The sequence below is a fragment of the Amycolatopsis plumensis genome, assembly GCF_042652605.1.
GTDB lineage: Bacteria > Actinomycetota > Actinomycetes > Mycobacteriales > Pseudonocardiaceae > Amycolatopsis > Amycolatopsis plumensis.
Window position 1 is genome coordinate 3,058,413 of sequence record NZ_JBHSJY010000001.1, and the last position, 225,907, is coordinate 3,284,319.

211 protein-coding genes and 2 tRNA genes (2 of these 213 only partly in view) are annotated in these 225,907 nt (G+C 70.3%); 130 read left to right on the forward strand and 83 right to left on the reverse strand.

The window, feature by feature from the left end; genetic code table 11:
- From ACFPLC_RS14590 to ACFPLC_RS14615, 6 genes are all read left to right on the forward strand, one after another.
- Positions 1–285, forward strand: partial view of a penicillin acylase family protein gene (locus ACFPLC_RS14590; RefSeq protein WP_378205013.1) — the final stretch only. 2,934 nt of this gene lie to the left of the window's left edge; 285 of the gene's 3,219 nt are visible here — the last part of the coding sequence; the start codon falls outside the window, past its left edge; its stop codon occupies positions 283–285.
- Between the two features lie 81 nt (positions 286–366).
- Positions 367–1,407, forward strand: a complete 1,041-nt coding sequence (locus ACFPLC_RS14595) for a trans-sulfuration enzyme family protein (protein WP_378205016.1) — start codon at positions 367–369, stop codon at positions 1,405–1,407.
- A gap of 60 nt (positions 1,408–1,467) precedes the next feature.
- Positions 1,468–2,271, forward strand: coding sequence for a hypothetical protein (locus ACFPLC_RS14600; RefSeq protein WP_378205018.1), 804 nt, complete (start codon positions 1,468–1,470; stop codon positions 2,269–2,271).
- Positions 2,268–2,846: a class F sortase gene (locus ACFPLC_RS14605; RefSeq protein WP_378205021.1), complete on the forward strand. Its 579-nt coding sequence runs from the start codon at positions 2,268–2,270 to the stop codon at positions 2,844–2,846. Before ACFPLC_RS14600 ends, ACFPLC_RS14605 begins: the two co-directional genes overlap by 4 nt.
- Before the next feature lie 215 nt (positions 2,847–3,061).
- Positions 3,062–3,745 carry a hypothetical protein gene (locus tag ACFPLC_RS14610; RefSeq protein ID WP_378205023.1) on the forward strand — a complete coding sequence of 228 codons (684 nt, stop codon included), beginning with the start codon at positions 3,062–3,064 and terminating at the stop codon, positions 3,743–3,745.
- 4 nt (positions 3,746–3,749) lie between these two features.
- Entirely contained in the window at positions 3,750–4,352 is a 603-nt protein-coding gene (locus ACFPLC_RS14615) for a class F sortase (RefSeq protein WP_378205026.1), read from the forward strand.
- On the opposite strand, the gene ACFPLC_RS14620 is transcribed toward ACFPLC_RS14615, so the two are convergent.
- Positions 4,338–5,378 carry a patatin-like phospholipase family protein gene (locus ACFPLC_RS14620; RefSeq protein ID WP_378205029.1) on the reverse strand — a complete coding sequence of 347 codons (1,041 nt, stop codon included), beginning with the start codon at positions 5,376–5,378 and terminating at the stop codon, positions 4,338–4,340. The genes ACFPLC_RS14615 and ACFPLC_RS14620 overlap by 15 nt on opposite strands.
- Before the next feature lie 10 nt (positions 5,379–5,388).
- Positions 5,389–6,135, reverse strand: coding sequence for a FadR/GntR family transcriptional regulator (locus ACFPLC_RS14625; protein WP_378205032.1), 747 nt, complete (start codon positions 6,133–6,135; stop codon positions 5,389–5,391).
- A gap of 66 nt (positions 6,136–6,201) precedes the next feature.
- On the opposite strand from ACFPLC_RS14625, the gene ACFPLC_RS14630 reads away from it, so the two are divergent.
- From ACFPLC_RS14630 to ACFPLC_RS14675, 10 genes are all read left to right on the forward strand, one after another.
- Complete coding sequence (locus ACFPLC_RS14630) at positions 6,202–7,692, forward strand: ABC transporter substrate-binding protein (RefSeq protein ID WP_378205035.1); 1,491 nt, start codon at positions 6,202–6,204, stop codon at positions 7,690–7,692.
- On the forward strand, positions 7,689–8,633 hold the full coding sequence (locus ACFPLC_RS14635; RefSeq protein WP_378205038.1) for an ABC transporter permease: 945 nt from the start codon (positions 7,689–7,691) through the stop codon (positions 8,631–8,633). The genes ACFPLC_RS14630 and ACFPLC_RS14635 overlap by 4 nt, the downstream gene beginning before the upstream one ends.
- Positions 8,633–9,439 (forward strand): ABC transporter permease, encoded by an 807-nt coding sequence (locus ACFPLC_RS14640; protein ID WP_191308682.1) that lies wholly within the window; start codon positions 8,633–8,635, stop codon positions 9,437–9,439. The genes ACFPLC_RS14635 and ACFPLC_RS14640 overlap by 1 nt, the downstream gene beginning before the upstream one ends.
- Positions 9,436–10,167 (forward strand): ABC transporter ATP-binding protein, encoded by a 732-nt coding sequence (locus tag ACFPLC_RS14645; RefSeq protein ID WP_378205041.1) that lies wholly within the window; start codon positions 9,436–9,438, stop codon positions 10,165–10,167. Before ACFPLC_RS14640 ends, ACFPLC_RS14645 begins: the two co-directional genes overlap by 4 nt.
- Positions 10,164–10,937, forward strand: coding sequence for an ABC transporter ATP-binding protein (locus ACFPLC_RS14650; RefSeq protein ID WP_378205044.1), 774 nt, complete (start codon positions 10,164–10,166; stop codon positions 10,935–10,937). The genes ACFPLC_RS14645 and ACFPLC_RS14650 overlap by 4 nt, the downstream gene beginning before the upstream one ends.
- Positions 10,930–12,342 carry an aldehyde dehydrogenase family protein gene (locus ACFPLC_RS14655; protein WP_378205047.1) on the forward strand — a complete coding sequence of 471 codons (1,413 nt, stop codon included), beginning with the start codon at positions 10,930–10,932 and terminating at the stop codon, positions 12,340–12,342. The genes ACFPLC_RS14650 and ACFPLC_RS14655 overlap by 8 nt, the downstream gene beginning before the upstream one ends.
- On the forward strand, positions 12,339–13,094 hold the full coding sequence (locus ACFPLC_RS14660) for an SDR family NAD(P)-dependent oxidoreductase (RefSeq protein ID WP_378205050.1): 756 nt from the start codon (positions 12,339–12,341) through the stop codon (positions 13,092–13,094). Before ACFPLC_RS14655 ends, ACFPLC_RS14660 begins: the two co-directional genes overlap by 4 nt.
- A gap of 9 nt (positions 13,095–13,103) precedes the next feature.
- Positions 13,104–14,489 (forward strand): amidase, encoded by a 1,386-nt coding sequence (locus tag ACFPLC_RS14665; protein WP_378205053.1) that lies wholly within the window; start codon positions 13,104–13,106, stop codon positions 14,487–14,489.
- 79 nt (positions 14,490–14,568) lie between these two features.
- Positions 14,569–15,090 (forward strand): RNA polymerase sigma factor, encoded by a 522-nt coding sequence (locus tag ACFPLC_RS14670; protein WP_378205055.1) that lies wholly within the window; start codon positions 14,569–14,571, stop codon positions 15,088–15,090.
- Positions 15,083–15,934 (forward strand): CU044_5270 family protein, encoded by an 852-nt coding sequence (locus ACFPLC_RS14675; protein WP_378205058.1) that lies wholly within the window; start codon positions 15,083–15,085, stop codon positions 15,932–15,934. The genes ACFPLC_RS14670 and ACFPLC_RS14675 overlap by 8 nt, the downstream gene beginning before the upstream one ends.
- A 15-nt stretch (positions 15,935–15,949) precedes the next feature.
- On the opposite strand, the gene ACFPLC_RS14680 is transcribed toward ACFPLC_RS14675, so the two are convergent.
- Positions 15,950–16,807 (reverse strand): HpcH/HpaI aldolase/citrate lyase family protein, encoded by an 858-nt coding sequence (locus ACFPLC_RS14680; protein ID WP_378205061.1) that lies wholly within the window; start codon positions 16,805–16,807, stop codon positions 15,950–15,952.
- Positions 16,804–17,874, reverse strand: coding sequence for an HpcH/HpaI aldolase/citrate lyase family protein (locus ACFPLC_RS14685; RefSeq protein WP_378205064.1), 1,071 nt, complete (start codon positions 17,872–17,874; stop codon positions 16,804–16,806). Before ACFPLC_RS14685 ends, ACFPLC_RS14680 begins: the two co-directional genes overlap by 4 nt.
- Before the next feature lie 485 nt (positions 17,875–18,359).
- On the opposite strand from ACFPLC_RS14685, the gene ACFPLC_RS14690 reads away from it, so the two are divergent.
- Genes ACFPLC_RS14690 through ACFPLC_RS14700 form a run of 3 tightly spaced genes read left to right on the forward strand, consistent with a single transcriptional unit; the run spans position 18,360 to position 20,577 of the window.
- Complete coding sequence (locus tag ACFPLC_RS14690; RefSeq protein ID WP_378205139.1) at positions 18,360–18,947, forward strand: hypothetical protein; 588 nt, start codon at positions 18,360–18,362, stop codon at positions 18,945–18,947.
- Positions 18,948–18,979: 32 nt separating this feature from the next.
- On the forward strand, positions 18,980–19,630 hold the full coding sequence (locus ACFPLC_RS14695) for an SDR family oxidoreductase (protein WP_378205067.1): 651 nt from the start codon (positions 18,980–18,982) through the stop codon (positions 19,628–19,630).
- Positions 19,627–20,577, forward strand: a complete 951-nt coding sequence (locus ACFPLC_RS14700) for a ribose-phosphate diphosphokinase (RefSeq protein ID WP_378205070.1) — start codon at positions 19,627–19,629, stop codon at positions 20,575–20,577. Before ACFPLC_RS14695 ends, ACFPLC_RS14700 begins: the two co-directional genes overlap by 4 nt.
- Here ACFPLC_RS14700 and ACFPLC_RS14705 read toward each other — a convergent pair.
- Entirely contained in the window at positions 20,574–21,869 is a 1,296-nt protein-coding gene (locus tag ACFPLC_RS14705; protein WP_378205073.1) for a D-arabinono-1,4-lactone oxidase, read from the reverse strand. The genes ACFPLC_RS14700 and ACFPLC_RS14705 overlap by 4 nt on opposite strands.
- Positions 21,870–21,954: 85 nt before the next feature.
- Between ACFPLC_RS14705 and ACFPLC_RS14710 the strand changes: the two genes are divergently transcribed.
- A complete protein-coding gene (locus ACFPLC_RS14710) occupies positions 21,955–23,139 on the forward strand; it encodes an amino acid deaminase/aldolase (protein ID WP_378205076.1) in 1,185 nt (394 codons plus the stop codon).
- Between the two features lie 432 nt (positions 23,140–23,571).
- Here the strand turns inward: ACFPLC_RS14710 and ACFPLC_RS14715 are convergent, their stop codons facing one another.
- Positions 23,572–24,219 carry a TetR/AcrR family transcriptional regulator gene (locus ACFPLC_RS14715; protein WP_378205079.1) on the reverse strand — a complete coding sequence of 216 codons (648 nt, stop codon included), beginning with the start codon at positions 24,217–24,219 and terminating at the stop codon, positions 23,572–23,574.
- 130 nt (positions 24,220–24,349) lie between these two features.
- On the opposite strand from ACFPLC_RS14715, the gene ACFPLC_RS14720 reads away from it, so the two are divergent.
- Entirely contained in the window at positions 24,350–25,666 is a 1,317-nt protein-coding gene (locus ACFPLC_RS14720; RefSeq protein WP_378205082.1) for a GH1 family beta-glucosidase, read from the forward strand.
- 25 nt (positions 25,667–25,691) lie between these two features.
- Positions 25,692–26,951, forward strand: a complete 1,260-nt coding sequence (locus ACFPLC_RS14725) for an MFS transporter (protein ID WP_378205085.1) — start codon at positions 25,692–25,694, stop codon at positions 26,949–26,951.
- Between the two features lie 324 nt (positions 26,952–27,275).
- Here ACFPLC_RS14725 and ACFPLC_RS14730 read toward each other — a convergent pair whose 3' ends face one another.
- Together ACFPLC_RS14730 and ACFPLC_RS14735 are read right to left on the reverse strand one after the other, a co-directional pair.
- Positions 27,276–27,692, reverse strand: a complete 417-nt coding sequence (locus ACFPLC_RS14730) for a hypothetical protein (protein WP_378205088.1) — start codon at positions 27,690–27,692, stop codon at positions 27,276–27,278.
- Positions 27,693–27,704: 12 nt separating this feature from the next.
- Positions 27,705–28,043 (reverse strand): hypothetical protein, encoded by a 339-nt coding sequence (locus ACFPLC_RS14735; RefSeq protein ID WP_091305133.1) that lies wholly within the window; start codon positions 28,041–28,043, stop codon positions 27,705–27,707.
- Positions 28,044–28,372: 329 nt separating this feature from the next.
- Between ACFPLC_RS14735 and ACFPLC_RS14740 the strand changes: the two genes are divergently transcribed.
- Both ACFPLC_RS14740 and ACFPLC_RS14745 read left to right on the forward strand, forming a co-directional pair.
- A complete protein-coding gene (locus ACFPLC_RS14740; RefSeq protein WP_191308725.1) occupies positions 28,373–29,758 on the forward strand; it encodes a helix-turn-helix transcriptional regulator in 1,386 nt (461 codons plus the stop codon).
- Between the two features lie 22 nt (positions 29,759–29,780).
- The gene (locus ACFPLC_RS14745) at positions 29,781–30,668 is read left to right on the forward strand and encodes a phosphotransferase family protein (protein ID WP_378205092.1); all 888 of its coding nucleotides are present in this window, start codon (positions 29,781–29,783) and stop codon (positions 30,666–30,668) included.
- Positions 30,669–30,879: 211 nt separating this feature from the next.
- Here ACFPLC_RS14745 and ACFPLC_RS14750 read toward each other — a convergent pair whose 3' ends face one another.
- The 4 genes from ACFPLC_RS14750 to ACFPLC_RS14765 form a co-directional block, all read right to left on the reverse strand.
- The gene (locus ACFPLC_RS14750) at positions 30,880–31,908 is read right to left on the reverse strand and encodes a copper resistance D family protein (RefSeq protein ID WP_378205095.1); all 1,029 of its coding nucleotides are present in this window, start codon (positions 31,906–31,908) and stop codon (positions 30,880–30,882) included.
- 5 nt (positions 31,909–31,913) lie between these two features.
- A complete protein-coding gene (locus ACFPLC_RS14755) occupies positions 31,914–32,480 on the reverse strand; it encodes a copper resistance CopC family protein (RefSeq protein WP_378205098.1) in 567 nt (188 codons plus the stop codon).
- A complete protein-coding gene (locus tag ACFPLC_RS14760) occupies positions 32,481–33,236 on the reverse strand; it encodes a YcnI family copper-binding membrane protein (protein ID WP_378205101.1) in 756 nt (251 codons plus the stop codon).
- 78 nt (positions 33,237–33,314) lie between these two features.
- Positions 33,315–33,809, reverse strand: coding sequence for a hypothetical protein (locus tag ACFPLC_RS14765; protein WP_378205142.1), 495 nt, complete (start codon positions 33,807–33,809; stop codon positions 33,315–33,317).
- A 292-nt stretch (positions 33,810–34,101) separates the two neighbouring features.
- Here ACFPLC_RS14765 and ACFPLC_RS14770 point away from each other — a divergent pair, with 292 nt between their 5' ends.
- Genes ACFPLC_RS14770 through ACFPLC_RS14785 form a run of 4 tightly spaced genes read left to right on the forward strand, consistent with a single transcriptional unit; the run spans position 34,102 to position 37,640 of the window.
- On the forward strand, positions 34,102–34,749 hold the full coding sequence (locus ACFPLC_RS14770; RefSeq protein ID WP_206784142.1) for an ABC transporter permease: 648 nt from the start codon (positions 34,102–34,104) through the stop codon (positions 34,747–34,749).
- Positions 34,742–35,908: an ATP-binding cassette domain-containing protein gene (locus ACFPLC_RS14775; RefSeq protein ID WP_378205104.1), complete on the forward strand. Its 1,167-nt coding sequence runs from the start codon at positions 34,742–34,744 to the stop codon at positions 35,906–35,908. Before ACFPLC_RS14770 ends, ACFPLC_RS14775 begins: the two co-directional genes overlap by 8 nt.
- A complete protein-coding gene (locus tag ACFPLC_RS14780) occupies positions 35,905–36,684 on the forward strand; it encodes an ABC transporter permease (protein WP_378205107.1) in 780 nt (259 codons plus the stop codon). Before ACFPLC_RS14775 ends, ACFPLC_RS14780 begins: the two co-directional genes overlap by 4 nt.
- Positions 36,681–37,640 (forward strand): glycine betaine ABC transporter substrate-binding protein, encoded by a 960-nt coding sequence (locus ACFPLC_RS14785; RefSeq protein WP_378205110.1) that lies wholly within the window; start codon positions 36,681–36,683, stop codon positions 37,638–37,640. The genes ACFPLC_RS14780 and ACFPLC_RS14785 overlap by 4 nt, the downstream gene beginning before the upstream one ends.
- A 59-nt stretch (positions 37,641–37,699) precedes the next feature.
- Here ACFPLC_RS14785 and ACFPLC_RS14790 read toward each other — a convergent pair whose 3' ends face one another.
- Complete coding sequence (locus tag ACFPLC_RS14790) at positions 37,700–38,161, reverse strand: DUF6474 family protein (protein ID WP_378205113.1); 462 nt, start codon at positions 38,159–38,161, stop codon at positions 37,700–37,702.
- Between the two features lie 90 nt (positions 38,162–38,251).
- On the opposite strand from ACFPLC_RS14790, the gene ACFPLC_RS14795 reads away from it, so the two are divergent.
- The 3 genes from ACFPLC_RS14795 (at position 38,252) to ACFPLC_RS14805 (ending at position 41,386) form a co-directional block, all read left to right on the forward strand.
- Complete coding sequence (locus tag ACFPLC_RS14795; protein WP_378205116.1) at positions 38,252–39,892, forward strand: TM0106 family RecB-like putative nuclease; 1,641 nt, start codon at positions 38,252–38,254, stop codon at positions 39,890–39,892.
- Positions 39,893–39,975: 83 nt separating this feature from the next.
- Positions 39,976–40,605 (forward strand): PadR family transcriptional regulator, encoded by a 630-nt coding sequence (locus ACFPLC_RS14800; RefSeq protein WP_378205119.1) that lies wholly within the window; start codon positions 39,976–39,978, stop codon positions 40,603–40,605.
- Between the two features lie 133 nt (positions 40,606–40,738).
- Positions 40,739–41,386: a class I SAM-dependent methyltransferase gene (locus ACFPLC_RS14805; protein WP_378205121.1), complete on the forward strand. Its 648-nt coding sequence runs from the start codon at positions 40,739–40,741 to the stop codon at positions 41,384–41,386.
- Between the two features lie 79 nt (positions 41,387–41,465).
- Here ACFPLC_RS14805 and ACFPLC_RS14810 read toward each other — a convergent pair whose 3' ends face one another.
- On the reverse strand, positions 41,466–42,224 hold the full coding sequence (locus ACFPLC_RS14810; protein WP_378205124.1) for an SDR family NAD(P)-dependent oxidoreductase: 759 nt from the start codon (positions 42,222–42,224) through the stop codon (positions 41,466–41,468).
- Between the two features lie 144 nt (positions 42,225–42,368).
- Here ACFPLC_RS14810 and ACFPLC_RS14815 point away from each other — a divergent pair, with 144 nt between their 5' ends.
- The 4 genes from ACFPLC_RS14815 to ACFPLC_RS14830 all read left to right on the forward strand — a co-directional run bounded on the left by ACFPLC_RS14815 (position 42,369) and on the right by ACFPLC_RS14830 (position 47,355).
- A complete protein-coding gene (locus ACFPLC_RS14815; protein ID WP_191308759.1) occupies positions 42,369–43,673 on the forward strand; it encodes a UDP-glucose dehydrogenase family protein in 1,305 nt (434 codons plus the stop codon).
- A 133-nt stretch (positions 43,674–43,806) separates the two neighbouring features.
- Positions 43,807–44,190, forward strand: coding sequence for a VOC family protein (locus ACFPLC_RS14820; protein ID WP_378205127.1), 384 nt, complete (start codon positions 43,807–43,809; stop codon positions 44,188–44,190).
- 27 nt (positions 44,191–44,217) lie between these two features.
- The gene (locus ACFPLC_RS14825) at positions 44,218–45,984 is read left to right on the forward strand and encodes a gamma-glutamyltransferase family protein (protein ID WP_378205130.1); all 1,767 of its coding nucleotides are present in this window, start codon (positions 44,218–44,220) and stop codon (positions 45,982–45,984) included.
- 114 nt (positions 45,985–46,098) lie between these two features.
- Positions 46,099–47,355 carry an IS4 family transposase gene (locus ACFPLC_RS14830; RefSeq protein WP_378235794.1) on the forward strand — a complete coding sequence of 419 codons (1,257 nt, stop codon included), beginning with the start codon at positions 46,099–46,101 and terminating at the stop codon, positions 47,353–47,355.
- A gap of 248 nt (positions 47,356–47,603) precedes the next feature.
- On the opposite strand, the gene ACFPLC_RS14835 is transcribed toward ACFPLC_RS14830, so the two are convergent.
- Genes ACFPLC_RS14835 through ACFPLC_RS14850 form a run of 4 tightly spaced genes read right to left on the reverse strand, consistent with a single transcriptional unit; the run spans position 47,604 to position 49,749 of the window.
- On the reverse strand, positions 47,604–47,981 hold the full coding sequence (locus ACFPLC_RS14835) for a hypothetical protein (protein WP_378205592.1): 378 nt from the start codon (positions 47,979–47,981) through the stop codon (positions 47,604–47,606).
- A 46-nt stretch (positions 47,982–48,027) separates the two neighbouring features.
- Positions 48,028–48,900, reverse strand: coding sequence for a VOC family protein (locus ACFPLC_RS14840; RefSeq protein ID WP_378205595.1), 873 nt, complete (start codon positions 48,898–48,900; stop codon positions 48,028–48,030).
- Positions 48,893–49,417, reverse strand: a complete 525-nt coding sequence (locus ACFPLC_RS14845; protein WP_378205598.1) for an RNA polymerase sigma factor — start codon at positions 49,415–49,417, stop codon at positions 48,893–48,895. The genes ACFPLC_RS14840 and ACFPLC_RS14845 overlap by 8 nt, the downstream gene beginning before the upstream one ends.
- The gene (locus ACFPLC_RS14850; RefSeq protein ID WP_378205600.1) at positions 49,414–49,749 is read right to left on the reverse strand and encodes a hypothetical protein; all 336 of its coding nucleotides are present in this window, start codon (positions 49,747–49,749) and stop codon (positions 49,414–49,416) included. The genes ACFPLC_RS14845 and ACFPLC_RS14850 overlap by 4 nt, the downstream gene beginning before the upstream one ends.
- Positions 49,750–49,834: 85 nt before the next feature.
- Between ACFPLC_RS14850 and ACFPLC_RS14855 the strand changes: the two genes are divergently transcribed.
- Together ACFPLC_RS14855 and ACFPLC_RS14860 are read left to right on the forward strand one after the other, a co-directional pair.
- Positions 49,835–50,686: a helix-turn-helix domain-containing protein gene (locus tag ACFPLC_RS14855; protein WP_378205602.1), complete on the forward strand. Its 852-nt coding sequence runs from the start codon at positions 49,835–49,837 to the stop codon at positions 50,684–50,686.
- Positions 50,687–50,707: 21 nt separating this feature from the next.
- On the forward strand, positions 50,708–50,902 hold the full coding sequence (locus ACFPLC_RS14860; RefSeq protein ID WP_378205605.1) for a DUF397 domain-containing protein: 195 nt from the start codon (positions 50,708–50,710) through the stop codon (positions 50,900–50,902).
- On the opposite strand, the gene ACFPLC_RS14865 is transcribed toward ACFPLC_RS14860, so the two are convergent.
- Positions 50,868–52,292, reverse strand: a complete 1,425-nt coding sequence (locus tag ACFPLC_RS14865) for an MFS transporter (RefSeq protein ID WP_378205607.1) — start codon at positions 52,290–52,292, stop codon at positions 50,868–50,870. The genes ACFPLC_RS14860 and ACFPLC_RS14865 overlap by 35 nt on opposite strands.
- Before the next feature lie 102 nt (positions 52,293–52,394).
- On the opposite strand from ACFPLC_RS14865, the gene ACFPLC_RS14870 reads away from it, so the two are divergent.
- The 5 genes from ACFPLC_RS14870 (at position 52,395) to ACFPLC_RS14890 (ending at position 57,178) form a co-directional block, all read left to right on the forward strand.
- Positions 52,395–53,228, forward strand: coding sequence for a helix-turn-helix transcriptional regulator (locus ACFPLC_RS14870; protein ID WP_191308776.1), 834 nt, complete (start codon positions 52,395–52,397; stop codon positions 53,226–53,228).
- Positions 53,229–53,295: 67 nt separating this feature from the next.
- Entirely contained in the window at positions 53,296–54,402 is a 1,107-nt protein-coding gene (locus tag ACFPLC_RS14875) for a sensor histidine kinase (RefSeq protein ID WP_378205610.1), read from the forward strand.
- A complete protein-coding gene (locus ACFPLC_RS14880; RefSeq protein ID WP_378205613.1) occupies positions 54,399–55,067 on the forward strand; it encodes a response regulator in 669 nt (222 codons plus the stop codon). The genes ACFPLC_RS14875 and ACFPLC_RS14880 overlap by 4 nt, the downstream gene beginning before the upstream one ends.
- A 204-nt stretch (positions 55,068–55,271) precedes the next feature.
- Positions 55,272–56,267: a GDP-mannose 4,6-dehydratase gene (gmd, locus tag ACFPLC_RS14885; protein WP_378205616.1), complete on the forward strand. Its 996-nt coding sequence runs from the start codon at positions 55,272–55,274 to the stop codon at positions 56,265–56,267.
- Positions 56,264–57,178 carry an FkbM family methyltransferase gene (locus tag ACFPLC_RS14890; RefSeq protein WP_378205619.1) on the forward strand — a complete coding sequence of 305 codons (915 nt, stop codon included), beginning with the start codon at positions 56,264–56,266 and terminating at the stop codon, positions 57,176–57,178. The genes gmd and ACFPLC_RS14890 overlap by 4 nt, the downstream gene beginning before the upstream one ends.
- Before the next feature lie 4 nt (positions 57,179–57,182).
- Here the strand turns inward: ACFPLC_RS14890 and ACFPLC_RS14895 are convergent, their stop codons facing one another.
- From ACFPLC_RS14895 to ACFPLC_RS14920, 6 genes are all read right to left on the reverse strand, one after another.
- On the reverse strand, positions 57,183–59,552 hold the full coding sequence (locus ACFPLC_RS14895; RefSeq protein WP_378205622.1) for a glycosyltransferase family 4 protein: 2,370 nt from the start codon (positions 59,550–59,552) through the stop codon (positions 57,183–57,185).
- Positions 59,549–60,685 carry a class I SAM-dependent methyltransferase gene (locus ACFPLC_RS14900; RefSeq protein ID WP_378205625.1) on the reverse strand — a complete coding sequence of 379 codons (1,137 nt, stop codon included), beginning with the start codon at positions 60,683–60,685 and terminating at the stop codon, positions 59,549–59,551. The genes ACFPLC_RS14895 and ACFPLC_RS14900 overlap by 4 nt, the downstream gene beginning before the upstream one ends.
- 24 nt (positions 60,686–60,709) lie before the next feature.
- Positions 60,710–61,987, reverse strand: coding sequence for an alginate O-acetyltransferase AlgX-related protein (locus ACFPLC_RS14905; RefSeq protein WP_378205628.1), 1,278 nt, complete (start codon positions 61,985–61,987; stop codon positions 60,710–60,712).
- Positions 61,984–64,368: a glycosyltransferase gene (locus ACFPLC_RS14910; RefSeq protein WP_378205631.1), complete on the reverse strand. Its 2,385-nt coding sequence runs from the start codon at positions 64,366–64,368 to the stop codon at positions 61,984–61,986. The genes ACFPLC_RS14905 and ACFPLC_RS14910 overlap by 4 nt, the downstream gene beginning before the upstream one ends.
- 1 nt (position 64,369) lies before the next feature.
- On the reverse strand, positions 64,370–65,590 hold the full coding sequence (locus tag ACFPLC_RS14915) for a hypothetical protein (protein ID WP_378205634.1): 1,221 nt from the start codon (positions 65,588–65,590) through the stop codon (positions 64,370–64,372).
- A 108-nt stretch (positions 65,591–65,698) separates the two neighbouring features.
- Positions 65,699–66,886 (reverse strand): hypothetical protein, encoded by a 1,188-nt coding sequence (locus ACFPLC_RS14920; RefSeq protein ID WP_378205636.1) that lies wholly within the window; start codon positions 66,884–66,886, stop codon positions 65,699–65,701.
- 215 nt (positions 66,887–67,101) lie between these two features.
- On the opposite strand from ACFPLC_RS14920, the gene ACFPLC_RS14925 reads away from it, so the two are divergent.
- Positions 67,102–68,883: a hypothetical protein gene (locus ACFPLC_RS14925; RefSeq protein ID WP_378205639.1), complete on the forward strand. Its 1,782-nt coding sequence runs from the start codon at positions 67,102–67,104 to the stop codon at positions 68,881–68,883.
- Between the two features lie 89 nt (positions 68,884–68,972).
- A complete protein-coding gene (locus tag ACFPLC_RS14930; protein WP_229902629.1) occupies positions 68,973–69,596 on the forward strand; it encodes a hypothetical protein in 624 nt (207 codons plus the stop codon).
- Here the strand turns inward: ACFPLC_RS14930 and ACFPLC_RS14935 are convergent.
- Complete coding sequence (locus tag ACFPLC_RS14935) at positions 69,574–70,257, reverse strand: alpha/beta fold hydrolase (RefSeq protein WP_378205642.1); 684 nt, start codon at positions 70,255–70,257, stop codon at positions 69,574–69,576. The two genes, ACFPLC_RS14930 and ACFPLC_RS14935, sit on opposite strands and share 23 nt — an antisense overlap.
- Before the next feature lie 133 nt (positions 70,258–70,390).
- Between ACFPLC_RS14935 and ACFPLC_RS14940 the strand changes: the two genes are divergently transcribed.
- Both ACFPLC_RS14940 and ACFPLC_RS14945 read left to right on the forward strand, forming a co-directional pair.
- The gene (locus tag ACFPLC_RS14940; RefSeq protein WP_378205645.1) at positions 70,391–70,975 is read left to right on the forward strand and encodes a DUF2716 domain-containing protein; all 585 of its coding nucleotides are present in this window, start codon (positions 70,391–70,393) and stop codon (positions 70,973–70,975) included.
- Between the two features lie 33 nt (positions 70,976–71,008).
- A complete protein-coding gene (locus tag ACFPLC_RS14945; RefSeq protein ID WP_378205648.1) occupies positions 71,009–71,410 on the forward strand; it encodes an Imm7 family immunity protein in 402 nt (133 codons plus the stop codon).
- A 107-nt stretch (positions 71,411–71,517) separates the two neighbouring features.
- Here the strand turns inward: ACFPLC_RS14945 and ACFPLC_RS14950 are convergent.
- A tRNA-Gly gene (locus ACFPLC_RS14950) sits at positions 71,518–71,590 on the reverse strand.
- 186 nt (positions 71,591–71,776) lie between these two features.
- Between ACFPLC_RS14950 and ACFPLC_RS14955 the strand changes: the two genes are divergently transcribed.
- From ACFPLC_RS14955 to ACFPLC_RS15005, 11 genes are all read left to right on the forward strand, one after another.
- Entirely contained in the window at positions 71,777–73,390 is a 1,614-nt protein-coding gene (locus tag ACFPLC_RS14955; RefSeq protein WP_378205651.1) for a sigma-70 family RNA polymerase sigma factor, read from the forward strand.
- 143 nt (positions 73,391–73,533) lie between these two features.
- Entirely contained in the window at positions 73,534–73,974 is a 441-nt protein-coding gene (locus tag ACFPLC_RS14960; protein ID WP_013222080.1) for a hypothetical protein, read from the forward strand.
- A 12-nt stretch (positions 73,975–73,986) separates the two neighbouring features.
- A complete protein-coding gene (locus ACFPLC_RS14965) occupies positions 73,987–74,847 on the forward strand; it encodes an Fpg/Nei family DNA glycosylase (RefSeq protein WP_378205655.1) in 861 nt (286 codons plus the stop codon).
- A 99-nt stretch (positions 74,848–74,946) separates the two neighbouring features.
- Positions 74,947–76,272 (forward strand): histidine kinase, encoded by a 1,326-nt coding sequence (locus tag ACFPLC_RS14970; RefSeq protein WP_191308811.1) that lies wholly within the window; start codon positions 74,947–74,949, stop codon positions 76,270–76,272.
- Positions 76,273–76,291: 19 nt separating this feature from the next.
- Positions 76,292–77,137 (forward strand): S49 family peptidase, encoded by an 846-nt coding sequence (locus tag ACFPLC_RS14975; RefSeq protein WP_378205658.1) that lies wholly within the window; start codon positions 76,292–76,294, stop codon positions 77,135–77,137.
- Between the two features lie 145 nt (positions 77,138–77,282).
- Positions 77,283–78,674, forward strand: coding sequence for a carbohydrate-binding protein (locus ACFPLC_RS14980; protein WP_378205661.1), 1,392 nt, complete (start codon positions 77,283–77,285; stop codon positions 78,672–78,674).
- Positions 78,675–78,755: 81 nt separating this feature from the next.
- Positions 78,756–79,589: a LytR/AlgR family response regulator transcription factor gene (locus tag ACFPLC_RS14985; protein WP_043792552.1), complete on the forward strand. Its 834-nt coding sequence runs from the start codon at positions 78,756–78,758 to the stop codon at positions 79,587–79,589.
- A gap of 14 nt (positions 79,590–79,603) precedes the next feature.
- Complete coding sequence (locus ACFPLC_RS14990; protein WP_378205664.1) at positions 79,604–80,131, forward strand: hypothetical protein; 528 nt, start codon at positions 79,604–79,606, stop codon at positions 80,129–80,131.
- A 31-nt stretch (positions 80,132–80,162) separates the two neighbouring features.
- Positions 80,163–81,953: a sodium/solute symporter gene (locus ACFPLC_RS14995; protein WP_378205666.1), complete on the forward strand. Its 1,791-nt coding sequence runs from the start codon at positions 80,163–80,165 to the stop codon at positions 81,951–81,953.
- A 131-nt stretch (positions 81,954–82,084) separates the two neighbouring features.
- Positions 82,085–82,444, forward strand: a complete 360-nt coding sequence (locus tag ACFPLC_RS15000; protein WP_086847539.1) for a rhodanese-like domain-containing protein — start codon at positions 82,085–82,087, stop codon at positions 82,442–82,444.
- A 2-nt stretch (positions 82,445–82,446) separates the two neighbouring features.
- Positions 82,447–83,484, forward strand: a complete 1,038-nt coding sequence (locus tag ACFPLC_RS15005; RefSeq protein ID WP_378205669.1) for a DUF4328 domain-containing protein — start codon at positions 82,447–82,449, stop codon at positions 83,482–83,484.
- On the opposite strand, the gene ACFPLC_RS15010 is transcribed toward ACFPLC_RS15005, so the two are convergent.
- Positions 83,481–84,071: a TetR/AcrR family transcriptional regulator gene (locus ACFPLC_RS15010; RefSeq protein ID WP_378205672.1), complete on the reverse strand. Its 591-nt coding sequence runs from the start codon at positions 84,069–84,071 to the stop codon at positions 83,481–83,483. The genes ACFPLC_RS15005 and ACFPLC_RS15010 overlap by 4 nt on opposite strands.
- Positions 84,072–84,166: 95 nt before the next feature.
- On the opposite strand from ACFPLC_RS15010, the gene ACFPLC_RS15015 reads away from it, so the two are divergent.
- Complete coding sequence (locus ACFPLC_RS15015; protein WP_378205713.1) at positions 84,167–85,513, forward strand: DHA2 family efflux MFS transporter permease subunit; 1,347 nt, start codon at positions 84,167–84,169, stop codon at positions 85,511–85,513.
- Complete coding sequence (mca, locus tag ACFPLC_RS15020; RefSeq protein WP_378205674.1) at positions 85,510–86,352, forward strand: mycothiol conjugate amidase Mca; 843 nt, start codon at positions 85,510–85,512, stop codon at positions 86,350–86,352. The genes ACFPLC_RS15015 and mca overlap by 4 nt, the downstream gene beginning before the upstream one ends.
- Positions 86,353–86,652: 300 nt before the next feature.
- On the opposite strand, the gene ACFPLC_RS15025 is transcribed toward mca, so the two are convergent.
- Positions 86,653–87,819, reverse strand: coding sequence for a cytochrome P450 (locus ACFPLC_RS15025; protein ID WP_378205677.1), 1,167 nt, complete (start codon positions 87,817–87,819; stop codon positions 86,653–86,655).
- A 53-nt stretch (positions 87,820–87,872) separates the two neighbouring features.
- Between ACFPLC_RS15025 and ACFPLC_RS15030 the strand changes: the two genes are divergently transcribed.
- The 4 genes from ACFPLC_RS15030 to ACFPLC_RS15045 all read left to right on the forward strand — a co-directional run bounded on the left by ACFPLC_RS15030 (position 87,873) and on the right by ACFPLC_RS15045 (position 90,776).
- Positions 87,873–88,754, forward strand: a complete 882-nt coding sequence (locus tag ACFPLC_RS15030; protein ID WP_378205680.1) for a DUF5926 family protein — start codon at positions 87,873–87,875, stop codon at positions 88,752–88,754.
- A 118-nt stretch (positions 88,755–88,872) separates the two neighbouring features.
- Positions 88,873–89,226 carry a DUF952 domain-containing protein gene (locus tag ACFPLC_RS15035; RefSeq protein ID WP_378205683.1) on the forward strand — a complete coding sequence of 118 codons (354 nt, stop codon included), beginning with the start codon at positions 88,873–88,875 and terminating at the stop codon, positions 89,224–89,226.
- Positions 89,227–89,436: 210 nt separating this feature from the next.
- Positions 89,437–89,946 carry a SigE family RNA polymerase sigma factor gene (locus ACFPLC_RS15040; RefSeq protein WP_378205685.1) on the forward strand — a complete coding sequence of 170 codons (510 nt, stop codon included), beginning with the start codon at positions 89,437–89,439 and terminating at the stop codon, positions 89,944–89,946.
- Entirely contained in the window at positions 89,943–90,776 is an 834-nt protein-coding gene (locus ACFPLC_RS15045; RefSeq protein ID WP_378205688.1) for a hypothetical protein, read from the forward strand. The genes ACFPLC_RS15040 and ACFPLC_RS15045 overlap by 4 nt, the downstream gene beginning before the upstream one ends.
- 85 nt (positions 90,777–90,861) lie before the next feature.
- Here ACFPLC_RS15045 and ACFPLC_RS15050 read toward each other — a convergent pair whose 3' ends face one another.
- From ACFPLC_RS15050 to ACFPLC_RS15060, 3 genes are all read right to left on the reverse strand, one after another.
- On the reverse strand, positions 90,862–91,416 hold the full coding sequence (locus tag ACFPLC_RS15050; protein WP_191308844.1) for a ferritin: 555 nt from the start codon (positions 91,414–91,416) through the stop codon (positions 90,862–90,864).
- Between the two features lie 144 nt (positions 91,417–91,560).
- Positions 91,561–92,745 carry an arginine deiminase gene (locus ACFPLC_RS15055; protein WP_378205716.1) on the reverse strand — a complete coding sequence of 395 codons (1,185 nt, stop codon included), beginning with the start codon at positions 92,743–92,745 and terminating at the stop codon, positions 91,561–91,563.
- A gap of 40 nt (positions 92,746–92,785) precedes the next feature.
- Positions 92,786–93,598 carry a CPBP family intramembrane glutamic endopeptidase gene (locus ACFPLC_RS15060; protein ID WP_378205691.1) on the reverse strand — a complete coding sequence of 271 codons (813 nt, stop codon included), beginning with the start codon at positions 93,596–93,598 and terminating at the stop codon, positions 92,786–92,788.
- A gap of 22 nt (positions 93,599–93,620) precedes the next feature.
- Between ACFPLC_RS15060 and ACFPLC_RS15065 the strand changes: the two genes are divergently transcribed.
- Entirely contained in the window at positions 93,621–94,082 is a 462-nt protein-coding gene (locus ACFPLC_RS15065) for a PPOX class F420-dependent oxidoreductase (RefSeq protein WP_378205693.1), read from the forward strand.
- Here ACFPLC_RS15065 and ACFPLC_RS15070 read toward each other — a convergent pair.
- Positions 94,074–94,868 carry a DUF2470 domain-containing protein gene (locus ACFPLC_RS15070; protein ID WP_378205696.1) on the reverse strand — a complete coding sequence of 265 codons (795 nt, stop codon included), beginning with the start codon at positions 94,866–94,868 and terminating at the stop codon, positions 94,074–94,076. The two genes, ACFPLC_RS15065 and ACFPLC_RS15070, sit on opposite strands and share 9 nt — an antisense overlap.
- A gap of 151 nt (positions 94,869–95,019) precedes the next feature.
- On the opposite strand from ACFPLC_RS15070, the gene ACFPLC_RS15075 reads away from it, so the two are divergent.
- On the forward strand, positions 95,020–96,045 hold the full coding sequence (locus ACFPLC_RS15075; RefSeq protein WP_378205698.1) for a hypothetical protein: 1,026 nt from the start codon (positions 95,020–95,022) through the stop codon (positions 96,043–96,045).
- Here ACFPLC_RS15075 and ACFPLC_RS15080 read toward each other — a convergent pair.
- Positions 96,012–97,247, reverse strand: a complete 1,236-nt coding sequence (locus ACFPLC_RS15080) for an MFS transporter (RefSeq protein WP_378205701.1) — start codon at positions 97,245–97,247, stop codon at positions 96,012–96,014. The genes ACFPLC_RS15075 and ACFPLC_RS15080 overlap by 34 nt on opposite strands.
- Before the next feature lie 92 nt (positions 97,248–97,339).
- Here ACFPLC_RS15080 and ACFPLC_RS15085 point away from each other — a divergent pair, with 92 nt between their 5' ends.
- On the forward strand, positions 97,340–98,236 hold the full coding sequence (locus tag ACFPLC_RS15085; protein ID WP_378205704.1) for a LysR family transcriptional regulator: 897 nt from the start codon (positions 97,340–97,342) through the stop codon (positions 98,234–98,236).
- On the opposite strand, the gene ACFPLC_RS15090 is transcribed toward ACFPLC_RS15085, so the two are convergent.
- The 4 genes from ACFPLC_RS15090 to ACFPLC_RS15105 all read right to left on the reverse strand — a co-directional run bounded on the left by ACFPLC_RS15090 (position 98,233) and on the right by ACFPLC_RS15105 (position 102,913).
- Positions 98,233–98,970 (reverse strand): hypothetical protein, encoded by a 738-nt coding sequence (locus ACFPLC_RS15090; RefSeq protein ID WP_378205707.1) that lies wholly within the window; start codon positions 98,968–98,970, stop codon positions 98,233–98,235. The two genes, ACFPLC_RS15085 and ACFPLC_RS15090, sit on opposite strands and share 4 nt — an antisense overlap.
- Position 98,971: 1 nt before the next feature.
- On the reverse strand, positions 98,972–100,780 hold the full coding sequence (locus ACFPLC_RS15095; RefSeq protein WP_378205710.1) for a substrate-binding and VWA domain-containing protein: 1,809 nt from the start codon (positions 100,778–100,780) through the stop codon (positions 98,972–98,974).
- A 100-nt stretch (positions 100,781–100,880) separates the two neighbouring features.
- A protein-coding gene (locus tag ACFPLC_RS15100) for an IS5 family transposase (protein WP_378235683.1) occupies positions 100,881–101,710 on the reverse strand; the annotation gives its coding sequence in 2 pieces (ribosomal slippage) (positions 100,881–101,356 and positions 101,356–101,710; 831 coding nt in all).
- Positions 101,711–101,713: 3 nt separating this feature from the next.
- Positions 101,714–102,913, reverse strand: a complete 1,200-nt coding sequence (locus ACFPLC_RS15105) for a homogentisate 1,2-dioxygenase (RefSeq protein ID WP_378197434.1) — start codon at positions 102,911–102,913, stop codon at positions 101,714–101,716.
- Between the two features lie 85 nt (positions 102,914–102,998).
- Between ACFPLC_RS15105 and ACFPLC_RS15110 the strand changes: the two genes are divergently transcribed.
- Positions 102,999–103,853, forward strand: a complete 855-nt coding sequence (locus ACFPLC_RS15110; RefSeq protein ID WP_268246867.1) for a hypothetical protein — start codon at positions 102,999–103,001, stop codon at positions 103,851–103,853.
- The gene (locus tag ACFPLC_RS15115) at positions 103,850–104,491 is read left to right on the forward strand and encodes an IclR family transcriptional regulator (protein WP_378197431.1); all 642 of its coding nucleotides are present in this window, start codon (positions 103,850–103,852) and stop codon (positions 104,489–104,491) included. The genes ACFPLC_RS15110 and ACFPLC_RS15115 overlap by 4 nt, the downstream gene beginning before the upstream one ends.
- On the opposite strand, the gene ACFPLC_RS15120 is transcribed toward ACFPLC_RS15115, so the two are convergent.
- Positions 104,488–105,117 carry a DUF998 domain-containing protein gene (locus tag ACFPLC_RS15120; RefSeq protein WP_378197428.1) on the reverse strand — a complete coding sequence of 210 codons (630 nt, stop codon included), beginning with the start codon at positions 105,115–105,117 and terminating at the stop codon, positions 104,488–104,490. The two genes, ACFPLC_RS15115 and ACFPLC_RS15120, sit on opposite strands and share 4 nt — an antisense overlap.
- A 56-nt stretch (positions 105,118–105,173) precedes the next feature.
- On the reverse strand, positions 105,174–105,761 hold the full coding sequence (locus ACFPLC_RS15125; RefSeq protein ID WP_378197460.1) for a TMEM165/GDT1 family protein: 588 nt from the start codon (positions 105,759–105,761) through the stop codon (positions 105,174–105,176).
- Between the two features lie 187 nt (positions 105,762–105,948).
- On the opposite strand from ACFPLC_RS15125, the gene ACFPLC_RS15130 reads away from it, so the two are divergent.
- The 5 genes from ACFPLC_RS15130 (at position 105,949) to ACFPLC_RS15150 (ending at position 114,201) form a co-directional block, all read left to right on the forward strand.
- Entirely contained in the window at positions 105,949–106,908 is a 960-nt protein-coding gene (locus ACFPLC_RS15130) for a S41 family peptidase (protein WP_378197425.1), read from the forward strand.
- A gap of 71 nt (positions 106,909–106,979) precedes the next feature.
- The gene (locus tag ACFPLC_RS15135; RefSeq protein ID WP_378197423.1) at positions 106,980–108,452 is read left to right on the forward strand and encodes a cytochrome ubiquinol oxidase subunit I; all 1,473 of its coding nucleotides are present in this window, start codon (positions 106,980–106,982) and stop codon (positions 108,450–108,452) included.
- A gap of 204 nt (positions 108,453–108,656) precedes the next feature.
- Positions 108,657–109,664, forward strand: coding sequence for a cytochrome d ubiquinol oxidase subunit II (gene cydB / locus ACFPLC_RS15140; protein ID WP_378197420.1), 1,008 nt, complete (start codon positions 108,657–108,659; stop codon positions 109,662–109,664).
- Positions 109,661–112,879, forward strand: a complete 3,219-nt coding sequence (gene cydD / locus ACFPLC_RS15145; RefSeq protein ID WP_378197417.1) for a thiol reductant ABC exporter subunit CydD — start codon at positions 109,661–109,663, stop codon at positions 112,877–112,879. Before cydB ends, cydD begins: the two co-directional genes overlap by 4 nt.
- Positions 112,880–112,938: 59 nt before the next feature.
- On the forward strand, positions 112,939–114,201 hold the full coding sequence (locus ACFPLC_RS15150) for a GAF domain-containing sensor histidine kinase (RefSeq protein WP_378197414.1): 1,263 nt from the start codon (positions 112,939–112,941) through the stop codon (positions 114,199–114,201).
- Between the two features lie 208 nt (positions 114,202–114,409).
- Here ACFPLC_RS15150 and ACFPLC_RS15155 read toward each other — a convergent pair whose 3' ends face one another.
- Positions 114,410–115,036 (reverse strand): response regulator, encoded by a 627-nt coding sequence (locus tag ACFPLC_RS15155; protein WP_033261005.1) that lies wholly within the window; start codon positions 115,034–115,036, stop codon positions 114,410–114,412.
- Positions 115,037–115,320: 284 nt separating this feature from the next.
- On the opposite strand from ACFPLC_RS15155, the gene ACFPLC_RS15160 reads away from it, so the two are divergent.
- Entirely contained in the window at positions 115,321–115,812 is a 492-nt protein-coding gene (locus ACFPLC_RS15160) for an excalibur calcium-binding domain-containing protein (RefSeq protein ID WP_378197410.1), read from the forward strand.
- Positions 115,809–116,459, forward strand: a complete 651-nt coding sequence (locus ACFPLC_RS15165; protein ID WP_378197407.1) for a class F sortase — start codon at positions 115,809–115,811, stop codon at positions 116,457–116,459. Before ACFPLC_RS15160 ends, ACFPLC_RS15165 begins: the two co-directional genes overlap by 4 nt.
- On the opposite strand, the gene ACFPLC_RS15170 is transcribed toward ACFPLC_RS15165, so the two are convergent.
- The 9 genes from ACFPLC_RS15170 to pglW form a co-directional block, all read right to left on the reverse strand.
- The gene (locus ACFPLC_RS15170; RefSeq protein ID WP_378197405.1) at positions 116,429–118,702 is read right to left on the reverse strand and encodes a helicase-associated domain-containing protein; all 2,274 of its coding nucleotides are present in this window, start codon (positions 118,700–118,702) and stop codon (positions 116,429–116,431) included. The genes ACFPLC_RS15165 and ACFPLC_RS15170 overlap by 31 nt on opposite strands.
- A 585-nt stretch (positions 118,703–119,287) precedes the next feature.
- Positions 119,288–121,384, reverse strand: a complete 2,097-nt coding sequence (locus tag ACFPLC_RS15175; RefSeq protein ID WP_378197402.1) for a DEAD/DEAH box helicase — start codon at positions 121,382–121,384, stop codon at positions 119,288–119,290.
- Positions 121,381–122,700 carry a BREX system ATP-binding protein BrxD gene (brxD, locus tag ACFPLC_RS15180; protein ID WP_378197400.1) on the reverse strand — a complete coding sequence of 440 codons (1,320 nt, stop codon included), beginning with the start codon at positions 122,698–122,700 and terminating at the stop codon, positions 121,381–121,383. The genes ACFPLC_RS15175 and brxD overlap by 4 nt, the downstream gene beginning before the upstream one ends.
- Positions 122,697–125,399 carry a BREX-2 system phosphatase PglZ gene (pglZ, locus tag ACFPLC_RS15185; RefSeq protein ID WP_378197397.1) on the reverse strand — a complete coding sequence of 901 codons (2,703 nt, stop codon included), beginning with the start codon at positions 125,397–125,399 and terminating at the stop codon, positions 122,697–122,699. The genes brxD and pglZ overlap by 4 nt, the downstream gene beginning before the upstream one ends.
- The gene (locus tag ACFPLC_RS15190; RefSeq protein WP_378197394.1) at positions 125,399–129,106 is read right to left on the reverse strand and encodes a DUF6079 family protein; all 3,708 of its coding nucleotides are present in this window, start codon (positions 129,104–129,106) and stop codon (positions 125,399–125,401) included. The genes pglZ and ACFPLC_RS15190 overlap by 1 nt, the downstream gene beginning before the upstream one ends.
- Positions 129,107–129,119: 13 nt before the next feature.
- The gene (pglX, locus tag ACFPLC_RS15195) at positions 129,120–132,773 is read right to left on the reverse strand and encodes a BREX-2 system adenine-specific DNA-methyltransferase PglX (protein ID WP_378197392.1); all 3,654 of its coding nucleotides are present in this window, start codon (positions 132,771–132,773) and stop codon (positions 129,120–129,122) included.
- Between the two features lie 185 nt (positions 132,774–132,958).
- Positions 132,959–135,349, reverse strand: a complete 2,391-nt coding sequence (locus ACFPLC_RS15200; RefSeq protein ID WP_378197389.1) for a S8 family peptidase — start codon at positions 135,347–135,349, stop codon at positions 132,959–132,961.
- A gap of 66 nt (positions 135,350–135,415) precedes the next feature.
- Positions 135,416–136,420 carry an AAA family ATPase gene (locus ACFPLC_RS15205; protein WP_378197386.1) on the reverse strand — a complete coding sequence of 335 codons (1,005 nt, stop codon included), beginning with the start codon at positions 136,418–136,420 and terminating at the stop codon, positions 135,416–135,418.
- A 90-nt stretch (positions 136,421–136,510) separates the two neighbouring features.
- Positions 136,511–140,863, reverse strand: a complete 4,353-nt coding sequence (gene pglW / locus ACFPLC_RS15210; RefSeq protein ID WP_378197383.1) for a BREX system serine/threonine kinase PglW — start codon at positions 140,861–140,863, stop codon at positions 136,511–136,513.
- A 457-nt stretch (positions 140,864–141,320) separates the two neighbouring features.
- Between pglW and ACFPLC_RS15215 the strand changes: the two genes are divergently transcribed.
- Entirely contained in the window at positions 141,321–141,656 is a 336-nt protein-coding gene (locus ACFPLC_RS15215) for a DUF3024 domain-containing protein (protein ID WP_378197380.1), read from the forward strand.
- On the opposite strand, the gene ACFPLC_RS15220 is transcribed toward ACFPLC_RS15215, so the two are convergent.
- Positions 141,653–141,970 (reverse strand): nucleotide pyrophosphohydrolase, encoded by a 318-nt coding sequence (locus ACFPLC_RS15220; RefSeq protein ID WP_191308899.1) that lies wholly within the window; start codon positions 141,968–141,970, stop codon positions 141,653–141,655. The genes ACFPLC_RS15215 and ACFPLC_RS15220 overlap by 4 nt on opposite strands.
- A gap of 135 nt (positions 141,971–142,105) precedes the next feature.
- Here ACFPLC_RS15220 and ACFPLC_RS15225 point away from each other — a divergent pair, with 135 nt between their 5' ends.
- The 3 genes from ACFPLC_RS15225 (at position 142,106) to ACFPLC_RS15235 (ending at position 146,109) form a co-directional block, all read left to right on the forward strand.
- Entirely contained in the window at positions 142,106–143,026 is a 921-nt protein-coding gene (locus tag ACFPLC_RS15225; RefSeq protein WP_378197377.1) for a nitrate- and nitrite sensing domain-containing protein, read from the forward strand.
- 88 nt (positions 143,027–143,114) lie between these two features.
- Entirely contained in the window at positions 143,115–144,434 is a 1,320-nt protein-coding gene (locus ACFPLC_RS15230; protein WP_378197375.1) for a tetratricopeptide repeat protein, read from the forward strand.
- A gap of 166 nt (positions 144,435–144,600) precedes the next feature.
- Positions 144,601–146,109 carry a hypothetical protein gene (locus ACFPLC_RS15235; protein ID WP_378197372.1) on the forward strand — a complete coding sequence of 503 codons (1,509 nt, stop codon included), beginning with the start codon at positions 144,601–144,603 and terminating at the stop codon, positions 146,107–146,109.
- Between the two features lie 3 nt (positions 146,110–146,112).
- Here the strand turns inward: ACFPLC_RS15235 and ACFPLC_RS15240 are convergent, their stop codons facing one another.
- From ACFPLC_RS15240 to ACFPLC_RS15250, 3 genes are all read right to left on the reverse strand, one after another.
- Entirely contained in the window at positions 146,113–146,250 is a 138-nt protein-coding gene (locus tag ACFPLC_RS15240; RefSeq protein ID WP_378236309.1) for a hypothetical protein, read from the reverse strand.
- A gap of 288 nt (positions 146,251–146,538) precedes the next feature.
- Entirely contained in the window at positions 146,539–147,471 is a 933-nt protein-coding gene (gene coaA, locus ACFPLC_RS15245; protein WP_191308904.1) for a type I pantothenate kinase, read from the reverse strand.
- A gap of 114 nt (positions 147,472–147,585) precedes the next feature.
- Entirely contained in the window at positions 147,586–148,206 is a 621-nt protein-coding gene (locus ACFPLC_RS15250) for a macro domain-containing protein (RefSeq protein WP_378197366.1), read from the reverse strand.
- A gap of 98 nt (positions 148,207–148,304) precedes the next feature.
- On the opposite strand from ACFPLC_RS15250, the gene pheA reads away from it, so the two are divergent.
- The 3 genes from pheA to ACFPLC_RS15265 all read left to right on the forward strand — a co-directional run bounded on the left by pheA (position 148,305) and on the right by ACFPLC_RS15265 (position 150,592).
- A complete protein-coding gene (gene pheA, locus ACFPLC_RS15255) occupies positions 148,305–149,213 on the forward strand; it encodes a prephenate dehydratase (RefSeq protein ID WP_378197363.1) in 909 nt (302 codons plus the stop codon).
- A complete protein-coding gene (locus ACFPLC_RS15260) occupies positions 149,210–149,827 on the forward strand; it encodes a histidine phosphatase family protein (RefSeq protein ID WP_378197360.1) in 618 nt (205 codons plus the stop codon). Before pheA ends, ACFPLC_RS15260 begins: the two co-directional genes overlap by 4 nt.
- A gap of 117 nt (positions 149,828–149,944) precedes the next feature.
- Complete coding sequence (locus ACFPLC_RS15265; protein ID WP_378197457.1) at positions 149,945–150,592, forward strand: DUF4232 domain-containing protein; 648 nt, start codon at positions 149,945–149,947, stop codon at positions 150,590–150,592.
- On the opposite strand, the gene ACFPLC_RS15270 is transcribed toward ACFPLC_RS15265, so the two are convergent.
- The 4 genes from ACFPLC_RS15270 to ACFPLC_RS15285 form a co-directional block, all read right to left on the reverse strand.
- Entirely contained in the window at positions 150,589–151,059 is a 471-nt protein-coding gene (locus ACFPLC_RS15270; RefSeq protein WP_378197357.1) for a hypothetical protein, read from the reverse strand. The genes ACFPLC_RS15265 and ACFPLC_RS15270 overlap by 4 nt on opposite strands.
- A gap of 39 nt (positions 151,060–151,098) precedes the next feature.
- The gene (locus ACFPLC_RS15275; protein WP_378197355.1) at positions 151,099–152,364 is read right to left on the reverse strand and encodes an MFS transporter; all 1,266 of its coding nucleotides are present in this window, start codon (positions 152,362–152,364) and stop codon (positions 151,099–151,101) included.
- 166 nt (positions 152,365–152,530) lie between these two features.
- Positions 152,531–152,881 carry a metallopeptidase family protein gene (locus tag ACFPLC_RS15280; RefSeq protein ID WP_020642760.1) on the reverse strand — a complete coding sequence of 117 codons (351 nt, stop codon included), beginning with the start codon at positions 152,879–152,881 and terminating at the stop codon, positions 152,531–152,533.
- Positions 152,881–153,909, reverse strand: coding sequence for a septum formation family protein (locus ACFPLC_RS15285; RefSeq protein WP_378197351.1), 1,029 nt, complete (start codon positions 153,907–153,909; stop codon positions 152,881–152,883). Before ACFPLC_RS15285 ends, ACFPLC_RS15280 begins: the two co-directional genes overlap by 1 nt.
- Before the next feature lie 94 nt (positions 153,910–154,003).
- Here ACFPLC_RS15285 and ACFPLC_RS15290 point away from each other — a divergent pair, with 94 nt between their 5' ends.
- From ACFPLC_RS15290 to ACFPLC_RS15300, 3 genes are read left to right on the forward strand one after another with little or no spacing between them, the layout of a single operon-like run.
- Complete coding sequence (locus ACFPLC_RS15290) at positions 154,004–154,603, forward strand: hypothetical protein (RefSeq protein WP_378197348.1); 600 nt, start codon at positions 154,004–154,006, stop codon at positions 154,601–154,603.
- Positions 154,604–155,770 (forward strand): glutathionylspermidine synthase family protein, encoded by a 1,167-nt coding sequence (locus tag ACFPLC_RS15295; RefSeq protein ID WP_378197345.1) that lies wholly within the window; start codon positions 154,604–154,606, stop codon positions 155,768–155,770.
- Between the two features lie 37 nt (positions 155,771–155,807).
- Positions 155,808–156,260: a DUF350 domain-containing protein gene (locus ACFPLC_RS15300; protein ID WP_378197342.1), complete on the forward strand. Its 453-nt coding sequence runs from the start codon at positions 155,808–155,810 to the stop codon at positions 156,258–156,260.
- Positions 156,261–156,265: 5 nt separating this feature from the next.
- Here ACFPLC_RS15300 and ACFPLC_RS15305 read toward each other — a convergent pair whose 3' ends face one another.
- A complete protein-coding gene (locus ACFPLC_RS15305) occupies positions 156,266–156,598 on the reverse strand; it encodes an ester cyclase (protein WP_378197339.1) in 333 nt (110 codons plus the stop codon).
- A 96-nt stretch (positions 156,599–156,694) separates the two neighbouring features.
- On the opposite strand from ACFPLC_RS15305, the gene ACFPLC_RS15310 reads away from it, so the two are divergent.
- Complete coding sequence (locus ACFPLC_RS15310; protein ID WP_378197336.1) at positions 156,695–157,600, forward strand: haloalkane dehalogenase; 906 nt, start codon at positions 156,695–156,697, stop codon at positions 157,598–157,600.
- Positions 157,601–157,669: 69 nt separating this feature from the next.
- Positions 157,670–158,134, forward strand: a complete 465-nt coding sequence (locus ACFPLC_RS15315; RefSeq protein WP_378197333.1) for a hypothetical protein — start codon at positions 157,670–157,672, stop codon at positions 158,132–158,134.
- Between the two features lie 587 nt (positions 158,135–158,721).
- On the opposite strand, the gene ACFPLC_RS15320 is transcribed toward ACFPLC_RS15315, so the two are convergent.
- Positions 158,722–160,011, reverse strand: a complete 1,290-nt coding sequence (locus ACFPLC_RS15320) for an aspartate aminotransferase family protein (protein ID WP_378197331.1) — start codon at positions 160,009–160,011, stop codon at positions 158,722–158,724.
- Between the two features lie 118 nt (positions 160,012–160,129).
- Here ACFPLC_RS15320 and serS point away from each other — a divergent pair, with 118 nt between their 5' ends.
- The gene (gene serS / locus ACFPLC_RS15325; protein ID WP_378197328.1) at positions 160,130–161,392 is read left to right on the forward strand and encodes a serine--tRNA ligase; all 1,263 of its coding nucleotides are present in this window, start codon (positions 160,130–160,132) and stop codon (positions 161,390–161,392) included.
- 65 nt (positions 161,393–161,457) lie between these two features.
- Positions 161,458–162,459, forward strand: a complete 1,002-nt coding sequence (locus tag ACFPLC_RS15330) for a DUF3558 family protein (RefSeq protein WP_378197325.1) — start codon at positions 161,458–161,460, stop codon at positions 162,457–162,459.
- On the opposite strand, the gene lhgO is transcribed toward ACFPLC_RS15330, so the two are convergent.
- The 3 genes from lhgO to ACFPLC_RS15345 all read right to left on the reverse strand — a co-directional run bounded on the left by lhgO (position 162,456) and on the right by ACFPLC_RS15345 (position 167,673).
- On the reverse strand, positions 162,456–163,643 hold the full coding sequence (gene lhgO, locus ACFPLC_RS15335) for an L-2-hydroxyglutarate oxidase (RefSeq protein ID WP_378197323.1): 1,188 nt from the start codon (positions 163,641–163,643) through the stop codon (positions 162,456–162,458). The genes ACFPLC_RS15330 and lhgO overlap by 4 nt on opposite strands.
- A gap of 67 nt (positions 163,644–163,710) precedes the next feature.
- Complete coding sequence (locus tag ACFPLC_RS15340; protein WP_378197320.1) at positions 163,711–164,580, reverse strand: helix-turn-helix domain-containing protein; 870 nt, start codon at positions 164,578–164,580, stop codon at positions 163,711–163,713.
- 9 nt (positions 164,581–164,589) lie between these two features.
- On the reverse strand, positions 164,590–167,673 hold the full coding sequence (locus ACFPLC_RS15345; protein ID WP_378197317.1) for an AfsR/SARP family transcriptional regulator: 3,084 nt from the start codon (positions 167,671–167,673) through the stop codon (positions 164,590–164,592).
- 127 nt (positions 167,674–167,800) lie between these two features.
- Between ACFPLC_RS15345 and ACFPLC_RS15350 the strand changes: the two genes are divergently transcribed.
- From ACFPLC_RS15350 to ACFPLC_RS15385, 8 genes are all read left to right on the forward strand, one after another.
- Positions 167,801–168,934: a DegT/DnrJ/EryC1/StrS family aminotransferase gene (locus ACFPLC_RS15350; protein ID WP_378197314.1), complete on the forward strand. Its 1,134-nt coding sequence runs from the start codon at positions 167,801–167,803 to the stop codon at positions 168,932–168,934.
- A 23-nt stretch (positions 168,935–168,957) separates the two neighbouring features.
- Complete coding sequence (locus ACFPLC_RS15355) at positions 168,958–169,887, forward strand: NAD-dependent epimerase/dehydratase family protein (protein ID WP_378197312.1); 930 nt, start codon at positions 168,958–168,960, stop codon at positions 169,885–169,887.
- Positions 169,888–169,919: 32 nt separating this feature from the next.
- The gene (locus tag ACFPLC_RS15360) at positions 169,920–171,116 is read left to right on the forward strand and encodes a glycosyltransferase family 4 protein (protein ID WP_378197309.1); all 1,197 of its coding nucleotides are present in this window, start codon (positions 169,920–169,922) and stop codon (positions 171,114–171,116) included.
- Positions 171,103–171,729 carry an acyltransferase gene (locus ACFPLC_RS15365; protein WP_378197306.1) on the forward strand — a complete coding sequence of 209 codons (627 nt, stop codon included), beginning with the start codon at positions 171,103–171,105 and terminating at the stop codon, positions 171,727–171,729. Before ACFPLC_RS15360 ends, ACFPLC_RS15365 begins: the two co-directional genes overlap by 14 nt.
- A gap of 9 nt (positions 171,730–171,738) precedes the next feature.
- Positions 171,739–172,116 carry a hypothetical protein gene (locus ACFPLC_RS15370; protein ID WP_378197303.1) on the forward strand — a complete coding sequence of 126 codons (378 nt, stop codon included), beginning with the start codon at positions 171,739–171,741 and terminating at the stop codon, positions 172,114–172,116.
- A gap of 237 nt (positions 172,117–172,353) precedes the next feature.
- The gene (locus ACFPLC_RS15375; RefSeq protein ID WP_378197300.1) at positions 172,354–172,863 is read left to right on the forward strand and encodes a SigE family RNA polymerase sigma factor; all 510 of its coding nucleotides are present in this window, start codon (positions 172,354–172,356) and stop codon (positions 172,861–172,863) included.
- A complete protein-coding gene (locus tag ACFPLC_RS15380) occupies positions 172,860–173,570 on the forward strand; it encodes a hypothetical protein (protein ID WP_378197297.1) in 711 nt (236 codons plus the stop codon). Before ACFPLC_RS15375 ends, ACFPLC_RS15380 begins: the two co-directional genes overlap by 4 nt.
- Positions 173,571–173,655: 85 nt before the next feature.
- On the forward strand, positions 173,656–174,996 hold the full coding sequence (locus ACFPLC_RS15385; protein ID WP_378197454.1) for a M20/M25/M40 family metallo-hydrolase: 1,341 nt from the start codon (positions 173,656–173,658) through the stop codon (positions 174,994–174,996).
- Here the strand turns inward: ACFPLC_RS15385 and ACFPLC_RS15390 are convergent.
- Both ACFPLC_RS15390 and ACFPLC_RS15395 read right to left on the reverse strand, forming a co-directional pair.
- Positions 174,993–175,949: a Gfo/Idh/MocA family protein gene (locus ACFPLC_RS15390; protein WP_378197294.1), complete on the reverse strand. Its 957-nt coding sequence runs from the start codon at positions 175,947–175,949 to the stop codon at positions 174,993–174,995. The genes ACFPLC_RS15385 and ACFPLC_RS15390 overlap by 4 nt on opposite strands.
- Entirely contained in the window at positions 175,946–177,052 is a 1,107-nt protein-coding gene (locus ACFPLC_RS15395; RefSeq protein ID WP_378197291.1) for a DegT/DnrJ/EryC1/StrS family aminotransferase, read from the reverse strand. The genes ACFPLC_RS15390 and ACFPLC_RS15395 overlap by 4 nt, the downstream gene beginning before the upstream one ends.
- A gap of 149 nt (positions 177,053–177,201) precedes the next feature.
- Here ACFPLC_RS15395 and ACFPLC_RS15400 point away from each other — a divergent pair, with 149 nt between their 5' ends.
- The 10 genes from ACFPLC_RS15400 to ACFPLC_RS15445 all read left to right on the forward strand — a co-directional run bounded on the left by ACFPLC_RS15400 (position 177,202) and on the right by ACFPLC_RS15445 (position 187,749).
- The gene (locus ACFPLC_RS15400) at positions 177,202–177,921 is read left to right on the forward strand and encodes an acyl-ACP--UDP-N-acetylglucosamine O-acyltransferase family protein (protein WP_378197288.1); all 720 of its coding nucleotides are present in this window, start codon (positions 177,202–177,204) and stop codon (positions 177,919–177,921) included.
- Positions 177,922–177,932: 11 nt separating this feature from the next.
- Positions 177,933–178,178 (forward strand): acyl carrier protein, encoded by a 246-nt coding sequence (locus tag ACFPLC_RS15405; protein ID WP_364245012.1) that lies wholly within the window; start codon positions 177,933–177,935, stop codon positions 178,176–178,178.
- On the forward strand, positions 178,171–178,899 hold the full coding sequence (locus ACFPLC_RS15410; RefSeq protein ID WP_378197284.1) for an SDR family NAD(P)-dependent oxidoreductase: 729 nt from the start codon (positions 178,171–178,173) through the stop codon (positions 178,897–178,899). Before ACFPLC_RS15405 ends, ACFPLC_RS15410 begins: the two co-directional genes overlap by 8 nt.
- Positions 178,896–180,290: an AMP-binding protein gene (locus ACFPLC_RS15415; protein ID WP_378197281.1), complete on the forward strand. Its 1,395-nt coding sequence runs from the start codon at positions 178,896–178,898 to the stop codon at positions 180,288–180,290. The genes ACFPLC_RS15410 and ACFPLC_RS15415 overlap by 4 nt, the downstream gene beginning before the upstream one ends.
- Positions 180,287–181,339, forward strand: coding sequence for a LuxE/PaaK family acyltransferase (locus ACFPLC_RS15420; protein ID WP_378197278.1), 1,053 nt, complete (start codon positions 180,287–180,289; stop codon positions 181,337–181,339). The genes ACFPLC_RS15415 and ACFPLC_RS15420 overlap by 4 nt, the downstream gene beginning before the upstream one ends.
- Complete coding sequence (locus ACFPLC_RS15425; protein ID WP_378197275.1) at positions 181,336–182,577, forward strand: acyl-CoA reductase; 1,242 nt, start codon at positions 181,336–181,338, stop codon at positions 182,575–182,577. Before ACFPLC_RS15420 ends, ACFPLC_RS15425 begins: the two co-directional genes overlap by 4 nt.
- Positions 182,578–182,589: 12 nt before the next feature.
- A complete protein-coding gene (locus tag ACFPLC_RS15430) occupies positions 182,590–183,549 on the forward strand; it encodes a lysylphosphatidylglycerol synthase transmembrane domain-containing protein (protein WP_378197272.1) in 960 nt (319 codons plus the stop codon).
- Between the two features lie 160 nt (positions 183,550–183,709).
- Positions 183,710–185,575 carry a hypothetical protein gene (locus tag ACFPLC_RS15435; protein ID WP_378197269.1) on the forward strand — a complete coding sequence of 622 codons (1,866 nt, stop codon included), beginning with the start codon at positions 183,710–183,712 and terminating at the stop codon, positions 185,573–185,575.
- Entirely contained in the window at positions 185,572–187,011 is a 1,440-nt protein-coding gene (wsfD, locus tag ACFPLC_RS15440; protein WP_378197267.1) for a glycan biosynthesis hexose transferase WsfD, read from the forward strand. Before ACFPLC_RS15435 ends, wsfD begins: the two co-directional genes overlap by 4 nt.
- A gap of 9 nt (positions 187,012–187,020) precedes the next feature.
- Positions 187,021–187,749, forward strand: a complete 729-nt coding sequence (locus ACFPLC_RS15445) for a lysophospholipid acyltransferase family protein (protein WP_378197264.1) — start codon at positions 187,021–187,023, stop codon at positions 187,747–187,749.
- On the opposite strand, the gene ACFPLC_RS15450 is transcribed toward ACFPLC_RS15445, so the two are convergent.
- Positions 187,746–188,546, reverse strand: coding sequence for an HAD family hydrolase (locus ACFPLC_RS15450; protein WP_378197451.1), 801 nt, complete (start codon positions 188,544–188,546; stop codon positions 187,746–187,748). The genes ACFPLC_RS15445 and ACFPLC_RS15450 overlap by 4 nt on opposite strands.
- Positions 188,547–188,642: 96 nt before the next feature.
- On the opposite strand from ACFPLC_RS15450, the gene ACFPLC_RS15455 reads away from it, so the two are divergent.
- Positions 188,643–189,524: an LLM class flavin-dependent oxidoreductase gene (locus ACFPLC_RS15455; RefSeq protein ID WP_378197262.1), complete on the forward strand. Its 882-nt coding sequence runs from the start codon at positions 188,643–188,645 to the stop codon at positions 189,522–189,524.
- 104 nt (positions 189,525–189,628) lie between these two features.
- Here ACFPLC_RS15455 and ACFPLC_RS15460 read toward each other — a convergent pair whose 3' ends face one another.
- A complete protein-coding gene (locus ACFPLC_RS15460) occupies positions 189,629–191,695 on the reverse strand; it encodes a DUF6541 family protein (protein ID WP_378197259.1) in 2,067 nt (688 codons plus the stop codon).
- Between the two features lie 79 nt (positions 191,696–191,774).
- Here ACFPLC_RS15460 and glf point away from each other — a divergent pair, with 79 nt between their 5' ends.
- The 6 genes from glf (at position 191,775) to ACFPLC_RS15490 (ending at position 197,408) form a co-directional block, all read left to right on the forward strand.
- A complete protein-coding gene (gene glf / locus ACFPLC_RS15465; protein ID WP_378197256.1) occupies positions 191,775–192,998 on the forward strand; it encodes a UDP-galactopyranose mutase in 1,224 nt (407 codons plus the stop codon).
- On the forward strand, positions 192,991–193,509 hold the full coding sequence (locus tag ACFPLC_RS15470; RefSeq protein WP_378197253.1) for a phosphatase PAP2 family protein: 519 nt from the start codon (positions 192,991–192,993) through the stop codon (positions 193,507–193,509). The genes glf and ACFPLC_RS15470 overlap by 8 nt, the downstream gene beginning before the upstream one ends.
- Complete coding sequence (locus tag ACFPLC_RS15475; RefSeq protein ID WP_191308978.1) at positions 193,506–194,465, forward strand: decaprenyl-phosphate phosphoribosyltransferase; 960 nt, start codon at positions 193,506–193,508, stop codon at positions 194,463–194,465. Before ACFPLC_RS15470 ends, ACFPLC_RS15475 begins: the two co-directional genes overlap by 4 nt.
- A 108-nt stretch (positions 194,466–194,573) precedes the next feature.
- A complete protein-coding gene (locus tag ACFPLC_RS15480) occupies positions 194,574–195,221 on the forward strand; it encodes a hypothetical protein (RefSeq protein WP_378197250.1) in 648 nt (215 codons plus the stop codon).
- Between the two features lie 75 nt (positions 195,222–195,296).
- On the forward strand, positions 195,297–196,814 hold the full coding sequence (locus ACFPLC_RS15485) for a hypothetical protein (RefSeq protein ID WP_378197247.1): 1,518 nt from the start codon (positions 195,297–195,299) through the stop codon (positions 196,812–196,814).
- Positions 196,815–196,829: 15 nt separating this feature from the next.
- On the forward strand, positions 196,830–197,408 hold the full coding sequence (locus tag ACFPLC_RS15490) for a hypothetical protein (protein ID WP_378197244.1): 579 nt from the start codon (positions 196,830–196,832) through the stop codon (positions 197,406–197,408).
- 2 nt (positions 197,409–197,410) lie between these two features.
- On the opposite strand, the gene ACFPLC_RS15495 is transcribed toward ACFPLC_RS15490, so the two are convergent.
- Positions 197,411–198,166: a decaprenylphospho-beta-D-erythro-pentofuranosid-2-ulose 2-reductase gene (locus ACFPLC_RS15495; protein ID WP_378197241.1), complete on the reverse strand. Its 756-nt coding sequence runs from the start codon at positions 198,164–198,166 to the stop codon at positions 197,411–197,413.
- Positions 198,163–199,497 (reverse strand): FAD-binding protein, encoded by a 1,335-nt coding sequence (locus ACFPLC_RS15500; RefSeq protein ID WP_378197449.1) that lies wholly within the window; start codon positions 199,495–199,497, stop codon positions 198,163–198,165. The genes ACFPLC_RS15495 and ACFPLC_RS15500 overlap by 4 nt, the downstream gene beginning before the upstream one ends.
- Before the next feature lie 162 nt (positions 199,498–199,659).
- On the opposite strand from ACFPLC_RS15500, the gene ACFPLC_RS15505 reads away from it, so the two are divergent.
- Both ACFPLC_RS15505 and ACFPLC_RS15510 read left to right on the forward strand, forming a co-directional pair.
- A complete protein-coding gene (locus tag ACFPLC_RS15505; protein WP_378197238.1) occupies positions 199,660–200,127 on the forward strand; it encodes a GtrA family protein in 468 nt (155 codons plus the stop codon).
- Positions 200,128–200,131: 4 nt separating this feature from the next.
- Positions 200,132–202,045 (forward strand): glycosyltransferase, encoded by a 1,914-nt coding sequence (locus tag ACFPLC_RS15510; RefSeq protein WP_378197235.1) that lies wholly within the window; start codon positions 200,132–200,134, stop codon positions 202,043–202,045.
- Positions 202,046–202,097: 52 nt separating this feature from the next.
- Here the strand turns inward: ACFPLC_RS15510 and ACFPLC_RS15515 are convergent, their stop codons facing one another.
- On the reverse strand, positions 202,098–202,343 hold the full coding sequence (locus ACFPLC_RS15515; RefSeq protein WP_191308994.1) for a hypothetical protein: 246 nt from the start codon (positions 202,341–202,343) through the stop codon (positions 202,098–202,100).
- Between the two features lie 116 nt (positions 202,344–202,459).
- Between ACFPLC_RS15515 and ACFPLC_RS15520 the strand changes: the two genes are divergently transcribed.
- The 4 genes from ACFPLC_RS15520 (at position 202,460) to ACFPLC_RS15535 (ending at position 205,883) form a co-directional block, all read left to right on the forward strand.
- Positions 202,460–203,224, forward strand: coding sequence for an ESX secretion-associated protein EspG (locus ACFPLC_RS15520; RefSeq protein WP_191308996.1), 765 nt, complete (start codon positions 202,460–202,462; stop codon positions 203,222–203,224).
- Positions 203,225–203,353: 129 nt separating this feature from the next.
- Positions 203,354–203,800 carry a hypothetical protein gene (locus ACFPLC_RS15525; RefSeq protein ID WP_191308998.1) on the forward strand — a complete coding sequence of 149 codons (447 nt, stop codon included), beginning with the start codon at positions 203,354–203,356 and terminating at the stop codon, positions 203,798–203,800.
- Positions 203,801–203,806: 6 nt separating this feature from the next.
- Positions 203,807–204,376, forward strand: coding sequence for a DUF3558 domain-containing protein (locus ACFPLC_RS15530; protein ID WP_378197231.1), 570 nt, complete (start codon positions 203,807–203,809; stop codon positions 204,374–204,376).
- Between the two features lie 10 nt (positions 204,377–204,386).
- A complete protein-coding gene (locus ACFPLC_RS15535) occupies positions 204,387–205,883 on the forward strand; it encodes a hypothetical protein (RefSeq protein ID WP_378197228.1) in 1,497 nt (498 codons plus the stop codon).
- Between the two features lie 51 nt (positions 205,884–205,934).
- Here ACFPLC_RS15535 and glfT1 read toward each other — a convergent pair whose 3' ends face one another.
- From glfT1 to ACFPLC_RS15555, 4 genes are all read right to left on the reverse strand, one after another.
- On the reverse strand, positions 205,935–206,843 hold the full coding sequence (gene glfT1 / locus ACFPLC_RS15540; protein WP_378197225.1) for a galactofuranosyltransferase GlfT1: 909 nt from the start codon (positions 206,841–206,843) through the stop codon (positions 205,935–205,937).
- Positions 206,843–207,658, reverse strand: coding sequence for a galactan export ABC transporter ATP-binding subunit Wzt/RfbE (gene wzt, locus ACFPLC_RS15545; RefSeq protein ID WP_378197223.1), 816 nt, complete (start codon positions 207,656–207,658; stop codon positions 206,843–206,845). Before wzt ends, glfT1 begins: the two co-directional genes overlap by 1 nt.
- 3 nt (positions 207,659–207,661) lie before the next feature.
- Entirely contained in the window at positions 207,662–208,612 is a 951-nt protein-coding gene (wzm, locus tag ACFPLC_RS15550; protein ID WP_378197220.1) for a galactan export ABC transporter permease subunit Wzm/RfbD, read from the reverse strand.
- A gap of 204 nt (positions 208,613–208,816) precedes the next feature.
- Positions 208,817–209,383: a bacterial proteasome activator family protein gene (locus tag ACFPLC_RS15555; protein ID WP_378197217.1), complete on the reverse strand. Its 567-nt coding sequence runs from the start codon at positions 209,381–209,383 to the stop codon at positions 208,817–208,819.
- Between the two features lie 134 nt (positions 209,384–209,517).
- On the opposite strand from ACFPLC_RS15555, the gene ACFPLC_RS15560 reads away from it, so the two are divergent.
- Positions 209,518–210,717 (forward strand): cysteine desulfurase-like protein, encoded by a 1,200-nt coding sequence (locus ACFPLC_RS15560; RefSeq protein ID WP_191309012.1) that lies wholly within the window; start codon positions 209,518–209,520, stop codon positions 210,715–210,717.
- Here ACFPLC_RS15560 and ACFPLC_RS15565 read toward each other — a convergent pair.
- Positions 210,714–211,691 carry an NAD(P)H-quinone oxidoreductase gene (locus ACFPLC_RS15565; protein ID WP_378197214.1) on the reverse strand — a complete coding sequence of 326 codons (978 nt, stop codon included), beginning with the start codon at positions 211,689–211,691 and terminating at the stop codon, positions 210,714–210,716. The genes ACFPLC_RS15560 and ACFPLC_RS15565 overlap by 4 nt on opposite strands.
- An 81-nt stretch (positions 211,692–211,772) precedes the next feature.
- On the opposite strand from ACFPLC_RS15565, the gene ACFPLC_RS15570 reads away from it, so the two are divergent.
- Positions 211,773–213,314 (forward strand): M28 family metallopeptidase, encoded by a 1,542-nt coding sequence (locus tag ACFPLC_RS15570; protein ID WP_378197211.1) that lies wholly within the window; start codon positions 211,773–211,775, stop codon positions 213,312–213,314.
- A 65-nt stretch (positions 213,315–213,379) separates the two neighbouring features.
- On the opposite strand, the gene ypfJ is transcribed toward ACFPLC_RS15570, so the two are convergent.
- Positions 213,380–214,306: a KPN_02809 family neutral zinc metallopeptidase gene (gene ypfJ, locus ACFPLC_RS15575; RefSeq protein ID WP_378197208.1), complete on the reverse strand. Its 927-nt coding sequence runs from the start codon at positions 214,304–214,306 to the stop codon at positions 213,380–213,382.
- A 508-nt stretch (positions 214,307–214,814) separates the two neighbouring features.
- Here ypfJ and ACFPLC_RS15580 point away from each other — a divergent pair.
- Positions 214,815–215,288: a MarR family winged helix-turn-helix transcriptional regulator gene (locus tag ACFPLC_RS15580; protein WP_191309020.1), complete on the forward strand. Its 474-nt coding sequence runs from the start codon at positions 214,815–214,817 to the stop codon at positions 215,286–215,288.
- 33 nt (positions 215,289–215,321) lie between these two features.
- Here ACFPLC_RS15580 and ACFPLC_RS15585 read toward each other — a convergent pair.
- Together ACFPLC_RS15585 and ACFPLC_RS15590 are read right to left on the reverse strand one after the other, a co-directional pair.
- Positions 215,322–215,408 (reverse strand) — tRNA-Ser (locus ACFPLC_RS15585).
- 161 nt (positions 215,409–215,569) lie between these two features.
- A complete protein-coding gene (locus ACFPLC_RS15590) occupies positions 215,570–216,409 on the reverse strand; it encodes a patatin-like phospholipase family protein (protein WP_378197205.1) in 840 nt (279 codons plus the stop codon).
- An 81-nt stretch (positions 216,410–216,490) separates the two neighbouring features.
- Between ACFPLC_RS15590 and ACFPLC_RS15595 the strand changes: the two genes are divergently transcribed.
- Positions 216,491–216,925: a VOC family protein gene (locus ACFPLC_RS15595; protein ID WP_378197202.1), complete on the forward strand. Its 435-nt coding sequence runs from the start codon at positions 216,491–216,493 to the stop codon at positions 216,923–216,925.
- 10 nt (positions 216,926–216,935) lie between these two features.
- Here ACFPLC_RS15595 and ACFPLC_RS15600 read toward each other — a convergent pair whose 3' ends face one another.
- Positions 216,936–217,217 (reverse strand): DUF2277 domain-containing protein, encoded by a 282-nt coding sequence (locus ACFPLC_RS15600; protein ID WP_191309026.1) that lies wholly within the window; start codon positions 217,215–217,217, stop codon positions 216,936–216,938.
- 101 nt (positions 217,218–217,318) lie between these two features.
- Between ACFPLC_RS15600 and ACFPLC_RS15605 the strand changes: the two genes are divergently transcribed.
- A complete protein-coding gene (locus ACFPLC_RS15605; RefSeq protein WP_378197199.1) occupies positions 217,319–218,260 on the forward strand; it encodes an Ldh family oxidoreductase in 942 nt (313 codons plus the stop codon).
- 442 nt (positions 218,261–218,702) lie between these two features.
- On the opposite strand, the gene ACFPLC_RS15610 is transcribed toward ACFPLC_RS15605, so the two are convergent.
- The gene (locus tag ACFPLC_RS15610; RefSeq protein ID WP_310968123.1) at positions 218,703–218,927 is read right to left on the reverse strand and encodes an RNA-binding S4 domain-containing protein; all 225 of its coding nucleotides are present in this window, start codon (positions 218,925–218,927) and stop codon (positions 218,703–218,705) included.
- Between the two features lie 17 nt (positions 218,928–218,944).
- Entirely contained in the window at positions 218,945–219,745 is an 801-nt protein-coding gene (locus tag ACFPLC_RS15615) for a trypsin-like serine peptidase (RefSeq protein ID WP_378197195.1), read from the reverse strand.
- 132 nt (positions 219,746–219,877) lie between these two features.
- Here ACFPLC_RS15615 and ACFPLC_RS15620 point away from each other — a divergent pair, with 132 nt between their 5' ends.
- On the forward strand, positions 219,878–220,687 hold the full coding sequence (locus ACFPLC_RS15620; RefSeq protein ID WP_378197192.1) for an SDR family NAD(P)-dependent oxidoreductase: 810 nt from the start codon (positions 219,878–219,880) through the stop codon (positions 220,685–220,687).
- A 118-nt stretch (positions 220,688–220,805) separates the two neighbouring features.
- The gene (locus ACFPLC_RS15625) at positions 220,806–221,432 is read left to right on the forward strand and encodes a hypothetical protein (RefSeq protein WP_378235830.1); all 627 of its coding nucleotides are present in this window, start codon (positions 220,806–220,808) and stop codon (positions 221,430–221,432) included.
- A 1-nt stretch (position 221,433) separates the two neighbouring features.
- Here ACFPLC_RS15625 and ACFPLC_RS15630 read toward each other — a convergent pair whose 3' ends face one another.
- Together ACFPLC_RS15630 and ACFPLC_RS15635 are read right to left on the reverse strand one after the other, a co-directional pair.
- The gene (locus ACFPLC_RS15630) at positions 221,434–222,093 is read right to left on the reverse strand and encodes a response regulator (RefSeq protein WP_378197186.1); all 660 of its coding nucleotides are present in this window, start codon (positions 222,091–222,093) and stop codon (positions 221,434–221,436) included.
- The gene (locus tag ACFPLC_RS15635; protein WP_378197446.1) at positions 222,090–223,673 is read right to left on the reverse strand and encodes a sensor histidine kinase; all 1,584 of its coding nucleotides are present in this window, start codon (positions 223,671–223,673) and stop codon (positions 222,090–222,092) included. Before ACFPLC_RS15635 ends, ACFPLC_RS15630 begins: the two co-directional genes overlap by 4 nt.
- A 192-nt stretch (positions 223,674–223,865) precedes the next feature.
- Here ACFPLC_RS15635 and ACFPLC_RS15640 point away from each other — a divergent pair, with 192 nt between their 5' ends.
- The 3 genes in view from ACFPLC_RS15640 to ACFPLC_RS15650 are tightly spaced (at most 1 nt apart) and all read left to right on the forward strand, a layout consistent with a single transcriptional unit that may run on beyond the window.
- A complete protein-coding gene (locus tag ACFPLC_RS15640) occupies positions 223,866–224,672 on the forward strand; it encodes an ABC transporter ATP-binding protein (RefSeq protein WP_378197183.1) in 807 nt (268 codons plus the stop codon).
- Complete coding sequence (locus ACFPLC_RS15645) at positions 224,662–225,552, forward strand: ABC transporter permease (RefSeq protein ID WP_191309043.1); 891 nt, start codon at positions 224,662–224,664, stop codon at positions 225,550–225,552. Before ACFPLC_RS15640 ends, ACFPLC_RS15645 begins: the two co-directional genes overlap by 11 nt.
- A 1-nt stretch (position 225,553) precedes the next feature.
- On the forward strand, positions 225,554–225,907 hold the start of the coding sequence (locus ACFPLC_RS15650; RefSeq protein WP_378197180.1) for an ABC transporter substrate-binding protein. 702 nt of this gene lie beyond the right edge of the window; 354 of the gene's 1,056 nt are visible here — the first part of the coding sequence; it begins with the start codon at positions 225,554–225,556; its stop codon lies off the right edge, out of view.

The window sequence follows — 225,907 nt, forward strand, 5'->3', positions numbered from 1 at the left end:
AGCGACTGGAGCGACGACCAGGCGATCACCGTCGACCTCGGCTCGGTCCAGCAGGTCTCGCGGGTGCTGCTGAACTGGGAGTCCGCCTACGGCAAGAGCTACCGGATCCAGCTCTCGCCGGACGCGGTCCACTGGACGGACGCAGCGGTGGTCACCGACGGCGACGGCGGCCAGGACAACATCGCGTTCGCCACGACGACGGCCCGGTTCGTGAAGATGCAGGGCGTCCAGCGCGGGACGAAGTACGGCTACTCGCTGTACGAGTTCGAGGTGTACGCCCACTGACCCCCCTCCCGCGGGTCGTGAGTGGTAAGGCGGGTTAGAACCCGCCTTACCACTCACGAGGGGGTGCGTACCGTGAGGCGCATGGACGACTGGACGCCTCGCACCAAGGCCATCGCCGCCGGCCGGCCGCACGGTCCCGGTGAGCCGCTGAACACGCCGCTCGTCGCCACCAGCACCTACCAGGCCGGTGGCGACTTCGTGTACGCCCGCGGCGACGGGACGCCGACCTGGCACGCGCTCGAGGAAGCCGTCGGCGCGCTGGAGGGCGGCGAGGCGACGGCGTTCGCGTCGGGCGTCGCCACCCTCTCCGCGGTGCTGGATCTGCTGCCGGTCGGGTCGCGGGTCGCCGTCCCGACGTTCAGCTACGCCGTCACGCGCGGGGTGCTGGCCCACGCGCAGAAGCTCGGCAAGCTGGCCGTCACCGAGCTGGACCCGACCGACACCGACGCCTGGGTCGCCGAGGCCGCGACGTCCGACCTGGTCTGGCTGGAGTCGCCGACCAACCCGACCCTCGACCTGATGGACATCGAGACGATCGCCGCCGCCGCGCGCGGCCGGGTCGTCGTCGACAACACCTTCGCGACGCCGCTGCAGCAGCGGCCGCTCGAGCTGGGCGCGGACGTCGTCGTGCACAGCGCGACCAAGCTCATCGGCGGCCACAGCGACCTGCTGCTGGGCATCACCGTGTCCAAGGACCCGGCCGTCGCGGCGGAGCTCAAGGGCGCGCGGACGCGGGTCGGGTCGACGCCGGGCGCCCTCGAAGCCTGGCTCGCGCTGCGGGGGCTGCGGACCATGCCCGTCCGGCTCGCGGAGCAGTCCCGCACCGCCGCGCTGCTGGCGGAGCGGCTCGGCGAGCACCCCGCGGTGCGCCGGGTGCGCTACCCGGGCTTCGGGATGATGGTCTCCTTCGACCTCGCCGACGCCGAGACGGCCGACCGCTTCTGCGCGTCGGTCCGGCTGATCCGGGCGGCGACCAGCCTCGGCGGCGTCGAGAGCCTGGTCGAGCGGCGGGCGTGGCTGGCGGGCGAGGAGCGCGTCCCGCCCGGGCTGATCCGGTTCAGCGTCGGCCTGGAGGACCCCGAGGACCTGTGGGACGACTTGACGTTCGCCCTGACGGAGTAACGCGGGCACCCGAACCGTCGATACTCGCAACATCGCAGGTCAACGTGTTGGGAGTGCATCGTGGGCAGAACGCTGAGCCGGGTCGCCGGAGTCGTTTTCGCGGGTGCGCTCGCCACCTTCGCCGCCGCGCCCGCCGCGCTGGCGCAGACGGAAACCAGCACGTCAGCGACCGAAACGCCGACGTCCACTTCGGAGTCCCCGACCTCGAGCAGCCCGACGAGCACGACCACGCCTCCGGCCACTTCGGTCACCCCGGCCACCACGCCGTCGTCGAGCACGAAGAGTGATGTCAAGACCACCGAACGGCGGATCGTGCCCCGGACCGAGGCCGCGCCGGACAAGCCCGTCGAGGAAGCGCCGAAGGACGACTACCAGGACAACGTCGGGCACGGCTTCGTCGGGCTCGGCGGCGAGGGGGTCCTGGTCATCGCCTGCGCAGCCGGACGGCCGGGCGAAGTCGCGACCCAGTACCTGAGCGTCACCGGCGGTCCGGACCAGGACGAGGCCGACGGCCGCCTGTGGAACTACTCCGTGCGCGTCGTGGACGCCCCGGCGGGCACCACCACCGCGAAGTTCAGCTGGACCTGCGGCGGGGTCGAGGGCAACGGCACCGTGGAGTTCGAGCAGAAGCAGCAGCCGCCGACCTCGACCGTCACCGTGACGGCGACCGCGACGAGTACGGCGACGAGCACCACCACGGCGACGAGCACGGCCACGCCGTCGTCCGGTGCCCCGGCGTCGAGCACCACGCCGGGCTCCACGACGACCAGCGCCACGCCCGCCGGCAACGCCGCACCGAAGGCCCAGGTCAAGGTCGCCCCCAAGGGCGGCGTCGAGACCGGCTTCGGCGGCACCGCCCGGTGACCGCCCGGCGGGCGGGGGCGGCCCTCGCCCTCGTCCTGACGTTGGGTGCGTGCAGTACCCCGGAGCAGCCGAAAGCGGCGCCGGCGCCGGTTCCCTCCTCGGTGCCGGTGACCGTGCCGTTCAAGGGACTGCGCCCGACGTCGGTGAAGATCCCGAAGATCGGCGCGGAGTCGAGCCTATTGGCCGTCGCGGTGAAACCCGACGGGTCGATCTCCGTCCCGTCGGTGCACACGCCGATGCAGGCGGCCTGGTACAAGCTCTCGCCGGTACCCGGTGACGTCGGCCCGGCAATCGTGCTCGGGCACGTCGACGGCGACAAGAAGCCGGGCATCTTCTTCAAGCTCAAGGACTTGGCGCCCGGCGACGAGGTCGACGTCGACCGCAGCGACGGCAAGAAGCTCAAGTTCGTCGTCGACCGGGTCACCCAGGTCCCGAAGGAGACGTTCCCGCGCGACGCCGTCTACGGCAACAGCGACAAACCGGAACTGCGCCTGATCACCTGCGGTGGCGCGTTCGACCACGCCGAGCACAGCTATCAGGACAACATCGTCGTTTACGCGACCCTGGCCGGCTGATCCACCCCGAAAGCGCTGTCGGCGGCATTGTCCGATGTGGATTCCGCTGGGCCCGGACGTTACCGGTTTCCGCAGTGGTTTTCTTCACGTTCAAATCGGTTCCGGTCTATACCAGTACTGGGGCAGGATGTCCGGGTCGCCCGATCTTGTGCGTTCGGCACCGGGCGGCGCGCGTAGTGGGGGTCATTGCGCGTTTTCCTTCCCGGGGAGTCACTTTGAAGAAGACCCTGGGCCGTCTCGCGGGCGCTGTGCTCGCGGGGGCCCTGCTCACGCTGACCGTTTCGCCCGCCGCGTTCGCGCAGGAGGCACCGGCCGGCACGACCGAAGCCGCGCCCACCAGCGAGGCGCCGCCGTCGACCGGGCTGCCCACCAGCACTCCGGTCCCGACCTCGGAACAGCCCACCTCGCAGCAGCCGACCTCGGAGCCGCCGACGTCGCAGCCGCCGACGTCGACCGGCACCGGCACGCCCACTTCGGGCAAGCCGACCAAGCCCACGACGCCGACCACCGAGCCGACCACCGAGCCGACCGACCCGTTCCCGCACGGCGACGACTACGTCGACGACGTCGCGTACGCGTGGGAGTTCGACGGCGGCCTCGGCGTGCTGGTCATCGCCTGCGCGGTGGGCGAGCCGAAGAACGTCGTCTCCAACGACTTCTCCGTGGCCGCCGGCCCGTTCCAGGACGGTGCGGACGGCCGCTACTGGGGCTTCGACATCCAGCTGAACGAGGGCAAGCACCTGACCGACGACACCACGGTCTCCTGGTCCTGCGAGGGCAAGCCGGTGACCCGCCCGGTCGGCCACGGCGGCGGCTCGGCCACCGTCGGCGGCCAGGTCAAGGTGACCCCGAAGGCCGGCGGTGTCGAGACCGGCGGCGGCGCGACGGCCCGGTCCTGACCGCATGACCCAGCAGTTCCGCCACGGCGGCCGCGTCCTCGCGGCCGCCCTGGCGCTGTCCTTCGCCCTGGCCGCCTGCGGGACTCCCGGCCCGCAGCCGGCAGCCCCGTCGTCATCGGCGCCGTCCGTGCCGCCGGTGACCAAGCCGTTCGCCGGCCTGCGCCCGACGCAGCTGAACATCCCGAAGATCGGCGCGCAGTCGTCGCTGGTTTCGGTGCTGCCGAAGGCCGACGGCGGGATCTCGGTCCCGTCGGTGCACACGCCGATGCAGGCGGCCTGGTACAAGATGTCACCGGTGCCCGGCGAGACCGGTCCCGCGGTCGTGCTCGGGCACGTCGACGGCGACAAGAAGCCCGGAATCTTCTTCAAGCTGAAGGAGCTGGTGAAGGGCGACGAGGTGGACGTCGAACGCAGCGACGGCAAGAAGCTGAAGTTCGTCGTCGACCACGTGGACCAGGTGCCCAAGGAGACGTTCCCGCGTGACGCGGTGTACGGCAACAGCGACAAGCCACAGCTGCGGCTGATCACCTGCGGTGGCGCGTTCGACCACGCCGAGCACAGCTACAAGGACAACGTCGTCGTGTACGCGAACCTAGCCGACGCCTGAGCCGGGGTACGGGAACTCCGGCTTCAGCTCGGTGCCCGGGCACACCCAGCGGCGCATGCCCGCGTCGCAGACGGCGTAACCCCAGTTGATCAGGTTGTCCTGCACCTTCTCGGGCAACCTGGTCAGCCGGGTCTTCGTTTCGGCCAGCCGCCGGGTTTGCTCGACCGGCGCCGGCAGCGCGTCCGGCAGTTCGAAGTTCTCGATGTTGCTGTAGGTCGCCCAGTACGTCCCGGCGTACACCTTGTCCTCATAGGACTTGAGCAGCGAGCCGGTGCGCAGCTCGCGGACCTGGTTGTCCATCACGGTCAGCACGCGCAGCAGCTGCATCGGCCAGTTGTGCTTCGGCTTGCTCTCGTGCTTCATCTTCTTGCCCGCGTCGCTGACCAGGACGGTCGCCCGCTGGTTCTCGATCGGGTCGAGACCGAGGTTGTCGTACACGCCCGCGTCGCTGAGCACGATCTTGCGGCCGGGCTGGTGCGGATCGGGGATCACGACCGGGGAGAGCATCGGCGGGAACGCCGAGGACGCGGCGACCGCGGTGGCCAGCGGGATCTGCCCGTGCGGGCCCGGCTGCCGGAAGAACCACCACAGCGAGCCGTCCTGCAGGCTGGTCGCGGTGAACACGAAGTTCGGGCCGGCCGGGTCGAGGTCCGCGAGGCAGCAGTCGCCGAAGAGGTGCTTCGCGTAGCGGCGCGCGAGTTCCTCCCCGGCGCTGCGCCACGGCATCACCATCGCCTTGAGCGTGACCGGGACGTCGAGGTTCGTGCGGGCCAGCCGCCGGATCGGCTGCACGACTTCCTTGCCGAAGTTCTCCGCGACGCCGTCGGCGCCGAACCACAGCTTGTTCCACGCGTGCGCCAGCACGCCCGCGGCGATCGAACCGCCGGAGACGCTGGAGACGGTGGTCAGCTTCGGCAGCCAGCCGAGCTCGTTGAGCCGCCAGAGCGCGCCGGCGTGGAAGAGCATTGCGCGGTAGCCGCCGCCCGAGAGCGCGAGGCCGACGCCGTCCCGTTTCGCCGAGTCCACGTGGGCGAGTTTAGGACTGCAGCAAGGGCATGAGCAGAGTCCGTTGCCCGGCGGGGACGTATTCGGCGTAGTTGTCGTACAACGCCTGTTTGGCCAGGTGTGCCGCGGCCGTACCGTCTTCCGCGCGGATCGCGTCGAGCACCTCGGCGTGGTGGGCGAGCCAGGCGCGCATCAGCGACGTCCGGTTGCTGGCGTGCTCGAGCTTGTCCTCGATCAGCTCCAGCACGACCCCGCGCACGACTTCCTCGCTGATCACCAGCAGGGGATTACGGGAGATGCGGGCGATCACCTCGTGGAAGGCGACGTCGGCGCGGCTGAACTCGGCATATCCGCGCGAGACGCCTTCGCGCATCGACTCCAGGGCCGCGTCGAGGCCGGTCAGGTCGGCTTCGGTCCGGAGTTCGGCCGCGAGCAGGTGCGCCGAGCCGTCGAGGATCATCCGGAACTGCAGCAGTTCGGCGAGCCCGACGTGGTCGGCGCGGGCGAGCCGGTGCATCGAGCGGTGCAACGCGGCGGGCGAGGCGGCCAGCACCTCCGGCCCGCGCGGGTCCCCGGGCCGCGACCGGATCATCTCGGCGGCCTGCAGCACGCGAAGCGCTTCCCGGATCGTCGACCGGCCGACGCCGAACTGCGTCATCAGCTCGCGCTCGCTCGGCAGGCGTTCGCCCGGCTTGAGGTCGCCGCTGATCACGGCCTGCTCGATCTGCTCGACGACCCGCTCGTACGCGCGGACCGGAGCCACCGGTTCGAACCGCATCGCTTGACCTCGCCGTCCGCTCGGTGCAGGCTACTGGTCAGACCAGTGTACCGATGGGGAGGCTGGATGAAAGCCCGACTTCACGTGCTGGCAGCGGTGCTGCTGCTCGTGGTGTCCGGCTGCTCGGCCGGCTCGTCCGCCAGCGTTTCCGCTGGCCCGGACACGCTTTCCGTCGGCTTCACGGCGGAGCCGGCGAACTTCGACTTCACCCGCACCGACGGCGCCGCCATCCCGCAGGCCCTGCTCTACAACGTCTACGAAGGCCTGGTGAAGCTCGACGCCCAGGGCAAGGTCGTGCCGCTGCTCGCGAAGTCGTGGACCGTCAGCACGGACCGGAAGACCTACGACTTCCAGCTGCGGCAGGGCGTCAAGTTCAGCAACGGCGCCCCCTTCACCGCGGAGGACGTCAAGTTCTCCCTCATGCGCGTGAAGACCGACTGGACGATCTCGATCAAGGCGAACATGGACGTCATCGACCACGTCGACGCCGTCGCGCCGGACCACGCGCGGGTCGTGCTGTCGAAGCCGTCCAACGGCTGGCTGTTCAGCCTCACCAGCCGCCTCGGCGCGATGTTCAGCCCCACCGGTGTCGCCGATCTCGCGAACAAGCCGGTCGGCACCGGGCCGTACGCCGTGGCGGCGCGCAAGCGCGGCGACTCCGTGGTGCTGAAGGCGAATCCCGCGTACTGGGGCCGGAAACCGGCGTACGGCACGGTGGTTCTCAAGTACATCAAGGACCCGACCGCGCTGAACAACAGCTTGTTCAGCAACGGCATCGACGTCATCTCCGCGATCACCGCGCCCGACTCGATCCCGCAGTTCCAGGCCGACGACCGGTTCCAGGTCGTCCAGGGCACGACGAACTCCGAAGTCACCCTCGCCATGAACAACGCGCGGCCGCCGCTCGACGACGTCCGCGTGCGCCAGGCCCTGACGTACGCGATCGACCGGAAGGCGTTGCTGGACACGGCGTGGGCGGGCCGCGGCACGCTCATCGGCAGCATGGTCCCGCCGACCGACCCGTGGTACGAAGACCTGTCGAACGTCCACCCGTTCGATCCCGCGAAAGCGAAGGCACTCCTGACCGAGGCCGGGGCGGCGAACCTGAGCCTGCGGCTGCGGATCCCGAACCTGCCGTACGCGGTGTCGGCCGCGCAGGTCGTGCAGTCGCAGCTCGCCGACGTCGGCGTGCGGACCACGATCGAGCCGCTCGACTTCCCGGCGGTGTGGCTCAAGCAGGTCTTCACCGACCACGACTACGACCTGTCGATCATCCAGCACGTCGAAGCCCGGGACATCACGACGTTCGGGAAGCCGAAGTACTACTGGGGCTACGACAGCCAGCGCGTCCAGCAGCTGCTCGCCGAGGCCGACAGCGGGACGCCGGAGCAGCAGATCGCGGACATGAAGCAGGTGGCCCGGCAGCTGAACGCCGACGCGGCCGCGGACTGGCTGTTCCTGTTTCCCAACGTGATCGTCGCGAAGACGAAGGTCGGCGGGTTCGTCCGGAACCAGGTCAGCGAGTCCTTCGACCTCACCGGGCTGGCGCCGCGATGACCGCCAAGGTGCTGCGCCGGGTGGCGATCTTCGTGGCCAGCGTGCTGGCCGCGTCGATCATCGTGTTCCTCTTCATGGCCGTGCTCCCGGGTGACCCGGCGCAGGTCGCGCTCGGCGTCAACGCGACACCGGAGCTGCTCGCCAAGACCCGCGCGGAGTTCGGCATCGACCGACCGCTCCTCACGCAGTACCTCGACTGGATCGGCGGCGTGCTGCACGGCGACTTCGGCCGCTCCTACGTGACGCGGGACGCGATCGGCCCGCAGCTGCTCGACCGCCTCGGCGTGACGCTGTGGCTGGTCGGCGCGGGCATGCTGGTGGCACTGGTGATCGCCGTGCCGGCCGGGACGTTCGCGGCGGTCAAGCACCGGAAGGCGTCGGGGGCGAGCGTCTCGGGCCTGTCGCAGATCGGCGTCGCGATCCCCGCGTTCCTGGCCGGGATCATCCTGGTGCAGATCTTCGCCGTGCAGCTGCGCTGGCTGCCCTCGGGCGGGTGGACACCCCCGAACCAGGACTTCGGCGAGTTCTTCCGCGGGCTGGTCCTCCCGGCGTTGTCGCTCGGCCTGGTGCAGGGCGCGGTGCTCACGCGGTACGTGCGTTCGGCCGTGCTGGACACGCTCGGCCAGGACTACCTGCGCACCGCGCGGTCGAAGGGGCTGCGGCCGGGACAGGCGCTGGTGCGGCACGGCCTGCGCAACGCGTCGGTGCCCGTGGTGACCGTGCTCGGCCTGCAGCTGGCGACCCTGCTGATCGGCGCGGTCGTCGTCGAGCGCGTGTTCGTGCTGCCCGGCCTGGGTTCGATGCTGCTCGACGCCGTGTCCGCGCGTGACCTGCTGACCGTGCAGGGAATCGTCCTGGTGCTGGTGGTCGGCGTGCTGCTGGTCAACTTCGTCGTCGACGTCCTCTACACCGTGCTCGACCCGCGATTGCGAGGTTCGTGATGCGCAATCTGGTGCTGGGCGCGGTGCTCGTCGGCCTGGTCGTGCTGGCCGCGCTGCTGTCGTTCGCGTGGACGCCGTTCGACCCGGTGAAGGTCGACGCGACCCACCGGCTGCTCGGCTTCACCGGCTCTCACTGGTTCGGTACCGACAAGTTCGGCCGCGACCTGCTGAGCCAGCTCATGGTCGGCGCGCGCACGACGTTGTACGTCGGGGTCGTCGCGGTCGGGATCGCCGCGGTGATCGGCACGCCCCTGGGCATCCTGGCCGGGATGTCGCCGCGGTGGCTCGGCGAGTTCGTCATGCGGGTCAACGACCTCGTGCTGGCGTTCCCCGCGCTGCTGCTGGCCATCATGTTCGGCGCGGTGTTCGGGGCGGACACGCTGACCGCGATGGTCGCCATCGGCATCGCCACCATCCCGTCGTTCGCGCGGATCGCCCGGTCCGGGACGCTGCAGGTGATGAGCACCGAGTTCGTGCTGGCCGCCCGCGCGGGCGGCCGGTCGCGGCTGAACATCGCCTTGCGGCACGTGCTGCCGAACATCTCCGGCCTGCTGATCGTGCAGGCGTCGGTGTCGTTCGCGATCGCCGTGCTCGCCGAGGCGGCGCTGTCGTTCCTCGGGTTCGGCACGCGGCCGCCGACGCCGTCGTGGGGCCGGATGCTGCAGGAATCCCAGGAACTGCTGACCGTGCAGCCGCGGCTGGCGCTGGTGCCCGGCATCGCGATCGCCGTCGCCGTGCTCGGCTTCAACCTCCTCGGCGACGGCCTGCGCGACCGCCTCGACCCCCGATTGGCGGCCCGCGTATGACGCTCTCGGTGACCGGGCTCCGGGTCGGCGACCTGGTCCGGGACGTGTCGTTCGAGATCGGCGCCGGCGAGCGCGTCGGCTTGATCGGCGAGTCCGGGTCCGGGAAGTCGCTGACGGCGCTGGCGATCATGGGCCTGCTGCCGGAGGAGCTGCCCGCGTCCGGTTCGGTGCGCCTGCACGACCGCGAGCTGCTGGGAATGTCCGAAAAGGACCTTTCGCGGTTGCGCGGCGACGAGCTGGCCATGGTGTTCCAGGAGCCGATGACGGCGTTGAACCCGGCCATGCGCGTCGGCCGCCAGGTCACCGAGCCCGGCCGTCTCCACGGCCGCCGGCACCGCGCCGAGGACCTGCTGGCCGCGGTCGGCCTGCCGGGCACCGCCCGCGCGTACCCGCACCAGCTGTCCGGCGGGCAGCGGCAGCGGGTCGTGCTCGCGATGGCCCTGGCCAACGAGCCGTCGCTGCTGATCTGCGACGAGCCGACGACCGCCCTCGACGTCACCGTGCAGGCCCAGATCCTCACCCTCATCAAGAGGGCACTTTCACGGGAAAGTGCCCTCCTCTTCATCACGCACGACCTGGCGGTGGTGGCGTCGGTGTGTGAACGCGTGCTGGTGATGCTGGACGGCGAGATCGTCGAAGCCGGCTCGACGCGCGAAGTGCTGACGCAGCCGAAGCACGAGTACACGCGCAAGCTCCTGGCCGCTTCGGACCTGGAGGCTCGGCGATGAGCATCATCGAAGTCCGCGACCTCGAACGCCGGTACGCCCGCCGGGACGTGCACGCGCTGCGCGGGGTCAGCTTCGACGTCGAAGCGGGACAGCGGTTCGGGATCGTCGGCGAGTCCGGTTCCGGCAAGTCCACCCTGGTCCGGCTGCTGGCCGCCCTAGACAAGCCGACCGCGGGCACGGTCTCGTTCCAGGGCAAGCGCATCGACAACCTGCCGGAACGCCGCCTCGGCTTCCTGCGCTCGGAACTGCAGATCGTCTTCCAGGACCCGATGGGTTCGCTCGACCCCCGGATGCGGGTGCGGGACATCGTTTCCGAACCGCTGGGCCACCGGGACCCCGGCCGCGTCGCCGAGCTGCTCGCCGCGGTCGGCCTGCCGGAAGACGCCGCGCAGCGCTACCCGCACCAGTTCTCCGGCGGCCAGCGGCAGCGGATTTCGATCGCCCGCGCACTGGCTCCGAACCCGAGCGTGCTGATCGCCGACGAGCCGGTCAGCGCCCTCGACGTCTCCGTGCGCGGCCAGATCCTCGACCTGCTCGGCTCGCTGGTGGAGCAGTTCGCGCTGACGCTGATCTTCGTGTCCCACGACCTCGGCGTCGTCCGGCACGTCTGCGACCGGGTGGCGGTGATGCGCCGCGGCGAGATCGTCGAGCTGGGCGACGTGGCGCAGGTCTACGACGCGCCGCAGCACGAGTACACGCGGGAACTCCTCGAAGCCGCGCCGAACCTGCGCGCGGAACTCGCCCGGCTGCGCGGAGGTGACGATGCCTGACCATCCCGGAGGCCTGCCGATCGGCGCGGGCTGGGTGTCCACTGTGGATACCGAAGAAATCGTTTTCCCCTACGACCGGAGCGTGGTCGGCACCGCGCCGGTCGGGACGCCGTCACTGGCGCGTCGGGCTGTCGACGAGGCTGTCGCCGTCGCCCGCGAAGTGGCTTCGCTGCCTTCGCGGATTCGGCGTTCGCTGCTCAACGACGTCGCGGCGGCGCTGCGTGACCGGCGGGCGGAGTTCGAGCACGTGCTCGTCCTGGAAACGGGGAAGCCGCTGGTCGACTGCCGCGTCGAGGTCGCGCGCACGGTCGTCACCTGGGAAGCCGCCGCCGAAGAGGTCTCCCGGCTGCACGGCGAGACCGTCCCCCTCGATCTGCTGCCCTCGGGTGACGGCCTGGTCGGGTTTTGGAAGCGCAAGCCGATCGGCGTCGTCGTCGGCATCGCCGGCTTCAACTACCCGCTGCTGCTGGCCTCGCACAAGATCGCGCCCGCGATCGCCGCGGGGTGCCCGGTGATCGTCAAGCCCGCGCCGCAGACGCCGCTGGCCACGCTGTGGCTGGTCCACCTGGTCCGGTCGCTCGCCCCGCTGCCCGCCCTGGTCCAGCTGGTCACCGGGGACGCGGCCGTCGGCGCGGCACTGACGACCGACCGCCGGATCGGCGCGGTTTCGTTCACCGGCTCGGCCGCGGTCGGCCACCGCATCGCCCGTGACGCGGCGCCGACGAAAACCCTGCTGGAGCTGGGCTCGAACGCGGCGCTCGTGGTCGCGGAAGACGCCGATCTCGAAGCCGCCGTGGACGCCGTGCTGCGCGGCGGGTTCTACGCGTCCGGTCAGGCCTGCATCTCGGTGCAGCGGGTGCTGGTCGTCGCCCCGGTCGCCGGGGAGTTCACCGAACGGCTGCTCGCGCGCCTGGACGAAGTCGTCGTCGGCGATCCACGGGACGAGAAGACGCGGGTGTCGGCGCTGATCGACCCGGCATCCACCGAGCGCGTCGCCGCGTGGATCGAGAAGTCCGGCGGCCGCCGGGTCGGCGGCGGTGTCGACGGCACGGTGCTGCGGCCGACCGTCCTGCTCGACGTGCCGGACGGCGTCGAGGCGTGGGACGAGGAGATCTTCGGCCCGGTCGTCTGCGTGCGCACGGTGTCCGATGTGGACGAAGCCTTCGCCGCGGTGAACGCTTCCCGCTACGGGCTCCACGCCAGCGTGTACAGCAGGTCGCTGAAGACGGCGTTCCGCGCGCTGGACGAGCTGGAAGTGGGTGGCGTCGTGATCAACGAGGTGCCCGGCTTCCGCTCCGACACCATGCCCTACGGCGGCGTGAAGGACTCCGGCATCGGCCGCGAAGGGCCGCGGTTCGCCGTCGAGGAGCTGACCGTGACGAGGATGGCGGTGCTGCGCCCGTGAACTACTCGACGTTGTTCCGGCTGGACGGCCGCCGGGCCGTGGTCCTCGGCGCGGGCGGCATCGGCCGCGAAGCCGCGCGTGCCCTGGCCGCGCACGGCGCTTCGGTGGTGTGCGCGGACCGCGACCTCGACGCCGCGCGCGAAGCCGGGGTGGGGGAGCCGTACGAACTGGACCTGCTCGCACCGGGCGCCCTCGACCGGGCCGCGGCCGACCTCGGCCCGTTCGACGTCGTCGTGCTGACCGCCGCGACGAACGTCCGCAAACGGCTGCTCGACTACACCCGCGAGGAGTTCGACCGCGTCCTGGCGCTGAACCTGGGCGTGACGTTCGAGGTCGTCCGCGTCTTCGGCGCCGGCATGGTCGCGCGCGGGCGGGGCAGCATCATCGGCTTCTCGTCGATCCGCGGCACCACCGTCGAGCCCGGCCAGGGCCCGTATGCGGCGACGAAAGCCGGGCTCGTCCAGCTGTTCCGCACGGCCGCCGCGGAGTTCGGACCGGCCGGGGTCCGGGTCAACGCGATCGCGCCCGGTGTCGTCGAGACCCCGCTGACCGCGCAGATCAAAGCGAACCCCGAGTGGTACGACGCATACGCGGCGAAGGGCGCGTTGGGCCGCTGGGCGCGTCCGGACGAGCTCGCCGGAGCGGTCGTGTACCTCGCTTCGGACGCTTCGTCGTTCGTGACCGGCTCTGTGCTGGCGGTGGACGGTGGCTGGACCGCCGTCGACGGCCGCTTCGACCCGCCTGCCTCGTGAGGAGCGCTCATGACCGAGCTGCCTGATCTGACCGCCGTCGAGCTCGTCGCGCAGTACCGCGCGAAGACGCTCTCGCCGGTCGAGGTGACCGAAGCCGTTCTCGCGCGCATCGAAGCGCGAGAGCCCGAGCTGCACGCGTTGTACGCGTACGACCCGTCAGGCGCTCGCGACGACGCGAAGGCGTCCGAAGCTCGCTGGGCGGCCGGCGAACCGCTGGGGCCGATCGACGGCGTCCCGCTCACCCTCAAGGAGAACATCGCGACCCGCGGCACGCCGGTGCCGCTGGGCACGGCGGCGACCGCGCTGGTCCCGGCGGCCGAAGACGCCCCGGCCGCCGCGCGGGTCCGCGAGTCCGGCGGCGTGCTGCTGGCCAAGACGACCATGCCGGACTACGGGATGCTGACGTCCGGGCGGTCGAGCTTCCACCCCACGGCCCGCAACCCGTGGCAGCTGTCGGCCACGCCCGGCGGGTCCAGCGCGGGGGCCGGCGCCGCGGCCGCCGCGGGGTACGGCCCGCTGCACGTCGGCACGGACATCGGCGGCTCGATCCGGCTGCCCGCGGGCTGGTGCGGCCTGACCGGGCTGAAGCCGAGCTTCGGCCGGGTGCCGGTCGTCCCGCCGTTCCTCGGGCGGGTGGCCGGCCCGATGACCCGCACGGTCGCCGACACGGCGTTGCTGATGAGCGTGCTCTCCCGCCCGGACCCGCGTGACCACCTGTGCCTGCCGCCGTCGGAATTCGACTGGTCGTCGCTGGATCTCCCGCTGACCGGCCTGCGCGTCGGCCTGCAGCTCGAGGCCGGCCTCGGCCTCCCGGTGGACCCGGCCATCCGCGACGCCGTCACCGCGGCGGCCCGTGCCTTCGAAGCCGCGGGCGCGGTCGTCGAGCCGGTCGAGCCGTTCCTCATCCGAGGCATGCTCGACGGCCTCGACGTCTTCTGGCGCACCCGGGCCTGGTCGGACATGGCGGCGCTGTCGCCGGAGCGCCGGGCGAAGGTCCTCCCGTACATCGCGGACTGGGCGGCGGGCGGCGCGGACGCGTCCGGCGTCGACGTCTACCGCGGCTTCGCCCAGATCGACGTGATGAGCGTGGCGGCACTGAGCGCGACCTCGGCGTTCGACGTCGTCCTGTCCCCGACCTGCCCGGTCGCGGCGCCGCCGGCGGAGTGGGCGTCCCCGACGAACGACCCGGCCCGGCCGTTCGAGCACATCGCGTTCACCGTGCCGTACAACATGTCCGGCCAGCCCGCGGTCTCGCTGAACTGCGGCTACACCGACGACGGCCGTCCGATCGGCCTCCAGCTCGCCGGCCGCCGCTTCGACGACCTCGGCGTCCTCCGCGCCGCGGCGGCGTACGAGCGGCTTCGCCCGCCGCAGCGGCCCTGGCCGGTGGGGTAGGGAAGGAGTTCCGGACCTTCGGCGAAGTGGGGGTGTAGCTGTCGCCGACGGGAAGGAACCCCATGACAGAGGCAGCCCCATGACGGCGGCCCCGGTGCTCGGCACCGAGCAGTTCACCGCGGTGCACGACCGCTACTTCGCGGACATCCACCGGTACGTCGCCGGGCGCCTCAGCACCCAGGCCGCGGAGGACGTCGCCGCCGAGACGTTCCTCGTCGCCTTCGACCGCCGCAAGACGTTCGACCCCGCCCGCGGCGACCTGCGCGCCTGGCTGTTCGGCATCGCGACGAACCTGGTCTCCCGGCACCGCCGCAAGGAGGCCCGGCACTACCGCGCGCTCTCGCGGCTCGACCCGCGCGAAGCCGCCGAAGGCCACGAAAGCCGTGTGGTCGCTTCGGTGACGGTAGCGCGGCTCGGGAAGGCACTGTCCCGGCTGTCCGCCGGAGAGCGCGACGTCCTGCTGCTCGTCGCGCTCGGCGACCTCGGCTACGCCGAAGTGGCCGAAGCACTCGGCATCTCCCCGGGCACGGTCGGCTCCCGGCTGACACGGGCCCGCAAGAAGCTCACCCCCGCTCTCGCCCAGGAGGCGTCCGATGAATGACCTGCAGACCCTGCGAGCCGCGCTGGCGCCCCACGAAGTGCCGCAGGACGTCGTCGACCGGAGCCGGCACCGCCTGCAGAACCGGATGCTCGCGGGCCCGCGTCGCCGGGTCCGCCCGTACGCGCTCGGCGCCGGCCTCGCCGCCGCCGCGGCCGCGGCCGCCGTCGTGGTGGCGACCCTGCCCGGCTCGCCGGCGCCCGCTCCGCAGCCCCAGGCGGTCACGCCGGTCGACACCGGCAGGCAGATCCTGCTGGCGGCGGCCACGGTCGCCGAGCGCACCCAGGCCGGCGCGGGCCAGTACTGGCACACGACGACCAAGGTGGGCAACGAGTCCTGGGAGTACTGGACCACCACCGACGGGCACGAGTGGTACCGCACCGGACGGACCGGCGGCAAGGCCGTCCTGGCGAGCCGGCCCCGGCCGTTCCGGCTGACCGGCGCCGAGGTCACGCTCAGCCAGATCCTGGCGCTGCCCACCGACCCGAAGGCCCTGCGCGCCTGGCTCGCGGAAGGGCTGGCCCGGAACAAGTACCCCGCGAAGCAGCGGGACATGGCGGCGCTGGAGTCACTGGTCATGCTGGTGTCGACCGTGCCGTCGCCCCCGGCGGTCCGGGCCGCGGCGTTCCGCGCGATCGCCGACTACCCGGGTGTCCACGCGCTCGGCGCGGTACCGGGCGGCGAAGGCGTCGAGCTGCCAGGCGGCGGCCGCCTGGTCGTCGACCCGCAGACCGGCAAGGTGGACGGGGCGAAGGTGTTCCTGAACGCGAACGGCACCCCGGCCACGAACGCGGAGGGCGACACGTACGCGGTCAGTGCCGAGTGGACGGACGACCTGCCGAAGTGAGCGTCGCCGAGGCCGTCAGCCCTTGACGGCCTCGGCCAGCGCCAGCACCCGCCGGGCGTTGTCGACGTGCAGGTTCTCGATCATCCGGCCGTCCACGGTGACCACTCCGCGGCCTTCCTTCCGCGCGTCCTCGAAGGCCTCGATGATCCGCCGCGACCGGTCGATCTCCTCCTCCGACGGCGCGAAGATCCGGTTGCACGGCTCCACCTGCGCCGGGTGGATCAGCGTCTTCCCGTCGAAGCCGTACTGCCGCCCCTGCTCGCACTCCGCCTCGAACCCGTCGAGGTCCTTCACGTCGTTGTAGACGCCGTCGAGGATCACCTTGCCGGTCGCGCGCGCGGCCAGCAGGCACAGCGACAGCCCGCCGAGCAGCGGGCCGCGGCCCGGGACGAACTCCGCGTGCAGCTCCTTGGCCAGGTCGTTCGTGCCCATCACCAGCACGGTCAGCCGCTCGGACGCCGCCGCGATCTCCTCGGCGTGCAGCATCGCGACCGGGGTCTCGACCATCGCCCAGATCTTCGTGTGGTCCGGCGCCCCGCCGAGCTCCAGCGCGCGCTCGATGTTGTGCACCTCGGCCGCCGAGTTCACCTTCGGGACGACGACCGCGGCCGGCCCGGCCGACGCGGCCGCGCGCAGGTCGGCGTCGTGCCACTGGGTGTCCAGGCCGTTGACCCGGATCGTCACTTCCCGGGAACCGTAGTTACCGACCGCGGCGCACACGCGTTCGCGCGCGGCTTCCTTCGCGTCGGGGGAGACGGCGTCCTCGAGGTCGAGGATCAGCGCGTCCGCCGGGATGGTCTTGGCCTTCTCCAGCGCGCGTTCGTTCGCGCCGGGCATGTAGAGGACGGAACGCCTCGGCTTCAGCTCGGTCATCCGAGGGCCTCCTTGGTGGCCGCGTCGTAGGCGGCGGCGAGTTCGGGGTCGTCCGCCGCGAGGGCGTCGGCCAGTTCGGCGACCACGCGGCACTGCTTCACCGACGCGTCGTCCTGCATCTTCCCGTCGATCATCACCGCGCCGGTGCCGTCACCCATCTCGGCGATCACCCGGCGCGCCCAGGCCACATCGGACGGCGAAGGCGAGAACACCTTCTTCGCGATGTCGATCTGCACCGGGTGCAGGCTCCAGGCGCCGACGCAGCCGAGCAGGAAGGCGTTGCGGAACTGGTCCTCGCAGGCGACGACGTCGCGGATGTCCCCGAACGGCCCGTAGTACGGCAGGATCCCGTGCATCGCGCACGCGTCCACCATCCGCGCCACCGTGTAGTGCCAGAGGTCCTGCTGGTAGGTCGTCCGGCCCGCGGTCAGGTCGTCGCCGGTCGGGTCGGTGCGCACCAGATAGCCGGGGTGCCCGCCGCCGACGCGGGTCGTCTTCATGCGACGGCTCGCGGCCAGGTCGGCCGGGCCGAGCGAGATGCCCTGCATGCGCGGGCTCGCGCCGGCGATCTCCTCCACATTGGCCACGCCGCTCGCCGTCTCGAGGATGGCGTGCACCAGCAACGGCTTCGTCAGGCCCGCGCGGGCCTCGAGCTGGGCCAGCAGCCGGTCGACGTAGTGGATGTCCTGCGCGCCCTCGACCTTCGGCACCATGATGACGTCCAGCTTGTCGCCGATCTCGGTGACCAGCGTGATCAGGTCGTCGAGCACCCACGGCGAATCCAGGCTGTTGACGCGCGTCCACAGCTGCGTCTTCCCGAAGTCGTTCGCCTTGGCGATGGTGACCAGCCCGGCGCGCGCGGCCTCCTTGCGGTCGGCGCGGACGGCGTCCTCGAGGTTCCCGAGCAGGACGTCGACCTTCTTCGCGATGTCCGGCACCTTCGCCGCCATCTTCTCGTTGCCGGGGTCGAAGAAGTGGATCATCCGGGACGGCGTCACCGGGATCTCCCGCACGGGCGCGGGCGCGCCCAGGGCGAGCGGGGCGAAGAAGTCCTTCGGGGAGCGCATCGGTCCTCCACGGCGGCAGCTAAGTGACTGGTGGGTAACTTTAGTCCCGCCCGCGGGTGACCGCTGCGGTGCAAGTCACCGCCGTGTGGGTGACGGCGGAGAACCGCAGCTCAGCGGGCCGCGTCCACTGTGGATTTTGCCCTTGTTGCGCCGAACGGGCTAGCCGGAGCGGGTTTGGCCGATCCTGCCCCGGGTAATCGCCTGTTGCCGTTCCGTAATGCCACTCACCCCGCGATCACTCGGTTGGCCGCACCGTTCGACCGAAGTCCGATGACCGCCCACCGACCGGTCATCGACCGCTGGGCGCCGCCGATCGCAGCCACTCGCACTACCCGGCGACGTCGCGCCGCCGCGCTGTTAGACAAGTGAGGTGCCGGTTTCCCCCGGTCACGAAGCAGTGCAGGGCAGAAGGAGGCGGACTCGTGGCGACACCTCAGAACACCGAGCGCTCGACGGTCGCCGGTGGCGCGAAGCGCAGCCGGTCGATGCCGAGCCGCGTGGTGCCGCCGATCGAGCTCCCCGCGAGCGTCGACGAGCTCGCCCGCGCGGCCGCCGCCCAGCTGGGCTGGAACGGCGTCGTCCTCCCTGAGACCACGATCCTCGGCCGCAAGGTCTGCGTGGTCGCCAAGCTCCGCACCGACGTGCACGCCGAACGCATCGCGATGGGTGCCGGCCCGGTGGCCGACCGCGCCACCGTCGACACCTGGACCTGGCCGGAGCTGGCCGGAACCGCCCCCGCCCCGGCCGCCGAGATCGTCGGCGTCCTGGCCGTCGCGCGCCACTGGCGCACCGCGATGGCCTCCGCGGTTCCGTTCGCCCGCTACGGCGAGGCCGCGATGGTCCTCCCCTCCCCGGCGGTGCTGACCGAGGACTACGTCGGCAACTGCCTGCCGCGCGCCCGCGCGTACGGCCTCGCCGTCGTGACCGCCGACCCGAACGCGGTCGTCGATCTCGACCTCGAGGGCCGCACCGAGCGCGTCGTACTGGCCGAGGACCCGGTCTCGCGCCTGATCAACGAGCTGGTCTACGACCACCTGCTCCGCACCGCCGAGGTCCCCGCGTCGCTCGACTGACGCTTCTCTCCGATCGGTAATAGGGTCGGCTCATGCGAGTCGTCATTGCAGGTGGACACGGTCAGATCGCGTTGCGGCTCGAGCGGCTGCTCGCCGCGCGCGGTGACGAAGCGGTCGGGATCGTCCGCAATCCCGCCCACGTGGCGGACCTCGAAGCCGCCGGCGCCCAGGCCGTCGTGCTCGACCTGGAGAACTCCGATGTGGACGCCGTCGCCGAAGTCCTGAAGGGCGCCGACGCCGCGGTTTTCTCCGCCGGGGCGGGCCCGGGCAGCGGCACCGCCCGCAAGGACACTGTGGACCGGGGCGCCGCGGCGCTGTTCGCCGAAGCGGCCGAGCGCGCCGGCGTCCGGCGGCACATCCAGGTGGGTTCCATCGGTGCCGACAACCCGGAGAACCCGGACGTCACCGAGGAATTCCGGCACTACCTGCGCGCCAAGCGCGCGGCGGAGGACGACCTCAAGGCCCGCGACCTCGACTGGACGATCCTGCGGCCCGGCTCGCTCACCGACGACCCCGGCACCGGCCTGGTCCTGCTGGCCGAGCAGACCGGCCGCGGCCCGATCCCGCGTGACGACGTCGCCGCGGTGCTCGTCGGCCTGCTCGACACGCCCGCTTCGGCGCACCGCACCTTGACGCTGATCTCGGGCGAGGACGCCATCGGCGAGGCGATCGCGGCGCTGTGATCACCCAGGCATCCAGAGAAATCGCCGTCTTCAGCGGCAGCGCGCACCCCGAACTCGCCGAAGAGATCTGCCGGCACCTCGGCGTGCCACTGCGGCCGGTCGAAATCCAGCGGTTCGCCAACGACTGCCTCGAGGTGCAGCTGCAGTCGAACTGCCGCGAGCGGGACGTGTTCATCATCCAGCCGCTGGTGAAGCCGGTGCAGGAGCACCTCGTCGAGCTGCTGCTGATGCTCGACGCGGCCCGCGGTGCGTCGGCGTCGCGGATCACCGCGGTGATCCCGCACTACTCGTACGCGCGCTCGGACAAGAAGGACGCCCCGCGCATTTCGATCGGCGGCCGGCTGGTCGCCGACCTGCTGGTGACGGCCGGCGCGAGCCGCGTGCTCGCGATGACCCTGCACTCCCCGCAGGTGCACGGCTTCTTCAGCGTCCCGGTGGATCACCTGCACGCGCTGCAGGAGCTGGCCAAGCACTTCCGCCAGTACGACCTTTCGCGCGCCACCGTCGTCTCACCCGACCTGGGCAACGCGAAGGAGGCGTCGCACTTCGCGCGGCTCCTCGGCGTCCAGGTCGCGGCCGGGGCGAAGGAACGCTTCCCCGACGACCGCGTCCAGATCACCTCGGTGATCGGCGAGATCACCGGCCGGGACGTGATCGTGCTGGACGACGAGATCGCCAAGGGCAGCACAGTGCTCGAGCTGCTGGACAGGCTGGCCGAGCTGCGGCCGCGGTCGATCCGCGTCGCCTGCACGCACGGGCTGTTCGCGGCGAAGGCCATCGAGCGCATCGGCAGCCGGCCGGAGGTGCTGGAGATCGTCTGCACGAACACGGTCCCGGTGCCCGAGGAGGAGCGCACCGAGAAGCTGAAGATCCTGTCGATCGCGCCGGCGATGGCCGAGGCGATCCGCCGGATCCACAACGGCGAATCGGTGTCGGCGCTGTTCTAGGCCGGGCCGAGCACCCGGTCCAGGTAGGTGTTGCGGAACACCCCGCTCGGGTCGGTTTCCTTGCGCACGCGGAGGAAGTCGTCGAAGTGCGGGTAGCGCGTGCGGAGGACGCCGGCGTCGAGGTCGTGCATCTTGCCCCAGTGCGGGCGGCCGCCCACGGCGCCGGCGATCTTCTCGAACGCGCTGAAGTACTCGCGGTACGGCATGCCGATGAACTGGTGGATGGCGATGTAGGCGGAGTCGCGGCCCTGTGCGGTCGACAGCCAGATGTCGTCGGCCGCGGCGACCCGCACCTCGACCGGGAACATCACCGGGTGCTTCAGCGTCGGCACCACCGCGCGCAGCTCGGCGAGCACGTCGAGCACGGATTCACGGGGAACCGCGTATTCCGTTTCGGTGAAGCGGACGTTGCGCGCGGTGACGAAGACCCGGTGGGAGACGTCGCTGTACTCGCGCGCGGAGAGGACGTTCGAGGCGAAGCTGCCGAGCGACGGCACCAGCCGCGGCATCAGGCGGCCGGTGCGGCAGAGTCCGCCGAAGGCGACGTTCTCCATGATCCGGTAGTCGACGAACTCGCGGACCTTGCTCAGCGGCTCCGCCGTCTCGCACCGGTTGTTGCGCTTGACCAGGGCGTTCTTGCCGTAGGGGAACCAGTAGAACTCGAAGTGCTCGTTCTCGTCGGCGAAGTCGTGGAAGCCCTCGAGGACCTGTTCCAGCGGCTCCGGCCGTTCCTGCGCCCGCAGGTAGAAGGACTTTTCACAGCGCAGGGTCACGGTCGTGATCACGCCGATGGCGCCGAGGCCGACGCGGGCGGCGGCGAAGAGGTCGGGCTTTTCCGTGGCCGAGCAGGTGACGACCGAGCCGTCCGCGAGGACGAGTTCGAGCGCGACGATCTGGGTGGCGAGGCCGCCGAGCTTCGCGCCGGTCCCGTGGGTGCCGGTGGAAATCGCGCCGGCGACGGTCTGCGCGTCGATGTCACCGAGGTTGGTCATCGCCAGCCCGAGCGCGTCGAGGGCGGCGTTGAGTTCCCGGAGCGTGGTGCCCGAGCGGACGGTGACGTGCCCGGAGGTCAGGTCCACCTGTTCGATGCCGGTCCAGTGCCGCAGGTCGAGCGCATCGGAGTCGGCGACGGCGATCGCGGTGAAGGAGTGCCCACTGCCCCACGGGCGCACGGTGCGGCCGGCCGCGGCGATGCGCTCGATCGTCGCCGCGATTTCAGCCGGGTTGCGCGGCTGATGGACGTGCTGCGGCGAAGCGGACGCCGTGCCCGCCCAGTTGGTCCACCGGGTCATGCGCGCGCACCCTTCTTCCGTGAGTGCCGAAACAGTAAGTGAATAGTATTCGCGTTTCAAGCCTTCGTGTCGTACTTTAGACCTCGTGACCAGTGCGACGGTGTACGACTTGGCGACCAAGGACCTCGATCCCCCCTTGGCCGTGGTCGACTTGGCGGCGTTCGACGCGAACGCCGCCGACCTCCGCCGCCGCGCGGGCGGCAAGCCGATCCGCGTCGTGAGCAAGTCGGTCCGCTGCCGCGCGCTGCTGGAGCGCGCGCTGACGATGCCCGGTTTCGAAGGCCTGATGTGCTACTCGCTGGCGGAAGCGGTCTGGCACGTCGAGCAGGGCACGACCGATGACATCGTCGTCGCCTACCCGACGGCGGACCACGAGGCCCTCCGCCGCCTGGCCACGTCCGACGAAGCCCGCGCGGCGATCGCGATCATGGTGGATTCGCCCGCGCACCTCGACCTGGTGGACGCCGCCCTCGGCCACGGCCACCCGGAGATCCGGGTGTGCCTGGAGCTGGACGCCTCCTGGCGTCCCCTGCCGGGCATCCACGTCGGCACCCGCCGTTCGCCGGTCTTCACCCCGAAGCAGGCCTCGACGTTCGCCCGCCAGATCGTCGACCGCCCCGGCTTCCGCCTGGTGGGCGTGATGGCGTACGAAGGCCAGATAGCGGGCCTCGGCGATGCGGCCGGCCCCGGCGTGAACCGGGCACTGGTGGGCTGGATGCAACGCCGATCGGCGGCCGAGCTGGCCCGCCGCCGCGGCGAAGCGGTCCGGGCGGTCCAGGCGGTGACCCCGCTGGAGTTCGTCAACGGAGGCGGAACGGGCAGCCTGGAGTCGACGGGCGCGGACGCGGTGGTGACGGAAATAGCGGCGGGCTCGGGCCTGATCGGCCCAACGCTGTTCGACGGCTACACCCGGTTCAAGCCCCGCCCGGCGGCGCTGTTCGCCCTCCCGGTGGTCCGCCGCCCGACCCGCAACATCGCCACCCTCTTCTCGGGCGGCTACATCGCCTCGGGCCCGACGGGCCCATCCCGCCAGCCGAAGCCGTACTTGCCGAGGGGGCTGAAGTTCCTCGGTTTTGAAGGAGCGGGCGAAGTCCAGACCCCGGTGACGGGCCGCGCGGCCCGGACATTGAAGTTGGGCGACCGGGTGTGGTTGCGCCACGCCAAGGCGGGCGAGCTGGCGGAGCGGTTCACCCACTACCACCTGGTCTTGGGGGACCGGGTGGAGCGAACAGTCCCGACGTACCGGGGCGAGCACCAGAACTTCGGCTGAGGCCCGGTCCCAGGCTCCTTGCAGGCCAGGGTCCGATCTCGTCGCTAGAACGTGCGCGGCCAGTCATCCGGACGTCATGAATGACTCATTCCTGGCATCCGACGCAATGAATGAGTCATTCACGGCGGTACCGGCACCCTCGAAACCCTTGCCCGGGCCGCCCGGTGTCGACGATCAGCGCAGGCCGCGCCGCGATCATCCTGACCGGCACGTAAGTTCTAAACCCGCAAGCCCGCGCCGGGTTCCGGTGTGAGCTCACGCGCTACCGGGCTGGCCCCAGTGCTGCCACAGCCCGCCCCTCCCCCAGAAACTCCCCCACCCTCCCGGGGGGCGTCCCCAGGTCCAGTCTATCGGCCCCCACCGACAACCCACCCCCAACCACCCCAGTTGTCCACAGCTGTGCATACCTGTGGACAACTTCTGTGGACAGCCCTAAGACCGCTCCCCGAACCGAGCCGCCAAGTACCCCTTCACCACGTACTTCGCCTCAGCCACGATCTTCTCGTCCCCGCTCGGCTCCCGCCGGAACGCCAGCTTCATCAGCGCGTCGGCCACCTCGTTCGCGATCGTGATGGCGAACCGCAAGTCCTCCACCGGCCGATCGACCTGCTTGGCCACCAGGTCCGTCAGCGAATCCACGATCACCGCGTTGTTGTCGCGCGTCTCGTCGAGCAGCTGGCGGTCGATGATGTCGCCGAAGTGGACCTTCGAAAATCCCGGGATCGTCCGGTGCATCTCCAGGTAGATGTCGAGGATCGAGTCCACGACGTCCCACCAGTGCTCCGGCCCGAGCTGCTTGAGCCGCTCGTTGACCGCGCCCACGAAACGCTCGAGGTTGCGGGCGGTCAACGCCTGGACCACCGCGCGCTTGTCCGGGAAGAACTGGTACAGCGATCCGACGGCGACCCCCGCGCGTTTGGCGATCAACGTCGTCGTCAGCGCGTCGTAACCGAGTTCGTCGATCAACGCCGCGCTCGCGTCGAGCATCTGCTCGACCCGCTTCGCGCTTCGCTGCTGGACCGGCTGACGGCGTAAGGGGGTGGCTTCTGCCGGCACCTTCGCGGCCTGGATGTCGGACACGGCGCTCCTCCTCGTCTGATCTGGGACTTTATCGTGCCGACGGGCTTCCCCACGGACGAGTGAAGACCTAGTATATGAGAACTTTTCATGTTCACCCGTACGGGTGCCCTGACGAAGGGGTCAGCAGCCGGTGCAGAACCCGAACTTCCCGCCCGACTTCCTCTGGGGTGTTTCGACATCGGCGTTCCAGATCGAAGGTGCCACCAGCGAAGGTGGGCGCGGACCGTCCATCTGGGACACGTTCACCGCGACCGATGGCAAGATCGCCCGCGGTGAACAAGCCAACGTAGCCGCCGACCACTACCACCGCTACCCCGAAGACATCGCGCTGATGTCGGAACTCGGCGTCGGCGCCTACCGGATGTCCATCGCCTGGCCCCGCATCCAGCCCGACGGCAAGGGCGCGCCCAACCCCGAAGGTCTCGGCTTCTACGACAAGCTCATCGACGCCGTCTGCGAAGCCGGCATCGCCCCCGCCGTCACGCTCTACCACTGGGACACCCCCCAAGCCGTCGAAGACGAGGGCGGCTGGCTCTCCCGGGCGACCGCTGAGCGCTTCGCCGAATACGCCCACATCCTCGGAGAGCGCTTCGCCGATCGGGTGAAACTGTGGATTCCGCTCAACGAACCGATGGTCATGTCGATCTTCGGCTACGGCATCGGCGAGTACGCGCCCGGGCAGGTCCTCCTGCTGGACGCCATCCCGACCGCGCACCACCAGCTCCTCGCGCACGGCCTCGCCGTCCAGGCCCTGCGCGCGGCGGGCGCCACCAACGTCGGCACGGCGAACAACCACTCGCCCGTCTGGCCCGTCGACGACGACGCCCAGGACGCGGCGGAGTACCTGGACGCGCTGCTCAACCGGCTCTACGCCGATCCCGTGCTGCTCGGCACCTACCCCGAACAGCTGCACCGCCACCTGCCCGCCGGGTTCGCCGACGACCTGCCCACCATCGCGCAGCCGCTCGACTTCTACGGCATCAACTACTACGAGCCGCAGGGTGTCGCGATGCCCGGTCCGGGCAACCCGCTGCCGTTCGAGCTGCGCGACATCGAGGGCTACCCGATGACGACGAATGACTCGCCGATCGTCCCGCACGCCCTGCGCGAGCTGCTGCTCGACTTCCACCACCGCTACCGCGACAAGCTGCCGCCGATCCAGATCACCGAAAACGGCTGCAGCTTCGCCGACGAAGTCGCCGAGGACTCCCGCGTCCACGATCCCGAACGCATCGACTTCCTGCACGGTCACCTCGTCGCGCTGCGCGAGGCGATGGACGCCGGTGTCGACGTCCGGGGTTACTTCTGCTGGTCCCTGCTGGACAATTTCGAGTGGTCCAAGGGGTACGCGCCGCGCTTCGGCCTGGTGCACGTCGACTACGAGACCCTGCGGCGGACGCCGAAGGACTCGTTCCACTGGTACCGGAAGCTGGTGCGGCATGAGTGAGCTCGCGAACGAATCAGGTCGGCGCATGAGTGAAACGACCCAGGTCGTCCCGGACGCGCTCGCCGAGCCCACCGTGCGGGTGCGGCCCGGCTGGATGAGCCTGCTGTTCTTCGCGAACATCGCGCTCTGGCTCGGCGTCTACGCCCCGATCCAGGTGTTGCTGCCGAAGCAGGCCGAACTGCTCGACAGCGTGAACAAGGAAACCGTGCTCGGGCTGGTGATGGGCTTCGGCGCGGCGGTGGCGCTGGTGGCCAACCCGGCGATCGGGCTGCTGTCCGACCGGACCTGCTCCCGCTTCGGCCGGCGGCACCCGTGGACCGTCGGCGGCGCGCTCGTCGCCGCCGTCGGGCTGGGCGTGCTGGCGTTCGCGCCGACGGTCGCCGTGATGATCGCCGGCTGGTGCCTGGTGCAGGGCGGCCTCAACGGCATGCTCGCCGCGCTCATGGCCGCCCTGCCCGACCGGGTGCCGGTTCAGCAGCTGGCCGTGGTCGGCGGCCTGGTCGGCATCGCGCAGATGCTCGGCACGGTCCTGGGTGCGGTCGTGGTGGTCGTCGTGCTCGGCATCGCCGGGCTGCCGTTGGCCTACTCGGTCTGCGCCGGGATCGTGGTGATCGGTGCCGCGTGCTTCGTCCTCCGGACACCGGACGCGCGGTTGCCTGCCGAGTTCCGCCCGCCGTGGGTGCTGCGCCAGGTGCTCCGCGACTTCTGGGTCTCGCCCCGGAAGCACCCCGACTTCGCATGGGCCTGGAGCTGCCACTTCATGATCAACCTCGGCAACGCGTTCGGGACGCTCTACCTCTTGTTCTTCCTCCAGGACGCGGTGCACTACCCAGACCCCGACAACGGCCTGTTGATCATGATGGGCCTGTACGGCGTCGCGCTCGTCGGCGGCGCGGTGCTCGCGGGGCACTTCTCCGACAAGTCCGGACGGCGTAAGCCGTACGTCCTCGCGGCGTCCGGTGTGATGGCACTTGCCGCTTTGCTGCTCGTCCTCTGGCAGAGCTGGCCGGTGGCGCTCGCCGCGTCGCCGCTGCTCGGCGTCGGTTTCGGTGCGTACATGGCGGTCGCGCTGGCGATGCTGACGCAGGTGCTCCCCGCGGCGCAGAACCGCGCCAAGGACTTCGGGATCATCAACATCGCGAACTCGCTGCCGCAGGTGGTGGCTCCGCTGCTGACGCCGCTGCTGCTGGCCCACGTCGGCGGCTATCCCGGCCTGTTCGCGGCTTCGGCGATCGCGACGCTTTCGGCCGCGGTGCTCGTGCTGCGCGTGAAGGCGGTTCGCTAGACGTGGAACCGCGGGCCGGTGCCGGTCGGGGGAGGGGAGTGCAACGGCACCGGCCCGCGGAATTCGAGGGCCGCTCTGAGGCGGGGTGACAGGAGGATCAGACCCATGATCCAACGCTGGCTTCGATGATCAATCTAGCGGGGGATTACCGCCTGGGCTAGGCCTAACGCGTATTTTTTTCGATTAATCGCGGTGGGGACCGGGTGGTGGCCGAGGACTGGTTCGCGCTGCTCGGGGGTGCGGGCGAAACAGTCCTCGGCCCGGGCGAGTGCAGACGGGGCTCCGATGGGGCGATCGGCCGGCCGCGGCTCGCCTGTCAGGGGGTCAGGCCGTGACCGCTCGGCGCGGGTTCACCAACGCGTGGCGCCCGGTGGTCTCGGCCGCGGTGGGCGGCGCGGGGTGCGACGTGACCGGGCTCTTGCGGCGGCCCTGCAGGCGGCTGTCCGACGAGGACGGCTGCTGCGGGGCGAGGCCGCCTGCCACCAGGTGTTCGTGCGCGACCTGCCAGACCGAGCACGGCGCCTTGCAGCGGTGCCACCGGGTCGAACAGGTCGGGCAGTCGCCGCGCTCGTCGGGCTCGTGCATCTTCAGCATCGCGCGCCACGCCTCGGTCAACCGGGGCAGTTCGGAACGCGCGACCGAGACGAGCGACTGGGCGTCGGCGCGGTTCGCCAGGTCGGTCAGCATGTCGAGGCGCTCCCAGACCGCGTTGCGGAGGACCTGCCCGAGAACCTGATCCATGTCAGCTCACCGTTACCTTTCCGCCATCTTGGCGGCTTCGTTGAGCGCGGCGCGCAGCTGTCCGAGCTGGCCGGACGTCAACCGCGCGGTCTCACCGGGAGGCGAGACCAGTACCACCTGGTTGTCTTCGACGAACACCGTGACCGCCCGCTCGCGACTGATGAGGTCGCCGCACTGCACGCGCCACACGAGCTGACCGCCCTCGTAGTGGCGGACGCTCGCGGTGCGGGGGTCCACCGCGGCGGCCGGGGTGACGGGACGGACAGCGGGGGCGGGAGAGACCATCGCCGGCCGCACGGCGCGGGTGGCCGTGCCGGCATGTCCCCCTGCGAACGAGTCCACGAACTCCACGCCCTTCTCCGCTCTGTCGAAAGTCTCCGAAGATGCCTTCTGCAACATCGCCCTTGGCACGACGCCGGACGACACTGCGGTTTTCGTAGCTCTCCGTGATCGCTACCGGTGTGCGCCCGGTGACGGAGATCTGACAACTACAGTGAGGTGAAACCGAGTGCGATAGAAGGTGGAATCGGCGTCATAGCGGTGACTGGACTCGGTTCCACGATAAGCGGTCAGCGGACTTCGGCCGGACCGATCAGGGCACCAGTTCGGCTGTTCACACGGTTCCCCAGGTTTGCCTACGCTGTTTTACAGACGCCCGACCGGACAGTGGAGGGGGCGCGATGGACGCCAGTAACGGTGGCAGTGCCGAAGCCCGGCAGAGCCACGCAGTTCCCGCTGACGCGTGGGAACAGCCGGAGATGAGATCGGCTCTCGCGTCGCGCGAGATCAGCGCCGTTTACCGGCTCCTGCGCAAGCACGGTGTCTCGCAGCGCCAGATCGCCGCGATGACCGGCCAGTCCCAGTCCGAGGTGTCGGAGATCCTCAAGGGTCGCCAGGTCATGGCCTACGACGTGCTCACGAGGATCGCCGACGGCCTGGGCGTCCCCCGTGGGTACATGGGCCTCGCCTACGACGAGGCCACGGCGATACGGGTCGTCGGCTCCGCCGACGGCCAGCAGGCTGAGGAGGACGAGTCCGTGAAGCGACGGAGGTTCCTCGCGCACGCTGCCCAGGTCACGATGGGCGCGGCGGTGTTCGGTCCGGAATCGGGCACGTGGTCGGCCGGACCGGCCAGGACGCCGGCGCCCGGGCGCATCGGCATGACCGACGTCCGCCAGGTCGAAGCCGCGACGCGGGCGCTCCGGGCGCTCGACTACCAGTACGGCGGCGGGTTCTGCCGCGACGCCGTCGTGGCCCAGCTGTCCTGGGGGCAGCAGATGCTCGAAGCGCACGGCACCGAGCTGGTGAAGAACCGGCTGTACGTGGCGCTCGCCGACCTGCACTCCCTCGCCGGCTGGACCTCCTTCGACACCGGCCTGATGGACTCCGCCCGCGGTCACTTCGCGAACGCGCTGGACCTGGCCAAGCAGGGCGAAAACCACCCGCTGGTGGCCAACGTGCTCTACCGCATGGGCCGCGTCTACCTGCACCAGGACGCCCCGAACGACGCGCTGAAGCTGTTCCAGCTGGGTCAGATCGCCGCCCAGGAAAGCGGTTCCGAGCTGGCCGTCTCCGTGCTGTGCGCGAACGAGGCCTGGGCCTACGCGATGATGGGCAACGAAGAGCAGGCGGTGAAGCTGCTCGGCCGGAGCAAGGACGAGTTCGAGCGCGCCAACCTGGCCGAAGCCGAGTCGTGGGTCAAGTTCTTCACCGAGACCGACGTCTATGCCATGGTCGGCACCGTCCACACGGTGCTCGCGCAGAAGAACGCCGAGCACACCAAGTACGCGATCCCCGCGCTGACCAGGGCCGTCGAGTCCTACGACGACGAAATGGCCCGCTCCAAGACGTTCATGCTGAGCGCGCTCGCCACCAACCACCTGCTCGACGGCGACCTCGACCACGGCGCCAAGGTTGGCGGCAAGGCCATCGACTGCGCCGAGGGCATCAAGTCCGAGCGCGTCAAGGACCGCATGCGGCCCCTGCAGGAAGAGGCCGAGCGCCGCCGCAACAACGCCGACGCCCGTGACCTCGCCGACCGCCTCCACGCTTTCTACGCCGCCTGACCCCGGAAGCGCCGGCTCGGACTTGGACGGCCGGTTCACCGCCGGGAAGCTGCGGGAAGTGCTGGCCGAGACCTGCGCGCTGCTGGGGCTCGATCCGGCGGGCGCGCGGCTGCTGCGGTTCACCAACAACGCGGTGTACGCGCTGGTCACCGCGCCGTTCGTGGTCCGGATCGTCGGGTCGACGCAGCTGCGGCACCGGGTGGGCACGGTCGTGCGCGTGGCCCGGCACTTCGAACGCCACGGTGTCCCCGCGATCCGGCTGCTCGGCGGCGTCGAACAGCCCCTGGAGGTCGGCGGGCACCTGGTGACCGTGTGGCACCAGGTGCCGAGCATCGGCCGGGCCGCGACGTCGGTCGACCTGGCCCGGCTGCTGCGCCTGGTGCACGCCCTACCCCCGCCGCCCGGCCTCGCCGAGTGGGCGCCGTTCGCCGCGGTGCGGGCCCGGGTGTCCGACGCCGAAGAGATCAGCGACGCCGACCGGGAGTTCCTGCTCGACCGCTGCGCCGAGCTCGAAGCCGAGCTGGCCGGGCTGGAGTTTCCGCTGCCCAGAGGTCTGGTCCACGGCGACGCGTACCCCGGCAACGTCATCCCGGGCCCGGACGGCCCGGTGCTCTGCGACTTCGATTCCTCGTGCGTCGGGCCGCCGGAATGGGACCTGACGCCGCTGGCCGTCGGCCGCGAGCGGTTCGGGGACCCGCCGGTGCGCTACCGGACGTTCGCCGCGGAGTACGGCTTCGACGTGACGTCGTGGCCCGGTTTCGCCGTCCTGCGGGGCATCCGGGAGCTGAAGCTGACGACCAGCGTGCTGCCGATCCTGCGCAGCCGGCCGCAGGTCCGGCCCGAGCTCTTCCGCCGGCTGGACGATTTCCGGAACGCGCGGACGGACGCGCGGTGGACGCGTTACCGATGACCGCCATCTGTCACTTGGTGTGATCGAAGCCACAGCCTGCACGTGCATTCGCCGACGGCAAATGACCGTTCGTCGCATCAGAAAGGCGGTCAGCTCTGGGTAGAAAGTTCTGCCCGACCGGTCGCCCCCAATGGATCACCAGTCATCCCAATGCGCAATTTGCAGCTACTCGCGGTGACTTCACACCGCCTCCTACCTGCGGCGACGACGTTCAGGAGGCGACGACCGGCGCCCGCGTCAGCACCACGGCGAAGCCGAACGCCAGGCCCATCACGGTCAGCTCGAGCGTCGCCCACGCGGCGAGCGCCGTCCGGTCGTGCCGGACGATCCGCGGCATCAGGCGCCAGCGGACGTTCGCGCCGAGCAGCGCGATGACACCGGTGCACACGAGCTTCAGGACGAGCAGCTGCCCGTACGGCGTCGTGAAGATCGCCGCCCAGAAGCCGATGGTCGGGTTGAGTGAGATTTCGACGAGGCCGTTGAACAGCCCGGTCGCCGCGGAGAGGACGAGGCAGAGCGTCGCGAGCTTCGAGAACCGGGGCAGCGCGTGCGCCAGCAGCGTCCGGTTCGCCACGAGGAGCACGGCCATCGCGCCGAGGCCGCCGGTCCAGGCGACCGCGCTCATGACGTGCAGCTCCATCGAGATCATCGTGTAGTCGTGATAGTTCCAGTTCGACGCGTGCCCGGTGACCGGCAGCGGCAGCAGCGCGAACAGGCCGAGCCCGACCCGGACCTCGGCGGGCACCTTCTCGCCGAAGCGCAGGGCCAGCGCGCCGATCCCGGCGTGGACCAGCGCGAGCACCGCGACGATGACGAGCGCCTTCCCGGCTCCGACGTCGGCGATGTACCGGCCGATGTCGGACGCCGAGAGCGTCGCCGACCCGGGCTTGTACTCCGCGGTCTGCAGGATCAGCGCGACGACCGCGGCCGTGGCCCAGACCAGCGCGGCCGCGACACCGCCCGGGCGCGCCAGCCGCATGACCGGCTCGGTGAGCTTCGGCCGGTCGTAGCCGACGAGCACGGACAGCAGCGCGAGCCCGATGGTGGTGACCGCGGCGAGGTCGAGCAGGACCCGGACGACCGGGATCCCGGCCGAGACCACCGCGTCGGGCTGCACCACACCGGGGACCGGGGCGGTGGCGGTGAGGGCGACGCCGATGAGGGCGCCCAGCAGGCCCGCCGTCACGACGCAGAACAGCGTCGAGTAGCGGGGTTTCGCGGTGGTCTCGGCCTGGGTCATCTGAACTACTGCTTCTTTTCTGCCGGGTTTTCTTCACTGACCCTGCCGCCCGAGCGCAGGGCCACGGTCAGCCCGATGGCCAGCAGCACGACGGCGCCGGCGATCCAGACCCAGATCGGCACGCCGGTCGACGACGACTGCGGCGCCGCCGACGAGGAGCCGCCCGGCGACCTCGCCGCGTCGACGGTCGCCGGGGTGCCGGTGCCCGCGGCCGTCAGCGTGAAGCTGAACTCACCGGTCACCGGGTGGCCGTCCGCGGACAGCACCCGGTAGCCGACGGTGTACTTCCCGGCCGGCCCAAGTGGCCGCAGGGGCGCGCTGATGACGTTGTTCACCACGCCGATCGGCCCCTCGGCCCACTGGCCGCCACCGGGACCGGTCACCGCGATCTGGTTGACGTCCGCGCCCTGCACGTACTGGTCGAAGGTCAGGCTGATCTTCGCCGGGCCGGCGGCGACGGACGAGCCGTTCGCCGGGTCCGAGGAGATCAGCACGTTGTGCGCCAGCGCGGGGGTGGCCGTGCCGAGCACGGCCACCCCGGTCAACGCCAGCGCGACGAGCACACCGCGCATTTAGCTGTTGCCTCCCGACTTGGCCGTGGCCTTGCGCGCCCGGATGGTCGCGCCGGCCCCGACGCCGAGGCCGATGGCACCGACGAGCAGACCGGCTCCGCCGAGCCAGCGGGCCGTGGTGTCGGACGCCGCCGCGGCTTCAGTGTGCTCCCCGGTGGTGGCCGCCGTGTTCGCGGCCATCCCGTGCGCGTCGCCCTCCGACTTCGCGGCCAGCTTGACGGCCGGCGACGGGTGCTCCGGCTCCTCGCCGTTCGCCGGGGCCGGCTGGTTCCAGTCGACGACCTTGCCGTCGCTGTAGGTCTGGTGGGCCGGGAACTCCACCTGGTCCACGTTGGTCGGCAGCGGGCCGAAGGAGACCGCGAACTCCTGGTAGTCGGTGGCCTTGAGCTCGTTGCCCGGCTGCGCGGTCCAGGTGACCGCGGTGACGGCTTCGGTGATCTGCGTCCCGTTGTCCTTGGTGATCGGGGTGGGCAGCTTCGACTTCGTCACCTCGGCGGTCCAGCCGGGCACCGGCTTGGTCCGCACCGAGCCGATGCCGTAGTCCGCCTTGAAGTCGACGGCGACCTTCGTGGTGGTGATGGGGTCCTTTTCCTCGCTCGGCACGCGGAAGACGATCGCCGCGTAGCCGCCCTTCGTGGGCTGCGGGCCGTAGACGTTGGCCGTCACGTGCGCGGACGCGACGCCGGTGCCGAGGAGACCGGCGACACCGACGGCGGCGACGAGGAAACCGGCGCGCTTGAAGACGTGCTGGGACATGGGTTCACTCCTGATGAACTCAAGAAAAGGGGACGGCTCGGTTCGGGTACCGGCCGTTTTTCGGGGACGAGCTGGGGTTCAGGAGTGCGCGGGCGGGCCGCGCCGCCCGCGGATCCGGCGCAGGTCGACGCCGACGAGGTGGTCCGGGCCGACCGGGCGGGCCGGGACGAGCGCGGGCGCCGCGGACGGCACCGGCAGCGGGGTGAGCAGCCGCGGCAGGATGGCGCGCAGCGCGGCCAGCACCGTGAGGAGCATCGTGTCCGCGCGGGCGAGCAGCAGCGCGGTGAGCACGGTCGCGATCGCGTGCGCGGCGGTCATGCCGAGCCCGCTCGGTCCGGGCGCCGCAGCCATGTCGTGGTGGTCGGCGAGCGTGGTCAGCAGCAGGTGCATCACCAGCTGGGCGGTCCCGAGCAGGGCGATCGTGGCGACCGGTCCGCGCGCCTTGCGGGCGAGCGCGGCCGCGGTCCAGCCGAAGAGGCCGGCGAGCAGCACGGTCATCGCCGGGTCCGGCAGGCCACCGTCGGCGATCCGGTGTGCGGTGACGGAGAGTGCACCGGCGCACGCGGCGAGCAATGCTCCACGGGTAGCTCCGAGCACGGCGGGACGCCGTCTCGGATCGCTCATGAAGAGCAGCCTAAGGGACCTGCTCCGCCGTGAACGTGTGATCCCGTGAACTGAGCACACACCGAGTTCACGGCCCGCGCCACGCGGTGGTTCAGGCGATTTGTTGCCGATCTCCGCCGGCTGGGCCACGGTGGGCCGAAGACGGGGGTTTCGGACGGCAGTGTCGTGGGTACTGAGCCGCTGGTCAGGAACTAGCCCGTTCGGGTGAAGGCCGGTGCGAAGGGCGGGAGAGCGAACACGGATGAACCTCTTCGACTACATCTCCGACCGGGCGAGCAAGCTGTGGCTGGAGGCCTACCTGCACACCAGCATGGTGGTGCAGTGCACGATCATCGCCGCGGTCCTCGGCGTGCTGATCGGGGTCGCGGTGTACCGCAGCCCGATCGGTTCGGCGGTGGCCACGGCGCTGGCGAGCACGATCTTGACGGTCCCGTCGTTCGCCCTCCTGGGCCTGCTGATCCCCATTTCGGGGCTCGGTCCGACGACCGCCGTGATCGCGCTGGTGCTCTACGGCCTGCTGCCGATCGTCCGGAACACCATCGTCGGGCTCGACGGCGTCGACCCGGCGGTCACCGACGCCGCCCGCGGCATCGGGATGAGCCGCTTCGGCGTGCTCACTCGCGTCGAGCTGCGGCTGGCCTGGCCGGCGATCCTCACCGGCATGCGGGTGGCCACGCAGATGCTGATGGGCATCGCGGTGATCGCCGCCTACGCGAAGGGGCCCGGCTTCGGCGCCGAGGTCTTCTCCGGCCTGACGAACGCGGGGAGCACGAACTCCCTCAACCAAGCCGTCACCGGCACGGTCGGGGTGGTCATCCTCGCCCTGCTCCTCGACGGCGTCTACGTCCTGATCAAGCGCTTCACCGTCTCTAGGGGTGTCCGTGGCTGAGAACGAGGAAGTCTCCGGCGTCGAAATCGAGCTGGAGCACGTGACCAAGCGGTACCCCGGCACCCGCGAAGCGGCCGTCAACGACTTCTCGATGGTCGTGCCCGCGGGCAAGATCGTCGTCTTCGTCGGCCCGTCCGGCTGCGGCAAGACCACGACCATGCGGATGATCAACCGCCTGGTCCAGCCAACGTCCGGCAAGATCACCATCGGCGGCGAGGACGCGCTCAAGCTCGACGTCGACACGCTGCGCCGTCGCATCGGCTACGCCATCCAGCAGGCCGGGCTGTTCCCGCACTTCACCGTCGCGCAGAACATCGCGGTGGTGCCGGGGCTGCTCGGCTGGGACAAGAAGAAGGTCAACGACCGGGTCGAGGAGATGATGGACCTGGTCGGGCTCGACCCGGCCGACTTCCGCGACCGCTTCCCGCGCCAGCTGTCGGGCGGCCAGCAGCAGCGCGTCGGCGTCGCGCGGGCGCTGGCCGCGGACCCGCCGGTGCTGCTGATGGACGAGCCGTTCGGCGCGGTCGACCCGATCACCCGCGGCAACCTGCAGGACGAGCTGCTGCGCCTGCAGAGCGAGCTGAAGAAGACGATCGTCTTCGTGACGCACGACTTCGACGAGGCCGTGAAGCTGGGCGACAAGATCGCGGTGCTCGGCAACCAGTCGACGATCCTGCAGTACGACACCCCGGAAGCGATCCTGGCGAACCCGGCGGACGACACGGTCGCGGGCTTCGTGGGCGCGGGCGCGTCGCTGAAGCAGCTGACCCTGCTGCGCGTCCGGGACGTCGAACTGCAGCAGGACGCGCTCACCGTGACCGCCGACGAGTCGCCCGCTTCGGTGCGCGAGAAGCTCCAGTCCTCGCGCAAGCACTTCGCGCTGGTGCTGGACGCGCGGCGCCGTCCGACGCGCTGGGTGCACGTCCGCGAGCTGACGTCGGCGACGTCGCTGGCCAACCTCGGCAAGCCGCTGCGCGACGTCGTCAGCCTGCAGTCGACGCTGCAGGACGCGCTCGAGGCGATGCTCGCCGAGGGCGGGTCGGTGCCGGTCACCGGCGCGCGCGGGGAGTACGCGGGCACCATCCAGCTGGACACGGTGATCGCGACCATCCAGCAGCTGCGCGAGGAGCACACGAACGACGAAGAGGTGCCGGCATGACAGCAGCCGTCGACACCGGCTTCAGCACTGAATCGGGCTCGAAACGCGCCGAGCGCGTCCGGCTGTTCGCCCAGCCGATCGCGGTGCTGGTGATCGTCGCGGTGACGCTGGTCGCCGTGTTCTCCAGCGGGCTGAACGCGACGGAGAAGCAGACGCTCAACGCGTCGACCCTGCTCACGGCGCTGGGGGACCACGTGCTGATGACGCTTGTGGTGACCGCGATCGTCGTGCTGGTCGCGGTGCCGCTCGGGGTGATCGTCACGCGGCCGTGGGCGCGCTTCCTGGCGCCGGTCTTCCTGGCCATCGCGAACATCGGCCAGGCCGCGCCCGCGCTCGGCGTGCTGGTGCTGTGGTTCATCGTCACCGGCGCGACCGGCGGGATCTGGGTGGCCGCGCTGCCGCTGGCGTTCTACTCGCTGCTGCCGGTGCTGCGGAACACGATGGTCGGCATCCAGCAGGTCGACCCGGCCCTGATCGACGCGGGCCGCGGCATCGGGATGTCGGCGGGCGCGGTGCTCTGGCGCGTCGAGCTGCCGCTGGCCGTCCCGCTGATCCTGGCCGGCCTGCGCACGTCGCTGGTACTGGCGGTCGGCACGGCGACGTTCGGCATGTTCGTCAACGCCGGCGGGTTCGGGCTCCTGATCGACACCGGCTACAAGCTGAACCTGACCTCGGTGCTGGTGACCGGCTCGGTGCTGGCCGTCGCGCTGGCCCTGCTGGTCGACTGGCTGGGCGCGGTCGCCGAACAGTACTTCGGACCGAAGGGGCTGCGATGAAACTCCGGCGACTGGCGGCCGTGGCGCTGCTCGGCGTCACGCTGTCGTCCTGCGGCCTGACGGTCAACCAGGCGGTGCCGTACGACATCAAGCCCGGCTCGATCCAGCCGATCCCGGCCCTGCAGGGGGTGAAGGTGACGGTGGGGTCGAAGGACTTCACCGAGAACATCATCCTGGCGTACATGGCCGAGATGGCGCTGTCAGCCGCGGGCGCGGACGTCGTGGATCTCTCGGACATCAAGGGGTCGAACTCGTCACGCCAGGCGCTGCTGTCCGGGCAGACCGACGTCACGTGGGAGTACACGGGCACGGGCTGGATCAACTACCAGGGCAACGAGCTCCCGGTCCCGGGCGGCGAGCAAGCCCAGTACGAGGCGACGGCCAAGGCGGACAAGGAGAAGTTCGGCGTCACGTGGCTGAACTATTCGCCGCTGAACGACCAGTACGCGTTCGCGGTGACGGAGAAGTACGGCGCGGCCAACAACCTGAAGACGACGTCCGATTTGGCGGCGTTCATCAAGCAGAAGCCGGACCAGGCAGTGTTCTGCCTGGAGACGGAATTCACCAGTCGCCAGGACGGCTTCCCGGCCGCGGTGAAGGCGTACGGCTTCCAGAACCCGACGGTGAAGAACTTCGGCATCGGCACGATCTATTCGGCGGTGGCGAGCGGAACCTGCCCGGTGGGCGAGGTGTTCACGACGGACGGCCGGATCTCGGGCTTGAACCTGCGGGTCCTGGAGGACGACAAGAAGGCGTTTCCCCAGTACAACGCGGTGGCCACGCTGCGCACGGAGTGGCTCGACCAGCACCCCGAGGTCCGCGGCCCCCTGGAAAAGGTGAGCGCGGCGATCGACAACGAGCAGATGGTCGAGCTGTGCAAGCAGGTGGATGTCGACGGCCAGGACGCGGGCAAGGTCGCCCACGACTGGATGGTCAAGAAGGGCTTCATCCAGTAACCGCTCGTGAGTGGTAAGGCGGGTTAGAACCCTCCTTACCACTCACGAGCGGGCTGGGGTCAGAGGCCGAGGCGGTTCAGCAGCTGGCCCTCGAGGCGCTCCAGCTCGCCGGCCACCGCCCGGTGCACCGACTTCCGCCGCGCCGACGGCATCCGCTCCGCCGCCCGTACCGAAGCCGACAGCTGCTCCAGCGTTCCCAGCGCGCCGCGCGCGAACTCCCGGTCCGCGTCCGAAGCCTTCTCCGACTTCTGCAGGTCCTGGCAGCCCTCGGCCACCCCCGCGATCCGGGCGTGCAGCGCCGCGCCGCGGCCGGTGTACAAGCCTAGCTTGTCGACCGAGACCCCCAGCTTGCGCGCCTGGTAGCGGTCGTACGCCTCGCGGGCCGCGCCCGCCGCGCGGACCGCCAGCGGGGCCACCACCGGGATCACCGCCGGGCCGAGCACCTTCGCCACCGCGACCGCGTTCTTCGCCCTTTTTGGGGTGAACCTGGCTTCACCCTCGACCTTGGCCTTGCGCGCCATGGCACCTCCTGCGACGTGTCGAGGTCGAACTTACTGGTCGCCTGGGTGGCGGGCATGTCGGCTCGGCGGTGGGAATCTAGAGTGATCTCCATGAACACCGAGGTGGTACTCGACGCGGGCGCGGTCAGCCGCTGCCGTCGCCGCGTGCACCTCGAGCACGATCCCGCCATGCGCGAGGTCCCGCTTTCCCCGCCCGACCCCACCGCGCAGCAGCGGATCGACGACGCCACCGCCCACCGCGAGGACATCGTCACCCGGCTGATGGCCGCGAACGACGACCACTGGGTGAAGATCGGCCGCGACCTCCCCGCCCACGAGCGCGTCGAGCAGACGCTGCAGGCCTTCGCCGACGGGGCGCGCTACATCTGGGGTGCGCTGCTGCCGGTCGACACGGCCGGGCACCGGCGCGGCGGGATCGACCTGCTGGTGCGCACCGGCCGCGGCTACGTCCCGGTGCTCGTCGTGCGCCACCGCATCACCGACCGCGGCACCGGCGCGATCGTCACCGAAATGACCGACCTCGACCCGGCGCACCGGAAGGCCGACGAGGGCCGCAAGGTCCGCTCGCAGCCGCGGGACCAGCTCAAGCTCGTGCACATCCGTCGCATGCTGCAGACGCTCGGGCACGCCGACGAGAGCCTCACCCTCGGCGGTGTCATCGGGCTCGACGCCGACGTCGTCGTCTGGCACGACCTCACCGCGGGCACCTGGCCCGGCGGCCGCACCGCGCTCACCGAGTACCAGGCCCGGTTCGCCGACCGGCTGGCCATCGCCACCGCGGCCGCGAACGGCGAGGAACCGCTTGCCGAGCCGTCGCGCGTGCTGGAGTGCAAGCGCTGCCCGTGGTGGCCGACGTGCGAGGTGGTGCTCACCGAGACCCGGGACGTCAGCCTGGTCGTGCGCGGCGAGGACGCCGTCGAGCTGCGCCGCGCCGGCGTGTCCACTGTGGACAAGCTGGCCGCGCTCGACCCGGCGGGCGAGCCGCCGGCGGTGAACTGGACGGGCGTCACCTTTCCGGACGCCGTCGTGCTCGCCCGCGCCTGGCTGGCCGACCTGACGCTGGTGCGCCGGGTCGACCGGGTCAAGGTGCCGCGCGCAGACGTCGAGGTCGACGTCGACATGGAGAGCTTCGGCGACGCCGGCGCGTACCTCTGGGGCTGTCTGCTGACCGGCGCCGACGTCGGCGTCCCGCAGGGCTACCGCGCCTTCGCGACCTGGGACCCGCTGCCCACCGACGACGAGGCCCGCTCCTTCGCCGAGTTCTGGGCCTGGCTCACCGACGTCCGCGAGCGCACCGAAGCGGCCGGACTGACCTTCCGCGCCTACTGCTACAACGCGCTCGCCGAGAACCGCTGGCTCTTCGGCTCGGTCGAGCGCTTCGGCGACCACCCCGGCGTGCCCACGAAGAAGGACATTCAGTCCTTTGTGGATTCCGAGCAGTGGGTGGACCTCTTCCGCAGCGTCACCGACCAGTTCCTGTGCTCCCACGGCAAGGGCCTGAAGGTGATCGCGCCGGTGGCCGGCTTCTCCTGGCGCGACGCGGAGGCGGGCGGTGAGGCGTCGATGCGCTGGTACCGCGACGCCGTGGGCATGGACGGCGAGAAGCCGGACGACGACCAGCGCGAGCGGCTCCTGCGCTACAACGAGGACGACGTCCTCGCGACCCGGGCGCTGCGTGAGTGGATCGACGCGCGGGCCCAGGCCGAAGTGCCGTACATGTTCGACCTTTGAGGTGCTTTGTCGACTAAGACACTTGCCCACTGGCGCGTTCTGCGTAATACTCGTCTGCGAGTACTCGTAGACGAGGAGTCGGGATGAAGCGGCGGAAGGTGGGCAACCTGCTCGGCCTGGCCGTGCTGTCCGTCGTGGTGGAACGCCCGCGGCACCCGTACGAGATGGCGGCCGTGCTCAAGGAGCGCGGCAAGGACGCGGACCTGCCGATCAAGTGGGGCTCGCTCTACACCGTCGTCGCCAACCTGCAGAAACACGGCTTCATCGAGGCCGTCGGGAGCGTCAAGGACGGCGGGCGGCCCGAACGGACCGTCTACCGGATCACCCCGGCAGGCCGCGAGGAGTTCGAGGACTGGGTCCGCGAGCTCGTCGGCACGGTCGACCCGGAACCGCCGCGGTTCCGGTCGGGGCTGTCGATGATCGGCGTCCTCGGGCCGGACCAGGCGATCAGCCGGCTGCGGGAGCGGCTCGGCCGGCTCGACGAGCGGGCCGGAAAGCAGCGCGCGGCGCTCGATCAGCTGCGGCCGCTGATGCCGCGGATGTTCCTGATCGAGGTCGAGTACGACATCGCGATGACGGAGGCCGAGGCGCGCTGGGTGCGCGGCTTCCTCGACGAACTGACCAGCGGCGCCTTGCCGGGTATCGAGGCCTGGCGGCGCTGGCACGAGACCGGCGAGCTTCCCGACGACTTCGGGGAGTTCGTGGAGAAATAGCACGGACCCCGGGAGGTGCTGGCACACCGCCCGGGGTCCTCGACCCCGAACCGAGCACGCCCGGCCCCGAGGTGGCACCGCAAGGATAACGGGGTGCGCTCTTCGGTTCGGTCCAACCGAAGAGGAGAACTCCATGGAGACGACCCGCAAGCACCGAGTGCCCGAGATGGAGGGGTTCCAGGCCCGCTGGTACGCCAAGAACCGCGGCACCGAGGCCCAGCTCGCGCAGTACCGGCGGCAGGCGGCCGAGGTCACCGCTGGCTGGCCGGAAGGCGCCGAAGTCCTGGAGGTGGCGCCCGGGCCCGGCTTCTTCGCCGTGGAGCTGGCGAAGCGCGGCTACCGCGTCACCGGGCTCGACATCAGCCACACCATGGTCGAAATCGCCCGGGAAAACGGCCCGGGCATCGACTTCCGCCAGGGCGACATCACGCACGCGCCGTTCGCGGACGAGTCGTTCGACTTCCTGATCTGCCAGGCCGCGTTCAAGAACTTCCGGCAACCGGTGAGCGCGTTGAACGAGATGCACCGGGTGCTGCGCCCGGGCGGCTACGCGGTGATCCACGACCTCAACCACGAGGCCACCAGCGCGGACATCGACCGCGAGGTGGCCGGGATGCATGTCGGCGTGGTCGCCGGGTTCACCGTCCGGCAGACGCTGGGGTGGCTGCGGCGCCGCGCGTTCACGCGTGAGCAGTTCGAGACGCTCGCCGCGGAGAGCGCGTTCGGCGGCTGCTCGGTCACCACCGACGGCATCGGCCTCGAGGTCCGCCTCACCCGCTGAGTCAAGACGCAGCTTTCATAGGGAAAGTGCGGTTCGAGGGGCCCTCAAACCGCACTTTCCCTATGAAAGTGACGTCAGCTCAGCGCGGGGCCATCCGGAGCGAGCCGTCCATCCGGACGACCTCGCCGTTCAGGTAGTCGTGGTCGATGAGCGACAGCGCGAGCTGGGCATATTCGTCCGGCCGCGCGAGCCGCTTCGGGAACGGGACGCCGGCGGCGAGCGACGCGCGGAACTCGTCGCTGACCGTGGCCAGCATCGGGGTGTCGACGATGCCCGGCGCGATGGTCAGCACGCGGATGCCGTGCGAGGCCAGGTCACGGGCGGCGGGCAGTGTCATGCCGACGACACCGCCCTTGGACGACGAGTAGGCGACCTGCCCGATCTGGCCGTCGAACGCCGCGATGGACGCGGTGTTGATGATGACGCCGCGGGCGTCGTCTTCGAGGGGCTCGGTCTTCGCGATCGCCTCGGACGCGATGGTCAGCACGTTGAACGTGCCGATCAGGTTGATCTGGATGACCTTCGCGTACAGCGCGAGGTCGTGGCGGCCCTTCTTGGACAGGATCCGCGCGGACGGCCCGATGCCGGCGCAGTTCACCACGGTCCGCAGCGGCACGCCAGAGCCCGAAGCGGTCGCCACGGCGGCCTCGACCTGCTCGACGTCGGTGACGTCGGCCTCGACGTAGGTGATCCCTTCGACCTGCTCGGCCTTCTCGATCGACGACGCCAGGTCCAGCGCGAACACCCGCGCGCCCTTGGCCGCGAGGGCCTTCGCCGTCGCCCCGCCGAGGCCGGACGCACCCCCGGTGACGAGCGCCGCGGTGTCGGTGATCTGCATCTTTGCCGTTCCCTTCGTCTGCACGTTCGCTGGGACAGGTTAACGCTCGTTCGCATCCGGAGGGCTCGTGTCTTCGCTCACCGCTTTCGGGCATGACGGGTTCCGTTAGCGCGGTGGTCACGTCCGGCTGTCACCTTCAGCACCATGACGCCAGCTCGGATCGTGGTGGTAGGAACCGGATACGTCGGCTTGACCACGGGGGCCTGCCTGGCCAGTCTCGGGCATTTCGTCACCTGCGTGGACGTCGACCGCGCGAAGGTCTCGCGGCTGGCCGCCGGCCGCGTCGACATCCTCGAACCCGGGCTCGCCGACCTCGTGCACCGCGGGATCGCGGCCGGGCGCCTGCAGTTCGTCGTCGGCGCGCGGGACGCGGTCCGCCACGCGCAGGCGGTGTTCCTCTGCGTGCCGACGCCGATGGGCGCCGGTGGCTCCGCCGACCTGCGCGCGGTCGAGGCGGTGACGGCCGAGATCGGGGACGTCCTGCCCGCCGGCTGCGCGCTGGTCACCAAGTCGACCGTGCCGGTCGGCACCTCGCAGCGGATCCAGGCGCTGGTCGGCCGGACCGACGTGCCGGTGGTGTCGAACCCCGAGTTCCTGCGCGAAGGCACCGCGGTCGCGGACTTCCTGGGCCCGGACCGGATCGTCGTCGGCTCGGACGACCTCGCCGCCGCGCGCTGGGTCGGTGAGCTGTACGCCGAGCTCGACGCGCCGGTCGTCGTCGCCGACGCCGCCAGCGCCGAACTGGTCAAGTACGCCGCGAACTGCTACCTGGCGCTGAAGCTGTCCTACGTCAACTCCATCGCCGAACTCTGCGAACGGCTGGGCGCGGACATCTCCCTGGTCACCGAGGGGATGGGCTACGACCGGCGGATCGGCCGGACGTTCCTCAAGCCCGGCCCCGGCTGGGGCGGCTCCTGCCTGCCGAAGGACACGAGTGCGCTGGTCAAGGTGGCCGAGTCGGTGAACTACGACTTCACGATGCTGACCTCGGCCATCGACGAGAACCTGGCCCAGCGCGACCGGATCGTCGCGAAGATCGCCGGCGCGGTCGGCGGGACGCTGGCCGGCGCCCGGATCGGCGTGCTGGGCCTGGCGTTCAAGGCCGGCACCAACGACCTGCGCGACTCGCCCGCGCTCGCCGTTTCGTCGGTGCTGTGCGCGCTGGGCGCCGAGCTGATCGCCTACGACCCGGCCGTCGACGGCGAGATCGCCGGGATGACCGTCGTCGACGACGCCTACCAGGTCGCGAAGGACGCGGACGCCGTCGTCGTGCTCACCGAGTGGGCCGAGTTCAAGCACCTCGACTGGGCGGCGATGGCCGAGCTGATGGAGGGCATCGACGTCGTCGACACGCGGAACCTGCTCGACCCGCGGGTGATCGTCGACGCCGGGCTGTCTTGGCAGGGTGTCGGACGGCCGCGGGCGGCGGCGCGAATCACGGTTTCCTGACCGCGCCTTCTTGACTAGGGTGATCGGCACGGCATCGCGTGTCGGTCACCGGCTGGGTGAGGCATGGAGGTGGCGGGAGTGCCCTGGAGGCATTTCAACCGTGTCAGTTTCCGTATCCGTTGAATTGAACCATTTGATCGTCCCGTCCCGGAACAACCGGGAATCCGCCGAATTTCTGGCGAACCTGCTCGGCCTCGAAGTCGGGGAAGAATGGGGTCCGTTCATCCCGGTCGAGACGCGCAACGGCGTCCGGCTGGACTTCGCGAGCGTCCCCGAAGAGGACCTGCGCCTGCAGCACTACTGCTTCCTGATCCCGGAAGACGACTTCGACGCCGTCTTCGCGCGGCTCGTCGAAACCGGCGTGACCTACCACGCCGATCCGATGGGGAAGCAGGTCGGCGAAATCAACCACAACCACGGCGGCCGTGGTGTCTACTTCCTCGATCCCGGCGGGAACGGGATGGAAATCATCACGCAGCCGTACGAGCCGGAGCGGCGTCGTCCGACGGCTTGGTAATTCGTTAGCGTTGCGTACTATCGAGGCATGTTCACGACGAGGCCGGAGCTGACCGGCACCTTCGGGATGGTGGCATCGACGCACTGGCTGGCCTCGGCCACCGGGATGGCGGTGCTGGAAGACGGCGGCAACGCGTTCGACGCGGCGGTCGCCGCCGGCTTCGTCCTCCAGGTCGCCGAGCCGCACCTGTGCGGCCCGGCGGGCCAGGTGCCCGGCCTCTTCGTGACGGCGGACGACCCGACCCCGCGGGCGCTGGCCGGGCAAGGCCCGTCGCCCGCGGGGGCCACCGCGGCGCACTTCGCTTCGCTGGGCCTGGACCTGATCCCGGGCAGCGGCCTGCTCCCGGCGACCGTCCCGGGGGCCTGGGATGCCTGGCTCCTGCTGCTTCGCGACTACGGCACGAAGCCGCTTCGCGAAGTGCTGAAGTACGCGATCGGCTACGCCCGCAACGGCGTCCCGCTGGTGTCGCGGGTCGGCGACACGATCCGCGCGGTGTCCCGCCTGTTCACCGAGCACTGGCCGACGTCCGCGGCGCTCTGGATGCCGGACGGCAAGCCCGCGTCCGGCCTGCACCGGAACCCGGCCTTGGCGGACACGTGGGAGCGGCTGCTGCGCGAGGCGGAGTCCGTCTCGGGCCGCGAAGCGCAGCTCGACGCGGGCCGTCGTGCCTGGTCCCAAGGTTTCGTCGCGGAAGCGATCGACGCGTTCAGCCGGACGGCGTTCCGCGACGACTCCGGCCGCGACCACGCGGGCCTGCTGACCGGCGACGACCTGGCGTCGTGGTCGGCGTCGTACGAGGACCCGGCGTTCGTGGACGTCGACGGCTGGCGCCTGGTCAAGATGGGCGGTTGGACGCAGGGCCCGGCGCTGCTGCAGCAGGCGCTCCTGCTGCACGGCTTCCGCGACGAGTTGTCCTATGTGGACGGCATCCCGTCGGAACGCACGGTGCACCTGGCGACCGAAGCGGCGAAGCTGGCCTTCGCGGACCGCGAGGCCTGGTACGGCGACACCGACGTGCCGCTGGACGTGCTCCTTTCGCCGTCGTACACGGACGCCCGGCGCGCCTTGATCACCGACACGGCGTCTGCTGTATTGCGTCCAGGCGACGCTCGTGGCCCGGCACGTCTCCCGGCGATCCTGGACTCGCTGCAGGGCATCGAGGCGGGCGACGGCGCCACGGGCGAGCCGACGGTCGGCCCCCAGGGCCAGACCCGCGGCGACACGGTCCACCTCGACGTCGTCGACGCGGCGGGCAACCTGGTGTCGCTGACGCCGTCGGGAGGCTGGCTGCAGTCCAGCCCGACGATCCCCTCGCTGGGGTTCTGCCTGGACTCGCGCGGCCAGATGTTCTGGCTGGAGCAGGGTTTGCCGAATTCCCTGGCCCCGCGCAAGCGCCCCCGGATCACGTTGTCGCCGTCCCTGGCCCTGCGCGACGGCGTCCCGACGCTGGCCTTCGGCACCCCCGGTGGCGACCAGCAGGACCAGTGGCAGCTGTGCTTCTGGCTCGCGCACGTCTACGGCGGGCTCAACCTGCAGGAGTCGATCGACTCACCGGCCTGGCACACGACGGCGTTCCCGAGTTCGTTCTACCCGCGCTCGTGGAACCCGCGCGAGCTGGTGGTGGAGTCCCGGCTGGGCGCGTCTACTTTGGACGCCCTCCGCGCCCGCGGTCACGCGGTGGTCGATGCGGGAGACTGGGCGCTGGGCCGCTTGTCGGCGGTCTCCCGGACCGACGGCCTCTTGCGAGCGGCGGCCAACGCACGCGGCATGCAGGGCTACGCCGCAGGCCGGTAGTCGGTCGTGAGTGGTAAGGCGGGTTCTAACCCAATGCCGCTTAGCTTAAGTTGATGTTGTGCTGGTCGGTGTGGTGCTTCTGGCGGTGTCGGTTGGCTGGTTAGTGTCGCTGCCGTGAGCGGGATTGGTGGCGGGTGGGCGGACTCGATGTCGGTGGGGGTGCTGGCCACGGCGGTGCCACGGGACGCGGTGGACACTGCGATCGCGGTGACCCGCCGGGGCGCGAAGCGCTCCGGCGGGAAACTGCCCCCGCACGTGATGGTGTACTACGCGATGGCGCTGTCGTTGTTCGCCGACGACGATTACGAAGAGGTCATGACCCGCCTCGCCGGCACGCTGGCCTCGTGGGGATGCTGGGATCCGGGCTGGGACATTCCCACCACAGGCGGGATCACCCAGGCCCGCCAGCGGCTGGGCGCCGAGCCGCTGGCGGAGGTGTTCGACACGGTCGCGGTCCCGGTAGCCGATGAGCTGACCCAGGGCGCGTTTCTGGGGCCATGGCGGCTGATGAGCATCGACGGATTCGAGTGGGACGCCCCCGACACCGACGCCAACGTCGCCGAGTTCGGGTATTCCGGCGGCACCGGCGAGAAAGCATCCGCGTTTGCAAAGGTTCGGGTACTGACCATCGCCGAGTGCGCCTCCCACGCAGTCGTGGCCACCCGGATCGGCGGGCGCGGGACCGGCGGGAAGCGCCAGGGCGAACAGACCCTGGCCCGCCGGCTCTGGCCCGCACTGGCCGAGGACTGGCTGCTGATCGCCGATTCCGGTTTCTACAGCTACCAGGACTGGAGCAAGGCGGCCGCCACCGGCGCGGCCCTGCTCTGGCGGCTGCCCGCCACGGTGAAGACCCCGAAGCTGATGGATCTGGACGACGGATCCTACCTGTCGGTACTGATCAACAAGACCGTGCGCAGCACCACCCGCCGCGCCGAGATCCTGCAGACCGCCCGCGACGGCGGTGACCTCGACCCCGCCGAGGCGACCGTGGTGCGCGTGATCGAGTACACCGTGCCCGACCGCGGACCCGACCCGGACGAGGTGATCCGCGTGATCACCACCATCGGCGATCCCGCCGACGCCCCGGCCGAGATACTCGCCCAGGCCTACCACCAGCGCTGGGAGCACGAGACCGGCAACGACCAGCTCAAAACCCACCTCCGCGGCCCCGGCCGGGTCCTGCGATCGAAAAGCCCGGACATGATCCGCCAGGAAATCTACGGCTACCTGCTCACCCACTACGCCATCAGCACACTGATCTGCCGAGCCGCCACCGAAGCCGACATCGACCCCGACCGGGTCAAATTCCTGCGCACCGTCCGCCTCGTTCGCCGCCAGACCACCTCCGGCCCGGCGGCCTTTTCCCCCTAACCAGCAGACCAGAACACTCACCACCGCCATCACCACCCGCCGTCACCTCAACCCGCAACGCCGGCACAGAACCTACCCACGCGTGGTCAAACGAGCCCGCCACACCGCATACCGGATTAAGAAACCCACCGACACCGGCACCCACCACAACGGACCCGCCACCATCACCCTCACCACCGCCGCATGATCAACACAAGCTAAGTGGCATTGGGTTCTAACCCTCCTAAACACTCACGACCCTTGCGGCATTACAGCGGCAGCGAGGCCCAGCCGCCGCCCTCGGCGAGGAGCGTCCGCACGGCGAGGGCGTGCTCGGCGAACCCGGCGAGGTCGCCGTGCAGCAACGCCATCCGCTCGTCGTCGAGCGGCGTGGTGTCGCCGGACCACAGTTCGCAGATCCAGCTCGCGGCCAGGTGCATTGACCGCACGAGCGCCGCCACTTCGGTTCCCGTGGCCGAGGAAGCGATTTCATCGCACGCCACCACCAGATCCCGGAGGCCGCGCACGGCTTCGTCCGGGGTGCCGTCCCAGTCCGGGCGGGGCCACGTCGACGAGCCGAGTTCGAGCCACAACCGCCATCCCGCGGTCAGCTCGTCGTGGTCACGCGGCACCCATTGCCCGGCCATGCTTCCGAGTGTGCGCCCGAACGCCCGCCCCGGCGGATGGGATTCCTCACTTCGCGGGCTGCTGCCAGAGCCAGAATTCGATGCCCTGGTTGTCGGTGCAGTCGGCGGTCAGCCCGTACGGGTGGTTTTCGACCTCGCCCGCCCGGCCGCCCTGCTCGCGCACGCGGGTCAGCGCCGCGTCGAGGTCGGCCACCGCGTACATCAGTTTCCAGCCGATCTGGCGGTCACCCGCCCACAGGCCGCCTTCGAGACCGGGGCCCGAGAAACTCCAGGCATCCGACACCGAACCCGGGGTGAACTCCCAGCCCAGCACCGCCCCGTAGAACGACTTCGCCGGCTCGGCCTCGGGCACCTGGAACGTGAAGTACATGGCCTGGCCCGGAGCCGGGGACGGCTTCGGGGCCGCCTGGGAGACCAGCCAGCGCTGGCCGAACGGGTCGCGGAACGAGCCGCCGCGACCGTACGGGGAGTCGCTCACCGCCCGGATCAGCGTCGCGCCCAGTTCCAGGGCGCGGGCCACCGAAGCATCGACGTCGGGGACCTCGACCCGCACCGACGCGCCCCCTTCGCGCGGTGCCACGTGCCCGATCTCCGGGTGCTCCTCGGCGAGCATCAGCACCGCGTCGCCGATGGCCAGCTCCGCGTGCCCGATCCGGCCGTCGTCCATCAGGATCGGCTCGCCGCGGCGGACCGCGCCGAAGACCTCGACGTAGAAGTCGAGCGCCGCGCGGGCGTCGGAAACCGCCAGGTAGGGCGTCAGCGAACGCAGTGACGCGGTCGCGGCGGGAGCGGCAGTGGTCGTCATATCGGCTCCGTTCAAGATGGCGCGACGCAGGTGGTCGCGCAGTTCGGCGGCGAAGTCCGGGTCGGGCGCGACCCGCTCGGAGGGACGGCGAAGCGCGTCGAAAGGCTCAGGCATCGCGACCCTCCTTCTCCTCGTAAGCGCGCCGGAACGCGGCACGGGCCCGGACGAGCAACGCCTCGGTGGCGTGCACGCTGCGCCCCAGGTGGCCGGCGACCTCGGGGACGCCGAGACCGTCGACGTACCGCAGCGTCAGCGCCGCCCGGTGGTGCGGCCCGAGCGACTCGAGCACCTGTCTCGCACGCAGGGCGTCGAGCTGCTCGTCCCACGGGTCCTCGACGTCCGGCTCGCTGTCGTGCACGAGCCGCAGGCCGCGTGCCTCACGTTCGGTGCGCCGCCAGTGGTCGGCGAGCTTGTGCCGGGCGACGCCGATCAGCCACCCGGTGCTCACTGGAGGTGCGTACTCCTTGCGACAGGCGGCGACCGCCCCGAGGAACGTCTCGGAAGTGAGTTCCTCGGCGAGCGTGCGGTCACCGCACCGGGACAGCAGGTACCCGTAGACCTCCGGCAGGGCGGTTTCGTACAGCCCGAGCAGCGCGAAGGCCGGGTCCGGTCGTACCCGAGGTTCCGTCACACCTTCATAGTCGTCCGGCGCCCGCTTTTTCCGACGGGTGAATCCCGGATTTCTTCGGGCGGCCAGTTCACCCGAACGGTGACAACGTGGGCCCGTCCCTCCGGGAAGAGCCGGTAGACGCTGACGACGAACGTCCCGGGCCTGGCCCGCTTCCGGGACAGGAAGTCGTGCGCGCACGCGGTCCCGTACCGGACGGTCCAGCCCTGGTACCGATCACTGCGGTGCTCCAGGACGAAGCCCATGTCGTCCACGAGCTCGGTGTATTCGTGCACCCGCACGCTCCCGGCCTCACGCCGGTACTCCAGCTCGTACGGATAGCCGTACCTGTCCATGACCAGCAGGTTCTCGCCGCAAGTCGGCGCGACACGGCCCGCGCGCGGGAATCCCACATCGGACTGCCCGCCTTACGATTCGTGGTTGACCGACAGCGAGGGGTGTTCCATGGACCGGCCGGCCAAGCCGAACTACCGGCGACGCCAGCTCGGCCGCACCCTGCGCAAGCTACGCGAGGCGGCCGGGCTCAGCCAAGAGGACGCCGGGCGTCCGCTGCGGTTCTCCACCTCGAAGATGAGCCGCATCGAGCAGGGGTACATCCCGGGCTACAACGACTTCCTCGCCCTGCTCGACCGTTACGGGATCATCGCCTCGGACTACGACGAGTACGTGCGGATGTTCGACTACGCCAAGGAAAAAGGGTGGTGGCACGCCTTCGGGTTGAGCGACCGCGGGTTCGTCAGCGTGGAGGCCGAGGCTGCCTGGATCCGCAACTACCAGCTGGGATTCATCCCCGGCCTGCTCCAGACCGAGGGGTACATGCGTGCCACCTTCGCCGGAGCGAGGGACTCCTTCGAGGGCGCCAACCTGGAGAACCAGATCAAGGTCCGCCTGCGCCGCCAGCGCCGCTTGGTCGACGCACCGCTGCTCAAGCTGCATGCGGTGGTCGACGAATCAGTGATCCGCCGCGATCCTTGCGAGGCCGCGCAGCTGCGCCACCTGCTCGACGCGAGCGAACTTCCGAACGTCACCTTGCAGGTTCTCCCGCAGTCGGCCGGATCTCACGATGGCCTGTACAGCAATTTCATCATCGCGGGTTTTCCGGATCGGGCTGAGCCGGACCTGGCCTACGTGCCGTACGGCTTCGGCGCGCTGCAGATCGAAAAGGAGCCTGAGGTGCGCGCTGCTAGGCTGATTTTCGACCATCTCGCCGATCTGGCGCTGGACGAGGAAGACTCGCGGACCCTCATCACGGGGTTGATCGCGGAGATGTAACCCGAGTGAGAGGCGACCATCGTGAACTGGCGGAAGAGCAGCTACAGCGGTGGCGCCAACAACGATGACTGTGTCGAGGTCGCCTTCACCGGCACTGCAATCGCCGCCCGGGATTCGAAAGCGCCTGCGGCCGGGGCACTCGAAGTGCCGCCGGCCGCGTGGTCCGCCTTCCTCTCCGCCGTCACGCCCGCGGGTCCGGCAGCCGCCGTCCGGTGACGGCGACGATCGCCGCCAGCACCGCCACCACGCCGATCACCAGCGCGAACGCCTCACGCGAGCCCAGCGAACCCGACAGCGCCGCGTACAAACTCCCCAGCGTCGCCACGCCCAGGGCCAGCGACGTCTGCTGATTGGTCGTCATCACGCCCGACCCCACACCCGCCAGATCCGTCGGCACGTGGGACAGCACGATCCGGAACAACGTCGTCATCGCCAGCGCGTTGCCCACGCCGATCGCCACCATCGACGGGGCCAGATCCAGAATGGTCACGTGCGGCCACGCCGACAGCGTCGTGCAGAGCAGTGCCACCATGCCCATCGCCGTGATCGCGCCGCCGATCGGCACCACCTTCGGGCCGTACCGCGCCACCAGACGGCTGCTCAGCATCGACACCGTGAAGTACGCGACCGCCAGCGGCGTCAGCGCACCACCCGCGCCCAGCGGGCCGTAGTGCAGGCCATCCTGCAGCGTCATCGCGAACACGAACATGAACGAACCGAACGCGCCGAAGAACGGCACGGCCACCATCAGCCCGCGGCGCACGCTCGGCAGCCGCAGCACCGACGGCGGCAGCAGCGGCGTTCCGCCGAGCCGCTCCAGCCGTCGTTCGACGTGCACGAGCGCGGCCGCCGCGAACGGGAACACCGCCAGGAGCGCGATCGTCCACGCCGGCCAACCCAGTGCCCGGCCCTCCATCAGCGGGACCAGCAGCGACAGCAGCGTCACGGCCAGCAGCGCGGTGCCCAGCCGGTCGACGCCCAGTGGGTTGTGCGCGCGGCTCTCCGGCAGCTTGCGGGCCATGACCAGCACCACCAGGCCGATCGGGACGTTCACCAGGAAGATCGGCCGCCAGCCGGTGCCCCACAGGTCGGCCGCCACCAGGCCGCCGCCGAGGAGCTGGCCGACCACCGTCGAGATGCCGCCCGTCGCGCCGAACAGGCCGAGCGCGCGCGACCGCTGCTCGCCCGACGTCGTCGCCTGGATGATCGAGAGCACCTGCGGCAGCAGCAGGGCCGACGCCGCCCCCTGCGCGGCGCGGGCCACCACCAGCGTGCCGGCCGTCGGGGCGATTCCGCAGGTCAGGGACGTCAGTGTGAACAGCCAGAGGCCCGCGATGAACAGCCGCCGCCTGCCGAAGGAGTCGCCGAGGCGGCCGCCGACCACCAGCAGCACCGCGTACGCGATGCCGTAGGCCGCCACCACCAGCTCCAGGGTGGCGGTGGACGCGTGCAGGTCGGCGTCGATCGTCGGCAGCGCGACGTTGACGATGAAGAAGTCGATGATCGGCAGTGCCGCCCCCAGCAGCACCGTGACCAGGCCGGCGGGGGTCAGTCCCGGCCGAAATTGAGCACCGGCCGAGCTCGGCGCAAGAGAGGTCGTGGTCATGAGTACTACGATCGACCCGCTCGGAACCTGGTACCAGTTGTTGTTTATCCAGGTACCGGTCGCTACCTGGTACCAGGTTCCACGGCGTGCCATCCTGGCACCATGACCACCGCCGTCGAATCCGGCCTCCGCCGCCAAGAGCTGGCGCGGTTCCTGCGCAGCCGTCGCGAACGGATCACGCCCGAGCAGGTCGGCCTGCCGATCGTGGGCCGGCGCCGGACGCCCGGCCTGCGCCGCGAAGAGGTCGCGCAGCTCGCCGGCGTCGGGGTCACCTGGTACACGTGGCTCGAGCAGGGGCGGGACATCAACGCCTCCGAGCAGGTCCTGCAGGCCATCGCCCGCACCCTGCGGCTCGACCCGCACGAGCACGTCCACCTGTTCCGGCTGGCCGGGGCCCCCGAGCCGGAGGGCGAGAAGGACTGCCAGGTCATCACGCCGGCGATGGAGCTCATGCTCCGGAAGCTGGAGCCGTACCCGGTCGCGATCCGCAACGCCCGCTGCGACCTTCTCGGCTACAACCGCGGCTACACCTGGCTCATGGGCGACGTCGACGCCATCCCGTTCGGCGACCGGAACACCCTGGTCCAGTGCCTGCTCAACCCGGAGTGGCGCAAGCGGATGCTCGACTGGGACGCCAACATCCCGCGCGTGATCGCCTCCTTCCGCGCGGCGATGGCCGACCACGTCGCCGAGCCGGCCTGGAAGCAGCTGGTCAAGCGCCTCAAGGCCGAGTCGCCGCTGTTCGCCGAGCTGTGGCCGCACCACGACGTCAACTCGGAGCCGATCCGCACCAAGCGGTACCTGCACCCGGACGTCGGGCTGCTGCAGTTCAACTTCACCTACCTCTACTACGGCCGCCGCTCCGAGATCACCATGTCGACCTACACCCCGGCCGACGAAGAAACGGCGGCGAAGCTGCCGCTCATGTTCGACTGACGACGTACGCCCGCGGGCCGCTCCGGGACGGACGCGCCGCGGCGGGGCGAGCGGTAGTTTTCGCGGCATGAGATGGCCGCCGTGGGTGGGGCGCGTGGTGCGCACCGTCGTCGTGACCGCATTCGTGCTCGCGGCGACGAGCGGTGCTTCACGCTGGCAGCCCGGTGCGGCTCCGATGACCCCGCTCGCGGCGGCGTGGCTCGCCGCCACCGGGCTGACGCTGCTGCTCGTCCACCGCTTCCCGCTGACGCTCTTCCTGGTCACAGCCGCCTCCGCGTTCGGCTACTACGCCTCCGGCCTGCCCGGCGGGCCGGTCATCCTGGTACCGACCATCGCGTTGTTCGTGCTCACCCGGCAGCGCGGGCCCCTCACCGCGGGCAGCACCGGCGCCGGCGCGCTCGCCGCGGCCTACCTCGTCCACATCGTCCTGACCAGGTCGTTCGCGCTGGAGTTCGGCGCCGGGTTCGTCGTTGTCTGGCTGGTCGCGGTGGTCGGGGTCGGCACCGCCGTCCGGTACCAGCTCGACGCGCTCGCCGCCCGCCGCGAGCAGGCCGACGAGCACCGGCACCGGCTCGCCGAACAGGAGCGGCTGCGGATCGCCCGGGAGGTCCACGACGTCGTCGCGCACAGCCTGGCGATGATCAACGTCCAGGCGGGCGTCGCCGCGCACGTCGCCGACCGGCGGCCCGAGCAGGCAAAGGAGGCGCTGCTCAACATCAAGGCGGCCAGCGCGTCCGCGCTCAAGGACCTGCGCGCGACCTTGGCCGTGCTGCGGTCCGGGGAGGACAAGGCGCCCGCGCCAAGCCTCGCTCAGGCCGCCGAACTGCTGGACCACGCCCGCGACGCCGGGCTCACGGTCGAGGTCCACGGCGCACCCGGCGACCTCCCGGCCCCGGTCGACGCGGCCGCCTACCGGATCCTGCAGGAGTCGCTGACCAACGTCGTGCGGCACGCCGACCAGCCGACCCGCGTGGACGTGCGGTTCGAGCGGCAACCGGGAGCCGTCACGCTGCGGGTGCGCGACGACGGCCGCGGCACCGCCCAGCCGACCCCGGGCCACGGCCTGCGGGGCATGTGCGAACGCGCCGCGGCGCTCGGCGGCCGGTGCACCGCCGGCCCGGTCGACGGCGGTTTCGAAGTGTGCGTCGAGCTACCGATCGAGGGGGAAGCATGATCCGCGTCCTGCTGGCCGACGACCAGGTCCTGGTGCGCGCCGGGTTCCGCGTGCTGCTGGAGACCGAAGACGGGTTCGAGGTCGTCGGCGAGGCCGGCGACGGCGAGCAGGCGTTCGCCGGAGCGATCGAGCACCACCCCGACATCGTCGTGATGGACGTCCGCATGCCCGGCGTCGACGGCCTGGAAGCGACCCGGCGGATCACCGCGAACCCGGACCTCGCCGGGACGAAGGTGCTGGTCCTGACCACCTTCGACGTCGACGAGTACGTCTACGAAGCCCTGCGCGCGGGCGCCAGCGGGTTCCTGCTGAAGGACACCGAGCCGGTCGAGCTCCTGCGCGCGCTGCGGGTCGTCGCGAGCGGGGAAGCGCTGCTGGCCCCGACGGTCACCCGCCGGCTGATCCAGGAGTTCGTCGGGCGCCCGGAGAACCGGCGCATCGACACCAGCGCCGTCCGCGAGATCACCGACCGCGAGCGCGAGGTGCTCGGCCTGGTCGCGGGCGGGATGTCGAACGACGAAATCGCCGCCCACCTGGTGATCTCGACGGCCACGGCCCGCACCCACGTCAGCCGCATCATGACGAAGATCGGCGCGCGCGACCGCGCCCAGCTGGTGGTGCTGGCCTACGAGTCCGGGCTGGTCACACCGCGTCGCCCCGCCTGACCCGGCGCACCACGCGGACCGCCCGCACCAGGAACACCACGGCGAGGACACCGACCAGGCAGATCCAGATCACGGCGCCTCCTCTCCCGGCCGATGCTCTGCTCAGTGGGCGTCCGGGAGGGGGATGGCGTTCACCGACACGGCGGAAGTCACACCTTCGGGCTAACCTGCTCGCCGGTGTCTTCCCCCGGCTATCCTCAGCGGGTGCGTCGTGCGTTGATCACCGGGATCACCGGTCAGGATGGCCAATACCTCGCGGAGCTGCTCCACGAGAAGCAGTACGAGGTCTTCGGTCTGGTCAAGGGGCAGAACAACCCCCGGATCGACACGATCCGCACGGAGTACCCGTACGTCGAGATCGTCGAGGGTGACCTGCAGGACCTGTCGAGCCTGGTCGGCGTCCTGGAGCAGGTGCAGCCGGACGAGGTGTACAACCTCGGCGCGATCTCCTTCGTCGCGTTGAGCTTCAAGCAGGCCGAGCTCACCGCGAACGTCACCGGGCTCGGCGTGCTGCGGCTGCTCGAAGCCGTCCGGATGGTCGGCGGCAGCCAGAACAACCAGATCCGCTTCTACCAGGCCTCGAGCTCCGAGATGTTCGGCAAGGTCCGCGAGTCGCCGCAGACCGAGGCCACGCCCTTCTACCCCCGGTCGCCCTACGGCGTCGCGAAGGTGTTCGGGCACGACATCACCGTGAACTACCGTGACAGCTACGGCCTGTTCGCCTGCTCGGGCATCCTGTTCAACCACGAAAGCCCGCGCCGCGGCATGGAGTTCGTCACCCGCAAGGTGACCAACGCCGTCGCGCGGATCAAGCTGGGGCTGCAGGAAAAGCTGGTGCTGGGCAACCTCGACCCGCGCCGCGACTGGGGCTTCGCCGGCGACTACGTCCGCGCCATGTGGCAGATGCTGCAGCAGGACTCGCCGCAGGACTACGTCGTCGCGACGGGCCGCACGCACAGCGTCCGCAACTTCGTCGACCTCGCCTTCAAGCACACCGGCATCGACGACTGGGAGCGGTTCGTCGAGCAGGACCCGCGGTTCTTCCGGCCCGCCGAGGTCGACCTCCTGGTCGGCGACGCGACCAAGGCCCACACCGAGCTGGGGTGGAAGCCGGAGGTCGGGTTCGAAGACCTCGTCGCCATGATGGTCGACCACGACCTGCGGCTCGAAGCCAGGAAGGCCGGGATCCCGCTGCCGTGATCTCCTACGCGCAGAACGCGGAGGACGTCGTCCTCGCCCGCGTTTTCGCCGGTCAGGCCACCGGCCGCTACGTCGACCTCGGTGCCGGGTACCCGACGCTGGACTCGGTCACCAAGCACTTCTACGACCTGGGCTGGCGCGGGATCAACGTCGAGCCGGAACCGACGCTCGCCGCCGAGCTCGACCGCGAGCGCCCCGAAGACGTCAACCTGCGGGTCGCCGTCGGGGCGCGGCCGGGGACGACCGTGCTGCACGCGGTCGACGGCCAGTGGGGCCGGGCGACGATCGACGACTCGCTCGCCGCGCAGTACCGCGAGGACTGGGCGGTCCGGGACATCGAGGTGCCGGTCGTGACCCTGGCCGCGCTCCTCGACGAGCACCCCGGGCCGGTCGACTTCCTCAAGATCGACGTCGAGGGCGCCGAGCGCGCGGTGATCGAGGGTGCCGACTGGAGCCGGCACCGGCCGCGGGTCCTGCTCGTCGAGGCGACCGAACCGGGCTCGCCGAAGCCGGCCCACCACGGGTGGGAGCCGATGCTGCTCGACGCGGGTTACCGCTGCGCGCTCTTCGACGGGCTGAACCGCTTCTACGCCCAGTCGGGCGACGCGGACGCGCTGACGGCCCTGTCGGCTCCCGCCAACGTCTTCGACGACTACGAGCCGCACGCGGTGGTCCTCCTGCGGGAGGAAGCCCGGCAGAGCCGTCCCGCCGAAGTCGCCTACATCCGGCGGCTCGAGGCGGCCGTCAAAACGGCCGAAGAGGGGCGCGCCGAGCTGGGCGAGCAGCTCGCGGACCACCGGCGGCAGCTGGAGCAGGCCCGGCGCCAGGCGGAGGAGACCCGCCGTCGTTCGGCGGCGCTGGAACACCGCGTCGCCGAACTGGAGGCCCAGCTCGACGCGCGGCGTTCCTGACGCTTCAGCTCCGCACCTTCACCGGCACGCCGTCGCGGGCCAGCTGGGCCAGCCGCTCGGTCATGATCCGCCCGACCGCCGCCGGGCTGCACCAGTCCCTGATCGCCTCGATGGCCTTCGCGCCCATTTCGGCACGCAGCCGCGGGCTCGTGGCCAGCTTCCGCAGCCAGCGCGCGGCCTGGTCGATGTCGGGCTCGGCCCACAGCTGGCCGACGGTGTACCAGTCGCCGAACTCGGCGCCGAACCGGTGGTCGTGCTTCGAGATCGGGCGGACGTCGTAGCCGACCACCGCGGCCGAGCCCGGCGGCATGAAGTCGATGTTGCCGCCGAAACCGGTCGCCACCACCGCCTTGCCCATGGCCATCGCCTCGGCCATCCCGAGGCCGAACCCCTCCGACCGGTGCAGTGACGTGTAGACGTCACAGGTCGCCAGGAGCGTGTCCATGTCGTCGCGGGACATCTCGCGGCGCAGCAGGGTCCCGTTGACCGAGGCGACGGCCGCGCTCAACACGGTGTCCAGCTCGGGGAAGCGCTCCAGGTTGTTGGCCTTGAGCACCAGGTGGGCCTTCGTGCCGCGATCTTCGGCCGGGAACGCCCGGCGGAAGGCCTCGATCACCGCCCAGGGGTTCTTCCGGGCGTCGCTGGACGACGCGCTGAAGGTGAACAGCACGATCGGGCCGGTCTCGGGCAGGTCGAACTTCGCCCGGTTCCCGGCGATCGCCGGCGCCTGCGGGACCACGCTCGGCACGACGGTGATCGGGATGTCCGTCACCGTCCGGAAGGAGTCCGAGACGAACGACGAGAGCACCCACAGCTCGTCGATCCCCGGCAGGTGGGGCATCGCGTGCACCGGGGGTTCCGGCAGTTCCCACGCCCACAGGCCGATCGTGTAGCGGTCGAGCGCGTGCTCCGGGATCAACTGCCACTCGTTGACGTTGACGATCCACAGGTCGACGTCGAACTCCTTGCCGCGGCGCAGCGCGGCGATGTCCGGCGGCACCGGGATCGACCGGTAGGGCGCCTGGCTGTTGAACTCGGTGAAGGTGAGGTTCGCACCGGCCGCGGCGAGCGCCTGGACGTGGCGGCGAGCGGACTCCGAGAGGCCGGTGGTCGCGCGGACGTCGGCGAAGACGTTCACCCCGGGGCGCCGGACCACGGGCACCGGTGCCACGACACCGTGACCCGCCTCGATCGCGGCGGCGTAGCCCTGTGCGGCGATCGACCAGGTCGCGTGCTCCCGCACCCACTCGCGCGCGAGCTTCCCGGCCGCGCGCAGCTCCTCCGGCCACAGCACCGCCCGCTCGAGCAGCCGGTACAGTTCCGCGGCTTCACCGGCCGGTTCGGTGGGCACCGTCCAGCAGAACGACGCGTCGAAGTGGCGGTGCTGCGGCAGGTCGCTGGTGAGCACGACGCGGCCGGCGCCGAACGCCCGCATCATCGTGCCGCTGGTCTCGCCCGCGGTCGGCCAGCGCAGGCTGAGCACGGCGTCCGAGGCCAGCACCAGGTCGTCGAACCGGGACTCCGCCGGCGACAGTTCGAAGTGGACGGACTGGGCGAAGCCGCTCCGGTCGATGGTTTCCCGCAGCTGGGCCAGTAGTGACGGCACCCCGGCGTGCCCGGCGATCAGCAGCCGCGCGTTCGGCCAGCGGCGGCGCAGCTCGACGAAGGCCAGCACCGCCGCGGTGACCCGCTTGTGCTCGGCCAGGCTGCCGAAGACCCCGAAGACGACCTGGTCGTCGGTCCACCCCAGCGCCGACCGGATCGGCCCGCGGCGGGCTTCGTCGAGCAGGTTCGCGCCGTGCGGCACCGCGTGCACCGGAACCCCCGGATAGCGGGCCCGCAGGAACTCCGCCGTGTGCGGGTCGTGCACGAGCACCCCGCGGCTGCCGGTGACGAGCCGGCGTTCCATGGTCAGCGTCGCGTGGTCGAGGGTCTTGACGCCGTCGACCTCGATGGCAGGCAGGCCGTGGAGCAGGGCCGGATCGTGGGAGTGCCCCCAGATCGGGCCGTGCGCGTACCGGACCTCCCGGCGGAACTCGTCCGTGCCGACCCCGCCCGCCAGCCCGGCGTGGAGGTCGAGCAGCGACGGGTCGTGGAGCACGACGAGGCCCGGCCGCGCCACGGCTTGGCGGTGGATCCAGGCGTGGACCCCGGCGTGGTTGCCGATCTGGTAGACCGGCAGCCCGCCGGCCTCCTCGTCCGGGCTCAGCACGGGAACCCCGCCGGGGGCCCGTGCCGTCGCCGGGGACTCGGTCACGGCGGCGACGTCGGTCAGTTCGGCCAGTGCTTCGAGCAGGTGGTGGCTGTAGTCCGCGATGCCGCTGGTCTGCGGCGGCAGCGGCGTCCACAGCACGGCGCGCTGGCTGGCTTTCATCGGCGGGCGACCAGGCACAGGCGCTCGTCCAACCCGTGTGCCGCCTCGGACACGCGGACCTCGACCTCGGCGAAGCCGGCCGAATCGGCGAGGAACCGCAGGTACACGGGGTCCAGGGGCTTGCGGGCGAACGGGTCCAGCCGGAAGTCGGCCGCCGCGTCCGGGCCCGGCGTCTCGACGAGCAGGACGCCACCGGGCTGCAGCGCGGCGGCGGCCAGGTCGGTGAAGCGGGCGAGCGTGTCGGGCGCCAGCCGTTCGGCGAACCGGAACGCGGTCACGGCGCCCAGCGAACGAGCAGGCTGCCCGGCGAGCGCCGCCAGTGCGTTCTGCGCGGTGACGTCGAAGCCGAGCTTGGCGCAGTGCCGCCTGACCAGCGCGTTGTCCGACGCGGCCGCGTACGGCAGCCCGGCCGCGCGGAGGACCTCCAGCCATTCGCCCCGGCCGGCCGCGACGTCGAACACGGGGCCCGTGGCGCCGGCGTCCCGAGCGGCGGTGATCAGCGGGAGGTGGCTCCGGCGGGCCTCGCGGACGCGGTCCGCGGGCCCGTCGAGCAGCTCCGAGACCGCCAGTTCGAGGAACGACTCGCGGTCGGCGACGTCGGCGGCGACGTCCTCCACCGCCGCTCCCGCGCGGACCCGGTCGAGCGCGAGATCCAGCTGCGCGTGGCGGAGCCGGACGTCCGCCGTCGCCGACGCCGATGCGGCCGCCTGCGCTTCGAGGGCCTTCAGCCGCTGGTCGGTGTCGTGGCCGGCCTCCTCCGTTTCCGCCTGGCGCAGCCGCAGCTCGCCCAGCTCGGATTCGAGCCTGCCCAAGCCGGAGTACAGCCGCTGGTTGAGCCCGGCGGTCATGGTCTGGTCGTGCCGGCGCAGCTGGTCGACTTCGTGGGCCAGCTGCTGCGTGCTGACCAGGTCGCGGGTGCCCGCCAGCTGGTCCTGGTGCTCGCGGAGGAGCTGGTGGACCGCGTCGAGCGCGTCACGGACGGCGAGGTTGGCTTCGATCTGCCACTTCACCTGGCGCTTCCACAGGAAACGCATCGCCAGCCTGCCGAGCAGGTCGCTCTTGCGCAGCGGCAGGTGCAGCTCGCGGTGTTCGTCCAAGCGGGCCAGTGCGGTGGCCACGCGGTCAGCGGACATGTGGTTTCCCCCGGGTCGGTTCGGTCATCGGGCAAGCTTGCCGGCGATGTTCTGCTGCACCTGCGGCAGCAGGAGCGACACCGCGCCGGAGGCGAACCCGCGTTCGGTCAGTTCGATGACCACGACGTCGCTGCGCTGCAGCAGGTTCCCGACGGCTTCGCCGCCGTCGTGGTCGGCCGTGCTCGTGTGGAGCGCGGTCAGGTCGCCGAAGGTCGCGGCGAGGTACGGGAGGGCGCGGATGGTGAACGAGTCGCCGATCCACGCCGTGCGCAGGCCGTAGGTGCCGTCGCCGTGGGTGGTGTCGGTGTGCACGGGAGTGACGTAGTCGTTGGGCATCGGCCGGGTCCGGTCGGTCTTGCCGTCCGGCATCAGCGCGTAGTGCGTGCCCTCGGTGACGCCGGTCCGGCCGATCAGCGGCGGCAGGTCGGCGGGCAGCTGCCAGTCCTCCTTCGGCTGCAGCCGCCACTTCGCGCTGATCCCCGGACGCAGTTTCTCGGCGACCGCGCGGACGGCGGTGATGGCGCCTTCGTCCGACCAGTGCGCGTCCTGCGGGCCGTAGAGCGCCTCGCCCTTGCGGTTCGCCCAGTCCTGCATCGGGCCGCGCACGTCGATCATGAAGTTCTCGGCGTCGACCCGGCGCCAGAACTCGTCCGCCACCTTGTCGCGGCAGTCCTTGCCGAGGTAGCTGCCGGGCAGGTGCTGCGGGACCATGCCGATCTTGTCGGGCGCGACGACGACCGCGAACTGCCGTCCCGATGCCTCGACCGCGTCGCGGAAGGCACGCAGGCGGGCGAACGTGGTGTCCAGGCTGACCGTCTGCACGCAGTGGCTGGTGGCCTCGTCGCCGAGGTAGAGCCAGCCGTCCTTGCCCTCGATGACGTCCGGGAACTGACGCGGGTCCAGTTTGGTCGGCGCGGTGTCGGCGGGCACCTGCAGCGGACCCTGCTGGTTCTCCTGGTGCAGCGGTGGCGGCTCGCCGAACACCCCGCGGCTGATGCCGTCGGCGGCGTGCACCGCCTGCTCGCGGAACACGAGGTGGTCGGTCGTCCACTGGCTCAGCTGCGGGAAGAACGACCAGCCCTGGCCGATGCTGGGGAACGGGGTGAGCTTGCGGTTCTCGAACTCCGACGGCCGCGCGCCGAGGATCGCCGACATGGCGGGGGTGGCCAGGAAGATCGTCGCGCACACGAGCGCGGTCAGCTGCTTGCGGCCGTGGCGCGGCCGGTACAGCGCGTGTTCGCGCGGGAGGAAGGCCTCGTAGACGGGCGGCATCGTGGGCTTCGGCCCCTGCGTCCTCGTCACGCCGTCACCCCCAGTCTTCTGGCCGCGGCGCGGACCGGCCGGAGCGCCCGGCGGGCGCCGGCGACCAGCGGGTGCCGCGGGGCCGGCCGGGGTTCGCGCCCCGCCAGCCAGGTCTGGTGGGCTTCGGCCAGCCGCTCCCGCAGCCACTCCGCGGCGGCCTGCGTCGACCGGGTCCGCAGGATGTGCTCGCGGGCGGCCTGCCCCCGCCGCCGGGCTTCGGCCCGGTCTTCGGCGACCGCGCGCATCGCCGCGGCCGCGACGTCGAGATCCGGGTCGGCCCACCGGCCTTCGGGCTGGTAGGGCGGCCACCCGGGGCCGACGTCGGTCATCGTGAAGGGCACCGGCCAGCCGTGGTCGGGGCCGAAGAACTCGGTCGTGCCCGAGTAGTCGGTGGCGATCACCGGTATCCCCCTGACCATCGCCTCCGCGACCGTGAGCCCGAAGCCCTCACTGCGGTGCAATGAAACGTAGGCGTCGGTCCTGGCATACAGGGCGCCGAGTTCGGCCACGGTGAGATAGCGCTCCAGGAGCTCGATCCGCGGGTCACCGCCGATCGCGCGTCGCAGCCGTTCGACGGCGGGGGTGTTCAGATGCCCGTTGGTGGCCTTGAGCACGAGGTGGACGTCTTCGCGGCCGGGGAAGGCGCGGTGGAACGCCTCGACGACGCCCCACGGGTTCTTCCGGCCGCCGGTGGAGTTGAAGTCGAAGATGAAGAGGAACTGCGTCACGGGCGCCGGTTCCCGCACCGGTTCGCCGGGGTCCGGCACGGGCACCGGAATGGTCCGGACCGGCACCGGTGAGTGCGCCGCGATCGCGCGGGTGGCGAACTCGCTGGGCGTCCAGATCTCGTCGACGAGCGCGAACCCGTCGTGCATCGCCGCCGGGAAGTCCTCCAGCTCCCACGCCCACAGCCCGATCCGGTAGCGGCCGGCGCCGGTGTCCGGGTGGGTGTCGAGGATCAGCCGGGTGAAGTCCGAGTTCACGGTGAGCAGGCTGACGCCGAACCGGGGTGCGCCGACGTCGTCCGGGGCCGCCAGGCCGGTGCGGACCGATCCGGACAGCGAGTGCTCCTCGACGACCGACACCATCGGCACGCCGGCCGCCGCGATCGCCCGCTGGACCACCCGGGCCATCTCGCCGAGCCCGAGCTCGGCGGTCAGGTAGCCGGCGACGTTGACGCCGAACTCGTCCACCGGCGGGACGGGAGGCGGCGGCTCGGCCGGCACGGCCCACGCCGGGAGCAGGCCTTCCTCGACCCCGTGCGTGGCGCACCACTGCCGGAAGGCGGCGCGGTGCGCGCCACGCGGGTGCGGGAACACCGCCTGCAGGTCGACCCGGGCGAGCCAGACCGCGGCGGCCAGCCGGGTCAGCCCGGTGGCGGCGTCCAGCGGCGACGCGGGCTCGGTCAGCCACTGCCGGAACGCCCGTCCGCCGTCGTCGCCGAACGGGTGCGGCGGCAGCTTTTCGGCGACGCGGCCGAGTGGATCCGGTGTCTCGCGGAGGTGCTCCGCGCGGCTCCAGGCGTCGTGGTACAGCTGCCGCATCACACTGGTGAGCGGCGTGCCTCCGGGCAGCGTGGCGTACGGCGAATCGCCGGACGCGCCGGTTCCGATGCGTTCGCCGTAGCGCTCGCAGAGTTCTCGCAGCACCGGTTCGGCGGAGAGCCGGACCCGCGGCCGCTGCCGGCAGTCGGCGGTGAGCAGCCACGGCGTTTCGGGGTCGTAGCCGCGGAACGCCAGGAACTTGAGCCCGGTCGCCGGGCGCTCGTGCAGGTTCCAGTAGCCGACGGCGAGGCCGGGATCGCGGACGACGAGGTGGTCGAACACGCCGGCCAGCAGGTCCGGCCACCGCCACGTCGGCCCGGTCCGGTGCGGCGCGCGCCGGCGGGCCCGGTCGGCCCAGTGGTCGAGGAACGGCCGGGCGTCCTGGCCGGCCGCGAGGAACCCGTCGAAGACGCCGGGAACGTGCTCCGGCTCCAGGCCGTCCTGCGGCAGCGGTGCGAGCAGGGCCGCCGCGACGACCAGGCCGTGACCGGCCGCGAGCGCGGCGACGTCCTCGAACGGCGCGTGGACCTCGATGTCCGGGTCGAGCAGGACGACCACGTCGGACCGGTCCAGCAGGCGGCGCACCAGGAGCGGCCGGAGGACGTCGGCGAGGTCCGCCCCGGCGTGGCAGGTGACCAGCCGGTGGTATTCGTCCGGGTCCAGGCCGAGCTCGGCGGGCGCCGCCTCGTCGTCGGCGACGAGCACGGTGAAGCCGTGGCCGGGGTGGTGCGCGCGGTAGGACTCGGCGAGCACGTCCGCGACGGCTCGCCGATCCCGGGTGACGACGGTGCAGGCGGCGAACCGTGGCGCGGGATCTCCGGACCGGTTCCCGGCCATGTCAGCCGGTGACGGGCAGCTCGGTCAGCTGCTTCGCGAGGATTTCGTCGAACACCTTCGAGACGGTGCCCAGGTCCGGACCGTCGACGTGGACGCGGACGACCGTCTGCTTGTGCACGTAGTGCACGCGGACCAGTGCGGTGCCGTCTTCCTTGACGAGCTGCATGACCTCCACGCCGGCGGGCGCGCTGCCGGTGTACTTGACGAGCTTGAACTTCACCTGCTGCTCGGTGAGCTGCTCGACGGCGTTGGCCGCGTTGGCCGCGCCGGCCGTCTTGAGGGTGAGCACGACCGCGGTGGCGCCGGAAGGCAGCTTGGACACCGACTGGCGCGCCTTGCTCACCTGGGCGTCGGTGAGCGCGTTGTACTCGCCCTCCGTGAGCACGTTGGCGGCCTTGAGCTCGTCGAAGCTCCCGAAGTCGGTCGTCGAAAGGACGTTGCCGGGCAGCTTGGCGATCTCCAGGTCGTCCTTCGGCTTCTGCGTCGGCGACGGCGGCGCGCTCGAGGACTGGGCCACCGGCGGGTTCTTGTCGTCGGAGTTGCCGGAGAACAGGAAGTACCCGCCCACGCCGAGGCCGGCGAGCACGACGACGGCGAGGACGATCGCGAGGACCTTCTTGCCGCCCTTGGCCGGGGTGGTCTCGAACGACGGCTCCGGGCCCTGCGCGACCCAGTTCGTGTCGGCCGGGAACTCGGAGGCGCCCCACGGGGTGCTCGTGTCCTGGCTGGGCGCGTTCCACGGCATCTGCTGCTGGCCCTGCGGCGGGTGGTACTGCGGTGTCTGCTGGGCGGGGAACCCGCCCGAGCCCTGGCCCTGCGGCCGGTACCCGCCGGCGACCGCCTGCGGCGGCACACCTGGCACGACCTGCGTGCGCTCGGCGTCGCCCGGCTGCGCGCCCGGTGCCCAGCCCTGCGGCGCGCCGCCCTGGCCGACCGCCTGGGTGCGCTCGCCGCCGCCGAAGGAGGAGTTGACGATCTGGGTCTGGTCCGCCGCACTCGCGCCGCCGGGCTGCTGCGCCGGGGTCGGTGCGCTCTGCGGCGGGTTCACCGGGGCGATGATCTGGGTGCTCTCCGCCGAGCCGCCCGTGGCGGGCGCGGCCTGGGAATCGGCGTTGACGGCCGCGGACAGGACACCGTCCCGGCGCACCCGGTAGTCGTCAGCCGAAATCTGGCCAGCGGCCAGCTCTTCGTCCAACCGGCGCAGTTCCTCCTGCCAGGACAAAACCCGGCCCCCTTCTCGTCAGCGGTTGCCAGCCGAGCCAGCTCACGCATCATTGTGCACTCAGCCCTGCTCACCGGGGCCCCGAGGGTCGTTTCGTGACCAGGGCCGTCAACCGGCGGGCAGGACGCTTTCGAACTGCTTCACGAGCGCGTCCAGCTGGCCGCTCATGCCGGACTGGCCGCGGTAGGGCAGGCCGACGCCGATGATGACGACGTTGCTGCCCGAGCCGTACCAGCTCGTGTTCAGGAACTTGTCCTGGAACCGGCCGGAGACCGTCCGGATATCGGCGGTCACCGGGCGCATCCCGGACGACGCCAGCCCCTGCTGGTAGAGGGTCTCGACGACGTTCTGCGCGTTGGCCGGCCCCCCGGTCGGGACGACCAGCGTCAGGTAGGAGACGTCACCGTCGGCGGATCCCCGGAACACCACTTCCTTCGCCCCGTTCGCGGTGAACAGGTCGGCCGTCGGCGCGGGGAACAGGCCGAAGTCGCGCGCTTTCGCGATCGACATCGTGGAGTTGTTGGGGTTGGCCGCGCCGGGGGGCGTCGGCAACCGGTCTTCCAGCGGTTCGGGACGGACGCCGGCCGCGCTCGACTGCGGCACCCGCGACGTCGGCGCGGGCGCCGCCGAATCGGTGCCCGAACCGAGCCACACGGTCGCCCCCGCGACCATGCCCAGCACGACCAGCACACCCAGCGCGACGAACAGCCAGGCCGGCCGCCGCCCGCCGGTGGTCTCGTCCGAGCGGTGCTTCCCCGGTGCCTCTTCGGGCTCGCCGGGCTGCGAGTGCGCCGGGTGGCCGCCTGCCGGGGTCACCGGCGGGAACCGGCTGACCGCGGACGCGCCCGGCACCTGGCCCTCGACCTGCAGGTAGCGGGTCGGGACGATGTCGGCCGGGCTCGGCGCGGTCGTCAGGTGGTCCGGGAACTCCGGGAGGGCGCGCGGAGCCGCCGTCTTCTCCCCGGCCGGAGCCACACCCGTCCGCTGCCACGGTGGCGCCGGGGGCGCGGGAGGCTGCGGCCGGTACTGCACGGGCTGGTACTGCGCGGGCGACGGCGACTCGACCCGCTGCGGCGGCGGCGCCGACGGCGGCTCGTGCTGCTGCGGCGCGGCGGGGTTCGTGCTGTGCCACGAGGTCGGCGCGGGCCGGCGCAGGGGCGAGGGCACCGGCGAGGGCACGGTCGACCCCGATGCCTGCGCCAGCAGCTCGTCCCGCTCCTTGCGGTGCACGGCCGGCTCGATCCGGCCCGTCGCCAGGTCGGCGTCGAGTCGGCGCAGGTCCTCCTGCCAGCTCATGGTTGGACCCCCATCCACCATCCGGGGCGTCAGTCTGGCACGTGTGCGGCCGACCTGCGCGGTTGCAGTTTGAGGTTGATCGGCAACGTAGCGCAAGAGCCGCTCCGGCGGGAGTCTTCCCGGTCACGAACCGGTTCCGGCAGGTCGGGTATCGTCCGGCTGCCCTGGTGACGGCCCGTGCGCGCCGCGCCCGGTGGCGACGAGGGGAGTCGGGGTTGATCACTGAAGAGCTGCCTGGCGCGAACGACGTCACCGGCGACGCCCGGGACGGCCGCGGCCGGCGCGCGAGGATCCGGGAGGGCGTCTTCGCCGTCCTGGCCGGCTTCCTGCTTTCCGCGGTGTTCAACCACCAGGTGGTGCTGCACCCGCGGTCCCTGGTCACCGGGGACCTCGGCGATCCGCTGCTGCAGGCCTGGCAGCTCGCGTGGCAGCACCACTTCGTCACCGCCGGTGGCAGCTTGTGGACCGGCAACACGCTCTACCCGGCGACCGGCAGCTTCGCCTTCTCCGACTCGTTGCTCGGCTACCTCCCGCTGGGGCTGCTGGGCGACGGGCCGTACGCCGCGATCATGCGCTACAACGCCGTCCTCGTCTTCGCGTTCGCGCTCGCCTTCGCCGGCGCCTACCTGCTGATCCGGCAGCTGGGCGGGAACTGGCAGGCGGCGGCGCTCGCCGGCGTCGTCTTCGCCTGGGCGCCCTGGCGGCTCACCCACGTCAGCCACCTGAACATCCTCTCCTCCGGCGGGATCGCGCTGGCGCTGTTCGCCCTCGCCCGTGCGCACGGCTACTCCCTGCGCCACGGCCGGCGTCCCGAGCTGGCCCGGCCGGGGTGGGCGGTCGCCGGCTGGCTGATCGCCGCCTGGCAGGTCACCCTCGGTTTCGCGGTCGGCATCCCGTTCGTCTACCTGCTCGGCGTCATCGGACTGGTCCTGCTCGTCACGGCGGTCCGGGGGTGGCAGCGGTTCGGTACCCGGCTGTTCGTCGCCGACGCCGCCGGCGCGGCCGTGTTCCTCGTGGTCACCTACCTGATGACCATCCCGTACCGGCAGGTCGTCGAGCAGTACGGCTTCACCCGCGGCTGGGACGAGGTGCAGCTCTACTCACCGCCGCCGCAGGGGCTCCTCGGCACGCTGGCCTCGACCTGGCTCTGGCAGGACACCCCGCTGGACCCGCGCACCGGCGCCTTCGCCGACCCCGCTTGGACGACGTTGCCGGGCGTGGCCGAGAAGCTCCTGTTCCCCGGGCTGGCGGTGCTGCTCGTGGCGCTGGCGGGGCTGTTCTTCAGCGTCTGGTCGGTTCGCGTGCGGGTGTGGCTCGGCGTCGCGACGGTCGTGGTGACGGTGTTCGCGCTCGGCTCGCACTTCTTCGGCGGCGACTACACCTACTACCTGTTGTGGCGGTACCTGCCGGGCTGGGACGCGCTGCGCACGCCGGGCCGCCTGATGCTGTGGGTGCTCCTGCTGCTGGCCGTGCTGGCCGCCGGCGCGCTGACCCGCACGGCCGAGTGGCTGCGCACCCTCGACACGACGTACGACCGGGGCCGGTTCCTGCAGGCCCTGCTCGTGGTGCCGGCGCTGTTCGCGGTGCTGGAGGGCGTTCCGGACCAGGCGCACCCCTCGCCGCCGGGTATCCCGCCGGACGTCGCCAAGGCCTTCGAGAACAACCCTCGCCCGGCCCTCATGCTGCCGATCAGCCAGGACCCCGGCCAGTTCAGCGAGTTCGTCTACCAGTTCTGGTCGACCGACGGCTTCCCGCCGCTGGCCAACGGCCACAACGGGCTCCTGCCGCCGAGTTACGGCGAGATCGTCGAGGCCGGCAAGACCTTCCCGGACGCGCACAGCGTCGACGTGCTGCGGAAGTACGGCATCCAGCAGGTGCTGGTGCTGAAGGTCGCGGCCACCGGCACGCCGTACCAGGCCGCGCTGACCCGCCCGCTCGACGGGCTCCCGCTCACCCGTTCCGAATCGACGGACCTCGTCACGTTCACCCTGCGCTAGTCACCCGTCAGGCCCCGGAAACTGTCGTACATATGTTCTAAAATGGGCGTTGTCCAGGGGAGATGCCGCCCGCGTCCGCGGGTGGCGTGATGGAGGAAGGCAGGGCCATGGCCTACATCACCCTGTCCACGTTCGTGGGCTACAGCGCGAGTTCCGGGCCGTCGCGGTCGTCGTTCGTCCGGCGGCAGCGCCGTCAGTACGAAGATCCGGCGCGGGCGGCGTTCAACTACTACCGGCGGGCCGCCAACGCGGTGCGCTCCGGCCGGGCGGCGAACCAGGACGAGGTGGCGCTGCGCGCGCTCGTCAACGCCGCCGACGAGCGCACGAAACCGCACTACGCGGCCATCGCGGAGGGTTGGCTGCGGTACCTCGGCCGCCGGTCGCCGAAGCTGGTCGACGTGGGGCGCGGCCGCTGCCGGATCGGGGAGCTGGAGATCGGCGTCAGCCCGCAGATGGGGCTGCGCAAGAGCGACGGCCGCCGGTACGCGACCTGGCTCTACTTCAAGGAGGAGCCACTGGCGAAGGCCTCGGCGCAGCTCGCGCTGTGGGTGCTGGAGCAGGCGATGCCGGACATCCTGCCCGGCGGGGAGGCGCTGGTGATCGACGTCCGCCGGGCGAAGGAGTACCAGCTCTCCGCCCGCGACCGCGAACGGCTGCGCCTCTGGGCGAGCAGTGAGGCGTCGGCGTTCCTCACCCTGTGGGACGCAGCCTGAGCAGCACGCCGGCCACCAATTCCGGCTGAGTGACGAAGGGGTGGTGCGCCACCGGCAGTTCGACGACGTCGGTGGCGCGCGCCGCCTGTTTCCGCTGGGTCTCGGGCAGCGTCGCCCGGTCTTCGGCGCAGAGGAGGTAGGTCGAGGGGACGTCCCGCCACGCCGCCCGGGTCGCGGGCCGGCCGAACACCGCCTCGTTCTGGGTGGTGAGCCGGGCGGCGGCCGCGGCGTACGTGCGGTCGTCGAAGTCCTGGGCGAACAGCGGCCGCACCAGCTCCTCCCGGACGCTCGCGGTGCCGTCTCCGTGGCTGACGTGCCACGGCGGCGGCTCGCCGGTCCCGAAGTCCGCGAGGGCCTCGCCGACGTCCGGCAGAAACGACGTCACGTAGACGAGCCGGTGGATCGCCGGGTGATCGCCCATTGTGGTGATCACCATGCCGCCGTACGAGTGACCGACGAGCAGCGCGGGTTCGTCCGAGCCGTCGAGCAGGGCGCGGACGGCCGCGGCGTCGTCGTGGAGATCTCCGCGCGGCTCGGCCTCGCAGCTCGGCAGCACCGCCGCTGAACTGCGCAGACCGTGCCGGGCGAGGACGTCGGCCGTCGGCTGCCACCACCACGCGCCGTCGCGGACGAAGGCGCCGTGGACGAAGAGGACCCGCATGGTGACAACTTGGCAGAACCCACCCGGATGAGTGACACAGTTCGCGGCGGGCGGACGGGGACTGGACAAACCGGAGGGTGAACACGAAGCTTTCGCGTGTTCTTCCGCGCCTGGCCGACTAGAGGTCTCAACCGTGAATGCTGCCTGGGAAGCCGTCTCCCGCGTCGTCGACGAGCCCGCCTGGTACTGGGTGTACGACAAGCTGGCGTTCTGGCCGAGCACCTACCCGCACGCCTGGCCCGGGTTCCGGGAGCCGGTGCCGTCGCGGACGTGGGACCTTTCGCCCGGCGACCTGGACCGCGCCTCGGCGGAGTTCCGCCTGGGTCCGTACGCGGTCGAGGAGCACCAGGTCGCGACGATCGCGCTGGCCGCGTTCCGCGAGGTCTGCGGCCCCGACGACTGGATGTGGGCGCTGCACTGGCAGCACCAGTCCTACCGCGTCCGGCCGCACCTGATGTCCGGGAGCGCCCGGTGGCCGGTGCCGGTGTTCCCGCGCGCGGACTACCACCTGTTCCTGGCGGCGGACTTCTCCTTCGGCACGCTCGGCCACCCGTGGGAGCGGACGCTGTGCGTGTTCGGCGAAAAGCTGGTGCCGGCGTTCGAGCGGCTGGGTGAGGGCGTGCTGACGAACGTGCTGCGCCGCGACGGGAAGCCGTCCGAGACGGCCGGGGGCTCCGCCACCCGGACCCCCGAAATGCCGTCCGAGCTGGCCCGCTGAGCGGCCGATCGATCTCTTGCTACCGTTCTGCGGGTGTTCGAATATCACGGCTGGGTGACCATCCAGGCGACCGCGAGCGGTGACGACGACGCGGCGCTCCTGGAGCGCCTGGTCGACCGCGTCCACCGCGCGATCCGCGACGCGGGCGACTTCGACCTGGTCGACCTCCGCTGGAGCGCGGGAATGCCGATGCTCCACTTCGGTGGTTTCGACAAGCACGGCGGCCCGATCGCCGCCGATCTCCTCGAACTCTTCACCCGGGCGGGCGAACTTGCCCCGGGTTCCTACGGTCTTCTCCACACCTGGGACGACCAGGACCCGGACAACGACAACAACTTCCGCGTCTACCGGATGGCCCGAGGGCAGGTGACCGAGCGCGAAGACGTCCACCTGACCCCCGTGGCGCCCACCGTCCTCGACACCTACGAGCTCTGACGAGGCCCGGCGCACGCAGCCTGGGAGGTCCCGGGGGCTCAGCCCCCCGGGTGAAATAGCGAAAGGGCCGCACCGGCGTTTCCCACCGGTACAGCCCTTCGATCGCGAGCGGATGACGGGATTCGAACCCGCGACCCTCACCTTGGCAAGGTGATGCGCTACCAGCTGCGCTACATCCGCGTTGTCTTGCTGATGGGAAGAACTCTATACCCTCCGCGTCCGGGCTCTGTCACCGGGTCCCCCCTCGCCGGGGCGGTGCTTCGGTGTCACAGCTGGCGTACAAGGGGTGACGACGGCTGATTCCCTCCGTATGGTGTCCCCATTCGACCGAATGGGGAGACCTTCGGGGAGGAGGTGCCGGGCCGGATGACCGAGCTGGGCACGGTGCCGCCACCAGCGGCCTCGGAATCCGACGAGCAGGCCCTGCTGCAACGGCTGCGCAACGGCGAGGACGCCGCCTTCGGGGAGCTGTTCGAGCTGCACGCCGCCGCGGTCCGCCGGCTCGCGCAGAGCCTGGCCGCCGATCGGTCCGAGGCCGAGGACATCACCGCGGAGACGTTCTTCCGCGTCTTGCAGGCTCTCCGCCGGGGTGCCGGTCCCCGTGACTACGTCCGCGCCTACCTGCTGACCGTGGCCCGCCGGGTGTCGTGGGAGTGGCACGGTGCGCGCCGGGACGTCCCGGTGTCCGACGACGAACTGACCTTCCGCGCCGGGGCGGGTGCGGACACGCACGCCCGCACGGCCGAGCACACGCTGATCACGACCGCGTTCACGAGCTTGCCCGAGCGGTGGCGGACGGTGCTGTGGCAGACCGAGGTCGAGGGCGAGCAGCCCGCGATGGTCGCGCCCCATTTCGGGTTGAGCGCGAACGCCACCGCCGCTCTGGCCCGCCGGGCGCGGCAGGGGCTGCGTGCGGCGTACCTGCAGGCCCACCTCTCGGTGAACCGGGGGCCGGACTCGTGCCGGGCGGTGGTCGAGAAGCTCGGCGGGTTCACCGCGGGCAGCGTCACCGGCGCCGAGGCCGAGCGGATCAAGGCGCACCTGCACAGCTGCCCGTCGTGCCGGGCGACGCAGGACGAGCTGCGCGACGTCTGCTCGTCGCTGCGGGCGCACGCCGGGGTGCTGGTGCTGCTGGTGCCGGCCGCCGCGTCGCTGGGCGGCGGCGGGGTGCTGGCCGGGCTGGGTGCGACGGTCAAGGGTGTCCTGGTCGGGTCGAAGGTGAAGATCGGGCTGGCGCTGGCGTCGACCGCCGCGGTGGGTGCCGTCGGTGTCGCGGCCGGGCCGCTGCTGTTCACGTCGGGTCCGGAGCTGGACGTCGGGCTGGTCGGCGGGGCGCCGGAGCTCGTCGTGGTGCCGCCGTCGGAGACGCACCCGGAGCCGCCCCCGGCGCCGGAGCCGCGGATCGGCGTCGGTGTGCTCAACGGCCGGGGTATCGCCGCGGTCCCGGCCCGGCCGCGGGGCGGGGAGCCGCAGGTCGCCGCGAACGAGGTGCCCGAACTGCCGGTGGCCGGGGAGGTCCCGGTCGCGGCGGTGAGCGGCGGGGCCGCCGAGCAGCCTGCCCCGCGTGAAGACCTGCCCCCGTCGACCTTGGCCGCGTCCGACCACCCGGCGACGTCGCCGAGGCTGGACGTGTCGCGGCCCGGCATTTCGATGACGACCGCGTCCACGGAAGCGCCCGTTCCGGAGGAAGCCGACGCGCCCGAGCTGTCGCCCACCGGACGGCCCGGCAAGCCGGCCCCGCCGCCGGACGAGTCCGCGGACCAGTCCTCCGACGTCCCGGAGAAGCCGGCGCCCAAGGAGGACGAGCCCGGCGCCACGGAGACGCCGCCGGACACCTCGGCGCCGGACACCTCGAAGCCGTCGGAGCCGTCGACGACGGTCACGCCGACTTCCGAGAAGCCGTGCCCGAGCAGCACGTCGGCCGTCACCGGGACGGGCGAACCGGCGGACCCGGCTCCGGCCGCGCCGTCGGGTTCTTGATCAGCGGTGATCCGGTCCGGCGGGCGAGATGTCCGCTTCATCCCTCGCGCGGGTGAGCCCGGGCACGGTACCGTTCTGGTGTTTGCTCCGAGCTTGTTCGTTCTTGAGCTGCTCACCCTGCGGGCGCCCCGGGAGGCAACCGAATGAACCGGCTGGTACGCGGTGAAGACGGCCGCGACTGGGTGGTCCGTGCCCAGATGGAATGGCGTGCGCCGGCGACGGCCGACGACTTCGAGCACGACGTCGCGGGCAGCTACGGGCCCGGGATCGCGATGATCGTCGTCACCACGCTGCTGGCCGTGATCCTCGTGGTGTGGACGCCCGACCAGGTCAACGTCCCCGCGTGGGTGCTGCTGGCGCTGCTGCTGGTGGTGCTGTTCTTCCCGCTGCGGTGGATCCTGCGCCGTCCGTGGACCGTGGTCGCGGAGACCGAGGGCGACGTGACCGGCGACCGGCCGTCCGAGCGCTGGGTCGGCACCATCCGCGGCATGTTCACCGTGCAGGGCGAGGTCAAGAAGATCTCCAAGACCATCCAGCGGCACTCGCTGCCGGACTTCGACGGGCCGCTTCACCCGGTCGAGTAGGACACTGGAGCCATGCCCGAGCTACCCGAGGTCGAAGCACTGGCTCACCACTTGCGCGAGAACGCCGTGGGCCGGACGATCTTCCGCATCGATGTCGCATCGCTGAGCGTGCTGAAGACGGCGATGCCGCCGTGGACCGAGCTGCACGGCCGCGAGATCACCGGCGCGACCCGGCACGGCAAGCACCTCGACGTCGTGGCCGGAGACCTGCACCTGGTCGTCCACCTGGCCCGCGCGGGCTGGCTGCGCTGGTCCGACGGCCTCGCCGCGGCGCCGCTGAAGCCGGGGAAGGGCCCGATCTCGCTGCGGGTGCACCTCGAGTCCGCCACCGGGCCCGGCTTCGACCTCACCGAAGCGGGCACGAAGAAGGGCCTGGCGGTGTGGATCGTCAAGGACCCGCAGGAGATCGCGAGCGTGGCGCGGCTGGGGCCGGACGCGCTGGCCGTGGACGCCGCCCAGCTGCGTGAGCTCTTCGCCGGCAAGAACACCCGGCTGAAGTGGGCGCTCACCGACCAGTCGCTGCTCGCCGGGATCGGCAACGCCTACTCCGACGAGATCATGCACCGCGCGAAGCTCTCGCCGTACGCCACGATCGGCAAGCTCGACGAGGGCGCGCTGGAAATCCTCGCCGAGGCGATCCACGAGATCGAGTCCGACGCCGTCGAGCGGTCGGTCGGGCAGAAGGCGGCCCGGCTGAAGGGGGAGAAGCGGTCGGGCCTGCGGGTGCACGCGCGGACCGGACTGCCGTGTCCCGTCTGCGGCGACACGATCCGCGAAATATCGTTCGCCGACAAGTCGTTCCAGTACTGCCCGACCTGCCAGACCGGCGGCAAGCCGCTCGCCGACCGCCGGATGTCGCGCCTGCTGAAGTAGCCGATTCCGGACGCTCGGTAGGGTCTGAGCGACTCTCGGTCATCGCTGTTGGACAGAAAGTGGGAACAGGCCTTGCACCCGGTCGGTCGAGCGCAGAGCATGGACGCCGTGTCCGGGTTCACGCTTGCGCAGATCCTCCCGTGGGGTCTTGTGGTGGTGCTGCTCGTCGCGGTGATCGTGCTGGTCGTGAAACTGCGCAAACCGGCCAGCGTGGTGGAGGACGCCATGCTGCAGGCGGTGCACCGGATGTCGAAGGCGGCACCGAACCTGCGCGCCGGCCTGGACGAGGACGCCGCCGACAAGATCACCACGCAGCTGCTGCAGATGCTCGACTGCGTCGCCGTCGGCATCACCGACAGCGAAGGCACGCTGCTGTCCTGGGACGGCGAGGCGAACGAGCACTACGTCGACCTCGTCGACGCGATCGGCGCGGCCATCCGCAAGCACCGCCGCGAGGTCGTCGCGCACGACCGGATGCCGTGCAACCACCGCGGCACCTGCCGGATGAAGACCGCCGTCATCGTGCCGCTGCTGGTGGAGGGCGAAACCGAAGCGGCGCTGATCGTCGTCGGCCGCACCCGCGGGCGGCTGGTGCAGATGGCCGACGCCGTCGCCCAGTTCGTCTGCACGCAGTTCGAGCTGTCCCGGCTCGACGAGTCGAAGCAGCAGCTCCAGCAGGCCGAGATCAAGGCGCTGCGCGCGCAGATTTCGCCGCACTTCGTCTACAACGCGCTCAACACGATCTCCGCCCTGATCCGCACGGACCCCGAAGAGGCGCGAGAGCTGCTTCAGGACTTCGCCGACTTCACGCGCTATTCGTTCCGGACGTCGGGCATGTTCACCTCGCTCGCCGAGGAGCTGCGCAACATCGACCGCTACCTGACCATCGAGAACGCCCGCTTCGGCGGACGGCTCGAGGTGCGGATGAAGATCGCGCCCGAGGTGCTCAGCGTCGTCGTGCCGTTCCTGATCATCCAGCCGCTGGTGGAGAACGCCGTCAAGCACGGCCTCGCCAGCAAGCCCAGCGGCGGCTGCGTCACGGTGATCGCGCAGGACTACGGCACCGAAGCGCTGATCAGCGTCGAAGACGACGGCATCGGCATGGACCCGCGGCGGCTGCGGGACGTCAAGAACGCGCACAGCACCGGCGCGCACGTCGGGCTCGGCAACATCAGCCAGCGCATGCAGCAGGTCTTCGGCAGCGACTACGCGGTGATGGTCGAGACCGCGCCCGGTGCCGGCATGAAGGTCACGTTGCGGGTGCCCAAGTTCGTCCCGGGCGTCCGGCCGAACATGCCGGATTACAGCTCCGAAACCGACGCCGGCGAGGCCGACGTCCCGGCCCAGGGTGGTCCCGGCCAGCTGAACGGCTCCGAGGTGAACGGCGTCAATGGCACGCGCTCCGGCATCCTCCCCATGGGCTGAATCCGGCTAGCCTGGCGGTATGAGCGTTACGGACAAACTGGCTTCGCGGATCCCGGTGCTCGCCGACCGGGTCGAGCGCAAGGACGTCGTGGCCGTGGTGAAGCTGCACGGCGTGATCACGCCGTCGCCGTCGCCGCTGGCCAGGGGCGCGATCAACCTGGCCGCCGTGGAGTCGGCGCTGACCAGGGCGTTCGGGCACGAGCGGCTGAAGGCGGTCGCGCTGCTGATCAACTCCCCGGGTGGCGCGCCGACGCAGTCGGGCCTGGTCGCCGAGCGGATCCGGCAGCTGGCCGACGAGAAGAACGTGCCGGTGCTGGCGTTCTGCGAGGACGTCGCCGCCTCGGGCGGCTACTGGCTGGCCTGCGCGGCCGACGAAATCTACGCCCACCGGACCTCGATGGTCGGCTCGATCGGCGTGATCAGCGGCGGTTTCGGGTTCACCGGCCTGCTCGAACGCTTCGGCATCGAGCGCCGCCTGCACACGGCGGGCGCGAACAAGTCGCGGCTCGACCCGTTCTCGCCGGAGAAGCCCGAAGACGTCGAGTGGCTGAAGAAGATGCACACCCAGCTCCACGAGCTGTTCGTGAACTGGGTGAAGGAACGCCGTGGCGACCGCCTGACCGACTCGGAGGACCTGTTCACCGGCGACGTCTGGCTGGGCGCGAAGGCGGTCGAACTGGGGCTCGCCGACGGCCTCGGCAGCCTCCGGCAGATCATCACCGAGCGCTACCCGGACGCGGAGATCTCGGTGGCCGAGCCGAAGAAGCCCCTGCTGGCCCGCCTCGGCCTCGGCGCACCGGCGGCCGCCTCGGCGGTGCTCGACGCGGTCACGCAGAAGGCGGCCTGGTCCCGCTTCGGCCTCTGAGCGAATGGCCTTCCGGGCAGACTTTGTGACCTGAATCACTCTTCCCTGGTAACGCCTCTGGAATCGTGGTGATACCTCAGGTCTCCTTGTCGACGGGCTTTGTTGTGAACGGCAACAAATCCGGTCGACAAGGAGGTCGTCCCCGATGCCCCACACGCGCAGACTCGCCCTCGGTGCCGTGCTCGGCGCCGCGCTCATCGCTATCCCGCTGACCCTCCCCGCCGCCGCGTCGATCCCGCCGCCCGAGTCGGGCTGGAGCACCGTCTTCGCCGACGACTTCACCGGCGGCGCCGGCTCGCTCCCGTCGAGCGCGAACTGGATCATCGACACCGGCCACAGCTACCCCGGCGGCCCCGCCAACTGGGGCACCGGCGAGATCCAGAACTACACGGCCAGCACCGGCAACCTCGCCCAGGACGGCAGCGGCAACCTCCGCATCACGCCGTTGCGCGACGGCGCGGGCAACTGGACGTCGGCGCGGATCGAGACCCAGCGCACCGACTTCAAGCCGCCGGCCGGCGGCGTCATGCGGATCGAGAGCCGGATCCAGATGCCGGACGTCACCGGCGCCGCCGCGCTCGGCTACTGGCCGGCGTTCTGGGCCCTCGGCGGCCCGTACCGCGGCAACTGGTGGAACTGGCCCGCCATCGGCGAGTTCGACATCATGGAGAACGTCAACGGGATCAACTCCGTGTGGGGCGTCCTGCACTGCGGCGTCAACCCCGGCGGCCCGTGCAACGAGACCACCGGCCTGCCGAACAACCGGGCCTGCCCGGGCAGCACCTGCCAGTCGGCCTTCCACACCTACCGCTTCGAATGGGACGCGAGCACCAGCCCGCAGGTCCTCCGCTGGTTCGTCGACGGTCAGCAGTTCCACTCGGTGAGCCAGAATCAGCTCGACGCGACGACCTGGGCGAACATGACGACCCACCAGGGCTACTTCGTGCTGCTGAACGTCGCCATCGGCGGCGCGTTCCCGAACAACAACTCGGGCACGACCACGCCGGGGCCGGGGATCGTGCCGGGCCACCCGATGGTCGTCGACTACGTCACGGTGACCACGCGCCGCGGCGGCGGTGGCGGCACCACGACCCCGCCGACCACGACGACCCCGCCCGGAACCGGCGGCAGCGCCTACCGCACCATCCAGGCCGAGTCGTTCAGCCAGCAGTCCGGCGTGATCACCGAGACCACCACGGACACCGGCGGCGGCCAGAACATCGGCGCGGTGGGCAACGGCGACTGGGCGCTCTACCCGAACGTCGACTTCGGCAGCACCGCGGCCACGAACTTCCAGGCCCGCGTCGCGTCCGGAGCGGCTTCCGGCGTCAGCGGGCTCGTCGAGGTGCGGCTCGACAGCCGGTCCAACGCGCCCATCGGCAGCTTCGCCGTGGGCAACACCGGCGGCTGGCAGAGCTGGCGGACCGTCCCGGCGAACATCAGCGCGGTCACCGGCGTGCACAACGTCTATCTGACGTTCACCAGCGGCCAGCCCGCGGATTTCGTGAACCTGAACTGGTTCACCTTCGTGCATTGAGAGGAAGGGCCCGCGGCCCCGGCCGCGGGCCTCTCACTTCAGGCAGACGGGGGCTGGACATTGCACTCGGCAATGGGCAGGATGCGTTTCACTGTGAGTGCTCACGATGACACCCGGAAACTCGTGGTCCTGGCCGTGGACGACGAGCCGAACGGTCTTGACGAACTCGTCCACTGCCTCCGCAACAGCCCGCACGTGGCGAAGGTGTTCCCGGCGATCGACGCCTCCGAGGCGCTGCGGTTGCTGTCCACCGACGACCCGCGGCTGCGCGAGCGCAAGGACCGCGGCCTGCCGATCGTCGACGCCGTCTTCGCGGACATCGACATGCCCGGGCTGTCGGGGATGGAGATGTCGCGCGTGTTCGCGGCGCTGCGCCCCTCGCCGGCGCTCGTGTTCGTGACCGGGCACGCCGAAGAAGCCGTCAACGCCTTCGACCTCGGCGCCCTCGACTACGTGCTGAAGCCCTACCAGCAGGATCGGCTCGACCGCGCGATCTCGCGCGTGCTGGACAAGCTGGCCGCTGCGGCCGCGCCCCCGCCCGGCGCGCTGGGCGGCGAGCCGGTCAAGAACGACGACGAGGTCATCCCGGTCGAGCTGGCCGGCACCACCAAGCTCATCCCGCGCTCCTCGGTCCGCTGGGTCGAGGCGCAGGGCGACTACGCGCGGCTGTTCACCACCGAAGGCAGCCACCTGGTCCGCATCCCACTGGCCCAGCTCGAGGAACGCTGGGAAAAGGCCGGGTTCGTCCGCATCCACCGGTCGTTCCTGGTCGCCTTGCCGCTGATCACCGAGCTGCGCATGGGCCAGGGCGGCTACCAGGTCGTCATCGGCAACGAGGAGAAGGTGCTGCCGGTGAGCCGTCGGCACACCCGCGCGCTGAAGGACCGGCTGGTCGGTTCGGGCCGGAACGGCTGACCCGGGACCGGCCGATGACCGACGACTTCTACGAGCGCCGCTCGAACGGCGTCCGCGAACCGGATCCCACGCTCGGCAGGCGCCGGTCGCGGCCGCTGCCGCAGCCGGCCGACCGGGCCGTCGTCGAACACCTGCCGCCGGCGCCGGAGAACGAGCGGCCGCCCAAGCCGGAACACCACGCGAAACCCAAGCGCGAGCGGGTGATCCTCGCCGACCCGCGCCGCGGCGCCGGCACCCTGCGCGCCCGGGTCGAACTGGAGGAGCAGACCAGCTGGGGGAAGCTGCTCGTCCGCGACCACCTGGTGAAGGTGCAGCTGCGGACGGCGTTGCTGCTCGCCCTGCTCGTCGTCGCGGTCTTCGGCTCGCTGCCTGCGCTGTTCTACCTGCTGCCCGGGTTCTCCAAGGCCAGCCTGCTCGGCATCCCGGTGGCCTGGCTGATTCTCGGCGTGCTGCCGTTCCCGTTCCTGTTCGGTGTCGGGATCTGGTACAACCGGCTCGCCGAGCGCAACGAACGCGCGTTCGTGGACATGATCGAAAACTAGTTTCGCACCGAGTCGTGCGAGGATTCCCCCCGTGCAGTTGAACCCGTGGGCCTTGACCGGCATCGTGCTGGTCGCCGTGGTGACGCCCTACCTCGGTCTCCGCTCCTCGCGGTCGGCGACGAGCACGCACGATTTCCTGGTCGCGCGGCGCACGGTCCGGTCCCGTCGCAACGCCGCCGCGATCTCCGGCGAGTACCTGTCCGCGGCGTCGTTCCTCGGCATCGCCGGGATCGTGCTCAAGGACGGGGCCGACGCGCTGTGGTTCCCGATCGGGTTCACCGCGGGGTACCTGGCGCTGATGCTGTTCGTGGCGGCGCCGCTGCGCCGCTCCGGGGCGTACACGCTGCCCGACTTCGTCGAAATGCGGCTCGGCTCGCAGGGCCTGCGCCGGTTCTCCACGGCGTTCGTCGTGTTCATCGGCATCCTGTACATGGCCCCGCAGTTGCAGGGCGCCGGCCTGACCCTGGCGACGGTCCTGCCGGTGCCGGCGTGGGCGGGGGCGATCGCGGTGATGATCGTGGTCACCGTCAACGTCATCTCCGGCGGGATGCGCGCGATCACCGTGGTCCAGGCCTTCCAGTACTGGGTCAAGCTGTTCGCGATCTCGGTGCCCGCGTTCGTGCTGTGCATGGTCTTCTTCACCGGCGGCGGCCCGGACGGGTTCCGGCCGCTCGGCGCACCCGCCCCGCCGGTGTTCGTCACCGACACCACGGTGGACGTGCAGACCGACGTCACGCTGCACGTCACCGCGGACACGTACTTCTACGCCTACGGCCGCACCGACAACGGCCCGGCGGCCGGGCCGACGCACTGGACCCCGCTGGCGCCGCACACGGTTTCCGAAGGCACCAAGCTGAAGTTCCTCGCGGGCACGCCGGTGCCGGTGGTCAGCGATTCCGTCGCCGACAACGCGGATTGGCTGCACCCGGGCTCGGGCAGCCTCACCGACCTGCTCCAGACGTATTCGCTGATGTTCGCGACGTTCCTCGGCACCATGGGCCTGCCGCACGTGCTGGTCCGCTTCTACACCAACCCCGACGGCAAGGCCGCGCGCCGCACGACCGTGCACGTCCTGCTGCTGCTGGGCCTGTTCTACCTCTTCCCGACGCTGCTGGGTGCGCTGTCGCGGATGTACGTCCCCGAACTGCTGGTGACCGGCAAGGCCGACGCGGCGATCCTGCAGCTGCCGTCGGCGATCCTGCCGGGTGTCGCCGGCCAGATCCTCGGCGCGGTCACCGCGGCCGGTGCGTTCTCCGCGTTCCTCTCCAGCACGTCCGGGCTGCTGGTGAGCGTGGCCGGGGTGGTGTCGACCGACCTGCTGCCCGGCCGGGTGCGGGACTTCCGGATCGCGGCCGCGCTGGTCGCGCTGTTCCCGATCGCGCTGGCCGTCGCGTTGCGGCCGGAGGACATCTCGCTGTCGATCGGGCTGACGTTCGCGCTCGCCGCGTCGACGTTCAGCCCGCTGCTGGTGCTGGGCATCTGGTGGCGCAAGCTGTCCTGGCCGGGTGCGCTGGCCGGGATGTTCGTCGGCGGCGGCCTGGTGCTGGCCGCGCTGGTGGTCAACGTCGTGAGCGGCTACACCGGCGGCTGGGCACCCTGGTTCGTCAACCAGCCCGCGCTGCTCACGGTCCCGGCCGCCTTCGCGACGACGTACCTGGTCAGCCGCGTGACCGGCTACGGCCGCCCGGAGCACGTCCACGACATCATGCTGCGGCTGCACGCCCCGGACCCGCTCGGCTTCATGCGTGACAGGGCGGTCGCGCGGTTCGGCCAGGCCGAGGAGAAAACCCGCGTCACCACCCGCGGCCGCCACCGCAAGTAAGCCGTGTCGCCCTCCCAATCACGCGTGTCGGCCCTCCAATCACGCGTGATGCCCTCCCAATCACGCGAGATGCCCGTAACCGCACGGGTGATCGGCTACCTCACGCGCGGGCAACGCCTCCGCATGGCAGCATGGGAATCGTGGTGAGCCCTGCTGAACTGCCGACCGCCGAGGTCCGCGACCTGCCCAAGGACGGCCTCGTGCTGCTCGACGTCCGCGAAGACGACGAATGGGCCGCCGGGCACGCGCCCGGCGCGGTGCACATCCCGATGGGGGAGCTGCCCGCCCGCGTCGGCGAGCTGGCCGACCTGCCCGACGACCAGCCGATCCACGTGATCTGCCGCAGCGGCGGCCGGTCCGCGCGGGCGGCCGCGTGGCTGAACCAGAGCGGCTGGGACGCGGTGAACGTCGCCGGCGGCATGGGGGCGTGGCAGCGCGAAGGCCGTCCGATGGTCGGCGAGCACCCCGGCATCGAACCCGAAGTGATCTAGCCTTGCACCCGGGGCAGCCTCCCGCCGGGCAGCCGTACCCGCCCGGGTACTGGCCGCGCCAGGCACCGCCGCCGTCCGCCCAGCAGCTGCAGGGCCGGACGCTGGCCGCCCAGCCGGAGCCGTACCCCTACCACCGCCGTCCGGCGCACCGCCCGCGGCTGCGCTGGGTGGCGACCCCGCCGCCCGGTGCGTGGCCGCGCCGCCGCGTCGTGCCGCCCGAGCCCTACTTCGGCCCGCCGTCGTACCCGGTCCCGCCGCGCTGGGGGTTCCCGAACCTGGTCTGGCGCCGCCCGACGTCGGTGCCCGGCACCGCGTCCGACGAGGTCCGCCCGATCGACCGGGTGCCGGTGCTCAGCCGCAGCGTGGTCATCGTCCTCTTCGCGTTCGCCGTGCTCGCGGTGGCCGCGGCGGGTGCGGAAATCTGGCGGTACGTGCTGCTCGTCCAGGGCCGTGAAGCCGCGCTGTCCCGCTCGGTGGTGGCGTTCTCCGACGGCTTCGTGCTCGCCGCGGGGCTGCTCGCCTCGATCCTCGCGCTGCTGCCCGCGGGGCTGTCGCTCTGGTGGCTGCTGGTCGCGCGCCAGGCGGCGGCGGACGTCTCGGGCGACGACCCGCCGCGGCCGGTGTGGCAGGTGCTGGTCGGCGTCCTCGTGCCGGTGGCGAACCTGCCGATGGCGCTGTCGGTCGTCGGCGAGCTCGAGCACGCGGTGCTGGGCCGCTCGCGTGACGTCCGGCCGAAGCCGTCGCGCCAGGTGCTCGGCTGGTGGGGCGCCTGGCTGCTCAACTGGATCCTGCTCGGGGTGTCGATCGTCTGGCGCTTCCGCGACGACGTGCAGTCGATGGCCGACAGCGTCGTCCTGGTCGCGCTGACCGACCTTTCCGCGGCCGCACTGGCGGTGATGACGGCCCTGGTGGTGCGGCGGTTCTCCGCGTTGCTGGCGCCGTCGGAGGCGCTCGCCGTGCGCAAGATGCGCGTGCTGAAGGTGCGGGATGCGCCGGAGCCCCAGCTGCGGGCTTCGCGGCCGGCCGGCGCCGCGCGCTAGTAGCGGCCGAAGACCGGTTCGAGCTGGTCGAAGGCCTGTTCCGCCAGGGGCCAGAGCTCGTCGGCGGTCGCTTTTTCGTTTTCGAGGGTTCGGTCGAAGGCCTCCTCGAAGAGCACGCGCAGGACCGTCGCGAGGTGGGCGGCGGCGAGTGTGGGCGTGAGGTCTTCTTCGGGGTGGCGCCGGATGAGGAGGTCGACGAGCGCCGTCTCGCGTTCGCGGTGCATCTCGTGCAGCGCGTTCGTCAGGACCGGGCTCTCCTTGATCATCCGCACGAAGCCGGGGCCGGAGAAGCCGACCAGCGCGTGCTCGGCGCCCAGCGCTTCGAAGTAGAGCTCGCGCGTGTCGTGGAAGACGCTGTCGCGGATCAGGGCGGCGGGCCACGACGTGAAGTCCTCGCGGATGTCGAAGACCAGGTCTTCCTTGCGCGGGAAGTGGTTCGTCACGGTCATCTTGGCGACCCGCGCCTCGGCGGCGATGTCCGCGATCGTGACGTCCTCGAAGCCGTTGCGGATGAACAGCCGCGTGGCGACGCCCGAGATGGTCTTCCGCGTCTCGTTTTTCTTCCGGTCCCGGAGTCCCTCACTCATGGCGTCACTCTACTGGGTCGGACCCAAGATTGTGCTTGACCTATTTAGTGGGTCGGACCTAATCTGAGGTTCGACCTAATCAACTGGGGGTGAGCATGACGACCGCGGTCCGGCCCGATGCGGCGCTGTGGCGGCTCGGCGGGGTGCTGATCATGGGCGCGGTGCTGTCGATCCTCGACGCGACGATCGTGACCGTCGGCATCGGCTCGATCGCCCGTGATCTGGACAGTCCGCTGACCACGGTGCAGTGGGTGGCGAGCGCGTACCTGCTCGCGGCGTCGGCGGCGATCCCGCTGTCAGGCTGGCTGACCGACCGGTTCGGCGGCCGCGCGGTCTGGCTGACGGCGGTGGCGGTCTTCACCGCGGGCACGCTGCTGTGCGGTTTCGCCTGGTCCGCGCCTGTGCTGGTGGCCTTCCGGGTGCTGCACGGGCTGGGCGGCGGGCTGATGCAGCCGGTCGGGCAGACGGTGTTCGCGCAGGAGGCGGGCCCGGCGCTGGGCCGCATGATCGGCGTGATCACCCTGCCGGCCACGGTGGCGCCGGTGCTGGGCCCGATGCTCGGCGGAGCGCTGGTGGCGGACTTCGGCTGGCGCTGGATGTTCTTCGGCATCGTCCCGCTGGGCGTGGCGACGTTCCTCTTCGCGCGGCGGATCCTCCCGGCTCCTCCGCCGGGCGGGGTGAACGCGCCGTTGGACGTCCGAGGCATCGCGTTGCTCTCGCCGGGGCTGGGCGCGTTCGTCTACGGCCTGGCCGAGGGCGTGGTCGTCGCCGGGGTGGCCGGTGCGGGGCTGTTGGTGGCGTACGGCGTCCACGCTTCCCGCACGGCGTCACCGGTGCTCGATCTGGCGTTGTTTCGCAACAAGGGGTTCGCGGTCGCGAGCGTGAGCACGTTCCTGCTGGGAGCGTCGCTGTACAGCTCGATGCTGCTGCTTCCGCTGTACTACGAGCAAGTCGAGCACGTGAGCGCGTTGCAGGCCGGAATGCTGCTGGCGCCCCAGGCCCTCGGCTCGGCGGCGGTCATGCTGGCGAGCGGCCGGCTGTTGGCCCGCTTCGGCCCGCGCCGCATGATGCTGGCCGGCATCACGTTGTCGCTGCTGGGCACGATCGCGTTCACCCATCTCGGCTCGGCGCCCGGCGGTGTCCTGCTGACGTTGTCCCTCCTGCTCCGCGGAGTGGGCCTGGGCGCAGCAACGGCCCCGGGCATGACAACGCTGTACGGCTCGCTGGACCGCGCTCACATCCCCCGCGCGGCAAGTGCGTTCAACGTGGTCAACCGCATCGGTGGCTCGCTGGGCACCGCTGTGCTGGCCGCGATCCTCCACCGCGAACTCACCGCCCCTCCGGCCGCGGCGGCGTTCGGCACCACGTTCACGTGGGCACTGGCGCTGTCGGCGCTGACCTTGATCCCCGCCCTGTTCTTCCCGCAGAGGAGCCCCCGATGACCCTCCGCCTCTTGAGCGTCCACGCGCATCCCGACGACGAGTCAAGCAAGGGCGCCGCCACCCTGGCCCGCTACGCCGCCGAAGGCGTCGATGTCCTGGTCGCCACCTGCACCGGCGGCGAACGCGGCGACATCCTCAACCCGGCCATGGACAAGCCCGAGACGTGGGCGAATCTCCCGACCATCCGCCGCCGCGAGATGGCCGCGGCTGCCGAGATCCTGGGTGTCCGTCAGCGCTTCCTCGGCCTGGTCGACTCCGGCCTGCCCGGCCCCGGCGAGCCGTTGCCCGAGGGCTGCTTCGCGGCCCTACCGCTTCCCGAGGCGGCGGCGCCGCTGGTGTCCCTGATCCGCGAGTTCGGGCCGCACGTGGTGATCACGTACGACGAGACCGGCGGCTACCCCCACCCGGACCACATCCGCACCCACGAGGTGACGGTCGAGGCCTTCACCGCGGCCGCCGACCCCACCCGCTACCCCGGCACCGGCGAGCCGTGGCGCGCCCAAAAGCTGTACTACCAAGCCACTCTGAGCCGCGCCTGGTTCCAAGCGCTGCACGAGGCCACCCTGGCCGCCGGCCTGGACTCGGCCATGGCCGAAGTCCTGGACGAGCTCCCGCCCGACAAGCTCCCGATCACCACGAAGATCCGCTGCGAGGCCTACTTCGCCACCCGCGACCGAGCCCTCCTGGCCCACGCCACCCAGGTGGACCCGGCCCACCCGTTTTTCGCCCACTCACGCGAAATCGAACGCCAAGTCTGGCCCCACGAGGACTACCACCTGGCCCACCCGACGCCCACCGCCACCCCAGAGCACGACCTCTTCACCGGAGTAACCCCATGAACCCCCGTGTCGCCCCGCCAATCACGCATGATGCCTCCCCAATCACGCGAGATGCCCCTTCAATCACGCGAGATGCCTACCCGATCACGCGAGTTGCCTTTCCAATCACGCGAGATCCGCCTCCAATCACGCGAGTTACGCGCCGGATCACGCGAGATCCGCCTTCAATCACGCGAGTTCCGCTCCGGATCACGCGAGATCCGTCCGCCATCACGCGAGATCCGCCCCGGGACACGCGAGATCCGCCGGAAATCACGCCAGACCGGCCCAGGAGCCAGTGCGACCCCGGGCAGGACCCCGTCACGCGGTGACCCGGAGCTCCCGCAACCCACGAATCACGAACTCCGGCCGACGCGGCGGAGTCCCGGCCAACCGCAACCCCGGCAGCTTCTCCGCCAGCGCACTCAACGCGGCGGCGATCTCCACCCGAGCGAGAGGAGCACCCACGCAGTAGTGAATCCCCAGCCCGAAGCCCAGGTGGGCGTTCGGCGTCCGGCCGATGTCCAGGCGGTCCGGCTCGTCGAACACCTTCGGGTCGCGGGCCGCGGCGCCCAGCAGCGCGCCGATCTTCTCGCCGCGCGGGACGACATATCCGCAGATCGACACGTCCTCGGTCGCCGTCCGCTCGAACAGCTGCAGGGGCGCGTCGAACCGGATGAGCTCCTCGACGCACGAATCCAAGAGAGAAGGTGAGGCCAGCAGACGCTCCCACTGGTCCCGGTGCGTGAGCAGGGCCGTGATGCCGTTGCCGAGCACGTTGACCGTCGCCTCGTGGCCGGCCATCAGCAGCAGCACGGCCGTGGCCACCAGCTCGTCGGGGGTCAGCTCGCTGCGCAGCAGGTCGCTGATGATGTCGTCGCCCGGTGCCTCGGCGCGGGCCGCCGCCACCGAGCGGACGTACGAGACGAACTCGGCGGACGCCCGCTCGGCCGCGTCTTGCCCCTCGGAAGGGAGGTCGTACTCGTACATCTTCACGATCGCGTTGGACAGCTGGACCATCCGCGGCCCGTCCGTGGCCGGGACGCCCAGCAGCTCGGCGATCACCGCGACCGGCAGCGGCTGGGCGAGGTGCTCGAGGAGGTCGGCACTGCCGTCGGCGGCGATGGCGGCCGCCAGGTCGTCGACCATGCGGGTGGCGAGCGTCGCGACCATCGGGCGCAGCCGTTGCACGTGGCCGCGGCCGAAGGCGCCCGCGATCAGGCGCCTGAGCCGGGTGTGCGCGGGAGGCTCGTTCTCCAGGAGCGAGTTGCGGTGCAGCAGGTTGAACGACGCGAACCGCTCGAGCGGCTGGGCGTCCTGCCAGATCCGGCCCAGCCCGCGGTGCCGCAACACCGCCGAGGACGCTGCGTGCGACACCGCGACGGCGAGGCCGAGCCCTTCGTGGAAGTGGACTTCGCCGCGTTCGCGGAGGGCGGCGAACGCCGGGTACGGGTCGTCGAGGAACGTGGGATCGCGGGGGTCGAACACGTCGCGAGACTAACCCTTCGATAGCGTCTGAAGCCGAGCCAGAGGAGGCAGCAGTGGGCAAGGGCGCGCGCAAGAAGGGTCCCAAGCAGGCGTCGGACCGCAAGCCGAAGGTGCGCGACGTCTTCGTCGGCCAGCCGTTCGAAGGGCTGGCGGCGGAGCCCGAGCTGATCGCGCTGCGCGAGTTCGTGCCGTCCGCGACGGCCCAGCTCACCCTCGCCGACGGCGGTGACGTCACCCTCGGGACCGTGCTGCCCATGGCGGCGGCCGCGTTCGTCCGCTCGGACGGCCGGCGCTACCTCGGCCTGCAGGTGCAGACCCGCTCGTCCGACATCAGCCGGGACCTCGGCCGGTCGCTGAAGTGGCTGCTGGACGCCAAGGAGGGTGACGTCCTCGGCGTGCCGGACACCACCACCCCACCGTCCGCCGACGAGCACGCGCGGCTCCAGGACCTGCTGACGCCGGACGCGGAACTCGACGTCACGCTGCACACGGACTTCGGCTGGTGGCTGCCCGAGGACGCGGACGCGACCGGTGACGTCGCCGTCTCCCTCGAGCGCGCGAACGCCGCGATCATGCCCACCGAACGGCTCGGCTCGGGCGCTTACTGGGTCCTCGCCGGCGAGAAGGCGCACCTGCGCTGGGTCCGGCCGGAGCCGGAGAACCTGCTGCTCCAGGCCCTCGCCCGGCTGTCCGCGGCCGGCGAGCTCGGCCTCGGCGAGGGCTCGCGCTACGCGGGCTCGTTCCGGGCGCACGGCCTGCTCGTCCCGGTCTGGGACCTCGACCCCGAAGCCCACGCCCGCGAGTGGGCCGAAGGCAAGGAGGCTCTCGGCGCCCGTCTCGAGACGGCGTTGAAGTCCCTCGACGACGAGCCGCTGAACGCGACCGAGCGGCGGGCGCGCGACGGCCTCATCGGCCGGCAGCTGACCCTGCGCTGATCCTCGTCGGGCGGATGCCGGCGCGGGAGGCCGCCACCCACTCGATGAGCGTTCAACCAGGCCTTATGTGGCGCACGAGACACCGCCGCCGGATCGCGGCGGTGGGACGATTCCCTGTGTGATACTCCACATCTGCGGGGCGGCCGAGTGGGCCGAAGTGGGCGAAGGCGGCGAGTACCGCGATCCTTCCCTGGAGGAAGTCGGGTTCATCCACTGCTCCGACTTCGGCACGGTGAACCTGCCGGCCAACATCCGGTTCCGGGGCCGCACCGATCTGGTGCTGCTCGAAATCGACCCGGCGAAGGTCGAAGCGCCGGTCCGCTGGGAAGACGGCCTGCCGCCGCACCCGGAGGGGATCTGGTTCCCGCACGTCTACGGGCCGATCCCGCACGCGGCCGTCGTCGGCGTGCACGAATTCCGCGAGTCCGAAGGCGGCGGTTTCCGGCTGCCCGACTCGCTCGCCCGCCGCTGACGTGGGCAGATCATCACCCGGCCGAGCGATCACGAACTCGGCCGGGAACGCGGGCAACCTGAGGGGGCTGTGATGCGTGTTGGGGAGGAAAGCGAGCCGGTTTCCGGCTACCCGACCCCGATGGGAGGCGATACGGTGACCGCTGCGGCACCCGTCTTCACCGGGGGTGAAACCTGGGTGACCAGCGCAGGCCGAGGGAGGGCCGCGACTTTGCCTGGCGACTTCGTCGACTTCGGCGAGTTCGTGCAGGCCACCTTGCCGGGCTTGCTGCGCTACGGCCACGCGCTCACGGGCAACCCGCACGACGCGGCGGACCTGGTGCAGACCGTGCTGGAGAAGATCGGCTCGCGCTGGACGTACGTCCACGAGAAGACGGGCGACCCGCTGGCCTACGTCCGCCGGTCGATGGCGAACGCGCACGTGAGCCGCTGGCGCCGGACGCGCCGCGAGAACCTCGTCGCGGACTTGCCGGACACCAGCCCGCACGTGCCGGCCGACCCGTTCGAGCACGAGCCGCTGTGGCGTGCGTTACGAACGCTGCCGCCGAGACAACGTGCCGTCATGGTGCTGCGTTACTACGAAGGTCTCTCGGAAGCGGAGATCGCCGGTGCCCTCGGAATCACCCAGGGCACCGTCAAGAGCCAGGCCAGCAAGGCGATCGCGTCATTGCGGATGAAGCTGAAGTCGGCCGACGAAGGCGAAGGGAGTGGTGCGGGTTGAACATCTCCGAGGACGAACTGGAGCAGCGCCTGCGCGCCCTGTTCGCCGACGAGCGGCTGGACCTGCCGCCGCCGCCGGACGCCGGCACGGCCATCGTCATCGGTGCGCGACGGCGGCGCCGTCGCCGGCACACCGTGCAGGCCGTGGCCGGGGTGGCGGCCGCCGTGGTCGCCGTCGCCGGGGGGCTGACCATGGTCCGGCTCCACACCGAGGACGGCACCGCGGCGATCTCCGTCCCCGGCACCGGAGGCCACACCAAACCACCCGAGAACCTCACGCAGGGCCGGTCACCGGAGCCGTCGGCACCCGCGCCGACCGGAACGCAGAGCATCCGGGATTCGGCGCCGCCGGGAGTGCCGACGTCCCCGCCGCCTCCGTCGCCGCGGCCATCGTCCGTCTCGACGCCGTCCACGCTCGCCGCCGTGACCAGCGGACCGCTGCTCGCGGCCGACGGCTTCGGCAAGCTCAAGCTCGGCATGTCCGAGGCCGACGTGGCCGCACAGGCCGTCACGCTCAGCAACGCGCAGGCCGGGGCGGGCTGCACCGTCTACAAGGCACAGGGCAACGGGGTCCCGGCGTCCGCGAGCGTCGTCATTTCGAAGGCGGCCGGGCTCGTCGCCGTCACCCCGGACGTGGCCGCGCACACCGCCGAGGGCATCGGGGCCGGATCCACGAAGGACCAGATCCTCGCCGCCTACCCCGCGGCCAAGGAAGAAGCCGGTGGCGTTGTCGCCCCGGCCGGGGCCGTCGCCGAATACCGCTTCCGGCTCGGCGAGACCGGAGTCGTGCAGACGAGCCTGGCGAGCGCCACCCAGGACTGTGTCAGCTGAAAGACGGGCCGGCTGAGCGTCGGCCGAATGCGGAAACCCGGGCTGTCCACAGGGGGAGAGCCCGGGTTTCGCGCTTCGCGGTGGGTCAGAGCTTGCCGCCGGCCACCGGCGGCATCTGCGAGTCGGTGCCGTCGTCGCCGACGGACTCGCGGGCCAGGTGGTTCTCGACCTCGAACAGGTTGCCGTTCGCACGCTTGACGACGTTCAGCAGCGTGTTCATCTGGGAGATCTCTTCGACCTGCTCCTTGAGGAACCACTGGATGAACTGCTCGCTGATGTAGTCCTCTTCGGCGCGGGCGGCCTTGGCCATCGCGGAGATGTCGGCGGCGACCTCCTTCTCCTGCGCGAGCGCGAGCTCGATCAGCTCGGTGACGCCGGAGAAGTCGTTGCGCACCTCGCCGGTGCCGGGGATCTCGACGTGGTGGTCGCGGTCGAGCATGTACTGCACGAGCGCCATCGCGTGGTTGCGCTCCTCGACGGACTGCTTGTAGAAGTGCTTCGCCAGCTGCGGCAGGTCCTCGGCGTCGAACCACACCGCGAGCGCGATGTACTGCTGGGACGCGTTGAACTCGTTGTGGATCTGCGCCTGCAGCAGTTCGTAGAACTTCGAGCGCGGTTCTTTCTTCTTGGTGAGGGCCATGCAGACCAGAATAGATCAAGTTTTCGCGGAATGCCACCGAGGTCTGGTGATCTCGCCCTTATTAGGGTTACCATTCCTAAAGAAGACTCACCTTATTTAAGTAAGCCTTCCCTAAATGCGTGCGCCATTTAGGGAAGGCTTCCATTACAGCGGATCGCGGCGGACCGGGCAGGACATGCACCGCGGCCCGCCCCGGCCGGAGCCGAGCTCGGACCCCGCGATCGGCAGCACCTCGATGCCGGCCGCTTCCAGCCGTTCGTTGGTTTCGACGTTCCGCTCGTAGCCGACGACCACGCCGGGCGCCAGTGCGAGCGTGTTGTTGCCGTCGTCCCACTGCTCGCGTTCCGCCGTCACCGGGTCGAGGCCGGTGTCGATGACGCGCAGCCGGTCGATCCCCATCGCCTCGGCCGCGGCCGTCAGGAACGGCGCCGGGCCGGCCACCTTCACCCCGCCGTCGCCGGTGGGGCGCAGCGTGAACGCCGTCAGCATGTCGCGTGCGAGCGGGTACATCACCACGGCGTCGGCGTCGACCATGGTGCACACCGTGTCCAGGTGCATGGTCGCGCGGGACTGTTCGATCGGCACCGCCAGCACGGTGTGCGCGATGCCGTCGGCGAACACCGACCGGGCGAGCGACTCCGCGCCGGCCGCCGTTGTCCGCTCGCCGACGCCGATGGCGAGCACGCCCGGCGCCAGCAGCATCACGTCGCCACCTTCGATCGGTGCCGAATGGGCGCCGTACGCGCGGGCAGCGTGGCGGAACTGCGGGTGGTAGGCGTAAATGAGGTCGAGCACCGCGGTTTCACGGCGGCGCGCGGGCATGTTCAGCGACGAAATCGCCACCCGGTCGGCGATCCACACCGACGAGTCGCGGGTGAACAGCAGGTTCGGCAGCGGATCGACGGCGAAGTCGTGCGGGTGGTTCATCATCCGCACCAGCGACGCGCCCTCCGCCGACGGCAGCTCCTCGAACGTCATGCCGGCCATCAGCACCTCGGCCAGCCCGGCCGAGGAAACACCGGACAGGTGCGACCGCAGCGAGTCGGCCAGGTCGCCGCCGAGCCGCCGGTCGTCGACCGCCGCGTGCACGCCCGCCGCGTGGGCCCGGTCGTCCTCCAGCGCCGTCCGGAGGGCGTCGGCCAGCAGCAGGACGTCGACGCCGCGGCCGCGCAGCACCTCGGCGAACGCGTCGTGCTCGTCCTGGGCCCGGTCGACCCACGGGATGGAGTCGAACAGGAGCTGGTCGTTGTTGCGGGGCGTCAGCCTTTTGAGCTCGTTGCCGGGCCGGTGCAGCAGCACCGCGCGCAGGGGTCCGACTTCGCTGTCCACCCGGGGAGGTGTCGTTTCGTCGATCACCCCCCGAGCTTAGTCAGGGGAGCCCGGAAACGTGCCCCTTGAGCAGCGAGTATCCGACGAACGACACGAAGTCGAAGAGCGTGTGCGCGGCGACCAGCGGCCACAGCCGGTTCGTCTTCTGCCACAGCCGCCCGAACACCAGGCCCATGATGAAGTTCCCGACGAACCCGCCGAAGCCCTGGTACAGGTGGTACGACCCGCGCAGCACGGCCGCGCCGAACACCGCGGTGTTCTCCCGGACGCCGAGCTGCCGCAGCCGGGTCAGCAGGTACCCGATGACCAGTACTTCCTCGGCGAAGGCGTTGCCGAACGCCGAGAGCGTCAGCGAGATCGGCCGCCACCACGTATCGCCCAAAGTGGACGGTTGCACGGCCAGGCTGAAGCCGAGGTGGTAGGAGACGAAGTACAGCGCCAGGCCGGGGATGCCGATCAGGGCGGCGAGCACGACGGTCAGCAGCGCGTCCCGGCCCGGTGCCCGCCGGTCCAGGCCGATCTGCGCGACCTTGACGCCCGCGCGCCACAGCAGGTAGAGCCCGAGCGCGCCCCAGCCGACCAGCTGCGCCGCCGAGAGCAGCTGCTTGAGCAGGTCGATCAGGCTCGCCGCGGCCTGCGGCACGTTCAGCTGGGTCCGCTGCTGGGCCAGCGGCACCGGCTGCAGCAGCGAGTCCACAAGGGACAGCAGGCTGCGCACGCCGGACAGGCCCAGCGTGATCCCGAAGACGATCAGCAGCTCGAGCTTGATCGCGCGGCGCTCGGCCGGGTCCTCGATCGTCCCGGGGAACTCGGGGCGGGCCGGGGCCAGCCACGATCGCGCGGTGAACGTCATGGACGCACGCTACCTTCGGGGTATGCCGAGGAGCATCGCCACCAACGAAACCGTCGACCGCGCCGCGCTGGTCGAGTTCCTGTCGACCCGCCACCGCGCGATCCTGCTGACCACGAAGGCCGACGGCGGCCCGCAGCTCTCGCCGGTCACGTGCGGCGTCGACGCCGAGGGCAGGCTGGTCGTCTCGACCTACCCGAAGCGCGCGAAGGTCGTGAACATCAAGCGCAACCCGCAGGTGTCGGCCTGCATCCTGTCCGACGAGTGGAACGACCAGTGGGTGCAGCTGAACGGCACCGCCGAGGTGCTCGACATCCCGGACTCGGTCGAGCCGCTCGTCGAGTACTTCCGCGCCATTTCCGGCGAACACCCGGACTGGGACGAATACCGCGAGGCCATGGTCAAGCAGGGCAAGAGCATCATCCGCGTGACGATCGAGAGCTGGGGTCCGATCGCGAAGGGTGGTTTCCCCGCCGAACTAGCCTGACCGCCCGCGCAGGAACGGGCAGCCGACCAGCCGGCGCAGCTCCGACGCGAGCTGCGCCGGGCTGTCGACGGACTTCGAGAACGCCAGCCGCACGTCATGGTCGCCGGTGTCGGACTCGACGCGCAGCCGCAGCCCGAACCGGTCGAGCCCGAGCGGGCGGATCCGGCCGCCGCGCAACGCCGCCGGCAGGTGCTTCGCCAGCTGCTCGACGACGTCGGAGTGGTCGCTTTCCAGGTGCCGCAGCCACTGGGCCTCGTAGTCGTGGAACGGATCGGGCGGCGCCGCGCTGAACACGTGCGGGCGCAGCGAATGCGTGCCTTCGGCGTCGGCGAGCACGAGGGACGCCGGGGTCAGCCGCAGCAGCGTGACGCCGTGGCCGACGTCGAGGAGCCGTTCGTCCGGCCGCGTCTCGGCGATCGCCACCGCCCGCGCGCGGGCCGAAACCGGCGACAGCGGCCGCAGCCAGCCGGTGATCCACAGCAGCCCGCGGATCGGTTCCCGCAGGTCGACCGGGGCCTGGTCGGCGATTTCGACCATCACGGCCAGCTCGCCGCGCTGGGTCTGCTTCGCCGCGCGGACCATCGGATGGTCGTCGGGCAGCAGCACGCTGACGCTGCCGCTGTGGTGCACGTGGTGCAGGATCGGCACGACGCGCTCGCCGCCGGCGTCGGTGCGGTCGCAGGTCGGCAGCAACGACGCGGGGCCGTTGCGGGTCGCAATCGTCTTCGCGCGCTCGGCGGGGTTCGGCGCCGGCGGGCGGCGGACGGATGTCGGGGCCTCGGTCACGGCTCACCTCCTACTTAGGTGAGCCTAACCTGAATCCGGCGGTCTGGGTAGTCGTGGCGCGCCCGTCCCACCCGCTGATCGGCACATCCGGTAACGCCGGTGCCCACTTTGCCGAAAAGCGGTTAACAACCCGACCCCCTGGGGGTTTCGCGTGCCGATCGTCCCGTTCCCCGAGCGCGTCCGCGCTTTCGAACTCGACCCCGCCATGCCGTCCGGGGCCCTCCCGATCTTCGGCGAGTACCTCGACCGCCTCGGCCGCAACGCCGCCAACCAGCGGCTGCTGTCCTGGTTCCTCCTGGCGTTCGGCGTCGCCCAGTTCTTCACCGGCGCCGGGGTGGTGCTGCCGGTCGGCATCCTCGCGCTGGTGGGCTCGGTCGAGGCGTGGTGGCGGTACCGCGCCTACGTCCGCGTGCCGGACACCCGGCTGAAACGCGAGGCCTTCCGGCAGGTCGACATCGCCGCCGACGGTTTGGTCGCCGCCGGGCGGTCGGTCGGGGTGCGGCTGCCCGACGGCCGCTGGCTGCGCGTCCGGCTCGACGAGCCCTACCGGCTGCTGCTGGCCGCGCACCGGCGGGTGTGGCTGCTCGGCCGGGGGCCGAAGGTGTTCGTCGGGTTCCCCGGCGTGATGCGGGTCCGCCGTGCCCGCATCTTCGACGCGCCCCCGGCGGACGCGGCCGTCGTGGCCCCCGCGGCGGGGACGTATTCGCCTCGGCTCGACCCGGTGCTGGCCGCACACCGGCGCCGGATCGCCCGCGACCACCGCGCGCTGGCCGCGTTCCTGCTGGTTCTCGCCGGGTTCGCGGGCTGGGTCCGGCTCGACTTCCCGGCCACGGGCTGGATCACCTGGACGCTCGCGGGCGCGGCCCTGCTGACCGCGCTGGTGGCGGCGGCCCGGTCGATCGCCCACCACCGCCCCCTCCCGGCCGACCACTGGACGGAGCTGCGCGCGGTCCTGGACGGCCCGGTCCGCATCGGTCCCCGCGGCGCCCGGCTGAGCGGCTTGACGATGCTCGCGGACGGAACGGTGGTCGGCTTCCGCATGCCCACGGCGGACCCCTCGATGGCGGCGAACGTCGCGGCCACCGGACGGCTGTGGATAGCGGGCGTCCCCCGCCCCGGCGGAGCGACGGCGGGCGTGCCGGGCTACCCGGTGCTGGGCACGGTCTGGCTCGGCTGAACCGGCGTCCGGTCGTGGCGGGGCAGCAGGAGCGGCGTCGCCAGCACGAGGACCCCGGCGATCCCGATCGCCCAGCGCGGGCCGGTGATCCCCGCGAGCACGCCCCAGAGCGCGGTCAGCGTGGCGATCGACGCCTTCGTGCTGACCGACCAAGCCGACAGCGTCCGCGCGACCCGGTCCGTCGGGAGCTGCTCGAGCCGGTAGGTCGCGAGCACCGGGTTGAACACGCTGCAGCTGACGATCAGGCCGAGCTCGACGGCCATCACGTACGCCAGCCCGCCGGTGCCCGGGATGAAGGCGAGCGCGAGCAGCCAGCACGCCCGGACCGTGCCGGCCGTGACCAGGACGCGGTGCCGCCCGAACCGGGCCACGAGCCTCGGGGTCAGCCGTGAGCCGGCGAGCCCGCCGAGGCACGGGACGGCGAACGCGAGCCCGTACTGCCACGGCGTGAACCCGAGGTGGTTGAGCATCAGCACGGCGAGCAGCGGCTCGGTGCCCATGATCAGCCCGTTGAACAGCAGGACGTTGCCGAACAGCGGCCGCAGTCCCGGGTGCTTCAGCACGAACCGCCACCCGTCGGCCAGGTCCCGCGCGCGCAGCCGGGTGGTGGTGCGCGGGCGGGGTTCGCCACCGCCGATCGCCCGGATTCCGAGCGCGGAGAGCAGGAAGCTGACGGCGTTGGCGGCCACCGAGGTCACCGGCCCGAACAGCGCGAACGCGGCCCCGCCGAGCGGCGGGCCGAGCGCGGTGGCGGTCCAGTTCGTGGCCTCGAACCGGCCGTTCGCGACGAGCAGGTCTTCCGGAGGCACCAGGCCCTTGAGAAAGGCGCCGCTGGCAGAGGTAAAGGTGATGTCCGCCGCGGCGACGACCACCGAGACGGCGAGGAGCTGGCCGAAGCTCAGCACCCCGAGTGCGTAGGCGGCCGGCACGCTGACCAGCGCGGCGAACCGGACGAGGTCCATGGCGATCAGCACCGGCCGCTTGCGGCGGTGGTCGACCCACGGCCCCAGCGGCACGGCCACCAGCGCCCCGACGGCGGGCCCGACCGCGGCCAGCGCCGAGACGGCCGTGGGCCCGGCGTGCAACACCAGGATCGCGAGCATGGGGAAGGCACCGAAGCCGAGCCACGTCCCGAACGCGCTCACCGCGTAAGCCGACCAGAGCCACCTGAACCGCGGCCCCAGCGACCGCCCGCGCATCACCGGGAGATCAAAGCCGGGAACGGCCGCGCGCGGCAAACAACCGACGCGGCGGCGAGCCACAACGCCGCGTTGTGAATCTAGAGTCGGTCGTCGTGGACCTCGAGGCCGTGCGCACCTTCGTCGCCGTGGTGGAGGCGGGCCGGTTCCAGGACGCCGCCACCGACCTGGCGATCACGCAGCAAGCCGTGTCGAAGCGCATCGCCGCGCTGGAGAAGGTGCTCGGGGTGCGGCTGTTCACGCGCACCGCCCGCGGCGCCGTGCTGACCGGGGACGGAACGGCCTTCCTGCCGCACGCCCGCGAACTGCTGGCGGCCGAGCTGCGGGCGCTGGCCTCGGTGCGCGGCGGGCCGCTCCGGGTCGACGTCATCGGCAGGCGGCTGTGCCCGGCGACGTTGCTGCGCGAGTTCCACGAGGCCCACCCGGACGTCGCGCTGGAGGTCGCGACGCTCTTCGACACCGCGATCGGGGCGATCCGGGAGGGCTCGGTCGACGCGTCGTTCCGCGCGGTCGTCACGCTGCCCGAGGACCTCGACGCGCAGTGGGTGCTCGACGAGCCGATCCAGCTGTTGTGCGGCCCCGCGCACCCGCTGGCGGAATCGTCCTCGGTGACGCCGGCCGAGCTGGCCGGGCTGCGGATCCGGCTGCCCGGCGTGGTGCCCGGAACCGAGTGGGGCGCGTACTACGCCGAGTTCGCGGCCGCGTTCGGCCTGTGGATCGATGCCGCCGGACCGAACTTCGGCATCGAGGTGGTGCTGGACACGATCGCGGCGTCGGGGGAGGTGGCGACGTTGCTCGGCGCGGGCAGCCGGGTGTTGTGGCCGCCCGGGCACGACCTGCGGCGCGTGCCGATCGAAGACCCCGTGCCGGTGTACCCGCATTCGCTGGTGTGGCGCCGGGGCAACGCGCACCCCGGGCTCACGGCGCTTCGGCGTCACCTCGCGAAGAGCGAGCGCGTCGCCGGCGCGTGGCGGCCGAGCTGGGCCGCCTAACCCAGCGACTTCCGCGTCGCCTGCTCGGTCTCCAGGACGCCCTGCCGGATGCCCTCCAACTGGTCGCTCAGCTCCCGCACCGCGCCGGTGTCCACCGCGACGTCCGTCGTCGTCGCCGTCAGCTCCGCCACCCTGGCCACCAGGCTGTCCAGGCCGAGCGCGCCGGACTGCAGCTGGGCCAGCAGCTTGTCCCGGGCGCCGGACAGCCGCGTGTGCACGTCCGCCTGGGCCTGGACCGCCGTCAGTGCCTGCTCCAGGTCACCGCGCACCTCCGGCCGGGCCGTGCGCAACTCGCGCTGCAGCCGGCGCCGTTCGTGCGCGACGGCGTCGAGGTCGACCCTCGCCAGCGCCTGGCCGGTCGCCGAAGCGCGGCCCGCCAGCCGCTGCAGCGTCGACAGCGTCTCGCGGACCACTGGCTCCATGTCCGCGACGCGCTCGGCGAGCGGGCCGTTCGCCAGCGAGCCGCTCAGCGACGCGAACCCGTCCGCCGCGGCCGACGCCCGGTGCAGCCACGTCTCCTCGGCCGACCCGGGCGTGACGTCCGGCAGCCGCGCTTCACGCGGGGGCGGTTCCTTCTCGCGGGTGGCCACCGCCACGCCCGCCCGCGCGGCGAGCACCGCCACGCCGACTCCGACGGCGGCGACGACCGGCAGCTGCACGGCCCACGCCACCCCGGCCGACGTCGCGGCGAGCAGCAGCCCCCACGGTTCGGCGAGCTCACGGGCGAACTTCATGTCAGAAATTCGAGATCACGGAGGTGAAGACCTGGTTGATCGAGTCCGGTTTGGACGAATCGTACTCCGATCCGGCGGTCGCTTCCGCGATCTGCTTCAGCACGTCCTGGTCGGCGTCCGAACCGTAGGCGATGGTGAACAGCCGGACCGCCTCCGCGTTGCCCTCCGGCCGCAGCTGTGGCAGCAGGTGGTCGAGGTCGACGCCGCCGGAGTCCTCGTTGCGGCCGTCGGTGAGCACCACGACCGCGTTGATCGCCGTCGGGTCCAGGTGGGCGTTCATGTACTCGTACGCGGCCAGCGACGAGTCGTACAGCCCTGTGCCGGACTGGGGCGTCAGCCCGCTCAGCCGCATGGCCAGGGTCTCCTTGCCGCTGGTCCCGAGCGCCTGGACCGGTAGCAGCTCCTGGTAATCCTTATCGCCGTCGAGGTGGGCCGAGAACTGCCAGAGCCCGACCTGGTCGCGCGGCACGAACTGGCCGAGTGAGTCGATCGCGGCCTGCTTCGCCAGGTCGATCTTGCTCTTGCCGGTGCCCTTCACCTCGTCACCCATCGAACCCGAGACGTCCACCACGAGCAGCACGTTCGCCTTCTTGCGCAGGTCGGTCCACGACGTCAGCAGCTTCGACAGCACCGACGGCGACGGCGGCCGCAGGAAGCTGATCTTCGTGTCCGGCTGGACGCCGTTGGCCGGCGTCGCCTGCGGTCCGGGCTTGCCGTCGAACGACCGGAAGCCGAGGGCGGCGAACTTCGCCTGGGTCTCGTCCTGGCGCAGGTAGCCGAGGAAGTCCGCGGCGATCTGCTTGCGCGTCTGATCCGCCCAGTTGAGCGTGACGAACGGGTGGTCGGAGTTCAGCGTCCCGTCGCCCGGGTAGATCGCCACCAGCGGCACCTTCGGCGGGCCGTGCTGCCCGACCTTGGCCGGGTCGTTCGTCGGGTTGCCCTGGTTGTAGCCGATCAGCGAGTTCTCCTCGACGGTGACCGCCGAGATGTACGAGAGCGCGGCGCCCTTGTCGTCGGCCTTCTGGAGGTTGGTCAGGAAGGTGAGCGTGGTGTCGCCGTAGTGCACGATCGCCTGCTCGATGTTCGTGACGAACTGCTTCGCGTCCGGCTTCTCCAGCGCGGCCGCGGTGAGGTCGGACGACGTGCCGGTGGCCGCGTAGTAGGCGCCGATGGTGGCGTTCAGCCCGGACGTCGAGATGTTCGGGTTCGTCTTGCCCAGCCGGAACCTGCCCCACTCCGGGTGGCCGTACTTCGCCCACCCCGCCGGGTCGGTGGCCAGCCCCGCGAGGTCCTTCCAGCCGATCGATTTACCGGGCCAGCCCAGCGCCTCCGCCATCGGCTTCGGCATCGCGACGACCAACGGCGCGTTCGCGACCGACGGCGCGTCGCCGTCCGGCACGAGCGAGCCGGTGTCGCCCTTCGCGTTGACCCGCAGCAGGTTGACCCAGCCGCTCGCAGCCGGTGTCCAGACGTCCGGGCGCGGCCCGTCGGTGGCTTCGTTCCAGCCGTTCGCCAGCGCCTGCATCGCCACACCGGACGATTTCGATTTCACGATCACATCGACGCAATGGCCCGCGACCGACCGTCCGGAGTAAGCCTTCGCGGCTTCTTGGACGATTCCGGCCTTCTCCGGTGAAGACGCGATGGTGAGCGCGATCGCGTCCGAGCCTGAGCACTTCGGCGCGTCGGCTTCGTCGCTCGAGCTGCTGGTCCAGTACCGGATGCCGATGATCAAGGCGATGGCGACCACGATGGCGGCGAGGAACGGGAGAATCTTTCTCCTGCGCCGCGTTGGTTGGGAATTGATCATCGAATCCTCCCCGTTCCGCCACCCGGAAGTTCATTATCCGGGTGCCGGAACGGGGAGGGGACGGTAATTCCGGAAACTTGACTACGACTTAGAGCTTGTCTCATGTGGTGAGTTTGCGGAGTTTCTTGTAGCAGATGAGGCTGGCTCCGAGGAGGAGGAAGGCGAGGAAGTGTTCGGCTTTGCGTTCGTAGCGCAACGTGAGGCGGCGGTATCCGGTGAGCCAGGCCACGGTTCGTTCGATCACCCAGCGGTGCCGGCCGAGTTTGTCCTTGGCTTCGATGCCTTTGCGGGCGATGCGGACCTTGATGCCGCGGTCGCGGACCCAGCGGCGCAGGCCGGGCTGGTCGTAGGCCTTGTCGGCGTGGAGCTTGGCCGGCTTGCGCCGGCGCGGGCCACGGCGTGATTTGATCGCCGGGATCGCCATCACCAGCGGTTTGAGCGCGGCCGAGTCGTGCGTGTTCGCGGCGGAGACCGCGACGGCCAGCGGCAGTCCGGCGCGGTCGGACAGGGCGTGAATCTTCGAACCGGGCTTGCCGCGATCCACCGGGCTCGGACCGGTCAAAGATCCCCCCTTTTGGCCCGCACGCAGGCACCGTCCACGATCGCCCGGCTCCAGTCGATGAGGCCCTGGCTGCCGAGCTCGTCCAGCAGCGCGTGATGCAAGCGCCGCCACAGCCCGGCTTTCGTCCACTGACTGAAGCGGCGGTGCGCGGTCTGAAACGGCACCCCGAACGACGGCGGCAGATCCCGCCACGCACAACCGCTGGTCAGCACGTACACGATCGCCGTGAACACCGCACGAGCATCCACCGGCGCCGTGCCACCACCCTGCGGACGCGGCGCGAACACCGGAATCAACGGCTCCACCAACGCCCACAGCTCATCCGGCACCAACCGCAACGACAACCGATCAACCACAGCAAAGATCATCGCTCACCAGCGACCGATCACCACGTAAGACACGCTCTTAGGGCCCCGGCGCGACCACGTCCACGCGTAGCCCGGGTCCTCGGACGCATCGGCGGCCTCGCCGAGCTCCAGCGGCGCGAAGGTGTCGACCATGACGGCGGTCTCGTCGAAGAATTCCGCGCCGATCGACGCCTCCGCCGCGCCCGGCTGCGGGCCGTGCGTGAAGCCGGACGGGTGCAGCGAGAGCGAGCCGATCCCGATCCCGGAGCCCTTGCGGGCCTCGTAGTTGCCGCGCACGTAGAACATCAGCTCGTCGGAGTCGACGTTCGCGTGGTTGTACGGCACCGGGATCGCGCCCTCGTGGTAGTCGACCTTCCGCGGGCAGAAGGAGCAGACCACGAAGTTCGGGCCCTCGAACGTCTGGTGCACGGGCGGCGGCTGGTGCACGCGGCCGGTGATCGGCTCGAAGTCGTCGATGTTGAACACCCACGGGTAGAGGCAGCCGTCCCAGCCGACGACGTCGAAGGGGTGCGTCGCGTACGTGTAGCGGGTCAGCCCGGCGCGGTGCCGCACGAGCACCTCGACGTCTTCGCTGTCCTCCAGCAGCGGCTCCTCGGGCCCGCGGATGTCGCGCTCGCAGTACGGCGAGTGCTCCAGGAACTGCCCCTTGGCGGACAGATAGCGCTTCGGCGGCCCGATGTGCCCGCGCGCCTCCAAGGTGAAGAGGTTGACCTCGCCGTGCGGGACGACCCGGTAGGTGCACGAAGTCGGGATCACGACGTAGTCGCCGTCGCCGACCTCGAGGCGGCCGTAGATGGTCTCGAAGGTGGCCGAGCCGCCGTGGACGTAGAACAGCTCGTCGCCGGCCGCGTTCCGATACAGCGGGCTGGGCGCGGTCGCCGTGACGAACCCGATGGTGACGTCGTTGTTGCCGAACAGGCGGCGGCGGTCGGTCACCGCGTCGGCCTCGCCGCCGAACTTGAGGTCCTGGGTCCGGAACGCCCGCGGCTTGAGCGGGTGGTTCGGGGTGAGCGACCCGCGGTCTTCCTCGACCGCGACGGCGTCGACGATCGCCGTCGGCAGGCCGCGGTGGTAGAGCAGCGCGGAGTCGGCGGAGAAGCCCTCGACGCCCATCAGCTCTTCGGCGTAGAGGCCGCCGTCCGGCTTCCGGAACGCGGTGTGCCGCTTGTGCGGGAGCTCGCCTACTCGCCGGTAATAAGGCATCGACGTCCCCTTCTGACGTGTCCGTTGTGCGAACGATTTTGTCCTCATGTCGTACGCTACTAGCGTGTCAGTCGTGTCAAGCGCTGTGGAACTCACGCCCCCCGGCCCCCGTGGAATTCCTCCCCTGTTCGCGAGGCTCGTCGACGACTCGGCGCTGTTCCCTCCGGTCGGTGCGGCCATGCCCGAAGCGCTGCGTGCGCACTTCGCCAGCCGGGACTCCGAACACGCCGGTGTACTGGGGGTTTTCCTCTGCCAGGCGTCGCGGCTGCCCGAGCTCATCACCGAGCTGATCAAGATCAAGCCGAAGCAGCCGCTGCCGCTTTCGCTGATCATCGACACCGGCCTCGGCGGCGTCCCGAAGGCCATCTCGATCGTCGAATCGCGCAGTGAGCTGCTCGCGCTGCGGATGGTCGAGATGCCGGCGCCGTCGGACGTCGACGAGGTGTGGCTGGAGCGCGTCTCGGAGTTCGTCCCCGAGGACGTCATCCGCGTGGTCGAGCCGCGGCGCGGCGTCGGCTGGCTCGACGGCGTCCGCAAGGTGATCGAACACGGCAGCTGGCCCAAGATCCGCTGCGGCGGCCAGGCGGGCGAGAACTTCCCCAGCGTCGACGAGGTGGCGGACTTTCTCGCCGTCGTCAGCGGGTCGACCGGGGCGTCGTTCAAGGCGACGAACAGCCTGCACCGCGCGGTCCGGCACACCGACCCGGACACCGGGTTCGTGCACCACGGCTTCCTGAACCTGCTCGTGGCCTCCGCGCGCAGCCTCGCCGGCGGCGACGTCCGCGGGGCGCTGGAGTCGACCGACGCCCAGGCGCTGGCCGACGAGGCCCGTGCGCTGTCCGAGCCGGCCGCGAAGGCCGTGCGGGCGCTCTTCGCGTCCTACGCCGCGGCGTCGTTCGAGGAGCCGGTCGCCGACCTGGGCGAACTCGGCTTGCTGTGACCAGCCGGGAGGGGTCGCTGACGCTCGACCGGGGCTTGGCGCTGCTGCAGGCCGTGGCCGACGCCGGGGGCGACGCGGCGACCATCTCCGAGCTGGCCGTGGCCATCGGGGCCAGCCGCGCGGCCGTCTACCGGCTGCTGGTGCCGCTGTCCGAGCGCGGGCTGGTCTGGCGCGACGGCACGAAGGTCCGGCTCGGCGTCGGGCTGCTGCGGCTGGCCGGGCAGGTGCTCCCGCAGCTGCGGGACGCGGCCGGCCCGGTGCTGCGCGAGCTGGCCGAGAAGGTCGGCGCGACCGCGCACCTGTCGGTCGCGCAGGGGACGCAAGCGCTTGCGGTGGCTGTCGTCGAGCCGTCGTGGACCAATTTCCACGTGGCCTACCGGGTGGGCAGCCGGCACGCGCTGACCGCCGGTGCGGCCGGCAAGGCGATGTCGCTGCGGCCGGGCGGCGACGGCTGGGTGACGTCGGCGGGCGAGCTCGAGGCCGGGGCGTCCGGCGTCGCGGCGCCGGTGCGCGGGGTGCCGGGGCTGCGGGCGAGCGTCGGCGTCGTCTCGCTGGAGCCGCTGAAGGCGGCCGAGGTGGGTCCTCAGGTCGTTCTGGCCGCCACCCGGCTCGCCGACATCCTGAAGACGGACGGCTAACGCCGCGAGACCGCCATCAGCGGCCGGACCATCGTCAGCAGCAGGGCGACGTCGACGGTGAACAGCAGGCGCTCGAACAGGCCGAGCGTCAGCGTGAAGACGAACCCGCCGAGCACCACGCCGACGGCCACGAGGCTCGCCGTCGCCAGCCGCCGGATCGTCGTCCGGCGAGGCTCCCAGGGGCAGCGCTCGCGGTTCTTCTTCGTCAGCACGAAGGCGGCCGCGGGCAGGGCGATGAACGCCGTCAACGCGGCGACGTTGTGGACCTGACCGGCGAGCGACCGCGCCTGGCCGTCCGGGTCGACGGGCACCAGGCCGCACACGAGCAGCCCGGCCGACCAGACCCCGAGCAGCACGCAGACGGCCGTGGTGCCGGGGCGGTGGGCCTTCGCGATGCCGGCGAGCAGCGCCACCGAGCCGAGGGACAGCGCCAGGCACATGACGCTGAACAGCGGGGCGGCCGAGGACGTGCCGAGCTTGCCGTAGACGTACTCCGACAGCGTCTGCCAGATCGGGCTGACCTGGCCCGACAGCCGCAGGTGCAGGTCGATCGAGATGGCCACGGCGACGCCGATGCCGCCGAGCGCGACCCGGCCGTGCAGCGGCGAGACGGCGTGCGAGTTCACCTGGTGCTCTCCCTTTCGTTTCCGAAAGGTTACCGGGTGAACCTGTGAGGCGGCGGTCAGAAGGCCAGCTGGAGCAGGGCGAACGCGGCGAATCCGGCAAAGGCGAACCCGGCGCAGCGCTGGATCAGCTTCGGCTTGATCCGGCTGCGGATCTTCCCGCCGATGAACACGGCGAGCCCGGCGACCACGACGAGCGCGGCGAAGGCGCCGACGCCGACGGCGAACGGGTTGCCGATACGGGCGGCGAGGCTGGCGGTGGCGAGCTGGGAGGCGTCACCCCACTCGGCGGCGAAGAGCACACCGAAGGACGTCATCGCCGAGCGCGTGAAGGACGATGGCGAGGGGCCGGTGCGCGAAGCGTCTTCGCCTGCTTCGTCGGCTTTGCTGAATCCCTCGCGAAGGAGCATGAAAGAGCCGAGGCCGAACATCGCGGCGACGACCAGCGAAAGGACAACGTCCGGTAACAGCGTCAACACGCTGCCGAACGCGACGGCTATGACGCACTGCACGGCGAACGCGGCGCACACCCCGGCGAAAACCGGCCAGCCGCGGAAACGGGTGGTCAGCACGAGGGTGGCGACGAGTGTCTTGTCCGGCAGCTCCACGGCGAGGACCAGGCCGAACGCGCTGATCAGCGCCACCATAGCGGCAGTCATGAGTATTGTTTCGCCCCTTTCACTGCAACGATAAAGGGGAGTTCGGGAAGTATGCAAGCAGATGGCTTCCGCGAAATTGCTGGATCGGCGGTCATGAAATTGACGTCGAGGGGTGTCGCACAAATTTCTTCGGCATGCCTGAATTTCGGTTGTGGCCTGCGGTAGGTTCACCGGCATGGGGTCACGGGCGCGGGCTGCGCAGGTCGAAGAGGTCATCCGCCGGGTGGAAGCTCACTACGTCTTCCCGGACGTCGCCGAGAAGCTGGTGAAGCTGCTTCGCGCGCGTCTCGACGAAGGCGCGTACGCGAACCTCGACGACGTGGCATTGGCGACGGCCGTCACAGCGGACCTGCAGTCGGTGAACGACGACAAGCACCTGCGGCTGCGTCACCACTTCGATCCGGTGGCAGAGGACGGTGACGCGGAGCACGCCTCCGAGGACTTCCGGCGCTCCGCCGAGCTGGAGAACCTCGGGATCGCGGCGGTCCGGCGGCTGCCGGGCAACGTCGGCTACCTCGACACGACCATGCTCTACCCGATCGACCTCGCGGCGCAGTCGTTCGCGGCGGCGATGACGCTGATCGCCCCGGCCGACGCGCTGCTGCTCGACGTCCGGCGCAACCGCGGCGGCGACCCGGAGACCAGCGCGTTCCTGCAGAGCTACCTCGTCGACGAGCGGACCCACTACCTCGACTTCTACGAGCGCGACGGCGACCGCGTCACCCAGATGTGGACGCTGCCGTACGTCCCGGGGCCGAAGTTCGGCGGCACCAAGCCGATCTGGGTGCTCACCGGCCCGGTGACGTTCTCCGGTGGCGAGGACCTCGCCTTCTCACTGCAGCGGCAGGGCCGGGCGAAGACCGTCGGCGAAGTGACGCGCGGCGGCGCCCACCCCTGCGACCGGTACAAAGTGGACACCCACCTGGACGTGACCGTGCCGATCGCCCGCTCGTACGACCCGAAGTCGGGGGAGAACTGGGAGGGCTGCGGTGTGTCGCCGGACATCGCGGTCGCCGCGGACCAGGCCTTCGACACGGCGTATGCGCTGGCCCTGCGGCACGTCCTCGAACTGGGCGAAGAGGGCCCGCGGCGGGTCGTGGCGGAGGAGGCGCGAAAGGCGCTCGACCAGCTGTAGGACGTTGGTCCCGCCGCGAACGGGACCAGTTGATCTGGCTGCGTCACCAGGCCCGGAGCACGCTGGACCACGTGGAGGTCCTTGAGCTAGCGCGGTGGCAGTTCGGCATCACCACCGTCTACCACTTCCTGATGGTCCCGCTGACCATCGGGCTGTCGATCCTGGTCGCGGCGATGCAGACCCGCTGGGTCCGCACCGGTGAGCTGCGGCACCTGAAGATGACCAAGTTCTGGGGCAAGCTGCTGCTGGTCAACTTCGCCATGGGCGTGGTGACCGGGATCGTGCAGGAGTTCCAGTTCGGGATGAACTGGAGCGCGTACTCCCGCTTCGTCGGCGACGTTTTCGGCGCGCCGCTGGCGATGGAGGGGCTTGTCGCCTTCTTCGTCGAATCGACGTTCCTCGGCCTGTGGATCTTCGGCTGGGACCGGCTGCCGAAGAAGGTCCACCTGGCCTGCGCGTGGGCGTTTTCGCTGGCCACGATGGCGTCGGCGTACTTCATCCTGGCCGCGAACTCGTGGATGCAGCACCCGGTGGGCGTGACGTTCGAGAACGGCAAGCCGACCATGAACTCGATCTGGGCGGTGCTGACGAACAACACGGCGCTGGCCGCGATCCCGCACACCCTGGCCGGCGCGTTCTCGGTGGCGGCGGCGTTCCTGGTGGGCGTCGCGGGCTGGCACCTGTGGCGGCGCGGATCGGATAAGGACGTCTGGCGCTCTTCGCTGCGCCTCGGCGGCTGGGTCGGCGTGGCGGCGTTCGCGGTTCTGGCGATCACCGGTGACGCGCAGGGCAAGCTGATGTTCGAGCAGCAGCCGATGAAGATGGCGTCGGCGGAAGCGCTGTGCCACACGGAACAGCCGGCGAGCTTCTCGATCATCGCGATCGGCGACGTGTCGGGCGCGAACTGCGAGGACGTGAAGACGTTCAACGTGCCCGCGCTGCTGTCGTTCCTGGCACACAACGACTTCACGACCGAGGTCAAGGGCGTGGAGAACCTGGTCTCGGAGTACCAGGCCAAGTACGGCACGAACTACCCGGACGACCCGGCGCTGGGGTCGCTGGCGGGCAAGCCGATCGACTACGTGCCGAACCTCCCGGTGACGTACTGGGGCTTCCGCATGATGATCGGCTTCGGCGCGGTCTCGGCGGGTATCGGTGTCCTGGCCCTCTGGCTGACTCGCCGCGGCCGCGTCCCGACCGCCCGCTGGTTCCCGCTGCTGGTCCTCGGCGGCATCGCGACGCCGTTCCTGGGCAACAGCGCGGGCTGGATCTTCACCGAGATGGGCCGTCAGCCGTTCGTGGTGGTCCCCAACCCGACGGGTGTGGACGGCGTGTGGATGTTCACCGCCCAGGCGGTGTCCCGGCTGACCACGGGCGAAGTGTGGACCTCGTTGATCGCCCTGACCACGGTGTACGCGGCCCTGGGCGTGGTGGAGGTGTTCCTGATGCGCAAGTACATCCGCGGCGGCGTGGACGCGGTGATGCCCCCGCCGAAGAAGGACTCCGACGAGGCCGAAGGCGACACGCTCGCCTTCGCGTACTGAGGAGGTCAAGATGACAAAACCCCAGCTCAGCGGCTATGCAGCAGCCCCTGTCTTACCAAAGGCATCCCCCGCCCTTCCCGGGGGGCGTCCCCGAACCCAGTGTATCGGCTCGATCACTCTCCAGGGTTACCCACAGCAAATCTGTGGACAACTCGACCCGTTGTGGATAACTCATCGCGACCGGGCCGCGGAAGGCAGGACCCGATGACCCTCGCAATCGTCTGGTTCGCCGTCATCGCCTTCTTCTGGCTCGGCTACCTCTTCCTCGAAGGCTTCGACTTCGGCGTCGGCATGCTGCTGCCCGTCCTCGCGAAGGACAACACCGAACGGCGCGTCATGGTCAACACCATCGGGCCGGTCTGGGACGGCAACGAGGTCTGGCTCATCGTCGCCGGCGGGGCCATGTTCGCCGCCTTCCCCGCCTGGTACGCGGGCCTGTTCTCGGCCGCCTACCTGCCGCTGCTGCTCGTGCTGCTCGCTCTCATCGGCCGCGGCGTCGCCTTCGAATACCGCGGGAAGGTCGACTCCGACCGCTGGCGGCGCAACTGGGACCGCGTCATCATGGCCGGCTCGTGGATCCCGACGCTGGGCGTCGGCCTCATCCTCGCCACCACCGTGCTCGGCCTGCCGCTCGACGCCGACGGCAACCGCGTCGGCTCCGCGTTCGCCGCCGTCCGCTGGGACACCCTGCTCGGCGCGGTCGCGATCGCCGCCTTCTCGATCACCCACGGCGCCGCGTTCCTCGCCCTCAAAACCAGCGGTGAACTGCGGGAACGGGCGCGCACGTTCGCGCTGAGACTGCTGCCGGTCGCCATGGTGCCGATGGTCGCGTTCCTCTCGGTCGTCCAGTGGCGCGCCGGGACGTTGTGGACACTGCTCTCGTTCGGGATCAGTGCTCTCGCTGCGGCCGTCGCCTGGCTGCGGCTGCGGGCCGACCGCGACGGGCAGGCGTTCGCCGCGCTCGGCGTCGTCATCGCCGGAGCCGCGGTGGTCATGTTCGGCTCGCTGTTCCCGAACGTCCTGCCGTCGACCCTCGACGCCGCCAACACGCTCACCATCGAGGGCGCCGCGTCGAGCCCGTACACGTTGACCGTGATGACCTGGGTCGCCGTCTTCGGCGCCCCGGCGGTGCTGATCTACCAAGGCTGGACGTACTGGGTGTTCCGCAAGCGGATCGGTACTCAGCACATTCCGGCGGTTCACGCACCATGAGCAAGCTTCCCGGACGCGTCACCCTTCTCGCCTCGGAGTCCACAGTGGACTCGGCGCGGCCGGGAAAGGGCCCGCTCGGCGCGCTGCCGGCCCTCGTGCCTGCCGTGCGCCGGGCGCTGGCCCTGGTGGGTTTCCTCGCCTTCCTCAACGCCGCCGCGCTGGTGGCACAGGCATTCCTGCTCGCCGACGTCCTCGCGGCGATCGTCGGAGCAGGTTCCGGGGGACGCACCGCCCAGCTGGCCGCGCTGCTCGCGCTCGTCGCGACGCGCGCGCTGACCGGCTGGGCGGTGCGCACGGTCTCCGCCCGCGCCGCCGCGACCGCGCAACGCGAGCTGCGCACCAAGGCCGTCGACCACGCGCTGCGGCTGGGACCCGAGTGGATCGCCCAGCGCGGCCACGGTGAGCTGACCGCGCTCACCACCCGCGGCCTCGACGCGCTCGACGCCTACTTCCGCGAGTACCTGCCCGCCTTGGTGACGGCGGCCGTCGTGCCCCTCGGCGCCGGCGTGGCGATTTTGTTCGCCGACTGGCCGTCCGGCGTGATCATCGCGCTGACCGTGCCGCTGCTGCCGATGTTCGCCATCCTCGTCGGCAAGTACACCGCCGACCGCGTCGCCGGCGCGACCGACGCGACGCACCGGATGTCCGAGCGGCTCCTGGAACTCGTCCGCGTGCTGCCGGTGCTGACCGCGTTCCGCCGTGCCGCGGCGCAGGCCGAGACCGTCCGGGGCCTGTCCGAACGCCACCGCCGCGCGACGCTCAAGACGTTGAAGGTCGCCTTCTCCTCGGCGTTCGTCCTCGAACTGGTCGCGACGCTGTCGGTGGCGCTGGTCGCGGTCGTGATCGGCGTCCGGCTCGCCGGCGGCCACCTGCCGCTGGCCATCGGGCTCGGCGTGCTGATCCTCGCGCCGGAGTGCTACCAGCCGCTGCGCGCGGTCGGCGCCGCGTTCCACGCGAGCGAGGATGGCGTCGAAGCGGTCCGGCGCGTCGCCGACTTGCTGGCCCTCCCGGTGCGCACCGAAGGGACCGCGACTCCGGCTCGCGGCGAGCTGCGCGTGTCGTCCCTGCGCGTTGCGCGCCGCGGAGGCTTCGCGCCGGACGGCGAGTCGTTCTCGGTCCGTCCGGGCGAGATCGTCTGGCTCCGCGCCCCGAGCGGTGGCGGCAAGTCGACGACGCTCTCGGCCCTGCTCGGCTTCGTCCCGGCGCACGACGGCGCCATCACGGTCGGCTCGACCGACCTCGCCGACGCCGACCTCGCGCGCTGGCGCGAGCAGGTCGCGTGGGTGCCGCAGTCGCCGGTGTTCACGGGCGGGACGGTCCGCGACGAAGTGGGCGCCTCCGGCACGGTGCTCGCCGAACTCGGCCTGGCCGGACTCGAGGACCGGCCGGTTTCCCAGCTGTCGCTGGGGCAACGCCAGCGTGTCGCCGTCGCCCGGGCCCTGCACCGGGTGCAGCGCGGCGCTTGGCTGCTGCTGCTCGACGAGCCGACGGCGCACCTCGACGAGGCCAGCGCGCGCCTGGTGCTCGACGCGGTGCAGCGCGCCGTCGACAACGGCGCCGCGGCGGTCATCGCGGCCCACGAGCGCACGGCGGCCGTCGATTTGCCGTCCGACGCCGCCGCTCCCACCGAGACGTCCACAGTGGACTCCTCGGGTACGCCGCTGAAGTGGCGCGCGCTGCTCGACGGACGGCTCTTCGGCGGCGCCGCGCTGGGCGCGCTGGCGCTGCTGGCCGGGGTGGCGCTGACGGCGACGTCGGGCTGGCTCATCGCCAAGGCGTCCCAGCAGCCGCCGATCCTGACGTTGACGGTGGCGGTCGTCGGCGTCCGCGCGTTCGGCCTCGGCCGCGCGGCGCTGCGGTACGTCGAACGGCTAATCACGCACGACGCCGCGTTCCGCATCGCCGGCCGTCTCCGCGTGCGGCTGTGGAATTCGCTGGTCCGCCTCGGGCCGGCGCGTGGCCTGCGCGCGGGCGAGGGCCAACGCCGGCTGGTCGGCGACGTCGACACCGTGCGCGACCTCCTGCCGCGGGTGGTGTCGCCGCTGCTGGTGGTGACGCTGGTCGCGGCCGGGGCGATCGCCGTGCAGACGTGGGTGCTGCCCGCCGCTGGGTGGACGCTCGCGGCGGCGGTGGCACTCGGGTTGTGCGCGCCGTGGGTCGCCCTGCGTGCCGAGCGCCGGGCGACGTCGGCGCTGGCGGACGGCCGTCGCGAGGTGGCCTCGCGAGTGCTGGTGGTGTTCGAAGCGGCGGCCGAGCTGCTCGCTTTCGGGACGGCTCGTGAACACCGCCGAGCCCTCGCGGACGCTGACACCCGCCTGGTGACGCAGGCGCGTCGGCAGGCGTTCGGCGCGGGCGCGGCGGAAGCGCTGGTCACGCTGGCCTGCGGCGCGGCTGCGGTCATCAGCACTGCGCTCGCTGCGACTGCGGTGACGAGCGGAAGGCTCGATCCGGTCCTGGCGCCGCTGCTGGCCCTGGTGCCGCTCGCGCTGGCGGAGGTCTTGGCGCTGCTCGCGCCGGTGGCGCAGCACTGGGACACGCTGCAACGCGCCCGTCGCCGCCTCGCCGACGTGCCGGAACGGCCCTCGCCGGCGCCGGGAACGGCGGTTGCGCTGCGGGGAGCGGACCTCGGCTGGCCGGGCGGACCGGTGGTGCTGCACGACGTCGACGTCGAGCTCGCACCGGGCACGTACACGGCGGTGGTCGGCCCGAGCGGCGCGGGCAAGTCGACGCTCGTCGCCGCGTTGCTGGGGTTCCTCGCGCCGCGGCGTGGGGTGGTCACCGTGCCGGAGGGGGTGGCGTGGGCCCCGCAGGAGCCGATGCTCGCGGCGACGACGATCGCCGAGAACCTCCGCCTGGCCCGCCCGGCGGCGACGGAGGAGGAGCTGCGTTCGGCGTTGCGCGGCGCGGCGCTGACCGACGTCTCGCCGGAGACGGTGCTCGGCAGCGGCGGCAGCGGACTGTCCGGCGGCCAGGCTCAGCGGGTGGCCCTGGCGCGGGCGCTACTCGGGGCGCCGTCGGCGGGGCTGGTGCTGCTGGACGAGCCCACCGCGCACCTGGACGAGGAGACGGCCCGAGTTGTCCGGGCGCACCTGCGTGAGGTGCTGGCGGGCCGGACCGTGGTGCACGTGACGCACCGCGCGGACGAAGCGGACGGAGCGGACGTGGTCCTCGAGCTGCGCGACGGCCGGGTCGTCACCCGGGTGCCGGTGCCGTGATCGATTCCCGCTGTGTCCTTGCCGCGCCGCCACCGCGCCGCGCGATAATGACGGAACTCATGGATCCGACGCTAGCCGCGCGGGCGCTGTCCGCCGCCACAGAGATCACGAGCACCGCCCTGTCCGGCGACGACCCGGGAGCGGTGCTGGACACGGTCGTGGCCCGAGCAGCCGAACTCGCCGACGCCGACCTGGGCCTGGCGATGGTGAGCACGGAGGACGGCCGGGTGGTGGTCGAGGCCGCCCACTACGCGACCAGCGAACACGCCCGGCCCGACGAGGCGAGCGCGGGACCGCGCGCCTCGGCCGCAGAACCCGAAGCTGACGCACTCGCCGATGACACGTCCGGCTCCGGCGGTGACCCCGCCGCCGACCGCATGTCGGGTGAGGCCCTGCGTGGCCTGGCTCTCCCCGCCGACTCAGCGGCCGGGCAGGTCGCCCGGGGCGGGGAACCCGTCTCCAGCGAGGACTTCACCGTCGATCCGCGGACCGCTCCCTACGTGCCCGCCGAACTCCAAGGCTATGGGCCCTTCGCCGCCGCGCCGTTCGGATCCGGGGGACGGGTTCTCGGGTCGCTCACCGTCTACCGGAAGCGTGGGCGGGAGCCCTTCTCCGCCGGGACCGTCGAGATGCTCGTCGCCTTCGCCGCCCAGGCCGGCGTTGTGCTCGCCCTCGCCGAAGGCGCCAACGCGCGCCACCGGGTCGCCCTCTACGAAGAGCGCGAGCGCATCGCCCGCGAGCTGCACGACGTCATCGTCCAGCGGCTCTACGGTGCCGGGATGCAGCTGGACCGCGTGCGGCGCAACATGCGCAAGCGGTTCGCCCAAGCCGACGGGGCGCGGCTGTCCGACGCCATCGACCAGCTCGACCAGACCATCGAGGAAATCCGCGGCACCGTGCGCGCGCTGCGGTCACCGGAGCCTCGCCACGACACCGGCACGCCCACCGACCTCGCCGAGTCGGCGCGCGGCGAGGTTCGCATCGCCGGCGAGCTGCTCGGCTACCCGCCGACCCTGGAGCTGTCCGGCGAATTCGCCGACATCCCCGCGGAACGCGCCGACCACATCCGGGCCGCGCTGCGGGAAGCACTGTCCAATGTGGTCCGGCATTCCGGCGCCAGCGAAACCCGCGTGACGCTGACCAGGGACTCCGGCGGGGTCAAACTCCGCGTGCGGGACAACGGTTCCGGTGTTCCCCAAGGCGTGGCCACCCGTGGCCTCCGCCATCTCGCCGAACGCGCGGACGCTGCGGGCGGGAAGTTCTTCCTGAACTCCTCACCCAGCCTCGGCACCCTCGTCGCGTTCGACCTGCCGCTCGACTGACCTGCGTTTCGGCGAATCATCCTTCTCGGGTCATCCAGCCTCCCTTCCACGCCCTCGCCGTTGATCTTACCGGCTCGTCGAACATATATTCGACTCACGTTGGGGTGAATCTTCGCTGGTGAAAAGCCTGATCGACGTGGCGGACCGTGACGAGAGGACGAAAAGGTCGCAGCGAACGGCGGATTGCGGCCACGCCGGCCGCGGACGGTTACTTCTCGCGCCGCGCGATCCACGCGGCGGCCTGCGTCCGGCGCTGCATGCCGAGCTTCGCCAGCACCGACGTGACGTAGTTCTTGACCGTCTTCTCCGCGAGGAACAACCGCTCCGCGATCTCGCGGTTCGACAGGCCCTGGCCGATCAGCTCGAGCACGTCTCGTTCGCGTTCGGTGAGCGTCGCCAGCTCGTCCGTCGGTGGGTGCCGCATCTTGTCCAGCACCCGGGCGGTGCTCACCGGGTCGAGCAGCGACCGCCCGGCCGCCACCTCGCGCACCGCGTTCACCACGTCCTGGCCGCGCACCTGCTTCAGCAGGTAACCCGCGGCACCGGCCATGATCGCGCCGACCATCGCCTCTTCGTCGTCGAACGCGGTGAGCATCAGGCAGGCCGGCGGGTTCGGCTTCGACCGCAGTTCGCGGCAGAGCGTGATGCCGTCGCCGTCGCCGAGGCGGACGTCGACCACCGCGACCTCCGGCTCGACGTGCATCGCCACCGCCAGTGCCTCTTCGACGGTGCTCGCTTCGGCGACGACCTCGATGTCGGGCTCGTCGCCGAGGAGGTCGCGGAGCCCGCGGCGGACCAGTTCGTGGTCGTCGACGAGCAGTACCTGGATCGGCATACCTCGAGGTTACGGGGTGCGCGGACGCCGCGGTGGCGGCCGGTCGGCACCGTCACACGTGAATTACCTCAAAGTGTGACCGGGTAACCCGTAACATTCCGGCCGGTACGCATTCCGGGGCGGCAAATCAGCAGGTCAAAGCGGAAACGGCGAAGAATCACCAGAAGCGTCGTTCTTCGTGGAGCGCTGGCATTTCCGAAATTCCGGAATGGTCCGTAACGGCACCGCCGACCCGGCGATAGTAACCACGCAATCGCACCGAAACCCGTTCGGAAGGAATTCCGTTGTCCCTGTTTCGCCGTGCCCTGACGACGGCCGCCGCCGTCGCCGGGCTCGCTTTCCTCGGCCCCGCCCCCTTCGCCTCCGCGCAGCTCGCGACGCCTCTCACCGGCGACAAAGACTGCAAGGACTTCCAGTACCAGGAAGACGCCCAGGCCGTTCTCGACGCCACCCCGGGCGACCCCAACCACCTGGACGACGACAAAGACGGATTCGCCTGCGAAACCCTGCCGCGCCGGCCGAAACAGCCGGCCACCACCGCCACCACGCCGCCGACGGCGACGGCGACAAAAAAGCCCGCGCAGGCCGCGCCGAAGACGACCACCAAGAAGCCCGCCACCGGCGGCCAGGTGAAGGTCAAGCCGGTCGGCGGCGTCGCCACCGGTGGCGGTGAGCCGGACGGCGACGTCCCCGCTTTCCTCGTGCTCAGCGGCACGCTGCTCGCCGCGACGGCGTCCGGCGGCATGGTGCTCTACCTGCGCCGGCGCCCGAGTTGAGGCACCCGCGCCTGTGGCCGGCGGTCACGGCGGTCGTCGCCGCGCTCGGCGTGGTCCTGGCCGTGGCCCTCGTCCTCGTCCTGTCGCCGAAGGCGCCGCAGGAGATCGCCCCGCCGAGCCCGGCCGCCACGAACCCGGCGGGCACCGCGAGCGTCACGCACACCCCGCCGCCGGCCGCCGACGGCCTCCCCGCGGCGAAACCGGCGTCACTGACCATCCCGGCGATCGGCGTGCGGGCCGAGGGGATCAAGGACCTCGGCCTCACGCCGGACGGCGCATTGGAGGTCCCGGGCGATGCCACGACGGTCGGCTGGTTCACCGGCGCGCCGTCGCCTGGGGAGGTCGGCCCGGCGGTGCTGGCCGCGCACGTCGACTACAAGCACGTGCCCGGCGCCTTCTCGCGGCTGAAGGAACTGCGCCCCGGCGAGCAGGCCAGGATCGGCCGCGCGGACGGCCGGGTCGCCGTCTTCACCGTCTACCGCGTCGACCGCTACCCGAAGGCCACGTTCCCGACCGACGCGGTCTACGGCGACACCCCGGACCCCGAACTGCGGCTCATCACCTGCGGCGGGGCGTTCGACCGGTCGAGCGGCAACTACCTCGACAACGTCGTGGCCTACGCGAGGCTCACCGCCGTCGAGGCCTGAGCCAGGTCGATCCGCGCCAGCTCGAGCCGCCGGTAGGTGCGGTCCCCGAGCGACCAGACGTCCAGGACGTCGCCGTCGAGCTCGGGGTAGGCGATGACCAGGTGCTCGTCGCCGTACGCGATGTCGACCGGCAGCCCGGCTTCGAGCTGCCAGCAGAGTTGCTGCTGCTTCGGGGTGAGCCGTCCCGCGTAGCGGTCGCTCATCGCCCGCGCGAGCTGCCCGCGCAGCAGGACCGGGCCGCTCGACGGGGCGGCCAGCAGCCGCTCGGCGTGGCCGGCCGGATCGGGCGGCCCTTCGCCGGGTTCGGGGTCGCGGACGGCCACCGTCGGCTCGGCCTGGTCACGGGTGGGCAGCACGATGCTGCCGTCCGCGGCGTGGCGGGTCGGCGCGTAACCGGCTTCGCGCAACGCCACCAGCGTCCGGTCGGCGTCCACAATGGACGTCAGCACGGTCGGCGCCACCGCGCGCAGGCCGAGTTTCGCGAGCTTGCGGTGCGCCGCGAGCTCGGCCAGCACGGCGGGTTCGCCGACGACGACGCTGGCAACGTCGACCACTTGCGCCTCGCCGTGCCGCCGGGCGACGTCGTTGACCAGGTACACCAGCGGCTGCGGCAGCTCGCCCGTGGCGACGGCGCGCAGGTCCTCGAGCAGCTCGCCGGTCGTCGAACCCTGGTCGAACGCCCGCCGGACGGACGCCGGGGAGAACCGCCAGCTGGTCGCGGTGCCCTGCGCTTCACGGTCGGCGACGCGGTCGAGCAGCGCGGCGAGCCGGGCGTCGGGCGAGCCGGGCACGATCGCCGTCAGGTCGGTGCCGAACAAGGCGGTCGTCCGCGCCCGCGAAACGAGTTCGTCGGTGACTTCGACGAGCCGGTCCGGGGCGAGCAGGGCGCGTCCGGCCGCGGTCGCGGCGCCGTGGGCGAGGACACCGAGCAGCTCACCCTCGCCGAGCGCATCCCGGACCCGGCCGGCGAAGTCGTCGGACGGCAGCATCGGCGCGTGCCACTCGGCGAGCCGGACCAGCGCGTCCACGTCGGTGATCGCCTGGCCGGGATCGAGCCGTGCCGCCAACCGGACGACCAGCCGCCGCACCAGCGCGTCGACGTCCACCTCGAACTCCGGCGGCGCGGGGTCCCACCAGGTTGTCAGCAGCAGGCGGTACAGCAGCGCGGGCGCGGGCCGGGCGAGGTCCGGATCTAGCGCCAGCGTGGGCGCGGGTGCCTTCTGGCCGCGACGCGGCGGCGGAGGTTCGTCGGCCACCAGCAGCCCGGCCTGCGCCGCGAGGTCGATGGCCAGCTCGATCTCGGCCGGGGTGGCCCCGGTGTCCTTGGCGAGCTTCTTGACCAGCCGGGCGCCGATCGTGCCGTCTTTCAGCAGGGGCAACGGCTCCGCGGCGGCCAGGTCGAGCACCGCGGACACCCGGTCGAGCAGGCGCAGCGCGGCAGTCGACGCCGCCGCTTCGGCCGCTTCGGCGCCCGTGTCGGTGGTTTCGAACGCGGGTTCGTCGGGGTCGAACGGCAGCTGGTGGTCCGGCCCGCGCAGCGCGAGCGACACCTCGATCGGCATGGCCACCGTGCCGTAGAAGGTGCCGTACAGGAAGCCGTGGTCGAACGCCCAGCCCGCCGGGACGAGGCCCTGGACCTCGGGAACGCCGCCGGCCATGTCCAGGAGCAACGTCCGCGTCTCCTCGGGCGCGGTGGCGAAGAGGTCGCGGACGCGCTCGCCGTCACGGAAGAAGCCGACGAGGCCGAGCAGGAGCTCCGGCTTGCGCGCGGCATCGGGCAGTCCGAGGGCCTTCGACAGCTTCGCCAGCCGGCTCGTGCCGAGCTCCCCGAGCAGGTTCGCGACGGGCTGGCCGAGGCCTTCGGCACCGAAGCTGTTGCGGCGCAGCGGTTCCGGCAGCACGATGCCCTCCGCGTCCCGCCACAGCAGGGCGCGCTCGGCCAATTCGTCCACATAGGACTCGACGTCGGCGGCGCCGAGCAGCCGGGACACGTCCTCGACGGGCGCCGGCCGCCGCCCCAGCGCGTAACACAGCTGGACGGCCCGCAGCACCTGCACCAGCGGCATCGGCAACCGCAGCAGCGCCGCATCGATGGATTCGGGCGCCGCCAGCCGCGCGGCGACGACGTCCAGCCGCCGCGGCCACGGCTCGTCGAGCACGTCCGGCCGGTGGGCCAGCACCTTCGCGAGGGCGTCCTCGTCCAGGCCCGACAGCCGGCCGAGCAGGTCGTCGGCGGTGGTCATCGGCCCAGGCTAGCGCCTGTCGGACAGCGCGTCCGCCAGTGCCGTCCGGGAACGGGGAGTCGACGATCGCCCGGTGCTACGCCGAGCGACATCCAGGGGTACTCAATCTCGAGACCCACCGGATCGTCGGCCTCATCGCGGCTGGCAGGACACTTCTTCCAGATTTTCAAGGCCGCGCTTCTGCTCATCCTCGCCATGGCCGGGACACCTGCGGCCCTGGTTCGAAGTCGTCATGCCGCAGCTTGCCACGCGCGTCGCCGGCATCTGGACCTTCGAAGCCGCCGCGGACGAACGGGGGTCGAGTACCGGAAAATCCTGCTGACCGCGGAGAACCAGTTGTTTGCGAGCAGTTCTCCGGCCGGGCCGGGGACAGTGACGCCCTCACTAAGGGGTCGACGACGTCCTGCGGGAGCGCGGTGGCACCGCACTGTTCAGGAAGATCCGCGGCCAGCTTGCCGCAGATCTGCTGCCGCGACCCGAGTGTGTTGTTGTACCGACCGACGGACGCGAACCGGAGCAGACCTACGATGACGTGATCGACGCGCTCGCAGCCGTTTAGTTCGGTTGAGAGCTGCGCAGGGGAATTCATTCCATGTCGACATGGATTCGGTGGCTATCTGAAAGTACCATCCGGGTGTGCTCGCGATCGGCAAGGCGCTCGGAAATTGTTCGTATTGCCAACTCTGGAGGTAGTGCTGATGAGAATTTCAGTCCGCGCACAGCGTGCTTGTTCACGTCTGGTGTGACCAAGTCTATTGCGCCGGTCAATGCCTTGCTGAGCAGGTTGAGCGGGATATCGTTTCGAAGTCGAAGTGACGAATCATCGATACGCTGTCGTGGGTCGGCTACGTCTGGTAATGACGCCTGCAGTGTCCGGTTTGTGGCAGTTCCGGCCCAGGTCCACCAGGTCAAGCCTCGGTGGTTTCGGCGAATGACGGTGCCGGTGGCCCAGACGTTCTCGGCGTGACGCTCGCGTAATTCCCTGAGTGCAGCTTGTGCGCGGCGTGTGAAAATTGCCGATGAGGGTTCGCCATCGAGTAGTACGGTGCGTTGCCCGCGGGTTATTTCAAACGACAATCCGCTATCGCTGCCACCCCATTTTGCGCGTCCGGGTAGATCGCTCAATTCGACAAAACAGCGTCTCCGTTTCCAGTCGATGTGCCTGACTTGCCAAGCCCGGCCGGCCAAGAGTAGGACTCGAGGACTACCGTGATCGTTGGCGAGGAGGACGTCATCGCCAACTCGGCCGATCTCCTCGCGGCCGGCGAGTACTGTGAATTCGGGTGGGGCGCTGAACACTGCAAGTAGGTCGGAGAAATAACGGCGACCGAATTTTTTCTCCGCCTGGGGGCCGATAAATGCCATTGCGCCGTCGCGCTCGAGGTAGCCTTCGGTCAGCAGGTAGTTGAAGATTTCATCACTGTGCTCGTCGAGCAGGGGAAGGTCGCGCCACCACTCTCGCCAAGTTTGTAGACCGATCTGATTCTCTTGCAATGCCAGAGCAAGGATTTGCTGGGCTACAATATGGCGCGGATGCGCAGGTGGCACGATCGGCTCCACCCAACCGGCAGTCCAACGCTCAAGCAACCCCGCGACAGCCAGCACTGCGGTCTCGTCAAGACAGAGGAAGAGGCAATTGCGGCTGGTGTCTGCCCGGCGACCAGTCCGCCCCAGCCGCTGCAGGAACGATGCAACCGTGGGCGGCGCGTCGATTTGGATCACTCGATCGAGGTCGCCGACATCGATTCCGAGTTCCAACGTGGACGTCGCGACGATCACGCAGTCTCGTGCCTCCGCGAATGCCTGTTCCGAGCGTCGTCGTTCGTCGGCGGATAGGGAGGAGTGCGAGAGAAAAGTCGTCACGTTCCGGGCTCGCAGAGCGATGCCGAGCTCTTCCGCTCGACGCCTGCTGTCCACGAAGACCAAGCGCTTCTCACCCTTGTGGAGCGCAGCGATCACCGCGGAAGCGTTGTCGATGGTTCCGACGTGATCGACAGTGAGGTCGGGAACTACATCTGGACCCGTCGGCGGAGACACCACACTACGCGGCCGGTCTCTTTGCGAACCTTGTAGCCAGGCCAGCAGCTCAGCCGGATTGCCGACCGTCGCTGACAAGCCGATTCGCTGGAGTGGCCGCCCGGCCAGTCGAGACAGCCGCTCGAGCACTGCGAGCAGATGCCAGCCGCGGTCGTCCCCGGCGAATGCATGTACCTCGTCGACGACAACGGCACGAAGCCCGGCGAACAGTCGCCGCGTGTCCACTTTCGTCGAGACAAGCATCGCTTCCAAAGACTCCGGCGTCGTCAGCAAGATATCCGGGGGTTCACGCATCATTCGCACGCGTGCTGCTGTGCCGATGTCACCATGCCAAACGGCCGCGGTGCGGCCGAGCCAGCTGGCATAGCCTGCCAACCGCGGCTGAAGGTTGTTCAGCAACGCGCGTAGCGGGCAGATGTACAGCACAGAGGTGCCTTGCCAAGATTGTTCTTCCATGGCGCTGAGCAGTGGAAACGTCGCGGCCTCGGTTTTGCCGCCGGCTGTGGGAGCCAACAGGATCGCGTCGGAACCTTCGAGCAGAGGTGCCATGGCAGCCGACTGGAGTGGACGTAGTTCGTGCCAGCCGAGCGTGTTAACGATGTGGTGGACCAGGGCGGGCAGCAGGCGATCGAGCCCAGCGGTCATGGCAAGTCCAGGTCGATGTCGTCCGGACTCGCGATGGCGTTTCGTTCCTGCTCGGAGAGCTCGGCGGGAGTCACCGTGATCGGGTAGTGGACTCGTGGATCGAAGTCGTCATGCTCGTCGACGCGGTCCAGTACGTCCTGGACGAGCTTGCGTAGGAACACTCGAGGTGCGACGCCGACGCGCCCGCCGAGTCCGCCGGTGACGGCCGCTGCCAGTTCGTCGATGTAGGCGTCGTTTACGCGAGCGGATATCCGATCCGGCGATGTGGCCCCTCCCGCGTAGAGGTCCCGTACATTCCGGCCCAGTTCGCCCAGCAGGGCAAGGTCGAACCCCGCGAGCCTCAACTGCACGGCACGCGGGTTGTCGAACCGAGCCTCTGCGGTGAAGTCCGTGGACAATCGCTGCGCGAGCGGCGGCAGCCGTTGAACCCCCTGCTGTCCGTCGAAGAACGCCGGTGTACCCGTTATGACCAGGAACAATCCGGGGAACCGGCCGGCATCGATCTCGTCAAGCAGCTGCCTGAGGGCATTGAGTCCCTTTTCCCGGACGTCACCTCGAACGCGCTGCAAGGTTTCGATCTCGTCGAAGACCACCAGCAACCCCGGATGGCCACAGTCTCTCAGCACCGTCAGCAAGCCTTGGAGGAAACCGAGTGCGGCGAAGTGATCGAGATCGCCGCGCACGCCGGCGGCCCGACGTGCGGTCGCAGCCACGGACTTCTGCCCGCCGATCCAGGCGACTACCGCTTCGGCGGTCGCTGCATCGCCGGCGCGGCGCGCCTTGCGGTATCCCCGCAGCGCCGAGGCGAACGCCGGAGTTGTCCTTGCAACGACGCCCAGGCGATCCTCCATGAGCCTGTCGACGGCTTCGGCGACCGCATTTGCGTCATCTTCCTCGGCCTCGTTGGCTTCGAGCACTTCCTCTTCGAGGGTGTAGAACCAGGAGTCGATGATCGGCCGCAACGCACTGGCTCGATGTGTCGAAGTTGTCAGCCGCTCCGTCATCCGCCGATAGACGGTTTCGAGGCGGTGAAGCGGAGTTTCGGTCTCGGAAATCTGCACCTCGCTCGTCGCGAGACCCGCTCGTTTTGCGCGTTCGGCAAGCCAGCGGGCGAAGAATGTCTTGCCTGAACCGTACTCACCGCGGATGGCGTGGAAGGCTGCGCCGCCTTGTTTGATGGTGTCGAGATCGTCGTCCAGTGCCCGAATGAACTGGTCGAGCCCCACAGCGAACAGATCGAGGCCGGTCTGCGGGACGGTCCCTCGGCGAAGTGCGTCAACTACTTCGCGACGTCGCGCCGCGCTGACATGAGTCATGGCTTGCCCAGCTGAAACTGAACACAGAGCAGTTCGACGTTCAGCTCAACGGTCCGATTGTTGTCGACGATTTCGAGTACCGGATAGCCCTCGATGTTGAGCAGGCGCTGTGCTGTGGCGAGGAACCCGTCAATGTTCCGTGCAGCCTTGCCGGCCGTGGCCGAAATGGCAGCCAATGACAGCTTGCCGCCTGCTTCTACCAGCGCATCTATGACGGTACTCAGTGCTGATTCGGGTGCTTTGCGGACAAAGGCCTTCTGTGCCCGGAATATGTCCGAGTGGGTGACCTGCCAGCCGAGACTCTGTTTCGTTTGCAGACTTGGTTCCGGTTCTTGGAGGACGTGATCGAAGAGCCCGGGGGCGTCCGGAGCAATTTCCGCTTTCGGTTTGGCTTTGGCCTTGTTCGGCTTCGGTACGGCTTTGTCTGCCACGACTGGCTCGGAGGTGGCCTCCCACCAGGCCGGAGTGGTTTGCTCGGCCGCAAGCCCGTGCCAGCCGCGCGGGAGGGCGTCGACCGACGGCAGGAGGACAATCACCGGCACGACCACCTCGGCCAAGGATGCGCCGCCGTGGTAGCCGGCACGCTTGTTCGTGTAGCGGATGTCCTCCCGCCACGGGACGACGACCTTGCCGTTTCCTTCGAGAACACGGGGCCCGTGCAACTCGACTTCTCCAGCACCTGGCGTTCCGGTCCGCCATCGGGCTCCGTAATCTCCCGATGCCGGGGCCGGCCCGGTGGCCAATCCACGTTCAAGGACATGACCGTGGTCGGCGGTCAATATGACAGGACGTCCGTAGCTGCGGGCCTGCGTCAGAATACTCGTCAGAAAGCGGACGTCTTCGAGCCGCCAGAGTGTCCCGTCCCCCTCGCGACCTGGACCCAGCGTGTCGTCGATGGTGTTGAGCACAACGCCGACGACGTCGTCTCCGGCGAGCGCGGTAACCAACTCCGGGTTGAGAGTCTGCCCCGCGCCGCCGGCTACTTCGTTCTCGTGGAACAACCGAGCCTGCCGGTGGTGCCGTTTCCAGAACGCGGCGAAGCCGTCCTTCTCGACTGCTTGGCCACCGCTGGTGGGCTGTCCAGTCAACAGCGACGGCCTGCTCACAGTGGTGATCGACGGGATCGTCGAAACAGCGGCCAGGCGCTGACCGGCGATCGGGGCGGCTTCCAGCCAATTCGGTCGGCTGCCGAGTTCCGCGCCGAGCTGGACAGCTACCGAGCTGCTCATTCCGTCGAGCAAGATGACAACTGGAGGAGCATTTGTGGTCAGCGGGACAGCGGCGGTCGCCAGCACGTCTTCGACGAGCAGCACGCTTTCGGAGAACTGTGAGCGGGCGTGCGGAACCCAGGTGACCAGCTGCTGTGCGAACAGCTCGTCCATCGTTGTACGCCGGGCGACCGCGAGCTCGCAGAGGTTGCGGTAAGCCATTGCGCATACCGGCTCCGTGGCGCCGTCACCGGCCCAGAGAGCCGCGATGGCGTAGTCGACCCAGGCGCCCTCAGTGATCTGCCGATGTGCTCCCGCCGCGACAGACTGGGCGCCGGATTCGGGCGTAGCCAGCCAACGGGCCAGACGGACGGCCATCGCTGCAGTACGGAGCTGCGCCGTGAACAGTTCGGCGAGCCGGTGGTTGCGCAGGTCGCTGAGTCGCCGGCTCGCCGACACCGGATCGGGAAGAGCTTTGCCCAGCGCTCGGAGCCGGGCGTACCACGCGGACGGCAGGAGTGCGTTACCGGTCAACGCAGGGCCGAGGCCGGCCCGATTGGCCAGTTCGTCAGCGTGTTCGAGCACGACGAGTGCCTCATGGCGGGTCTGGGAACCTTCGTGCCCCACCGCTGCGATCCAGCGGCTGAGGGTGCCGTCGACTGCGGACGAGAACGCCTGAACAGCGTCCGAACGCATACCGGGGAAGAGCCCGCCCACCGAGATGAGCGCGTCTCTCGAGAGAGAAGGATCCTCGAGCGCGGTGCCGACCACGCCGAGTGCCAGTGCGTCGCGACCTCTGCCCGTCGCGACCAAAGTGAGCAGCGGTTCGATCGCGGGGCCGACGCGTTCGACAAGCCAGCGGCGGATCCCGTCCTGCTCGGCGTCGGCCAATTCCGTCCATCGCGTGGGGCCTGTCGTCTGGGACCACTCGAGCAGGCGGTCCATGTCGATGGTGGTGGCGTCGACTCCGAGCCGCTGGGTGATGAGCGCGGCCAGCGCGTCGTCGTAGGTCAGCACTCCGCCCCGTCGAGGCCAGCCGCTGGTGGGCTCCGCCTCCAGCAGAGCCTGAACGAGCCAGCCTGATTGCCACACCCGTGGATCCAGCCGATTCACCCCGAACCGGAACTTGAGGATGTCCACCGGGTCCACGCTGAGCAGGCCGGTCTTCAGGGCATGGCCACGCAAGTCCCAGTCGAGCTCGTCGGGGGTGACAGCGGTGGTCACCACGAGCACGCCCGAATCGGTGCCGGTGTCCTGGTGGTCGAGCCATTCGGCGGCGATGCCCAGTACCGACGGCTGGTCGGTGACGCGAACCACCCGTTCGGGTCGCTTGTCACCGTCGGGCTTGATCCGGAACTCGGTTCGCTCCCCGGGCTCGTAATGGCCGCGTACGAGCACCAAGCACTGGCCGGTTCGCTTGGCAAGCGCGGCTTTGTGCTGGTCCAGCAGGGACTCGATTCCTGACTGCGTGACGAGTGGGAGCGCGACCATCAGGCCTTCCCGTCCACAACCCGCCAGGAGATCTCGATCTCCCGGCCGGGGTGGGCCTCGACGAACTTGCTCACCGATCGATGCACGTCCTCCATGGTCTCAGCCAGCTGCACCGGAGACGCGTCGGCCGTCATTCGGCGTGTCTGCGCCGAAGCGTGCGGTGGCGCCGGTTTCGGCTCCGGGTTGGGTTTCGGCGGCTTCGGGCCGGCATCGGTGGCATCCTGGATGATCTCGAAGGCGATGGGCGGAAAACGGCGCAACATGGTGCCCAGCTGCCGGGTCTTCTCGTCGGCCCGCGCTGTCTCGGCGATATCGCCGAAGAGCCGTTCCGTGCGGTCCCGGATGCCGTCGCTCCGGCTGAGGTACGGCCGGATGGTCTGGAGCAGCTTCCACTCCACCTTGTCGAGTGCGCTCAGGACGTCCTGCGCCGACGTGATCGTCCGGGCGAGTACTTCGTCACCGTCCGGGGTCGGTAGCGCGGCCAGTCGCTTGATCAGGCGCGTCTGATCCGTGATCCCCGACAGGTCGCTCAGCAGGTCGGCGGCCGTCCGGGTGGCCAGCACCCGGGGTGAGGTCGACTCGAGGCCAAGCTCACTCGCGTGCGTCTTCAGCGATTCGTGCAGGCCGTGCACCGGGCTCAGGTATTCCTGCACTTGCTGGGCAACGCCGCTCGCCAGCTTGGTGATGTTGCGAGTGAACCGCGCAGCCGGCGCGGACACGCCGAGGATCGCACCCGCTCGGGTCCGTGCGGCGGTGTACTCCTCCTCGGTGGGCAGCTCCTGCGCACGCAATGCCCAGCCCGGGCCGATGTTGCCGATGTCCGGTGCTTCCTGCGGCATGGTGTCGCGAACCCACGCCCGGTCCGCGAACAGGGCATATCCGGCGATGATCAAGTTCGCCACCGGCTTCTCGAGCCCGGTGTACTGGAGTTCCTCCAACCAGCGCCGGATCTCGTCGACCGAGTAGTCGCCGGCAACCTGCTTCTTTGCCGCGTGCTGTTCGATTCGCGTGCGCCACTCGTAGCTCAGGGTGAGTGGCCCCTCGTGGACCTCGCCGAGCCCCAGCGGATGGACGATCTTGCTGACCGGTGCCAGCTGGTTCTTCTCGAGCTCGACTCGGCCGCCCTGTTCGGCGGCCTTGGTCATCCAGTTCAGCGCGTTCCGCAGCTCGTGGACCGTTACGGCCTTGCGGTCCTTTTTCGGGTCGAAGTTCGGGTGTTTCGGGTATTTCGCGCTGAAGAGATCGTCGGCGAGTTCCAGCACGTTGTACTCGAAGGGGGCGCCGACCCTCAGCCGCGGGGTGTGCTGGGGAAACAGCGTGAGGATCTTGGCGCGCTCGTCTTCGGGGTCTTTCAGGTTGACCTCGTCGCCGCCGGAGAGCCCGTACAGCTGGGACAGTACGCTGGTCAGACTCGACGTCAGGCTGTCGCGGTGGACTTCCAGCTGGGTGCGGATCCGGATCCGGTCCTCGGCCGACCGGTGGCCCGCCGCAGATTCGAGCCGGCCGCGTTCGAGCAGATATTCGATCTTCAGCAGCCGGCCGAGCTGGATGCCCCGCTGTTCGGACCAGAAGGCCGGCAACCAGACGAGCGTCAGGTGGTCGTGGCCGTGCTGTTTGAGGAAGTCGACGCGTTCGGCGTCCTGGCGCGGGGAGTGGCCGGCGTCGTCGAACGGGTAGTCGACGACGAACCGGATCACTCCGTCCAGGCTGGGCCGGAACTGGAAGTCCGGCAGCGACATGGGGTCGCGGACGTTGCCGAAGACGAACTCGGCCTTCCGCCTGCTGCCGCGCCAGATGATCTCTCGCTCGGCGATGGCTCCATCAGCGTTTTGATCGACACCCATGGCCGCCCAGAGGTGTTTGCACAGCCACTTGCGGCGGTTGGGGGTGTTATCCGCATCGAGTGCATTGTCCAGCAGCGGCTCGATGTCGAGGTCAGACAGGTGCAGGCTGAACACCGGCTTCTCCTCGCCGTCGCTGCGCAGCTCGCCGAACTCCGTCTTGAGGTCGTTCAGCCGAGACGTCGCGACGTCCCCGGCAGGGGCGGTGCGCGAGACGATGGAGCCGTGGTTGAGCGCGGCCAGCCGCTGCCCGGTGAGCCGGGTCAGCGCCGGCACCTCGGGTGCGAGTGAGGCGAGCAGCAGCGTCTTGATCAACCGCTCGTCGCCGATGAACCGGGGATCGGTGGTCGAACCGTACTTGTTCTCCAGGTATCGGCGGGCTTTGCGGTGGAAGCGCTTGGCGGCGTCGGCCTGCGCACGCAGCTTGTTGGTGAAGGCCTCCGTGGCGCCCACGGCCAGGACGTCCCACAGGTCGCCGAGCGGGATGAGCTCGCCGAGTTTCAGCTCGTCCCGGCGTCGGTGGAGGATGTCCTGCAGCAGCTTGAGGCCGGTGCGTTCGCGTTGCAGAGCGCCGGACAGAGCGACGAGCACGTTCAACAGCGCCGGCGAGATCGGATAGACAGCGCGGAAGTCCGCCCAGTCGGCGTTGGTGGCGCCGTTGGCGTCCAGCAGTGCGTCCTTGACGCTGGAGTTGGTGGATTCGATGTGCGCGAACGCCGCTTCGAGCTTGGACTCCATTCCTTTCCGGGGCTTGAGCACGCGCTCCTTGACGATCGCGGGCAGGTTGCGGTCCTCGAGGTTGATCGTGTCGAACCGTTCCGCGAGGTACCGGACCTGCTGCTCGAGGTTGCTCACATCGGCGCCCATGACGTCGCTGCCGACGAGGGTGCCGAGGTCACGCTGACGGGAGATGAACGAGATGATCGGCACCGGCCGGTCGCTGTCGCCGGACTCGATGAGCTTGACCAGCTTGCTCACCTGAACGTTCACGAAGTCCCGGCGGGACAGGTATCCCTGCAGCCAGAGGATCAGCTCGTCCAGGAACAGTACGATGCCGTCGTAACCGAGCTGCTTAGCGTGCCTGCTGATCACCGACAGGCCGTTCTCCAGCGGGAGGTAGGCGTCCTTGTCGCCGAGCGCCCCGCGCGAATACGACCCCATCGGCCCGGAAAGCAGCGCAGACACCAGCGCGTCTCGCCGTGGGTCTCTGGCAGGTGCGTCGAAGGCCTCGTCGAGTTCCTGTGTGCTCCAGGCGCCGGGTAGCGCCTCGAGCGGTTCGAGATCGTCAGGATCGCCGGTCTCGCGCGCCGAGCCCTCGGTTCCGAGCAGTTCGGCGAATTTGGTGTCCCCCACCGACTCCCGAAGCTTTCGCGCGTCGTCGAGCATCGCGTCGGCTTGGAACACCGGGGGAGTCGGTTTGCCGGGCAGGGTGTCGCGGACATGCTTGACGTAGCCGCCGAGGATCGCCGCGTCGAGGTCCGTCGAGCCGATCAGATGGAACGGCACCATGAGGAACTTGCGGCCGGCCAGCCACTCGTCGTGCTCGTCGATGATCTTGCGTAGGGCGGGTTTTTCCCGAGCCTTCTCGTTGCCGTTCAGGACCGCGTGAAGCACGGTCATGAAGTGACTCTTACCGGAACCGTATGAACCGTGCAGGTACGCAGCGTGCGACTCGCCGTCACGCACGGCGACACGCAGCAGTGCAAGTGCCTGTGTGAACGCGCCGCGCAACTGATCGGTCACCACGTAGTTGTCGACCAGCTTGTCGGTCGTGGTGAAGCCCTTGGACAGGTCGATCTTGAAATCGCCCTGGTTCACCTCTTCCGGGATGTCCAGCACATCCCGGAGGTAGACCTCCTCGGCCACGCTCGTCCCTCCGTCAGTCCTTCTTACGGCCGCGCCGCGCGGCCTCGGGCCGCCAGTCCCGCAGAGCCTCGTCGGTCAGGCCGTGCTTCGCCTGTTGCTGCTCGAGCACGGTCCGGAACTCCTCCGCCGGGTCACCGCCCCATTCAGCGTCGTAGCCACTGTGCCACTGCTCCACCCAGGGCAGCACCTCGGCCAGCCCGGCAAGCAGCGGCGCGACCTTCTCGGCGCCCCATCCTTCCTGCTCAAGCCGGTCGTTGATGATGTTGACCAACGCGAGAGCCTGGTCCTTGTGATCCCAGCCGGCCCACCCGAGCAGGAGTGTCGGGTCGATCTCCGGTCCGGCGCCTGGGTAGGAGACGAACCGCTCCTTGGGCACGTCGAGCTTGCCGCGCTGCGACCAGTAAGACGTCTTGAGGAAGTCTGCCGAGGTGTACTTCGGCGGCACGCCGATGTCGAGCCGCCGGCCGGTGCGATCCTCCTCGCGCTGCTTCTCCCAGACGAGTTCCCACTGGGCGCGCTTGCGCAGGCCGGACTCCCTGTAGCGCATGGCGGCGAGGTAGGGCACGTGCTCGGAGACGATGATCTGCTCGAGCACGTCGGCCAGCGACAGGTCCGGCTTGCCGAGGTGATCGGCGGCGTACAACGCGGCGACGTCGTTGACGTCCTGGTCTTTGCGCAGGAGGTCGGCGAGCTGGCTGACGGTCAACGTTCGTGGGCTAGTCAGGCCGTCGCGGAGGGCGAACCAGAGGTCCTTGCTCTCGCACCGGTCGAGCAGCCAGGATTCGAGGGCCTTGCGTTCTTTCTTCTCCCACGGCTCGCTTGACCAGCGGCGCTTGCACTCGGGTCGTTCGATAAGCGCGATGTCTCGACGGTTGGTGATGGTCTCGATCCGCTTCTCGACGACCTTCTTGTAGGACTCGGGCCAATGCTGCGGGATATCGGTGATCGGCGTCGACCCGTGCCGCTCGAACCAGGCGGTCTCGAGTTCTCCGTCCTCTCTCTTCCGGGCCATGACGATCTCGAAGGCTCGCTCACCGAGCTTGAGCTCGGGCACGTCCTCGGTGGCGGCGCGGAGCTCCTGTGCTTCGGCGTCGGTGAGCAGCCCGTAGAGCTGGTAGACCTCCCAGTCCAGCTCCTCCTGCAATGCGATCATGCGCCCGCGGATGCGCTCTTGTTCATCGTGGGCCGCATCAAGTTGGATTCGCGTCGGCTTGGATTTCTCTATGACAGCAGAAGGGTCTCGTTTTGCAAGGTCTTGCGCCAGGTCATCTAGTCCTCGGCCCGAATCTCGTGGGAGAACGTCGACGAGGGGGACAGCCTCGATGTTCGAAGCGTTGAACGCATAACGTTCCATCCAGTCTTCTGGCTGAATCCCTCGCCCCATTCCGCTTCCCCCTTTGGGGAAGCAGCGTTGTTTCAGCCAAAAGCAAATCATCGAGGAGTTGAGAAGTCCCAGTAGTGCCTGGTGGTCCTCTTCGGTTGCGTCAGGTGGAAGTTTGATCACGGGTGCGGTCTGCTTGAATATTCTTCCGCCACGATCCAGTATAAAGTGGTTATGTGTAGATACCTCTGCAAAGGTGATCGAAAGTTTGGTTTGTAGCTTCTTGTAGGTTAGTCGGCCGTATTCGGACCATTTAAGCTCGGCGTCGACCTTTGTTTTGCGGCCAAATAATATGTTGTTTGAGAGCGTGGTCCTGGCTGGCCACATTGCTGCGTGGAGGGCAGGAAAATCCTCAACATCGAGCGGTTTGTATGATGAACTGTAAGGAAATATCGCCGATTCGCAAGTGTCGTGTGACCAGTCTCGCAGTATGTCTCCGGTTACTATTTGGCGAACATGTGCGCTGTCCAAGGACTTGCGAATGAGACTTTTCTCGGGCTGGATGTAGAGGTCGTCCTCTAGGGTGAAGCAGGTGATGCCCGCTGAAGCGATCTTACTTTCAAGAATTCTGGTGCTAGCGTTCTCGATGTCGCTTAGTAAAAGATCGGATCCTCCGCCGCTGATTGACCAGGGATGAGTGCTCATGGTGAGACGGCAAAGGTCCGCGGCGGAAACCCAAGCTGACTCGCTTCCTGGGGCGTTGAGCTGCTGAGTAATCGCCTGCCAGACTTTGCCTCGTGCGGCTTCCACGGGCATGCTGGGTTCGCCACGGATGCCGAGAATGGCTCGGATCGGTTTATGCTCGTTGGAAATATTTTTTCGGCCGATCAGGATCACTGTTGGGGTGCCATGACCTGGGATGTAGGCGCCGGAGGTGTCGATGACGTAGGTCAGATCGATATTTCGGAAGAAGTTCTCGATCAGCTTCTTGCCGAACTCACGTTTCATGAACGAGTTCGCCGTAATCTGGCCCACGTAGCCGCCTTGCTGGTTCGGCGTCGCTAAGTGAAACAGGCGCGCTGCGAAGGGAACAGACAGGGCATACTTGCCGGAGCAGACATTCTTCCACCGCTCGCGGTAGTTCTCGTTCTCCTGCTTGTCCTTAACAGTGATGTATGGCGGGTTGCCAACGACCACGTGGTAGGAGGCCGGGGTAAGGAGGTCGCACGAGTCGATGTAGTCGTTGATGTCTTCGGTGCGGTAAGTGAACTCCTTGTCCGGCTCGGACTTGAGCATGTCCATCTGCTCGCCCTTGACATCGCGGCCGTGGAGGAGTGAGTCGCCGACAGCGACGTTGATGGGGAAGATGCCCGCTTCGGCGAGGGTCGGAGTGCCTGCTTGTTTGAGGGCCTCGACCAGCAGGCGGAAGCGGGCGATCGAAGCGGCAAACGGGTTCTTGTCGCAGCCGTGCACCGATTCCAGGGCGCGGCGGATCAGGACCCACTTGTCGACCCCATCGGAGACACGGCGCCACTCGGCGAGGAGGCGGCGGAAGATACCAAGGAGGAAGTGTCCGGAGCCACAAGCCGGGTCGATCGTGCGCAAGCCTTCCCGGACGCGTTCGACGCCGCCGCCGTGCCGGTGGATCTCGACGGTAGGGTCCAGGCCGAAGGTCTGCAGCGCAGGTGTCAGGGTCAGGTCGAGGATGAATTCCTCGACGAATTCCGGGGTCTGGAGCAGCGCGTACGTCTTCTTCGCGTGTTCCGAGAGGTCCTGGTAGAGGTCGCCAAGGAAGCGGGTGTCCCAGGTGTCGCTCGTGAAGTCGTGGACGACCTCGCCGTCCGGGCCGCGCCGACGCCAGAACTTCAGCAGGGCGCTGGCTGCCTCGTACGACAGCGGCAGGTCCCAGAGCGGGTTGAAGCGGCGGTCGAACAGGCCCGCCGCGGTCGGGTGCGCATCGGACAAATGTTCGAACGCGGCTTCCAGCCAGTCTCGGTCGTTTAGGTGCGGCTTCGCACGGAAGAACGCATCGTGCCGCTCTCCGGCGATGGCAAGGGCATCGCCGGGCCCGGACAGGAACGGCTCGGGGATCAGGCCGTTGTCCTCGCAGAACCGCACGTAGACGCAGCCGAGCAGCCACGCGACGGCCGCCTGCGTGATCCTCTCTTCGGCCCACGACTCGTAGATCGACGCGGTGCGTCCGGCATCCTTGGCCGCGCGGTGCTCGGCACGCAGCCTGACATCGAACTCCGCTTCGGCGCTGCGTTCCCGCAGGTCGTCTTCCAGCACCCTCAGCTGCTGGCGCAGGTCGGCCAGTAGGGCCTTCTGATCGATCCCGTTCGCCACGTTCGTGTGCTCCCTCGCCCATGTACTCACCGTGACATCATCGCCATGACGCCACGCAGCACTAATCAACGTACCAAGCTGCTACCTGCATGGTTACGTCGATGACGTCGTCCAGGCCGTCCTCGGCCTCCCGGACTGCGGCACCTCGGGCCACCCGGCCTCGTCGACCCGCGCTACGGCGTGCGTCAGCCCAGTTCGATCTCCGGCTCGATCTCGGCCAGAACCTCGAGTTGCGCACGAAGCTCGGCATAAAGACCTGGTACCAGCTGCGTCACCTCGAGGACGACTGCGAGTGCGTATTGCACCGGCTTGTGGTCCTCATACGGCCAGCGGAAGCTGTTCCGCGCCACGACCACAAGATCGGTGTACTTCCGATCCCACGCATTCTTCCATGTTTTTCCCGCCGCTTGATTGGCGCCCTGCAGCCGGAGCCGATCGGCCGGTTCCAGGTCGATCTTGTACTTGGCCAGCTCGGTCGGTGCCTCTTCGGGAGATGCCGCGTACTTCGCTCGCACGTCATCGACATCTGCTCCGCGGTAGGCGTAGACGGACATCCGGCTGGACAGGTAACTGAGCCGGGTCGCTCGTGTGGGCGGGTCGAAGGCCAGGCCGATCGCGAGCCGCTTTTCGCCGGGCTGGAAGAATACTGAAGGAACCCGCACGGTGTAGAAATGCACCTCGTCGGCTTTCAGGTTTTCCTCACTCAGCAACACCGCTCGGTGGTCGCTGGAGAACTCGGCTCGCTCGGCTACCACCTTGCCGAAACCGGACAGGTGGCGCTCGAAATATGCGGCTTCCTTTTCGGAGTCGGCCTCTAGGATGGGTTCGGCCGGCACCGTCGTGGCAAGCAGAAGCGCTCGGACGCTGGTCGACCGCAGATTTGGGTATCGGCCCAGTACGCGAAGAGCGGCATGAGTGACCAGCGGGGCGGCGAAGCTGGTCCCGATGTCCCGGGCGAGTACGGCGTCCGGTCGGCCGCCAGCGGCCCCTACGACACCACCCCGGACACTGTCCGCGATGACCCGCTTGCGGTCCTCGTCGTACACGAACGTCCCACCTGGTGCGGACAGTTCCGGCTTGATCGCATTCTCGATCCCCGGCCCGGTTCGGGTCACCGGACTCGGTTGGCCCGCCTTGCCGAGCCGGTGGCGGGCGACCGAATCTCGTGCCGGACGGGCGCCCTGGTCGTCGTGCGGCACCAAAGCCCCGACCGTGAGCGCCAGTGCCGACATGGCCGGTGGTATCAGGCCGGTCTGTTCGGAGTCGATCAGCCATCTGCCATACACCGGTCCGGCGTGGTCGAACGCTTCGACGTTCCCGGCGCTGACGACGATCACCAGGTCGCGTTCACGGGCGATCTTGTCCAATACCGCGGCGATGCCGACCGGTGCCGGTGGCCGGTAGGGGTGGCCGCGGTCGCCGAGTGACAGATTGACCACACGAGCGCCCCGTTCGGCAGCCATCAGTACCGCTCGCTCGACGAGTGACTGCCACAGTTCAGCATCGGGAAAGGTGTTCTCGTGGTTGAGCACGCGGATTCCGAGGATGCGGCCGGCCGCGTGCAGCGGGTCTTTCCGGTGTAGCTTCCGTTCGAGGGATCCATAGACGGCGAGACTTGCGACGAGGCTGCCGTGTCCGGATTCGTCGGCGCCATCGGCGATATCGTCGGCCGCACTGACGGTTTCGTAGATCGCCGGGGCCAGCAGCGGGTTGCCCGCTTGGATCCCGGAGTCGATGATCGCGACGAGCGGCGCGGTTCTGGCGGGTGGGCGGATCTCGGGTAGCCGGTCGGCCGGCCACTGATCGATTTCGGGTTGGCTCAGCAGCGGCCGTGGCAGCAGCGAGGCGCGGCTGATCCGGTCGGTACGGACGACGTCGAGCACGAGTTCCGCGCGGATCTCCGCTCGGATGATGGACAGACCGACCTCGTAGCGACAGGTGCTGTCGAGGATGTTGGCTTCGGCGTTGCTCAGTGCCGTACGGGTTTCTTGATTGCGCAGGATCGTGTCCTCCCTGCTCTCCGTACACCAGCAGGTGAAGTCGATCTTCAGGATCTCGTTAGGGCTGACTGAAACGAGCCGTTGTGCGAGGTCCTCATCGACAACATCCGAGGGCTCCAGCGGCCGGATGCGATCGATGGCGTCGAAGAGTCCGAGATAGCGGGGATTTCCGCCGCGTGTGAGGACGGTTTCGTACTGCTTGCGCTGGTTGAGGAAGCTTGTCATCTCCGGATCGCCCGAGAATGCGGCAAGGGCCGAATCGCCTCGGCCCTCCAGTACTCGTAGGCCCGCATTTTCCAGTGCCTCGACCAGGTTCGCGACGGCATCGTTGCACTCGATCACCATGACCAAGGCAGGATTGATGCCGAGTACTCGCTCGCGAGTCTGGTGCCGGTCACGGAGGGAAGCCGCCTGCTGGGCGAGGTCGCGGGCGTGTTGTTTATGGTCGGCGTAGCGTCGGCCCCGGCCGCCACCACCGGAAGGTTTGCGGCGCGGAAGGGGCGCCAAGGCGCGCGCGATCTTCAGGTGGGCGTGCTCGTGAACACCGTCGAAAGCAAGCTGTGGCGATGCGGCCATGTCTCCCGGCTTACCCGCTCAGTGAACTCGCCGCTACGCTTCGGGGTCGAAGATCAACCGGATTGCCTAGTCGGCTACTCCGGTCGTGACGGCATTACCGAGGGTGTCCAGTCGATCGCGCAGCCGCTGCCACGCCTGAGTCATCGACTCGTTGTCGACCGCCGGTTTGCCGGCCAGCACAGTTCGACGCAGCGCGTCGAAGCACACCAGTTCGACCTCGGCCGGACTGCAGCCGGAAAGCTTCTTGGCCCAGGTCAGGGGTGTGATGGTGGAACGGACAGCCTTGAGCTTGCGGCTGATCAATTCACTCGATTGGGTCTGGGTCAGCTTCCCGAATCCGATCACTTCGTCGAACCGGCGCCATACCGCGGCGTCGATCAGCTGCGGATGGTTCGAGGTGGCGACGACCACCGACTCGCCGTGCATGTCTTCGAGTAGTTGCAGGACGGTCGCCGCGACTCGCCGCAGTTCGCCGTGGTCGCCGGTTTGGCCGCGCTGCTGGCCGAGCACGTCGAACTCATCCAGCAACAACACGCAGGGAGTCTGCTCGGCAAACCGGACCACCGACTCGATATTGCGGGATGTGTCGCCGAGGAAGGACGAAGTGAGCGCCGCCAAGGAAGCTGTCGCGACCGGTAGGCTCAGTTCGGCCGCGATCGCGTGTGCGGTGGCGCTCTTCCCCGTGCCTGGTGCACCGAGCATGATCAGCCGGGCACGGGGCCGCAGCCCGTGGCTGGTGAGAACACTGCGAGCGCGGTGTTCGGTCACGATCTCGTCAACCACTGTCCGCACCTTCGGGGCCAGGACCAGCTCGTCGAGTTCGTGTTTTGGCTTGCTCAGACGCAGCAGTGGGCGCTCGTCGCGGCTCTTCGGGATGGCCTTGAACGTCAGCGACAACCCGGCTCCCGGACGTTGCTGGGAGTTCAGTTCGTGTTCGAGCTCGTCGGCAAGCAACCGGTGGTTTTTCCGCCGTTCCTCGGCGATGAGCTCGCCTGCGGTTCGGCGGAATCCCGCATCATCCGACCGGACGTAGCTGGCGAACAGACGACGGATGAGGTCGCTGTGCGCCATCGTGGTCTCCCTCCCGGACTTCGGACCTGCCGAATTCCCACCCTAAGGGCTCGGCCACCAGAAGGCCGAAGGTGGGATCCGGATATCTGTTCACGCGACCTGGTCGCTACCGAGGTACTCGAGATACTCGCTGCGTAGGACGACATGGTCATGCTCGCCCGCGGTTTCGACGACCTGTCCACCCAGTGTCGGCTTCTCGCCGGGCGTGTCGGTCGGGCACAGGAGCCACAAGCCGTGCGGGAGGTCTTCCGAATTCCGTGCCGCGCGCTGCAGCTCGACCAGGAACTGCCGTCCCCCGGCCTCGAAGTACCGCCCGACCAGCCCCGCGTCATGGAGGAACAACACACTGCGGGGCGGCGCTCCGGCCATCTTCGAGAGCAGCTGCTCATGAACGCGTTGCCAGGTCGCCGAGACGTAGGAAGCAAGACCCGGGGGAACTCTGCCGCCCGTGGAGATGCGCGCGTCGGCGTTCAGGACGCGGTTCCATGCCTGGTGGCGCGCCTGGGCGAGAGCTCGGAACTCGGCGAGGAACAGCCGTCCGAGATCTATGGCGACGACGTCGTGTGTGTTCGTGAGCAGCCGAGCAGCACCGGGGAGGTACTTCGCCCGCAGTTTGAGGGCAAGAAACCCGCCGAGCCGTTGCGCTTCGGCAAGCCGAGCCGACACATATTCGGCCGACGTTCGGCCGGAGCTGATCGCGGCCAGGTCGACTGAGCTCAGAGACTGAGAAGAACTGGGTACCGGAGCACGCATTTCCACTGGTCTCGGTGGACAGAACCGGCCGGACACCGAATCGAAGGTCAGGCTGCTCCCCGCTTCACGCAGAGCGTCCGAGACTGCGAGCGTGGAGGGGTCGCCCAGATCGATTTCCGGGAAGCGAGCCCGGACCTTTGCCAGCAACCCGGTCAAGGTGATCCCTCCGGGATCGACGCCGGCGGCCGCCTGCGAGATGCGGAGGCCGCGGACCAGCCCCAGGTTGCGTGGATAGAGTTCCAGCCGCCGGGATGCGGCAGTGTGGACGGACATCGAGGCAGCCAGCGAAAGCAACCTCGTATCGGCCAGCGGCTGCATCCCCTCCGGCCGCTTCGATGCATGGAGTTCTCGTAAGACAGTTGCCGAGCTCGGCAACGGGTCCCGGCTGGAGATCTTGTCGGCTGCTTCGCCCAGCGCAATGGCGTAGTCGCCCAACTCGTTGGGAGTCGGCTCGTCGGAACCGTCGAGTGATTCGGAGGTAAGGATGATGCGTTCGTTACGGCGTAGGACGGCCAGCGCAGGCTCGGTGGATTCCGGCTCGTCCTTGTCCGGGGTGAGCTCGGTGTCGGTTGCGGCTCGCACGATGGCCAATGCGTTCCGGCGCGCCAACCCGGGATCTTCCTGGTTCGAGCCGTGCCGAGCCAGGAATTCGTCTGCGACCTCCTGCGCCGTGGCCACTCGGCCGAGCTCCCCGACGATCTCGATGATCTCTTGGCGGATTGTGGTCAGCCAGTCATGCCGACGCCATCGGCGAACAGCTTGGCTGTAATACTGTGAGACTTTCGGCTGGGTGGTGCTGAGTACATTTGCCACCGTTTTCTGGGTGGGCCATGGTTTGAGGTCGAGAACGGTGCCGTCGGCCCTCGACAGACCGAGCACTGCGCGTTCGATATCCGCGGACTTGGGTTTGGTGCCGGGCTTGGGCAGCAGCCGCTCGAGGATTAGATCCACGGATTGCCGACTCGGGTCGACCGGTACTTCGAGGTCTTCCGACGGTGGTTCCGGCCGACGCGGTTTCCCGTTGAGCAGCTTCGCGGCCCATTGGCGATAGCGCCTGGTCAGTTCCCGGCGGGTCAAGGCACCTGCCCCCCGGGCGCGCGTCAGCGCCGAAACTGGAAGCTCCAGCAGCTGGCCCACAGTGGAAGCGCCGAGACCCTCGGCGACCGAGATCGCCCGGGATGTCAGCCCCGCGGCTCCGAGCGGAGTGTCGAGTTCGGCGGCCTCCGCGGAGCGGTCGAGGTTCTCCTGTTCCGGCCGGTCGTCGTCCGTTTTCGTCGCGGTGGCCGGCGTCGTTGCCGGGCGAGCCTGGTCCGCTTCGGTGAAGACGGAACGCCACAGGTCGTCCATTTCGCTGAGCGACTTGAAGCGCTTCTCAGTGTCCCTGTTGAGGGCGCGCCGGAAGAACGCGGCCAGTCCGTCCCGCAGGCGCGGGTCGAAGAGGTGCTCTTCGATCTCCGGCGTTTCGTGGTCGGTCACTGTCGGTGCGTTGATTCCGTCGCCCCATTGGGGACGCGAAGCAGTGGCCATCTCGTACAGTGTGATCGCGGCCGCGTAACGTTCGGCGTGGTCGTCGTACAGCTTCCGCCGAGTCGTACCCAGGAAGGGGTCGAGATAGCCTCGCGTACCGACGTGGTCGGCGAGCGAGGCCCTGGCGAGCGAGAAGTCGAACAGCTTCAGCTGCGTCGGGCGGCCGGGACGGTTGCGGACGCCTATGTTGTCCGGCTTGATGTCGCGGTGGTGAATACCGGCCGCTTCGAGCTGGTACATGGCGACGAACAGCTCGCGGCCGAGCCGGTCGAGTTCGTCGTAGCTGAGCCTTCCCTCGACGCGCAGCTTCTTCGCGAGGGACAGCTCACCTGCGAACTCGAGTTCGAGCGCTGTGTGGTCGCCGATCTTCCGGGGACCGTCTAACAGCTGAACGATCGTTCCCCCGGTGACTATGCGCAGGGTCTCGGCCTCGTCGACAAGCTTTTCGGCCTTCTTTTCGTCGAGGGCGACCTTGAAGACCCGCTCATCGACGACCGTACCTTCGTCGGTCTCCCGCACCCGTTCGACCAGCAGGGCCCGCGCTGTCGCTCCCGTGCCGAGGACCTTACGGACGAACCACTCCTCGTCGATCTCTTGGCCGGCGATGGCCTCGAGCGGGTCCGCAAAGGACCGCCCGGTCGACTGCGGCTTCGCGTCCGTCTCGGCGTCGTCCAGCCGTTCCAGGAAGTCGGCCGCCGAATCAAGGCGGAGCGTCACATCCGCGCGGGTCGCGTCGTAGATCAGGTCGCCGAGCTCGTAGGGCAGACTGTCGTTGACTGCAGACAGCTGTAGACCGCCGTCGGTGCTGAGCCGGTCGAGCAGCTCAGCCTTGGTAGCAGCTGGTGGCAAGCCGGTCAGTATCAGATAGGACACCGATCCGAGACCGAAGACGTCCAACTCGACCGGGTCCGGATACTGATGATCGGTTTCAGGGGCGAGGTAACGCAGCGAGGTGTCTTCGAGGAACGCGCCGTCGAGCGAGGAGCCGCCGATCGAGCGCAGAGATGTGGCTTCGAAGTCCCGGGCAGCCGTTTGCCAGTCGGTGAGCCGAAGGACAGGCCGGGATCCGTCGGACCGGCAAGCGACGTAGACCGATCGTGGCGACAGCGCGCGGTGGTAGAGCGATCGGTCGTGGGCGTACCTCAGGGCCTCGGCCAGCTGACGGACCAGGCCGAGCCGATTCTCGGTGGTCAGGGCCTCGTCGAAGGCAGCAAGGTAGGCGTCGAGCCTGAGATCTGCCTCGTCGTGCCGAAACAGGATGGCGGGACGTCCCTGGTGCTCGTCGAACAGCCGAGCCTGGGCGATGCCGCGGTGCTCGATGCCCTGAAGCACCTGATACTCGCGTTTCGCGGCGCGATGAACCTTGCCTTTTTCGTCCTTACCGGCGCCTTCGCCGATGAGGTAGATCCTGAGCCTGCCCTGCTCCTCGAGTTGACCATCGTCGCGTTTGACCAGCCTGTCTTCCCAGAACGGTCCGGTGTCGAGCGGGCGAGGCTCGAGCTTCCACGAGTCTTTGAAGTGCAGGTGCGCGGTGGCAGGCTGGATGCCGATGGCCTGCATCAGCTGCGGAAGGGTCCGGGACGCGAAACCTGGCTTGATCCGGTCGGACTCACGGTGTGGTGGCTGTGCCAGCAGGTCGTCCCAGATCGCAGGCAGGCCGGTCTTCCGGTGCCGGCCGTAGATCTTCGGCTGCTGGAACTCGTCGAGCTCGCTGTGAAGACCGGGGTCGGTCAGGAACACCGCCGGCTCGATCCAGGGGACGCGTTCGGGCGACCCGCTTCGTTCGGCAGCGCGTTTCAGCTGACCACGGAGTTCCTTGGCCTTGAGGTTCGTCAGCTCCAGGGGATTTTGGATCGTGCGCGTCCGGCCTGTGTGCGGGTCGGTGATACGCCAGGTCGAGCCGCGGTTGACCACCCGTCCCGGGTGAGCTTTGAGCTCCAGCAAGTACAAGCCCGACGGGACGGCGATCAACAGGTCGCACTCGTTGATGCGGCCGGATGCCGCAGTGAAGGAAAAGGTCGCCCACGCGCGATACGGCTCGGCATTCGGCATCTGCCGCTTGATGAAGTCGAGCCCGTCCTGCTCCCAGACGAAGTCCGATTGCCTCCGCTGGTGCCAGCGCGACGAGGGCATGGATGACCCGGGCGTAGTGCTCGGCGTCACGATCCACCTCCGGTTGCAAACGCTGGATGTCGTGATCCTACCCAGTGGTTCCGACAAGTTGTCCGGTCACCGATCGGATACGCGGCTACGGTCTGGCGCCTGTCGATGTGGGCCCATGGGAAGCGTGAGGGCACCGGACTGATCGGTAGTCGGCGGTCAGCGTCGGGCTTCGATGCGTCAGGACGATGTGACTGACTGCTCGACCGACTCGGCCATAACCGTCTGTGTGCGGGTAGACCATCTGGAATCGTGCGTTGACCTGGGCAGCCTGGATGGAGGAGTGTCGCTCCGTCGCTCAAGTCCTGCGGAAAGGGCTCGAATTCGGCATCCAGGGGCTCCAGCTAGTGCCATCACTCCAGTGCGCGTGCCGCTTTCGTCAGAGATGATCGCGTGTGACGCTGGCGCGGTGGAAGTGACCCCGGTGAGCCGGGCTGAGGCGGTCCGGTTCACTGGGCTCATGGCAATTCCGGAGCTCGCGCTGCGGCAGATCGAACGGTGGTGCGCGCAGCGCGTCCCCGCGCACCTCCAGGACCGGATCCGGGTCGAGTGCCGGACCCGGGGCCGGTCGGTGACTATCGTCGAACGCCGGGCGCCGTGGTCGCCTCAGGCGGGGCCCGAGTGGAGCGAACAGAAGATCGCGCAGCTGCGGCTGGACGAGTTCGGCATCTGGTCGGTGTGGTGGGCCGATCGGAACGGGCGGTGGCTGAGCTATCCGGACGCGCCGGTCGCCAGCACGCCGCCCGCGCTGCTCGACGAGATCGACCGCAACCCCGGCGGGGTGTTCTGGGGCTAGGACGGCGGCGGGAAGCGAACCTCGTTGCGGTCGATCTTCGCGTGCGCCGCCGCGGCGAGGTCGACGCCGAGGCGGTCGGCCAGCTGCAGCAGGTACAGCGTGACGTCCGCGATCTCGTCCAGCACCTTCTCCTCCAGCGCCGGATCGGCTCGCCACGCGTCGGATTCCTCGGGCGTCAGCCACTGGAACAGCGCGGTCAGCTCGCCGACTTCGCCGGAAAGGGCCATCACGAGGTTCTTCGGGGTGTGGTACGGCTCCCAGGCGCGGGCCGCCGCGAAGCCGCGCAGGCGCTGGGTAACGTCGTCGAAGGTCACCCGCGCGATTCTGCCCTCGTGGTCACGCAGTGCTAACGGCCGTATGGCGGACTGGCGTTGACCGGTGAATCTCTCACTCAATAGGTTGAACTTCGTCGGGATTGTTGCGGGGACCAAGGCTGGGAAGGGAACGTCTTGAAGTACCTGCGATCCGTCCGCGGCCGCATGCTGGGCATCGCGTTCATCCCCGGCGGCGCGCTCGTCGCCGTGGCTGTCGTGATCGCGATTCTCCTGATCCACCAAGCGGTTCGGACGCGGGACATGGCCGTGGAGACGGCGGCCGCGGCGGACCGGACGGCCCGCGCGGTGGTCGCCCTGCAGGCCGAGCGGAGCGCGGCGATGGCCGCGCCCGACCAACGCAGTGCCGCGTACGCGACTTACACCCAGCGGATCGAGTCCGCCATCGCCGGCCTGCGTGACTACGCGCGCCACGCCCCGGACGTCGAGTCCGCCTACCAGCAGACGACCGCCGTCGAGCTGCTTTCCGTCGCCGAAGGCATGGATCGCTCCGATTCCCTCGCTCTGGCCGGCCTGGACAACGTCACCCGCGGGTCGTTCACCTCCGCCGTCGCCTCCTACCGGGCCGAGCTGGCCCGGGTCGTGCCCCAGCTCACCGAGAGTGGCCGGATGGCGTACGAAACGCTCACGCGTAGCGCCGAATGGAGCAGGCTGGCCGCCGCCGAAAACGCCTTCACCGCCGCCGAACCGCTTCCGCTCCCCGAGCCCACGTGGCGCAGCGCCTCCTACGCCGTGTCCGCTCAGCTCGGCCTGCTGTACACCCAGCAAAGCCAGTACGCCGTGCAGCTGACGCTCGACGACGGCCGCCGCACCCTCGCCGGCGCCCTCGCGGCCGGGACCGCGCTCCTGCTGTTCGCCGTGCTGCTGATGGTGGTGGTGCGGCGGCTGGTCGCGCGGGTTCCGGTGCCGGTCGTGCCGATCATGGTGCCGACGGTCCACGCGGCCATCCCGCGCCCCCGCCACGCACGGTCACGAAGATCGGGACTGCCGGATCCGTGGCCGCTGAAAGCCGTGTTCGACGACTTACGACGTCGATGAGGGGCTCACGAAGAGTCACGGATTACTCCGAAAAGAGCACGCGGTTGGCCCACACGCGTGGCCGCGGCCGTCGGGCAGACTGGTGCCCGTGAGTCCCCCCTCGGATCTTCGCCCCTACCTGCGCACTTTGGACGTGGAGACGCTGGCGGACCTGCTCCACGCCCAAGCCGAGCGCGATCCCGAGCTGCGGCACTCACTCGAACTGCGCGCCGCCACCCAATCCGGTGACGTCAGCGAGGCGCACCGGCTGCTGGACACCGCGGTCACCGACGGGAACGTCGAGTACACCGCCAAGATCGGCGCGGTCCTCGACACGCTGCAGCGGATGCTCGACGCCGGCAGCCGCGCCGACCTGGGCCCGCTGGCCCGGCGCACGGTCGACGACATCAGCGAGGTGCTGGAGCAATCCGGCGACCACGCCGGCGACCTGGCCGACCGGCTGGACCGGGCCGTGGAGCTGTACGCCCGCGCGTGCGCCGCCCGGCCGCCCGACCCGGAGAAGCTGGCCGACTGGATCCTCGAGGTCGAATTCGACGGCCCCGGTCGCCCGGTGATCGACCTCGCCGAGTTCGCGACCGCACTCGGCGAGCCGGGGCTCCGGCGGATCAAGTCCACTGTGGACGACGTGCTCGCCGCGAACGGGCCGGGCCACCGCCGTGACGTGGCCGAACGGCTGCGGGAGCAGCTGGCCGAGGTGCTCGGTGACGTCGACGAGCTGGTCGCCATCCTCTCGGCCAAGCCGCCGCGGGTGGACGTCAGCCTCAAGATCGTCCGGGTGCTCCGGGCGGCGGGACGGCACAGCGAGGCCATCGCGCACGCCGCCCGCGCGCTCACCCACGACAAGAAACCCCCGGAGCCAGAGGACGAAACCGCTCGCCGTCGCAAGGACTTCGATGCCCAGCCGGGTCGCGAGACGTACGCGGCCCTGCGTGAGGCCGCGACGAAGGACGGGAAGTGGACGGTGCAGCGCCGGGAAGCGCTCGCTTGCCTGCGCACCCGCGCGGCCGAGGGGGTCGAGCAGGCGGACGAGCTGGTCCGCGTCCTGCTCGACGACGGCCGTCCCGACGAAGCTTGGCGAGCCTGTGTCCGGTTCGGTGCGTCCGCGGAGCTCAAGCTCGAGCTGGCCGAACAGCGGGCCGCCGAGCACCCGGCCGAGGCGATCCCGGTCTTCCGCGAACACGTCGACGAGCTCATCGAGCGCAAGGATCCGCACGCCTACCGGGAAGCCGCGCGACGGCTCAAGCTGTTGCGCAGCTTGCACAAACGAGCCGAAACGCCGGACGAATTCACCGCTTACCTGGCCGCGCTGGTGGAAAACCACCGGCGGAAAACCCGGCTGATCACGGAAATCCGGACCGCCAGGATCGCCCTGCCGAAAGCCGTAACCTCGCCGCGCAGCCCTCGTTGACCCGGGAGAACCGGTGATACACGTGCACCGGGACATCGTGAGCGCGCCAGGCGTCGCGGTGGCCCAGTTCCGTCGTCCAGGCTCGGCGCCTCCCCGTCGAGCAGGGCGGCGGGACCCGCGCCAGGGCCACCGCGACCCGCTCGCGGTGAAGTGAAAGCATGAGCTCATGAGCCCGGTGAGTCGCGCCCGCAAGAAGGCACCGCAGCCCGTCACGCACAGCGTGACCGGCCTGTTCAAGGACGTCCTGAACGACTTCTCGGCGCTGGGCGCCGACCCCGCGCCCGTCGACGTCGAACTGCTCGCCTCCGAGGTGCTCGGCCAGTTCCACGACGTGCCCGTCGAGGACGGCGAAGAGCCGCTCGGCCTGGAGCTCATCGCCTTCGCCCAGCGCAAGATCACGCCCGGCGCCGCCGCGCTGCTGGCCGCGCTGAAGGTCGTCGCCGAGACCGACGTCGAGCGGAAGGCCGCCGACGCCGGGCTGCAGGTCGTCCTCGGCCGCGGCATCCCCGCGCCCGCCTGGGCCGACGGGCTGGGCCGGGTCACCGCCGGCGAGTGCTGGCGCACCGGGGACGTCTACGGCGACGAGTCGTCCCTGCTCTGCGTCTTCTCCCACGGCGACCAGGCGTACGGGCTGCTCGCCCTGCTCGACTTCACCGAGGGCGGCCGGGTGCGGGACCTCGTGGTGATCGACAAGCCCGCCGACGTCGTGGCCGAGATGCGGGAGCAGTCCGACGCCGACCCGGAGCTGGTCGTCTTCGAGGCCGTCGACCCCGCCGAGGCGCACCGCCTGATCGCCGACGGCCTCGCCGCCACCGACCACCTCGACGAGGCCGACGTCAGCGAGGACTACGCCCGCTTCCACGCCGTCGCGCTGACCTGGTGCCGCGCGCTGCCGGAGCCCGCGCTCGTGCCCGAGGTGGCCGAGTGGTCCGAGACCGAGCGCGCCGCCGTCGTCGAGCAGTTCGTCGCCGCGAGCGGTGAGGACGCCGACGCCGCCCGCGCCATCGGCGGTCTGCTGCTGGAGCACGGCCTGCGCACCGACCCGGGCAACCCGCTGCGCGTCGGGCCGGAGAAGATCGCGCGGTTCCTCGAGGGCCTGCTCGGCGAGGAGTACGAGCTCGACGCCGACCACGAGGACGCCGTCGAGCCGGTCGTGCTCGCCTGGGTGCAGTGGACGGGCGAGCGGGCGCACCTGACCGAGACCGCGATCGCGGCCCTCGACGAAGCCGTCCAGGACTACCTGAGCGAGTACGCCGACGAGGACGACTCCCCGCTCGAGCGCTACTTCGCCGACACGAGCGACCTGTCGCCGACCGAACTCGCCGACGCGCTGGAGCGGCGGATGTTCGCCGTGCCGTCGACGACCACGGAGATCGACGAGGAAGAGGTCGACCTCGACCCCACCGACGCCGACCAGCGCCGCGCGCTCGTCATCGCCGAGGCCGACGAGGACGAGGAAGAGCAGCGGCTGATCCTGCGCGCGACCATCGTCGACCAGCTGTGGGACAACGAGCCCGCCGAGGTCTGGCAGGCCGCCGAGCGCTTGGGCGAGGGCGAGCTCGACCGCGACGAGATCTTCGAGCAGCTGATCGACGCCCTGGAAAACAGCCTTCTGGACGCGGAAAACCTCGAATACGACGCCGACGCCTACCTCGAGGCGCTGGCCGAGCTCTGACGGCTAGGGGAGGGGGTCTGCGGACTTCGCCTTGCTGCGGCGCTCCTGCAGCCGGTCGTCGAAGTCGACGACGAAGGTTCCCGCGGCCATCGCGATCAGCAGAGCCAAACCGAGCACCGCACCGACCCACGTGAGGATCATCGAGAACATCGTGGGCCTCCTCCCCAGCTCAGAGCCGTTTTCCTGACTCCTTCAGGGTCGCTTTCACAGCGGATGCCCGGTATCGGCCAACCGGTTACGGCTGACCGGCCCGCCTCGGCCGAACGGCCGGTTTCCGGCGCGGAGAGTCGCCAGGCCCCGACAAACCGTGCTCGCGCACTCGCTCAGCGTGCGAAAGCGCGGCATGTGGGTGACGAGGTGCGTGACCAGCCCGTCCGCCCTCGTGAGTGGTAAGGCGGGTTCTAACCCGCCTTACCACTCACGAGGGGGTCAGAGCTTGCGGAGGCGGACCCGGTTGATCGTGTGGTCGCAGTCCTTGCGCAGCACCAGCGTGGCCCGCGGCCGGGTCGGCTTGATGTTCTCCATCAGGTTCGGCTCGTTGATCGAGTGCCACAGGTGCCGGGCCTCGGCGCGGGCCTCGTCGTCGGGCAGGCCGGCGAAGTGGTGGAAGTGCGACGCCGGGTCCGCGAACGCCGTGTGCCGCAGCTCCAGGAACCGCTCGACGTACCAGCGCTGGATGTCGTCGGTGTGCGCGTCGACGTAGATCGAGAAGTCGAAGAGGTCGGACACCATCAGCCGCGGTCCCGGCTGCAGCACGTTGAGGCCCTCGACGATGAGGATGTCCGGCTGCTGCACCACCTGCTCCTGGCCGGGCAGGATGTCGTAGGCCAGGTGCGAGTACACCGGCGCGGCGACGCGCTCGGCACCCGACTTGACCTCGGTGACGAACCGCAGCAGCGCCCGGCGGTCGTAGCTCTCCGGGAAGCCCTTGCGGTGCATGATCCCGCGCCGCATCAGCTCGGCGCGCGGGTACAGGAAGCCGTCGGTGGTGACCAGGTCGACGCGGGGGTGGTCCGGCCAGCGGGCGAGCAGCGTGCGCAGCAGGCGGGCGGTGGTCGACTTGCCGACCGCCACGCTCCCGGCGATGCCGATCACGAACGGGACCTTCGTGCCGCGGGAGTCGTCACCGAGGAACGTCGTCGTCGCTTCGTAGAGCCGCTGGCGCGCGGCGACCTGCAGGTTGATCAGCCGGGACAGCGGTAGGTAGACGTCGGCCACCTCGGCGAGGTCGACCTGCTCGCCGAGACCGCGCAGCCGCACCAGCTCGGCCGCCGTCAACGGCAGCGGCGTGGAACTTCGCAGCTCTTTCCATTGTTCCCGGTGCAGCTCGACATACGGGCTGAGTTCGCGGACCCGGGTCATCGCACACTCCTCCGGCCGTCGCCTGCACTGGCGGACGTTCACCTGCGTGTTCAACGGTAGGGCTTACGGCCGGTTAAAGCGCTGTGACGTAGTCCACCCCCGTCCAGGGGTTGATCACCCAGCGTCACGATCGGCGAAGACTTCGGCCCACGCCGCGGCCACCTGCCGGGCGCAGGTCGCGGGGGCGACGCCGCCGACGCCGGTGCCGAGCCCCGGCATCGCGATCGTGTCGACGAACGCCCGCACCGGGCCGTGGTCGAGCCGGCCGTCGCGCCAAGTCAGGAACACCGCGCGGGCGGCGAGGTACGGGTGGACCGTGTCGGCGGGCAGCCGTTCGCCCGGCTCCCGCATGGTCGGTGCGCTGATCAGCCAGGCAGGCTCGGCTTCGCCGGTCGGCACCACCACGGCGTCGCCGATCGGCAGCTCCCCGCCGTGGAAGGCCAGCACCGCGCTGCGGACGCTCTGCTCCACGCCCGGGAACGCCTGCGCGTACACGGCGTCGATTCCGCCGCGCATCCAGCCGTAGGAGTTGGCCGGGCTGACCACGGCCTGGGCGACGACGTCGAGCACCGACCCGCGGTGCACCCGGACCCGGCCGGCCAGCTTCTGCGCGGCGGCGGTCCAGGCCTCGGCGAGTGGTTCATCGACGGCGCACAACACCAGTTCCGGTGCGCGGGGGGCGAGTGGCGGCTTGGCGCCCTCACGTCCGGTGTGCGTGCCCGATTCGGCGGTCACCCGCCCAGCATCGCAAAAAATGCCACCCGGCGTAACCGGTTCCCGTACCGGCTGTCCGAGTGAATGTCGCCACGGTCAGGCCCCGTAGCCTTGGTGCTGTGTCACGGATCGCATACTTCGGCCCCCGAGGGACCTTCACCGAACAGGCCGCGCGGGTGCTCGCCGCCGGCGAAGAACTGATCCCGGTCGAGACCGTCCGGCTGGCGATGACGGCCGTCCGCAACGGCGAGGCGGACGCGGCGTGCGTCCCTATCGAGAACTCGGTCGAGGGCGTGGTGCCCGCCACGCTCGACGCGCTCAGCGAGGCGGCCCCGCTGGTCGCCGTCGCCGAAACCATCCTGCCGATCCACTTCAGCGTGCTGACCCGGCCCGGCGGTGGCGACATCAAGACCGTCGCCAGCCACCCGCACGCACTGGCCCAGGTCCGCGAGTGGCTCGAGGAGAACCTGCCGGACGCGGACCAGGTGGCGTCGTCGTCGACGTCCGCCGCCGCGGTCGGCGTGCGGGAAGGCACCTTCGACGCGGCGGTCTGCGCGCCGGTCGCGAACGAGCACTACGGCCTCGAGGTGCTGGCCGAGGGGGTCGCCGACGTCCCCGACGCGGCGACGCGGTTCCTGTTGGTGCGCGCGCCGGGCGAGCTGCCCGAGCCGACGGGGGCCGATCGGACGTCCGTGGTCGCGGCGGCCGCGAACCGGACCGGAACGCTCGCCGAGCTGCTCACGGAGCTGGCCAGCCGCGGCATCAACCTGACCCGGCTCGACGCCCGGCCGACGCGCAGCAACTTCGGCGAGTACCGCTTCTTCATCGACTTCGAAGGGCACGTGGCCGAGCCGCGGGTCCTCGACGCGCTGACCGCGTTGCGCCGGCACTGCCGCAACCTCCGCTTCCTCGGCTCGCACCCGCGGGCCGACGGGACCCGCACCACGATCGAGCCGGGCTTCGGCAACGACGACTTCGTCGAAGCGGCCGTGTGGGCCGACGCGGTCCGCAAGGGGGACCGGGCGTGAGGCTGCTGCTCATCCGCCACGGGCAGACCGACGGGAACGTCCGCGGCGCGCTGGACACCGCCCTGCCGGGCCCGCCGCTGACCGAACTCGGTCGTCAGCAGGCGGACGCGCTCGCGGCGCGGCTGGCGGAGGAACCGCTGGTCGCGGTGTACGCGTCACAGGCGACGCGCGCCCAGCAGACGGCGGCGCCGCTGGCCGCGCGGTTTTCGCTGGACGTGCAGGTCGTCGACGGGGTGCACGAGGTCGTCGCGGGTGATCTCGAAGGGGCGACCGATCACGCGTCGATCCGGACCTACATGGACACGGTCCGGCGCTGGACGCTCGGCGAGCTGGCGCCGTCGCTGCCCGGCGGCGAGAGCGGCACGAGCGTGCGCACCCGGATGTTGGACGCGGTGGGCCGGCTGCGCGCCAAACACGAGCAGGCCGACCCGGACGGCGTGATCGCGCTGGTCAGCCACGGTGGCGCGATCCGGCTGGCCGCGGAGTGGCTGGCGCCGAACGTCCACGCGGACGTCGCCAACGCGGCGCTGATCCCCAACACGGGGCTCGTCGAGCTGGCGGCCCGGCCGGACGGCGAGTGGCGCTGCCTGACGTGGGTCGACACGCCTCTGTGAAGATCACGAAAGTGTGATCCTGTCACGTTTAGAACACGCCTGGTGGGGAATTTACGAAAGCAGCCAACCCGGCCGCGACCCGGTACGTCTACCCAGTAGCACCACACCAGGGAGGCGATTGTCATGAAGCTTTCACGGTTTTTCCCGGTCGTCGCGGCCTCGGCGGGCGTGCTCGCGCTCTCCGCGTGCGGCAGTGGCGGCACGACGAACACGGCGAGCAGCTCGACGCCGTCGAGCTCGGCGTCGCCGACCGCCACCACCACGGTCACCACCGCCACCTCGAGTCCCACCCCCACGACCTCGGCACCGGCCGAGCCGCCCGCCGCCCAGCCCGCCGACAACGGGTTGTGCAAGTCCGGGGACGTCAAGCTGTCCCTCGGCCAGGGCGACGCGGGCGCCGGCTCGGTGTACCGGCCGCTGCTGATCACGAACTCCAGCGGGAAGCCCTGCACCATCCAGGGGTTCCCCGGCGTGTCCTATGTGGCCGGTTCGGACGGGCACCAGGTCGGCAAGGACGCCTTCCGCGAAGGCACCAAGGGCAACGCCGTCAAGCTGAACCCCGGCCAGACCGCGGCCGCCGACATCCAGTTCGTCAACGTGCGCAACTTCGACCCGGGCACCTGCCAGCCGACGGCGGTCAAGGGCCTGCGCATCTACCTGCCGCAGGAAACCGCGTCGAACTTCGTGCCGAGCGAAGGCACCGGCTGCGCGAGCACGAAGATCCCGGGCAACCAGCTCGCGGTGAAGACCGTCCACCCGGCCTAAATGCGGCCACAGATCTCTTTGGCCTCGCTGAGGTGCCGCTGGCCGGAGGCGTCGCTGAAGTGCAGGCTCAACACCATCCGGCTGACGCTGTCGATGTGGTCGGCCAGCGGCTGGTAGTTGGCGTTCACTTGGGCGGCGGCCGCGGACAGCTCGCGCGCGGCCACCATCCGGTGCAGCCGCTCCGAGCTGAGGCCCGGGGTCAGCGTGGGCTGGGTGTCCCGGCTCGTGTCGGGCAGCTCGCCCACGCGGTCGAGCGCCTGGCACGCCGCGACGGCGTCTTCGAGCGCGCCCGCGTGCACCCCGGACAGTCCCCACAGGAGCCCGAGCACGCTGCCGCCCAGCACGAACCCGGCCACCGCGCTCAGCACGAGCAGCCGTCTCGACGGCGGCGGTGACGTGGACTCGTCCGACGGCTCGTCGAAGTCGGGATCGGCGTCGGTGCCGGTCCCCGGGTCCACGGTGCGCATGACTGCCTCCTCACCACCTGGGTGAGGAGCTATTTCAGCTCACAATCCCGGATCGTGGTGCGTCAGCGCCGCGGCTGAGTCCGATTCGTCACCGAGGGAGGAGCGCCGCAGCGCGCCGAAGGCGAACGCGGCGATCACCAGCATCGCCACGCCGGACACCGCGAACGTCCGCGCGGCCGAGCCGAGCTGCTCGGTCAGCACCCCGCCCAGCAGCGCGCCCAGCGGGATCGCACCCCAGACGACCGTGCGCCACACCCCGAGCACCCGGCCGAGCAGCTCGCCGGGCACGAGGGTGTGGCGGGCCGTCGCGAGCACGACGTTCACCGCCACCACCGCGGCCGCGAACAGGCCGAACAGCGCCGCGCCCGCGACCGGCGAGCGCACCAGGCCCATCCCGCCGAACCCGAGGCCGCAGCAGACGATCCCGCCCGTGACCACCGGGAGCCGTCCGGTCGCCCGTACCAGCCGTGGGGCGACGCCCGCGCCGAGCAGCCCGCCGATGCCCCCGACGAACGCGAAGAGGCCGAAGGTCGCGTCGGACAGGTGGAGGTCTTCGAGCGCGTAGAGCACCAGCTGCGCCTGGGCGAGCTCGCTGACCAGGCTCAGCAGGCCCGCGACGACGACCAGCCGCAGCAGCAGCGGGTGCCCGCGCAGCCAGCGCAGGCCGTCGGCGAGTTCGGTGCGCAGTTTCGCCGGCTCGACCGGTGTCTCCGCCTTGGCGCGGTAGGTGCCCGCCAGCCCGAGCAGCACCGCCGCCGCGATCGCGAAGCCCGCGGAGTTGAGGACGAACGGGAAGGCCGCGAAGAGCGCGAACGTCAGGCTGCCGACCGGGCCGCCGAGGAACGTCTGGCCGACGATTTCGCAGGCCTGCAGCTTGCTGTTGGCCGCGTCGAGCGAGCCGTCGCCGACGACCGCCGGGATCAGCGCGTTCGCCGCGCTGTCCGCGATCGTCTCGGCCGTCCCGATGATCAACGCCGTCAGGTAGACCAGCCAGATCGTCATGCCGCCGACGGCCACGAGCACGGCCAGCACGCCGACCGCGACCGCGCGGGCGGTGTTCGCGACGATCATCGCGCGCCGCCGGTCGATCCGGTCGACCAGCGCGCCGGCGACCGCGGCGAACAGGAGCCAGGGCAGGAACTGGGTGGCGGACAGCCCGGCGATGAGCACCGGATCCCGGGTCAGGGTCGTGGCCAGCAGGGGCAGGGCCACCTTGCCGATGCCGTCCCCCAGGTGGGACGCCGCGCTCGACGTCAGCAGCCACCTGAGTCTTCGGCCGCCTCCGTCGTTCCGGGCTTCGTTCACTGTGCCTCCCCGCACGAATCGACGCCCAACGACTTCGGTACGAGGATAACCGCGGAGATGGCTGCGCGTGGTCACGTTGTCACTAGCAGTGAATCTCGTGACGGTTTCCCGGAGCCGGCGCGGAATTCGGTGGAACGCGCCGGGCCGACGAGGAAATCCGCGCGGGTCAGCCCCAGCCGAGCTCGTGCAGCCGGGCGTCGTCGATGCCGAAGTGGTGGCCCAGCTCGTGCACGACGGTGATCAGGACCTCCTCGACGACCTCGTCCTCGTCCTCGCACATGGCCAGGATCGGCTGCCGGTAGATCGAGATGCGGTCGGGCAGCACCCCGCCGTACGACGACGTCCGCTCGGTCAGCGCGATGCCGTGGTAGAGCCCGAGGATGTCCGGTGCTTCGTCGTTGAACTCCTCGACGAGCACGACGACGTTGTCCATCGCGCGCGCGAACTCGGGCGGCACCTCGTCCAGGGCTTCGGAGACGAGCTCTTCGAACCGCTCCCGGCTCATCTCGACCGGCATCAGCCGCCCTGCTTCGGCGTCGAGGGGGTGGGGTTCTGCGTGGCCGGGCCCCCGCCGCCGTCCGACGGCGGGCCGCCGTCCTGGGGCTGGCCGCCGTCCTGGCCGGCCGGGGCGGCCTTGATGCTGCCGGTCACCGCCTGCAGGCCGCTCTTGTCGGGCAGCACCGCGGCCACCTTGCAGTTGACCTTGGTCGAGCCGGTGTCCCAGCTCTCCTGTTCCCGCAGGTCCCAGGTCAGGATCAGCTTCTTCGCGTCGAGGTCGGCGCCGCCGGTGTAGCTGCCCGCGGCCTTGTTGCACTCGGTGTCGAGCCAGGCCTTCTGGTTGTCCTGGGAGGGGTAGCCCTCCTTGAAGTTCGACTTGAGGTCGAGGGTCGCGACGATCTCGTACGAGTGCGGCTTCGTGCAGTCGATCGGATCGCCGACGCCCTTGCCGAGCAGGGCCAGGCAGGTGCCCGGCTCGAAGACCAGCGACTGGTCCTGGTCCTTGGCCGGCCCGGTCGTCGGCAACAGCCGGCCGCCGGGGCCCGCCCACTGCAGGCCGCACCGCAGCTGGCGGTCGCCGTCTTCCCACTGTGACGGCGTGGGGCGGAGCAGGTTCGTGGTGAGCTTGCCGTAGGGGTCGAGCTTGTGCCCGAGGTACGGCTTCACGTCCGCGGTGCACTTCTGCTGCGCGATCTGCTGCCACTGGTCCAGCGACGGGACCGGCGCGTCCTCCGGGTACTGGGCGCCGATGTCCACGAGCGAGGTCACCTCGAACAGGTGCGGCTCGGTGCAGGCCACCTTCCGCGCGTCGCTGGCGTCCGGGTTGTCCCAGGTCAGGCAGCTGCCGGGGGGTGAGTGGAACGCCTCCTGGGCCGCCGCGGACAACCGGCCCGCGCCCCCGCCGGACCCGCCGGTGATGCCGTCGCTCCACGAGAACACGACGCTGAGCGCGAGCGCGATGAGCGCGCCCGCGAAGATCCCGCCCATCACGACGCGGGTGCGCAGTGTCTGGGTGGCGGTGGGGAACCGATCGGCGCTGGGAGACATCGCAGTCCATGATGCCCGCGCCGCGCGCGACGTGCGCGATCCGGGTGGTTAGGGTGGGTGACAGTTTCGTGGTGGCCGGGGTTACGGAGCGCACATGACGCAGGACAACAACACTGGGGACCAGCCGCCCCCGGAGCCGCCGAAGCGCGGCTCGATGAGGTTTCAGGACTCGAACACCCAGCCGAAGCAGCCTTCGCTGGCCGAGCAGCGGGCCCGCCGGCAGGCGCTGGCCCAGGAGGAACGGAACGAGGAGCTGGCCCGCCAGGCCGACGCCAAGGCGGCGACGCGGCGCAAGGTCCTGATCGGCAGCGGCGTCACGGTCGGGCTCGTCGGCCTGGTCGCGACGTTCTACACGGTGGCGAAGACCGAGAACGTCACGGCGGTCTGCACCGACAAGGACGGCGTCGTCGTCCAGAACGACGACTACTGCGACGACAACTACGTCACCAGCCACGGCGGCTACCACAGCGGTGGCTTCCTGTTCCTGCCGATCCCGGGTGGCGGCTACAACAGCTACCGCTACAACTACGGCGGCACCGGCGTGGTCGGCCAGCGGGTGACCGGTGGCTCGTACGACCCGCCGTCGGCCCGCACGAACGTCACGACGAAGACGGGCAAGTCCGTCCAGCGCGGCGGGTTCGGCATCAGCGGCAAGAGCGGCAGCGGCGGCAGCGGCAAGAGCGGGGGATCGTAGGTGTACCGGGATCGGCGAGAGCCGCGGCGCGACTGGCAGCGGATCGTCGAAGAGCAGGGGCTCGTCTACGGCACGCCGGCCCGCGACGCCAGCGGCCGGGTGCGGCCGTACTGGGACGAGTCCGTGCACTACGTCTTCGAAATGGACGAGGTCCTGTCGCTCGAGGCCGACGTCGAACTGCTGCACTCGATGTGCCTGGAAGCCGTCGACAACGTCGTGACGACCGAGGGCTACCGGCGGTTCGGCATCCCCGAGTGGGTCTGGCCGCACATCGCCGAGTCGTGGAAGCGGCAGGACCCGCACGTCTACGGCCGGTTCGACCTGCGCTACGACGGCAAGTCGCCGGCGAAGCTGCTGGAGTACAACGCGGACACGCCGACCACGCTGCTGGAGGCGTCGCTGCTGCAGTGGCACTGGAAGACCGACGTCTTCCCGGACGACGACCAGTGGAACTCGATCCACGAGAAGCTCGTCGAGCGGTGGACGCAGCTGCAGGGCAAGCTGCCGTCGAACGAACTGCACTTCACCTGGTCGGCCGCGGATCCGAGCGGCGAGGACAACGTCACCACGGCGTACCTGCAGGAGACGGCGGCCGAGGCCGGGCTCGACACGGTGGGCCTGGCGATCGAGGAGATCGGCTGGGACCCGGTGCTCAAGCGGTTCGTCGACCTCGAAGAGGCGCAGATGGCGACCGTGCTGAAGCTGTACCCGTGGGAGTGGGTGGTCGACGAGGAGTTCGGCCGCCACGCCGTCGAGTCGCTGCCGCGGACGCTGTGGATCGAGCCGCTGTGGAAGATGATCCTCTCCAACAAGACGCTGCTGGCGATCCTGTGGGAGAACTACCCGGGCCACCCGAACCTGCTGCCCGCGTTCGCCGACGACCCCGGCCTGCTCACGGAGTACGTCCGCAAGCCGAAGCTGGGCCGCGAGGGCGCGAACGTCCAGATCGTCGCGACCGGCTACGAGACCCAGACCGACGGCGTCTACGGTGCCGAAGGCTTCGTCTACCAGGCGTTCGACCCGCTGCCCGAATTCGACGGCTACCGGCCGGCGCTCGGCGCGTGGATCGTCGGCGACAGCTCCGCCGGGCTGGGCATCCGCGAAACCGGCGGCCTGGTCACCGACGACGGTGCGGCCTTCGTCCCACACCGCATCGTCGAGTCGTGATAAAACACCCCATCGCTGACCTTCCGGGAGAAAACTCGTGACCTCGACGCTTGCGCTGTCCGACACGTTCGGCTCCGATCTCGTGCGGGGGATCGGCGCGATCCTGCTGTACGGCGTCATCGGCCTGCTGCTGATGTTCGCCGGGTTTTGGGCAATCGACTGGACCACGCCGGGCAAGCTGTCGAAGCTGGTGACGCAGGGCCTGCCGAACGCCGTGATCGTGACCGCGTCCGGGCTGCTGGCCATGTCCTTCATCGTCGTCGTGGCGATCTTCAACTCGGCCAGCGACCTCACCGAGGGCCTGATCACGTCGCTGGTCTACGGCCTGCTCGGGATCGTCGTCCAGGTCGTCGGGGTGCGGCTGCTGGAGTGGGCGACCCGCATCGACGTGGCCTCGACCATTGAGAGCGAGAAGTTCGCCCCGGTGAGCATCGTCGTGGCGGCGGCGCACGTCGGCCTGGGCCTGGTGGTGGCGGTCGGCATCTCCTGAGCGGTTCAGGCCGGGCGGCGAGGTCGTTCTCCAGGGGCTTCGCCGCCCTCGAGCTGCCGGAGCACGCCGAGGTCGTCCCGCACCGCCCAGTGTTCGGCCAGCCGCCCGTCGCGGACGCGGAAGATGTGCACCGCTTCCGCGACGATCCGCCGCCCGGTCGGCTGCCGGCCGGCGAAGCTGCGCTCCAGCCAGCCCCGCACCACCCGCATCATGTCGGTGCCGCGGCGCCCGCTGACGTGGTCGAGGAAGTCGGGCGCGAACGCCTCTTCGAGGATGGCCTCGTCGCCGCCGACGAGGTAGTCGACGTACCGCACGGCGAGTTCGGCATCGGACGTCATGGGCGGCCCCTTCCCACTATCGGAAGTCGTGGGCCGTCCAGGCGCGTTACGGCATGATCGTGGCCGTGCTGGGCCGTTCGCACTAGCGTGGGGTGCGTGCGCCTGCTGAGGACACCGGACGACCGGTTCACGGACCTGCCCGATTTCCCGTACGAGCCCCGCTACGCGGAGCTGCCGGATCCCCACGGCGGGCGGATCAGAGTGGGGTACGTCGAGGCAGGCCCGGCGGACGGCCCGGTGGTCCTGCTGCTGCACGGCGAGCCGAGCTGGTCGTTCCTGTACCGCAAGATGCTGCCGGTGCTGGCGGCCGCGGGCCTGCGGGCGATCGCCCCGGACCTGGTCGGCTTCGGCCGTTCCGACAAGCCGGGCGAGCTGGCGGACCATTCGTACGCCCGGCACGTGGAGTGGATGCGCGCTTTCGCGTTCGACGCGCTCGACCTGCGTGACGTGACGCTGGTCGGCCAGGACTGGGGTGGCTTGATCGGGTTGCGGATGGTGGCTTCGTCGCCGTCCCGGTTCGCGCGGGTGGTGGCCTCGAACACGGGCCTGCCGACCGGGGACACCGACATGCCGGCGGTCTGGCACCAGTTCCGGGAAGCGATCCAGAAGGCCCCGGTCCTGGACGTCGGCCGGTCCGTGCAGGCGGGCTGCCGGACTTCGCTGTCCTCGGAGGTCCGGGCGGCGTACGACGCGCCGTTTCCGAACGAGATGTACAAGGCGGGGCCGCGGGCGATGCCCTCGTTGGTGCCTTATCGGCCGGATGATCCCGCTTCGGACGCGAACCGGGCGGCGTGGAAGACGTTGACGGAGTTGGAGATTCCGTTCCTGGTGGCGTTTTCCGATGGGGATCCGATCACGGGTGGGATGGCGCCGGTGCTGCGGCGGGCCATGCGGGGGGCTGCTGGTTTGGAGCATCCGGTGATTGGTGGGGCTGGGCACTTTTTGCAGGAGGACAAGGGGGAGGAGCTGGCGGAGCACGTGGCGCGGTTTGTGCGGGGGTGAGCTGAGCAGCCCGATTTCCACGCTACCGGAGGGCACGGCGAAACGGTGTCCTCTGCCAGACTTCGCCCCATGGACGGCGTTCTGACCAGCGTGATCGCGATATCCGGAACCTTGGCCGGCTCGAGCTTCACCTACCTGTTCGGCCTGCTGAACAGCCGTCGAACCGAGCGAGTCGCTCGTGACGAGCGGCTTCGGCAGGAGCGGATCAACGCCTACGTGGCTTTCGCGGGGGCGATGACCGAACTTCGGCAAGCCGTGATCACGACGTGGTTCATCAAACAGCGAGGCGACGAGGAGAAGAAGCGTGCCGCGTACACGGAATCGGACAAGCGCGGCGCTGCCGCCGACCACACCCGGCTCAGGGTGCAGATGCTCACCGAAGACGCCGAACTCCTCCGGCTCGCCGACGCGGCCTTCGAACCGATCAACGGGTTGCACGACGCCCCGGATCTCACCACGTTGCGGAAGTACGAAGAACAAAGCCAAGCGATCCTGTCGGCGTTCATCGAAGCCGCCGGCCGGCTGGTCCGGTAACCACTGCGCGGTTGTGCCGGGCTGAGCAGCCCCCGATTTCCACGGGACCGGAGGGCACCGACGGAATCGGTGCGCGCCGGTGGGGTTGCCCGCGGCTGTCCACAGCCGGGCTTGCGCGGCAAGTCGTGCACAGCCCGAGCGAGGATCCACCGACACAAACCGCCAGCCGGCGACGCAAGGCAACCAATAAACGTCACCCGACCTCCATCGCCCCTCATCCCCGCCTTCTCATCAGCGTCGGCTGAAATCCCACCGGAGGGGCGGGGGAGGCCGGACCCGCTCTGCCGAGCGTTTACCCTGCCGCATCAAAAACCTCTGCCGCAGCAAGGTAGGAAACCGCGGCTTCAAAGACAAAAGAATGTCCTCGCCGGACGGGCAGGCTCTGGGATGACCCCTCTTCGCCGCTGTTCTCTCTCGTTTTCGGGTGGGTCGCTGGGTGGTCATCCCGTCGCCTGAACGAGGCCTATCACTTTGAGCCGGGCCCGCAAGCTTGCGCTGTTCTCTCGCGTTGGCCTGTTGGTTGCGGGCCCGGCTCAAAGTGATTCGACGGCCTCAGGCGACGGGATGACCACCCTGCTCCTTTGGTTTCACAGGGCTGCGTGGGTTGCTGCCAGTGCGTCCAGCAGGATTTCCAAGCCCTCCTGGGCTTCCTCGGCTGTCAGGGTCATGGGCGGGCCCAGCCTCAGTACGTTGCCGTGCAGGCCTCCCTTTCCGATCAGGAGCCCGCGCTTCTTCGTCTCCTCCAGCATCCTTGCCGCTGCTGGGACGTTCGGGTCCGTTGTTCCCGGCTTGATCAGCTCGACGCCGATCATCAAGCCCTTGCCGCGGACCTCCGCCACGATCGGCGAGTCGGCCGCCCGGAGGCCCGACAGCAGTTGCTCCCCCCGCGCCGCGCAGTTCGCCTGGAGGTCGTGGTCCTTGATGTAGTCCAGGACCGCCGTTGCCCCGGCCATCGAGACCGGGTTGCCTCCGAACGTCGAGAACGACTGGGCCTGGAAGCAGTCCAGCACGTCTCCGCGGGCCACGACCCCGCCCACCGCCAAGCCGTTGCCCAGGCCCTTGGCGAACGTCATCATGTCCGGCGTCACGCCGTGGGCTTCGATGCCCCAGAAGTGCTCGCCCGTGCGGCCCCAGCCCGTCTGGACCTCGTCCGAGATGAACAGGACGCCGTACGCATCCAGGACCTCCTTCATCGCCCGGAACAAGCCGTCCGGCGGGAGGCTGAACCCTCCGACGCCCTGGATCGGCTCGGCGATCAGACAGGCCACGTCGCCCGCCGTTGCCGTGTCGAGGACGTCCACCAGATCCGCGACGCACGCGTCGATGTACTCGGCGTCCGGGAGCGCACGGAACGGGCTTCGGTACCGGTAGCCGCCGTGGACGTAGTTGACCTTGACCGGGCTGAGGGCCGAGGCCGACCAGCCGCGGTTGCCGGTGATCGCCACCGTTCCGAACGAACGGCCGTGGTACGAATTGCGCATCGCCAGCACCTGGTTGCTGCGTCTGAACTGCGTGGCCAGCATCAGGGCCGTGTCGTTGGCCTCGCTGCCCGAGTTCGTGAAGAACACCTTCGCGTCCGGGATGTTCGACAGCTTCGCGATCCGCTCGGCCAGCTCGACCTGGGACCGGATCAAATACAGGGTCGACGTGTGGAGGATGCCCGTGTCGAGCTGCTTGCGGACCGCGTCGCCGATCTCGGCGACGTCGTAGCCCATCGAGTTGGTCAGCACCCCCGCGAAGAAGTCCAGGTAGGTGCGGCCCTTCGAGTCCGTCATCCGGCGGTCGTGCGCGTGCACGATCTCGATCGGCTCCTCGTAGAGCAGCGACATCCAGGACGGCATGACTGCGCGGTGCCGGGCGAGCAGCTCATCGGTCATCGAACGCCTCCTCGGGGTCTCAAGCGAGTATGAGGAGGCCGTGAACAGCGCTTCAACGATCAGACTGTCGGGATAACCCAGTAGGGCCGCACAGTCTGTACGGACTACCCTCTGACCCGTGATTGACCCCAGGACTCTGCGCGATGACCCGGAAGCCGTGCGCGCGTCGCAGCGCGCTCGTGGTGAAGACGAGGGCGTGGTCGACAAGCTGCTCTCCCTCGACACCCGGCGCCGGTCTTCGATCGCGGCCGCCGACAAGCTGCGCAACGAGCAGAAGCTCCTGGGCAAGCAGATCCCGAAGGCGCCGCCGGAGGAGAAGCAGCAGCTGCTGGCCACGGCCAAGGAGCTCGCCGCGCAGGTCAAGGCGGCCGAGGCGGAGCAGAACACCGCGTCGGAGGAGTTCGACCAGCTCTTCCGGACCCTGCCGAACCTCGTCCACCCGGACGCCCCCGTCGGCGGCGAGGACGACTTCACCGTCCTCAAGCACGTCGGCGAGCCGACGAAGCTCGGCTTCACCCCGAAGGACCACCTCGAGCTGCTTGAAGGCCTCGGCGGCGTCGACATGGAACGCGGCGCGAAGGTCTCGGGGTCGCGGTTCTACTTCCTCACCGGCGTCGGCGCGCAGCTGCAGCTCGGCCTGCTCAACATGGCCATCGCGCAGGCCCTCGAGAACGGCTTCACGCCGATGATCACGCCGTCGCTGGTCCGCCCGGAGATCATGGCCGGCACCGGCTTCCTCGGCTCGCACTCGAGCGAGATCTACCACCTCGAAGACGACGACCTCTACCTCGTCGGCACGTCGGAGGTGCCGCTCGCCGGCTTCCACGCCGACGAGATCCTCGACCTCGAAAACGGCCCGAACCGCTACGCGGGCTGGTCGTCCTGCTACCGCCGCGAGGCCGGCTCGTACGGCAAGGACACCCGCGGGATCATCCGCGTCCACCAGTTCGACAAGGTGGAGATGTTCGTCTACGCCAAGCCGGCCGACGCCGAGGCGGAGCACGAGCGGCTGCTCGGCTGGGAAGAGCAGATGCTCGCGAAGATCGAGGTGCCCTACCGGGTGATCGACACCGCGACCGGCGACCTCGGCACGTCCGCGCACCGCAAGTTCGACTGCGAGGCGTGGATCCCGACCCAGGAGACCTACCGCGAGCTGACCTCGACGTCGAACTGCACGACGTTCCAGGCCCGCCGCCTGTCGGTCCGCTACCGCGACGAAAACGGCAAGCCGCAGATCGCCGCGACGCTCAACGGCACCCTGGCCACCACCCGGTGGATCGTCGCGATCGTCGAGAACCACCAGCAGGAGGACGGTTCGGTCCGCGTGCCGGAGGCGCTGCGGCCGTTCGTCGGCGGCAAGGAAGTCCTCACGCCTCGCTGAATCGGGCGGATCCGAGGTGCTGCTCCGTTCGTCCCAGTACAGTCCGGGCCGAACGGGAGGACTTCATGCGGATCAAGTGGCAGGTTGCGGTCGCGCTGGCGGCCGCGACCGTGGTGACCGGCTGCACGGTGACGGTCGGCGGTTCGGCGTCGCCGGTGCCCGGCCAGGGCCCGGTCGTCAAGGCCGTCGACGCCTGCGCGCTGCTCGACGAAGCCCAGGTCGACGCCCTCGGCTACAAGTCCCCGGGTAAGCCGGTCAAGGAGAACAAGGACCGGCTCCAGCCGCCGATGTGCCTGTGGAACTCGAAGGACGACGTCGAGCCGCTGGCCATCCTGAACGTCGGCCTCGCCGCGGACCTGGACTTCAACGAGTACATCTCCGGTGCCGTCAAGAAGTCCGAGCCGCAGCAGATCGGCGGCCTGAACTGGACGCAGTACGCCTCGATCATGCCCGACGACTGCACGTTCTACGCCCTGCTCGGCGCCAAGTCGTTCGCCTACGTCGGCGTCTCGGCGGGCAAGCTCGACCGGTCGTGCGAGCTGGCCAAGCTCGCGATCCCGCAGGTCGCGGCCCACCTGCCGGGCGGCCAGGACGCGCCACCGATCACGCCGTCGGCGTCGGCGAAGCCCGAACCGGGCGGGCCGCTGCTGTCGGCCGACCCGTGCGCCATGCTGAAGCCGGAGCAGGTGGCCCAGCTGAAGGACATCTCGCCGGACGGGAAGAAGGACACCTCGTCCACGGTGCCGAACGCGTCGTTCTGCCTCTGGGACGACACCGACGGCGACGGCGGCCAGAAGGCGTTCGAGGTCTGGTTCGGCCCCAGCACGCCGGTCGGGGAGTGGCCGGGCGCGAAGGGCGTCAACCCGACCGAGACCGTCGACGTCGGCGGCCGGAAGTGGGGCCTGTTCCCGAACATGGGCGGCCTGCGGGTGACCTGCGGCGCGACCCTGGCGATCACCGACACGTCGTCGGTGCAGGTGGTCAGCGGCTTCATCGGCGACGACGCGAAGACCTGCGACACCGTGAAGCAGGGCCTGCCGCTGGTGACCGCGAACCTGCCGGGTTAGTCCTTCGACACCTGGTCGGCGATGTGGCGCGCGATCTCCAGCGCGCTCGTCGCGGCCGGCGACGGCGCGTTCAGGACGTGCACCTGGTCGCGCGCGGTCTCGATGAGGAAGTCGTCGACGAGCGAGCCGTCGCGGCGCATCGCCTGGGCCCGCACGCCGGAGCCGTGGCGGACGATGTCGTCCTCGGTGACGGCCGGGACGAGCCGGGCGAGGCTCGCGGCGAAGCGTTTCTTCGAGAACGAGCGGCGGACTTCGTCGAGGCCGGTCGGGAACGCGTACTTGCGGGCGAGCCGCCAGGCGCCCGGGAAGGCGGCGACCTCGGCGACGTCCTTCGCGGAGAAGTCGCGCCACCGGTAGCCCTCGCGGCGCAGCGCGAGCACGGCGTTCGGGCCGGCGTGGACGCTGCCGTCGAGCATGCGCGTGAGGTGCACGCCGAGGAACGGCAGCGTCGGGTCCGGCACGGGGTAGATCAGGCCCTTGACCAGGTGCCGCCGGTCCGGCTTGAGCTCGTAGTACTCCCCGCGGAACGGCACGATCTTCGCCGACGGCGTCAGCCCGGCCAGCCGCGCCACCCGGTCGGAGTGCAGGCCGGCGCAGTTCACCAGGGCGTCGGCCTGGACGACGTCGTCGCCGGTCGCGACCTCGACCCCGCCGTTGCGCCCGGCCCGGATGGCCACCGCGGGCGAGTTCAGCCGCAGGTCGACGCCGGTCTCGTCGAGCAACCGGACGAGCGTGTGGCAGACGGCCGGGAAGTCGATGATCCCGGTGGATTCGACCCGCAAGGCGGCCACGCAGGCCACCTCGGGCTCGTACTCACGCGCTTCGGCGGGCGAAATCTGCTTGGCCGGGACGCCGTTGGCCTCGGCGCGCTCGGCGAGCGTGGCCAGGGCGGGAATCTCGCTTTCGCGGGTGGCGACGACGAGCTTCCCGCACACCTCGACGGGCACGCCGTACTGCCGCGCGAAGTCCACGATGGACCGATTCCCGGCCACGGACATCTGCGCTTTGAAGGACCCGGGCTTGTAGTACAGCCCGGCGTGCACGACGTTCGAGTTGTGCCCGGTCTGGTGGGCCGCCCAGCGGGCTTCCCTTTCCAGGACGGTGACGTCCAGCCCGCGCCTGGTCAGCTCCCAGGCCACGGCCAGACCGACGATCCCGCCCCCGACGACTACCACATTACGCACGGTGAGAGGCTACGCGAGTCTCACCAGGTGGTTAAGAAAGGCCCGCCACGCGGTGGCCGGATGCTGCCTACGCGCAGGGCCGGGTCCAGTCTGCCGAGTCATCGATCTCCTCGGCCAGCCTCGCGATGAAGCGCGTGGAGTCCGCCGGGCTCATGGCGACCGCTTGAACGCCCTTGACCGCGGCGCGGTACTTCCGCACGTCGTGGTCATCAGGCACGAACGCTCCCGAACCCAGGTGTTCGAAGTACACGACCGAACTCTTGTCCATCAGTGAGTACAGGATGAATGGCCCGGCAATTCCGGGATGCCATCCGCAGTGAGCCGGAACCACTCGGACCGTGATGGTGCGGTAACCGGCGACTTCCACGAGGGACCGCAGCTGCTCCGCCATTGTGCCGGGACTTCCTATGCGGTCGCGGAGCGCGGCTTCGCCGATGAGCGCTTCGAAGAGAGCCGGATCAGCTCCGACGATGCGGTGGCGCCGCTCCAGCCGCACCATCACCCGCTGATCGATGTCGTACTCGGATGACCAGTAGCTGCCGAAGAGCGCTCGGGCGTAACCAGGCGTTTGGAGCAGCCCGGGAATGCTCATCGGCGACCATTCGACGATGGACTTCGCCGCCTTCTCGCATTCGATCACCGCGGCGAGCTGCACGCCGGCGGGGCCGTAGGTGATCCAGCCCGGTTCCGAAGCGCCTCTCGCGAGAGCGAGAATTTGCTGCTTCCGGGCACCGACCACCCCGAGCGCACCCAGGATGGCGGTCACATCCTCCAAACGTGGGTTGCGCAGGCCGTACTCCCACTGGCTGAGCAGCTGGAAGTGGATCCCGATCCGCCGCGCCAGCTCTCGCAAACCGCAGCCGGCGTCCGTTCGGACCTCTCGGATCGCGGCCGCGAGGGTCCGGGCTCGCGGGGTGACCGTGTCCGTCTTGGGCATGGTGGCAATTTACGTGTCCGAATTCGCGGACAGCTCTCGCTCGATCGAGTGCTCCCGCCCCGTCCGGTACGCGCGCTCGAACCCGTCGACCCCCAGCGACTCCACCAGCCGCCCCCGGACCGCCGTCACGTCCGGGTCGCCGCTGATCGCCGTTCCGCGGACCGTTGCCGCCGTGCCCAGGAGCATCGCCGCCTGTTTCGGCTCCGCTGCTCCCGCCAAGCCCTCCAGCGCGAACGCCACCACGTCGCTCGCGTTCCACTGCCGTCCGATCAGCAACGCCGAGCGGTGCAACGAGACCGCTGATGCCCGGTCGCCCTCCGCCACCGCCAGCCAGCCCAGGGAAACCAACGCCGTCGCGCGGACCGACTCCGCCGCGAACGAACCGCTCGCGCACTCTGCCAACGCGCGCTCGCACAGCTCCCGGGCCGCGGCCAGATCGCCCGACTGCCGGGTCAGGTTGGCCAAGCCGACGTACGCCGCCGCGCGGGATTCCGGCATGCCCGCACTGCGGGCTGTTGCCGCCGCCAGTTCGTAGTCCGCTCGGGCCCGCGCGTGATCTCCCGACAGCAAGTGGGTCCACGCGCGGCGGCAGATCAGGTCCGCGACGTCGTCCGTCGCGCCGATCTCGTGCATCAGGCCGAGCGCCTCGTCCATCAGCGGCAACGCGGCCGCGTACTCGCCGCGCCAGGTCAGGAGCTGGGACAAGTGGTCGAGCGCCATCGACAGGCCCCACCGCTCGCCCAGCGCGCGGAACTGCGTCGCGCCTTCGCGCAGCCCTTCCTCCGCACCCGCCAGGTCGCCCGACATCATCGCCCGCAGGCCCATGCCCATCGGCAGCAGCGCCCAGCCCCACGCGTCGCCGGCGGCCAGCAGGCTCTTGCCGCGGCCGAGCAGCTCGGCGTCGTCGCCCGGCGGGCCGACCACCACCCCCAGCAGCATCACCAGCATCGGGTTGCGGGGCGCCCAGTTCTCGTCCGTCGCGTACCGGCGGACCAGCGGCAGGTACTGCTCCAGCGACTCGTGCCGCTGCCCGGCGAGCGCGCCGAGCACGCACACCAGGAACTCCTCGACGTACTCCTCGCGCAGCTCTGGCGAACACCGCGACACCACGGCCAGCGACAGCCCGGCGCCTTCGAACCGCCGCCCGCGCATCCACCAGTACATCGCCAGCAGCGGCACCAGCCGCAGCGCCAGCGCGACGTCGTGCTCGGTCGACCAGCGCAGTGCGGCCAGGACGTTGTCGTAGTCGGCGTCGATCCGCGCGAGCCAGTCCAGCTGCTCCGCGGTGCGCAGCTTCGGGTTCGCTTCGGCCACGAACCGCAGGAAGTACTCCGCGTGCGCGCGGTGGAACGTCTCCGCTTCGCCCGCTTCGGCGAGCTTCTCGCCGCCGAACGCGCGGATCGTCTCCAGCATCCGGAACCGCCCGCCGACGGCCTCCACCAGTGATTTGTCGGCCAGCTCCGGCAGCAGGTCGACGTCCGCACCGCACACCTCGGCGGCGGCCGCGGCGGTCGCCCCACCGGCGAACACCGCCATCCGACGGGCCAGCGACCGTTCGTCGTCGGTCAGCAGCTCCCAGCTCCACTCGACGACCCCGCGCAGCGAGCGGTGCCGCGCCTCGGCCGTCCGGCTGCCGCGGGCCAGCAGCCGGAACCGGTCGTCGAGGCGGGCCGCGATCTCGCCGAGGGAGAGCGTCCGGACGCGGGCCGCGGCCAGCTCCAGGGCCAGCGGCAGGCCGTCGAGGGCCGCGCAGACGTGCTGGACGTCGCCGATCGTCGACTCGTCGAGGGTGAACGCGGGATCGCTCGCGGCCGCGCGGTCCGCGAACAGCCGGACGGCCGCGAACTCCCGGGCCTGCGTGGCGGACGTCCCGGGCGGCGGGACGGCCAGCCGCGGCACCGGCGCCAGCTGCTCGCCGGTGATGCCGAGCGGCTCGCGGCTGGTGGCCAGCACCCGCAGTCCCGGACACGCCGCGAGCAGGCGCGCGGCCAGCCGGGCCGCGGCGTCGACGACGTGCTCGCAGTTGTCGAGCACGAGCAGCACCGGGCAGTCGCGCAGCGCCGACACCAGCCGCTCGACGGGGTCCTGCGGGCCGCCGCGCGCGCTCTCGCGCAGGCCGAGCGCGGCCAGGATCGCGCCGGGGACGTCGGCGCCGCCGTGCGGGGCGAGCTCGACGAACACCGCCGGCCCGGCCTGAGCCGCCGCCTCGACGGCCAGCCGGGTCTTGCCGGCGCCACCCGGCCCGGTGAGCGTGACGAGCCGGGCGCGCGCCAGCAGCTCCGCCACCTGCCGCAGCTCGGCGTCGCGGCCGACGAAGGTGGTCAGCTGCGCGGGCAAGGCCGGGAGGACCGGCTTCTCCGTTTCGCCGCGAAGCACCGCGAGGTGCGCTTCGGCGAGTTCCGGGCCCGGGTCGGCGCCCAGCTCGTCGGCCAGGGTGCGGCGGGCGTCCTCGAACGCGGCGAGCGCGTCGGCGGGCCGTCCGGCGGCGGCCAGCGCCCGGACCAGCTGCGCACGCGGCCGTTCTCGCAAGGGCTGCGCGGTGACCGTGTCCCGCAGGCCGGCGAGGACGTCTTCGGCCTGCCCGAGCGCCAGCCGGGCCTCGACGTGGTCGTCCACGGCTTCCGCGCGCAGCTCCTCGAGCCGCGTGGCCTGCGCGGCGGCGAACGGCGCGTCCGCCACGTCCGTGAACGCGGCCCCGCGCCACAACGCCAGCGCCTCGCCCAGGACCGTCGCGGCGCGCGCGTGTTCGCCGTTCTTCAGCAGCGCGCGGCCTTCGCGGGTGAGCCGTTCGAAGCAGTGGACGTCCACTTCGTCCGGTTCGACGACCAGCCGGTACCCGGCCGCGGTGAACTCGACCGGCGCGAGGTCCTTCAGCGCCGTCCGCAGCCGCGACACCTGCGACTGGAGGGCGTTCGCGGCGCCGTCCGGCGGGTGTTCGCCGTACATGCCGTCGATCAGCCGCTCGGCCGGCACGAACCGCCCGGCCTCGAGCGAGAGCAGCGCCAGCAGCGTCCGCGAGCGCGGGCCGCCCACCGCCACCGGCGTGCCGTCCCGGCGCCACGCGGCGACGGCCCCCAGCACCCCGAATCGCATGGACCCCAGCCTAAGACGTCCCCGACCTGGGGGAAGCGGTACTCCAAACAGGAGTTCGGCGTGGTCCTGTGAATCACCTGAGCGTGCGTCTATACACTTCGGCGGGTCCCCACGCAATGGGAGAGGTATGTCCACCGAGAGCATCGCCCTGGGTCAACCGACCGTGGGGGAAGAGGAGCTCGCTGCCGTCGCGGAGGTCTTCCGCTCCGGCTGGCTCGCGGGTGCCGGCCCGGCGTGCCGCCGCTTCGAGGAGCGGTTCGCCCAGGTCACCGGAACCGCGCACGCGTTGACGACCGCGAACTGCGGTTCGGCGCTCTTCCTCGGGCTCAAGGTCCTCGGCGTGCAGCCGGGCGACGAGGTGATCGTCGGCGACTACACCTTTCCGGCGACCGGCCACGCCGTCGTCCAGGCGGGCGCGAAGCCGGTGTTCGCCGACATCCGCCCGGACGTCTTCAGCGCGGACCCGGCGCACGTCGAAGCCCTGATCACGCCGAAGACGGTCGGCATCCTCGCCGTCGACGTCGCGGGCCAGCCCGGTGACTTCGACGAGTACCGCGCGATCGCCGACAAGCACGGCCTCTGGCTCTTCGAGGACGCCGCCTGCGCCGCGGGAGCGACGTACAAGACGCGCCCGGCCGGCAGCCTCGCCGACCTCGCCGCGTTCTCCTTCCACGGCCGCAAGGGCATCACCGCGGGCGAAGGCGGCGCGCTGGTCTCCGACCGCGAAGACCTCATCGCGCACGCCCGCAAGCTGCACACCTACGGCATCGAGCCGGCCATCAGCCGCGAAGGCTCGGACACGCTGCCCATCCCGGAGTTCCACGAGCTCGGCTACAACTTCCGGCTGTCGGACGTCCAGGCCGCGATCATGAACGTCCAGCTCGACCGCCTCCCGGACCTCCTTGCCGCCCGCCGCTCGGTCGCGAAGCGCTATCACGAGGCCTTCGCCGACGTCGAGGCGCTGACCGTGCCGGTGGAGCTGCCCGACCGCGAGCACCCGTGGCAGGCGTACCTGCTCACGGTGGCGCCCGAGGTCAGCCGCGACACCCTTGCGCTGCGGATCCGCTCGCAGGGCGTCCAGTGCAACTTCGGCACCTACGCCTCGCACCTGCAGCCGATCTACGGGCCTCAGGCCCCGCTGCCCGTCTCGGCCGACGCGTTCGCGCGTCAGCTCGCCATCCCGATGCACGCCAACCTCACCGACGCGGAAGTCACCCGGGTCGCCGAGGTCGTGCGCGAAGCCGTGCAGTCCCTGTCCTGAAGCCGCCGACCGAGGAGAAATTGGTGTCCGACAAGAAGGTGCTCTTCACCGGGGGTGGCGGGTTCATCGCCGCGCACGTGATCCCGCTGCTGCTCGAAGGCGGCTACACGGTCCGGATCTTCGACAACATGACCCGCGGCGACCGCGCGCGCGTCAACGAGTTCGTGGCCACCGGCAAGGTCGAGCTGGTCGAGAAGGACGTCCGCTACGGCGGTGCGGTGCGCGAGGCGATGCGGGGCTGCACGCACGTCATCCACTTCGCGACGGTGTCGATCAACAAGTCGATCGCCGACCCGCACGAGTCGATCGACATCAACATGATCGGCAACCACAACGTCTTCGCCGCGGCCGCCGACGAGGGTGTCGAGCGGCTGGTGTTCGCCTCGACCGCGTCGGTCTACGGCGACCCGAAGCGGCTGCCGATGCACGAGGACGACGAGCTGCGCCCGCTGACGCCGTACTGCATCTCGAAGCGCGCCGGCGAGGACCTGCTCGCTTTCTACGAGCGCCACAAGGGCCTGTCCTGGAACGCGCTGCGGTTCTTCAACGTGTACGGCCCGGGCCAGAAGATCGAGGCCTACTACACGTCGGTGATCAACCACTTCATCCAGCGCCTGCGCGCCGGCCAGCCGCCGATCATCGACGGCCGCGGCGACCAGTCGATGGACTTCGTGCACGTCACCGACCTGGCGCGGGCCGTCGTGGCGGCGCTGGAGTCGGAGAAGGCGAACGTGCCGATCAACATCGGCACCGGGATCGACACCTCGATCGCCGCGCTGGCCAAGATCCTCATCGAGGCGGTCGGCGTCGACGTCGAGCCGCTGTTCAACGAGCGTGACGTGCTGGTCTCGCGGCGCGCCGCCGACATCGGCCGGGCGCGGGACGTCCTGGGCTGGGAGCCGCGGATCACCGTCGAGGACGGCATGCGGGATCTGGTCAAGGAAACCGAGTGAACACCTCCGCGGGGCCGGCCCAGGGACGTGCCATGCGCATCGCGGTGGTGAACAACTTCTTCCCGCCGCGCGTGGGCGGCAGCGCGCACATGGCCGCGTCGCTGGCGGCGCAGTTCGCCGCGGCCGGGCACGAGGTCCTGGCGGTCACGGCGGCGTACGGCGACGCCCCGGCCGAGGAGGAGCGCGACGGCTACCGCGTCGTGCGCCTCCCGGCGGTCAAGATGCCGCAGATCGGCCTGTCGATCGATTTCGACATGAGCTTCGCGTCGCTGCGGCCGGGCAACTGGCGGCGGCTGTGGAAGCTGCTGGACGAGTTCAAGCCGGACGCGATCCACCTGCACGGCCAGTTCTTCGACCTGTCGTGGCTGGCCGGGATCTGGGCGCGGCGGCACGACGTGCCGGCGCTGCTGACCATCCACACGCTGCTGATCAGCGACAACAAGCTGTACGGCGGCGTGTTCCGGCTGCTCGACGCGGTACTGGTCCGGCCGATCCTCGCGTACCTGAAGCCGAAGTACGTGATCCTGGACAAGCTGGGCGTCGACTACTGCGTCGCCCGGTACGGCACGAGCGACGCGAACTCGGAGTACTTCCCGATCGCCGTCGACACCGGTCACTTCGCGAAGCCGGTGACGAAGGACATCCGCGCGGAGCACGGGATCGGCGACGCGCCGCTGATCGTGTCACTGGGCCACGTGATCCCGCTGCGCAACCGGCTGCCGCTGATCGAGGCGCTGCCGTCCATCTTGGACAAGCACCCCGGCGTCCGGGTGGCCGTCGTCGGCCGCGTGTACCACGACGCGTTCCTGAAGCGGGCCGCCGAGCTGGGCGTCTCGGACGCGCTGATCGTGACGGGCGCGGTGCCGAAGGAGGACGTCCCGGCGTACTTCGCGGCGGCGGACATCGTCACGCACGACCTCAACGGCGGCTGCGGCACGGCGTCCCTCGAGGCGATGCTGTCCGGCACGGCGACGATCGCGTCGGTGACCGAGGACAACTACCCGGGCATCGAGCTGCGCAACGGCGAGAACGTGCTGCTGGTGCGGCCGGACGACGCGGAAGCGGTGGCGCGCACGGTGATCGAGCTGCTCGACGACCCGGCGCGCCGGGCCCTGATCGCGCAGCGGGCGTCCGAGATGGTGCGGTCGAACTTCGGCCTCGACGTCGTCGCGGAAGAGCACCTCAGGACCTTCGAGAAGCTGGTGTCGGAAGCCGATGTTCTTCGATGACGAGCGCAGCCACCGGCTGCGCCCGCAGATCCTGACCGAGCTCGTCTCGCAGTACATGAACGACGCCGAGCGGGCGCAGTTCTACGGGCTGCCTCCGACGTGCCGCGTGCGCGAGCGCGTGAAGATCATCAGCCCCGAGAACCTGAAGATGGGCGACCACTGCTGGGTGGGCGAAGGAGCGGCCCTCGACGCGAGCGGCGGGCTGGAGATCGGCGAGCACACCAGCATTGGCCTGAACACGCTGATCTTCACGCATTCGAGCTGGCTGGCGAACATGACGCTGCAGAACCATTCGGGCAGCGACCTGATCGAGCGCAAGCCGGTGAAGATCGGCAAGGGCTGCTTCATCGGCGGCCTGGTGGTGATCATGGCGGGCGTGACGATCGGCGACTTCGCGACGGTGCAGCCGAACTCGGTGGTGGCGAAGGACGTCCCGCCGAGAACGCTGGTGGCGGGGAATCCGGCGCGGGTGTTCCAGCGGTACGACGAGAAGTACATCCAGTCCGAAGTGGACCGGGTACGCGCCGAGAACGCGCGCCGGCGGGCGATCGCGGAGGAACGCGGCGGAGACGCGACCGGCTGGGGAGCCCCATCGGGCGACTTCTCGGAGTAACTTTCGCGGGTGACTGGGGAAAGAACCGAACGACCCGACGACCGCCTGCCATCCGTGCTCCGCTTCACGACCGAACTCGTGGCCTGGGTGGCCACGCCGTGGGCGCTGGCGAGTCATTCGTGGCTGCTCGCCGTGCTGTCCGTGGTGGTGCTGATCGGCCTGCCGACGTGCTTGGCCACCCCGGGCGACAAGGCGAAGGTGATCATCGCGGTGCCGGGCTGGGTGACGATCCTGCTCGTCGTGCTGCAGCTCGTCGCGGCCGTGGCCGGCTCGTGGCTCGCCTGGCCGGTGTGGGCGGCGATCGCGGTGTCCGCGCTCGCGGCCGCCACCGTGGTCACCGAACAGCCGCGCTGGCGGTGGCTCGCTCGGGCCACCGAAGCTGGATGACGGCGGCACCGGCGCCGTACGCCGGCGCCGCCGTCGTGAAACCGCCCGGTCCTCCCGGCGGTGAAGTCCGGTGCGCGGATCCGCACGGAGCCGCACGCTGGCCAATCTAGTACTCGGTGACCCAGTGCGAGATATCGCTTACGCAACGTTTCAACGCTTCCCGGTATCCTCGCAACCGCCGAGAAGCAACCTTCCGGCGCTTCGGCCGTCGCTGGGAAGGACGGAACGAGGTGACGCATGGCGCGGGGCGACGAAGAATTCGCGGAGTTCGTCCGCGCGTCGTCGGCCCGGCTCACGCACGCCGCGTTCCTGCTCACCGGCGACCGCCACCAGGCGGAGGACGCCGCTCAGACCGCCTTCACCCGCACCTACGCCGCCTGGTCGCGGGTGCGGCACAAGGACGCCTACGGCTACGCCCGGACCGTCCTGGTGAACCACGTCATCGACGGCTGGCGGCGGCCGATCCGCGAGTACGCCGCCGAGACCCTGCCCGAGCAGCCGGACCGCCTCGACGTCGGCAAGGCCGTCACCCAGCGCGAGTGGCTCACCGCGGTGCTCAAGAGGCTGACCGATCGCGAACGCGCGGTCGTCGTGCTGCGGCACTTCTTCGACCTCCCGGAGGCCGATGTGGCCCGTGAGCTCGGCGTTTCCCTGGGTACCGTGAAGAGCACGAACTCGCGGGCACTGGCCAAGCTGCGGGTCGAGGCGGACCCGGAGGACACGCTGATCGGGAGGGGCGGGCGGTGAACGAGCTCGACGACTTCCGCGCCGCCCTCCGGCAGCCGCCCGAGGAACCCTTCGCCGAGCCCGACCTGGCCAGGATCATGGCCGACGGCACGCGCCTGCGCCGTCGCCGCCGCGTGCTGACCGGCGCCGCGGGGGCGGCCGCGGCGGCCGCCGTCGTGCTCGTCGTCGTGTTCGCCATCCAGCTGCGGCAGCCCGCGCCCGCGCCGGTCGCGCAGCCGCCGTCACCCGCGCCGTCCGTGTCCGCGACGTCGACGGCGGCGCCCGCCGAGCGGCCGATCGGGGCCGTCGTCGGCACCGGGATCCGGACTCCGGACGGTGAGATCGTCCTGTACGCGCGGGCCGTGAACGAGCCGTCGCTGCCGAACGTCCGCTTCGGGCTGGTGGCCGGCTTCCGGTCCGGGAGCTCGCTGCAGGCCGTGCTGGCGACGAACGAGACCCGCGGAACCGACCTGTCGTTCGGGTTCCACGCCACCGACGGCGGCGAGGTGGTCCGCAACCAGCTCATCCCGGTCTTCGGCTACTTCTCCGGCCGGGCGGCGCGGATCACGACGACGGTGCGCGGCAAGCCGGTCGAGGCCCGCCTGGCGACGTGGACCGCGGACCCGACCGTGGTCATCTTCTGGTTCGATCCCGCCGAGGTCCCCAACTCCGCCGTCCTGACCCCCCTGATCGCCTACGACGCCGACGGCAAGCGGCTCACCAAGTAGGCGGTACCCGCCCACCCGGTGCGGGCGTAAGACGTGAATCGTGACCTCTCGACGAGCGTTCCTCACCGCGTCGGCCGCGCTGGGCATGGTGGCCGCCGTTCCGGCCGGCGCCACCGAACTCGGCGACCGCGGACTCGGTGTCCCGACACGGCCTCAGCGTCCCGACGCGGAGCTGCGGGCCCTGCTCCGCCAGGTCGACGAACGGCGGATCGAAGCGACCGTGCGGCGGCTGGCCGCGTTCGGCACCCGGCACACGCTGTCGGCGCAGGACGACCCCACGCGCGGCATCGGCGCCGCGCGTGACTGGCTCTTCGCGCAGTTCCAGCAGATCGCGGCCGCCTCCGCGGGACGGCTGACCGTCGAGCTCCAGTCGTACGTCCAGCCACCCGCCGACCGGATCCCGGTGCCGACGACGATCACCAACGTCGTCGCGACGCTGCACGGATCCACCGATCCCGGCCGCGTGTACGTCGTTTCGGGGCACTACGACTCGCGCCGCTCCGACGTCATGGACTTCACCGGGGACGCGCCGGGTGCCGACGACGACGCTTCCGGCGTCGCGGTCGCCCTGGAGCTGGCCCGGGTGCTCTCGACCCGGCAGCCGGCCGCGACGATCGTCTTCGCCGCCGTCGCCGGCGAGGAACAGGGCCTGTACGGCTCGCGGTTCATGGCTCAGCAGTTCAAGGCGGCCGGCACCGACGTCCAGGCGATGTTCACCGACGACATCGTCGGCTCGAGCCGCGCCGACGACGGCACGCGCGACCCCTTCACCATCCGCCTCTTCGCCGAGGGCGTCCCGACGGCCGAGACGCCGGCCGAGGCGAACCTGCGCCGCAGCATCGGCGGCGAGAACGACTCCCCGCCGCGGCAGCTGGCCCGGTTCGTGAAGTCGGTGGCGGAGAACGACGCGACCGGCATGACCGTCCGGGTGATCTACCGCCGCGACCGCTACCTGCGCGGCGGCGACCACATCGGGTTCCTGGAACAGGGCTACCCGGCGGCGCGGTTCACCGAGCCGAACGAGGACTTCGCCCACCAGCACCAGGACGTCCGCGTCGAGAACGGTGTCCAGTACGGCGATCTGCCGGAGTTCTGCGACTTCCCGTTCATCGCGCGGGTCGCCCGGGTGAACGGCGCCGCGCTGTGGTCGCTGGCCACCGCGCCGGGCACGCCGAAGGGCGTGAAGATCCGCACGGCGGCGCTGACCAACGACTCGGACCTGCTGTGGACCGCCACCCCGGGCGCGACGAGCTACGAAGTCGTCTGGCGCGAAACGACGGCCCCGGACTGGACGCACGCCATCGACGTCGGCCCGGCACTGACGGCGAAGATCGACCTGTCGAAGGACAACGTCTTCTTCGGCGTCCGCGCGGTGGGGCCGGCCGGGCGCCGGAGCCCGGCCGCGTTCCCGGCGCCGGTGAGCTAGGCCGCGGCCTGGGTCAGGACCTGCTCGACGACGTGGTGCGAGGGCAGGATCAGGTCGCGCTCGGCGTCGGCGTCGATCTTGCCCTCGAGCAGGTCGCAGAACCGGTCGAGCTGGGTCGCGAGGGGCTCCCGGGCCGTGACGAGCTCCGGGATCTCGATGACCGTCTGCTGCCGGTAGCCGAGGCCGTCCGGGGTGACCGAGTCGTGCGAGACGTGCCGGTAGATCGTGACGTCGCGGCGCAGCAGGTCGATCTCGATCAGCCGGTCGAGCTCGGACACCACCAGCGACCGGACCTTCTTCTGGCCCAGCCGGGACGCCGACACCGTGGCCAGGCCGGTCGGGAAGGACAGCACCGTCTCGATGGTGTCCTCGGCGCCTTCGACCGACTGCGGGTGGAAGTAGCCCGCGCCGGACGTCACCCGCGACGGCGTCGCGCCGCCGAAGAACTGGATCGCCAGGTCGACGTCGTGCACCAGCAGGTCCCACGCCACGCCGGTCTTGATGCGGGGCGCGTACGGGCCGTGGCGGCGGGCCATCAGGTGCACCGGCTCCTGCACCAGCGCCCGCGCGGTCATCACCGCCGGGTTGTAGCGCTCCAGCAGCCCGCACATCAGCGGGATGTCGTTCTTCGCCGACAACGCGACGATTTCCTGGGACTTCTCGAAGCTGTTGCAGACCGGCTTCTCGACCAGCATCGGCTTGCCCTGGCGGAAGATCTCCTGCGCCAGGTCGTAGTGCACCTCGGTGGCCGACGCGAGCACCACGGCGTCCACATCGGACAGTTCGCCGATCTCCGGTGTCCACCGCGTTTCGTACCGGTCGGCGACGGTCTTGCCCGCTTCCTCGCGCGGATCGATCACGCGGACCAGGTCGACGCGCTCGTTGCCGGCGAGCACGCGGGCGTGGAGGGAACCCATGTTCCCGGTACCGACCAGAGCGATCCGATGCGTCATGCGCCCAGTACCTCGCGAACGGTTTCGATGATGGTTTCCAGGTCGGATTCGGACAGGTGCGGGTGCACCGGCAGCGACAGCGCCTGCTCCGCGACGCTGCGAGCCACCGGGAAGTCCTCGACGCGCGCGCCCGGGATCAGCTCGTGCTCCGCGTAGCAGTCGTAGTCGAAGACGATCTTCGGGTAGTAGATGCCGTTGCCGATGCCGCGCTCGGTCAGCGCCGCGGCCAGCTCGTCGCGCGAGAGCATCGCGTGCGGCCCGACCAGCACGGTGTACTGGTGCCACACGTGCTCGCGGCCCGGCAGCACCTGCGGGACGTCCAGGCCCGGTGTGCCCGCGAGCCCCTCCGAAAGGCGCTTCGCGTTCGCCTGGCGGGCCGCGGTCAACTGGTCGAGCTTCGCCAGCTGCGGGATGCCGACGGCGGCGTGCAGGTCGGTCATCCGGTAGTTGTGGCCGGCGACCTCGTACTGGTAGCGGGCGCGCATGCCCTGGTTGCGCAGCACGCGCAGCTTGTCGGCCAGCTCGTCGTCGTCGGTGGTGATGACGCCGCCCTCGGCGGTGGTGATGTTCTTCGTCGCGTACAGCGAGAAGCAGCCGATGCCGAAGGAACCGGCCGGCTTGCCCTCGAACGACGCACCGACGGCCTGCGCCGAGTCCTCGATCACCTGCAGGCCGCGCTCGGCGGCCAGGGGCGCGAGCTTGCCCATGTCCGCCGTCTGGCCGTAGAGGTGCACCGGCATGAGCACCTTGGTGCGGTCCGTCACGGCGGCCGCGGTGTTCTCGGGGTCCATCGCGAAGTCGTCGCGCCGGATGTCGGCGAACCGGACGGTCGCGCCGGCCTCGAGGATCGCGTTCAGCGTCGCCACGAAGGTGAACGGCGAGGTGACGACCTCGTCGCCCGGCTGCAGGTCCAGCACCTGGAGCGCCGCGACCAGCGCGGTGGTCCCGTTGTTGACCGCGATCGCGTGCTTCGTCCCGGAGACCGCCGCGAAGGCGTCTTCGAAGCGCTTGACCATCGGTCCCTGTGCGATGGACCCGGAGCGCAGCACCTCGACGACGAGGTCCTCCGCGTCGCGGACGTCGACCACGGTGATGGGGATCATGGGCTGTCTCTCTCGGCAGGCGATTTCGGTGCGTCCGGTACAGTGAGCCGCCGGATCTGCGCCCGGCCGCCCTGCAGCAACGCGGGCCACACGTTACCGGGCGCGGCAGCGCGTCCAGTACCCAGCCGCCGACGAACGGATACCCGCCCGTGGCCAACCGCATCCACCCGACCGCCGTCATCGGCGAGGGCGTCGAACTCGGTGAGGGCAACGTCATCGGCCCGTTCGCGGTGATCGCCGGGCCGGCGCGGATCGGCGACGGCAACTGGATCGGCCCGCACGTGACGATCGGCACGCCCGCCGAGGACCGCGGCCGTCCCCACCCGGCGGCGTGGGAAGAGGCCCCGTCCGGTGACCCGGATCACGACGGTCACGGCGTCGTCATCGGCAGCCGCAACCGGATCCGCGAGTACGTGAGTGTCCACCAAGGGACCTGGCGGACGACGACGGTCGGCAGCGACGGCTACTACCTCCGCAACGCCCACATCGCGCACGACTGCCTGGTCGGCGACGGCGTCACGATCGCCTCCAACGCCGTCACCGGTGGCCACTGCCACATCTGGGACGGCGCGAACCTCGGCATGGGCGCGATCCTGCACCAGAAGGTCGTGATCGGGCCGGGCGCGATGATCGGGATGGGCTCGGCGGTGCGGCGCGAGATCGGCGCGTTCACCATCGCCGTCGGCAACCCGGCCCGCGTCACCGGCATCAACGTCGTCGGCCTGTCCCGCCGCGGTCTCGACGAGGAGACGATCGAGGCACTCGGCCCGTGGCTGAAGGGCAAGGAAGGTCTCCCGGACGTCACGCTGCCCGGCGACCTCTCTACCTTGGTAAAGGCGTGGGACGCTCGCCCGCGCGACGAGCACTAGGAGTCACGAACATGGCGGATGTCGCCCCCAAGCTGCGCGAGGTCTTCGTCGAGGCGCTGGACCTCGACGGCGGTGTGGACGTCGAGAACCTGAAGTACCGCGACATCGAGGCGTGGGACTCGGTCGGCCACATGGCGCTGGTCGCGGCGATCGAGGACGAGTTCGACGTCGAGTTCGACACCGACCAGGTCATCGACATGTCGAGCTTCAAGGTCGCCGTCGACATGGTGACCGAGCTGCAGTCGAAGAATGACTGATCTTTCCGGTCGGGTCGCGCTCGTCACCGGCGGGACGCGGGGGATCGGCCTGGCCACGGCCCGCGCGCTGGTGGAGGCGGGCGCGACGGTGGTGCTCACCGGTCGCGACGAGGCTCGCGCGAAGGAGGCGGCCGCCTCCGTGGGCGCCTCCGGGCTCGCCCTTGACGTCACCGACGCGAAGGCGGTGTCTTCGCTGGTCAGGGGGGTCGCGAAGGAGCACGGCAAGCTCGACGTCGTCGTCGCGAACGCGGGGATCATGGAGGACGCGCTCCTCGGGATGATCCGCGAGGAAGCCGTCGACACGACGCTGAGCACGAACGTCGCCGGCACGCTGCACACCGTCCAGGCCGCGGCCCGGGCGATGATGCGGAAGAAGACCGGCTCGATCGTCGTGCTCGCATCGATCGTCGGCGAGTACGGAAGCGCTGGTCAGACGCTGTACGCGGCCTCGAAGGCCGCGGTGGCGAACATCGCGCGGTCGGCGGCGAAGGAGCTCGGCCGGTCCGGCATCCGCGTCAACGCGGTCGCGCCGGGCGTCATCGAGACCGACCTCACCGCGGGCCTGAGCGAAGACGCGAAGGCCGAGAACACGAGCCGGACGCCGCTCGGGCGGCTGGGCCGTCCCGAAGAAGTGGCGAAGGCGATCCGGTTCCTGGTGAGCGACGAGGCGTCGTTCATCACCGGCCAGGTGCTGGGGATCGACGGAGGCTTGGTGCTGTGACGTTGCTGGGTGCGGGGGCTCGGCTGGTGGACGTGGCCGGGGGCCGCACGCTGGCGGGCGCGGAACTGGCGGCCGAGGTCGGGCGGCGGATGGACGAGCTGGCGGCGCTGCCCGCCGGCGTCGTGTTCGCGCGGATGTCGGTCGACCTGCCGAGCGTGCTGACCTACCTGGGCGCCTTCGAGTCCGGCCGGGCGATCGCGCTGATCGATCCGGCGCTGGACGCCGACGTGCTGGCCGGGCTGGTCTCGCGGTTCCGCCCGGCCGCGGTGCTGTCGGCTTCGGGTGACGCGCCATCCGGCTACACCGTGCGGGGTTCCGACTGGGTCCGCTCTTCGGCCGACGGGGTCGTCCCGCACCCCGACCTCGCCGTTCTGCTGCCGACCAGCGGCTCGACCGGCAACCCGAAGCTCGTCCGGCTCAGCAGGCAGGGTCTGCTGGCCAACGCCGACGCCATCGCGCAGGTGCTGCGCATCGACGCCGACGAGGTCGCGCCCACCTGCCTGCCGCTGCACTACAGCTACGGCCTGTCGGTGCTCAACTCGCACCTGGTGCGCGACGCGACCATCGTGATCGAGCCGTCCGGCGTGCTCGGCCGCGGCTTCTGGGACGCGGTGGACACCTACGGCGTCACGTCGCTGTCCGGCGTCCCGTACCACTACGAAATGCTGCGGCGGCTCAAGTTCGACCCCGCGAAGTACCCGACGCTGCGGACGTTGACGCAGGCCGGCGGGAAGCTGCGCGACGAGCTGATCGCCGAGTTCAACGACAAGATGCTCGCCGTCGGCGGCCGGATGTACGTCATGTACGGCCAGACCGAGGCGTCGCCGCGGATGACGACGGTGCCCGCGGAGAGGCTGGCCGAAAAGCTCGGTTCCGCCGGGCCGGCGCTGCCGGGCGGGAAGTTTTCGGTGCGCCGGGACGACGGCTCGGAGACCACGCACCCGAAAATTGTCGGTGAGGTCGTCTACCGTGGGCCCAACGTGATGATGGGCTATGCGGACGACGAGTCCGGACTGGCCAAGGGCGACGAACACGGTGGCGTGCTGGCCACCGGTGACCTCGGGTACCTCGACGAAGAGGGGTACCTGTTCATCACCGGCCGGCTCAAGCGCATCGGCAAGGTCTTCGGCAACCGCGTCAGCCTCGACGACCTCGAGCAGGCCGCGCGCACGGCGGCGGTCGGGATCGACGTGGTCGCCGCGGTGGCCGCCGGCGACAAGGTGGTCCTGTTCGCCGAAGGGGCGGACAAGGAGATCTGCAAGGACGCGTCGCGGGCGCTGTCCGAGCGGCTCCACCTGCACGTCAGCGGGTTCGACGTCCGCCCGATCGACACCGTGCCGCTGCTGGCCAGCGGCAAGATCGACTACCGGACCTTGGAGGGGCGGGTATGAGTGCGTTCACGCGGTCGCAGTCCGACCGGGAAGCCTTGCTGCTGCCCGAACTCGCCGACCTGACGGCCCACCACCGGGCGAACTCCGAAGGCTACGACCGGATCCTTTCCTCGCTGGGCATCGCTTCCGATGCGGCGTTCGGCTCGATCGCCGATCTGCCGTGGCTGCCGGTGCGGATGTTCAAGACGCACGACCTCAAGTCCATTCCGGACAGCGAGGTCTTCAAGACGCTGACGTCGTCGGGCACCACCGGCGCCGGCGCGTCGCGGATCTACCTCGACAAGGAGGCGGCGGGCGCGCAGACCAAGCAGCTGGGCGCGACGCTGCAGGAGGTCCTCGGCGGCGAGCGGCTGCCGATGCTGATGGTCGACACGATCGGCATCATCAAGAACCGCCGGTCGTTCTCCGCGCGGGGAGCCGGGGTGCTCGGCATGGCGAACTTCGGCCGCAAGCACACGTACGTGCTCGACGAGAACGACCAGCCGGACGTCGAAGCGGTCAAGAAGTTCCTGGCCGAGTACGGCGACAAGCCCTTCCTGATCTTCGGCTTCACGTTCATGGTGTGGCTGTACCTGTACGAAGTCGCCCGCGACCACCGGCTCGACCTGTCGAACGGCATCCTGATCCACAGCGGTGGCTGGAAGAAGCTGATCGACCGCGCGGTGGACAACACGGAGTTCCGGCGGCGGTTCAAAGAGGACACCGGGCTGACCCGGATCCACAACTACTACGGGATGATCGAGCAGATCGGCACCGTGTTCCTCGAGGGTCCGTCCGGGAACTCGCTGTACTGCCCGGACTTCGCCGACGTCGTGATCCGGAACCCGGAGACGTGGGAAGAGCAGCCGGTCGGGGAGCCGGGCGTGATCGAGGTCGTCTCGACGCTGCCGCGGTCGTACCCGGGGCACGTGCTGCTCACCGAGGATCTCGGCGTCTACAACGGCATCGACGACGGCGACTGGCCGGGCAAGCACTTCTCGGTGCTCGGCCGGCTACCGAAGGCGGAGGCACGCGGCTGCTCGGACACGTTCTCGGGAGCGGCGGCATGAGCCTCACCCAGCGATTCCCGGCCGGTCCTTCGGTCGAGGTCGGTGCCCTGGTCGACCAGCTGCGCGCCGAGCCGCCGGGCGGCCGGTTGCGCGTGGGCGACCCGCGGATCGTCGAGTTCGTCACGAAGTTCGCGCGCAAGCTGCTGGCTCCGGCCACCGCCCGCCGGTTCCCGGAGCTGGCGTCGCTCGGCTTCTTCCTGCGCAAGGGCGAAATCGCCAAGGCGTTGTCCACACTGGACACTTCGGGGAGCGCGCTGCGGTTCCCGCGCGGGCTGGTGTTCCACGTGCCGCCGGCGAACGTCGACACGATCTTCGTCTACTCGTGGGCGCTGTCCGCGCTGGCGGGCAACCACAACGTCGTGCGGGTCTCCTCGCGTTCGGCCGGGGCCGCCGAGGCGGTACTGGAGGCGCTGAACGCGGCGCTGTCCGAAGTGGACGCTTCGGTGGCGGAGGCCATCACGGCGACCCAGCGCATGGTGACCTACGACCGCAGCGACGAGGTGAGCGGCGCGCTGTCGCTGGCCGCCGACCTGCGCGTCATCTGGGGTGGCGACGGCTCGGTCGCGGCCCTGCGGAAGTACCCCCTCGCGCCGCACGCGCGGGATCTGACGTTCCCGGACCGCTCGTCCTTCGCCGTCGCTTCGGTGGCGGGCTGGCAGCGCGCGTCCGCCGAAGAGCGCCGCGCGGCCGCCGAGGGCTTCTACAACGACTCGTACTGGTTCGACCAGGCCGCCTGCTCGTCACCGCGCGCGGTGTTCTGGGTCGGCGACGAGCCCGGCGCCCAGGCAGCGGGGAGCGAGTTCCGCGCGCTGCTGGCGGCGGTGCTGGAAACGAAACAGCACGTCACCGAGCCCGCGATGGCGGTACAGAAGCGGGTCTCGGCGTACGGGGCGGCGGTCGACGGGCTGGTCAAGGAGATCGCCTTCCAGGGCAACGGCCTGGCGACGCTCGAGCTGACCGACCCGGCGGTGCTGCCGCGCGAGTGGCTGGGAGCGGGCACCTTCGCGAACGCCCGAGTGTCCTCTTTGTCCGATCTGGTGCCGATCGTGCTCCGCAAGGACCAGACGGTCAGCCAGTTCGGCTTCACCGCCGAGGAGCTGACGGCGTTCGCGCACGAGCTCGCGGGCCGCGGCGTCGACCGGATCGTGCCGTTCGGCTCCGCCCTGACCTTCTCGGCGGTGTGGGACGGTTACGATCTGCTCTCCGAGTTCAGCCGCCTGGTCACGGTCCAGGCCTGAGGAGAGCCGTCGATGACGACAGTTGAGGACCTGCCGGCCGCGGGCAAGCAGCCGAAGTCCACCCGGGCGAAGATCCTCGACGTCGTCCGGTGGGTGGCGATCCTGCTGGTCATCGGCTTCGCGGCGAAGCAGCTGGCGGCCAACTGGGGCGAGTTCTGGCACACCCTGCGTGACGTCGCCTGGGAGTCGTCGCTGCTCAGCCTGGCCGCCCTGGTCGCGGCGATCCTGGTGTCGACCTGGGGCTGGCAGATGATGGTCGACGACCTCGGCGAGCCGATCGGCTACGCCCGCGGCGCCCAGATCTGTCTGGTCGGCTCGCTCGGCAAGTACGTGCCGGGCTCGGTCTGGGCGTACCTGCTGCAGATGGAGCTCGGCCGCAAGGCGGGCCTGGCCCGCGCCCGGATCTTCACCGGCTCCCTGATCCAGCTCGGCGTGGGCGTGGTGTCGGCGCTGGTGGTGTCGCTGCTGGCGGCCCCGGCGGTGTTCAGCAACAGCCCCCGCGCGCTGTGGCTGTTCGTGCTCATCCCGCTCGGCCTGGCGATGCTGCACCCGAAGATCCTCACCTGGGGCACCTCGCTCGTCCTGCGGATCCTCCGCCGTCCGCCGCTGCAGCACCCCCTGGGCTGGCGGGTGATCGGCAAGGTTTTCGGCGCCTCGACGGCGGCGTGGTGCCTGCAGGGCGTCCACCTGTGGCTGCTGGCCAATTCGGTGGGCGCGCCGGGCCTCGGCGGCTTCGTCCTGTGCGTGGGCGCGATGGCCGTGGCGATGACGGTGGGCACGTTCGCGTTCATCCTCCCCAGCGGCGTCGGCGTCCGCGAGGTGGCCCAGGTCGCGGTCCTGACGGCCAGCGGCCTGACGGTCGGCCAGGCCACGGCGTTCGCGGTGGCCTCCCGCGTGATGTTCACGGTGGCGGACCTCCTGACGGCCGGCTTCGCGGCTGTCGCGGCCCGCTCGGCTCGTTCGGTGGCCTGAGCCTGTCCCCAAGTTGTCCACAGCCTGTCCCCAGCGTTCCGGTACTTGTGGACAACGCCGATCAGCTGGTGGGGTGATACTCGCCTGCCACGGGAAACACCCCGCCGCTGCTGGTCGATAACCTGGCGGCAAGTGCGGGTGACGAGGCAGAGGGGGCCGGGTGGTCTACGCGGTCGTGGTGGCGTGGCTGGTCGTCGCCGCGATCGTCGTGCTGACGTGGAACCGCCTCGACACCGACCGCGGCTGGCGTGGCTTCGTCCTCAGTCTCACGCTCGGGCTGTCCCTGCTGCACCAGCTGCTGTTCGCGACGGTCACCGAGGACGCGCTGGTCACCTTCCGCTACGCGCAGAACATCGCCGACGGCAACGGCCCGGTCTTCAACCCCGGCGAACGCGTCGAGGGCTACACGAACTTCTCCTGGCTGGTGCTGGTCGCCCTGCCGCGCGCCGCGTTCGGCGCCGACGTCCGCACCACCGCCGTCGTCTTCGGAGTCCTCGCCGCGCTCGGCTGCGTGCTCCTGTCCTGCTTCCTGGTCAACCGGATCGTCGCCGCGGCCGCCCCGGACGGCGCGGCCCCGCAGCCCGCGATCGGGGTGGCCGCCGCAGTGCTCACCGCGAGCGCCGGCGGCCTCGCCGTCTACGGGGCATCGGGCTCCGAAGTGCCGCTGTTCGTGCTGCTGGTCCTCGCCGTCGGTTACGCGCTCGCGGCGCGGCGCCCGGTGGTCGCCGGGGTGCTCGTCGCCTTCGCCGTGATGACCAGCCCGGAAGGCCTGGTGATCGCCGTGCTGGCCGGCCTGTGGCTGGTGGGCGCCGCACTCCGGGGGAAGCACAGCTGGTGGGCGCCGGTGGGGTACGCGCAGGGCGCGCTGGTCTTCCTGATCCCGAGGCTGGCCTGGCGCGCGACATTCTACCAGCACTTCCTCCCCGCGCCCCTGGCCGCGAAACTCGGCGGCCCGCTGGGCGAGCACGTCGCCACCGGCTGGCCGTACCTGGCCGGGTTCGCTCTGGCGCACCAGGGTTTCCTGCTGCTCGGCCTGGTCGCCGCGGTCGCGCTGGTGCTGCGTCGCACAGCTCCGTTTCGGGGGGTGCGGCTCGCGGTGTCGCGGACACGCGGTGAAGGCCCGGGTGACACCGCTCGGGCTTCGGGAGCCCCGGCGCAGGGCGAGGCTCCGGATGACTCCGCCCGCGTTTCGGCGGCCCGGGTGGCAGGGCCCCGGGCTCGCGGCGAAGGCCCGCGTGGCACCGCCCGCGTTTCGGATGCGCGCGGCGAATCCCCGGATGACCCCGCCGTCGAGGCGCGGGCCCTGCTCTGGCTGCTGTTCGCGATGGCCGCCGGGCTGGCCGCGGCGGCCGTGCTCATCGGCGGCGATCCCGGTCCGTCGTGGCGGCTGCTGGCCCCGCTCCCGCCGCTGCTGGCCGTCGCGGCCACCGGGGCGTACGGCGTGCTCACCGCGGACTTCGTGGCGAAGCCGTCGCCGCGGCCGAAACCGCTCGCGCCGCGGCTGGTGCCGGTGACCGCCTGCGGGCTGGCCGGCATCGCGGTGCTCGTCTCGGTGTTCAGCCCCGAGATGCTCGACCGCGTGCGCGTCTGGCACTCGCACGGCACCGAACTCGCCGAAATCGGCGGCTGGCTCGGCGACTACCTGCCGCCCGGGTCGGTGGTCAGCGCCGCCGCGCCCGGCGCGCTCGCCGCCCACGGCGGGCAGCTGCTCATCATCGACGTCCTCGGCCGCACCGACGACCATATCGCCCGCGAGGGCCGGCACGACGGCGGCATCGCGACCGACTACGACTACGTCGTCAACGGCCGCCGTCCGACCGTCGCCGTGCCCGCCGACGGCGGCTACGCCGATCGCCAGCACTGCGCGATCGACCCGGTGTACGCGGGCAAGTACGAGGTCGCGACCTTCCGCCGCGTCGGCACGCCCTACTGGGTCTCGGTCTACCCGCGGGCGGAACAGGCGAAGTCCCTGGTCGCCGACCTCGACAAGGGTCCGGACTTCCGCTACGTACCCTGTCCTTCGTGAAGCTCGCGGCCCCGGACCGGCAGCTGGGCGCCGAGGCCCGGCTCGGGCTCGGGGTGTTCGGCGCGGCGTTCGCGCTGTTCGTGGTGCGCTTCCTGGTCCCGCGGCCGATCGCGATGTCCAACAACGGCGACGGCGGCCGCGTGCTGTGCGGGGCCGGGATCACCTGGAAGGGCCTGCCCGAGCCGTTCGTCCACCTCGCCTACACGCCCCCGCCGGGCGCGCCGCCGTGCCGGCCGACGTACCTGCTGACGCAGAGCTGGCTCGCGGACCTGGCCGTCCGGATCGGCAGGCTGATCGGCCTGCCCGGCACGCTGAGCCTCGTCATCCTAGGCCTGCTGAGCAGCACCATCGCGGCGGCGGCGATCGCCGCGATCGTGCTCGGCCTGCCGCACCCGCGCCGGACCCGGCTGTTCGTCGCGGCCGGGTTGCTGCTGGTCGTCGCGGACTCGGCGTTCTTCGGGTACTTCGCCGCGATCCTCGGCGAAGGCGCGGCCTTCCTCGGCCTGCTGCTCGCCGCCGGCGGCCTGCTCCTGACGGCGCGCGAGGGCCGGTGGAGCTACGCCGGGATGGCCGTGACGTTCGCCGGCGGCGTCCTGGCCGTCAACGCCAAGGTCCAGACGCTCACCATCCTGCCGATCCTCGCGCTGGCGATCCTGCTGGTCCGGCCGGGCTCGCTGCGCGGGGTCAAGCGCTGGGCGTCGGCGGCGCTGGTCATCGGCTTGATCGGCGCTGTGACGTTCTCCGCGCAGCGGAGCGTCGAGCCCGCGCGAGCGCCCGATGGCACGTACAGCGCTTTCCCGGGCGACGACTCGCGCGAGATCAACGCCTTCAACTCGATCTTCCTCAACATCGTCGACGGGAAGCACGACACGCAGGCCGACCTGGCCGAGCTCGGACTGCCGCCGGAGTTCGCGCAATACGCCGGCAACGGCTGGTGGCACCCGCACCCGGCGACCATGGATCCGCAGTACCCGCGGTACCGGGACGAGATCAGCCGCCGGAACGTCGTCACGTACTTCGCGGCCCATCCCGGCCGGACCCTCGAAGTGCTCGACCGCGCGGCCGCCGACCAGCTCACCGCCCGCCCGGACTACCTCGGCAGCTTCGACCGGGAAGCCGGGTTCTCGCCGCACGCGCAGGAGTATCGGGTGCCGGTGGTCTCGTGGCTGACCGGCCTGATCGCCCCGCTCGGGCTGTTCGCGCTGGTGCCGATCTGGCTGTTCGTGCTGGTCAGGGCCTGGTTGCAGCGCCGGACGGCGCTCGCGGTCCCGGTGGTGTTCCTGTTCGCCGTCTCGGTGACGCAGTTCGGCACCGCGGCGCTGGGCGACGGCATCGAAGGCATCAAGCACCAGTCCGTCGCGCTGTTTTCGATCTTGATCGCGCTCGTTTTGTGTTCTTCCCCGCTGAACCGCCGTTCCGAACCTACGGTCCCGTAACCTGGCCGGATGGCCGACCTGGTTTACCCGCCCGTGATCGCGGCGGCCCGGACGATGTTCCGGGTACTCGACAACCGCATCCGGATCGAAGGCGCGGAGCACATCCCGCGCCGCGGCGGCGCGGTCATCGCGTGCAACCACATCAGCTACCTCGACTTCATCTTCTGCGGCCTCGGCGCGCGCCCGGCCAAGCGGCTGACGCGGTTCATGGCGAAGAAGGAGATCTTCGACAACAAGATCGCCGGCCCGCTGATGCGCGGCATGCACCACATCTCCGTCGACCGCTCCGCCGGGCTGGCCTCCTACCGCGAAGCGCTCGGAAAGCTGCAGGCGGGCGAGGTCGTCGGCGTCTTCCCGGAAGCCACCATCAGCCGGTCGTTCACCGTCAAGGAGATCAAGTCCGGCGCGGTCCGGATGGCCGCGGCGGCCGACGTCCCGGTGGTGCCGATGGCGCTGTGGGGCACCCAGCGGCTCTGGACGAAGGGCCGTCCGAAGGACCTGACCCGGCGCCACGTGCCGATCTCCATCCTCATCGGCGAGCCGATGCACCCGGCGAAGGGTGACGACTGGGACGTCGTCACGAAGGAACTCCGCACCCGGATGAGCGCGCTGCTCGACCGGGCCCAGGCCGAGTACCCGGACCAGCCGGCGTCGGACGAGGAACGCTGGTGGCTGCCCGCCCACCTGGGCGGCACGGCGCCGACCCCGGCCGAAGCCGCCGAGCTCGACCGGGGCTAGAACCAGCGCTCGAGGACCTGTGCAACGCCGTCCTCACCGGCCGGCCCGGTGACCTCATCGGCCACCGCGAGCAGCTGCGGGTGGCCGTTCTGCATCGCGACGCCGTGGCCCGCCCAGCGCAGCATCTCGACGTCGTTGGGCATGTCCCCGAACGCGATGACCCGCTCGGGCTCGACGTCGAACCGCGCGGCGACGTCGGCCAGGCCGGTCGCCTTGGTGATGCCGTGCGCGGACAGCTCCACCAGGCCGCCCGACGACGAGTACGTGACGTCGACGTCCCGGTCGAACAGGGCGGTGATCGCGTCCGCCATCTCCTGCGACGCCATCCCACGGTGGCTGACCAGCAGCTTGATCGCGGGGTGTCCGAGGACCTCGGCGCGCGGCCCGGTGCGGCCCTCGCCGTCGCCCCAGGGGTTGTGGTAGTCCGGTTCGATCACGAAGTTGCGCATGTCGTGGTCGACCGCGCCGGTGCTGACCCGCTCGGTCGCCAGCCGGCAGCCGGGCAGCGCCTTGTCGAGCGCGTGCGCGATGTCGTGCAGCAGCGTCGGCTCGAGCAGGCCGTGCACCTCGACGATCTCTTCGCGGCCGCAGTCGTACAGGACCGCGCCGTTCGCGCACACGGCGTACCCGGTGAGCTCGAGCGGCTTCGCGATCGGAGCGATCCACCGCGGCGGCCGCCCGCTGGCCAGCACGAACGGCACCCCGGCTTCGATCGCCCGGCGGACGGCCGCGATCGTGCGGGCGCTGAGCGATTCGGAGGGGCCGAGCAGGGTGCCGTCGACGTCGGACGCGATCAACTGGGGTCTCTCCACCCCACCATTGTCCCTGACACGTTCGGGCGAAGGCGTTCCCATCCGTGCGACAGCCGGTGGTGACCGATAGTGTCCGGCATTGTGCGAGTTGGCATCGTGATTCTCCCGGAAGATCGTTGGTGGGCCGCCGAGCCGAAGTGGCGCGCCGCCGAGGAGTACGGCTTCGACCACGCCTGGACCTACGACCACCTGGGCTGGCGCACCCTGGTCGACGGCCCGTGGTTCTCCGCGATCCCGACCCTGACCGCGGCGGCGACGGTGACGTCCCGGATCCGGCTGGGCACCTTCGTCGCGTCCCCGGTCGCCCGGCACCCGGTGCCGTTCATGCGCGAGCTGAACACCCTCGACGACATCTCGGACGGCCGTCTCGTCCTCGGCATCGGCGCGGGCGTCGACCACACCCACTACGACGGCGCGGTGCTCGACGCCCCCGAACTGACGCCCAAGCAGCGCGTGGACCGCTTCACCGAATTCGTCGAGGCGCTCGACGGACTCCTCATGACCGACAAGTTCGACTTCGACGGCGAGTACTACCGGGCCCGCGCGGCCCGCAACCTGCCGGGCCCGGTCCAGCGCCCGCGGCTGCCGTTCGTCGTCGCGGCGAACGGCTCGCGCACGATGACGCTCGCCGCGCGCTTCGGCGCCGGCTGGGTCACGACGGGCAAGGGCGGCAAGACCGCCGACGAGTGGTGGGCCGGGATCAAGCAGCTCACCGAGGTCTTCGACCAGCGGCTGGACGCGGTGGGCCGCGACCGGGCGAGCATCCAGCGGTTCGTCAGCCTGGACGCGTCGCCGGTGTTCTCGCTGAGCAGCGTGGAGGCGTTCCGCGACGCCGTGGGCCGCGCGCAGGAGCTCGGCTTCACCGACGTCGTCTCGCACTGGCCGCGGTCGTCGTCGCCCTACGAGGGCCGGGAGGCCGTCCTGGAGCAGGTCGCGAGCGACGTCCTGCCGGAGCTGCACTAGCCCCACCCACCCCTGTGCGCCCTCCCGCGGCTGGTCGTGAGTGGTAAGGCGGGTTAGAACCCGCCTTACCACTCACGACAGCGGCGGCAGGGGATGGGAGCGTGCTACTTCACGATCCGGTAGATGACCGCGCCCGGGTTCCGGTACACGACCCGCAGGAAGTCGTGCCCGTCCAGGTGCTGCAGGCCCCGCGCGATCGGCGTGTCCCGGCGGATGGTGCCGCTGCCGATCAGCACGTAGTGGATGTTCAGCCGCTGCACGGCCGCGCGTACCTGCGGGTCGCTGTCGAAGTCGGCGAAGTGCCGGGCCAGGTAGAGCGCGTCCGGGGGAGCGACACCGGCGTCGTAGTGGCCGGCCACCGGGTGCACCCCGGTCAGGGCGTACATCCAGGCCGTGCCGTCGAGCCGGTCGTTGAGCACCTTCTGGTCGGCGGGGATGCCGAGCGTGCCGAGGTGGTCCATCGCGTCGATCTCGTCCTGGCTGACCGGCGGGACCACCTCGCCGGGCAGGCCGTTGTAGTAGAGCAGCGACACCGTCTTGGCGTTGGCCGCGCGGTAGAACCCGCCGGTCAGCACCCCCATCGCGACGACGAGCAGCACCGCCGTCGCGAGCCCGACCCGGCCGGTCAGCCACGGCCGCGCGCGCACCCACGCGCGTCCGCTCGCCTGCTTCGCGAGCCATCGCTGGGTCTCGCTCATGCCGTGCGCGGCGAGCAGGCACATCGGGATCGACGCCAGCGCCATCAGCCGGAACCGGTCGTTCCACCAGGGCCGCGACAGGCTGATCACCCAGTCTTCGCCGCCGAAGCACGCGACGACCACGAACAACGCCGACAACCCGAGGGCCGAGAGCACCAGCCAGCGCATCCGCCGCAGCGCGACCAGCGTCAGCACGCCGACGGCCAGGAACACCGTCAGCCAGATCTGCGGCACCGGCAGCACCTGCTTGAAGGTCGCCAGCATGGCCAGCGCCTTCCACACCGGCATGTGCGAGCCCCAGGCGTGGTACGGGTACGAGCCGGACGTGAAGCCGATCGCGCCGAAGATCATCGGCGCGGCGATCACCCCGGCCACCACCATCACCGGCAGCATCCGCAGCACGTCACCGCCGACGACCCGCCAGGCGCGCGTGCCCTCGGGAACACCGTCGACGCGGCGGCTGTGACAACCGGAGCTTCGCTCCGGGCCGGGGGCTTCGCCACCCGGACCCCCGAAAAGCCTGCCGCGCAGCGCCCGGTACCAGCGCTGCACCACCAGCGGGAACGCGAACAGGATCGCCCCGAACAACGCGCTCGAGTGGGCGGCGAGCAGGCCGGTCGCGCTGAGCGCCAGTACCGCGCCGCTGTCGGCGCCCGGCCGCGCGAGGAACCGCTGGAGCGCGATGACCGCCAGCGGCGTCAACACGATGCCGAGGGCGAAGGGCAGCAGGCCGCTGGACACCGACTCGTACGCCCCGGTCGTCGCGCCGCCCGCGACCAGCGCGGCACTGCCGGCGAACACCGCGCGGCCGCCGAGCTGGCGCACCAGCGCGGCCATGGCCAGCGCGAACAGCCCGGCGATCGGCATGGTGATCGCGTTGAGCGTCACCGGGATCGACGTCCCGGACAGCTCGTAGACCAGCGCGCCGACCAGGTGGTAGGCGTTCGGGTAGAAGGAGCCGCCGGGGTACCAGTTGATGGTGCCCATGCCGGTCAGCGAGCCGTCGCCGGTCTCGGCGATGTAGCGGATGCCGTTCGCGTGGAACACGGTGTCCCAGCGCTGGAACACCGCCGTCGTCCCGCCGCGGCCGGTCACCACCACGACGATCGACACGGCCACGGCGATGGTGACGCAGGCCGCGACGGCCAGGTGCGCCCGCCGTGTCCACGCCGGTTCCCCGTCGTCCGGCTTGAGCCAGCCGCGCGCCATGGCCAGGCGGCGCAGGCCGGACAGCACGGCGGCGAGCAGCAGGGTGACCGCGGCCACGCTGAGCGAGCCGTAGGGGATGCGCGCGATCGCCAGCCACGGGCCGGCCAGGCCGGTGATGGCGTAGCTGAGCAGCGGCGCGAGCCCGGCCAAGGCCCAGCCGCGCAGGCCGGCGGCCCACCCGACGACCCCGCCGGGGACCGCCAGCACGGCCACGTAGGTAGCCACCGCGGCGAAGTAGCTCCAGAAGTCCTCGGGTGCAGGCACTGCTTTCCAGGTGTGTCGTAGGCCGAAATGTGATAGTCGGGTGCGGGGCGGGTCAGCGACCCCCGTACCCTCGACGCCCGTGAGCGCGCACACGAACCCCGCACAGATTACTGAAGCCGATTTCGCAGGTTACGACCTCGTCGTCGTCGGGTCCGGCTTCTTCGGCCTGACCGTCGCCGAGCGGGCCGCGGCCGAGCTGGGCAAGAAGGTCCTCGTCCTCGAGCGGCGCAGCCACCTCGGTGGCAACGCGTACTCGGAGCCCGACCCGGAGACCGGGATCGAGGTGCACAAGTACGGGGCGCACCTGTTCCACACGTCGAACAAGCGCGTGTGGGAGTACGTGAACCGCTTCACCGAGTTCACGAACTACCAGCACCGCGTGTTCGCGCGGGTCAAGGACCAGGTCTACTCGTTCCCGATGAACCTGGCCCTGATCAACCAGTTCTTCGGCAAGTCGCACACCCCGGACGAGGCTCGTGAGCTCATCGCGAAGCAGTCGTCGGAGTTCGAGACGGCCAACGCGCAGAACCTCGAGGAGAAGGCGATCTCGCTGATCGGCCGCCCGCTCTACGAGGCGTTCATCAAGGGCTACACCGCGAAGCAGTGGGAGAACGACCCCAAGAACCTGGGCGAGAACATCATCACGCGCCTGCCGGTCCGCTACAACTTCGACAACCGGTACTTCAACGACACCTACGAGGGCCTGCCCGTCAACGGGTACACCGCGTGGCTCGAGAAGATGGCCGAGCACGAGAACATCGAGATCCGGCTGAACGTCGACTACTTCGACGTCCGCGAGCACATCCCGGCCGGCACCCCGACCGTCTACACCGGGCCGCTGGACCGCTACTTCGGCTACTCGGCGGGCAAGTTCACCTGGCGCACGGTCGACTTCGAGTCCGAGGTCGCGCCGACCGGTGACTTCCAGGGCACCTCGGTCGTCAACTACAACGACCAGGAAGTCCCCTACACCCGGATCATCGAGTTCCGGCACTTCCACCCGGAGCGGGACTACCCCAAGGACAAGACGGTCATCTTCCGCGAGTACTCCCGCTTCGCGGGCGAGGACGACGAGCCGTACTACCCGATCAACACGCCGGAGAACCGCGAGAAGCTCGAGGCCTACCGCGAGCTGGCCAAGAAAGAGGCGCGCGAGAAGAACGTGCTGTTCGGCGGCCGGCTGGGCACGTACAAGTACCTCGACATGCACATGGCCATCGGCTCGGCGCTGTCGGCGTTCGACAACAAGATCGCCCCGCACCTGACCGACGGCGCGCCGCTCGACGGGTCCCTCGATGCTTGAGAAGGGACAGCCCGCCGGAGAGGTGGCCGTCCTCGCAAAGGCGCAGAGCTTTCTGAAGAGTGAAGCTTCGGTGAAGGCTGCGCGCGGCCTTTCGCACTTCGGAGAGCACAGCGCCGGGTGGTTCGCGCTCGGCCTGCTCGGGGCGGCGGTCGACAAGAAGCGGCGCAAGGACTGGCTGGTCGCGTCGGCGGGTGTCGTCGGCGCGCACGCCGCCTCGATCGCGGTGAAACGCGTGGTCAGGCGGCCGCGACCGGACCACCCGAGCGTCGAGGTCCTGGTCGGCACGCCGAGCAAGCTGAGCTTCCCGTCGTCGCACGCGACGTCCACCACGGCGGCGGCGGTGCTCTACTCCGGATTGACCGGGCGTAACCTGGTGCCCGCCCTGGTACCGCCGATGCTGGCCTCGAGGCTCGTGCTCGGCGTTCACTATCCGACAGACGTTCTGGCCGGTGCAGCTCTCGGGGGGCTCGTCGGTGGTCTGATACGACGGAAGCTGAAGAAGAACCCATGAGCGAGACGACCGAGCAGCGCGACAGCGACGAAACTGCCGTGACGCCCGAGGCTGTCGAGCCTCCTGCGTCGCGTGGGCCGTTGGGCCTGGTCGGCGGCGTCATCAAGACGGCGCGGCCCCGGCAGTGGGTGAAGAACGTCCTGGTCTTCGCGGCCCCGTTCTTCGCGTTCTCGAAGTCGACCGATCGCACCGGTCTCCTGATCGACGCGATCATCGCCTTCGTGGCCTTTTCGCTGACGGCGAGCTCGGTCTACCTCATCAACGACGCCATCGACGTCGAGGCCGACCGCGCCCACCCGACCAAGCGCAACCGGCCGATCGCGGCCGGGATCGTGCCGGTCCCCGTCGCGTACGGGGCCGCGGTCGTGTTCTTCCTGGCCGGCCTCGGCGTGTCGTTCCTCGCCAGCTGGCAGCTGGCGGTCGTGCTGGGCGTCTACGAGGCCGTCCAGCTCGGGTACTGCTTCGGTCTCAAGCACCAGCCGGTGGTCGACCTGGCCATCGTCGGCTCGGGCTTCCTGATGCGCTCGATCGCCGGCGGTGTGGCGGGCGGCATCGCGCTGTCGCAGTGGTTCCTGCTGGTCACGGCGTTCGGCTCGCTGTTCATGGTGGCCGGCAAGCGCTACGCGGAGATCATGCTCTTCGAGCGGACCGGCGCGAAGATCCGCTCGTCGCTGAAGAAGTATTCGGCGAGCTACCTGCGGTTCGTCTGGGCGACGTCGGCGGCGATCCTGATCATGTCTTACTGCCTGTGGGCGTTCGAGATCCGCCAGACCGAGCACAACTCGGTGTGGGCGCTCATCTCGATGGTCCCGTTCCTGGTGGCGGTGCTCAGGTACGCGGTCGACGTCGACGGCGGCATCGCGGGCGAGCCCGAGGAGATCGCGCTCAAGGACCGCATCCTGCAGGTGCTCGGCGCGACCTGGGTGATCACCCTGTTTCTCGCGTTCTACCTGTGAGCTCTTCGCGAATCGACAGCTTCGTTACAGGTCACGCACAGCTGAGCGGCGCACCCTGAGGTGGTGGGGGCGGGCACTGCGCCCGTCCCCGTGACCACAGGAGCGACGATGAACGACCAGCCGCGCGAGCAGAAGGCCCCGGACCAGCCCGAGCAGCCGACGGCCGAGCACCCGACGGCCGAGCACCCGACCGCGGCCACCCCGCCCACCGCGGCGCACCCCGCCCCGGCCGCGGTGCCGGCCGACTCAGCGGCCCCGCCCGCCTCGGCCGCTGCTGCCGGCCAGGGCGATGCCGCAGCGCAAGCACCTCCCACGGCCACGTTTGCTGCCGAGCCCGCGGAACCGCGCCAACCGGCAGGCCCAGCCGCCACCGCGCCGGCCGCGGGAGCGGCCGATCCGGCAGCGCCCGGAGCAGCTCCGGCCGACCAATCCGGCGTCCACGGCCGGCAAACGCCCCTCAGTGCCGGTCAGCCCTACCCCGCTTGGGGCCCGCCCCCGCCCGCCCCGCGGCAGCCCGGCGGGTTCCGGCGGTTCGTGGGCCACCGGGCCACCCAGCTCGTCGCCGTCGGCGTGCTCGGCATGCTGGTCGGCGCCGGGATCGTCGGCGGCCTCGCCGCCGCGAGCCACCACGGCCCTCGGGACGGCCGCCCCGGCGTCCACCGCCAGTACAACGGCCCCGATCAGGGCTTCGACGGCCGTGGTCCCGGTTTCGGCGGCCGCGGGAACGGCGGCACCGGCTCCGGGGACGGCATCTGATCCCGCACTGTGGCCTGGGCCACCCAAACCCCGCTCAGATCACGAAAGCATCACGGGCGGGGTACGGTGGCCGGGATGCGAAGCGCCTCCGCAGAACTTCCCCACGCCGTCCGCGCGCTGCCGACGGCCATCCCCGTCGCCCGCTCGTGGGCCCTGCCGGCCGGCGCCGCAGCTGCCTCCGCGCTGGTGTTCGCCCTGGTCAGCAGCCATCTCATCGATGACACCTACATCACGCTGTCCTACGCGAAGAACCTCGCCTTCCACGGCCACTGGGGCCTGATCGAGCAGGGCACGGCGAACACCGCGACGTCCCCGCTGAACGTCCTCGCCCTCGGCGCGGTCACGTTCGTGCTGCGCGACGCCGTGCTGGCCGCCGGCGTCGTGTTCGTCGCCGCGCAGGTGCTGCTCGTGCTGGGCCTGCGCCGCCTGGGTGAGCGCACCGGCCTGCCGGCGGCGTTCGCGCCCCTGACGTTCGCGTTGCTGCTGGTCAACCCGCTGTTGCTGTCCTCGGTCGGGCTGGAGGTGACGCTCGGCGCCACCGGTGTGGTGTGGACGCTGGTCTACGCGGGGGAGCGCCGCCCGGGTCACCTGGGTGTCGTGATCGGGCTCCTCGCGCTCGTCCGGATCGACCTGCTGCTGATCGCCGCGGTGCTGTTCGCCGTCCGCCGCGAGTTCTGGACCGGCATCTGGCGGACGGCGTTCGCGGCGCTCGCCGTCACGCTGCCCTGGTTCGGGTTCAGCTGGGTGGTGCTCGGCTCGGCCGTGCCGGACACGCTCGTCATCAAGATCAGCCAGCAGTCGTGGGGACCGTTCAGCTTCACCAACGGCCCGCTGCTCTACTGGCGCAACTTCCCGGCCGCGGCCACGCTGTCGTTCCTGCCGCTGCTGCTCGCGGGCCTCGCCGGAGCGGCCTGGCTGGTCCAGTACCGCCGCGGCTCGGAGACGGCCCGCCGCCTGACGCCGTTCGCGGCGCTCGCCGCCGCCGGTGCGCTGCACTACCTGGCCTACAGCCGGCTGGGCGTGCCGCCCTACCACTGGTACTACGCGCCGAGCATCATCGGCGCGACGATCTTCCTCGCCGCCTGCGCCTCCGCGGTCCCGGAGCGGATCCGGCGCGGAACGTGGACGCTGGCCGGCGCGGCCCTCGCGGCGAGCGTCGCGGTGTACGCGCTGCCGGGCCTGCCCCGCCAGTTCGCGCCGATCACGAGCAACCACGCGTCGACGACGGAGTACCGCGAGATCGGCCAAGAGCTGGCGGCCATCGCCAACGGCCGCAAGGTCGAGACGGCGGGCGAGGTTGGCGCACTGGCGTACGCGTGCGACTGCGAGCTGGTCGACGAGTTCTCCGACCGCGGCGCGGTCGACCCGGCGATCACCGAGACCAAGCGCCGCAGCGACGACCTCGGCCGCGCGCTGCTGGAAGCCAACTTCCACAACTTCGACCACAGCGTCGCCCCGATCAGCCCGGACCTGGTCCTGGCGACCACCCGCCACACCCCACCCCGGACGGCCCTGGCCAGCTGGCACATCGACTCGCCGTGGGTGGGCAGCCAGAACCTCTACCTGGTCCCCGCCCACGCCACCGGCGGCTGAGTACCCTGACCGGTCATGGGGGCGATCCGGCGGTTGCTGCGGCACGAAGCCGCGCTGTTCTCGAGCATCGGGCTGCTGCTGAGCGGACGCAAGGACGTCCCGCCCGACGGCGTGGCCCTGCCCTACGCCGGGCCGCAACGGCCGATGATCATCGTCTTCTTCGCCGTTGCGCTGGTCGAGGCCGGCGCATTCATGCTCGCGGACATCGGCGCGGTCGGCGGGACGATCCTGCTCGTCGCGGAGATCTACACCGCCGCGTGGCTGCTCGCTTACCTGGCTACGTCGATCACCCGGCCGCACACCCTGTCACCCCGTGAGCTGCGGGTGCGGGTCGCCGCGATGTTCGATCTGCGCATCCCGCGCGCCGACATCGCGAGCCTCACCCGGCGCAAGGAGACCCACCCGAGCGCACGCACGCTCGTCTGGGGCGATGAAGAGCTGGTGCTCGCGCAGAACATGGAAACCAACGTCGTCGCCGTGCTGCGCCGGCCGGTTCCGGCGACCCGGCCGCTCGGCCGGACCGAAACCGTGCGCGTGGTGAAGTTCTTCGTCGAAGACCCGGCCCTCGCGGTCCGGGCCTTCGACGACGCCTGAACTCAGATCGGGAGCTTGCGGAAGATCGGCCGGGGGACGTGCCGCAGCGCCGACATCACCAGGCGGAACTGCGCCGGCGCCCAGACCAGCTCCTTGCCCGCGCGCGCCGCGCCGACCGCGATTTCCGCGACCTGCTCGGCCGTCTGCGCCAGCGGGGCGTCCTTGAGACCCTCGGTCATCTTCGTCTTGACGTGGCCAGGGCGCACGACCGTCACCTTCACGCCGTGCGGCGCGAGGGCCTCGCCGAGGCCCAGGTAGAAGCCGTCGAAGCCGGCCTTCGTCGAGCCGTAGACGAAGTTGGACCGGCGGACGCGCTCGCCCGCCACCGACGACAGCGCGATCACCGTGCCGTGGCCCTGGGCCTTGAGCTTCTCCGACAGCGCGACGCCGACCGACACCGCCGCCGTGTAGTTCACCGTCGCCAGCTCGACCGCCTTCGCGTGGTCCTGCCAGACCTCTTCCGGGTCGCCGAGCAGGCCGAACGCGACCACCGCCACGTCGATGTCGCCGCCCTCGAACGCCTTGGCCAGCACGCCGGGGTGGGACGCCGTGTCCTTCGCGTCGAAGTCCACAGTGGACACCTCGGCGCCGCGGTCCTTCAAGCGCTGCGCGGCCGCGTCGAGGCGCGGCGACGGGCGGGCGGCCAGCACCACGCGCAGCGGCTTCTCGGCCAGGTACTTCTCGGCGATCGCCAGCGCGATGTCGGACGTGCCGCCGAGCAGGAGCAGGGACTGGGGGTTGCCCACCGCGTCGATCACAGTTCGAGCCTCCGGCTCATGTCAGAGGCGAAAACGCCTTCGGGGTCGATGGAAGCGCGGATCTTGCGCCATTCTTCGAGCCGCGGGTACATCTTCGCGAACGTCTCGGGCGAGGTGCGCGAGTCCTTCGCCGTGTACAGCCGGCCGCCCAGCTCCAGGACGTCTTCGTCGAGCTCCTGGCAGAACCGGCTCAGGCCGTCCTTGATCGGGAAGTCGACGCAGACCATCCAGCCCGGGTGCGGGAACGACAGCGGCGCCGCGTTGCCCTCGCCCATGCGCTTGAAGACGTTGAGGAAGGACACGTGCCCCGACTCGGCGATCTTCTTGACGATCCTGCGCAGCGGCTCGTGCGCGTTCAGCGGCGTCGAGAACTGGTACTGCAGGAAGCCCTTCGAGCCGTACGCCCGGTTCCACTCGCCGAACATGTCGAGCGGGTGGTAGAAGGCCGTCAGGTTCTGGATCACGCCGCGGGCGGCCTTCGGCGTCTTGCGGTAGTACAGCTCGCCGATGGCGCCGAAGGTCAGCTTGTTGGCCAGGCCGTTGGGGAAGATGTCCGGCAGCGTCGCCAGCTGCGGGGCGTCGAACTTCAGCGGGTTCGCGCGCAGCTTCGGCGGCAGCTCGTCCAGCTTCGCGAGCGAGCCGCGGCCGAAGGCGGCGCGGCCGAGCTTCGAGCCGGTGGAAATCGTGTCGAACCACGCCGACGAGTACGTGTAGTTGTCGTCGGAGCCGTTGCTGACCAGCTCCAGCGTCTCGTCGAGGTTGTTCGTGCGCTCGTTGTCCGCGAGGAAGTACGCGGTCTCGGTCTTCGTCATCCGGATCTTCGCCCGGACGATGATGCCGGTCAGGCCGATGCCGGCCACGGTCGCCCAGAACAGCTCCGCGTCCGGGCCCTCCGGCGTCAGCGTCCGGACCTGCCCGTCGGCGGTGATCAGGTCCATCGACACGACGTGGTTGCCGAAGCTGCCCGCGCTGTGGTGGTTCTTGCCGTGGATGTCGTTGGCGATCGCGCCGCCGATGGTCACCTGGCGCGTGCCCGGCAGCACCGGCACCCACAGGCCGTACGGCAGGGCTTCGCGCATCAGCTGGTCGAGGCTGACCCCGGCGTCGACGTCGACGAGCGCGCTGTCGGGGTCGATCGAGTGGATCCGGTTCAGTGCCGTCATGTCGACGACCAGGCCGCCGGCGTTCTGCGCCGGGTCGCCGTAGGACCGGCCGAGGCCGCGGGCGATCACGCCGCGCTCACCGGCCTGGGCCACGGCGCGGGCGATGACCTCCACATCGGCGGTGGTCAGCACGTCGGCGGTGGTCGGTGCGGTCCGCGCCCAGCCCATGAGCGTGCGACGCTGTGTGTTGGGTGCTTGGGTCACGCCGACCAGGGTAGCCACGCCCAACCACGCCCGAAACGTGGCCCTGAAGTGCTCATCTCTACACTTTGCGCATCAAGGCACAAGCGCCCGCGCGGGTGACCCGTGACTCAGTATCGAGGTAATGCAGTGGTGGCGACCGATCCGCAAGCCGACGTGACGGCTGCTCAGTCCTCCCCGGGACTGCTGGGCCAGCTCATCCGCTTTGCCCTGATCGGGGGATTCTGCGCCCTGGTCGACCTGGGCACCTACACCCTGCTGACCCAGGTGGCCGGGATGGCCACCTCACCGTGGGTCGACGTCGCCCGCGCTATCTCTTTCATCGTGGGCACGACCACGGCGTTCTTCCTCAACCGGAAGTTCACCTTCGCCGGCGGGCGCCGCGACGGCAAAGCGCAGATCGGCTCGTTCGTCCTGCTCTACACCGTGACGTTCTTCGTCGCGGTCGGGGTGAACCAGCTGGCGCTGCAGGTGTTGCCGGAGTCCGCCTGGCAGCACACGCTGTGCTGGGCCGTGTCGCAGGCCACCGCCACCGTGATCAATTTCGTGATGCTCAAGTGGGTCGTTTTCCGCGAGCCGTCGACCAAGGAGAACTGAGGAAATGCCCGGCAAGACAGCTACCCCGGCGCCGACCACCGGCGCGGCCGCCGAGACGCGGTTCACCGAGCACACTCCGCAAGGTCGCCTGACGGCGCAGCGCGGGCTCTACGCCGGCCCGGCGCCGATCGTCAGCAAGGACCTCTACGCCGAGCTCGAGTGGGGCGCGGCCGTGCGGGAACGTGCGTCGATCACGCTCGACCCGGCCACCAAGGTGTCGGGCAACACCTACTTCGGCCGGTTCCCGGCCAGCTACTGGCAGCGCTGGACGAACGTGTCCGAGGTCTCGGTCGAGGCCGTCGTCACCGGCACCGGCCTGCTGTCCATGGGCGCGTCCGACGTCGAAGGCGAGCCCCGTGTGGTCGCCGCCGAGCAGATCAAGGACGCCAAGCAGGCGAAGGTGTCGCTGACCGGCAAGCTCGACAAGTTCTACGACGGTGGCGCGCTCTGGCTCGACCTCGAGACCGAGGGCGGCCAGACGCTGCGCGTCGAGCAGGTCCGCTGGACGGTCGAGGCGCCGGAGAAGATCCGCCCGACCGCGGTGACCATCTGCACGATGAACCGCGCCGACGACTGCCTGAAGAACCTGCAGGCCCTCGCCGCGGACGTCTCCTCGCTGGACACCTTGGACGCGATCTACGTCGCCGACCAGGGCACCGACCTCGTCGAGTCGCGCGACGGCTTCGAGCAGGTCGCCAAGGACCTCGGCGACAAGCTGCACTACATCAAGCAGCCGAACCTCGGCGGCGCCGGCGGCTTCACCCGCGGCCTCTACGAGGTGGCCGGGCACACCGCCACCGAGCACGCGAACGTCCTGTTCATGGACGACGACGTCCTGCTCGAGCCGGACCTGGTCATCCGGATGACGGCGTTCTCGAACCGCGCCGCCCACCCGATCATCGTCGGCGGCCAGATGCTCAACCTGTTCCACCCGAACCAGCTGCACGTCGGCGCCGAGTACGCCCGCCTCAACACGCTGGAGCCCGGCCAGCCGGTCGAGCACTCGCTGACCACCGCCGACCTGCTCGGGGTGGACGAGGAGACGCTGAAGCCGAACCGCCAGGAACGCCGTCTCGACGCCGGCTACAACGGCTGGTGGTCGTGCCTGATCCCCTACGAGGTCGTCAAGGCCACCGGCTACCCGCTGCCGTTCTTCTTCCAGTGGGACGACGCCGAGTACTCCTACCGGGCCCGCGCGCACGGCTTCCCGACCGTCACCCTGCCGGGCGCGGGCGTGTGGCACGCGGACTTCCACATGAAGGACTGGGACGAGTGGCACCGGTACTTCAACCTGCGCAACTCCATCATCACCGCGGCCCTGCACTCGCCGTTCAACCTGAACCTGCTCTCACGGGTGCTGATCGCGCAGCTGGTGCGCTACCTGCTCGGCATGCAGTACGGCCTGTCGGCCACGCTGATCAAGGCCGTCGAGGACTTCCTGAAGGGCCCGGAGATCCTGCGTGACGGCGGGGTCGAGGCGATGAAGGAGATCCGCCGGATCCGCGAGAACTACCCGGAGACTAAGCGCCACAAGGCGATCGACGTCCCGGGCATCGCCTCCAGCGACATCGGCATCATCAACACCCCGCCGCGGCCCACCCTGCAGCGCGTCGTGCTGCTCCGGCGGGTCATCGACCGGGTGCTCGGCCGCAGCAAGTTCGGGCTCGGCGCGGTGCCGATCGACGAGGCCAACTGGTGGCACATCGCGCAGTTCCAGACCGCGGTGGTCACCGACGCGAGCCAGGAAGGCGTCCGCGTCCGGTCCTACGACCGGGTGAAGATGTTCGCGCTGGCCAAGCAGGGCGCGCGGGTCGTCCAGCGGCTGCGCAAGGAAGGCGCGGCGGTGCAGGAGCAGTACAAGCGGGCCATGCCCGAGCTCACCTCGCGCGAGAACTGGAAGCGCCTGTACAAGCTCTGAGGTTTCGCCGCGAAGGCCGTCTCACGCTCGTCGTGAGGCGGCCTTCGCCGTCTCAGGCGTGGAGACCGAAGACCTTGCTCTTGCGGGTGAGGTCGTCGATGTAGGCGGCGGCGACGTGCGCGAAGTTGACCGCGACCACCGAGTCGTCCTTGGTCGTCACCGTTTCGACGGCGCCGGTCTTGACGAGCTGGGCGAGCTTGCCCGCCAGCTTCCCGGATTCTTCGGTGGTCAGCGCGAACAGCAGCGGTTCGCCGCCGGTGGCGAGGTGCAGGACGAGGGCGGGTTTCGGGTCAGCCATGCGTCCATCGGACCAGCGGCGATCTTCGCCGGGCAAGTGGGTTCGCTGAGGGCGGAGCCGTCGGGTGGACTACCGTTTTGCGAAGGCCGGACTCATCCGCGGGGGGTTGGAAGCGAATGCCGCACTCGTTCTCGCTGTCGCTGGCGGCGGTGGACATCCTGCTCGAACAGCTCGGGCTCGGGCGCGCGCCGACGCCGTTCGAGGTCCCGCACGTCGGCACGACCGTCGAGCAGCGGGCGATGATCCGCGACGCCGTCATCCGCGACCTGACCGGCCGCGGGCTGTGGAGCCGCGGCCGCCTCGACCCGGACGCCGAGCTGGCGCTGGCCACGTTCGTCCGCGGCAGCGTGACCATCAACGCGGCCGCCGAGCTGGGCGACCGCCACCTGTTCGCCCGCGTGGCCTCCGACGGCCAGTTCGCGGTGCTCGCCCGCCAGGAGGAGAACCTCATCGTCTTCGAGGAGGTCCGCCCGACCGGCATCGTGCCCGCGATCGTCGACCTGCTCCCGCTGACACCCGCGGCGCCCGGCCAGTCGGTGACGATCTCGCGGCCGGCCCCGCAGCCCCGCCACCAGCGCCGCGACGAGGCGTACGACCCCTTCGCCGGCGTCACCGGCCCCCGCTCGCAAAGCGGCGGTGGTGGCCCGCAGCTGCGCATGATCGAGCGGGTCTTCCAGGAGCCGAAGAAGCGCGTCGGCCAGTTCACCGCCCAGACCCGCGGCGGGTCGTTCCCCCCGCTGGCCTGGTTCGACACCCCGAACGGCCGCTGGCTGATGTCCTCACGGGCGGCCGCCGACGGCCAGCGCTGGATCACCTACGCCCCGGCCGACAACGCCCGCCTGGCCCAGCAGCTGTACGCCCAGCTCGAAGGCCAGTTCTGACGTTGCGGAACCGCCCGCCCCGCGGCTGCGTCGAAGGTGAAGATCGGTGAACGGCCGTGGCGGAGGGTGCCCGGCTAGTAGACTTCCCGGTGCACACGCACGGGCGAAGCGATTCGGGGTGGAACAGCGATGCTGATTGCCGACGGCGGGGGCGGAGGCTCGATCGCCGACATTGTCAACCCGTTGTCTTCGGGCGCCATGGGCGCCGCGGTGCGGGCGGTCACCGCGGAGACGCAGAAGCTGGTCGACGCGGCCAAAAGCGGTGGTTTCAAGATCACCCCAGAGGGCGTGAAGCCGCTCACGACGGCGCTCCTCGCCCTGGTCGACGACCTGGACATGCTGAGCGACACGACGTACGTGCTCAACCAGGCACCGCAGCTCGGAAACCACCCGTACGGCCACACGATCGCGGCGCACGACCAGAAGGGCGCGGCGCAGGCCGAGGGGTCCGCGACCGTCGTGCTCGACCAGCTCAAGCAGGTGGCCCGGCAGGCCAACGAGGCGCTCGAGCGCGCCGCGGGTCTCTACAACGAATCCGAGAACGCCGCTCTCGGCGGCTTGAAGCCCAAGTCCTAGGGAATGATGAAACTCCTCGTACGCGCCGTTCTGCCCGTCGCCGCGGGTGCCCTGCTGCTGGCCGGGTGCACGGACACCCGGACCGGGACGCCCTCAGCCGCCGGCTCGGCGACGTCCGCGCCATCCACCGGGGAGTCGAGCTCGGCAGCTCCGGGAGGCGCCACGACGACGTCGCTGGAGCCGTGCACGCTGCTGACCCCCGCCGACGTGACCGCCTACGGCACCTTCAAGGACGGCGAGGAGCAGAAGCTCGGTAGTGCCCGAGTTTGCCGGTATCAGAAGCAGCGCACCGACGCGAGCGAGGAAGGCGGCATCATCGGCGTCGCCATCCGCGACGATGCCCCGCTCGCCTCGGTCAACGACACCGGCGGCGGTATCAAGGACCTCGAAGTCAACGGCCGCAAGGCCAAGCAGGCCTCGAGCCAGTCGCCGCTCGGGTGCACGGTCGCGCTCGGCGTCGGGGACAACGCGCGAGTGGACGTGAACGTGACCGCGGTCGACACCGTCGAGAAGGCTTGTCAGATGGCCAACGACGTGGCCACCAAGGCCGTCGAGCCCAAACTGCCCAAGGCGTGAGGGAGTTCAGATGACCACGCGACAGAACCCGCCGCCGAAGACCGAGGACAAGTCGCCCCAGGAAGTGCAGAACATGGCGCCCGCCGAGCGGGACGCCTACCTGCAGAAGAAGGCCGAAGAGGGCGTCGACCCCGACAACTGGCTCTTCGGGTGGGTCCAGGACTTCATGGCGCGCGCCCAGGCCAAGAACCAGTCGCAGCAGATGGGCGACAAGAACGTCCGGGAAGCCACCGCGGGCCGTGACGTCGAGTACGTCCAGGGGCTCCAGGCGCCGAACGCGGACTACAAGGGCAGCGACCACGCCCAGCTGCAGGCGTTCCTCCAGAGCAACCTCAACGTCGACCAGGTGTCGGAGGTGTCGACCGCCTACCACCAGGTCCACCAGGTCTTCGACAAGTTCGCGCAGTCGATGAACGCCGCGGTCAACGCCTCCAAGGGCACTTGGGAAGGCAGCGCCGCCGAGAACGCGCAGCAGTACTTCACCAGCCTCGGCAAGTGGTCCGACGCCAACTCGCAGAACGCCAAGCTGGCCTCGGAAACCATCTACGACCAGGGCCAGGCCGCCGCCACGGCGAAGAACGCCATGCCGGCGCCGATCCCGTTCAGCTGGAAGGACGAGTTCAAGGACTGGGCCACCTCGAACCCCTTCAGCCTGCCCGACAACGTCGACAAGTCGATCCAGAAGCAGAAGGACAGCCAGGCGGCGCACGACGAGGCCGCCAGCGTCATGGCGACGTACGACAAGAACCTCTACGAGGCCGCTTCCAAGCAGCCCGCGTTCGCGCCGCCCCCGAGCTTCAGCACCGGTGGGGGCAGCGATGACCCCACCGGGACCGGCGACAAGAACGGCATCAACAACCCGTCCAGCGTGAACATGCCGGGCTCCCACTCGGTGAACACGCCCGGCGGCACCGCGCAGGGGTTCGTGTCCGGCAACGTCCCGGGCGGCACCGGCTCGCCGGTCCCGCACATCTCCGGCCCCGGTTCGACCACCGGGTCGGGGTTCGTGCCCGCGGGCACCACCACGCCGTCCGGCTTCACGCCCAGCTCGGTCCCGGTGGCCTCGACGCAGAACCCGAACCAGCAGTTCGGCGGGATGCCGCCGATGAGCCCGATGCCGATGGGCGGCGGGATGAACTTCGGCGGCGACGAGGCCTACAACTCGAAGGTCGGCGGCGGCGGTGGCGGACGCGGCGGTGGCGGGTTCGGCCCCGGCGGTTCGGGTGCGGCAGGCAACGCGACGGGCGCGGGTGCCGCGTCGGGTGCTGCGCGGCCGGGCGGGATCGGTGCCGCGGAAGCGGCCGCGGGACGCGGGATGGGTGGTCTCGGCGCGGGTGGCGCCGGTCGCGGGGGCATGGGCCCCGGCGGCGGTGGCCTGGGCCGTGGCGCGAAGGGCGAAGGCGACGAGGACACCGAGCACTCGCGCCCGACGTACCTGGTCGAGGGTGACCCCGACGAGGTCTTCGGCACCGACATGCGCACCGCCCCGCCGGTCATCGGCGAATAAGTGCTCAGCAGAAAGGGCCCCCGCGGTGAGCGGGGGCCCTTTCCGTTGGGCTCAGTAGCGGTAGAACTTCTCGGCGCGGCCCTGCCGCACCAGCTTCAGCCACTGCAGGAACGCCTTCGGATCCCGCTTCACGCCCACGAAGTACAGTCCGAAGCGGACGATCTCCAGCGCGCCGATCTTCCGCATGCCCGGCTGGGACAGCAGGTAGCCGCGGTTGCGGTAGGTGTAGTAGCGCTTGACCTCGTTCTCCGGGTCCTGCGCGTGGAACTTGCCGCCCAGCATCGGCTTGAACTCGTCGGAGCCGTCCGGGTGCAGGTACTTCGTCTTCAGCGACGTGCCGAACGGCAGCCCCGAGCGGGCCAGCCGGCGGTGCAGCTCGACCTCGTCGCCGCGGAAGAACAGGCGCAGGTCCGGCACACCGACGACGTCCAAAGTGGACGCGCGGAAGAGGGCACCGTTCATCAGGGACGCGATGCCGGGCAGGAAGTCCGCGCCCAGCTCGGACTGTGACCGCTTCCAGGTCAGGCCGCGGCGCAGCGGGAACGCCAGCTGGTCCGGCGCGTCGATGTTCGACACCACCGGCGAAATCTCCGCCAGGCCCCGCTTTTCCGCTTCCTCGAGCAGGATGGCGAGCACGTTCTCGTCGGCCGGACGCCCGTCGTCGTCGGCCAGCCAGATCCAGTCCGCGCCCAGCGACAGCGCGTGCAGCATGCCCAGCGCGAACCCGCCGGCGCCGCCGAGGTTCCGGTGCGACGGCAGGTACGTGTGCGGCAGGGGGTAGTTCTCGACGACTTCGCGCGCGGAGTCGTCCGGCCCGTTGTCGACGACCACCAGGTGGTCGACCGGGCGGGTCTGGGCCGCGATGACCTTCAGCGAGTCCGCGAGCAGCTCGCGCCGGTGCCGCGTGACGACCACGCCGACGATCGCGCCGTCGGGCAGCTGCCGGGTCTCGCTGGCCATCATTCCCCGCCGTTCGTCGTCGCCACCGGCTCGATGCCGAAGCGCTCCAGAGTTTCCTGGCTCATGCCTTCGAAGGGGTCACGGCCCTTGTACGACGTGAGGACGTCCCGCAGCGAACCCTGTTGCTTGAGGTGGCCCTCGTCCATCCAGATGGCCGAATCGCACAGCTCGAACAGGAACTCGTCCGAGTGGCTGGCGAAGACCAGGATGCCGGAGCGCTTGACGAGGTCCTTGAGCCGGTCGCGCGCCTTGTTGAGGAACGCCGCGTCGACCGCGCCGATGCCCTCGTCGAGGATGAGGATCTCGGGGTCGATCGAGGTGACGACACCCAGCGCCAGCCGCACCCGCATACCCGTCGAGTACGTGCGCAGCGGCATCTGCAGGTAGTCGCCGAGCTCGGTGAACTCCGCGATGTCGTCGACCCGCTTCTCCATCTCCTTGGCGGTCATGCCGAGGAAGAGACCGCGGATGATGATGTTCTCGACGCCCGAAATCTCCGGGTCCATGCCGATGCCGAGGTCGAACACCGGCGCGATCTTGCCGTGGATCCGCGACGAGCCGCGGGTCGGCTCGTAGATGCCGGCCAGCAGGCGCAGCAGCGTCGACTTGCCGGCGCCGTTGTGCCCGACCAGGCCGACGCGGTCGCCTTCACGCAGGCTGAGCGTCACGTCGTGCAGGGCTTCGATGATCGGCACCTTGGTCTCGGTGCCGATCTTGCCGCCGACCTTGCCGAGGACCTTCTTCTTCATCGACCGCGTCTTCGCGTCGAAGATCGGGAAGTCGACGAACGCGTTGTGGACGTCAATGGAGACCATGTGTCACACCCAATAGGAGACGCGGGCACGGTAGTTGCGCATCGCGACCAGCGCGAGAGCCCAACCGACGACGGTGATGGAGCCGACCACGATCCAGTTCCCCGGCGAGAACTCCTGGCCCAGCATCGGCGCGCGGACCACCTGCATGAAGTGGTACAGCGGGTTGATCTTGACGATCGGCAGGATCCAGGAGGCGCCCTCGCGGGTCCCGCCGGTCATCAGCTGGTCGACCGGCCAGACGATCGGCGTGCCGTAGAACAGCAGCTGGATGAGTGAGTTGATGACCTGCGGGATGTCGCGGAAGCGGGTCGAGATGATGCCGAAGAGCAGCGTCACCCAGCCGGCGTTCAGCGCGAGCAGCAGGAAACCGGGGACGGCCAGCAGGATGGTCCAGCTGAGGCCCGGGTGGCAGATGTGGCCGGGGACGCAGGCCCCGTCGCCCAGCAGCGAGTACGGCTTGCTGAGCGCGCTGAAGAAGATCGCGATCACGGCCACGTAGACGATGAGGTTGTGGGCCAGCATCAGCGTCTGCCGCCACACCGTGCGCAGCATGTACACGCTCAGCGGCGCGGGGACCTGCTTGATCAGCCCCTCGTTCGCGATGAACGTCTCCATGCCCTCGGACAGGCAGCCCTGGATGAAGCCCCACAGGATGAAGCCCGTGGAGATGTAGGGCAGGAACACCTCGACCGGCAGCTTGAACAGCTGGGAGTACAGCAGCCCGAGTCCGATGGCGAGAACGGCCTGGCTGATCGTGATCCAGAAGGGCCCGATCACCGAGCGGCGGTAGCGCTGCTTGATGTCCTGCCAGCCCAGGTGACCCCAGAGCTCGCGGGCGCGGATTCCGGCCTTGATGTCGGCGAAGGCACGCGAGAACGTCTTACTGTCCGACGTCGGCGGGGCCGACGTCGCCACGGGTGAGTCTGCGGCCTGAACCGTGCTGGTGGCATGCACGTGGACGAGGGTACCGATGGGCCCGGCACCGGCCTGGCCACCCCGCCCGCAACCAGCGCCCGCGGTGGTGCTGGAGCTGCTGCGGGGCCGGGAATGCCGTGAATGACTCATTCACTGCGCCGGATGTCAGGAATGAGTCATTCACGGCACCCGAGTTGTCCACAGAGGTTGTCCACAGGCCCTCCGGTCTGTGGACAACCGCCCTCAGAGGTACTGGCCTGTGCCCGAGATCCCCGGCCCGTGCTCGTGCCCGTGCCCGGCCATCCCCGAGGGGCCCGCCGGCAGCCCGCGCCGCATCTGCTCCAGCTGGACGCGGGCCGCCATCTGCTGGGCGAACAACGCCGTCTGGATTCCGCTGAACAGGCCCTCCAGCCAGCCCACCAGCTGGGCCTGGGCGATCCGCAGCTCCGCGTCCGACGGCGTCGAGTCGTCGGTGAACGGGCGCACCAGCCGCTCCAGCTCGTCCTGCAGCTCCGGGGCCAGCGCCTTCTCCAGCTCGCGGATCGACGTCTGGTGGATCTCGCGCACCCGCGTGCGGGACGCGTCGTCCAGCGGGGCCGCCCGGACCTCCTCCAGGAGCTGCTTGATCATCGTGCCGATGCGCATCACCTTCGCCGGCTCTTCGACGAGGTCGCCCACCGACTCCGGGTGGTCGCCGTCGGGGGAGGGGGCGCCCACCGGCGTGCCGTCCGGTCCGACGACCACCACGTGGGGTGAAGGTTCCTGGCCCGGGTCACCCGCTGTGAAGTTCGGCTCGGTCATGTGCTCCATCCTGGCTTGCCTCCGCCACGCTCCGCGACACCCACGGGGTGTCCGTCTCCGAGCGTAGCCGCAAACCGGGTTCCCGGTGGCTCTCCACCCAACCCCGGACGCACGGCGAAACCGCACGTCCGTACGGTGTCCCCATGGCGTTCGACGTCGCTCGTATCCGTGGGCTCTTTCCCGCGCTGGGTGACGGCTGGATTCACTTCGACGGCGCCGCCGGAATGCTGGTCCCGGAACAGGTCGCTTCGGCCGTTTCCACGGCGATGCGCGCCCCGGTGTCCGGGCCGGGCGGAGCGTTTCCGGCCTCCCAACGCGCGGAAAGCATCGTGACCGCGGCCCGCCGGGCCGTGGCCGACCTGGTCGGGGCCGACCCGGCTGCCGTCGTGCTCGGGCCGAGCGCGCCGGTGATGCTGCGCCGGCTCGTCGACGCGCTCGCCGAGCGCTGGACGATCGGCGACGAACTCGTCGTGTCCCGGCTCGACGAGCAGGCCAACCTGGCGCCCTGGCAGCGGGCCGCCAAGCGCGTCGGGGCCGTCGTGCGCTGGGGCGAGATCGACATCGAGACCTGCGAGCTGCCCGCGTGGCAATACGAGCAGCTCGTGTCGGCGCGCACCAAGGCCGTCGCCGTCACGCTCGCGTCCGGTTCCGTCGGCACGCGGCCGGACGTGCCGACGATCATCGAGTTCGCCAAGCGGGTCGGGGCGCTCGTCGTCGTCGACGCCACCTACGCCGCGCCCTTCCTGCCGCTCGACATCAACGCGCTCGGCGCCGACGTCATGGTCGTGTCCGCGCAAGCCTGGGGCGGCCCGTCGGTCGGTGCCCTCGTCTTCCGCGACCCCGAATTGATCGAGCGGATCCCACCGGCCTCGCTCGACCCGACGGCCCGCGGCGCCGCCCGGCTGGAGCTCGGCCCGCACGCCTACCCGCTGCTCGCCGGGCTGATCGCGTCGATCGACTACCTCTCCGGCCTCGACGACGCCGCCACCGGCTCCCGCCGCGAGCGCCTGGTCACCTCGCTCGGGTCGGCGAAGTCCTACCACGCCGGGCTGCTCGCGCAGCTGTCCACGGAACTGCTGTCGCTGCGGCACATCATGGTCATCGGCAACGCCATGCGCCGGATCCCCGCGCTCGCCTTCGCCGTCGCCGGCAAGAAGGCACCCGAGGTCGCCGAGTACCTGGCGAAGCAGGGGTTGTGCGCCTTCGCCGACGACGGCACGAGCGGCGTCTTCGCGTCACTCGGCGTCGGAGAAGTGGGCGGCGCCGTGCGGATCGGGCTCGCTCACTACTCCAACGTCTTCGAGATCAACCAGCTGGTGCGGGTCCTCGAAGAACTGCGTTAAGACTTCGCGGCCAGCAGGACCTTGCCGAACACGCTGCCCTCTTCGAGGACGCGGTGGGCGGACGCGGCTTCGGCCATCGGCACGACCTGGCCGACGATCGGCTTGACCAGGCCGTCGGACACCAGCGGCCACAGGCGCTCGCGGACGTCGGCGACGATCGCCGCCTTCTGGTCGAGCGGCCGGAACCGCAGGCCCGCGGCGAACACCGAAGCCCGCTTGCCGAGCAGCGCGCCGACGTTCAGCTCGCCCTTCACCCCGCCCTGCATGCCGATGATGACCAGCCGGCCGTCCTGCTTGAGCGCGTCGACGTTGCGGCCCAGGTAGGACGCGCCCATGTTGTCGAGGATGACGTCCGCGCCGCCGGTCTCCTCGCGGAGCACCTCGACGAAGTCCTGCTCCTTGTAGTTGATCGTGAGGTCGGCGCCGAGCTGGCGGCAGCTTTCGAGCCGGTCCGGCGAGCCCGCGGTGACGGCGACGGTGGCGCCGAGCGCCTTGCCGACCTGGATGGCGTGCGTGCCGATGCCGCCGGCGCCGCCGTGGACCAGCAGCACCTCGCCTTCGGTGAGGTTGGCGTGCATCACGACGTTCGCCCACACCGTGCAGGCCACTTCGGGCAACGCGGCCGCGGTCAGCAGGTCGATCTCGCCCGGCACCGGCAGCAGCTGCCCGGCCGGGACGACGGCCTTCTCCGCGTAGCCGCCGCCGGAAAGCAGGGCACAGACCTCGTCGCCGACGTTCCAGCCTTCGACGCCTTCGCCGAGCTCCGCGATCGTGCCGGAGCATTCGAGGCCGAGGGTTTCGCTCGCGCCGGGCGGCGGCGGGTAGTGGCCCTGGCGCTGCAGCAGGTCCGCGCGGTTCACCGCGCTCGCCGCCACGTCCAGCAGCACCTCGCCGGGGCCGGGCCGCGGATCCGCGACCTCCGCCCACTCGAGAACGTCCGGGTCACCTGGTTCACGGATGGTGATCGCGTACATGTGTCGACTGTATACCGCGGCGAAAGGTCCCGCCGAAAGGCGCATTGACGGACTTCGCATATCGAACAAAGGTGAGCAACCATGTCACTCTTTAGAACGAGAATCCTGCCGCCGGTGGCGATAGCCGCCGGCGCGACGCTGGTGCTCGGCCTGACCCCGGCCGCCGCCGCGACCACCCTCCCCGACGGTCCCGCCCTGGCCAAGCAGCTCGTCAAGAAGGTCGACGTCAACGGCGTCAACCGGCACCTGATCGCCCTCCAGCGCATCGCCGACACGAACGGCGGCACCCGGGCGGCGAGCACCGAGGGGCACAAGAAGTCCGCCGAGTACATCGCGACCAAGCTCGAAGCGGCCGGTTACCAGGTGACCCGCCAGGAGTTCCCGTTCACCTACTCGGAGACGCTCGCCGAGAAGCTGACCGCGGGCGGCGCGAACGTCCCGATCATCGCCATGGAGTACACGAAGTCGACGCCGGTCGGCGGCATCACCGCGCCGCTGTCCGTGGTCGCCGTCGACGACACCAGCGGCTGCGAGGCCGCCGACTACCCCGCGGACGTCGCGGGCAAGATCGCGCTGATCAAGCGCGGCGGCTGCTCGTTCGCGCAGAAGCAGCAGACGGCCGCCGCCGCGGGGGCGATCGGCGCCATCGTCTACAACAACACCGACGGCGACCTCAACGGGACCCTGGGGGGCCCGGAGAACGCCGCGATCCCGACCGGGGGCGTGACGGCGGCCGCGGGGGCGCAGCTGGCCACGCTCGGCGGGCAGAACGTGACGCTGGAGCTGCGGACCTTCCAGGAGGCGCGGACCAGCTACAACGTCATCGCCGAGACCAAGACCGGGCGCAAGGACAACGTCGTGATGCTGGGGTCGCACCTCGACAGCGTCCCGGCCGGCCCGGGCATCAACGACAACGGCACCGGCTCGGCGACCCTGCTCGAGACCGCGCTGCAGCTGGGGAGCAGCCCGAAGGTCAACAACGCCGTCCGCTTCGGCTTCTGGAGCGCGGAGGAGTTCGGCCTGATCGGCTCGACCTACTACGTCGACCAGCTGACCTTCGAGCAGCAGCTCGACATCGCGCTCTACCTGAACTTCGACATGATCGGCTCGCCGAACGCCGGTTACTTCGCCTACGACGGCGACAACTCCGACGGCGTCGGCGCGGGTGCCGGCCCGTACGGCTCGGCGCAGATCGAGAAGACCTTCGTCGACTTCATGCAGGCCGCGCGCGGGGTGTCCCTCGAGGGCACCGACTTCACCGGGCGGTCGGACTACGGCGAGTTCATCGCCGTCGGCATCCCGGCCGGCGGTCTCGACACCGGTGCCGAGGGACTGAAGACCCCGGCGCAGGCGGCGAAGTGGGGCGGCACGGCCGGCATCGCGTACGACCCGTGCTACCACCAGGCCTGCGACAACCTGGGCAACATCGACCGGGTCGCGCTGGACCGCAACGCCGACGGTGTCGCGTGGTCCCTCGGGGTCTACGCGACGAGCACCGAGAGCATCAACGGCGTCCAGCCGGGCAAGGCGAAGGCGGCCAAGCAGAAGGCCGCCGATCGCCAGGCGCAGCGGAACTTCTCCGCCCGTGCCGTCGCGGGTGACCCGCACGCCCTGACCGCCTGACCCCGGCTCGTGAGTGAGAAACAGTGTTCTAACACTGTTTCTCACTCACGACCGGTGGTGGCTGCTCAGCCCAGGTTGTTGGTGCCGAAGGTGTCGCAGCGGGCGGGTTCGCCGGTCTGGAAGCCGGTGGTGAACCACTTCTTGCGCTGCGCGGACGTGCCGTGGGTGAACTTCGAGCGGTCGACCTGGCCGCCGCCGAGGTTTTCCTGGATGTAGTCGTCGCCGATGCGGGACGCGGTGTCCAGCGCGGAGTTGATGTCGTCCTGGGTGACGTCGGTGATCAGCGGCTTGCCGCTCTCGGTCGGCGTCGTCGAGGCGTGGTTGGCCCAGACGCCGGCGTAGCAGTCGGCCTGCAGCTCCAGGCGCACCGACCCGGACGTCGGGCCGGTGCCGGTGCCCTTCTTCGACGTCCCGAGCAGGTTCTGCACGTGGTGGCCGTACTCGTGGGCGAGCACGTACGCCTCGGTGAAGAGCCCGCCCTGCGCGCCGAAGCGGGTCTTCAGCTCGTCGAAGAAGGAGAGGTCGATGTAGACCTCGGAGTCGGCCGGGCAGTAGAACGGGCCGGTGTCGGAGGTCGCGCTGCCGCAGCCGGTGCGCACGCCGCCGTTGAAGAAGTTGGTCGGCGCCTTCCGGTAGGTCGAGCCGGACCGCGCGAACTGCTGCGTCCAGTAGTCCTGGACCGAGTTGACGACCGCGACGATGGCGCAGTCGTGGTTCTTGTTGGCGTCGGCGCCGGTCCGGCACTCGCTGGACAGCTTCGAGTTGTCGACCTGCTGGCCGGACCCGACGCTGCCGAGCCCGCCGCCCAGGCCGCTGCCGCCCGTGCTGACCCCGCCCAGCTGGGACAGCACGAAGTAGATGATCAGACCGACGACCCCGAGCCCGCCGCCGCCGAGCGCCACGCGGCCGCCGATTCCGCCGCCGCCTCCACCGCTTCCGCGCAGGTCCTGGACTTCCGAAGCGTCCAGTCCGGCGTTGTCGTCGAATCTCACCCGGAAAATACTAACGAGCCTGGGTGCGTCCGTCGCGCTGACGGGCGCACCCAGGCCGGTACCGAGGTATGTCTTTGGTCGAGCGGTTGGCCGCTTCCGGGGCCGGCGTTCAGGCGCTGTGGTCACGGCTTCCGAGGCCGTGACCGGAGCCAGGCCCGACCGACGCCGTATGCGTGACGCATGGAAGCCCGCTCATGAGCTGTTCACAGTCGCGGCCGACCCGGTAGAAGTCCGTTCCGGTCGCGGGGACGCAGCTGGCGGTCAACCGCGAGAATCACCCGCCACACAACCACCTGACCTCTCCTGGCGGGGAAGCCGGGCCGGCACGTCGCCGTCGCCGCGCCGCATACCTGGCCAACCATCCGCCGACAAGCAGAATGCGCCTTTCCCGGCCGAGTCTCAACCTTTTCGTAACCCCACCTTCGGGCGATGTTGCGACGGGGTTTTCACCGGCCGACGGATCGGCGTCGGAACGCGCGACTCGTTGATCAGCGTTCTACGCTGTCTTATGACCGAGGAGCGTGCTGTGCGTTGGTTGAACGAAGCCGAGATGGCGGCGTGGCGCTCCTACATCGTGTCGACCCTGCTGCTGCGGCAGCGGCTGCACCGGGAGCTGGCCGAACGCCACGACGTGTCGCTGACCGACTACGAGGTGCTCGTCTGCCTGCAGTCCCAGCCCGACCGCCGGATGCGGATGTCCGAGCTGGCGATGTACATGGGGTCGACGAAGAGCAAGCTTTCGCACCAGGTGGCCAAGCTGGAGGAGGCGGGCCTGGTCCGGCGGGCCCGGGACCCGGAGGACAAGCGCGGCGTGATCACGGAGGTCACCGACGAGGGCCTGGCGCTGCTGGAGAAGGCCGCGCCGACGCACGTGGAAGGCGTGCGCGAGCACCTCATCGACCTGCTGAGCCCCGAGGAACAGGCCACGATCGCCGCGGCGTTCGAGCGGGTGCAGGCGCACCTGCTGGAGCCGGAAAACTGAACCCGGGCGCGGCGGGCGCCCGGGTTCTCAGTGCGGTAGCGGTGGGATTCGAACCCACGGAGAGGTTGCCCCCTCGCATGTTTTCAAGACATGTTCCTTCGGCCGCTCGGACACGCTACCTCGCTCCACGAGCGTAGCCGACGGCCCGAGGCCACCCCGCGCTACTGGCCGGGGAAGCTCGGGCCGACGACCGGAGCCACCGGCAAGATCCGGCGGCCCGACCCCTGGCTCCTCGCGGTGCTGTCAGGGGCTCGTCGGCCTGCTGGTGGCGGCCTCGCCGCTCAGGACCAGGTCAGCGTGAGGGCCGCGCCCTGCGCGCGGCCCGCTTCGGCGGCCGGCGTGCGTGTGGCCGGGTCCAAGGGGTTGTCGCCGACCGCGGCCTGCGACGCCTCGTCCGGCGTGATCAGCGTGACCTCCGCACCCGCCGCACGCAGGTCGTCCAGCACCTCCAGCAGGGGCTTCTCCATCGGCAGCGGGGCGTCGGGCCCCAGCGGCGAAACCACGGTCACGCGCCGGTGGCCCGCCGCGTAGTCGGCGTTTTCGGCCGAGCGGACGCCGCCGTCGACGTACCGGCGGCCGTCGATGGTCACCGCCGGCCAGACGCCGGGGACCGCGCAGCTCGCCGCCACCGCGTCGACCAGGGAGACGCCGGACGCGCTGTCGAAGCGCCGGGGTTCGCCGGTCTCCGCGTCCACCCCCACGATCACCAGGCGCTGCGCGGGCCACTCGTGCACCGGCAGCCGCGCCTCGATCACCGCGCGCCGATCCGCTTCCGGCACGGTTTGCGCCGCCAGGGCCAGCTTCCCGACCGCCCGCCGCACCTCGGCCGGATCGGTCGCGCCGGTGACCGCGCCGCCGAAGTCGGCGGCGAACTTCTCGAAGTCGATCTCCGCCGGGATCTCCGGGGCCTGCAGCGCCGGGTCGACCTGGCGCGCGTACAGCTCCGCCAGCGGGAGCCCGCTGGTCACCTGCGCCGCCACGACCGACCCCGCCGACGTGCCGACCAGCAGGTCTGCGCCCGTCAGGTCCTGGCCGTGCTCGGCCAAGCCCAGCAGCAGTCCCGTCGTCCACGCGATTCCGGCGACCCCGCCGCCACCCAAAACCAATGCCTGTCCGCCCATACGGGCAGCCTAGCCACGGGGTCCGACAATTTTCGGCCGCCGCGGTCTACCCTCCAGGTCGGCGAAGCGAGAGGGACGGCGATGACCGCGAAGATCGAAGGCTTCCACCACGTCAAGTTCCCCGTGCGCGACCTGGCGCGCAGCCGCGAGTGGTACGAGCGCGTGCTCGGGCTCGAGGTCACCCACGAGTTCCCGGACGACGACGGCGTCGTCCGCGGCGTCGCCGGAAGCGTGGACGGCGTGCCGGTGGCGTTGCGCGTGCAGGAGGCGGCCGCCGCGGGGCTCGCCGGGTTCGACCCGGTCTGCTTCTCGATCGCCGACCGCGCGGCCGCCGACGCGTGGATCGCCCGGCTGGACGCGCTCGGCGTCGAGCACCCGCCGCTGTTCGAGGCCACTACCGGCTGGATGGTCCGCTTCAACGACCCCGACGGCACCGAGATCCGGCTCTACAGCCTGTCCAAGGACGACGGCGTCGACCACACCGGCGAGCAGGGCTACGCGCAGCGCGTGCGCTGAATCGGCTGACTTACGGCTGGCGCAGGGCCTTCGCGGCGATCCGCGCCTGCACCTCGGGACGGCGCAGCGGCGGCACGGTGGCCGGCGGCTGGCGGCGCTCGGGCAGCTGCTCCAGCAGCCGGGCGGTGATCTGCGTGATTTCGGCGACCGCCGCCTCGAACGGCTCGCGCGTGGCGTCCGACAGCGACTGCACGCCGGTGACCTTGCGGACGTACTGGCGGGCCGCGGCCTCGATCTCCTCGCCCGTCGCGGCCGGCTGGAGCCCCCGCAGGGTGGTGATGTTTCGGCACATGCCGCCCAGCGTACGGCTTTTCGCGGGCCCCGATCACACGGTCGGGTAGGGCGGGCCCCGCTTCGTTGACGCCCGAACCGGTGCTGGGCAAGGTCGGGGAAGTGCCCCTCAGACCGCGCCCGTTCCGCTCCGCCCGCTCGGAGCCCGGCATCCTCGAAGAAGAACTCCCCGACACCCCCATCCCGGAACAGGCCTGGCCCCGCGTACGGGCCGACGAACTGGTCACGCTCGTGGCGCACGTCTTCGCCGCGCACGGCCTCCCGGAAACCCGCGCCCGCATCGCCGCCGAGGCGCTTTGCCACGGCGATCTCACCGGGTCACCGGAGACCGGGGTCGCCGACCTGACCCGCGTGCACCTGCCGCTGCTGAAGAACGGGCTCGTCGTGCCGCACGCCGAGCCGCTGATGATCGCCGACCGCGGGGCCGCCGCGCTGATCGACTACCGCCGCGCACCCGGGCTCTGGGCCGTGGGCGACGCGATGGACCGCGCGGTGACGCGGGCCGGCCGCTTCGGCGTCGGGCTCGTCTCGCTGCGCGGCATCGGGCCGTTCGGCCGGGCCGGGCACCACGCCGCGCGGGCCCTGCCGCACGCCATGATCGGGCTGGTCCTGGCCGCGGGCGGCGAGCCCGGCCAGCCGATGAACCCGCTGGGCATGGCGGCGCCGGGCGGCGCGTACCCCGAGTTCGTCTTCGACATGGACCGCCCGGGCGCTGAAGCGGCTGGGCTGACGCTGCTGGTCGAGGTGCTCGCCGGGGTGCTGTCCGGGGTCGCCGACCACGAGCACGACACGGGTCTGCTGGTGCTCGCGATCGCGCCGACGACGTTGCGCAGCGCTGACGGCTTCTACCGCGCGGCGAGCGCGCTGTTCGGCAGCATGCTCGGGTGGGACGGTGGCGCGCCGATCCGTTATCCGGGGTGGCGGGAGGCGCAGCATCTTGAGCAGTGTCGGGCGTTGGGTGTGCCGTTGGCTGGGCCGGTGCGTCGGGAGCTGGATGCGCTGGCCGGGTCGCTTGGGCTGCCGGTGTTGACCAGTGTGGGGTAGGTGTCGGTGGTCCTCTTCTGCCGCGGCAGGGCTTTCGCGGTGATCTCTGCCGCGGCTCGGCTTGAACGCTGATCTCTGCCGCGGCCGGGCGGGTCCGACCTCCCCCGCCCCTCCGGTGGGATTTTCAGCCGACGGGCGGGTTCGTCAAGGCGGGAAAGCGTGCCTTGACAAACCCGCCCGTCGGCTGAAGGGAAGGCTGGGATGAGGGGCGGGGGAGGTCTGGTGACGTCGCTGGTCGCCTTGCGCTTCCGGCCGGCGGTTCGCGATCACGTCGTTGGTCGGTCTGCGTTGTCGGCCGGTGGTTCGCGAGCACGTCGTTGGTCGGTCTGCGTTGCCGGGCGGTGGTTCGCGTGTGGTCTGTGGATAACTCCTGCGGTCGCCGCCGGTTTTGTCGGTGCCCTCCGCTAGCGTGGAAATCGGGGGCTGCTCAGTCGGCTTCGGGTCAGCGGACCAGGACTACCTTGCCGCGGTCGGGGCCGACCGCCACGATGTCTCCGTCGGTCAGCTGGCGGCCGCGGCGGGTCTCGACCTCGCCGTTGACCGTGACCTCTTCCGCGTCGATCAGGTCCTTGGCGTGGGAGCCGTCCTCGGCCAGGCCGGCCAGCTTGAGGAACTGGCCGAGCCGGATCGGCTCTCCGGTGATGGGTACGTCGACGGGCTCGCTCATGCCCGCATCATGCCGCCTCACGTTCGAGCGGTCGTCTGGCGGTAGAGCGCCAGTACGTCGGTGTCGAAGTAGCTCGAGTACGACGTGTCGGCGTCGTCGCCGCCGAACTCGAAGCCGCCGATGACGCCGATGACCGTGCCGAGGCGGGTTTGCGGGTTCTCCTCGGTGACCCACGGGCCGCCGCTCGTGCCGGTCGGGAAGCCCGCGCAGTCCACGCGCAGCTGGAAGGTGTCCTGCTTGCGGGTGGTGTTCCGGCAGACCGCGGGGACCTCGGAGTCGTCCGGGTAGCCGGTGAGCGTGATGGGCTGCTCGAACGGGGTGCCGGTGGCCAGCAGGTTCGCCCCGACCAGGCTCTCCAGGGACTTCGTGGTGCCCGCCTGGTGCGCGGTGGCGAAGCCGACGTCGAGGTCCGGGTCCGACGACGCCGTCCAGCCCGGCGCGACCAGCTCATCCGACACCGTCCAGTAACCGAACGGCGCGATCCCGTCGTGGTAGCCGGGCGCGAAGGTGACGCCGGTGAGGTAGCCGCCGCCCTCGCCGTTGTGGATGCAGTGGGCCGCGGTCAGCAGCACGTCGCCCCGCTCGCTGTGCACGACGCTGGCCGTGCAGTAGTGCTGCCCCTCCGCGAACAGGGGGCCGACCGCGGCGCTCGACACCGCGGGCAGGTCGGTCGCCGGGGCCGCCTCGACCGTGGGGTGCTCCGGCGTCGTCGCGTCCGCGAGCGGTGCCGGCCGGGCCGCGACGACCACGACGAAGGCCGCGCCGAGCAGCACGATCGCGGCGAGGGTGAGCAGGACGGATGTGCGCCGCACGATCATCGCCTCCTCGCCTCGGTGCTGCCGACGGGACCACCATAGGGCGACGCACCGGCACAATCAGCACACCCACAGCAAGCTCACAGCCGCTAGCATCGGCTACTCGGGAGTAGCACCGCACGGTCGGGAGGGCCGATGAAGCAGTTCGCGGACAAGGTCGTGGTGATCACCGGAGCGGGCTCGGGCATCGGCCGCGCGCTCGCGTGCGAGTTCGCCCGCCGCGGGGCCCGGGTCGCGCTGTCGGACGTCGTCACCGCGAACGCCGAGGAGACGGCCAAGCTCGCCGGCGACAACGCCCGCGCGTACACCTTGGACGTCGCCGACCGCAGTGCCGTGCTGGCCCACGCCGAAGACGTCGCCGACGAGTTCGGCGCGGTCAACGTCGTGGTGAACAACGCGGGCGTGGCGCTCGGCGCAACCGTCGAGGAAATGACGTTCGAGGACTACGACTGGCTGATGGGCATCAACCTCGGCGGTGTCGTGAACGGCACCAAGGCGTTCCTGCCGCACCTGATCGCCTCCGGCGACGGGCACGTCGTCAACATTTCCAGCGTCTTCGGCTTCGTCGGCGTGCCGACGCAGAGCGCCTACAACGCGGCGAAGTTCGCGGTGCGCGGATTCACCGAAGCGCTGCGCGAGGAAATGCTGATCGCGCGGCACCCGGTCGCGGTGAGCTGCGTGCACCCGGGCGGGATCAAGACCAACATCGTGCGCAACTCCCGCAGCGCCGCCGAAGACCAGGAGAAGGCCGCGCAGGGCTTCGACAAGATCGCCCGCACGACCCCGGAGAAGGCGGCGCAGACGATCCTGCGCGGGATCGAGCGGAAGTCGGCGCGGATCCTGATCGGACCGGACGCCTACGTCATCGACGCCATTCCGCGGGTGCTCGGTTCGGCTTACCAGCGGCCGCTGGCGGCGCTCGCGCGGCTCGGGCTCAAGTCGTAACGACGAAGCCGAATCTGTTTCACGCTGCCATTCACTCAATGGAGTTGCGTTTCGGACAGCACCGTCCGAAATGGTCCAGAATGCGTGAGGTCCGCCAGCCCCGTCCCGGAGGTCCCCGATGCTTCGCACGGCACCGCGCAGTGCGACCCGTTCGTCCAGCGACCGCACCGCGGTGGAGCTGCTGGACCGCACCGGCATCGTCGCCGCGAGCCTGCCCCGGCGCCGCCGCACCGAAGCCGAGGTCTCCGCGGAGACGCCGATCTTCACCCGGCCGACGGTGTGCGACCAGGACCTGCGCGAGAAGTCGGTGGTGATCCGGCGCCGCGCCCGCACGTGGCTCGGCGGCGGGGCCGCGGTGCTGCTCGTCGCGGCCGGCTGGCTCGGCGGCGGCCTCTTCACCGGCGGCCTGTTCGCCCCGGAGCCGGAACGCGACGTCGCCCAGCTCGACGCGCGTCCGGCCGTCGCGGCGGCCCCCGCTCCGGAGCCACCGGCGCCGGCCCCGCAGGCGCCGGTCGTCGTCACGCCCGCGCCGACGACCGTGTACGTGCCGGTGCCCGCGAAACCGGCGCCGAAGCAGGTCCAGGCGCAGGCGCAGGCGAAACCGCAGCCGAAGAAGCCGGTGCCGGACGAGGAAGCCGAGGCGCGGGTCGACCTGCCATCGGCCACACCCACGCCGACGACCAACGCGATCCAGTCCTGGGTCGAGGTCGCCGAGAGCATGGCGCGGCGCTACGGCGGGCGCTGACTCAGGCTCCTGACCAGCGGTATTCGTGCTCGGGGCGGCCCGTGGCGCCGTACCGCAGGCGCATCTGGACCGTCCCGGACTCGGCCAGCGCGGTGAGGTACCGCTGCGCGGTCGCCCGGGCCATGCCGAGTTCGCCCGCGACCTCCGCGGCCGACAGCGGCCGCCCGGCACGCCGCAACTGCTCCGAGACCAGCCGGGAGGTCGCCGTCGACTGGCCCTTCGGCGCGGTCGTGCGGTCCTGGTCGTGCAGCACGCGGTACGCGCGGTCGACGTCGTCCTGGGCCAGCGCCCGGTCTTCGGCGAGCAGGCCGCGGAAGCGCGCGTACGACGTCAGCCGTTCGGCGAGCTGGCGGGTGGTGAACGGCTTGATCAGGTAGTTCAGCGCGCCGGCCCGGATCGCCGCGGCCACCGAAGCGCTGTCGGTGGCCGCGGACAGCACGATCGTGTCCGTCTGCAGCTCCGGGAGCACCGCGAGACCGGACTCGTCGGGCAGGTAGACGTCGAGCAGGATCAGGTCCGGCGCGAGCTCCCGGACGCGGGCGCGCGCCTCGGCGGCGGTGTGCGCGGTGCCGACCACCGCGAAGCCCTCGACCTCCTCGACGAACCCGGCGTGCACCCCGGCGACCCGGAAGTCGTCGTCGACGATCAGCGTGCGGATCATCCGTCCTCCGTCAGCATTCCGGGCAGTTTGGCGACGAACAGGGCACCCGTCTCGCCTTCGCCGGGGTCGGCCAGCCAGACGTCGCCACCGCGGGCGCGCGCGGCCTGCCGGGCGAGCGCGAGGCCGAGGCCGTGCCCGGGCGCGATCTTCGTCGAGACGCCTTCGTCGAACAGCGTCCGCCGCAGCTCCGCGGGGACGCCGGGCCCACTGTCCACAACGGACACGTGCAGGGTGCCGCCCTCGGCGAGCAGGCTGATCTCGACGGTCGCGGGTCGCCGCGGGCCCATCCGGGCGGCGTGCAGGGCGTTGTCGACGAGGTTGCCGATCACGGTGTTCGCGGCGATCGGGTCGGTCACCGTCGTGGGCACCCAGGTGTCCTCGGCGAGCTTGAGCGTGAGGCCCTTTTCCTGCGCCTGCTCGGTTTTCGCGACGAGCAGCGCCTGCAGGTACGGGTCGGCGACCGCGTCGCCCAGCTCGCTCGGCCGGGCCGACGACGAATCCGTCAGCGTCTGCAGGTACTCGACGGCCTCGGTGTGGTGGCCGAGCTGGAGCAGTCCGTAGAGCGTGTGCAGCCGGTTGGCGAACTCGTGCCGCTGCGCGCGCAGGCCGTCGGAGAGGGCGCGGATGCCGTCGAGCTCGCGGGTGAGCGTGTCGAGGTCGGTGCGGTCGCGGAAGGTGAGCACGGTGCCGATCGGCCGGTCGTCCAGCCGAACGGCCCGCGAATTGATCACCAGCACCCGGTTCCCGGCCACCGCGAGCAGGTTGTCGACCGGGCGCCCCTCTTCCACGGCCTTGTGGACCCGCGGCGAAAGCGGCAGCTCGGCCATCGCCGCGCCGATCGGGAGTTCGGTGCCGAGCAGGCGTTCGGCCTCGTCGTTGCGCACCGAGACGCGGTTGGCCTCGTCGACGGCGAGCACGCCTTCGCCGATCCCGTGCAGGACCGCTTCGCGTTCGTAGAGCAGCTCGGTCAGTTCGTGCGGTTCGAGGCCGTGGGTGACGCGCCGGAGCCGCCGGTTCAGCAGCGCCGACGCCCCCGCGCCGAGCAGCAGCGCGCCGCCGGCGAACAGCAAGGTGATCGCCAGGAGCTGGTTGAACGCGCCGGTCGGGTCGGCGACGTCGAAGCCGACGCTCACCTCGCCGACCACCCGCTTGTGGCCGGGCGTCCAAATGGGAGTCTTGCTGCGCACGGACAGCCCGAGCGTGCCGCTCTGCACCGCGCTGACCTCGTCTTCACCGGCGAGGGCGCGCTCCGGGGACGTGCTCACCGGCTTGCCGATCTCCGAGAGCTTCGGGTGCGCGAGCCGGATGCCCCTGTCGTCGGTGATCACGACGAACAGGGCGTCATTGGCATCGGTGACGGCGAGCACGCGTTCTTCCAGGGGGCCGCCGGGGATCTTCGCGGCCGCGTTCGCCACGACGACCGGGTCCGCGGCGACGGACTTCGCGATGGCCAGCGCCCGGCGGCCGTACTGGTCGGTGAGGGTGCGGGAGAGGAGCACGCTGACCAGGGCGACGCCGATTCCCACGACCAAGGCGACCACGCCGATCTGCAGCAGCAGGACCTGCCTGCTGAACCGCATCCGCGGGAAGAGCGCCCACTTTGGCATGGCCGGGACCATACCCCCAGGTCAAGCCGGTGCGCTAAATGAGCAAAACATTCAGAACGCGCAGCTCGCGCGGAGAACGTCGACAAGCTTCACCTCGGCGCCACGCGTACTTAACGTCCCTTCCCAACGTGAGCCCCACCACGTGACGAAGGAGTCACCTCCACCATGGTTCCCCCACTGATCGAACTCACCGGAGCCACCAAACGGTTCCCGAGCGGGTCCGGTTCCGTGCACACGGCCGTCCGCGATCTGACCATGACCGTCCAGCCCGGCGAGTTCGTCGCGGTCGTCGGTCCCACCGGCTGCGGCAAGTCGACGACGCTCTCGCTGGTCTCCGGCCTGCAGCCGCCGTCGGCCGGCCGGGTGCGGGTGAACGGCGAGGACGTGAAGTCGATCCCGGACGGGGTCGGCTACATGTTCCAGACCGACGCCGTGATGCCGTGGCGGTCGGTGCTGGAGAACGTCGCCTCCGGCCCGCGGTTCCGCGGGGTGCCCAAGGCCGAGGCGCGCGCGCAGGCCGTCGACTGGATCGCCCGCGTCGGGCTCGCCGGGTTCGAGAAGTACTACCCGCACCAGCTCTCCGGCGGCATGCGCAAGCGCGTCGCGCTGGCCCAGACGCTCGTCACCAAGCCGAAGATCCTGCTGATGGACGAGCCGTTCTCCGCGCTCGACGTCCAGACGCGGGCGCTGATGCAGGACGAGCTGCTGCGGCTGTGGTCCGGTTCGGGGGCCGCGGTGATCTTCGTGACGCACGACCTCGACGAGGCGATCGCGCTGGCGGACAAGGTCGTCGTGCTGACGACCGGGCCCGCCACCGTGAAGGACGTCTTCGAGATTCCCCTCGAGCGGCCGCGGAAGGTGGAGGAGCTGCGGCTGACCGAGGAGTTCCGCAAGCTCTACGCCGACATCTGGGAATCACTGCGCAGCGAGGTCGACAAGGCCCGTGAGAAGGGAGCGAGCAATGTCGCTTGAGACCCCCGCGGCGCCGTCCGCGGCTCCGTTGCCGGTCCTGGAGACCGAGCAGGACATCCTCGCCCGCGCGAAGCAGGCCACCGCGCGCCGCAAGCGCAACATCTGGCTGCTGCGCCTGGCGATCGTCGTCGTCTGGCTGGGCAGCTGGGAGCTGACCGCCACGTACTGGATCGACCCGTTCTTCTACTCGAAGCCGTCGAAGATCTGGGAACGGCTGGTCGAGTGGTTCAGCACCGGGACCGACTTCGGCTCGATCTGGTACCAGATCCTGGTGACCGTCGAGGAGGCCGCGCTCGGCTTCGTCATCGGCGCCATCTTCGGCGTCGTGTTCGGCGTGATCCTCGGCCGCAGCGCGTACCTGGCGCAGGTGCTCGCGCCGTTCATCAAGGCCGCCAACGCCCTGCCCCGCATCGTGCTCGCCGCGCTGTTCGTCATCTGGTTCGGGCTCGGCCTGTCGTCGAAGGTCGCGACCGTCGTCGTGCTCGTGTTCTTCGCGGTGTTCTTCAACGCCTTCACCGGCGCCCGCGAGGTGGACCGCAACCTGATCGACAACGCCCGCATCCTCGGCGCGACCCGCGGCCAGGTGCTGAAGTCGATCGTGCTGCCCAGCGCGACGTCGTGGATCCTGTCGTCGCTGCACGTGGCGTTCGGCTTCGCGCTGATCGGCGCGGTGGTCGGCGAGTACACCGGCGCGAAGGCCGGTATGGGCTTCCTGATCGCCAACGCGCAGGGCACGTTTGACACCGCGGGTGTGTACGCCGGGATGCTGATCATCACCGTGGTCGCGCTGCTGGCCGAGTGGGGGATCAGCACGCTGGAGGGCCGGCTGCTGCGGTGGCGGCCGCCGTCCGCCTCCGAAGCCGCGATCAAGGCGGTCTGACATGCGTCTCAAGAGGACAGTCGGGGTGGTGGCCGCGGTGGCGGTCGCCGCGGCCGGGCTCACCGCTTGCCGCGACTCGCGGGAGATCGCCCTCGGGACCACCGGCCAGCCGCACATCAAGATCATGGTCGGCGGCCTGTCGAAGGTGATCTACCTGCCCGGGCAGCTCGCGCAGCAGATCGGCGCCTACCAGCGGCAGGGGCTGGACGTCGAGCTCTTCGACCAGCCGTCCGGCGCGAACGCCGAGACGTCGCTGCTGGCCGGCGAGGTACAGGCGGTGGTCGGGTTCTACGACCACACGATCGACCTGCAGGCCAAGGAGCAGTGCATCGAGAGCGTGGTGCAGTTCGCGAAC

What these genes read in the sequence shown, in the direction of transcription:
- ACFPLC_RS14595 (WP_378205016.1), top strand. Translation starts at nt 367, where the DNA reads ATGGACGACTGGACGCCTCGCACCAAGGCCATCGCCGCCGGCCGGCCG.
- ACFPLC_RS14615 (WP_378205026.1), top strand. Translation starts at nt 3,750, where the DNA reads ATGACCCAGCAGTTCCGCCACGGCGGCCGCGTCCTCGCGGCCGCCCTG.
- ACFPLC_RS14625 (WP_378205032.1), bottom strand. Translation starts at nt 6,135, where the DNA reads ATGCGGTTCGAACCGGTGGCTCCGGTCCGCGCGTACGAGCGGGTCGTC.
- ACFPLC_RS14630 (WP_378205035.1), top strand. Translation starts at nt 6,202, where the DNA reads ATGAAAGCCCGACTTCACGTGCTGGCAGCGGTGCTGCTGCTCGTGGTG.
- ACFPLC_RS14635 (WP_378205038.1), top strand. Translation starts at nt 7,689, where the DNA reads ATGACCGCCAAGGTGCTGCGCCGGGTGGCGATCTTCGTGGCCAGCGTG.
- ACFPLC_RS14640 (WP_191308682.1), top strand. Translation starts at nt 8,633, where the DNA reads ATGCGCAATCTGGTGCTGGGCGCGGTGCTCGTCGGCCTGGTCGTGCTG.
- ACFPLC_RS14645 (WP_378205041.1), top strand. Translation starts at nt 9,436, where the DNA reads ATGACGCTCTCGGTGACCGGGCTCCGGGTCGGCGACCTGGTCCGGGAC.
- ACFPLC_RS14650 (WP_378205044.1), top strand. Translation starts at nt 10,164, where the DNA reads ATGAGCATCATCGAAGTCCGCGACCTCGAACGCCGGTACGCCCGCCGG.
- ACFPLC_RS14655 (WP_378205047.1), top strand. Translation starts at nt 10,930, where the DNA reads ATGCCTGACCATCCCGGAGGCCTGCCGATCGGCGCGGGCTGGGTGTCC.
- ACFPLC_RS14665 (WP_378205053.1), top strand. Translation starts at nt 13,104, where the DNA reads ATGACCGAGCTGCCTGATCTGACCGCCGTCGAGCTCGTCGCGCAGTAC.
- ACFPLC_RS14670 (WP_378205055.1), top strand. Translation starts at nt 14,569, where the DNA reads ATGACGGCGGCCCCGGTGCTCGGCACCGAGCAGTTCACCGCGGTGCAC.
- ACFPLC_RS14675 (WP_378205058.1), top strand. Translation starts at nt 15,083, where the DNA reads ATGAATGACCTGCAGACCCTGCGAGCCGCGCTGGCGCCCCACGAAGTG.
- ACFPLC_RS14680 (WP_378205061.1), bottom strand. Translation starts at nt 16,807, where the DNA reads ATGACCGAGCTGAAGCCGAGGCGTTCCGTCCTCTACATGCCCGGCGCG.
- ACFPLC_RS14685 (WP_378205064.1), bottom strand. Translation starts at nt 17,874, where the DNA reads ATGCGCTCCCCGAAGGACTTCTTCGCCCCGCTCGCCCTGGGCGCGCCC.
- ACFPLC_RS14690 (WP_378205139.1), top strand. Translation starts at nt 18,360, where the DNA reads ATGCCGAGCCGCGTGGTGCCGCCGATCGAGCTCCCCGCGAGCGTCGAC.
- ACFPLC_RS14695 (WP_378205067.1), top strand. Translation starts at nt 18,980, where the DNA reads ATGCGAGTCGTCATTGCAGGTGGACACGGTCAGATCGCGTTGCGGCTC.
- ACFPLC_RS14705 (WP_378205073.1), bottom strand. Translation starts at nt 21,869, where the DNA reads ATGACCCGGTGGACCAACTGGGCGGGCACGGCGTCCGCTTCGCCGCAG.
- ACFPLC_RS14725 (WP_378205085.1), top strand. Translation starts at nt 25,692, where the DNA reads ATGAGTGAAACGACCCAGGTCGTCCCGGACGCGCTCGCCGAGCCCACC.
- ACFPLC_RS14730 (WP_378205088.1), bottom strand. Translation starts at nt 27,692, where the DNA reads ATGGATCAGGTTCTCGGGCAGGTCCTCCGCAACGCGGTCTGGGAGCGC.
- ACFPLC_RS14740 (WP_191308725.1), top strand. Translation starts at nt 28,373, where the DNA reads ATGGACGCCAGTAACGGTGGCAGTGCCGAAGCCCGGCAGAGCCACGCA.
- ACFPLC_RS14750 (WP_378205095.1), bottom strand. Translation starts at nt 31,908, where the DNA reads ATGACCCAGGCCGAGACCACCGCGAAACCCCGCTACTCGACGCTGTTC.
- ACFPLC_RS14755 (WP_378205098.1), bottom strand. Translation starts at nt 32,480, where the DNA reads ATGCGCGGTGTGCTCGTCGCGCTGGCGTTGACCGGGGTGGCCGTGCTC.
- ACFPLC_RS14760 (WP_378205101.1), bottom strand. Translation starts at nt 33,236, where the DNA reads ATGTCCCAGCACGTCTTCAAGCGCGCCGGTTTCCTCGTCGCCGCCGTC.
- ACFPLC_RS14770 (WP_206784142.1), top strand. Translation starts at nt 34,102, where the DNA reads ATGAACCTCTTCGACTACATCTCCGACCGGGCGAGCAAGCTGTGGCTG.
- ACFPLC_RS14780 (WP_378205107.1), top strand. Translation starts at nt 35,905, where the DNA reads ATGACAGCAGCCGTCGACACCGGCTTCAGCACTGAATCGGGCTCGAAA.
- ACFPLC_RS14785 (WP_378205110.1), top strand. Translation starts at nt 36,681, where the DNA reads ATGAAACTCCGGCGACTGGCGGCCGTGGCGCTGCTCGGCGTCACGCTG.
- ACFPLC_RS14790 (WP_378205113.1), bottom strand. Translation starts at nt 38,161, where the DNA reads ATGGCGCGCAAGGCCAAGGTCGAGGGTGAAGCCAGGTTCACCCCAAAA.
- ACFPLC_RS14795 (WP_378205116.1), top strand. Translation starts at nt 38,252, where the DNA reads ATGAACACCGAGGTGGTACTCGACGCGGGCGCGGTCAGCCGCTGCCGT.
- ACFPLC_RS14800 (WP_378205119.1), top strand. Translation starts at nt 39,976, where the DNA reads ATGAAGCGGCGGAAGGTGGGCAACCTGCTCGGCCTGGCCGTGCTGTCC.
- ACFPLC_RS14805 (WP_378205121.1), top strand. Translation starts at nt 40,739, where the DNA reads ATGGAGACGACCCGCAAGCACCGAGTGCCCGAGATGGAGGGGTTCCAG.
- ACFPLC_RS14810 (WP_378205124.1), bottom strand. Translation starts at nt 42,224, where the DNA reads ATGCAGATCACCGACACCGCGGCGCTCGTCACCGGGGGTGCGTCCGGC.
- ACFPLC_RS14815 (WP_191308759.1), top strand. Translation starts at nt 42,369, where the DNA reads ATGACGCCAGCTCGGATCGTGGTGGTAGGAACCGGATACGTCGGCTTG.
- ACFPLC_RS14825 (WP_378205130.1), top strand. Translation starts at nt 44,218, where the DNA reads ATGTTCACGACGAGGCCGGAGCTGACCGGCACCTTCGGGATGGTGGCA.
- ACFPLC_RS14835 (WP_378205592.1), bottom strand. Translation starts at nt 47,981, where the DNA reads ATGGCCGGGCAATGGGTGCCGCGTGACCACGACGAGCTGACCGCGGGA.
- ACFPLC_RS14840 (WP_378205595.1), bottom strand. Translation starts at nt 48,900, where the DNA reads ATGCCTGAGCCTTTCGACGCGCTTCGCCGTCCCTCCGAGCGGGTCGCG.
- ACFPLC_RS14850 (WP_378205600.1), bottom strand. Translation starts at nt 49,749, where the DNA reads ATGGACAGGTACGGCTATCCGTACGAGCTGGAGTACCGGCGTGAGGCC.
- ACFPLC_RS14865 (WP_378205607.1), bottom strand. Translation starts at nt 52,292, where the DNA reads ATGACCACGACCTCTCTTGCGCCGAGCTCGGCCGGTGCTCAATTTCGG.
- ACFPLC_RS14870 (WP_191308776.1), top strand. Translation starts at nt 52,395, where the DNA reads ATGACCACCGCCGTCGAATCCGGCCTCCGCCGCCAAGAGCTGGCGCGG.
- ACFPLC_RS14875 (WP_378205610.1), top strand. Translation starts at nt 53,296, where the DNA reads ATGAGATGGCCGCCGTGGGTGGGGCGCGTGGTGCGCACCGTCGTCGTG.
- ACFPLC_RS14880 (WP_378205613.1), top strand. Translation starts at nt 54,399, where the DNA reads ATGATCCGCGTCCTGCTGGCCGACGACCAGGTCCTGGTGCGCGCCGGG.
- ACFPLC_RS14895 (WP_378205622.1), bottom strand. Translation starts at nt 59,552, where the DNA reads ATGAAAGCCAGCCAGCGCGCCGTGCTGTGGACGCCGCTGCCGCCGCAG.
- ACFPLC_RS14900 (WP_378205625.1), bottom strand. Translation starts at nt 60,685, where the DNA reads ATGTCCGCTGACCGCGTGGCCACCGCACTGGCCCGCTTGGACGAACAC.
- ACFPLC_RS14910 (WP_378205631.1), bottom strand. Translation starts at nt 64,368, where the DNA reads ATGGCCGGGAACCGGTCCGGAGATCCCGCGCCACGGTTCGCCGCCTGC.
- ACFPLC_RS14920 (WP_378205636.1), bottom strand. Translation starts at nt 66,886, where the DNA reads ATGAGCTGGCAGGAGGACCTGCGCCGACTCGACGCCGACCTGGCGACG.
- ACFPLC_RS14930 (WP_229902629.1), top strand. Translation starts at nt 68,973, where the DNA reads ATGGAGGAAGGCAGGGCCATGGCCTACATCACCCTGTCCACGTTCGTG.
- ACFPLC_RS14935 (WP_378205642.1), bottom strand. Translation starts at nt 70,257, where the DNA reads ATGCGGGTCCTCTTCGTCCACGGCGCCTTCGTCCGCGACGGCGCGTGG.
- ACFPLC_RS14955 (WP_378205651.1), top strand. Translation starts at nt 71,777, where the DNA reads ATGACCGAGCTGGGCACGGTGCCGCCACCAGCGGCCTCGGAATCCGAC.
- ACFPLC_RS14960 (WP_013222080.1), top strand. Translation starts at nt 73,534, where the DNA reads ATGAACCGGCTGGTACGCGGTGAAGACGGCCGCGACTGGGTGGTCCGT.
- ACFPLC_RS14965 (WP_378205655.1), top strand. Translation starts at nt 73,987, where the DNA reads ATGCCCGAGCTACCCGAGGTCGAAGCACTGGCTCACCACTTGCGCGAG.
- ACFPLC_RS14970 (WP_191308811.1), top strand. Translation starts at nt 74,947, where the DNA reads ATGGACGCCGTGTCCGGGTTCACGCTTGCGCAGATCCTCCCGTGGGGT.
- ACFPLC_RS14975 (WP_378205658.1), top strand. Translation starts at nt 76,292, where the DNA reads ATGAGCGTTACGGACAAACTGGCTTCGCGGATCCCGGTGCTCGCCGAC.
- ACFPLC_RS14980 (WP_378205661.1), top strand. Translation starts at nt 77,283, where the DNA reads ATGCCCCACACGCGCAGACTCGCCCTCGGTGCCGTGCTCGGCGCCGCG.
- ACFPLC_RS14985 (WP_043792552.1), top strand. Translation starts at nt 78,756, where the DNA reads ATGCGTTTCACTGTGAGTGCTCACGATGACACCCGGAAACTCGTGGTC.
- ACFPLC_RS14990 (WP_378205664.1), top strand. Translation starts at nt 79,604, where the DNA reads ATGACCGACGACTTCTACGAGCGCCGCTCGAACGGCGTCCGCGAACCG.
- ACFPLC_RS15000 (WP_086847539.1), top strand. Translation starts at nt 82,085, where the DNA reads ATGGGAATCGTGGTGAGCCCTGCTGAACTGCCGACCGCCGAGGTCCGC.
- ACFPLC_RS15010 (WP_378205672.1), bottom strand. Translation starts at nt 84,071, where the DNA reads ATGAGTGAGGGACTCCGGGACCGGAAGAAAAACGAGACGCGGAAGACC.
- ACFPLC_RS15015 (WP_378205713.1), top strand. Translation starts at nt 84,167, where the DNA reads ATGACGACCGCGGTCCGGCCCGATGCGGCGCTGTGGCGGCTCGGCGGG.
- mca (WP_378205674.1), top strand. Translation starts at nt 85,510, where the DNA reads ATGACCCTCCGCCTCTTGAGCGTCCACGCGCATCCCGACGACGAGTCA.
- ACFPLC_RS15050 (WP_191308844.1), bottom strand. Translation starts at nt 91,416, where the DNA reads ATGGCCCTCACCAAGAAGAAAGAACCGCGCTCGAAGTTCTACGAACTG.
- ACFPLC_RS15060 (WP_378205691.1), bottom strand. Translation starts at nt 93,598, where the DNA reads ATGACGTTCACCGCGCGATCGTGGCTGGCCCCGGCCCGCCCCGAGTTC.
- ACFPLC_RS15065 (WP_378205693.1), top strand. Translation starts at nt 93,621, where the DNA reads ATGCCGAGGAGCATCGCCACCAACGAAACCGTCGACCGCGCCGCGCTG.
- ACFPLC_RS15090 (WP_378205707.1), bottom strand. Translation starts at nt 98,970, where the DNA reads ATGAAGTTCGCCCGTGAGCTCGCCGAACCGTGGGGGCTGCTGCTCGCC.
- ACFPLC_RS15095 (WP_378205710.1), bottom strand. Translation starts at nt 100,780, where the DNA reads ATGATCAATTCCCAACCAACGCGGCGCAGGAGAAAGATTCTCCCGTTC.
- ACFPLC_RS15105 (WP_378197434.1), bottom strand. Translation starts at nt 102,913, where the DNA reads ATGCCTTATTACCGGCGAGTAGGCGAGCTCCCGCACAAGCGGCACACC.
- ACFPLC_RS15125 (WP_378197460.1), bottom strand. Translation starts at nt 105,761, where the DNA reads ATGGTGGCGCTGATCAGCGCGTTCGGCCTGGTCCTCGCCGTGGAGCTG.
- ACFPLC_RS15130 (WP_378197425.1), top strand. Translation starts at nt 105,949, where the DNA reads ATGGGGTCACGGGCGCGGGCTGCGCAGGTCGAAGAGGTCATCCGCCGG.
- cydB (WP_378197420.1), top strand. Translation starts at nt 108,657, where the DNA reads ATGACCCTCGCAATCGTCTGGTTCGCCGTCATCGCCTTCTTCTGGCTC.
- cydD (WP_378197417.1), top strand. Translation starts at nt 109,661, where the DNA reads ATGAGCAAGCTTCCCGGACGCGTCACCCTTCTCGCCTCGGAGTCCACA.
- ACFPLC_RS15150 (WP_378197414.1), top strand. Translation starts at nt 112,939, where the DNA reads ATGGATCCGACGCTAGCCGCGCGGGCGCTGTCCGCCGCCACAGAGATC.
- ACFPLC_RS15155 (WP_033261005.1), bottom strand. Translation starts at nt 115,036, where the DNA reads ATGCCGATCCAGGTACTGCTCGTCGACGACCACGAACTGGTCCGCCGC.
- ACFPLC_RS15170 (WP_378197405.1), bottom strand. Translation starts at nt 118,702, where the DNA reads ATGACCACCGCCGACGACCTGCTCGGCCGGCTGTCGGGCCTGGACGAG.
- ACFPLC_RS15175 (WP_378197402.1), bottom strand. Translation starts at nt 121,384, where the DNA reads ATGACCGCTGGGCTCGATCGCCTGCTGCCCGCCCTGGTCCACCACATC.
- brxD (WP_378197400.1), bottom strand. Translation starts at nt 122,700, where the DNA reads ATGACTCATGTCAGCGCGGCGCGACGTCGCGAAGTAGTTGACGCACTT.
- pglZ (WP_378197397.1), bottom strand. Translation starts at nt 125,399, where the DNA reads ATGGTCGCGCTCCCACTCGTCACGCAGTCAGGAATCGAGTCCCTGCTG.
- ACFPLC_RS15200 (WP_378197389.1), bottom strand. Translation starts at nt 135,349, where the DNA reads ATGGCCGCATCGCCACAGCTTGCTTTCGACGGTGTTCACGAGCACGCC.
- ACFPLC_RS15205 (WP_378197386.1), bottom strand. Translation starts at nt 136,420, where the DNA reads ATGGCGCACAGCGACCTCATCCGTCGTCTGTTCGCCAGCTACGTCCGG.
- ACFPLC_RS15215 (WP_378197380.1), top strand. Translation starts at nt 141,321, where the DNA reads ATGGCAATTCCGGAGCTCGCGCTGCGGCAGATCGAACGGTGGTGCGCG.
- ACFPLC_RS15235 (WP_378197372.1), top strand. Translation starts at nt 144,601, where the DNA reads ATGAGCCCGGTGAGTCGCGCCCGCAAGAAGGCACCGCAGCCCGTCACG.
- ACFPLC_RS15240 (WP_378236309.1), bottom strand. Translation starts at nt 146,250, where the DNA reads ATGATCCTCACGTGGGTCGGTGCGGTGCTCGGTTTGGCTCTGCTGATC.
- coaA (WP_191308904.1), bottom strand. Translation starts at nt 147,471, where the DNA reads ATGACCCGGGTCCGCGAACTCAGCCCGTATGTCGAGCTGCACCGGGAA.
- ACFPLC_RS15270 (WP_378197357.1), bottom strand. Translation starts at nt 151,059, where the DNA reads ATGCGCACCGTGGACCCGGGGACCGGCACCGACGCCGATCCCGACTTC.
- ACFPLC_RS15280 (WP_020642760.1), bottom strand. Translation starts at nt 152,881, where the DNA reads ATGCCGGTCGAGATGAGCCGGGAGCGGTTCGAAGAGCTCGTCTCCGAA.
- ACFPLC_RS15285 (WP_378197351.1), bottom strand. Translation starts at nt 153,909, where the DNA reads ATGTCTCCCAGCGCCGATCGGTTCCCCACCGCCACCCAGACACTGCGC.
- ACFPLC_RS15290 (WP_378197348.1), top strand. Translation starts at nt 154,004, where the DNA reads ATGACGCAGGACAACAACACTGGGGACCAGCCGCCCCCGGAGCCGCCG.
- ACFPLC_RS15305 (WP_378197339.1), bottom strand. Translation starts at nt 156,598, where the DNA reads ATGACGTCCGATGCCGAACTCGCCGTGCGGTACGTCGACTACCTCGTC.
- ACFPLC_RS15315 (WP_378197333.1), top strand. Translation starts at nt 157,670, where the DNA reads ATGGACGGCGTTCTGACCAGCGTGATCGCGATATCCGGAACCTTGGCC.
- ACFPLC_RS15320 (WP_378197331.1), bottom strand. Translation starts at nt 160,011, where the DNA reads ATGACCGATGAGCTGCTCGCCCGGCACCGCGCAGTCATGCCGTCCTGG.
- ACFPLC_RS15330 (WP_378197325.1), top strand. Translation starts at nt 161,458, where the DNA reads ATGCGGATCAAGTGGCAGGTTGCGGTCGCGCTGGCGGCCGCGACCGTG.
- ACFPLC_RS15340 (WP_378197320.1), bottom strand. Translation starts at nt 164,580, where the DNA reads ATGCCCAAGACGGACACGGTCACCCCGCGAGCCCGGACCCTCGCGGCC.
- ACFPLC_RS15345 (WP_378197317.1), bottom strand. Translation starts at nt 167,673, where the DNA reads ATGCGATTCGGGGTGCTGGGGGCCGTCGCCGCGTGGCGCCGGGACGGC.
- ACFPLC_RS15350 (WP_378197314.1), top strand. Translation starts at nt 167,801, where the DNA reads ATGTCCACCGAGAGCATCGCCCTGGGTCAACCGACCGTGGGGGAAGAG.
- ACFPLC_RS15360 (WP_378197309.1), top strand. Translation starts at nt 169,920, where the DNA reads ATGCGCATCGCGGTGGTGAACAACTTCTTCCCGCCGCGCGTGGGCGGC.
- ACFPLC_RS15365 (WP_378197306.1), top strand. Translation starts at nt 171,103, where the DNA reads ATGTTCTTCGATGACGAGCGCAGCCACCGGCTGCGCCCGCAGATCCTG.
- ACFPLC_RS15375 (WP_378197300.1), top strand. Translation starts at nt 172,354, where the DNA reads ATGGCGCGGGGCGACGAAGAATTCGCGGAGTTCGTCCGCGCGTCGTCG.
- ACFPLC_RS15385 (WP_378197454.1), top strand. Translation starts at nt 173,656, where the DNA reads ATGGTGGCCGCCGTTCCGGCCGGCGCCACCGAACTCGGCGACCGCGGA.
- ACFPLC_RS15390 (WP_378197294.1), bottom strand. Translation starts at nt 175,949, where the DNA reads ATGACGCATCGGATCGCTCTGGTCGGTACCGGGAACATGGGTTCCCTC.
- ACFPLC_RS15395 (WP_378197291.1), bottom strand. Translation starts at nt 177,052, where the DNA reads ATGATCCCCATCACCGTGGTCGACGTCCGCGACGCGGAGGACCTCGTC.
- ACFPLC_RS15405 (WP_364245012.1), top strand. Translation starts at nt 177,933, where the DNA reads ATGGCGGATGTCGCCCCCAAGCTGCGCGAGGTCTTCGTCGAGGCGCTG.
- ACFPLC_RS15410 (WP_378197284.1), top strand. Translation starts at nt 178,171, where the DNA reads ATGACTGATCTTTCCGGTCGGGTCGCGCTCGTCACCGGCGGGACGCGG.
- ACFPLC_RS15420 (WP_378197278.1), top strand. Translation starts at nt 180,287, where the DNA reads ATGAGTGCGTTCACGCGGTCGCAGTCCGACCGGGAAGCCTTGCTGCTG.
- ACFPLC_RS15425 (WP_378197275.1), top strand. Translation starts at nt 181,336, where the DNA reads ATGAGCCTCACCCAGCGATTCCCGGCCGGTCCTTCGGTCGAGGTCGGT.
- ACFPLC_RS15430 (WP_378197272.1), top strand. Translation starts at nt 182,590, where the DNA reads ATGACGACAGTTGAGGACCTGCCGGCCGCGGGCAAGCAGCCGAAGTCC.
- ACFPLC_RS15445 (WP_378197264.1), top strand. Translation starts at nt 187,021, where the DNA reads ATGGCCGACCTGGTTTACCCGCCCGTGATCGCGGCGGCCCGGACGATG.
- ACFPLC_RS15470 (WP_378197253.1), top strand. Translation starts at nt 192,991, where the DNA reads ATGCTTGAGAAGGGACAGCCCGCCGGAGAGGTGGCCGTCCTCGCAAAG.
- ACFPLC_RS15475 (WP_191308978.1), top strand. Translation starts at nt 193,506, where the DNA reads ATGAGCGAGACGACCGAGCAGCGCGACAGCGACGAAACTGCCGTGACG.
- ACFPLC_RS15480 (WP_378197250.1), top strand. Translation starts at nt 194,574, where the DNA reads ATGAACGACCAGCCGCGCGAGCAGAAGGCCCCGGACCAGCCCGAGCAG.
- ACFPLC_RS15485 (WP_378197247.1), top strand. Translation starts at nt 195,297, where the DNA reads ATGCGAAGCGCCTCCGCAGAACTTCCCCACGCCGTCCGCGCGCTGCCG.
- ACFPLC_RS15490 (WP_378197244.1), top strand. Translation starts at nt 196,830, where the DNA reads ATGGGGGCGATCCGGCGGTTGCTGCGGCACGAAGCCGCGCTGTTCTCG.
- ACFPLC_RS15500 (WP_378197449.1), bottom strand. Translation starts at nt 199,497, where the DNA reads ATGGGCTGGGCGCGGACCGCACCGACCACCGCCGACGTGCTGACCACC.
- ACFPLC_RS15510 (WP_378197235.1), top strand. Translation starts at nt 200,132, where the DNA reads ATGCCCGGCAAGACAGCTACCCCGGCGCCGACCACCGGCGCGGCCGCC.
- ACFPLC_RS15515 (WP_191308994.1), bottom strand. Translation starts at nt 202,343, where the DNA reads ATGGCTGACCCGAAACCCGCCCTCGTCCTGCACCTCGCCACCGGCGGC.
- ACFPLC_RS15520 (WP_191308996.1), top strand. Translation starts at nt 202,460, where the DNA reads ATGCCGCACTCGTTCTCGCTGTCGCTGGCGGCGGTGGACATCCTGCTC.
- ACFPLC_RS15525 (WP_191308998.1), top strand. Translation starts at nt 203,354, where the DNA reads ATGCTGATTGCCGACGGCGGGGGCGGAGGCTCGATCGCCGACATTGTC.
- ACFPLC_RS15530 (WP_378197231.1), top strand. Translation starts at nt 203,807, where the DNA reads ATGAAACTCCTCGTACGCGCCGTTCTGCCCGTCGCCGCGGGTGCCCTG.
- ACFPLC_RS15535 (WP_378197228.1), top strand. Translation starts at nt 204,387, where the DNA reads ATGACCACGCGACAGAACCCGCCGCCGAAGACCGAGGACAAGTCGCCC.
- glfT1 (WP_378197225.1), bottom strand. Translation starts at nt 206,843, where the DNA reads ATGGCCAGCGAGACCCGGCAGCTGCCCGACGGCGCGATCGTCGGCGTG.
- wzt (WP_378197223.1), bottom strand. Translation starts at nt 207,658, where the DNA reads ATGGTCTCCATTGACGTCCACAACGCGTTCGTCGACTTCCCGATCTTC.
- ACFPLC_RS15555 (WP_378197217.1), bottom strand. Translation starts at nt 209,383, where the DNA reads ATGGAGCACATGACCGAGCCGAACTTCACAGCGGGTGACCCGGGCCAG.
- ACFPLC_RS15560 (WP_191309012.1), top strand. Translation starts at nt 209,518, where the DNA reads ATGGCGTTCGACGTCGCTCGTATCCGTGGGCTCTTTCCCGCGCTGGGT.
- ACFPLC_RS15565 (WP_378197214.1), bottom strand. Translation starts at nt 211,691, where the DNA reads ATGTACGCGATCACCATCCGTGAACCAGGTGACCCGGACGTTCTCGAG.
- ACFPLC_RS15570 (WP_378197211.1), top strand. Translation starts at nt 211,773, where the DNA reads ATGTCACTCTTTAGAACGAGAATCCTGCCGCCGGTGGCGATAGCCGCC.
- ACFPLC_RS15580 (WP_191309020.1), top strand. Translation starts at nt 214,815, where the DNA reads ATGACCGAGGAGCGTGCTGTGCGTTGGTTGAACGAAGCCGAGATGGCG.
- ACFPLC_RS15590 (WP_378197205.1), bottom strand. Translation starts at nt 216,409, where the DNA reads ATGGGCGGACAGGCATTGGTTTTGGGTGGCGGCGGGGTCGCCGGAATC.
- ACFPLC_RS15595 (WP_378197202.1), top strand. Translation starts at nt 216,491, where the DNA reads ATGACCGCGAAGATCGAAGGCTTCCACCACGTCAAGTTCCCCGTGCGC.
- ACFPLC_RS15600 (WP_191309026.1), bottom strand. Translation starts at nt 217,217, where the DNA reads ATGTGCCGAAACATCACCACCCTGCGGGGGCTCCAGCCGGCCGCGACG.
- ACFPLC_RS15610 (WP_310968123.1), bottom strand. Translation starts at nt 218,927, where the DNA reads ATGAGCGAGCCCGTCGACGTACCCATCACCGGAGAGCCGATCCGGCTC.
- ACFPLC_RS15615 (WP_378197195.1), bottom strand. Translation starts at nt 219,745, where the DNA reads ATGATCGTGCGGCGCACATCCGTCCTGCTCACCCTCGCCGCGATCGTG.
- ACFPLC_RS15620 (WP_378197192.1), top strand. Translation starts at nt 219,878, where the DNA reads ATGAAGCAGTTCGCGGACAAGGTCGTGGTGATCACCGGAGCGGGCTCG.
- ACFPLC_RS15625 (WP_378235830.1), top strand. Translation starts at nt 220,806, where the DNA reads ATGCTTCGCACGGCACCGCGCAGTGCGACCCGTTCGTCCAGCGACCGC.
- ACFPLC_RS15630 (WP_378197186.1), bottom strand. Translation starts at nt 222,093, where the DNA reads ATGATCCGCACGCTGATCGTCGACGACGACTTCCGGGTCGCCGGGGTG.
- ACFPLC_RS15635 (WP_378197446.1), bottom strand. Translation starts at nt 223,673, where the DNA reads ATGCGGTTCAGCAGGCAGGTCCTGCTGCTGCAGATCGGCGTGGTCGCC.
- ACFPLC_RS15640 (WP_378197183.1), top strand. Translation starts at nt 223,866, where the DNA reads ATGGTTCCCCCACTGATCGAACTCACCGGAGCCACCAAACGGTTCCCG.
- ACFPLC_RS15645 (WP_191309043.1), top strand. Translation starts at nt 224,662, where the DNA reads ATGTCGCTTGAGACCCCCGCGGCGCCGTCCGCGGCTCCGTTGCCGGTC.